Origin of the sequence: Cupriavidus gilardii, assembly GCF_008801915.1 — a bacterium.
In the GTDB taxonomy this organism is placed as follows: Bacteria; Pseudomonadota; Gammaproteobacteria; order Burkholderiales; family Burkholderiaceae; genus Cupriavidus; species Cupriavidus gilardii.
In genome coordinates this window covers 55,139-222,324 of record NZ_VZOV01000008.1, presented here as the reverse complement: position 1 = coordinate 222,324, position 167,186 = coordinate 55,139, and the positions used below count along the sequence as shown (strand labels likewise).

The 167,186-nt window shown below is 69.0% G+C and carries 149 protein-coding genes and 2 riboswitches; of the genes, 43 read left to right on the top strand and 106 right to left on the bottom strand.

Going from position 1 to position 167,186, the window contains the following annotated elements; translation table 11 throughout:
* Both F7Q96_RS12915 and F7Q96_RS12910 read left to right on the top strand, forming a co-directional pair.
* A partial coding sequence (locus tag F7Q96_RS12915; protein ID WP_151022782.1) for an SbcC/MukB-like Walker B domain-containing protein occupies positions 1 to 2,770 on the top strand: 2,770 nt, incomplete at its 5' end.
* A 320-nt stretch (positions 2,771 to 3,090) separates the two neighbouring features.
* Positions 3,091 to 4,407: an MFS family transporter gene (locus F7Q96_RS12910; protein WP_053820968.1), complete on the top strand. Its 1,317-nt coding sequence runs from the start codon at positions 3,091 to 3,093 to the stop codon at positions 4,405 to 4,407.
* A 98-nt stretch (positions 4,408 to 4,505) separates the two neighbouring features.
* On the opposite strand, the gene F7Q96_RS12905 is transcribed toward F7Q96_RS12910, so the two are convergent.
* The 5 genes from F7Q96_RS12905 to F7Q96_RS12885 all read right to left on the bottom strand — a co-directional run bounded on the left by F7Q96_RS12905 (position 4,506) and on the right by F7Q96_RS12885 (position 11,014).
* Positions 4,506 to 4,838, bottom strand: a complete 333-nt coding sequence (locus F7Q96_RS12905) for a four-helix bundle copper-binding protein (RefSeq protein WP_053820967.1) — start codon at positions 4,836 to 4,838, stop codon at positions 4,506 to 4,508.
* 176 nt (positions 4,839 to 5,014) lie between these two features.
* On the bottom strand, positions 5,015 to 6,655 hold the full coding sequence (locus tag F7Q96_RS12900) for a tannase/feruloyl esterase family alpha/beta hydrolase (RefSeq protein WP_158507237.1): 1,641 nt from the start codon (positions 6,653 to 6,655) through the stop codon (positions 5,015 to 5,017).
* A gap of 29 nt (positions 6,656 to 6,684) precedes the next feature.
* Positions 6,685 to 8,826 (bottom strand): alpha/beta hydrolase domain-containing protein, encoded by a 2,142-nt coding sequence (locus F7Q96_RS12895; protein ID WP_053822954.1) that lies wholly within the window; start codon positions 8,824 to 8,826, stop codon positions 6,685 to 6,687.
* Positions 8,827 to 8,987: 161 nt separating this feature from the next.
* Positions 8,988 to 10,217: a CaiB/BaiF CoA transferase family protein gene (locus F7Q96_RS12890; RefSeq protein WP_151022780.1), complete on the bottom strand. Its 1,230-nt coding sequence runs from the start codon at positions 10,215 to 10,217 to the stop codon at positions 8,988 to 8,990.
* Between the two features lie 23 nt (positions 10,218 to 10,240).
* Positions 10,241 to 11,014, bottom strand: coding sequence for an enoyl-CoA hydratase/isomerase family protein (locus tag F7Q96_RS12885; RefSeq protein WP_053820965.1), 774 nt, complete (start codon positions 11,012 to 11,014; stop codon positions 10,241 to 10,243).
* 247 nt (positions 11,015 to 11,261) lie between these two features.
* Between F7Q96_RS12885 and F7Q96_RS12880 the strand changes: the two genes are divergently transcribed.
* Positions 11,262 to 12,239: a LysR family transcriptional regulator gene (locus F7Q96_RS12880; RefSeq protein WP_053820964.1), complete on the top strand. Its 978-nt coding sequence runs from the start codon at positions 11,262 to 11,264 to the stop codon at positions 12,237 to 12,239.
* A gap of 35 nt (positions 12,240 to 12,274) precedes the next feature.
* On the opposite strand, the gene F7Q96_RS12875 is transcribed toward F7Q96_RS12880, so the two are convergent.
* From F7Q96_RS12875 to F7Q96_RS12865, 3 genes are all read right to left on the bottom strand, one after another.
* Positions 12,275 to 13,258, bottom strand: coding sequence for a Bug family tripartite tricarboxylate transporter substrate binding protein (locus F7Q96_RS12875; protein WP_232962969.1), 984 nt, complete (start codon positions 13,256 to 13,258; stop codon positions 12,275 to 12,277).
* Positions 13,259 to 13,373: 115 nt separating this feature from the next.
* Entirely contained in the window at positions 13,374 to 14,492 is a 1,119-nt protein-coding gene (locus F7Q96_RS12870; RefSeq protein ID WP_151022777.1) for an acyl-CoA dehydrogenase family protein, read from the bottom strand.
* 17 nt (positions 14,493 to 14,509) lie between these two features.
* A complete protein-coding gene (locus F7Q96_RS12865; RefSeq protein WP_151022775.1) occupies positions 14,510 to 15,661 on the bottom strand; it encodes an acyl-CoA dehydrogenase family protein in 1,152 nt (383 codons plus the stop codon).
* Positions 15,662 to 15,981: 320 nt separating this feature from the next.
* Between F7Q96_RS12865 and F7Q96_RS12860 the strand changes: the two genes are divergently transcribed.
* Complete coding sequence (locus F7Q96_RS12860; RefSeq protein ID WP_144425723.1) at positions 15,982 to 17,004, top strand: Bug family tripartite tricarboxylate transporter substrate binding protein; 1,023 nt, start codon at positions 15,982 to 15,984, stop codon at positions 17,002 to 17,004.
* A 45-nt stretch (positions 17,005 to 17,049) separates the two neighbouring features.
* Here the strand turns inward: F7Q96_RS12860 and F7Q96_RS12855 are convergent, their stop codons facing one another.
* On the bottom strand, positions 17,050 to 17,862 hold the full coding sequence (locus F7Q96_RS12855; protein WP_053820961.1) for an aminotransferase class IV family protein: 813 nt from the start codon (positions 17,860 to 17,862) through the stop codon (positions 17,050 to 17,052).
* Between the two features lie 217 nt (positions 17,863 to 18,079).
* Here F7Q96_RS12855 and F7Q96_RS12850 point away from each other — a divergent pair, with 217 nt between their 5' ends.
* Positions 18,080 to 18,385, top strand: a complete 306-nt coding sequence (locus F7Q96_RS12850; RefSeq protein ID WP_053820960.1) for a TFIIB-type zinc ribbon-containing protein — start codon at positions 18,080 to 18,082, stop codon at positions 18,383 to 18,385.
* A gap of 156 nt (positions 18,386 to 18,541) precedes the next feature.
* Here the strand turns inward: F7Q96_RS12850 and F7Q96_RS12845 are convergent, their stop codons facing one another.
* From F7Q96_RS12845 to F7Q96_RS12825, 5 genes are all read right to left on the bottom strand, one after another.
* The gene (locus tag F7Q96_RS12845; RefSeq protein WP_053820959.1) at positions 18,542 to 19,978 is read right to left on the bottom strand and encodes an ABC transporter ATP-binding protein; all 1,437 of its coding nucleotides are present in this window, start codon (positions 19,976 to 19,978) and stop codon (positions 18,542 to 18,544) included.
* The gene (locus F7Q96_RS12840) at positions 19,975 to 20,802 is read right to left on the bottom strand and encodes an ABC transporter permease (RefSeq protein ID WP_249041674.1); all 828 of its coding nucleotides are present in this window, start codon (positions 20,800 to 20,802) and stop codon (positions 19,975 to 19,977) included. The genes F7Q96_RS12845 and F7Q96_RS12840 overlap by 4 nt, the downstream gene beginning before the upstream one ends.
* Before the next feature lie 5 nt (positions 20,803 to 20,807).
* Entirely contained in the window at positions 20,808 to 21,677 is an 870-nt protein-coding gene (locus F7Q96_RS12835; protein WP_226994877.1) for an ABC transporter permease, read from the bottom strand.
* Positions 21,678 to 21,862: 185 nt separating this feature from the next.
* The gene (locus tag F7Q96_RS12830) at positions 21,863 to 23,500 is read right to left on the bottom strand and encodes an ABC transporter substrate-binding protein (RefSeq protein WP_226994812.1); all 1,638 of its coding nucleotides are present in this window, start codon (positions 23,498 to 23,500) and stop codon (positions 21,863 to 21,865) included.
* Between the two features lie 22 nt (positions 23,501 to 23,522).
* Positions 23,523 to 25,679 carry a TonB-dependent siderophore receptor gene (locus tag F7Q96_RS12825; RefSeq protein ID WP_053820957.1) on the bottom strand — a complete coding sequence of 719 codons (2,157 nt, stop codon included), beginning with the start codon at positions 25,677 to 25,679 and terminating at the stop codon, positions 23,523 to 23,525.
* Positions 25,680 to 25,863: 184 nt separating this feature from the next.
* Here F7Q96_RS12825 and F7Q96_RS12820 point away from each other — a divergent pair, with 184 nt between their 5' ends.
* Entirely contained in the window at positions 25,864 to 26,274 is a 411-nt protein-coding gene (locus F7Q96_RS12820) for a Fur family transcriptional regulator (RefSeq protein WP_053820956.1), read from the top strand.
* Positions 26,275 to 26,375: 101 nt separating this feature from the next.
* On the opposite strand, the gene F7Q96_RS12815 is transcribed toward F7Q96_RS12820, so the two are convergent.
* Positions 26,376 to 27,116 carry a GntR family transcriptional regulator gene (locus tag F7Q96_RS12815; protein ID WP_053822951.1) on the bottom strand — a complete coding sequence of 247 codons (741 nt, stop codon included), beginning with the start codon at positions 27,114 to 27,116 and terminating at the stop codon, positions 26,376 to 26,378.
* Positions 27,117 to 27,211: 95 nt separating this feature from the next.
* On the opposite strand from F7Q96_RS12815, the gene F7Q96_RS26820 reads away from it, so the two are divergent.
* The gene (locus tag F7Q96_RS26820; RefSeq protein ID WP_158507236.1) at positions 27,212 to 27,355 is read left to right on the top strand and encodes a hypothetical protein; all 144 of its coding nucleotides are present in this window, start codon (positions 27,212 to 27,214) and stop codon (positions 27,353 to 27,355) included.
* A gap of 20 nt (positions 27,356 to 27,375) precedes the next feature.
* Here the strand turns inward: F7Q96_RS26820 and F7Q96_RS12810 are convergent, their stop codons facing one another.
* The 5 genes from F7Q96_RS12810 to F7Q96_RS12790 form a co-directional block, all read right to left on the bottom strand.
* A complete protein-coding gene (locus F7Q96_RS12810) occupies positions 27,376 to 28,380 on the bottom strand; it encodes a Bug family tripartite tricarboxylate transporter substrate binding protein (RefSeq protein ID WP_082371372.1) in 1,005 nt (334 codons plus the stop codon).
* Positions 28,381 to 28,470: 90 nt separating this feature from the next.
* Positions 28,471 to 29,496 carry an Ldh family oxidoreductase gene (locus F7Q96_RS12805; protein ID WP_053822950.1) on the bottom strand — a complete coding sequence of 342 codons (1,026 nt, stop codon included), beginning with the start codon at positions 29,494 to 29,496 and terminating at the stop codon, positions 28,471 to 28,473.
* An 11-nt stretch (positions 29,497 to 29,507) separates the two neighbouring features.
* Positions 29,508 to 30,446, bottom strand: a complete 939-nt coding sequence (locus tag F7Q96_RS12800) for a hydroxyacid dehydrogenase (protein WP_053820954.1) — start codon at positions 30,444 to 30,446, stop codon at positions 29,508 to 29,510.
* On the bottom strand, positions 30,446 to 31,621 hold the full coding sequence (locus tag F7Q96_RS12795) for a UxaA family hydrolase (RefSeq protein WP_053820953.1): 1,176 nt from the start codon (positions 31,619 to 31,621) through the stop codon (positions 30,446 to 30,448). Before F7Q96_RS12795 ends, F7Q96_RS12800 begins: the two co-directional genes overlap by 1 nt.
* Positions 31,622 to 31,722: 101 nt before the next feature.
* Positions 31,723 to 32,004, bottom strand: coding sequence for a UxaA family hydrolase (locus tag F7Q96_RS12790; protein ID WP_006575911.1), 282 nt, complete (start codon positions 32,002 to 32,004; stop codon positions 31,723 to 31,725).
* A 285-nt stretch (positions 32,005 to 32,289) separates the two neighbouring features.
* Between F7Q96_RS12790 and F7Q96_RS12785 the strand changes: the two genes are divergently transcribed.
* From F7Q96_RS12785 to F7Q96_RS12770, 4 genes are all read left to right on the top strand, one after another.
* Positions 32,290 to 33,027 (top strand): GDSL-type esterase/lipase family protein, encoded by a 738-nt coding sequence (locus tag F7Q96_RS12785; protein WP_053820952.1) that lies wholly within the window; start codon positions 32,290 to 32,292, stop codon positions 33,025 to 33,027.
* Positions 33,028 to 33,158: 131 nt separating this feature from the next.
* The gene (locus F7Q96_RS12780; RefSeq protein WP_053820951.1) at positions 33,159 to 33,971 is read left to right on the top strand and encodes a helix-turn-helix domain-containing protein; all 813 of its coding nucleotides are present in this window, start codon (positions 33,159 to 33,161) and stop codon (positions 33,969 to 33,971) included.
* Positions 33,972 to 34,057: 86 nt separating this feature from the next.
* Complete coding sequence (locus tag F7Q96_RS12775; protein ID WP_053820950.1) at positions 34,058 to 34,804, top strand: dienelactone hydrolase family protein; 747 nt, start codon at positions 34,058 to 34,060, stop codon at positions 34,802 to 34,804.
* 114 nt (positions 34,805 to 34,918) lie between these two features.
* Positions 34,919 to 35,203, top strand: coding sequence for a hypothetical protein (locus F7Q96_RS12770; RefSeq protein ID WP_151022771.1), 285 nt, complete (start codon positions 34,919 to 34,921; stop codon positions 35,201 to 35,203).
* A 102-nt stretch (positions 35,204 to 35,305) separates the two neighbouring features.
* Here F7Q96_RS12770 and F7Q96_RS27395 read toward each other — a convergent pair whose 3' ends face one another.
* The 5 genes from F7Q96_RS27395 to F7Q96_RS12745 form a co-directional block, all read right to left on the bottom strand.
* A complete protein-coding gene (locus F7Q96_RS27395) occupies positions 35,306 to 35,434 on the bottom strand; it encodes a hypothetical protein (protein ID WP_257720532.1) in 129 nt (42 codons plus the stop codon).
* Between the two features lie 213 nt (positions 35,435 to 35,647).
* Positions 35,648 to 36,586, bottom strand: a complete 939-nt coding sequence (gene copD / locus F7Q96_RS12760; RefSeq protein ID WP_053820949.1) for a copper homeostasis membrane protein CopD — start codon at positions 36,584 to 36,586, stop codon at positions 35,648 to 35,650.
* A 4-nt stretch (positions 36,587 to 36,590) separates the two neighbouring features.
* Positions 36,591 to 36,977 carry a copper homeostasis periplasmic binding protein CopC gene (gene copC, locus F7Q96_RS12755; protein ID WP_151022769.1) on the bottom strand — a complete coding sequence of 129 codons (387 nt, stop codon included), beginning with the start codon at positions 36,975 to 36,977 and terminating at the stop codon, positions 36,591 to 36,593.
* Between the two features lie 54 nt (positions 36,978 to 37,031).
* Positions 37,032 to 38,237 carry a copper resistance protein B gene (locus F7Q96_RS12750; RefSeq protein ID WP_151022767.1) on the bottom strand — a complete coding sequence of 402 codons (1,206 nt, stop codon included), beginning with the start codon at positions 38,235 to 38,237 and terminating at the stop codon, positions 37,032 to 37,034.
* Positions 38,238 to 38,284: 47 nt separating this feature from the next.
* Positions 38,285 to 40,183, bottom strand: a complete 1,899-nt coding sequence (locus tag F7Q96_RS12745) for a copper resistance system multicopper oxidase (RefSeq protein WP_053820947.1) — start codon at positions 40,181 to 40,183, stop codon at positions 38,285 to 38,287.
* Between the two features lie 225 nt (positions 40,184 to 40,408).
* Between F7Q96_RS12745 and F7Q96_RS12740 the strand changes: the two genes are divergently transcribed.
* Entirely contained in the window at positions 40,409 to 41,095 is a 687-nt protein-coding gene (locus tag F7Q96_RS12740; protein WP_053820946.1) for a heavy metal response regulator transcription factor, read from the top strand.
* Positions 41,095 to 42,498, top strand: coding sequence for a heavy metal sensor histidine kinase (locus F7Q96_RS12735; protein WP_151022765.1), 1,404 nt, complete (start codon positions 41,095 to 41,097; stop codon positions 42,496 to 42,498). The genes F7Q96_RS12740 and F7Q96_RS12735 overlap by 1 nt, the downstream gene beginning before the upstream one ends.
* Before the next feature lie 206 nt (positions 42,499 to 42,704).
* Here the strand turns inward: F7Q96_RS12735 and glmS are convergent, their stop codons facing one another.
* Both glmS and glmU read right to left on the bottom strand, forming a co-directional pair.
* The gene (gene glmS, locus F7Q96_RS12730) at positions 42,705 to 44,543 is read right to left on the bottom strand and encodes a glutamine--fructose-6-phosphate transaminase (isomerizing) (protein ID WP_006575900.1); all 1,839 of its coding nucleotides are present in this window, start codon (positions 44,541 to 44,543) and stop codon (positions 42,705 to 42,707) included.
* Positions 44,544 to 44,670: 127 nt separating this feature from the next.
* Positions 44,671 to 46,044: a bifunctional UDP-N-acetylglucosamine diphosphorylase/glucosamine-1-phosphate N-acetyltransferase GlmU gene (gene glmU / locus F7Q96_RS12725; protein WP_053820944.1), complete on the bottom strand. Its 1,374-nt coding sequence runs from the start codon at positions 46,042 to 46,044 to the stop codon at positions 44,671 to 44,673.
* A 290-nt stretch (positions 46,045 to 46,334) separates the two neighbouring features.
* Between glmU and F7Q96_RS12720 the strand changes: the two genes are divergently transcribed.
* The gene (locus F7Q96_RS12720; protein ID WP_082371371.1) at positions 46,335 to 47,231 is read left to right on the top strand and encodes a DUF6279 family lipoprotein; all 897 of its coding nucleotides are present in this window, start codon (positions 46,335 to 46,337) and stop codon (positions 47,229 to 47,231) included.
* 93 nt (positions 47,232 to 47,324) lie between these two features.
* Here F7Q96_RS12720 and ttcA read toward each other — a convergent pair whose 3' ends face one another.
* From ttcA to F7Q96_RS12705, 3 genes are all read right to left on the bottom strand, one after another.
* Positions 47,325 to 48,305, bottom strand: a complete 981-nt coding sequence (gene ttcA, locus F7Q96_RS12715) for a tRNA 2-thiocytidine(32) synthetase TtcA (RefSeq protein ID WP_151022763.1) — start codon at positions 48,303 to 48,305, stop codon at positions 47,325 to 47,327.
* A gap of 128 nt (positions 48,306 to 48,433) precedes the next feature.
* Positions 48,434 to 48,826 carry a dihydroneopterin aldolase gene (locus tag F7Q96_RS12710; protein WP_053820943.1) on the bottom strand — a complete coding sequence of 131 codons (393 nt, stop codon included), beginning with the start codon at positions 48,824 to 48,826 and terminating at the stop codon, positions 48,434 to 48,436.
* Positions 48,827 to 48,914: 88 nt separating this feature from the next.
* The gene (locus tag F7Q96_RS12705) at positions 48,915 to 49,748 is read right to left on the bottom strand and encodes an SDR family oxidoreductase (RefSeq protein WP_053820942.1); all 834 of its coding nucleotides are present in this window, start codon (positions 49,746 to 49,748) and stop codon (positions 48,915 to 48,917) included.
* Between the two features lie 15 nt (positions 49,749 to 49,763).
* On the opposite strand from F7Q96_RS12705, the gene F7Q96_RS12700 reads away from it, so the two are divergent.
* A complete protein-coding gene (locus F7Q96_RS12700; RefSeq protein WP_053820941.1) occupies positions 49,764 to 50,957 on the top strand; it encodes a class I SAM-dependent methyltransferase in 1,194 nt (397 codons plus the stop codon).
* A 15-nt stretch (positions 50,958 to 50,972) separates the two neighbouring features.
* Positions 50,973 to 51,167, top strand: a complete 195-nt coding sequence (locus F7Q96_RS12695) for a DUF2905 domain-containing protein (protein ID WP_053820940.1) — start codon at positions 50,973 to 50,975, stop codon at positions 51,165 to 51,167.
* On the opposite strand, the gene F7Q96_RS12690 is transcribed toward F7Q96_RS12695, so the two are convergent.
* From F7Q96_RS12690 to F7Q96_RS12665, 6 genes are all read right to left on the bottom strand, one after another.
* Complete coding sequence (locus F7Q96_RS12690) at positions 51,162 to 53,282, bottom strand: hypothetical protein (RefSeq protein WP_053820939.1); 2,121 nt, start codon at positions 53,280 to 53,282, stop codon at positions 51,162 to 51,164. The two genes, F7Q96_RS12695 and F7Q96_RS12690, sit on opposite strands and share 6 nt — an antisense overlap.
* Before the next feature lie 19 nt (positions 53,283 to 53,301).
* Positions 53,302 to 55,569, bottom strand: a complete 2,268-nt coding sequence (locus tag F7Q96_RS12685; protein ID WP_053820938.1) for a hypothetical protein — start codon at positions 55,567 to 55,569, stop codon at positions 53,302 to 53,304.
* 338 nt (positions 55,570 to 55,907) lie between these two features.
* The gene (locus F7Q96_RS12680; RefSeq protein ID WP_151022760.1) at positions 55,908 to 57,152 is read right to left on the bottom strand and encodes a multifunctional CCA addition/repair protein; all 1,245 of its coding nucleotides are present in this window, start codon (positions 57,150 to 57,152) and stop codon (positions 55,908 to 55,910) included.
* 24 nt (positions 57,153 to 57,176) lie between these two features.
* Positions 57,177 to 57,866 carry a glutathione S-transferase family protein gene (locus F7Q96_RS12675; RefSeq protein WP_053820937.1) on the bottom strand — a complete coding sequence of 230 codons (690 nt, stop codon included), beginning with the start codon at positions 57,864 to 57,866 and terminating at the stop codon, positions 57,177 to 57,179.
* A gap of 195 nt (positions 57,867 to 58,061) precedes the next feature.
* The gene (locus F7Q96_RS12670; RefSeq protein WP_053820936.1) at positions 58,062 to 59,084 is read right to left on the bottom strand and encodes a complex I NDUFA9 subunit family protein; all 1,023 of its coding nucleotides are present in this window, start codon (positions 59,082 to 59,084) and stop codon (positions 58,062 to 58,064) included.
* A 156-nt stretch (positions 59,085 to 59,240) separates the two neighbouring features.
* Positions 59,241 to 61,211, bottom strand: coding sequence for a lytic transglycosylase domain-containing protein (locus F7Q96_RS12665; protein ID WP_151022758.1), 1,971 nt, complete (start codon positions 61,209 to 61,211; stop codon positions 59,241 to 59,243).
* Positions 61,212 to 61,360: 149 nt separating this feature from the next.
* Between F7Q96_RS12665 and F7Q96_RS12660 the strand changes: the two genes are divergently transcribed.
* Complete coding sequence (locus F7Q96_RS12660; RefSeq protein ID WP_082371370.1) at positions 61,361 to 62,005, top strand: 5-formyltetrahydrofolate cyclo-ligase; 645 nt, start codon at positions 61,361 to 61,363, stop codon at positions 62,003 to 62,005.
* Positions 62,006 to 62,102: 97 nt separating this feature from the next.
* On the opposite strand, the gene F7Q96_RS12655 is transcribed toward F7Q96_RS12660, so the two are convergent.
* The 4 genes from F7Q96_RS12655 to ahcY all read right to left on the bottom strand — a co-directional run bounded on the left by F7Q96_RS12655 (position 62,103) and on the right by ahcY (position 65,739).
* Positions 62,103 to 62,879, bottom strand: a complete 777-nt coding sequence (locus tag F7Q96_RS12655; protein ID WP_151022756.1) for a Mut7-C RNAse domain-containing protein — start codon at positions 62,877 to 62,879, stop codon at positions 62,103 to 62,105.
* Positions 62,880 to 62,958: 79 nt separating this feature from the next.
* Positions 62,959 to 63,789 carry a methylenetetrahydrofolate reductase [NAD(P)H] gene (metF, locus tag F7Q96_RS12650; protein WP_053820935.1) on the bottom strand — a complete coding sequence of 277 codons (831 nt, stop codon included), beginning with the start codon at positions 63,787 to 63,789 and terminating at the stop codon, positions 62,959 to 62,961.
* 49 nt (positions 63,790 to 63,838) lie between these two features.
* Complete coding sequence (locus F7Q96_RS12645) at positions 63,839 to 64,192, bottom strand: phage holin family protein (protein WP_006580075.1); 354 nt, start codon at positions 64,190 to 64,192, stop codon at positions 63,839 to 63,841.
* Between the two features lie 128 nt (positions 64,193 to 64,320).
* Positions 64,321 to 65,739: an adenosylhomocysteinase gene (gene ahcY / locus F7Q96_RS12640; RefSeq protein ID WP_053820934.1), complete on the bottom strand. Its 1,419-nt coding sequence runs from the start codon at positions 65,737 to 65,739 to the stop codon at positions 64,321 to 64,323.
* Between the two features lie 120 nt (positions 65,740 to 65,859).
* Positions 65,860 to 65,954: riboswitch (S-adenosyl-L-homocysteine riboswitch) on the bottom strand.
* Between the two features lie 120 nt (positions 65,955 to 66,074).
* On the opposite strand from ahcY, the gene thiD reads away from it, so the two are divergent.
* Entirely contained in the window at positions 66,075 to 66,902 is an 828-nt protein-coding gene (gene thiD / locus F7Q96_RS12635) for a bifunctional hydroxymethylpyrimidine kinase/phosphomethylpyrimidine kinase (RefSeq protein WP_053820933.1), read from the top strand.
* Positions 66,903 to 66,951: 49 nt separating this feature from the next.
* Here thiD and F7Q96_RS12630 read toward each other — a convergent pair whose 3' ends face one another.
* From F7Q96_RS12630 to F7Q96_RS12605, 6 genes are all read right to left on the bottom strand, one after another.
* Positions 66,952 to 67,398 (bottom strand): PaaI family thioesterase, encoded by a 447-nt coding sequence (locus tag F7Q96_RS12630; RefSeq protein WP_053820932.1) that lies wholly within the window; start codon positions 67,396 to 67,398, stop codon positions 66,952 to 66,954.
* Positions 67,399 to 67,408: 10 nt separating this feature from the next.
* Complete coding sequence (locus F7Q96_RS12625) at positions 67,409 to 67,621, bottom strand: acyl-CoA carboxylase biotin carboxyl carrier protein subunit (RefSeq protein ID WP_006580124.1); 213 nt, start codon at positions 67,619 to 67,621, stop codon at positions 67,409 to 67,411.
* A gap of 15 nt (positions 67,622 to 67,636) precedes the next feature.
* The gene (locus F7Q96_RS12620) at positions 67,637 to 69,055 is read right to left on the bottom strand and encodes an acetyl-CoA carboxylase biotin carboxylase subunit (protein ID WP_151022754.1); all 1,419 of its coding nucleotides are present in this window, start codon (positions 69,053 to 69,055) and stop codon (positions 67,637 to 67,639) included.
* Entirely contained in the window at positions 69,052 to 71,259 is a 2,208-nt protein-coding gene (locus F7Q96_RS12615; RefSeq protein WP_151022751.1) for an acetate--CoA ligase family protein, read from the bottom strand. The genes F7Q96_RS12620 and F7Q96_RS12615 overlap by 4 nt, the downstream gene beginning before the upstream one ends.
* Before the next feature lie 4 nt (positions 71,260 to 71,263).
* Positions 71,264 to 72,268: a Bug family tripartite tricarboxylate transporter substrate binding protein gene (locus F7Q96_RS12610; protein ID WP_151022749.1), complete on the bottom strand. Its 1,005-nt coding sequence runs from the start codon at positions 72,266 to 72,268 to the stop codon at positions 71,264 to 71,266.
* Between the two features lie 86 nt (positions 72,269 to 72,354).
* Positions 72,355 to 73,902: an acyl-CoA carboxylase subunit beta gene (locus F7Q96_RS12605; protein ID WP_053820929.1), complete on the bottom strand. Its 1,548-nt coding sequence runs from the start codon at positions 73,900 to 73,902 to the stop codon at positions 72,355 to 72,357.
* Positions 73,903 to 74,122: 220 nt separating this feature from the next.
* Here F7Q96_RS12605 and F7Q96_RS12600 point away from each other — a divergent pair, with 220 nt between their 5' ends.
* Complete coding sequence (locus tag F7Q96_RS12600) at positions 74,123 to 75,904, top strand: sigma-54 interaction domain-containing protein (protein ID WP_212762855.1); 1,782 nt, start codon at positions 74,123 to 74,125, stop codon at positions 75,902 to 75,904.
* A gap of 37 nt (positions 75,905 to 75,941) precedes the next feature.
* Here F7Q96_RS12600 and F7Q96_RS12595 read toward each other — a convergent pair whose 3' ends face one another.
* From F7Q96_RS12595 to thiC, 7 genes are all read right to left on the bottom strand, one after another.
* Positions 75,942 to 76,868, bottom strand: a complete 927-nt coding sequence (locus F7Q96_RS12595) for a nucleotidyl transferase AbiEii/AbiGii toxin family protein (RefSeq protein ID WP_053820927.1) — start codon at positions 76,866 to 76,868, stop codon at positions 75,942 to 75,944.
* Complete coding sequence (locus F7Q96_RS12590; protein ID WP_053820926.1) at positions 76,861 to 77,619, bottom strand: type IV toxin-antitoxin system AbiEi family antitoxin domain-containing protein; 759 nt, start codon at positions 77,617 to 77,619, stop codon at positions 76,861 to 76,863. Before F7Q96_RS12590 ends, F7Q96_RS12595 begins: the two co-directional genes overlap by 8 nt.
* A gap of 165 nt (positions 77,620 to 77,784) precedes the next feature.
* Positions 77,785 to 78,954: a thiamine phosphate synthase gene (locus tag F7Q96_RS12585; protein WP_053820925.1), complete on the bottom strand. Its 1,170-nt coding sequence runs from the start codon at positions 78,952 to 78,954 to the stop codon at positions 77,785 to 77,787.
* Positions 78,951 to 79,778 (bottom strand): thiazole synthase, encoded by an 828-nt coding sequence (locus F7Q96_RS12580; RefSeq protein ID WP_053820924.1) that lies wholly within the window; start codon positions 79,776 to 79,778, stop codon positions 78,951 to 78,953. Before F7Q96_RS12580 ends, F7Q96_RS12585 begins: the two co-directional genes overlap by 4 nt.
* A gap of 4 nt (positions 79,779 to 79,782) precedes the next feature.
* Positions 79,783 to 79,980, bottom strand: coding sequence for a sulfur carrier protein ThiS (gene thiS, locus F7Q96_RS12575; protein WP_053820923.1), 198 nt, complete (start codon positions 79,978 to 79,980; stop codon positions 79,783 to 79,785).
* 131 nt (positions 79,981 to 80,111) lie between these two features.
* On the bottom strand, positions 80,112 to 81,308 hold the full coding sequence (locus tag F7Q96_RS12570) for an FAD-dependent oxidoreductase (protein WP_053822947.1): 1,197 nt from the start codon (positions 81,306 to 81,308) through the stop codon (positions 80,112 to 80,114).
* Between the two features lie 172 nt (positions 81,309 to 81,480).
* The gene (gene thiC / locus F7Q96_RS12565) at positions 81,481 to 83,379 is read right to left on the bottom strand and encodes a phosphomethylpyrimidine synthase ThiC (RefSeq protein WP_053820922.1); all 1,899 of its coding nucleotides are present in this window, start codon (positions 83,377 to 83,379) and stop codon (positions 81,481 to 81,483) included.
* 104 nt (positions 83,380 to 83,483) lie between these two features.
* A riboswitch (TPP riboswitch) is annotated at positions 83,484 to 83,585 on the bottom strand.
* Positions 83,586 to 83,838: 253 nt separating this feature from the next.
* On the opposite strand from thiC, the gene F7Q96_RS12560 reads away from it, so the two are divergent.
* Positions 83,839 to 85,506, top strand: a complete 1,668-nt coding sequence (locus F7Q96_RS12560) for an acyl-CoA dehydrogenase family protein (RefSeq protein ID WP_151022747.1) — start codon at positions 83,839 to 83,841, stop codon at positions 85,504 to 85,506.
* Between the two features lie 21 nt (positions 85,507 to 85,527).
* Here F7Q96_RS12560 and F7Q96_RS12555 read toward each other — a convergent pair whose 3' ends face one another.
* From F7Q96_RS12555 to F7Q96_RS12545, 3 genes are all read right to left on the bottom strand, one after another.
* The gene (locus F7Q96_RS12555) at positions 85,528 to 85,959 is read right to left on the bottom strand and encodes a hypothetical protein (RefSeq protein ID WP_151022745.1); all 432 of its coding nucleotides are present in this window, start codon (positions 85,957 to 85,959) and stop codon (positions 85,528 to 85,530) included.
* A 144-nt stretch (positions 85,960 to 86,103) separates the two neighbouring features.
* The gene (locus F7Q96_RS12550) at positions 86,104 to 87,675 is read right to left on the bottom strand and encodes a GMC family oxidoreductase (protein ID WP_053820920.1); all 1,572 of its coding nucleotides are present in this window, start codon (positions 87,673 to 87,675) and stop codon (positions 86,104 to 86,106) included.
* Between the two features lie 253 nt (positions 87,676 to 87,928).
* Positions 87,929 to 88,882, bottom strand: coding sequence for a Kdo hydroxylase family protein (locus F7Q96_RS12545; RefSeq protein ID WP_053820919.1), 954 nt, complete (start codon positions 88,880 to 88,882; stop codon positions 87,929 to 87,931).
* Between the two features lie 223 nt (positions 88,883 to 89,105).
* Here F7Q96_RS12545 and F7Q96_RS12540 point away from each other — a divergent pair, with 223 nt between their 5' ends.
* Both F7Q96_RS12540 and F7Q96_RS12535 read left to right on the top strand, forming a co-directional pair.
* On the top strand, positions 89,106 to 89,645 hold the full coding sequence (locus tag F7Q96_RS12540; protein WP_053820918.1) for an Hsp20/alpha crystallin family protein: 540 nt from the start codon (positions 89,106 to 89,108) through the stop codon (positions 89,643 to 89,645).
* Positions 89,646 to 89,676: 31 nt separating this feature from the next.
* Complete coding sequence (locus tag F7Q96_RS12535) at positions 89,677 to 90,099, top strand: Hsp20/alpha crystallin family protein (protein WP_082371369.1); 423 nt, start codon at positions 89,677 to 89,679, stop codon at positions 90,097 to 90,099.
* A 121-nt stretch (positions 90,100 to 90,220) separates the two neighbouring features.
* Here F7Q96_RS12535 and metK read toward each other — a convergent pair whose 3' ends face one another.
* Positions 90,221 to 91,384, bottom strand: coding sequence for a methionine adenosyltransferase (metK, locus tag F7Q96_RS12530; protein ID WP_023264748.1), 1,164 nt, complete (start codon positions 91,382 to 91,384; stop codon positions 90,221 to 90,223).
* A gap of 286 nt (positions 91,385 to 91,670) precedes the next feature.
* Between metK and F7Q96_RS12525 the strand changes: the two genes are divergently transcribed.
* From F7Q96_RS12525 to F7Q96_RS12505, 5 genes are all read left to right on the top strand, one after another.
* Entirely contained in the window at positions 91,671 to 92,525 is an 855-nt protein-coding gene (locus F7Q96_RS12525; protein WP_053820917.1) for a lysophospholipid acyltransferase family protein, read from the top strand.
* Between the two features lie 9 nt (positions 92,526 to 92,534).
* Positions 92,535 to 93,494, top strand: a complete 960-nt coding sequence (locus tag F7Q96_RS12520; protein ID WP_053820916.1) for a lysophospholipid acyltransferase family protein — start codon at positions 92,535 to 92,537, stop codon at positions 93,492 to 93,494.
* Entirely contained in the window at positions 93,491 to 94,384 is an 894-nt protein-coding gene (locus F7Q96_RS12515) for a lipid A biosynthesis lauroyl acyltransferase (protein ID WP_053820915.1), read from the top strand. The genes F7Q96_RS12520 and F7Q96_RS12515 overlap by 4 nt, the downstream gene beginning before the upstream one ends.
* A 109-nt stretch (positions 94,385 to 94,493) precedes the next feature.
* Positions 94,494 to 95,366 (top strand): diaminopimelate epimerase, encoded by an 873-nt coding sequence (dapF, locus tag F7Q96_RS12510; protein ID WP_053820914.1) that lies wholly within the window; start codon positions 94,494 to 94,496, stop codon positions 95,364 to 95,366.
* Positions 95,367 to 95,450: 84 nt separating this feature from the next.
* On the top strand, positions 95,451 to 96,269 hold the full coding sequence (locus F7Q96_RS12505) for a polyphosphate kinase 2 family protein (RefSeq protein ID WP_053820913.1): 819 nt from the start codon (positions 95,451 to 95,453) through the stop codon (positions 96,267 to 96,269).
* Here the strand turns inward: F7Q96_RS12505 and pyrE are convergent, their stop codons facing one another.
* Positions 96,270 to 96,953, bottom strand: a complete 684-nt coding sequence (pyrE, locus tag F7Q96_RS12500) for an orotate phosphoribosyltransferase (RefSeq protein ID WP_053820912.1) — start codon at positions 96,951 to 96,953, stop codon at positions 96,270 to 96,272.
* A 28-nt stretch (positions 96,954 to 96,981) separates the two neighbouring features.
* Here pyrE and F7Q96_RS12495 point away from each other — a divergent pair, with 28 nt between their 5' ends.
* A complete protein-coding gene (locus F7Q96_RS12495) occupies positions 96,982 to 97,758 on the top strand; it encodes an exodeoxyribonuclease III (protein WP_053820911.1) in 777 nt (258 codons plus the stop codon).
* Positions 97,759 to 97,853: 95 nt separating this feature from the next.
* Positions 97,854 to 98,801 carry an N-acetyl-gamma-glutamyl-phosphate reductase gene (argC, locus tag F7Q96_RS12490; protein WP_006578518.1) on the top strand — a complete coding sequence of 316 codons (948 nt, stop codon included), beginning with the start codon at positions 97,854 to 97,856 and terminating at the stop codon, positions 98,799 to 98,801.
* A 142-nt stretch (positions 98,802 to 98,943) separates the two neighbouring features.
* Here argC and F7Q96_RS12485 read toward each other — a convergent pair whose 3' ends face one another.
* Complete coding sequence (locus tag F7Q96_RS12485; protein ID WP_226994809.1) at positions 98,944 to 99,924, bottom strand: M48 family metallopeptidase; 981 nt, start codon at positions 99,922 to 99,924, stop codon at positions 98,944 to 98,946.
* Positions 99,925 to 100,073: 149 nt separating this feature from the next.
* Here F7Q96_RS12485 and F7Q96_RS12480 point away from each other — a divergent pair, with 149 nt between their 5' ends.
* Positions 100,074 to 101,405, top strand: coding sequence for a muropeptide transporter (locus F7Q96_RS12480; protein ID WP_249041672.1), 1,332 nt, complete (start codon positions 100,074 to 100,076; stop codon positions 101,403 to 101,405).
* A gap of 196 nt (positions 101,406 to 101,601) precedes the next feature.
* Here F7Q96_RS12480 and F7Q96_RS12475 read toward each other — a convergent pair whose 3' ends face one another.
* The 6 genes from F7Q96_RS12475 to argB all read right to left on the bottom strand — a co-directional run bounded on the left by F7Q96_RS12475 (position 101,602) and on the right by argB (position 107,382).
* Positions 101,602 to 102,426 (bottom strand): acyl-CoA thioesterase, encoded by an 825-nt coding sequence (locus F7Q96_RS12475; protein ID WP_053820910.1) that lies wholly within the window; start codon positions 102,424 to 102,426, stop codon positions 101,602 to 101,604.
* Between the two features lie 142 nt (positions 102,427 to 102,568).
* Positions 102,569 to 103,192: a methionine biosynthesis protein MetW gene (gene metW / locus F7Q96_RS12470; protein ID WP_053820909.1), complete on the bottom strand. Its 624-nt coding sequence runs from the start codon at positions 103,190 to 103,192 to the stop codon at positions 102,569 to 102,571.
* Positions 103,189 to 104,427, bottom strand: a complete 1,239-nt coding sequence (gene metX, locus F7Q96_RS12465; RefSeq protein WP_082371368.1) for a homoserine O-succinyltransferase MetX — start codon at positions 104,425 to 104,427, stop codon at positions 103,189 to 103,191. The genes metW and metX overlap by 4 nt, the downstream gene beginning before the upstream one ends.
* Before the next feature lie 356 nt (positions 104,428 to 104,783).
* Positions 104,784 to 105,458 carry a nucleoid occlusion factor SlmA gene (gene slmA / locus F7Q96_RS12460; RefSeq protein ID WP_053820908.1) on the bottom strand — a complete coding sequence of 225 codons (675 nt, stop codon included), beginning with the start codon at positions 105,456 to 105,458 and terminating at the stop codon, positions 104,784 to 104,786.
* On the bottom strand, positions 105,455 to 106,414 hold the full coding sequence (locus tag F7Q96_RS12455) for a pyrimidine 5'-nucleotidase (protein ID WP_151022743.1): 960 nt from the start codon (positions 106,412 to 106,414) through the stop codon (positions 105,455 to 105,457). Before F7Q96_RS12455 ends, slmA begins: the two co-directional genes overlap by 4 nt.
* 50 nt (positions 106,415 to 106,464) lie before the next feature.
* Positions 106,465 to 107,382 carry an acetylglutamate kinase gene (gene argB, locus F7Q96_RS12450; RefSeq protein ID WP_006579752.1) on the bottom strand — a complete coding sequence of 306 codons (918 nt, stop codon included), beginning with the start codon at positions 107,380 to 107,382 and terminating at the stop codon, positions 106,465 to 106,467.
* A 199-nt stretch (positions 107,383 to 107,581) separates the two neighbouring features.
* On the opposite strand from argB, the gene F7Q96_RS12445 reads away from it, so the two are divergent.
* Positions 107,582 to 107,830 carry a cysteine-rich CWC family protein gene (locus F7Q96_RS12445; protein WP_053820906.1) on the top strand — a complete coding sequence of 83 codons (249 nt, stop codon included), beginning with the start codon at positions 107,582 to 107,584 and terminating at the stop codon, positions 107,828 to 107,830.
* 52 nt (positions 107,831 to 107,882) lie between these two features.
* Here the strand turns inward: F7Q96_RS12445 and F7Q96_RS12440 are convergent, their stop codons facing one another.
* A complete protein-coding gene (locus tag F7Q96_RS12440) occupies positions 107,883 to 108,389 on the bottom strand; it encodes a DMT family transporter (RefSeq protein WP_151022741.1) in 507 nt (168 codons plus the stop codon).
* Positions 108,390 to 108,488: 99 nt separating this feature from the next.
* Between F7Q96_RS12440 and F7Q96_RS12435 the strand changes: the two genes are divergently transcribed.
* Positions 108,489 to 109,424 (top strand): LysR family transcriptional regulator, encoded by a 936-nt coding sequence (locus tag F7Q96_RS12435; protein WP_006576296.1) that lies wholly within the window; start codon positions 108,489 to 108,491, stop codon positions 109,422 to 109,424.
* 74 nt (positions 109,425 to 109,498) lie between these two features.
* Here F7Q96_RS12435 and F7Q96_RS12430 read toward each other — a convergent pair whose 3' ends face one another.
* A complete protein-coding gene (locus tag F7Q96_RS12430; protein ID WP_053820905.1) occupies positions 109,499 to 109,972 on the bottom strand; it encodes a copper chaperone PCu(A)C in 474 nt (157 codons plus the stop codon).
* A 303-nt stretch (positions 109,973 to 110,275) separates the two neighbouring features.
* On the opposite strand from F7Q96_RS12430, the gene F7Q96_RS12425 reads away from it, so the two are divergent.
* Together F7Q96_RS12425 and F7Q96_RS12420 are read left to right on the top strand one after the other, a co-directional pair.
* Positions 110,276 to 111,631: an ATP-binding protein gene (locus F7Q96_RS12425; RefSeq protein WP_082371367.1), complete on the top strand. Its 1,356-nt coding sequence runs from the start codon at positions 110,276 to 110,278 to the stop codon at positions 111,629 to 111,631.
* Positions 111,628 to 112,254 (top strand): response regulator transcription factor, encoded by a 627-nt coding sequence (locus tag F7Q96_RS12420; RefSeq protein ID WP_226994808.1) that lies wholly within the window; start codon positions 111,628 to 111,630, stop codon positions 112,252 to 112,254. The genes F7Q96_RS12425 and F7Q96_RS12420 overlap by 4 nt, the downstream gene beginning before the upstream one ends.
* 74 nt (positions 112,255 to 112,328) lie before the next feature.
* On the opposite strand, the gene F7Q96_RS12415 is transcribed toward F7Q96_RS12420, so the two are convergent.
* The 7 genes from F7Q96_RS12415 to glgX form a co-directional block, all read right to left on the bottom strand.
* A complete protein-coding gene (locus tag F7Q96_RS12415; RefSeq protein WP_053820904.1) occupies positions 112,329 to 112,637 on the bottom strand; it encodes a hypothetical protein in 309 nt (102 codons plus the stop codon).
* Between the two features lie 133 nt (positions 112,638 to 112,770).
* Positions 112,771 to 112,974, bottom strand: coding sequence for a CsbD family protein (locus tag F7Q96_RS12410; RefSeq protein WP_023264984.1), 204 nt, complete (start codon positions 112,972 to 112,974; stop codon positions 112,771 to 112,773).
* 98 nt (positions 112,975 to 113,072) lie between these two features.
* Positions 113,073 to 113,657: a hypothetical protein gene (locus F7Q96_RS12405; RefSeq protein WP_006576302.1), complete on the bottom strand. Its 585-nt coding sequence runs from the start codon at positions 113,655 to 113,657 to the stop codon at positions 113,073 to 113,075.
* A gap of 254 nt (positions 113,658 to 113,911) precedes the next feature.
* The gene (hslU, locus tag F7Q96_RS12400; protein ID WP_053820903.1) at positions 113,912 to 115,243 is read right to left on the bottom strand and encodes an ATP-dependent protease ATPase subunit HslU; all 1,332 of its coding nucleotides are present in this window, start codon (positions 115,241 to 115,243) and stop codon (positions 113,912 to 113,914) included.
* Positions 115,244 to 115,360: 117 nt separating this feature from the next.
* Entirely contained in the window at positions 115,361 to 115,897 is a 537-nt protein-coding gene (gene hslV, locus F7Q96_RS12395) for an ATP-dependent protease subunit HslV (RefSeq protein ID WP_053820902.1), read from the bottom strand.
* A gap of 294 nt (positions 115,898 to 116,191) precedes the next feature.
* Positions 116,192 to 117,178 (bottom strand): tripartite tricarboxylate transporter substrate-binding protein, encoded by a 987-nt coding sequence (locus tag F7Q96_RS12390; protein ID WP_053820901.1) that lies wholly within the window; start codon positions 117,176 to 117,178, stop codon positions 116,192 to 116,194.
* A gap of 196 nt (positions 117,179 to 117,374) precedes the next feature.
* Positions 117,375 to 119,564 carry a glycogen debranching protein GlgX gene (glgX, locus tag F7Q96_RS12385; RefSeq protein ID WP_151022739.1) on the bottom strand — a complete coding sequence of 730 codons (2,190 nt, stop codon included), beginning with the start codon at positions 119,562 to 119,564 and terminating at the stop codon, positions 117,375 to 117,377.
* A gap of 214 nt (positions 119,565 to 119,778) precedes the next feature.
* Here glgX and F7Q96_RS12380 point away from each other — a divergent pair, with 214 nt between their 5' ends.
* The 6 genes from F7Q96_RS12380 to F7Q96_RS12355 all read left to right on the top strand — a co-directional run bounded on the left by F7Q96_RS12380 (position 119,779) and on the right by F7Q96_RS12355 (position 126,880).
* Positions 119,779 to 120,348 carry a Fur family transcriptional regulator gene (locus F7Q96_RS12380; RefSeq protein ID WP_053820900.1) on the top strand — a complete coding sequence of 190 codons (570 nt, stop codon included), beginning with the start codon at positions 119,779 to 119,781 and terminating at the stop codon, positions 120,346 to 120,348.
* Positions 120,336 to 121,427 (top strand): CobW family GTP-binding protein, encoded by a 1,092-nt coding sequence (locus F7Q96_RS12375; protein WP_053820899.1) that lies wholly within the window; start codon positions 120,336 to 120,338, stop codon positions 121,425 to 121,427. The genes F7Q96_RS12380 and F7Q96_RS12375 overlap by 13 nt, the downstream gene beginning before the upstream one ends.
* A 414-nt stretch (positions 121,428 to 121,841) precedes the next feature.
* The gene (gene dksA, locus F7Q96_RS27185) at positions 121,842 to 122,528 is read left to right on the top strand and encodes an RNA polymerase-binding protein DksA (protein ID WP_023264981.1); all 687 of its coding nucleotides are present in this window, start codon (positions 121,842 to 121,844) and stop codon (positions 122,526 to 122,528) included.
* A 209-nt stretch (positions 122,529 to 122,737) separates the two neighbouring features.
* Entirely contained in the window at positions 122,738 to 124,063 is a 1,326-nt protein-coding gene (gene zigA / locus F7Q96_RS12365) for a zinc metallochaperone GTPase ZigA (RefSeq protein WP_151022737.1), read from the top strand.
* A complete protein-coding gene (locus F7Q96_RS12360) occupies positions 124,053 to 124,496 on the top strand; it encodes a hypothetical protein (RefSeq protein ID WP_151022735.1) in 444 nt (147 codons plus the stop codon). The genes zigA and F7Q96_RS12360 overlap by 11 nt, the downstream gene beginning before the upstream one ends.
* 197 nt (positions 124,497 to 124,693) lie before the next feature.
* A complete protein-coding gene (locus F7Q96_RS12355; protein ID WP_151022733.1) occupies positions 124,694 to 126,880 on the top strand; it encodes a TonB-dependent receptor in 2,187 nt (728 codons plus the stop codon).
* Between the two features lie 82 nt (positions 126,881 to 126,962).
* On the opposite strand, the gene F7Q96_RS12350 is transcribed toward F7Q96_RS12355, so the two are convergent.
* Together F7Q96_RS12350 and F7Q96_RS12345 are read right to left on the bottom strand one after the other, a co-directional pair.
* Positions 126,963 to 127,757, bottom strand: coding sequence for a hypothetical protein (locus F7Q96_RS12350; RefSeq protein WP_151022730.1), 795 nt, complete (start codon positions 127,755 to 127,757; stop codon positions 126,963 to 126,965).
* Positions 127,758 to 127,771: 14 nt separating this feature from the next.
* Positions 127,772 to 129,274, bottom strand: a complete 1,503-nt coding sequence (locus F7Q96_RS12345; RefSeq protein WP_053820896.1) for a hypothetical protein — start codon at positions 129,272 to 129,274, stop codon at positions 127,772 to 127,774.
* Positions 129,275 to 129,537: 263 nt separating this feature from the next.
* Between F7Q96_RS12345 and F7Q96_RS12340 the strand changes: the two genes are divergently transcribed.
* Positions 129,538 to 131,118 (top strand): ABC transporter substrate-binding protein, encoded by a 1,581-nt coding sequence (locus F7Q96_RS12340; RefSeq protein WP_053820895.1) that lies wholly within the window; start codon positions 129,538 to 129,540, stop codon positions 131,116 to 131,118.
* A gap of 4 nt (positions 131,119 to 131,122) precedes the next feature.
* On the opposite strand, the gene F7Q96_RS12335 is transcribed toward F7Q96_RS12340, so the two are convergent.
* From F7Q96_RS12335 to F7Q96_RS12190, 30 genes are all read right to left on the bottom strand, one after another.
* A complete protein-coding gene (locus F7Q96_RS12335) occupies positions 131,123 to 131,698 on the bottom strand; it encodes a GNAT family N-acetyltransferase (protein ID WP_053820894.1) in 576 nt (191 codons plus the stop codon).
* A 5-nt stretch (positions 131,699 to 131,703) separates the two neighbouring features.
* Positions 131,704 to 132,654 carry an MBL fold metallo-hydrolase gene (locus tag F7Q96_RS12330; RefSeq protein WP_053820893.1) on the bottom strand — a complete coding sequence of 317 codons (951 nt, stop codon included), beginning with the start codon at positions 132,652 to 132,654 and terminating at the stop codon, positions 131,704 to 131,706.
* On the bottom strand, positions 132,651 to 132,965 hold the full coding sequence (locus F7Q96_RS27180) for a DUF1289 domain-containing protein (RefSeq protein WP_315904123.1): 315 nt from the start codon (positions 132,963 to 132,965) through the stop codon (positions 132,651 to 132,653). The genes F7Q96_RS12330 and F7Q96_RS27180 overlap by 4 nt, the downstream gene beginning before the upstream one ends.
* Before the next feature lie 85 nt (positions 132,966 to 133,050).
* Positions 133,051 to 135,711 carry a hypothetical protein gene (locus tag F7Q96_RS12325; protein ID WP_144425717.1) on the bottom strand — a complete coding sequence of 887 codons (2,661 nt, stop codon included), beginning with the start codon at positions 135,709 to 135,711 and terminating at the stop codon, positions 133,051 to 133,053.
* A 32-nt stretch (positions 135,712 to 135,743) separates the two neighbouring features.
* A complete protein-coding gene (locus F7Q96_RS12320) occupies positions 135,744 to 138,473 on the bottom strand; it encodes a hypothetical protein (RefSeq protein WP_053820891.1) in 2,730 nt (909 codons plus the stop codon).
* A gap of 151 nt (positions 138,474 to 138,624) precedes the next feature.
* Positions 138,625 to 139,062, bottom strand: coding sequence for a thioesterase family protein (locus F7Q96_RS12315; RefSeq protein ID WP_053820890.1), 438 nt, complete (start codon positions 139,060 to 139,062; stop codon positions 138,625 to 138,627).
* Positions 139,059 to 139,595, bottom strand: a complete 537-nt coding sequence (locus F7Q96_RS12310; protein ID WP_006577544.1) for a YbaK/EbsC family protein — start codon at positions 139,593 to 139,595, stop codon at positions 139,059 to 139,061. Before F7Q96_RS12310 ends, F7Q96_RS12315 begins: the two co-directional genes overlap by 4 nt.
* Before the next feature lie 70 nt (positions 139,596 to 139,665).
* On the bottom strand, positions 139,666 to 140,607 hold the full coding sequence (locus F7Q96_RS12305; RefSeq protein WP_151022728.1) for a hydroxymethylglutaryl-CoA lyase: 942 nt from the start codon (positions 140,605 to 140,607) through the stop codon (positions 139,666 to 139,668).
* Between the two features lie 65 nt (positions 140,608 to 140,672).
* On the bottom strand, positions 140,673 to 141,614 hold the full coding sequence (locus F7Q96_RS12300; protein ID WP_053820888.1) for a 2-hydroxyacid dehydrogenase: 942 nt from the start codon (positions 141,612 to 141,614) through the stop codon (positions 140,673 to 140,675).
* A 109-nt stretch (positions 141,615 to 141,723) separates the two neighbouring features.
* Positions 141,724 to 143,268, bottom strand: coding sequence for a hypothetical protein (locus tag F7Q96_RS12295; protein ID WP_053820887.1), 1,545 nt, complete (start codon positions 143,266 to 143,268; stop codon positions 141,724 to 141,726).
* On the bottom strand, positions 143,253 to 144,368 hold the full coding sequence (locus F7Q96_RS12290) for a hypothetical protein (protein ID WP_053820886.1): 1,116 nt from the start codon (positions 144,366 to 144,368) through the stop codon (positions 143,253 to 143,255). The genes F7Q96_RS12295 and F7Q96_RS12290 overlap by 16 nt, the downstream gene beginning before the upstream one ends.
* A gap of 263 nt (positions 144,369 to 144,631) precedes the next feature.
* Positions 144,632 to 146,656, bottom strand: coding sequence for an acetyl/propionyl/methylcrotonyl-CoA carboxylase subunit alpha (locus F7Q96_RS12280; protein ID WP_053820885.1), 2,025 nt, complete (start codon positions 146,654 to 146,656; stop codon positions 144,632 to 144,634).
* 122 nt (positions 146,657 to 146,778) lie between these two features.
* Positions 146,779 to 147,825 (bottom strand): biotin synthase BioB, encoded by a 1,047-nt coding sequence (gene bioB, locus F7Q96_RS12275; protein ID WP_053820884.1) that lies wholly within the window; start codon positions 147,823 to 147,825, stop codon positions 146,779 to 146,781.
* 19 nt (positions 147,826 to 147,844) lie between these two features.
* Positions 147,845 to 148,591 (bottom strand): dethiobiotin synthase, encoded by a 747-nt coding sequence (bioD, locus tag F7Q96_RS12270; RefSeq protein WP_053820883.1) that lies wholly within the window; start codon positions 148,589 to 148,591, stop codon positions 147,845 to 147,847.
* Positions 148,588 to 149,832, bottom strand: coding sequence for an 8-amino-7-oxononanoate synthase (bioF, locus tag F7Q96_RS12265; protein ID WP_151022724.1), 1,245 nt, complete (start codon positions 149,830 to 149,832; stop codon positions 148,588 to 148,590). The genes bioD and bioF overlap by 4 nt, the downstream gene beginning before the upstream one ends.
* Positions 149,822 to 151,246: an adenosylmethionine--8-amino-7-oxononanoate transaminase gene (bioA, locus tag F7Q96_RS12260; RefSeq protein ID WP_390885720.1), complete on the bottom strand. Its 1,425-nt coding sequence runs from the start codon at positions 151,244 to 151,246 to the stop codon at positions 149,822 to 149,824. Before bioA ends, bioF begins: the two co-directional genes overlap by 11 nt.
* Positions 151,247 to 151,543: 297 nt before the next feature.
* Positions 151,544 to 152,332, bottom strand: coding sequence for an enoyl-CoA hydratase/isomerase family protein (locus tag F7Q96_RS12255; RefSeq protein ID WP_053822941.1), 789 nt, complete (start codon positions 152,330 to 152,332; stop codon positions 151,544 to 151,546).
* 96 nt (positions 152,333 to 152,428) lie between these two features.
* A complete protein-coding gene (locus tag F7Q96_RS12250; protein ID WP_053820882.1) occupies positions 152,429 to 153,427 on the bottom strand; it encodes an alpha/beta hydrolase in 999 nt (332 codons plus the stop codon).
* Between the two features lie 3 nt (positions 153,428 to 153,430).
* Complete coding sequence (locus F7Q96_RS12245; RefSeq protein ID WP_053820881.1) at positions 153,431 to 155,038, bottom strand: carboxyl transferase domain-containing protein; 1,608 nt, start codon at positions 155,036 to 155,038, stop codon at positions 153,431 to 153,433.
* Positions 155,039 to 155,162: 124 nt separating this feature from the next.
* On the bottom strand, positions 155,163 to 155,621 hold the full coding sequence (locus F7Q96_RS12240) for a YchJ family metal-binding protein (protein ID WP_053820880.1): 459 nt from the start codon (positions 155,619 to 155,621) through the stop codon (positions 155,163 to 155,165).
* A complete protein-coding gene (locus F7Q96_RS12235) occupies positions 155,618 to 156,313 on the bottom strand; it encodes an HAD family hydrolase (protein ID WP_053820879.1) in 696 nt (231 codons plus the stop codon). The genes F7Q96_RS12240 and F7Q96_RS12235 overlap by 4 nt, the downstream gene beginning before the upstream one ends.
* On the bottom strand, positions 156,310 to 156,969 hold the full coding sequence (locus tag F7Q96_RS12230) for a 2-hydroxychromene-2-carboxylate isomerase (RefSeq protein WP_053820878.1): 660 nt from the start codon (positions 156,967 to 156,969) through the stop codon (positions 156,310 to 156,312). The genes F7Q96_RS12235 and F7Q96_RS12230 overlap by 4 nt, the downstream gene beginning before the upstream one ends.
* 78 nt (positions 156,970 to 157,047) lie before the next feature.
* The gene (locus F7Q96_RS12225; RefSeq protein WP_053820877.1) at positions 157,048 to 158,178 is read right to left on the bottom strand and encodes an acyl-CoA dehydrogenase family protein; all 1,131 of its coding nucleotides are present in this window, start codon (positions 158,176 to 158,178) and stop codon (positions 157,048 to 157,050) included.
* 7 nt (positions 158,179 to 158,185) lie between these two features.
* The gene (locus F7Q96_RS12220) at positions 158,186 to 158,866 is read right to left on the bottom strand and encodes an SDR family oxidoreductase (RefSeq protein WP_053822940.1); all 681 of its coding nucleotides are present in this window, start codon (positions 158,864 to 158,866) and stop codon (positions 158,186 to 158,188) included.
* 73 nt (positions 158,867 to 158,939) lie between these two features.
* Positions 158,940 to 160,121 (bottom strand): acetyl-CoA C-acetyltransferase, encoded by a 1,182-nt coding sequence (locus tag F7Q96_RS12215; RefSeq protein WP_053820876.1) that lies wholly within the window; start codon positions 160,119 to 160,121, stop codon positions 158,940 to 158,942.
* Between the two features lie 91 nt (positions 160,122 to 160,212).
* Entirely contained in the window at positions 160,213 to 160,884 is a 672-nt protein-coding gene (gene can / locus F7Q96_RS12210) for a carbonate dehydratase (protein WP_006578377.1), read from the bottom strand.
* A complete protein-coding gene (aceK, locus tag F7Q96_RS12205; RefSeq protein WP_053820875.1) occupies positions 160,881 to 162,698 on the bottom strand; it encodes a bifunctional isocitrate dehydrogenase kinase/phosphatase in 1,818 nt (605 codons plus the stop codon). The genes can and aceK overlap by 4 nt, the downstream gene beginning before the upstream one ends.
* 211 nt (positions 162,699 to 162,909) lie before the next feature.
* Positions 162,910 to 164,094 carry an isovaleryl-CoA dehydrogenase gene (locus tag F7Q96_RS12200; protein ID WP_053820874.1) on the bottom strand — a complete coding sequence of 395 codons (1,185 nt, stop codon included), beginning with the start codon at positions 164,092 to 164,094 and terminating at the stop codon, positions 162,910 to 162,912.
* Positions 164,095 to 164,165: 71 nt separating this feature from the next.
* A complete protein-coding gene (locus F7Q96_RS12195) occupies positions 164,166 to 164,630 on the bottom strand; it encodes a PaaI family thioesterase (protein ID WP_053820873.1) in 465 nt (154 codons plus the stop codon).
* A gap of 241 nt (positions 164,631 to 164,871) precedes the next feature.
* Complete coding sequence (locus tag F7Q96_RS12190; protein ID WP_244959396.1) at positions 164,872 to 165,354, bottom strand: MerR family transcriptional regulator; 483 nt, start codon at positions 165,352 to 165,354, stop codon at positions 164,872 to 164,874.
* Between the two features lie 213 nt (positions 165,355 to 165,567).
* On the opposite strand from F7Q96_RS12190, the gene F7Q96_RS12185 reads away from it, so the two are divergent.
* Positions 165,568 to 166,647, top strand: coding sequence for an MBL fold metallo-hydrolase (locus tag F7Q96_RS12185; RefSeq protein ID WP_151022719.1), 1,080 nt, complete (start codon positions 165,568 to 165,570; stop codon positions 166,645 to 166,647).
* Between the two features lie 85 nt (positions 166,648 to 166,732).
* Positions 166,733 to 167,104: an antibiotic biosynthesis monooxygenase family protein gene (locus F7Q96_RS12180; protein WP_151022717.1), complete on the top strand. Its 372-nt coding sequence runs from the start codon at positions 166,733 to 166,735 to the stop codon at positions 167,102 to 167,104.
* The last annotated feature ends 82 nt before the right edge of the window (positions 167,105 to 167,186 follow it).

Below are 167,186 nucleotides of genomic sequence, written 5' to 3'. Positions count from 1 at the left end.
GGCCGCGCGTGCGGCGCAGGACGCGCAGGCCGAACGGCAGCGCGCCGCCGCCGCGCTGGAGGCGGCGCGCCACGCCGAGGCCGCGATGGCGCCGCGCCTGGCGCAGGCACGCGAACTCGATGCCGTGATCGCGGCGTTGAGCCCGGACCGCGAGCGCGCGGCGCTTGCGCATCGGCAAGCCGGGCAGGCGCTGGAAGAAACGCGCCGCGATCAGGCGCGGTTGCGGACCGAGCGCGAATCCGCCGGCTCGGCGCTGGCCGCGGCCGAGGACTGGCTCGTCCGGCATGCCGGGCTCGAAGCCCTAGGCACGCAATGGCCGCGCTGGGACGCGCTGTTTGCGCAGGCCGACGATTGGCACGGCCGGCACGCCGCCGCCACGCAAGAGGCCGCGCGACTGGCAGCGCAGCTCGCCAGGGCACAACAGGACCAGACCGATGCTCAGGGGCGGCTTGCGGCCGCCGCCGCGTCGCTGCAAGACGCGCAGCAGCAATACGCGGTCGCGCAGCAGGCGCTGGCCGGTCACGACCGCGATGCCATCGCCGCGCGAGCCGCCGAATTGCAGCGGCAACGCGACGCGCTGCAGCAGGCAGCGGCGCGCTGGCGCGAACGCCTCGCCGCCGAAGCGCGCATGGCCGAGCTGGTCCAGCAGCGCGACACGCTGCAGGCGCAATGGCAGCAGTGCCGGCAAGGCATCGACGCGGCCCGCGCCGCACGGCCCGCCGCCGAGCAGGCGGCGGCGCAGGCGGAACGCTCGTGGCAACGCGCGCTGGCCGCCTGCCAGCAAGGCGTCGAGCGGTTGCGCGAGACGCTGGAGCCCGGCGAGCCCTGCCCGGTCTGCGGCGCCAGCGAGCACCCCTACGCGCATGACGATTCGCCGCTGCGCGCGGCGCTGCAGGCCACGCTGGGCGCGCTGGAGGACGAGTACCGCCGTTGCCAGCAGGCGCTGGCGCGGATCGACGCCGACGAGCGCAGCGCCGCCGCATTGGCGCGCAGCCACGGCGACGCGCTGGCGCAGCTCGACACGCGCCTCGCCGCGGCGAGGCAGCAGTGCGACCAGGCGCAGCGTGAATGGCAAGCCGACGCAGTGGCTGCGCAGGCCGAAGCGGTCGATGCCGGCGAACGCGCGGACTGGATTGCGCGGCAACTGGCCGACGCCGATGCACAGCAGCGCAGCGCGGCCGAGCTCGACACCCATCTGCGCGCGCTCGACAGGCAAGTGCAGGCCGCACGCCTTCGCCTCGATGCCGGCCAGGCCGAGCAGACCGCGGCCCAAGGCGCGCTGCAACGCGCGCAGGCGCTGGCCGCCGAACTCGCCTTGCGGCATGGCACGGCCAACGAGTCGGCCGCCGCAACGGCGGCGCAGCGCGACCAGGCCTTGCGGGCACTGGACGAGGGCGCGCTGCGGCATGCCGCGGGCGCCGGCTGGCGCAGCCAGTGGCACGACGATCCTGCGGGATTGCGCACGCGCTGCGCGGACGATGCCGGCCAATGGACGCGGCATCGCGACGAACGCGACGCGCTACGCCAGCGCATCGTCCAGCTCGATGGCGCGCTGGCCGCCGCCACGCAGGCGCACGAGCGCGCGCTCGACGCGCATCGCAAGGCCGCCGAGGCGCTGGCGTTCGCCGACACGCGGCTGTCCGGACGGCGCGCCGATCGCGAGGCGCTGTTTGCCGGCACGCCCGACGCGGGCCTGACGGTCGACGCGATCGCGGCCCGTCTGGCGCAAGCCGGTGCCGACGCCACGGCGCGCGTCGACGAGGCGCAGCGCGTGAGCCAGGCGGCCAGCGAACAACTGGCGCGGCAGGGCACGCGCGCCGAACAGGCGCAGTCCCAAAGCGAGGCGCTGGACCGGCAGGCGCGCGAAGCGGCGGCGCGGCTCGAGGCCTGGCTGCAGGGCTGGAACGACCGGCACGATGGCTCGTCAGCGGCTGCGCCGCTCGACGAAGCCGGCCTGCGCGCGCTGCTGGCGCTCGATGCCGATTGGCTGGCGCGCGAGGAAGCGTCGCTGCACGCGCTGCAACGCGAAGTCGATGCGGCGCACGGCGCGGTGCAGACGCGCCGCGCCGAACGCGAACGCCATCTGGCGCGGCGGCCTGGGCAGGACGACGCCGCCACCGTGCAAGCCGCACTGGCGGCGGCCCGTGCCGAACTCGAGGGCGCCAAGCAGGCGCTGGCCGAGGCCGATTTCACGCTGCGCCGCGACGACGAGCGGCGCGCGCAGGCCAGAGATCTGGTCACGCGCATCGAGCGGCAGCAGGCCACGGCGCACACCTGGCAGGTCTTGAACGAACTGATCGGCTCGGCCGACGGCAAGAAATTCCGCAATCATGCCCAGCAGATGACGCTGGACATCCTGCTCGGCTATGCCAACCGGCATCTGGCCACGCTGTCGCGCCGCTACCGGCTCGAGCGCGTGCGACAGAGCCTGGCGCTGCTGGTGATCGACCAGGACATGGCCGACGAGGCCCGCTCGGTGCATTCGCTGTCCGGCGGCGAGTCGTTCCTGGTATCGCTCGCGCTGGCGCTGGGGCTGGCATCGCTGTCCTCGCATCGCGTGCGCGTCGAATCGCTGTTCATCGACGAGGGCTTCGGCAGCCTGGACGGCGACACGCTGCGCGTCGCGATGGACGCGCTCGACAGCCTGCAGGCCCAGGGCCGCAAGGTCGGCGTGATCTCGCACGTGCACGAGATGACCGAGCGCATCGGCACGCGCATCGAGGTGCGCCGGCTGTCGGGCGGTCAGAGCCGGGTGACCGTGGGGGCGTAGCGAGATAGCGGGGGAGAGCGCAGCAGCGCTGGCCATTCCGCGAACGCTGCACGAGACACTGTGTTCGCGATCGCGAACAATCGCGCGCCATCCCGCGCCCTGTCTGGGCTGGGCATCGCCCCGCCCCGCACGCCGCGCCGCCGTGCCGTGCAGGATCGCGCCTCAGGGGTTACCCTTACACCGTCCTGCCGCCCGCCCGCCAGACCCCTGGCCTTCGCGGGCGGCGTCTGTTGCAGCAGCGGTGCCCCCGCCGCGCTTCGCCCGACGCCGGCGCACGCATGCCCGCGCATGATCGCCAGCGTCCTACTCAGCGATCTCCCATGACAGAACTGACCAGCACCACCATTCCGGCCGGCCCGACGGAGCGCGACCACGACAGCCGCCGCCGCGTCTTCGCGATCGTCGCGGCCTCGTCCGGCAACCTCGTCGAATGGTTCGACTTTTATATCTACGCGTTCTGCGCGATCTATTTCGCGCACTCGTTCTTCCCGCAGTCCGATCCCACCGTGCAGCTGCTCAATACCGCCGGCGTGTTCGCCGCGGGCTTCCTGATGCGGCCGATCGGCGGCTGGGTGTTCGGCCGCATCGCCGACCGCCACGGCCGCAAGCATTCGCTGCTGATCTCGGTGGTGATGATGTGCACGGGCTCGCTGATGATCGCCTGCCTGCCGACCTACGACAGCATCGGCGCCTGGGCGCCCGCGCTGCTGCTGCTGGCGCGGCTGCTGCAGGGCCTGTCGGTCGGCGGAGAGTACGGCACCACCGCGACCTACATGAGCGAGGTCGCGCTCAAGGGCCGGCGCGGCTTCTTCTCGTCGTTCCAGTACGTGACGCTGATCGGCGGCCAGTTGCTGGCGGTGCTGGTGGTGGTCGTGCTGCAGCAGCTGTACACCGAGCAGGAGCTGCGCGCCTGGGCCTGGCGCATTCCGTTCGTGATCGGCGCGATCACCGCGGTGGTGGCGCTGCTGCTGCGCCGGACGCTGAAGGAGACCTCGAGCGCCGCGTCGCGCAATACCAAGGGCGCCGGCAGCGTCGTCACGCTGCTGCGCGACCACAAGGCGGCCTTCTTCACGGTGCTCGGCTACACCGCCGGCGGCTCGCTGATCTTCTATACGTTCACCACCTACATGCAGAAGTACCTGGTGAACACCGCCGGCATGCCGATCAAGACCGCCAGCTACGTGATGACCGGCGCGCTGTTCGTCTACATGTGCATGCAGCCGCTGTTCGGCGCGCTGTCGGACCGCATCGGCCGGCGTACCAACATGATGCTGTTCGGCGCGCTCGGTGCGCTGATCACGGTGCCGGTGCTGACCGCGCTGCATACGATCACCAATCCGGCGGTCGCCTTCGTGCTGATCACGCTGGCGATGGCGGTGGTCAGCCTCTATACGTCGATCAGCGGCATCGTCAAGGCCGAGATGTTCCCGCCGGAAGTGCGTGCGCTCGGCGTGGGCCTGGCCTATGCGATCGCCAATGCGGTGTTCGGCGGCTCCGCCGAATACGTCGCGCTGAACCTGAAGGCGGTCGGCCACGAGTCGGCCTTCTACTGGTACGTGACCGCGATGATGGTGCTGGCCTTCCTGGTCAGCATGCGCTTGCCGCGGCAGGCGAAATACCTGCATCACGACGATTGATGCCGCTTCACCAGGCGCCGACGACAGCGCCTTGACCTTGACGATCGGGCCGGCGATATCGCTGGCCCGATTTCATTGCACTGCCGCTTCGCACACGCCTAGGCCGCCGCCATTTGCCGGCACGCCTGTGCGCAGTCGCGGCAGGCCTGCGCGCACTGCTGGCAATGCTGGGCGTGATGACGCGCACACTCCTCGGCGCAGCGTTCGCAGATCTGCGCGCACAGCGCACATAGCTCGCGCGATTGATTGCTGCCGCGCGACATATAGGCCACCGACAATTCGCAGATGCCGGCGCAGTCCAGGTCCAGCCGGATGCACTCGGTCATCTTCTGCACGTCGTGTTCCTGCAGGCAGGAGGCCGCGCAGTGACGGCAGGCCTGCGCGCAGCGCGTGCAGGCATCGATACAGGCTTGATATTGCTCGTGAGGCATGACATCCCTCCTCGGTCGGTCGACGCCGGATTGGCGCCATACCCGACCGAGCAAGGCGCGGACCACGACGACGGCGCTTCGTCAGCTCCGCCCGCCGGCACCGCGCCTTGCGGCACCGCGCCGATCGGTATTACATGCCTTGCAACTTCTGCCGGCCGTCCAGCGGATGGCCTGCCCTACCGGCACGAGAAATTGGCCGCATCGTCGGTACTGCCGCTGCCCTGGTAGACCGCCTTGCGCGGATACGGGCACAGCGGCCGCGTGCGCGTCACGGTGCCACCGGTGACCGCCGAGGCGACGATGCGGTCCGGCGCCGTGCCCCTGGTGACCCAGGCATCGAGCGCTTCCAGGATGTCGTGGTCCGCGTCGACCACCGGCGCCGGCGTATCGCCATTGCCGAACTGCGTCGTCCCCGGGCCGCCCGAGCAGTGCCCCATGCCAGGCACCATGAACAGCCGGAAGAACCCGTCGACTGCCGCCTGCGAGCCTTGCGCGGCCTTGACGCGATCGTAGTAGGCGATGGTGTCGACCGCGTTGACCACCGGGTCCTGCCAGCCGTTGTAGACCAGCAGCTTGCCGCCGCTGGCCTTGAAGGCCGACAGGTCCGCGTTGGTCTGATCGACCATTGCGCCGACCTTGGCATCGGCATAGGCCAGGTCGCGATCGAAGTCGAAGGTCCACCAGTTCCACTGCGGGTTGTCGAACACCCAGTAGCGCCAGAAGTCCGCCCGCGTGGGCTCGGTCGTGCCCCAGTAGGTGTTCCAGCCCACCGGCGAGCTGCCGGCCGTGAACAGCGCCTCGCTGGTCTTCGGCCACCCCGGGTACACCTGCTCGCCGGTGCGGGGATTGCGCGCGCCCGCGTACATCGCCTTCAACGCCGATACCTGTTCGGCGGTCAGGCAATTGTCGGCATCGGCCCCCGTGCATTGCAGCGTGGCGGGATCGAAACCGCATTGGCGCGGGTCGTCGACCACGCCGTCGGTGACGCCATCGTCCGCATCGCAGGCCGCCACCGCGGCGCGCGTGACCATCGGCAGCTTGGCCGCCGGTACGATCGGCGACAGATTGTCGTTGGGCCGGTGATTGGCGAGGAACTGCCACAGAAAGCCCGCGTTGAGACGCACGCGGTTGTTGCCGGGCGCGCCGGCGATGATGCCGTCGAAATCGTCGGGGTAGCGCTGCGCCTCGGCATAGCCCTGATGGCCGCCGGTCGAGCAGCCGTAGAAGTACGCGCGCTCGATCTCGCGCGCGTGCATGCCGGCAACCAGCCGTTTGCCCGGCACCGTGATCGCGTGAATCGAGCGCGTGCCCCAGTCGACGATCTTTTCCGGGTGGTTGACGCCGAACAGCATGTCGTTCGGATTGGCGGACTGGTGGCCGGTATCGCCGCCGACCGTGGCATAGCCGCGCGCGAGCCCCATCGCCATCGCCCGGTAGCCGAGCGCCGGGCTGTAGCCGCCATTGCCGGTCACCAGCAGCTTGCCGTTCCACTGCGCGGCCGCCGGAATCCAAACCTCGAAGCGGATTTCCGAATCGCTGCTGGGCCGCGCCACCGCCTGCACGCGGCAGAACGCGGGCACCGTCACCGTGGTGCCGGCAGCGGGCGAGAAGCTGCCGGCGGCAATCTCGGTGGCCGCCTGCACCGTGGCGCCGTCAAGCGCCGCGGTCGCCATCTGCGCGCAGGATTTTGGTGGCTGGTTCGCGGCCGGAGGCGGTGCGGGCGGCGCGTCGTCGTCCCCGCCGCAGCCTGCCACCGCCAGCGTCATCGCGGCGAGCGCGGCCATCGCCGGCGCACGCCATGGGGTTGGCTTGTCCATGTCGTCTCCTCGGTTCGTTCGGCAATGCATCAAGGCAGCACCGGATTGGCCTGCGCCCGTGCGATCGCGCGCTGCGCATCGGCAGGCAGCAGGAAGCGCTGCGCCACCAGTGCGTCGGCCGCCGACCGCAGTCTTGCCAGATAGCCCGACTGATCGCCGTACAGCGCCTCCAGCGAAGGCCGCTGGTCGCCGGCCGCCGTGCGCGCGGCCTCGGTCTTGTGGAACGGGATATAGCTGCCGGTCAGGTTGACCAGATCGACGATGCCCGGCGTGGCGACATAGTTGAACTCGAGGCTGGTGCCGATCGGCACCTGTACGTCGAGCGAGCGGATGCCTGCCCGCGCCAGTCCGGTCGAGGGGTCGAGCTGCGGCACCAGGATCGCGTAGTCGCGGCCCAGATAGGCGGGCGGCAGTACGGTGGCGATGCCCGACTCGTCCTGCGGCCGGTACTGCGGGCCGTAGTCCAGCAGCGGGAAGCCGTTGTAGCGGGCGAGGTACTGGAAGTCCGGGACCGGCACCGTTCCGCTGGGGCCGGTGAAGCTGACGCCCTTGATCACCGGCACCTGCAACTGATCCGGACGCACCAGCGTACCGTCGGCGACGCGCGGCACCTGGCTGTCCGGCGGCGCGATGTCGCGCGCGACCCAGTCCTCCAGCGCAATGAACAGCGCGCGGAAGGTATCGGCGAAGTCGATCATCGAGCCGGCCGGAAAGACGGTCTGCGCGGGGTTGTAGTTGATCTGCGCCGAGCGGCCGCCGTGCTGCGTGCTGGCGTAGTAGTAGATGCGCGCGTTGTCCGGCTGCTTCAGGTCGGTGAAGCCGTAGGCGTCGGTCAGCACCGGCGAGCCCTGCAGCTGCCAGAACTCGGTGCCCGACAGGCCGAGGAAGAAGCGCGGGCAGGTCTGCGTCTCGCTGCAGCGCTTCATCACGCCGCCGGTGCGGCCCGCGACGGCGTCCTCGTAGTCGGCCGCCAGGCCGCGCGGCGCGGTCTGGCCGAACGCGCGATGATCGGTGCGCAGGCCACCGCCGCCGCCCGGCACCGCGAAGCGCGTGTTGATATTGGTCTGGCGCGCGGCGACATGCGCGAAGATGCCGTCGAACACCTTGCCGCCGTCCAGCGCCGCGTTGAAGCCCAGATGCAGGAAGGTCTTCATCGCATTGCCCGACTGCGAGGTGCCCTGCCCGATCGCGTAGCGGATCGCGCCGGCGATCGGATTGGGCGTGCCCGCCGCGTCGGCGGCGCGATGGCGGAAGAAGGTCACCGTGTCGCGCAGCGCCGCGAGGCCGACGCCCATCACCTTCGGGTCCTTGGCCACGTAGGTGATCTCGTACAGATAGCCCGGCTGGAAGCCGTCCTTCAGGCAGACCTTGCTGCCGTCGGGCTTGCCGGGAAACGGCGCGCCGCTGGCGGTGCAATCGGCGAACTTCCATTCCGACGGCGCGATCGGCACGCGCGGATCGGTCTCGTTGACGCGGCGCGTCAGCGTGTAGCCCGGCTGCGTGTTGTCCAGGCTGGCCGGCGCGTACGGAATCATCGAGCCGTTGAACACGCCGCCGGGCAGGTTCATCGTCGAGGTCGCGGCGCTGGGCACCAGTTCGGCCGCGTACGGGCCGGTGATGCTGCTGCCGTCCTTGTTGCGCGCCACCGGCACGCTCAGCGTCAGCCGCGCCGGCGAACTCTTGGGCACGTCGCCCTGCCAGGCCGCGTACAGGAACACGTAGCCGCGTTCGAAGTAGACCGCGTCGCCCGGCACCGCGGCCGGGTTCGGCATCGTCAGGATATTGCCGCGATTGGGCGCGTCATAGCGCAGCACGCCGCCGGCCTTGCCGATGTCCTTCGGCTTGAGCATCACGAACTCGGTGGTGTACTCGACCATGCCGCGCGCATTGACCGGTGCGAGCTCGAGGTCCTGGATCACCGCGTTGCGCGGATCCTTCGGATCGACCTCGCCGTGCAGCGAGCCGGTCAGCTTCTCGTACGCGCCGACGCTGCCGAAGCTGCCGGGAAAGTCCTCGCGCGCGGAAATCGTCAGCGTGATCGCCGGCGTCAGCCGTTGCCCGCCGCCACCGGGCGGGCCGCCAGCCGACGGACCGTCATCGTCGTCGCCGCCGCAACCGGCCAGCAGAGTGGCCGTCGCGACCGCGGCCGCCGCGGCCAATACCCATCCCATCGCCCGCGCCGTGCCGACGCGGCGAGCGTGCCTGATCTCCATGTCTTCTCCTGCCCTGGTGGTTCTTCTTCGGGTCGCTTGTCGTCACGCCCACTGACGGAGCGTTGGCGCCAAGTCTAGGAAGGAGATTGATCGGAGAGAAATGGATAATCTCGATGGATTCAGCGGGTTTTCGGCTTAATCGCTTCCATCAGCGCCGCGATCCGCTCCGGCGCGACGCCGGCCTCGCGCAACACCTCCTCGGTATGCTCGCCCAGCGATGGCGCGGGCCGGCGGATCGCGGTGGGCGTGCGGGCAAAGCGCGTGGTCGGCCGGACCTGCCGGATCGGGCCGACCGCCGGATGCACCGATTCCTCGAACAGGCCCACCGCCGACAGATGCGGATGGCCGGGCAGCTCCTCCAGACGGTAGATCGGCGTGGCCGGAATATCGAGCCGCTCGCACAGCGCCATCCATTGCGCGGTGGTCCGCAGCGGCGCCAGCTCGGCCAGGTGGCCGTACAGCGCCTTGATGTTGGCGTTGCGCTCGCGCCGGCTGGCGATCCGATAGCGTTCGGCCAGATCGTCGCGTCCGAGGTCGTGGAAGAACGCCTTCCAGTGCCGCTCGGTATAGGGCAGCATGCTGATCCAGCCGTCGGCGGTGCGCACCGGCTTGCGCCCGCCTTCGAGCAGGCGTGCATAGCCGGCCCTGGCGGTCGACGACGGGAACATCATGCCGCCCATATGCTCGGTCAGCACGAAGGCCGCCATCGTTTCCAGCATCGGCACCTCGACGTACTGGCCCTCGCCGTGGCGCTCGCGCCGGAACAGCGCGGCCAGCACCGCGTTGGCGACCGCGAGCCCGGTGGTCTTGTCGGCGATCAGGCTGGGCAGGTAGTCAGGCTCCGCACCGGCCGCGCTGGCCGCGCCGACGAAGCCGCAGGCCGCCTGGATGATGTCGTCGAACGCCGGCTTGTCGCGGTCGGGGCCGTCCTGGCCGAAACCGGGCGCGGCGCAATAGACGATATCGGGCCGCAGGCGCGCGACCGCCTCGTAGCCGAAGCCCAGCCGCTCGATCGCGCCGATCCGCATGTTGTGGACCAGCACGTCGACGGTCGGGATCAGCGCGCGCAGCGCGGCGGCGCCCTGCTCGTCCTTCAGGTCGAGCACCACCGAGCGCTTGTTGCGGTTCAGCGCAAGGAAGATCGAGCTCATGCCCGCATGCTCGACCACGCCGTTGGCGCGCATCAGGTCGCCCTCGGGCGCTTCGATCTTGATCACGTCGGCGCCCATGTCGGCCAGCACCTGCGTGCCCATCGGCCCAAGCACCACGGACGACAGGTCCAGTACCCGCACGCCGTCCAGCGGCCCCGCCACGGCGGTCTTGCCGCCGACCTCGTTGTGTTCGTTCACGGATGCACTCCTGTGGTGCCGGCTCAGCGGCGCTGAAAATTGGGCAGGCGGCGCGCGGCCATCGCGGCCACGCCTTCGCGGAAATCCTCGGTGGGGAACTGCGTCAGCTGGACCTGCAGCTCGTGCCGGTTGATCTGCGCGATGCGGTCGGCCAGTCCGGCGCGCAGCGTGGCGCGCGTGCTCTCGACGGCCAGCGGCGCGGACAGCGCGATCTCGCACGCGAGCGCATGGGCGCGCGCCAGCACGTCCGCCTGCTCCGCCAGCTCGTCCGCCAGCCCCATCTCGACCGCGGTCGCGCCGTCGATGCGGCGGCCGGTGTAGAACAGCAGCGCGGCGCGCTGTTCGCCGATCAGCCGCGGCAGCGTCAGGCTCAGGCCGAAGCCGGGATGAAAACCGAGGCGGTTGAAGTTGACGCTGAAGCGCGCCTCGCGGCAGGTCACGCGAAAGTCGGCGACCAGCGCCAGCCCCACGCCGGCGCCGATGGCCGCGCCGTGCACCGCGGCGACCATCGGCTTGCGCGTGCGGAACAGCCGCATCGCTTGCCGGTAGAAGGGACTGGGATCGCGCCGGATCGAGGGATCGCTGGCGCCGAAGTCGGCGCCGGCGCAGAAGGACTTGCCCTCGGCCGCGAGCACGATGGCGCGGCAATCGTCGTCGCGATCGAGTTCTTCGATGGCATCGGCGAGCGCCGCCATGCAGTCGGCGTCGACATGGTTATGGGGCGGGCGCTGCAGGACCACGTGCGCGACGTGGTCCTGCGGCATCCGGCGCAGCGAGAGGGGGGATGAGGTGTCCATGGCGGTAGGAGGTCGGTGGTAGTAGCAGTGACGCGAGAAGCGGCGCGGGAACTTGCGTGGAAAAAAGCGGCGCGAGTCATGGGCGGCCAAAGCGGCGTGGGAAATTGCCGATGGATCGCCGGGATGTGCGCCCGGATAATGGAGCCGATGTTGCCGGCACCTCGCCGGACACAATCGGCCAAATCGAAAACGGGCCCGGCGCCTTGCCGGCAATGCCCGCTCATCAGGAGCGCAACGCGAATCGACGATGCATAGCGGAGACCATCGACAGGGCGAGCCGGCGCCCGCCAGCGACAGCCGCCGGCTGCCGCTGGCCGAACTGCGGCACAAGGATCTGAACCTGCTGGTCGTGCTGGCCGCGCTGCTGGAAAGCCGCAGCGTCAGCGAGGCGGCGCGGCGGCTCGACAGCAGCCAGCCGTCGACCAGCCGCATGCTCGAGCGGCTGCGCGAGGAATTCGGCGACCCGCTGCTGATCAAGAGCGCGGCCCGCATGCTGCCGACGCGGCGCGCGCAGGAACTGCAGCAGGCGCTCGACACCGCGCTGCGCACGATCGAGTCGATCTACACGCAGACCGATCGCTACGACCCCGCGCAGGAGGCCGGCTCTTACGCGATCGGCATCAACGACTCGCTGCAGGCGCTGATCGCGCCGGCCTTCCTCGCCAGGCTGCGCCAGGTCGCGCCGCGCGCCCGGGTGCGCATGCATCCGGTGCCGATGCCCAGCGGACTGAGCGCGATGACCAGCGGCGCGATCGACGTGATGGTGGCGTTCTACCCGGTCGAATCGGAAGCATTGCGCTCGGAGCTGCTGTTCAACGCGCCATTCGGCTGCCTGTGCGATGCCGGCAACGTGCAGCTGGGGCAGACGCCCGGCGCCGCGGAGCTGGCGCCGCTGCCGTGCCTGGACATCTCGCAATTCGGCGTGGTCACCCGCATGGTCGACCGCTACTTCGCCAGGCACGGCCAGCAGCGCCAGATCGCCTGTACGATGACCAGCTACCTGGCCGTCGCCGACGCGATCACCGGCACCGACATGTACGCGATGGTGCCGGGCTATCTGGCGCCGGTGCTGTGCCGCCATCCGGGCGTACGCTTCATGGCGATCGACGACCCGGCGCTGGCCATCCCGGTCCATCTGTGCTGGCACAACAATGTCCATACCCATCCCTTCGTCTCCTTGCTGCGCGCGATGCTGACCGAGGTCGCGCGCGGCCTGCCGGTGTAGCGCCGATTCGGTCATCGCGTCATTCCGTCATTCCGTCATTCCGGCTGGATGCCGGCGGCCTGCGCGACGCGCCGGAAGCGCGCGATCTCGGCCTGATGGAAGGCGCGCATCGCCTGCGGGGCATAGGGCATCAGGTCGCTGCCCTTGGTGGCCAGGAAGGCGATCGACTCGGGCGTCTTCAGGATCGACTGCATCGCGCCCGCCAGCTTGTCGGCGATGTCGTCCGGCGTCTGCGCGCGCACGTAGAACGAGACCCAGCTGTATTGCACGTAGTCGGGATAGCCGAGCTCGCGCACCGACGGCACCTCGGGCAGCTCGTGATGGCGCTTCTCGCCCGACACCGCCAGAGCCCGCACCTTGCCCTGCCGGATCAGCGTCAGCGCGCCGCTGGTGTCGACCACCGCCAGATCGAGCTGCCTGCCGATGATGTCGGTCATGATCTGCGCCTGGCCCTTGTACGGAATATTGACCAGCTTGATGCCGGCCAGATTGCCGAACCATGCGGCGGCCAGCCGATACCCCGCCGAATAGGTGCCGACGCTCAGCGGCTTGCTCTTGCCGGCCGCGACCACATCGGCCAGCGTCTTCCACGGCGAATCGACCGGCACCAGGAACACGTTCATGTTCCGGCTCAGGCCCGCCACCGGGCGCAGGTCGGCAAGCGGGTCGTACGGCAGGTTCTTCAGCACGATCGGATTGACCGACAACGGCGAATTGCTGGCCAGCAGGATCGTGTAGCCGTCGGCCGGCGCGCTCTTCAACGCCTGGATGCCGATCACGCCGTTGGCGCCGGGGCGGTTCTCGACCACCACCGGCTGGCCCAGTGCGCGGCCCAGCGCTTCACCGTAGAAGCGGGCCGACGAATCGGAGCCGCTGCCGGAGGTGAACGGCACGATGATGCGCAACGGCCGCGAAGGAAATTCGGCGGCGGACTCCGCGGCGGCGATGCCGCTGGCGACGGCGCTGGTGAAGGCGACGCTGGCCAGCAGCAGCGCCCGAAGCAAACCCGGTACTCGCATCGATGTCTCCTGTAGTGGGCTTGTTTATCCCTGTGATTCCTGTGATCCCTGTGATCCTGCGTTCTTGCGCGATACGTCGCGCGCGCGGTGGCGGCGTGCATGGCCGCCGCGCGGCTCAGGCCGCCTGCGGTGCGGTGACGCGCGGCCACAGCGCGGCGCCGCCGGCGCGGATCGCCCGCGCGCCGATCTCGCGCGCCCAATGCGCCTCGCTGCCGTACTCGGCGCGCCAGCTCCAAAGCCGGCGCGTCGACCAGTGCAGCGAATGCTCGTGCGTGAAGCCGATCGCGCCATGGACCTGGTGTGCGATCGCGGCGGCGCGGCCGGCGGCGTTGCCGCAGATCACCTTTGCCACCATCGCGCTGCCGTCCCAGCCGGGTGCGCGCATCGCCGCGCAGGCGCTGGCCACCGCCATGCGCGCGGCCACCACCTCGTTGGCCAGCATCGCCAGCTGCTGCTGGATCGCCTGGAACTTCGCGATCGGCCTGCCGAACTGGATGCGCTCGGTCGCGTATTGCACGGTCTGGTTCAGCACGCGCTCGAGCACGCCGGCGATCTGGATCGAACGCATCAGCGCACCCAGCGGCGACGGTTGCGGCGATCCGGCGACGGGGCCCAGCATCGCTTCGTCGGCAGGGTTCTCGACCGCCACCGCGGCGGCAGCCAGCGTGTCGTCGAAACGCAGCCGGTCGCGCGGCTCGCCGGCCAGATTGGCGCTCGTTTCGACCCGGCACGCGGCGGTCGGCACCAGCAGCCACACCGCGCGGCCAAACGGCTGCCGATCGATCGCACGGACCACGACGTGGCGCACGTGCCGGCCCCAGGGCACGTCCACCGTGCCATCGAGGCGCCAGCCTTCGGCGCTCGAGCGCGCCACCGGCCGTTCCACTTCGGCATCGGCGACATGCGCGGCCAATGCCATCGGCCCATCGGGCATCGCGATGCCCAGCTGCGCCAGCACCCATCCCGATACCGCGGTGTCGATGAAGGGAATCGGCGCCAGCGTGCGGCTCGCCGCCAGCAGCGCGGGCAGGCCCTGCTGCCAGCCGGCCCCGGCGCCGCCGTCGTCCTCGCCGGCGAACAGCCGCGTCAGGCCGCTGTCCTCCACGGTCCGCCACAGCGCCGCCTGCCATTCGCCGCGCTCGGCCGCTTCGAGCTGCGCGGTGGTGACTTCGTTGCCGAACAGCCGTTGCGCGCTTTCGGCCAGCATCTGCTCGAGCTCGAGTTCGAGTGCCATGTTTCGTTCGCGATCGTTCATCGGACCCCCAGCCCCCTGGCAATGATTCCCCGCAGGATTTCGCGCGTGCCGCCCCGCAGGGAGAACGAGGGCACGGTTTGCGTCAGGTGGCAGTGGGTGGCGACAAACGGCGAGCCGTCCGGGCGCAGTTCATGGCCGAACAGCTGGTGTGCGACCTCGGGGATGCGCTGCTCGAACAGCGCGCCCAGGTCCTTGACGTTGGCCGCGGCCAGTTGCGGGTTCTCGCCGCGATGAAGCATCGCCGCGATGCCGCGCGACATCTGCCGCAGAGTGCTGAGCTCCGCCACCAGATAGCCGAGTTCGACCGCGTGCCGCGGGTCGTCGGCGTCGGCGCGATCGACCATCTCGGCCAGCAGCGCGTAGCTGCTCAGGTAGCGCTCCGGGCCGCTGCGCTCGAACGTCAGCTCGGCGGTGACCTGGGCCCAGCCCTGCCCCGGCTCGCCGATCACCATCCGGTCGGGCACGAACACGTTGTCGAACACCACCTCGTTGAAATGCTCCTCGCCGGCCAGATTGCGGATCGGCCGCACCTGCAGCCCCTCGGATCGCATGTCGATCAGCAGCTGCGACAGGCCCTTGTGCTTGTCGTCGGTGCTGCGGTCAGTGCGCACCAGCGCGATCATGTAGTGCGAGCGGTGCGCGTTCGACGTCCACAGCTTGGTGCCGTTGACGACCCAGCCGCCGTCGACCCGATCGCCGCGCGTGCGGATCGACGCCAGGTCCGAGCCCGAATCGGGTTCGCTCATGCCGATGCAGAAGCGCACCTCGCCGCGCGTGATGCGGGGCACGATCTCGTGCGCCACGTCCGGGTCCGCGTAGCGCATCAGCAGCGGGCCGCTCTGCCGTTCCGCCACCCAGTGGCCGCCCACCGGCGCGCCCGCCGCCAGCAGTTCCTCCAGCACGACGTAGCGCTCCAGCATCGAGCGCTCCTGGCCACCGAAGGCCCTTGGCCAAGTCATGCCGATCCAGCCCCTGGCGCCGAGCGCAAGGCTGAACGCGGGGTCGTAGCCGGACCAGCTCTGCGCGCGCTTCTGCGGCGGGCGGTCGCCGACGGTCTCGGCGAGAAAGGCGCGTACTTGCGCTCGCAATGGCGCGAGATCGCCATCGGGCTGCGCCGGTCGAATCACGATTTGGCTGGCTGTGTCCACTCCCCCTCCTGTCGTTGGTCCACTGCGTACGTCCACAGTCGATGTGCCGGCCAGCTTAGCGACGGCGAGGGCGGCCGCCCATCGCGGCGGCGGCATAACAAAAATCCGCGCCGCCGCCGGTCCGCGCGGATCCTCTTCGCTGCAGCGCTTGCCAACCGGTGGTTTGCATCCCGTCCCCCTCGGGGGGACAGGGGAGCTCTTCATACGGCATGCGCATAAGCGATATGTCCGCGCGACAATTGCCCCGGCCGCCGGTACGCGCTTAGGCTGTGGCCTGGTTCGACAGGGCGGGATCACACCGTCCGCAAGGAGACGGAACGATGCGTTATCAGTGGATGGACATGTGGAAGGTTGCGCGGCGGGCTGCGCTGGCTGCCAGTTCGATGGTCGCGCTGGCGACGTTGTCGCCCTTGCCGGCGATCGCCGGCGATGCGGCGGGCGCGGCCGCGGCCTATCCGGCCAAGCCCGTCAGGATCGTGGTGTCGTTCCCGCCGGGCACGGGCTCCGACAGCACCGCGCGCTTCCTCGCGCAGAAGCTGGAGGCGCGCTTCGGCCAGCCCTTCGTCGTCGAAAACCGGCCCGGCGCCAACAGCTTCATCGCGGCGCAGGCGGTGGCGCGTGCGGACCCTGACGGCTACACGCTGTTCGTCGCCAGCAACTCGCCGATGGCCACCAACGCGGTGCAGTTCAAATCGCTGCCCTACGACCCGGTCAAGGACTTCGCGCCGGTGGCGCGGCTCTATTACGGCGCGATGGTGCTGTCGGTGCCCGCCAGCTCGCCGTATCGCACCGTGCAGGACCTGATTCGCGACGGCAAGGCGCGGCCCGGCAAGCTGAGCTATGGCTCCGGCTCGGCCTCCTACCAGATCGCGACCGAGCTGTTCCTGAAGCAGGCCGGCGTCAAGGCGGTCGCGATCCCGTACAAGGGCGCGGCGCCGGCCGTCGCGGACCTGGCCGGCGGCCAGGTGGACTTCGCGCTGTCGGACTACACCGCCGCGGCGGCGCTGGCGCAGACCGGCAAGACCCGTATCCTGGCCGTCACCGGCGACAAGCGGCTGGACGTGCAGCCCAATGTGCCGACGCTGCAGGAACTGGGCTTCAAGGACTACTACATGATCAACTGGGTCTCGCTGTTCGCGCCGGCCCATACGCCAAGGCCGATCGTCGACAAGCTGAGCCAGGCCGCGGTCGAGATCTTCAACGGCAAGGAGGCCGCCGAGTTCATCGGCCGCACCAATGGCCAGATCTTCGCCGGCGGCGCCGACGTGCTGCGCCAGTTCCAGCTCGACGAGATCAAGCGGTGGTCGGCGGCCGCCACGCTGGCGGGGATTCCCAAGCAATGAGCTCGAGCCGCGAGCTCGAGCAATCAGCGGAGGCGGTGAGGCGCGTCACGGCGCCACCGCCGCCTCCGCTCGATGGGCGCGATGCAGCAGCGCCAGGAACTCCGGCGCATCGGCAATCGCCACCGGCCCGATGCGCCTTGCCGGCACGCCCGGCGTCCATGAGTTCATCACCGCGGCGCCGGACAGCGACGGCAAGTCGGCGAGCCTGATCTCGCGCGTGCGCTGCGCGATGCCGAGCCGGTCCAGCTGACGCTGCACGATGCCCATCGTCGTGCCCGTCAGCATCTCGGCGACCGGCCACACCACCGCCTCGCCGTCCCAGAATGCAAGGTTCCAGATGGACCCCTCGCTGAGTCGCCCCTGACGGTCGACGAAGGCCGCATCGTCGAAGCCTTGCGCGACCGCCTGGCGCAGGTACCAGGTCTTGGCGATTTCGCCGACGTGCTTGATGCCGGGAAGGACGCGCTCGTGCTGGACGGCCTGCAGCGACAGAGGACCGCCGGGGCCCGACGAAGGCGGACCGGTGCGGATCAGCAATCGGGGCGTCCCCGTGCCGTGCGCGGTGAATTCGCCTTCGGGCGAGTACACCGTCGCCGTCAACGAGAGGTCGCCGGGACCCGCCTGCAAGGCGGTCCGCAATTGCCGGCGCACCTGTTCGTCGGACAGCGCGGCGCCGAACAGCGCCGCCGATGCCGATCGCAGCCGGGACAGATGCAGGTCCAGGCCACGAATGCGGCCATCCCTGACCTGCATCGCGGTGAAGTGGGCATAGCCGGCAAACGCAAGCGGCGCCAGGTCGGCCGCCGAGGCGGGCAAGCCATCGAGGTAGGCAATTTGGGAGTTCGGTTCGGCCGGCATTGCGCGCTCCTGGGTGTGATCGTCAAGTAGCGCAAACTTTCGCCCATCGTCCGCTTGTTGGGGAAACGAGAAGTTTTGAACCGATCATCAAGCACGACTTGATGATCGGATGGGCCGGATGCGGCGTGTCAAGCGCAAACCGGACTCCCCGGTGCCGAACCAAAGCCGCCCGCCGGTGGTCTGACAGCCGTTGAACACGCAATCAAGGAGAGCTGCGATGCAATGTCCCGTGTGTACCGAGACCACGCTGGTGATGGCCGAACGCCAGGGCGTCGAGATCGACTACTGCCCGAAGTGCCGCGGCGTGTGGCTCGATCGCGGCGAGCTCGACAAGATCCTGGAGCGCGCCTCCGCCGAGCAGGCACCGGTTGCGCCAGCGCCCCAGGCAGCCGCCGCGCCGCAACGCCCGGTCGATCCGCGTGGCTACGATCGCGGCTACGAGCGCGGCTATCGCGACGACGACCGCTATCGCGAGCAGAAGCACTACCGCAAGAAGAGCATCTGGCACGAGATCTTCGATTGATCGCTTCGATTGCCGGCTGAGATTGCCGGCTTCGACTGCCGCCTTCAATTGCCGGCTTCGATGGGCCGGCTCCGATCGACTGCATCGACCGGCGATCTTCGGTCCCGATGTGACCGCACGGCGCCCCTCGGGGCGCCGTATTTGTCAGAGCGCCTGTCAGAACGCCAGCGTGCGTGCCGCGACGTTGGCGGCGAGATCGGCATCGTGCGTGACCAGCATCAGCGCGCAGTCCGATTCCTGCGCGGCCTCGACGATCAGGTCGATGGTATTGCGCTGCGTCAGCGGGTCGAGCCGCGAGGTCGGCTCGTCGGCGAACAGGAAGGCGGGCCGCAGCAGCAGCGCGCGCAGCAGTGCGAAGCGCTGCAGTTCGCCGCCGGATACCGCGCCCGGCAACCGTGGCAGCAGATCGGCGGACAGGCCGAGCCGTTCCATCCACGGCCGCAGCGGCGCGCGTTCGAGCCGGTGCAGCGCGATCAGGTCGTGCAGCGCGCGCCCCAGCGGAACATGCGGCGCGAACGCGCCGGCCGGGTCCTGATAGAGCTTCTGGTGGCGAACCCGCGCGATGCCGTCGGCGCGGCGCACGCTGCCGCGATCGGCCCGGGCGAGACCGAGCAGCACATTGCCGAGCGTCGATTTGCCGCTGCCGCTCGGCCCGGTGACGGCCACGCGCTCGCCGGCGTGCAGCGTCAGGTCGAGCCCGTCGAACAGCAGATGGTCACCGAAACGCTTGCTCAGCCCTCTGGCGCGCAACACTTCGCCGCCGGTATTGGGCATCGGCCGCCGCGGCCACGCCGCGGGCTCTGCCGCGATCAGCGCGCGCGTGTAGTCGTGCGACGGCGCACCCAGCACCGCGTGGGTCTGGCCGCGCTCGACGACCCGGCCATCGAGCATCACCATGACGTCGCCGCCGAGCGCGCGCGCCACGCCGATGTCGTGCGTGATGGTCAGCACCGCGCAGCCCTGCTCCAGCGCCGCGCGCAGGCGTGCCACCAGATCGTCGCGCCAGGCTCGGTCCAGGCCCTTGGTCGGTTCGTCGACGATCAGGATCGGTGCGTCGCCGGCGCGCGTGATCGCGAACGCCGCGCGCTGCGCCATGCCGCCGGACAAGGCGGTCGGCCAGGCGCCAGCGGCATGTCCAAGCCCGACCGCGTGCAGCGCCTGCGCGGCGTGGTGCGCGGCGCTTTGTCGCGACTCCCCGGCGACCCAGCGGTAGGTCTCCGCCAGTTGCGCATCGACGCGCATCAGCGGATCCAGCGCGAACCACGGCTCCTGTGGCAGCAGCGCCAGCTCGCGGCCCCACAGCGGCCGGCGCGCGCGCAGATCGCCGGCCTCGCAATGCCAGCCATGACCGGCGAGCCTGCCGCTCGCGCGCAATCCGGAGGGCAGCGAGCCCATCACGGCATGGGCCAGCAGACTCTTGCCGGACCCGGTCTCGCCCAGCAATGTCAGCGCGCGCCCCGCCTGCAGCTCGAACGACACCGGCTGCAGCAGCACGCCGTCGGCACTGGCGACAGACAGGCCGGTCACGCCGAGCAGCCGGCCGGCGCGATCGCCGTGCAGGCCGTCGAAAACGAGCTCGTTGCGCGCGTTCATGGCGACACCCCCGCACGCGGCCGATCGTTCAGCAGCGCCAGCGCGAGGATCGCCAGCGCCAGCACCGCGATCGGGCTGGCGATGGCCCACGGCGCCTCGGCGGCATAGGGCAGCAGCTCGGTCATCATCAGGCCGAGCTCGGCCATCGGCGGCTGCACGCCCATGCCGACGAATCCCATCGCGGCCAGCGCCAGCACCGCCGCGCCGAGGCCGAAGCTGCTCAGCGTGCCGAGCACCGGCGCCAGTTCGGGCAGCAGGTGCCGGCGCGCGATATGGAGCGGACCGAAGCCGAGCAGGCGCGCGGCCTCGACATGGTGGCTCTGCAGCACGATCTGCGCACTGGCGCGCGCCACGCGGAAATACTCGACCCACAGCACCAGCGACAGCCCCAGATACAGCGGCCACATCGCGCCCGGCGCCAGCGCGGACAGCAGCAGCACCAGCAGCAGGCCCGGCAGCGCCAGCACCGCGTCGGCCAGCGCGCCGGCCACGCGGTCGACCCAGCCGCCGCGCCATGCGGCAAACAGGCCCAGCAGCGTGCCGGGCAGCGCGGCCGACAGCACGCACAGCAGCGCGAGGCCCAGCGACAGCCGCGTCGCATGCGCGGTGCGGGCCAGCACGCTGCGACCCAGATGATCGGTGCCGAGCGGCTCGGTCATCGTCGGCGCCTGCAGCACGCGGTACAGATCCTGCTCGAACGGTTCGCGCGGGGTGGCCCACGGGCCGGCCACGGCGAACAGGGCCAGCAGCACGATCAGCAGCAAGGCGATTCGCCGCCGCGGCGTGGCAACCGCCGATACGCCCTTCAAGCTCAGGTCGGCCATGTCGCTCATCGCGCCACCCTCGTTCGCAGCCGCGGATCGATCGCCATGCAGGCGAGATCGACCGCGGCGTTCAACGCCACGAACAGCAGGCCCATCGTCAGCGCGGTGCCCTGGATCATCGGCACATCGCGGCCGAAGATCGCATGCACCAGCGCATGGCCGATGCCGGGCCAGGCGAACAGCGTCTCGACCACCACCACACCCTCGATCAGATAGACCAGCTGCACGCCGAGATAGGCAACCACCGGCACCGCGGCATTGCGCACGCCGTGCCGCGCCATCGCGACGCGGTCCGACAGGCCCTTGGTGCGCGCGAACAGCCAGTACGGCGCCGCTACCACGCCGGCCATCGCATCGCGCGCGACACGCATCGCGGTGGCGGCCAGGCCCAGTCCCAGCGTCAGCGCCGGGGCGATCCAGCTGCCGTGCTCGCCGTGGCCGCCGGCCGGCAGCCAGTCGAGTTCGACCGCGAACGCGAGCACCAGCAGCATGCCGAGCACGAACGGCGGCAGCGCGCGCAGCAGCACCGACAGCGCCAGCGTGATGCGATCGGTCTGGCCGCCGGCGTGCCTGCCCGCGGCAAAGCCCAGCGGCAGCGCAATCAGCGTCGACACCGCCAGCGCGGCCAGCGCCAGCCACAGCGTATGGCCAAGCTGATGCGCGATCTCGGCGGTGACCGGTGCCCCGGTCACCGTCGAGGTGCCCAGATCCAGATGCAGCAACCGCGACCACCACGCCAGCAGGCCATCGAACCAGGGCTGGTCGAGTGCCAATTCCGCACGCACCGCGTCGGCAGCCTGCGCCGTCACCATGTCGTAGCCATAGCGGCCGGCGGCGATGCGGAACGCCATGTCGCCCGGCAGCAGCCGCATCATCACGAAGCTGAGGCTGCCGACCAGCGCGGCGACGAACGCGGCCTGCAGGCCGCGCTGGAGCAGCACGCGGGCGAGCAGCCGCGCCGCGGGGCTGGCCCGCCGCCGGCGCACGGCATCGCGCGATGCCGATGCGGATCGGCCCACGCTGGCCGCGGCAAGTTGGGTGGCCTGGGGGTTCGGTGGCGTCATCGGGTCCATTGCAATTCGGTGAGCCGGTAGCTGCGTTCGAACGGGTCGATCGACACGCCCGATAGTTGTGGGCTGGCCGCCAGCGTCTGCTGGTACCAGAGCACCGGCACCAGCGGCAGGCCCTGGTGCAGCGCGCCGGCGATCTGCGCGCGCCATGCCTGCGTACGCACGGCATCGGTGGCCGACGACATCGCCGCGAGGGCGCGTGTCAGCGCCGGCGACGACCAGCCCATCGCGCCCCAATCCGCTCCGTTGCCGTCGGCCGCGCCAAAGTCCTGCGCGATCGTGCCGAACGCATCCGGCACCGCGCCATAGTTGCGCGCAATCAGCGCCATCTGCAGCGTGCCGTCGCGATGGCCCAGCGGGATCTCGCTGGAATTGCCGATCGCCACGCGGACCTGCATGCCGATCAGGCGCAGCTGCTCCTGGATCGCCGCGGCGATCACCGGCAGTTCGGGGCGATCGGGAAAGGTCTGCAGCGTCAGCGCGAAACGCTTGCCGTCGCGCGCCAGCACGCCATCGGCGCCGGGCCGCCAGCCCAGTTCGGCGAGCAGCACTCGAGCGCGTTCGGGGTCGTGCGCGAGCCCCGGCAGATCCGCGCGATGCCAGCCGGCCAGCGTGGGCGGGAACAGCTGCGTGGCGGCCAGCGACGGCTCGCGCAACACCGCCTGCGCGATGCCGCGCCGGTCCAGCGCGAGCGACAGCGCCTGCCGCGCGCGCGGATCGGCGAGCAGCGGATGGCGGGCATTGAGCTTCAGCGCGGTGGTGCGCGGGATCGGCTGCTGCAGCACGCGCACCGCGCCGCCACGCCGCAGCCGCGCCACGCTGCCGGGGTCGAGTCCGTAGGCCAGTTCGGCCTGGCCCGCCTCTGCCATCAGCGCGCGCATCTCGGCGCGGCCGACCGCCAGATAGCTGGCCCGGCGCACCGCGGGGGCCGGGCCTTGCCAGCCGTCGAAGGCTGCCACCGAGAAGCGCTGCGGCGGCTCCAGCGTGACGATGCGGTACGGGCCCGAGCCGACGATCGCGCGGACCGCGCCATCGGCGCCAAAGGACGCGGGCGCAAGGATCTGCGTGCTGCTGTGCGACAGCAGCGCCGGCAGCGCGGGAAACGGTTGGCGCAAACGGATCCGCACCGCCGCGGCAGGCTTGGCGTCGATTGCGCCGTCGGTCGCGCCGTCGGTCGCGTCCTCGATCGCGTCGATCGGTGCCTGCCCGAGCACGCCCGCCGGATGCAGAGCGCGCCGCAGCGCCTGCACGACGTCGGCGGCGCGCACCGGCGAGCCGTCATGGAAGCGCGCGCCCTCGCGCAGCGCAAAGCGCCAGGCGAGCCCGTCGCCGGACACCTGCCAGCGCGATGCCAGTCCGGCGACGGGCCGCGCCTGGGCGTCATAGTCGACCAGCGTCTCGGCGACCTGCATGCGCGCGAACAGATACCCGCCGCGCAGCGGGTCCAGGCTCGACAGCTCCCACGGGCCGATCACGCGCACGGTGCGGTCCGCCGCTGTGCTGGTCATCGCGCCTTCTGCAAGTGCCGGCGACAGCAGCGCGGCCGCGCCGGCGCCCAGCAGGCGCCGGCGGCGTGGCGAACGCGGCGAATCCGGTGAACCGGACGGCATCGATTCGAGCGGGGACATCGTGGCGGACCGTTTCATCGCGTCAATAGCTGAGCCGCAGCCCGAGCCGGACCGTGCGCCCGGCTCCCGGCGCGATCCACAGCGCGCTGTAGGAGCTGGCGTAGTAGTCGCGGTCGAACAGGTTGTGCACGTTCAGCGTCAGCCGGGCCTGCTTGCTCAGCTGCCAGTAGGCGAGCAGATCGACCAGCGTGTACGACGGCAGCGTGAAGCTGTCGGCGGCATCGCCCGCGCGTTTGCCGATGTAGCGCACGCCGGCGCCGACGCCATAGCGTTGCCCCACCGGCGCCGCGTCTTCGTAGACCGCCAGCGCGCTGGCGCTGGTGCGCGGAATATTGCGCAGCGGCGTGCCGGCCGGCAGCCGGGTGTCGGCGGTGATCTCGGCATCGGTCAGCGCGACACTTCCCGACACACGCCAATGCTGGCCGATGCGGCCCGCCACATCGAGTTCGAGGCCGCGGCTGCGCGCCTCGCCGGCGGTGGTCGAGAACGACGGGTCGGCCGGATCGGCGGTCAGCACATTGCGCTTGTGGATCGTGAACGCGCTCAACGTCGCGCCAAGGCGGCGATCGTCGGTCTCGAACTTCAGGCCCGCCTCGACCGCGCGGCCGCGCTCCGGCGTAAAGGGCTCGCCGGCGGCGTTGCTGCCCGGGTTGGGACGGCAGGAGCGGCTGGCATTGGCGAACAGCGTCACATTGTTGCTCGCGAGATAGGCCAGCCCCACGCGCGGCGACACCGCGGTCTGGTCCTGCTCGACGCGCGTGCCGCGCAGGCGGTTGTCCAGCGTCTGCCGGTACGAATCGACGCGCAGCCCGCCCAGCAGGCGCCAGCGCTCGCCCAAGGCAATCTGGTCCTGCGCGTACAGGCCGAGATTGGTCTGCCGCTCGTGCGTATCGGTGTTCGGCAACAACGGCGGCGGAGTCGATCCGTAGACCGGCTCATAGATGTCGATCGGATACGGCGTCGCGGCAGTCGGATTGCCGCGCAACTGCAGCTGGCTGCTGCTGAAGCGATAGGCGTCCAGGCCCACCAGCAGCGTGTGCGACAGCGCTCCGGTGTCGAAGCGCCCGGTCAGATCGGCCTGCAGCGCGGTGTCGTCGGACTGGTAGTCGCGGTATCGGCGCTGGCGCCGCAGCGTGCGATCGTCGGCGGCCAGCGCAAAGGGCTCGGTCGAATACCCCTCCAGCGAGCCGCCGCGATAGGCCAGCGACAGCCGGCCCTTCCAACCCGGCGAGAACTGATGCTCGACGCCGAGCTGATGCGACTGGCTGTCGAGGCGAATGTCGCCATCGCCGGGCTCGCCGAGGAAGGTCCTGCGGCCCACCGCATCGAGGCGGCCGTCGACCGCGACGATGCCGCGGTCCAGCGGCGTGGAGAAGCGCTGCCATTCGCCGGCGTACTGGATCACCGTATCGGCGCCCAGCGTCCACGTCAGCGAGGGCGCCAGCAGATAGCGCTGGCTGTCGACGAAAGCCCGCTGGCTGCCCTGATGATCGCCGACCGCGATCAGCCGGCCAGCGACGTTCTCGCCCAGCGGTCCGGTGACATCCGCGGCGACACGATAACGGTCGCGATTGCCGACTTCCAGCTCGTAGTTCTGCGCCGGCTTGAACTGCGGCTGCTTCGTGACCAGGTTCAGCGTGCCGCCCGGCTCGCCGCTGCCGTACAGCGACGAGGTCGGCCCCTTCAGCACCTCGACGCGCTCGATGGTCGCCACGTCGCGCGGCGCGGTGAAGCCGCGATTGGCAACGAAGCCGTTGACCAGATAGCCGGTGCCGGTGTTCTCGTTGCCGGCGAAGCCGCGCACCGCGAAGTTGTCCCACAGGCCGCCGAAGCTGTCCTGGCGCGCGATGCCGCTGACATAGTCGAACGTCTGCTCCAGCCGCGTCGCGCCGATATCGTCGATCATCGCGCGCGGCACCACGCGCACCGCCTGCGGGACTTCGCGCAGCGGCGTGTCGGTGCGCGTCGCGCCGCCGGCCTCGTCCGGGTTGTACGATGCGGCGCCGGACGTCACCACCGCGACCTCGGGCAGCACCGCTTCGTCGCGCTCCGCGCTGCTGGCCGGTTGGGCCAGCGCGGCATCGGCGAACGCGGCGGCGGCGAACATCGCGGCGGCGAGAGGCGACAGCGGATGGACCGCGCGCAAGGCGCGCGCGGGCGACGGGATCGGCGTGGACATGATCGACGAAGGTGAACGACGGCGCGAAACCGCAATGACGCCATGGCGCCATGCGGCGCCGACGGGTACGCCGCCGGCGTGGAAACCGCAGGCAACGGCAATAGCGGCGACAATACGGTCTGCGGCAACGCTGCAGAGCGAAGCCGCGCCTTATTGAGAACGAATTTTCATTATCATTCTAGCTATGGAACGCATGACCCGTCAACGCGAGGCCGTGCTGGGCGCGCTGCGCGAAGCCGCCCGGCCGCTGAGCCCTGCCGAGATTCTGGCCGCCGCGCAGCGCACGGTGCCGACGCTCGGACTCGCGACGGTCTACCGCAATATCCGCGCCATGCTGCAGGAAGGGGGCCTGGTGGCAGTGCCGCTGCCGGGACAGGCAGACCGCTACGAGGTCGCGGCCGAACCCGACGCGGTCGTGCACAAGCACTATTTCCAGTGCCTGAGCTGCGACCGCGTGTTTCCGCTGGAAGGGTGCCCCGGGCACCTGGAAGAGATCACGCCGCCGGGCTTCGTCGTCGAGCAGCACGAGCTGACGCTGCGCGGCCGCTGCATCGAATGCGCGACGAAGAAGGCGGGGAAACGGCGGGCAAGCTGATACGAAGGGATGTCGTCGTCCCGCGAACGCGGGGACCCAGTGGCATTCAAAGTCGCTGGGTTCCCGCATGCGCGGGAATGACGACGCGAGCGGCGACGGAGTTACGGCTGCGAGATCGCGAACTCGTGCGCGGTGGTGTCGAGCCGCGAGACGCGGCGCTCGACGCGCCGGTCATGATAGGACGAGGCGATCCGCGTGATCTGCAGCAGCGGACCGCCCACCGGCACCTGCAGCAGCCGATGGTCGTCCTCGTCGGCCAGCACCGCGCGCAGGCGCTCCTCGGTGCGGATCACGTTGATGCCGAAGGCGTCCTGATAGAAGTTGTACAGCGTGTTGGGCCGCTCGCGCAGCATCGTCTCGGTCAGCCCGTCGAACAGCGCCTCGGGCACCGTGATCGCATCGGTCATCACCGGCCTGCCGTCCAGCGACAGCACGTTGATGAAGTGGAAGACCCGCTCGCCCGGCGCGATGCCGAGCGCCAGCGCCTCCTCCTTGCTGGCCTTGCCCCGCCGGAACTTCGCCAGGCGCACGCTGGGAAAGGCGCGATGCCCGTCCTCGCGCACCACGCGGAAGAAGCGGAAGAAATGATCCTCCTGGCGATGGGTCGCGACGAAGGTGCCGCGCCCCTGATGGCGGATCATGATGTTCTCGGCGACCAGCTCGTCGATCGCCTTGCGCAGCGTGCCGATCGACACGCCGAAGCGCTCCACCAGCTTGCGTTCGGCCGGAATCGCCTCGCCCGGCTTCCACTCGCCGGCCGCGAGCGCGGCCAGGATGGCCCGCTTGACGTCCTTGTACAGCACGCCGCCGATTGCCGCGCCTGCTTCGAATTCTGCGCCCACCTTCAACGATCTCCCTGACGGATGGATTGGCACGATGCCGGTTCCGTTCCGCCGCCGACTGCGCGGTGGCGGAACGGAACGTCTATATAACATGGATGACTGCCGTCACCCGCCCCACCGCCGTGCTGAAAATCGTTTCGAACGCCGGGGCCGAGCGCTTCGGTCCGGTAGCCGCGCTCGATGCCCGCGTGGACCGCTGCGTTCGGCGCTGGCGTTCCACGCATGCCCTCGACGCTTGAACCCGCCCCCACAAATCGACCTACTCGGCGCGGATGCCCTTCTGGTCGATCAGCCTGGCCCAGCGCGCGACCTCGCCCTGGAAGTAGTCGGTAAAGGGCGCGCTCGCCTGTGGAGCGGGCGAGAAGCCCGCCGCCACGATGCGGTCACGCACCGACTTGACCTCGACCATCTTCGCCACCGCGGTGCCGACCTTGTCGATCACCGGCTTCGGCGTGCCGGCCGGCATCATCAGGCCGGTCCAGTTCTCGACCAGCAGGTCCGGGAAGCCGACTTCGCCAACCGTCGGCACATCGGGCAGCAGCGGATGGCGCTCGCGCGTCGTCACCGCCAGCGCGCGCAGCTTGCCTCCCTTGACGTAGGCCAGCGACTCGGGGAAGTTGGAGAACACCACGTCGATCTGCCCGCCGATCAGGTCCGTCATCGACGGTGCACCACCTTTGTACGGCACGTGCGTCAACTTGGTGCCGGTCAGGCTCTCGAACAGTGCAAGCGTCAGATGCGGCGGCGTGCCGTTGCCGCTGGAACCGGCATTGAGCTTGCCCTTGCGCGCCGCCTCGACCAGGTCCTTCATCGACTGGATCGGCGAGTTGGCCGGCACCACCACGGTCATCGGCGACGAGGCGATCCGCGCGACCGGCACCAGGTCCTTCTGCATGTTGAACGGCAGCTTCGGGAACAGCGTGACGTTGGACGCGTGCGTCATCGTGACGGCCAGCCAGGTGTAGCCGTCGGCCGGCGCCTTGGCCACCTGGTCGGCGCCGATATTGGCGTTGCCGCCCGGCTTGTTGTCGATGACGATCGGCTTGCCCCACTCCTCCGACAGCTGATGGCCGACCATGCGCGCCATGATGTCGGTCAGGCCGCCGGGGGCGAACGGCACCACGTAGCGGATCGGCTTGCTCGGATAGTCGGCGGCCCCCTGGGCCGCCGCAGGGGCGGCCGCGGTGACGGCGGTGATGGCGGACAAGGCAACGGACAACGCGGCCACATGCCGCAGCATGGTGCGAATCAACGGGCGATGCATGGTTTGTCTCCTTTGTTTGCCGCCATCCGTACTTTGCGGACCTCGGCGTATTGGGCGGCCAGCGCGGAGGCCGGCCTGAGCTGACGCTTGCTAGGCCGGACGACCCTCCCCGGCCAGCGCCTCCAGTTCGGCCAGCAGCGGGGCGGGCACGGCGATGCCCTCGCGGCTGGCGCGTTGTTGCGATGCCTCGCGGCGCGCGCCCGGCAGGCGCGTGCCTGGGTCGGCCAACATCGCCGCCAGCAGCGCCTCGACGCGATCGTGATAGACCTGCTCGCCGCTGAACGCCGCCGGATCCAGCACCAGGAAGACCTGGCCGATGCGCGGCCGTCCGCCGGCGTTCTCGAAGAAGGAATCGGCCTCCGCGCCGAATTGCGCGCCGGCCAGGGACACCACCAGCAGCTCGACCAGCAACGCCAGCATCGCGCCCTTGACGCCGCCGGCGGGCAGCATCGAGCCGCGCAGCGCGGCCGCCGCGTCGGTGGTCGGCTCGCCGGCTTCGTCGAGCGCCCAGCCCAGCGGAATCGGCTTGCCGGCCTTGGCTGCGACCATGATCTTGCCGCGCGCGACCTCCGACAGCGACAGGTCGATCACCACCGGCGCCGCGCCGCGGCGCGGAAACACCGCGGCGATCGGATTGGTGCCGAACAGCGGCTTGCGCCCGCCCCAGGCCGGCATGGCCGCCGGCGAGTTGCCCAGCGCGATGCCGATCATGCCGGCGGCGGCGACCGGCTCCAGATGCGAGGCGGCCGCGCCGAAGTGATGGCTGTTGGTGACCGCGGCCACGCTGACGCCGAGTTCGCGCGCACGGACGATCGCCTGCTCGATCGCCATCGCGCAGGCCGGGAAGGCGAAGCCGCATTGGGCGTCGACCAGAAGCGCCGCGCGCCTTTCGCCATTTCGCGCCTGCAGAACCGGCACCGCCGCCCCGTCGACGCGGTCGTGCCGCAGATGCGCGACATACATCGGCACCCGGGACACGCCATGCGAGGCGAGGCCCGCCGCATCGGCGCGCACCAGCGCCGCGGCGGTGGCTTCGGCCTGCAGCGCGCTGGCGCCGGCGCGGCGCAGCGCGGTCTCGGCCAAACGCGTCAGGCGTGCAGCGTCTACCGCTTTCATGTCGGTGGCGCTCATGTCGATGCCTCCTCCAGCGCCTGCCGCACCTGCTGCGCGATCAGCATCGACACGCGCGCATTGGCTTCGCGCGTGACGCCGCCGATATGCGGCGTCAGCACCAGATTGGGCACGCCGTCCAGCGGCGAGCCCGCCGGCAGCGGCTCGCGCTCGAACACGTCGAGCGCGGCGCCGGCCAGATGCCCGTCGCGCAGCGCCTCGGCCAGCGCGGCCTCGTCGACCACGCCGCCGCGGGCGGTATTGATCAATACCGCCCCCGGCCGCATTGCCGCGAGCCGTCGCGCGTCGAGCAGATGCCGGGTCGCCGGCACCAGCGGCACGTGCAGGCTGACCGCGTCAGCTTCGGCGAGCAGCGCATCGAGGCCGCGCGGCGCGACGCCGCTGCGTTGCCAGACCGGATCGTCGTCGCGCAACATCGGATCATGCGCAACCACGCGCATGCCGAAGGCCTGCGCCAGCGCCGCGGTCTGCCGGCCGATATCGCCGAAGCCGATCAGGCCCAGCGTCTTGCCCAGCGCCTCGCGCCCCTCCGACAGCCGCGCGCGCGGCCACTTGCCCTGCATCACCTCGCCGCTGCTCTGATAGCCGCCGCGCAGCAGCATTGCCGCCGTGGTGACGACGTACTCGGCGACCGAGCGCGCATTGGCGCCGGTGGCCGGGATCACGCGGATGCCGCGCGCCCTGCACGATTCGACGTCGATGTTGTCCAGGCCCACGCCGAGCCGCCCGACCACGCGCAGCCGCGGCGCGGCGTCGAGCAGCGCCACATCGACCTGCGTGCGGTTGCGCACGATCAGCGCATCGGCCGCAGGCAGCGCGGCCAGCAGCTCGGCGCGCCGATCGACCCAGTCGGGTTCGTAGCGCAGTTCGAACCCGGGCGTCAGCGCGGCCACCGCCTCCGGGTCCATGAACTCGCTGATGCAGATCCGCTTCATCAGGCCGACTCGTGAATGCGGGTCAGCACGAACTCGCGGTGGCCCAGCGCCTCGGCCGCGGTCCAGCGGCCATTGGCGGTCGCCAGCATGCATTCGAGCAGCTTGTCGCCGGTCTGGTCCAGGTTCAGTTCGCGCTGCAGCAGCCCGGAGCAATCGACGTCCATGTGCTCGCTCATCAGGCGCACGGTACGCGGGTTCGCGCACAGCTTGATCACCGGCACGATCGGGTTGCCGATCACGTTGCCCTGCCCGGTCGGGAAGAAATGCACGACGAAGCCCGAGGCCGCGCACAGCGTCACCATCTCTGCCGCGGCCGACGACGAATCCATGAACCACAGGCCCGGATGGGTCGGCTCCTCGGCCTTGTCGAGCACGCCATCGACGGTGCACTTCTTGCCGATCTTCTGGATGTTGCCCAGCGCCTTCTCCTCGATGGTCGTCAGGCCGCCGGCGATATTGCCCTTGGTCGGCTGCGACTCCGACAGATCAGTGGTCTTCCAGCGGTCGATCATGCTCTGGTAGCGCTCGAACATCGCCATGAACTGGTGGCGGACCTCGTCGTTGGCGCAGCGCGCCGCGACGATATGCTCGCCGCCGGTCAGCTCGGAGGTCTCGCCGAACACCAGTGTGGTGCCGAGCGGATGCAGCTTGTCGAATGCATTGCCGACGGTCGGATTGGCGCCGCAGCCGGAAGTGGTATCCGACTCGCCGCACTTGGTCGATACCCACAGGTCGGCGATCGGACATTCGACGCGATGCAGCGCCGTGGCGTACTGCACGAATTCCTTGGCGGCTTTCGACGCGCGCTTGATGGTCTCGTGATCGCCGTGGCCCTCGATGCCGAAGCCGACCACCGGCTTGCCGGTCTTCGCGATACCGTCGACCACGCGCTTGGTCCAGCCGTCCTCGATGCCGATCACCACCACGGCGGCGACGTTCGGATTGCTGCCGGCGCCGATCAGCGTGCGGAAATGCAGCTCCAGATCCGGGCCGAACTGCAGGCGGCCATAGGGATGCGGAATCGCCATCGTGCCCTTGATGGCATGCGCGACGGCCTCGGCGGCGGCGTTGGACAGGTCGTCCAGCGGCAGGATGATCACGTGGTTGCGGACGCCGACCCGGCCGTTGTCGCGGCGGTAGCCCCAGAAGGTGGTGTTTTGATCGATGATGGACATGGCTTGGTGTTCGGTTCTCGGATGACTGGATCGCCTCGTTGGCGGGAATGGCTGCGAGAGCGGGGATTGCAGGAACGTCCCGCGCGGCCCCGCGGCGGCGCTTACCAGCGCTTGGTCTTGATGTTGTGCACGTGGGCGTGCTCGCCGGCCTTGATCGGCGCGACCACCTTGCCGATGTCGACGCCGTACTTGTAGACCGTGTCGTTCGGCGCCATGTCGCGCAGCGCGACCTTGTGGCCGATCGGGATCGGCTGGCGCGCGGTCACCGTGATGGTGCGGTCCTCATCCATGATCCAGGCGTTCAACTCGGTGCCCGCCTCGATCCCTTCCACCACGGCCACGGCCACCGTGTCCTTGGCGTCGTGCAATACGACGTGAATCATCGTTGTGTCTCCTCTGTGGGTTGGTGCGTGCATCGGATCATAGGTGGTGAAATCATAAAGGTCAACCAACTCATCTATATGAATTAGATGTATATCGATGTGCACTTCTGACGCCCTGGCGCACGCCAACCCGGCTTGCCCTGGAAATGAGAAGCGTTTGCTGTCGCACGGACGGAAGCCGGCGGGCCGACCGAAGATCGGGTTCGCGGAGCTGTCCATGGGCGCGGCCGCCCGGCACCGGCGGGAGATCGGCCCCCCAACCTCCGCTCACAGGGAGAGTCGGTCATGCGTCCGATCAGGCTGCTATTGATGGCATCGCTGCTGCTGAATCTCGCGTTCGTCAGCGCCACCGTGATGGCGGTCCACCGCCTCGGCGGCATCGGCTATCTCGCCTTCAAGCTCAAGCACCGCGACGACGGCTCGGGCTACAGCGCCGGGCGGCTGCAGCATCTGCGCTCGCTCGACGCCACGCTGCCCGCCGGCAAGATCGTCTTCGTCGGCGACTCGATCACCGAAGCCGGGGAATGGGGCGAGTTCCTCGGCCACCACGATGTCGTCAATCGCGGCATCGGCGGCGATTCGACGGCGCGCATCCTCGATCGCATCGAGTCGGTGGCGAAGACGCGGCCGTCCAAGCTGTTCCTGATGGCGGGCATCAACGACCTCGGCGCATTCGACGAGCGCGAGGTGTTCGATCGCTATCGGCAAATCGTCGACACGGTCAAGCGCGTGTCCCCCGGCACGCGGATCTATCTGCAGAGCACGCTGCCGGTCAACCGCGAGATCCGCGACACCGGCCGCGACAATGGCCGGGTGGCGCAGCTCAATGCGCTGCTGGCCGAACTGGCGGCCAGGGACGACCGGGTCGAGTGGATCGACGTGGGCCGCGCGCTGGCCGACCCTGACGGCAATCTGGACAGCGCCTACACCTATGACGGCGTGCATCTGAACGGCGCGGGCTATGCGCGCTGGAAGGCCGTGATCCTGCCGTATCTGCAGGGCACGAGCGTTGCGGCGCGATAGCGCACCGTTGCGCGCGCCGGCGTTCAGGGGGACATGCGCGGCCTGCCAGAACCGGCTTCTGGTATGTTGTGCGTCGCGTCTTGTGCCCGACGCGTTCGTCGCTTCTCCGCCGCCTCCCGGAAGACCCCGCCATGTTCCTGGTGATCGCCCCTTGCCCCGCGTTGGCGCCTTACGTCAACGGCTACTGGTTCGTCCAGGATCTCGAGGGCGTCTACGAAGGGCAGCCGATCGTCACGTGCCCTTACCCGGGCGCGGTGCTGTCGGTCAACTTCGGCCGTCCCAATGCGATGGAGGGCGGCCCGACGGTCCCGAAGGTGTCGCTGCTGGGTTTCCAGTCGGCCAGCCGCCGCTGGCGCTCGTGGTCGGACACGTATTTCGTCATGGCAATGCTCAGCCCGGTGGGGTTGGCTCGGCTGTTTCCGGGCATTGGCGCGGACTGCAAGGATCGCTTGATCGACCTCGCCGCCTGTCTGGGCGACGGGCAGGCCTCCACGCTCGAGGCCGACCTCAGCGCCGCGTGGTCCCCTGTTCGTATCGCCACGCAACTGGACGCCTGGCTGCTGCGGCGCCTCGACGCCATCCGGGCGCCAATGGAACTGCCGGCCCTCGCGGCAGCCCACGCGCTGTTGCGCCAGGGCCGGCAGGTGCAGGACATCGCCCGGCTGACCGCCGTCGATCGCCGCCAACTGCACCGATGGTTCGAGCGGCATCTCGGCCTCGGCCCCAAGCAGCTGATGGACCTGGAGCGGCTGCAGTCGAGCATCCAGGCCGTGCAACGCGGCGATGGAGACGCGCTGTCCGGCTACAGCGACCAGGCACACCAGATCCGCAACTGGCGGCGGCGACTGGGCCGGACGCCGGGCGGCTACGCCCGCGGCGGTCCATCGCCGCTTGCCGAACACTTCGGCGCGCAATCGACTGGCGGCCCGGCGTTCTACCTCTGACGGCGCGACGTCCGGCGTCCCAAACGTTCAATACGGCACGTCCGTGCGGCGGCATCCTGCCGGTGGCACACGACAGCGAGGTACGTATGGACGTTGAAGAGATGGCGCTGGAACGAACGCTGGTCGACTACACCGACGGCGAGACCACTTTCGAGGGTTACGTGGCCCGGCCCACGCGCCTCGGGCCTTCCGCGCCGTGCGTGCTGCTGGCGCACGAGTGGAGCGGCCTGAGCGAACCGATCAAGCGCAACGCCGACCGGCTGGCCGCACTGGGCTACGTCTGCTTCGCCGCCGACGTCTATGGCAAGGGCGTCCGCGGCGACCCGATGGGCGACAACTCGCATCTGATGAATCCGATGCTCGCCGACCGTGCCCTGCTGCGGCAACGGCTGCTGGCGGGATTCGATGCCGCCATGGCGCTCCCCGGCGTCGATCCGGCCCGCATCGCCGCGGTCGGCTACTGCTTCGGCGGCCTGTGCGCGCTCGATCTGGCGCGCGCGGCGCCGCCGAATCTCGTCGCCGCGATCAGCATTCACGGCGTGCTACGGCCGCCACGGATCGGCCGGCAAGGGCCGATTTCCGCAAGCGTGCTGCTGTTGCACGGGTGGGAAGACCCGGTCGCGCCGCCGGCCGATGTGCTGGCCATCGCCAGCGAACTGACCGACGCAGGGGCGGACTGGCAGTTGCATGCCTATGGGCACGCCCGCCATGCCTTCACCTTCGCCGGCGCGAATTTCCCCGAGCGGGGGATCGTCTATGACGCGAAGGCCGACAGGCGCTCGTGGGCGGCGATGAAGGGATTCCTGGCCGAGGCGTTGAAGGCGAAAGCCTAGCGGCAGCGCCCCGACTGTTGAGGCGACTTTCATATACAGGCGCCGCTGAGCGGGAAAAAGGCCCATCCAGTTGCCTTTACCAATTTTCCTTGGCGCGCCCCGCCAAACTCCGCCTTGGTGGATATCTACGTCGTCGCGCAGGAGCTATCGATGGGAAAAAGGAAAGTACTGGACGAGCGGGCCATGCAGCTCGCTGAAGCTCTAATACCTGCGTTGGCCGAATATGCTTTAAGACGAGCCCGCGATCGCGCGTTGACTCTTGGCGGCACGGTCTTGGAAGCGATCGATGGCAAGCTGGTAGAAACAAGCGTCGACGCGAGCCAGCGCTTTATCGCAAATCTGCCACCGGCCACGCCTATCAGGCCGGGGAGTAAGCGCCTTCGGTCGCGCGGCGATTGACCCGACATTGACCGCTGAGGTGGGTTTGCTGGCTTCCTGACATAAAAAACAAGCGGCAGACGCCATGCCGGCATCTGCCGCTACATCTGCGCATCGCGCCGCTTACTTCTGTTGCTGCTGCTTGCGCTCGCGCTGTTGGCCGCCTTGCTGCTGGCCGCCCTTGCTTTGTTGCTGTTGTTGCTGCTGCTTGCTGCCGCTCTTTTGGCCTTGGCCTTGCTGTTGCTGAGTCATGATGGTCTCCGGATGTGCGGACATGACGTCCGGACCCGAATGGATGCATCGAGCGTGCCAGCGGACAGATCCGGCGTGATACCGACGTGAGGAGACCTATCGTCCGCAGCGCAGGCGTCATGCGCTTCGGCAAGGCCGTCGCTAAGGCAGTCGGTGTCGCAGAATCTGCACGAGGTATTGTCAATGCTGCAAACGAGCCTTGGCCTACCGCGGCTACCCCCCTTGCAGCACCTCCGGCGACAGCGTGCCGAGCCAGGCCACCAGCGCCAGGATGGCCGTGGCGCAGCCGGTCTCCAGCCACAGGCTGCGGCGCAGCGCCGCTGCCGCCGAGCGCGCTTCGCCTGAAGCCCGCGCCGCTGCCAGGCGCGGGCTGAGGCGATAGCGGTTCAGGGCGGCAAGCCCCAGCATCGCACCGAACAGCGTCAGCTTCGCCAGCAGCAACACGCCGTAGGGGGTCGAGGCGACGCCGGCCAGCGACGGGCCGACGATCAGCCAGTAGTTGATGGCGCCGGTTGCCACCAGCGTGGCGACGACCAGCGTGCCGACGCGTGCAAACCCGCTGGCGGTGCGGCCCAGCATCGCGATCCGTGCCGGGGTGACGCGCCGGACGCGGGCGGCCATGCCGACGAAGGCCAGCAACGCGCCGACCCAGGTACCGGCCGCCAGCAGATGCGCGATGTCGGCGCCAAGATGAACATGGCGGCGGGCTCCCTCGCCCATGGCGCCGTGGCCCGACCAAGCCAGCGTGGCGAGCGCCACGGCCGCCGCAACGGTCGCCAGGCCCAGGCGAAGCCCGTATGGCAAGCCGCGGAGGCACAAGGCAGGCAACGCGGCAAGCAGCGCCGCCATCCGCACACCCCAGGCCACGCCCCAGTCGGTGGCGCTCAGCACCATGCCGACGGTTTCGCGGTCCAGCTGTGCGTATTCCGCGACGCCCGACAGCGCCTTGGCCATCATCAGCAAATTGCCGGCGGACAGAAGCAGGCCCGCGATCGCGCCACCGGCTGCCGCGTACAGCATCGCCGTGGCGAAGCGCGATCGCCGCTCGTCTCCGCGCAGCCCGTGCACGACAAAAAACGGCAGCCCGAACACCAGCATCAGGTCCAGGTACAGCGCGAATCGCAACAGAACGAGCGGCCAGTCCGGCGGCATCGGGTCACTTCACCTGGAACGAGATCCTGCCGCTGACAGGATGCGTATCCGATCCGACCGCACGCCATTCCAGACGATAGCTGCCCGGCACCAGCGGCTTGGCCGGCGTGACGACCAGCGTCTTCGGATCGTCGCCCGGCGACACGGTGACCGCGATCTTCATCGGCCCATGATTGGCCATGCCCGGCATGCCGGTCATCAGCAGATTGGCGCCGGAAAACTGCCTGACCAGCCCCTCGGAAAACCGCAGTTCGATCCGGTCCGGCGCCGACACCTGGGCGTTATCGGCCGGCGTCGACGACAGCAGCTTCGGATGCGCAAGCGCGGCCTGGGCGATCAGCAGGGTCGCGCCCAGCGACAGCCATTGGATGGTCTTGCGGACAGCGCGCATGGCAGCCCTCCAGAAAGTCGGCAATCGAGACATCGGCAAACAAGTCAGCGCGGCTCAGAACCACACGCGCACGCCGGCGACAAAACGCGTCTCACCGCTGCGGCCGCCCGACGCGCGCACCATGTCGGCGGTATTGCCGAACGCCTGATAGCGCTCGACGCCGATGTAGGGCGCGAACTGGCGGCTGAACTCATAGCGTAGCCGCACGCCGACCGCGCCATTGGACAGGCCGCTGCCGACGCCAACCTCGCGGTCGTTCTTGCCGTAGACATTGGCCTCGATGCGCGGCTGCAGGATCAGGCGCTGCGTGATCAGCAACTCGTACTCGGCGGACAGCCGCAGCGCCGTCCGCCCTTCGGTGCCGAGGTAGCCGGTGGCGTCGATCTCGAACCAGTAGGGCGCCAGGCCCTGCACGCCGAACGCGAGCCAGTTGCGCGCGGGGCGGCCGTGACCCGCGTCGTTGCGGATACCGAGCTGGGTGTCCCAATAGCTGGCGATCGCGTGGCCCCACAGCAGTTCGGTGCGGGCCTCATGGACCTTGCCGCGTTCCACGTCGCCCTCGGCCTTGATCACCAGCCGGTCGTAGGTATTGCCGAACCAGGCCTGTGCCTCGTACGCGGCGGCGTTGGTGTCGCTGCCGCGCGCCCATTCGAGGCGGTCCACCAGCACCGAGCCGAACAGATGCTCGTCGGCCATGTGCAGCTGGCGATGGGGACCGAGCGCGTACTGGCCGACGCCGAGCCGATGACCGCCGGAGTATGCGTGCGGATCGCGCGCATCGGGGGGAGCGCTGCCGCCCTGCATCTTCATGTCGCCGTGATCCATCGCCGGTGGCGGAGCGCTGGCGGGCGGCACGCCTTGCCCGGAGCCATGGGCGCCGTGGTCCATCGATTGCGCAGTGCCGTGGTCCATGTGGTGCATCGCGCCATGGTCCGGGCCCGGCTTGTCGGCGTGCGCGGCAGCGGCTTCGGCGGGCTTGCCGGCCGCAGGCTGTGCCGCGGCCGGTTGATGGTGATGCCCGTGGTGGTCGTCGCGCCCGTGCTGCTGCTGCTGCTGCTGATGCTGCTGGTGCTGGTGCTGGTGCTGGTGCTGGTGCTGGTGCTGGTGCTGCTGATGATGCTGCTGCTGGTGCTGGTGTTGGTGGTGGTGGTGGTGGTGCTGGTGATGATCACCGTGATCGTGCTGGTGCGGCTGCTGTGCCAATGCGGCGCTGGCGCCGGCGGACGCCAGCAGGAAGGCTGCAAGTGTTTTCGAAGGCATGGCTCGGGCTCCGTGCGTCTTGGAATTCGGATGAAAGCTCGGGCCCGTCAGGCCACCACCACTTCGCGGAACATGCCTGCGTCCATATGCATCATCAGATGGCAATGCCAGGCCCAGCGGCCGAGCGCATCGGCCGTGACGAGGAAGCTGATGCGCTGCGCCGGCTGCACCGGAATCGTGTGCCGCCGCGCCTGGAACGAGCCGTCCGGCGCCTCCAGCTCGCTCCACATGCCGTGCAGATGCATCGGGTGGGTCATCATCGTGTCGTTGTGCAGGATCACGCGAAGCCGCTCGCCGTGGCGGAAGAACACCGGCGTCGACCTGCCGAACTCCAGGCCGTCGAACGACCACGTGTAGCGCTCCATGTTGCCGGTCAGGTGCAGCTCCACCTCCCGGCCCGCGCCGCGCGGGTTCATCGGACCGCCGACCGTACGCATGTCGGCCAGCGTCAGCACGCGGCGTCCGTTGTTGCGCAGGCCGATGCCGGGGTCGTCCAGATTGGTCCGCGCCATGTCGACCCGCATGTCGGTGCTGGGTCCGTATTCGGTGCGCGCATGGCGGGCGGTCCTGCTGGGCACCTTCAGCGAGCCATCGGCCGGCATCGCGGCCATCGCATGCTGGCTGTGGTCCATCGCCATGCCGCCGTGGTGCATGCCGTGCATGCCATGCGCCCCGTGCGTGCCGTTCGCGCCGTGCGAGCCATGCGTGCCCCGCATGGCGCCATGGTGATGCCCGCCGCCATGGCCCATGCCGGCCACCCCAGCCGCGCCCATCGCCCCCATGTCGCCCATCATGTCGGTCATGGTCAGCCATTCGGCCTTGTCCAGCGCGGGCACGGCGGCCTGCAGCCCGTCGCGCGTCGCCAGCGTGCCGCGCGCGTAGCCGGTGCGGTCCATCGACTGCGAGAAGATCGTGTAGGCCTCGTCGCGCGGCTCGACGATGACATCGCAGGTCTCACCGGGGCCGAAGCGGAATTCGTCGACCGTCACCGGCTCGATGTTCTGGCCGTCGACCTGCACGACCTTGAGCTTCAGCCCGGGAATGCGCACGTCGTAGAAGGTATTGCCGCTGCCATTGATGAAGCGCAGGCGGACCTTGTCGCCCGGCCTGAACAGCCCCGTCCAGTTGCCGGCCGGCGTCACGCCGTTGGTCAGATACGTCAGCGTATGCGCGGACAGATCAGCCAGATCGGTCGGGCTCATCCGCATCTGGTTCCACATGCGGCGCTTGTCGACGGCGGCCTTGACGCCCTCGTTGGCGATATCGCGGAAGAAATCGACGACGGTCGGCTGGTTGTAGTTGTAGTAATCGCTCTGGGTCTTGAGCTTGGACAGCACGCGCATGCCGTCCTCGTCGGTCCAGTCGGACAGCAGCACGGTATGGTCGCGGTCCGCCCGGATCGGATCGTCGTCGCCGTCGATGATCAGGCCGCCGTAGACGCCGGTCATCTCCTGGAAGCCCGAGTGCGAGTGGTACCAGTAGCTGCCGCTCTGCACGACCTTGAAACGGTAGGTGAAGGTCTCGCCCGGCGCGATGCCGGGGAAGCTGATGCCGGGCACGCCGTCCATCTCGAACGGCAGGATGATGCCGTGCCAGTGGATCGAGGTCGGCTCGCGCAGGCGGTTGGTGACGCGGATGGTCACCGTATCGCCCTTGCGCCAGCGCAGCGTCGGCCCCGGCAGCATGCCGTTGATCGTGTGAGCGATGGCGGGCTTGCCGGTGAAGTTGACGACCGCCTCCTCGATGACCAGCTCGAATTCGGTGCCGGACAGCACCGGCGCGCTGCCGCTTCCCGCGCGCCGCGGACGGTCTGCTTGCTGGGCCCATCCTGCGCCGGACACGCCGGACAGCGCACCGAGCACGCCCCCCGCGACCAGTCCCTGCACGAAACGCCGGCGGGACAGATAGGGCGGCACGGCCAGGATGGTCGGGGCAACGCGTGGCATGGAAGCGGTCCTTGTTGTCTTGTCGTGGTCTATCGTGGCCGCCAGCATAAGGAGGCCGCAGTAACCTCCCAATTACCCCGACATTACATTCCGGTAATGTTTGCGTCATGTTGGGTAGCGCGGCCCTACACTATCGCGACGGTTGCGCAGGGCGACGATGGCGGGCCTGGCGCGAAAGCGGGCCAAAAGCGGGGAAGCGGGAAGCGGAGAAGCAGGAAAGCGCCGATGAAATTGCTGGTAGTCGAAGACGAAGCCAAGACCGGGGAATACCTGCGGCAGGGCCTGACCGAGGCGGGGTTCGTGGTGGACCTGGCCGCCAACGGCCTGGACGGCCAGCATCTGGCCATGACGGAGCCCTACGACCTGATCGTGCTCGATGTGATGCTGCCCGATGTCGACGGCTGGCGCATCGTGCAGACGCTGCGCGCCGCCGACAACCGCGTGCCGGTGCTGTTCCTGACGGCACGCGACAGCGTCGCCGATCGCGTCAAGGGGCTGGAGCTCGGCGCCGACGACTATCTGGTCAAACCCTTTGCCTTTGCCGAACTGCTGGCCCGCGTCCGCACGCTGCTGCGCCGCGGCGCCACGCAGGTGGCGCTGGACCGCATCCAGATCGCCGATCTGGTGCTCGACCTGGCCCGCCGCCGCGCGACGCGTGCCGGCCGGCGCATCGTGCTGACCAACAAGGAATTCTCGCTGCTGGAACTGCTGGCGCGCCGGCGCGGCGAGGTGCTGCCGCGCTCGCTGATCGCCTCGCAGGTCTGGGACATGAACTTCGACAGCGACAGCAACGTGATCGACGTCGCCATCCGCCGCCTGCGCGCCAAGATCGACGACGACTTCGACATCAAGCTGATCCAGACGGTGCGCGGCATGGGCTATGTGCTCGAGAATCCGGAGGAAGGCGACTGATGCCGCGCCTCTCGCTGACGGCCCGGCTGACCGCGCTGTTCTCGCTGACCTCCGCCTGCGTACTGCTGGGCCTGGGGTGGTTGATCTTCTCGGCGATGGACCGGCACTTCGCCGATCAGGATTACGCGCTGCTCGGCGACAATCTGCGGATGGTCGAACGGATCGTGGCGGCGGGCCCGTCCGACGGCATTGCGGCACGGCTGGCCGACGCGCAGAAGCATCACGGCGGCCTGCTGATCCATGTGCAAGCCGAACCAAACGCGCCGCTGTTTGCGAGCCCCGGCTTCGATTTCGGTGCGGCGCTCGATGCGGTGGCGCGGCCCCGCAAGCACGATCGGGATGACGCGGACGGCATGCAGGCCAATGCGCTCGAATGGCGCCAGAACGGCCAGTTGTATCGCGGCATGGTGCGCACCGTGCGCGAATCCGGCACGGGCGAGCCGCTGCGCATGCTGGTCGGCATGGACACCGAGATCCACGATCACTTCATTCACGCATTCCGCCAGTCGCTGGTGTTCTATATCGCGCTCGCCGCGCTGGCCAGCGGCGTGCTGGGCTGGTGGGCGGCGCGCCGCGGCCTGGCGCCGCTGCGCACGATGGCCTCGCGCGCGCAGACGGTGACGGGCAGCAAGCTGTACGAGCGGATGCCGGTCGAAGCGGTGCCGGTCGAAATGGCCGATCTGGCGGCCAACCTCAACGCGATGCTGGCCCGGCTGCAGGACGATTTCCGCCGGCTGTCCGAGTTCTCGTCCGACCTGGCGCATGAACTGCGCACGCCGATCACCAATCTGATGACGCAAACCCAGGTCGCGCTGTCGCAGCCGCGCGATGCCGGCAATTACCGCGACATCCTGGCGTCGAACGCCGAGGAGCTGCAGCGCCTGGCCCGCATGGTGTCGGACATGCTGTATCTGGCCAAGATGGAACACGGGCTCGACCTGCCCAATACCGAGGCGATCCGCATCGCCGACGAAGTGCGCGCGCTGTTCGACTTCTACGAGGCGCTGGCCGAGGACAAGGCGGTGCGGCTGGACCTGCAGGGAGACGGCCGTATCCAGGGCGACCGTTTGATGCTGCGGCGGGCGCTGAGCAATCTGATTTCCAACGCGCTGCGCCATACGCCGCCCGGCGGCCGCATCGTCGTCGCGGTGGCCGACGCCGGCGACCACGTCGAGGTCGCGGTGGAGAACGATGGCACCGAGATCGACCCGGCCCTGCTGCCTTCGATCTTCGACCGCTTCTCTCGCGGGGATAAATCGCGGACGAGGCCGGAATCGGATAGCGTGGGACTGGGGCTGTCGATCACCCGCGCCATCATGCTGGCGCATGGCGGGGATATCGCGGTGCGGTCGGAGCGGGGAAAGACGCGGTTCGGCTTGCGGTTTCCGAGGCGGGCAGACTGAAAGGGCCCGCCGAAAGGGCCGGCCGGAAAGGCCCACCGAAAAGGCCGCCCGAAAAGGCCGCCCGAAAAGGCCGCCCGAAAAGGCCCACCGAAAAGGCCGACCAAGAGGGCCGGCCGAAAGGGCCGACGCCCAAAGAAAAAGGCGCTGCGGCCGATACCTCGCCGCAGCGCCCTTTGCGGGGAGCGACCCCGTTGCCGATTCGGCCCTTACTCCACCGTCACCGACTTCGCCAAATTGCGGGGCTTGTCGACATCGGTACCCCGCGCGCAGGCCGTGTGATACGCGAGCAATTGCAGCGGCACCACGTGCAGGATCGGCGACAGGTCGCCGTAGTGCTCGGGCAGGCGGATCACCTGGATGCCGTCGGTCGACGTGATGTGCGTGTCCGCGTCGGCGAACACATAAAGCCGGCCGCCGCGGGCACGCACTTCCTGGATGTTCGACTTCAGCTTTTCCAGCAGCGCGTCGTTCGGCGCCACCGTGACCACCGGCATCGCCTCGGTCACCAGCGCCAGCGGCCCGTGCTTGAGCTCGCCGGCCGGATAGGCCTCGGCGTGGATGTACGAGATTTCCTTCAGCTTCAGCGCGCCTTCCAGCGCGATCGGATAGTGCAGGCCACGGCCGAGGAACAGCGCGTTTTCGCGGCGGGCGAAGTCTTCGGACCAGGCGATGATCTGCGGCTCCAGCGCCAGCACGCCGTGCAGCGCGGCGGGCAGGTGGCGCAGGTTAGCCAGCGCCCTGCCCTGGCTTTCCTCCGACAGCGTGCCCCGCAGCTTGGCCAGCGCCAGCGTCAGCATGTACAGCGCGGCGAGCTGTGTGGTGAAGGCCTTGGTGGAGGCGACGCCGATCTCGGTGCCGGCGCGGGTGATGAAGCGCAGCTCGGTTTCGCGAACCATCGCGCTGCTGGCCACGTTGCAGATGCACAGCGTGTGCTCGTGGCCCAGACCCTTGGCATGGCGCAGCGCGGCCAGCGTATCGGCGGTCTCGCCCGATTGCGAGATCACGACCACCAGCTGGCGCGGATTCGGCACCGTTTCGCGATAGCGGTATTCGCTGGCGACCTCGACCTGGGTCGGGATGCGGGCGATCGCTTCGAGCCAGTACTTGGCGGTGCAGCCCGAGTAGTAGCTGGTGCCGCAGGCCAGGATCAGCACGCTGTCGATATTGGCGAACACCTGCGCGGCGCGTTCGCCGAACTGGCTCGGCTCGATGCTTTCGATGCCTTCGAGCGTGTCGGCCAGCGCGCGCGGCTGCTCGAAGATTTCCTTCTGCATGAAATGCCGGTACGGGCCCAGATCGACGGCCGCCGCATGGGCTTCCACCACGCGCACTTCGCGCTCGACCGGCTCGTCGTTGAGGTCGTGGATCGTGATCGCGTCGCGCCGCACCTCGACCACGTCGCCCTCTTCCAGATAGATCACGCGGTTGGCGGTGCCGGCGACGGCCAGCGCGTCCGAGGCGAGGAAGGCTTCGCCCTCGCCGAGCGCCGCGACCAGCGGCGAGCCGGCGCGCGCGCCAACCACGACGTCCGGCTGGTCCTTGGCCACCACGGCAATCGCATAGGCGCCATGCAGGCGCTTGGTGATCGCGCGCACCGAGGCGAACAGGTCGCCGCGCGTGGCGCTGCTCGGATAGGTGTAGGCCTGGTGCACCAGATGGGCGACCACTTCGGTATCGGTCTGCGAATCGAAGCCGTAGCCGGCGGCGCGCAGTTCGTCGCGCAGCGGCTCGTAGTTCTCGATGATGCCGTTGTGCACCAGCGCGATGGTCTCGCCGGAGAAGTGCGGGTGGGCGTTGATGGTGTCGGGCTTGCCGTGCGTGGCCCAGCGCGTGTGCGCGACGCCGATCGTGCCGGACAGGCCCGAGCCGCGCGTCTGCTCGTCCAGGTCCGCCACCCGCGACACGGTGCGGGCGCGCTCGAGCGTGTCTTCGCGGACCACCGCCACGCCGCAGGAGTCATAGCCGCGGTATTCCAGGCGGCGCAGGCCTTCGATCAGAACCGGAACGATATTGCGCGTCGAAACCGCGCCGACGATGCCACACATGTTGCTCTCCCTGGGTGCCGCGGCTCGTGACCGCCTGCATTGATGCCTTGTCCGATGTCCCGGATGGCTGGGCGCTTATGCCGCCCGCCCCCGGTCCTGGCGCGCCGGCCAGCGCGGTGCGCCTATCTTACTTCGTGCCCTGCCTGGGCTGCTTGACCGGCCGCTGCCAGCCCGGAACGGTCATCTGCCTGGCCCGCGACAGCGTCAGCTGGTCCGCCGGCGCTTCCTTGGTCAGCGTGGTGCCGGCGCCCAGCGTGGCGCCGCGCCGCACCGTGACCGGCGCCACCAGCTGCGAGTCCGAGCCGATGAAGACGTCGTCCTCGATCACCGTGCGGTGCTTGTTGACGCCGTCGTAGTTGCAGGTGATGGTGCCCGCGCCGATGTTGACGCGCGAGCCGACCGTGGCGTCGCCGACGTAGGCCAGATGGTTGGCCTTGCTGTGCGCGGCGATCTGGCTGTTCTTGACCTCGACGAAGTTGCCGATATGGACGTCCTCGCCCAGTTCGGTGCCGGGACGAAGACGGGCATACGGCCCGATCCGGCCGTCGGCGCCGACCTGCGCCTGCTCCAGATGACAGAAGGCCAGCACCCGCGCTCCGGAACCGATGCGGCTATCGCGGATCACACAGTGAGGACCGATCTGCACGCCGTCTTCCAGGTGAACCCGTCCTTCGAACACGCACCCGACGTCGATCGTGACGTCTCGGCCACAAGTCAGTTCGCCCCGGATATCGATACGGGCCAGGTCGAGCACGGTCACGCCGGCTTCCAGCAGGCGCATCGCCTGGTTGCGCTGATGCAGGCGCTCGAGTTCGGCCAGCTGCACTTTGCTGTTGACGCCCAGCGTCTCCCACAGCGCGCCCGGCTGGGCGGACACCACCTCGACGCCATCGGCGACGGCGCGCTCGACGGTATCGGTGAGGTAGTACTCACCTTGCGCGTTATCGTTGCGCAGCGTGGCCAGCCATTCGGTCAACTTCGCCGTCGGGCACACCACGATGCCGGTATTGATCTCGCGGATCGCGCGCTCGGCCTCGCTGGCGTCCTTCTGCTCGACGATGCGGGCGATGCTGCCGGCGGCGTCGCGCACGATGCGGCCGTAGCCGGTCGGATCGTCCATCTCGACGGTCAGGATGCCGAAGCGGTCCTTTCCGGCGGCTTCCACCAGACGGGCCAGCGTATCGGCCCGGGTCAGCGGCACGTCGCCGTACAGCACCAGCGTCGGCTGGGCCGGATCGAGCAGCGGCAGCGCCTGCATCACCGCGTGGCCGGTTCCCAGTTGCTGGGCCTGCAGCGCGAAGGCGACATCGGGCGCGGCAACCGCGGCCTGTACCCGCTCGGCGCCATGGCCCACGACCACCACCAGCCGCGTCGGCGACAGCGTACGCGCGGTATCGATCACATGAGCAAGCAGCGGCCGGCCGGCCAGCGGATGCAGCACCTTCGGCAAATCGGAATGCATCCGTTTGCCCATGCCGGCGGCGAGAATGACGATGTTCACGAGGAGGTTCCTAAGTGAGTGCGCCCGAATTGACATCCGGATCGGAAAGACGCGCGACCAGCCCCGACGTGACAGCCGGGCGTTGGCGCCACTGGCGAACGCCAAGCCGTTTATCGGCCGCGTTCCGTCCCGGACGGGCTGATGCGGAAGCCGTCGCCGGCACTCCGCCATCGCCCGCAAACCGTTGCCAGACCTTGCCTGGCGGGCGACGGCAAGTGGCCGTCGGCGCGTCCGGCGATTCTAGCATGGGGGGTATCCGCCGCTTGACGGCTGTTGCTCAAATTCACAATGTGCGGTGGCGCGAACTGATCGCGGCCGGGATGCTGGTGTTGCTGACCGCGTGCAATGCGATGAAGCTTGGCTACCAGCAGGGCGACCACCTCGCCTACTGGTGGATCGACAACTATGTCGACGTCTCCGACGACCAGGAGCCCCAGACGCGCGACGCGATCGCCCGTTTCTTCGCCTGGCACCGGCGCGAGCAGTTGCCGGAGATCGCCGCCTTGCTGCAGCGCGCCAAGAGCGAGGTCCAGGGGCCGGTCACCGAGGCGCAGCTGGAGCGCGTGCGCGACGACACGCAGCGCATGGCGCGCGTCGCCTTCGACCATGCGATTCCGGATGTCGCCGATCTGCTGCTGACGCTGACGCCGGACCAGATCAAGCGCATGGAACGCAAGTTCGCCGACGGCAACGAGAAGTACCGCAGGAAATTCCTGCGCGGCAGCCCCGAAGACCGGCTCGAGGCGCGCTACGACAAGGTGATGGAGTGGGCCACGCTGATCTACGGCCGCTTCTCGCGCGAGCAGCAGGACGCGATCCGTGCCGCGCTCCGCCCGATGGTCGACAACGCCGAATCCCGCTTCGGCGAACGGGTGAAACGACAGCAGGCCTGGCTGGCGCTGGTCCGGCAGGTCCAGGCGGAACACCCGCCCAAGGCACGCGTGATCGCGCTGCTGCAGCGCTTCGGCGACCAGTGGCAGGCGCCGCCGACGCGCGAGCGCCGCGTCAGCTACGAGGCCAATACCGAGGCGGGGCTGGCGGTGGCGGCGCAGATCGCCAACATGACCACGCCGGAACAGAAGCGCCACGCGGTCGAGCGCTTCCAGAAGTGGATCGAGGATACGCAGTCGCTGATGCGCGAGGCGCCGCGGCAACCGGCCATCGCGCCGTCGCGCGCCGCGAACTGAGACGGCGGGCAAGGGAAAGCCGAAGAGCGCGGAACGCGGGCTGGAGGAGAGCCGGAGGAGCGCTGAATGAACCGGCGCCAGCGCGCCGGGGCCTTATTCGGCCGCCGACGCGGCCGCCGCCGTGGCGGTCCCCGCCGCCGCGCCTTCGGGCTTCGTGTCGCGCACCGCCGGCCTCTCGAAGCGGACGAATTCCATCCGGTTCTCGGCGCTGCCGCCGGCAAACACCAGCGGCTGCTGCGTGAAGGTCGAATCGCCGAACAGCGAGGCCTCGTCGACCTTGGCCAGGCCGGTCGCCAGACCGTTGAAGTCGAACAGCTCGGTATCGGCCAGGTGCGACGGCACCACGTTCTTCAGCGCCGAGAAGATGTTGTCGATGCGGCCCGGGTTCTGCCGTTCCCACTCGAGCAGCATCTCCTTGACCTTCTTGCGCTGCAGGTTCTCCTGCGAGCCGCACAGATTGCAGGGGATGATCGGGAATTCCATCGCGCGCGCATAGGCCGCGATGTCCTTCTCCGAGCAATAGGCCAGCGGACGGATCACGATGTGCTGGCCGTCGTCGGTGGCCAGCTTCGGCGGCATCGCCTTCATCTTGCCGCCGAAGAACATGTTCAGGAAGAAGGTCTGGACGATGTCGTCGCGGTGGTGGCCCAGCGCGATCTTGTTGGCGCCGAGCTCCTTCGCGGTCCGGTAGATCACGCCCCGGCGCAGCCGCGAACACAGCGAGCAGGTGGTCTTGCCCTCGGGCACCTTCTCCTTGACGATCGAATAGGTGTCGGCCTCGACGATCACGTACTGCACGCCGATGCCGTCCAGGTAGCGCGGCAGCACGTCCTCGGGGAAGCCCGGCTGCTTCTGGTCGAGGTTCATCGCGATCAGCTTGAAGTCGATCGGCGCCCGCTTCTGCAGCGCCATCAGCACCGACAGCATCGTGTACGAGTCCTTGCCGCCCGACAGGCAGACCAGCACCGTATCGCCGTCCTCGATCATCTTGAAGTCGCCGATCGCGCGGCCCGTCTGCGATTGCAGATAGGTCTCGACGCGGTAGAAGTTCCTGGAGTGGGTGGTTTCGGTCATGGCGGGGTGGGAGGCAACGGGCGGGGCGCTGTTCTGGCGCAATCGAACCGGGTATTTTAGCGGAGCGCCCCAGCGGCTGCATCAAGTGTCGGCCACGTCACGAACACGCGCGGCGCGCCGTGGCCCGCCTAGCTCTTGATATGGAACACCTCGACGCCGACCGAATCGCAGTCCGGGTATACGTCCGGCTTCTCGGTCGACACCCGCACCGCGCGCACCTTGGGGTGGCGCAGCATCGCGCGGGCGACGTCGTCGCACAGCGTTTCCTGCAGGTGCACATGGCCCTGCGCCATGCGCTCGGCGACGGTATTGCGCATGAAGTCGTAGTCGACGACCTCGTGCAGCTTGTCGTCGTGCGGCGTGCTTTCCGCCAGCGGCACGTACAGGTCGATATTGATCAGCACGCGCTGTTCGCCCTTCTTCTCGAACTCGTGCACGCCGATGTTGATCTGCACTTCGTAGTTGCGCAGGAACATGCGGCGGCAGTCTTGCAGGCTGGGATGGGAAAGAGCGGCGGACATGGCGGCGTCGGAGAGAAAGGGCAGAGGGAAGAGAGGCGGGAACCGGCAAAGGCCGCCGATGGTACAGGCGGCGCCGGCTCCAGGGAAGTCATTCGGTCAGGAACATCACGTCGCGCGCCAGCGGCATCAGGTGCTGGCCGCCGTCCACATACAGCGTGGTGCCGGTCACCGCGCGCGCCTCGGCCAGATAGGCGACGGCCTGCGCAATATCGTCGGGCGTCGACGACTGGCCCAGCGGCGTCATCCGGTGCGCGCGCTTGAAGCCGCCGCCGGACTGGTCGCCGGACACCAGCGTGATGCCCGGCGCCACGCCGACCACGCGCAGCCGCGGCGCCAGCGCCTGGGCCAGCTGCATCGTCGCGGTCTGCAGCGCGGCCTTGGACAGCGTGTACGACAGGAAGTCCGGGTTCAGGTTGTCGAGCTTCTGGTCCAGCAGGTTGATCACCACGCCGCGTGCGTCGTCCGGCAGCGCGCGGTGCAATTCGCGCGACAGCAGCAGCGGCGCGGCGACATTGGTGCGCATGTGCGTGTCGAGCGAGCCGTAGGAGAAGCTGGTGGCGACGTCGTACTGGAACAGCGAGGCGTTGTTGACCAGGCAGGTCGGCGTGCCAAGCGCGGCGGTGCAGGCCGCGATCAGTCCACCGGTGGCGGCCTCGTCGGCCAGGTCCGCCTGCAGCACCGCGGCGCGTCGGCCGAGCGCGCGGATCTGTGCGGCGACCTCCTCGGCCTCGTCGCGCGAGCGATGGCAGTGCACCGCGATATCCCAGCCGCGCGCTGCCAGCTCCAGCGCGATGGCGCGGCCGATGCGGCGGGCGCCGCCCGTCACCAGCGCAATGCCGCGGCCGTTGCCGGGCGCGGCCGCCTGCGTCGACGAAGCCGCGGACGAAGCGGGCGCGGCGCCGGAAGAAGTGAAATCTGGCATTGCTACAATCGCGGGATGCAGAAAACCGGTAGTTTACCCCTTCCCTCCGCGGACGCGCTCGATGCCTCCACGGCATTGGCCACGCGCATCGGCGAGGCGATCGACGCCGCGCAAGGCTGGCTCGGCTTCGACCGCTATATGGCGATGGCGCTCTACACGCCCGGGCTCGGGTACTACAGCGGCGGCGCGGCCAAGTTCGGCCGCGACGTGCGCGACGGCAGCGACTTCATCACCGCGCCAGAGCTGACACCGTTCTTCGCCCGCACGCTGGCGCGCCAGCTGGCCCAATGGCTCGAGCTGGGCCTGGACGAGGTGATGGAATTCGGCGCCGGCACGGGCCGGCTGGCGGCGGATCTGCTGCTGGCGCTCGAGACCGAAGGCCGGCTGCCCTCGCGCTACTGGATCGTCGAGCTGTCCGGCGAGCTGCGCGAACGCCAGCAGGCCACGCTGGCCGCGCGCGCCCCGCATCTGGCCGCACGCGTGCAGTGGCTCGACGCGCTGCCGGCGCGCTTCGAGGGCGTGGCGATCGGCAACGAGGTCCTCGATGCGATGCCGGTGCGGCTCTACGCGCGGGTTGGCGGTGTCTGGCACGAGCGCGGCGTTGCCCGCAACGATGGCGAGCATGGCCACGATGCGCGCTTTCGCTTCGCCGACCGGCCGCTCGACAAGACCGAAGTGCCCGCGGCCGTCGCCGCGATTCCCGGCGACCACGACATCGTCACCGAGACCCATGCCGAGGCCGAGGGCTTCATCCGCTCGCTCGGCGCGATGCTGACGCGCGGCGCGGCGCTGCTGATCGACTACGGCTTTCCGGCCAGCGAGTACTACCACCCGCAGCGCACCGGCGGCACGCTGATGTGCCACTACCGCCATCACGCCCATCCTGATCCGTTCCTCTATCCGGGGCTGCAGGACATCACCGCTCACGTCAACTTCAGCGGCATCGCGCAGGCCGCGGTCGACGCCGGGCTCGAGGTCGCGGGCTTTGCCTCGCAGGCGCGCCTGCTGATGAACGCCGGTATCACCGAGCTGCTGATGACGCTGGACCCGAACGATGCGCGCAGCTTCCTGCCGGCCGCCAACGCGGTGCAGAAGCTGCTGTCCGAAGCCGAAATGGGCGAGCTGTTCAAGGCCATCGCGCTGACGCGCGGTCTGGCCGACAGCGTGCCGATCGGCTTTGCCGCGGGCGACCGCAGCCACACCCTGTAGCCACGGAAGGCCCCCATGCTGCGCTGGACACTGACCATCTTCCTTTCCGTGATCATCCTGTCGTCCGCGCTGCCGTGGCTGCAGAAGATCGGACTGGGCCGCCTGCCCGGCGACGTGCGTTTCCGCCTGTTCGGCCGCGAGTGGGTGCTGCCGTTCGCGTCGACGGTACTGCTGTCGCTGATCGCGCTGTTGGTTGGCCGGCTGCTATAGCGGGAGGGTCGGCGGCAGGTGCGGCGGGAGTTCCTGCGAGACAAGATCCGCGGGCAGGTCCATTGCCGGTACGCCCTCGCACAACGCCGCCAGCGGCTCCAACGAGGGCTCGCCGTAGCCCCAGGCGAGCCGGCGGCGCAGATCGACCAGCGCATGCAGCGGCGAGCCGCGGTAGGCCGGCGCCAGGCCGCCCACCGCGTCGAGCAGCGCGTGCCATATCGCCATGCATTCGGGCCGGGAACGGATCATGACGGAGCCGCGCGCCAGCACCGTCAGCACGCTGGCCCGCCGCGTCGCCGGCAGGCCCGCAACCCGCTCGAGCAGCAGCAGCGTCGCGTCCGGATGGTCGATCGCCGCGGCGGCCACCAGCCATTGCTCCTGCGCGGCCGGCGGCTGCCGCGCCAGCGCCTGCAGCAAGCCTTCGCATGCCGCCGCCCGGTTCACCTGGCCAAAGGTAATCCCGACCACCCGCCAAAGCGCCAGCCATGGCCGCAAACGCTGTTCGGCCGGCACCCGGTGCAGCAACGCGACCAGTTCGGGCCACGCCGATGCGGCGAGGAGCGGACTCATTCTGCGCAACTGCCAGGCCATCCTTTCCAGTTCGACCGCCAGCGCCGCGGCAGGCAACTGCCTGATCTGTTCGAGATAGCGGTCCCAATGGCGCTCGAGCAGCGCCTGCGAATCGGCACAGCATTCATGCAGCACCGCCACCTGCTGCGCCGGAGCAAGGCAAGCCGCGGCATCGAGCACCATATCGCCCCGCGGGTCCCAGATCATCAGGCCCAGTTCGGGCAAGGCCGCCACCAGCGCCTGCAATGGCGCGGCACGATCGACGAGCGGCAATGCGTCGACGGTATGCTGAAACAGCGACAGCCACGAATTGACCCGTTGCGGGTAGCCCGGCATCACCGTCAGCGACGCAGCGAGGGATGCGATGGCGTCGGCGCGCCGAGGCGGCGCCATCGTCGCCACGTCGGCCCATACCGTGGCCCACACCTCCGACAGATCCTGCACCGGATGGCGGTGCATCGCCGCGAGCCACCGCCCCAATGCGAGCGCATCGCCGCACGCCCGCACGCCGATGTGCCACAGGCGTTGCGGCCCGTCGCCGTCGGCATGGAGCGACAAGGACAACGTCGGCCATGCGGCCACCCGCGTCAGCACCTGCAACAGGCTGTCGCCGGGCAGCGATTGCGCCGTGCCGACCAGCCACTGCCGCAACCGCACTGCTCTGGTCTCGTCATCCGGCAGTTGCCGGACCGCGCCGGCCTCGCCCGCCGCCGCGCACAGCAACGCGGTGCGCTCCGGAACCGCCGGCTGCCCATCCGGCCGCACCAGTTGCGCGTACACCGACTGCAACACGCCGAGCAGATCGAACTGCCGCGCGTGTTCGACCGTGCGAACGGACTGCAGCATCGCCACGACCAGGGGACCACGATCCGCCTCAGGCAAGGCCAGTGCCCACAGCAGGCGCGCGGGCAGCTCGGCAAGCAGCGAGGGGGCCAGCCAGGGCATGTTGTCAAAAAAGGCCTGGCATGCCGCGGCCTGCTGCCGGGCGGGCAGTTCGAACACCAGGCGCAGCAATCGGGCTTGCAGCCATGGATCGCGCGCCCGCTCGCTTCTGCCATGCACCCAGACGAAGCCGCGCAGCCATTCGCACAGCGGCGCCTGGCGCGCGCCGGCCGGCAGCGCGGCGATGGCCTGGAGCAGGACATCGCACGCTTCAGGACCCATGTCGAGATGCAGCAGCGGCAGCCGCTGCGCCAGCGCCGCCAGACGAACGCCGCGCGTGCGGGCCGGCATTCCGGCTGCATCGATCTCGCGCAATGCATCGTGCAGCGTCGACAGGTTCGACACGCGGGCGATGCGCCAGTCGACTCGTGCCAGGCGCACCGCCGACGCCAGCGCGGCGCGGCCGCGGCGGTCCGTGCGTGCCATCGCGCCAAGCGGTGAATCGTCGAGATAGCCGGCGATATGGCGCAGCAGATCGGTCGTCAGATCGTGCCACGTGGCGCGGGGATGTCCGGCTTGTGCGGCCGCCCCTGCCTCCCCGGTTTCCCCGGCCGGCACGAACGCCGGGTTGGTCATGCATCGGGTATCGATTTGCAGCGGCATGGTGGCTCCGTGAAACAGCTCAAGGCCAGGTCTCGTCGATCCGCGCGCGCTTCGGCGCGACGGCCTGCATCGCGAGCGGGTAACGCGGCCGCTTCAATACACGGCGTACCACCGCGGATTCCGAAAAGGGATCGGCCGCGGCGAAGCCGGCCGGCATGTCGGTCGGCGGTACGCCGCGCAGCAGCGCGACGAAGTACCGGCGGGCCGTGCGCCGCATGTCCGCCGGCAGATCGGCAAGCAGCTGCGCCAGTTGCTGCAGCGGCGCGCCGCGATAGTGCGCAGGCAGATCCTTTACCGCGCCGGCCAGATCGATCCACACAGCAAGGCGCCGATCGATGCCCCATGCCACGCGATTGCGCGTATCGGCAAGCCGGGCCGCCCGCGCTACGCGCGCCAGCACCTCGGCTTGCAGTGCCGGAGGCAGATCGCGTGCCTGCGTCACGATCCATTCGCAGCGCCGGGGGTCGGCCTGCGAGGTCGCGCCCAGCAAGCATTGCTGCCGGGCGAGGGCCGGCTGGCCCGCCAGCAGATCGGCGAGCGTGTCGCGTGCGCCTTCGTGTCCGACCGGATCGCGCTCGAACACCCGATTCATCCGCCGCAGCAGCATCTGCCACGGCGCCTGCCGGTGTTCCGGCGGCAGGTCGTTCACCGAGCCCGCGATATCCCGCCATGCCTGTATCCGATGCGCGTCCGCCTGCAGCTGGACGATCCGGTCGGCCAGCTGGGACAGCGCCGCGCCGCGCTGGGCCGCCGGCAAGCGCAGCATGATGCGGTGGCACGGCGTCCAGAACGGCTCGGCGGTACCGAAGTCGATGCAGGCGAGCAGCGCCCTGGCCTGCGATGCCGTCGGCAGCGCAGGCATGGCGTCGACCAGCAGCCGCCAGCGCTCGTCCTGGATCGCGGCATCCTCGGCCAGCAACGCGTCGGCCAGTCCCACCAATGGTGCGGTACGCGCTTCGGGCAGTGGTATCGCGAGGGTCATCTGGTACAGCGCGAGCCAGCGCGCATGGCGTTTCGGCTCATCGGCCGCGGCGGCGGCGCCGCGCGCCAGCATGGCGACCACCGGCCCTGTTTCGCGTGGCGGCAGCGTGCCGGCCGCATCGAACAGGCACTGCCATGTTCCCTCGGGCTGCACCCAGCCGTGATGCAGGGACAGCGCCGCCAGCCAGCGCGCGTATTGCGAAGGGTCCGCGCCGAAACGCCGGCCCGCCTGCCACACCATGGCCCAGCGCAGCGGGCCGCTCGCGCCGCCTCTCAGTGCGCCCGGCCCCGCCAGTGCCGCCATCACGTCGAGCGCGCAGTCGGGACGCAAGGTCTGCGCCGCGGCCAGCAGGTCGCACCACAATCCGTGCGCGGCCTCGTCTTCCCCGTCCTGCCGCGCCAGATGGTGGTCCAGCGCATCGGCCAATGCGATCAGCACGGCGGCCTGCTCGGCCGCCGCTGGCTCCCCGTTGGGCATCCGCAGCGACTGGCAGGCGCGCAGGAACTGCTGCACGCGCGCATCCGTGCGCATCGGACTGCCAAACGAAAAGCGCCGCACGACCTGAGCCAGCAAGGGGCCACGGTCCGGCGCCGGCAGCGCCAGCGCCTCGTCGATCCACTGCGTGACGCTCGGCATCGCGCTGCGCGTCAGCGACGGGATGCGCAGGCAGGCGATCAACGCCGCGCCGCGCCGCGCGGGCGCCACGGTGTGTGCCGCCGTCAGCAGCGGCCAGGCGCCGCCCTGGTGCACCACCGATTGATGGCAGCGCGCCAACCCTTGCATCACGCCGTCAAGCGGCTGCGCCCGCTGCGGAACCGCCAGCTGCGCAATCTGGTCCAGCAGGACATCGCGCGCCGCGGACACGATGCGGCCATCCAGGCTCGGCAGGCGGCCGGCGAGCGCGCCCAGCGCCTGCGCCCGCTGCATGTCGGACAGCAGCGCGCTGCGCAACTCGCCCGCCGTGCGCGTGAACATCGACAGGCTCGATACGCAGACGATGCGCCAGCCGACGCGGGAATGAACGGTACAAGCGGCCAGCGCCTGCCGCGACCGGCGATGGGTTCGGCCCAGCGCGTCGAGCGCCTGCCATGGCAGGAAACTTCCGATATGGACGATCAGCTCGGCGGGCAGACGATGCCAGCCCGTGTCGGGCTCGATATCGATATTGGTATCGGCATTGGCATTGGCATTGGCTTCGGCATGGTTTTCGGCTTCGATGGCGACGAACGGCATCGGGCCGGTGGATTGGTCCGATGCGGGCGGCAGCGGACAGGCGGGGATATGCGCAGCGATGGGATCGGGCATGGCGTTCGACCTTTGGACGGGACAACGCCGACGCTGGGCTGCCGTGCCGGATCGGCACCATGGCGAGGAAGAGACGATGCGCTTCGGTGCTGGCGTCGGCGACTAGCCGCTCGAACGCAGTGGCAGGCAGGCGCCCCGCATTCGAGCGAGGCGCCATTCTGTTGTCCGCTGCAGACCGTCGCTTTCGATTTGTGTCGGTGGCTTGCAGCGGTGATTTGCCGCGGTGACTTGCTGCGGTGACTTGCTGCGGTGACTTGCTGCGGTGACTTGCTGCGTGACTTGCTGCGGTGATTTGCCGCGGTGATTTGCTGCGGTGGCTTGCCGCGGCACCCGTTGCGCTATTCGGCCGCCTGTCCCAGCGCGCGCGCCACCGCGTCGACCCGCGCCTGGTGCACGCGCTCGCGGATCAGTTCGACTTGCCCCGCGCACTCGCGCGCGATGGCGCCGGCATCGACGCTGGCGGCGGCCTCGCGTGCGGCCAGCAGCCGGGCCGGTTGCGGATAGTCGCGCTGCTCGAAGCCGAGCCGGCCGCGGGCGTCGGCCTCGCAGGCCTGCAGCGCCTCGGCGAAGCGCTCGGGCTTGCGCAGCGCATCGCAGCGCTCGAGCAGCCGCGTCACCGCCGCGGCGCCGAATTCGCTGGAGCGATGGATATTGCCGTGCTCGCGCGCGACCAGCACGGCGAGGTCGCGGCAATCGGTCGGCACGCGCAGCCGCTTGCAGACCGCTTCGAGCAGCGCCACGCTGCGCTGCTCATGGCCGATATGGCGCGGCAGCACGTCGGCGGGCGTGGTGCCCTTGCCCAGGTCATGGACCAGCGCGGCGAAGCGCACCGTCAGCGGTGCCCGCATCGCGGCGGCGGTATCGATCACCATCATCACGTGAACGCCGGTATCGACCTCGGGGTGATACTCGGCGCGCTGCGGCACGCCCCATAACCGGTCCAGCTCCGGCATCAGCCGCGCCAGCGCGCCGCACTCGCGCAGCACCTCGAACATCCGCGACGGGCGCGCCTCCATCAGCCCGCGCGCCAGCTCCTGCCAGACCCGTTCGGCCACCAGCGCATCGACCTCGCCGCTGTCCACCATCGACCGCATCAGCGCCAGCGTCTCCGGCGCGACGGTGAATTCGGGCAGGCGCGCCGCAAAGCGCGCCAGCCGCAGAATGCGCACCGGGTCCTCGGCGAAGGCGGGCGAGACATGGCGGAATATCCGGGCGGCCAGATCGCGCTGGCCGCCGTGCGGATCGATGACCGGGCCGACCAGGTCGCCCTGCTCGTCGACCGCCTGCGCCATCGCGTTGATGGTCAGGTCGCGCCGGATCAGGTCGTCCTCCAGCGTGACATCGGGCGAGCAATAGAAGGCGAAGCCCTTGTAGCCGGCGGCGGTCTTGCGCTCGGTGCGCGCCAGCGCGTATTCCTCGCGGGTGCGCGGATGCAGGAAGACCGGAAAGTCCTTGCCGACCGGCTTGAAGCCGGCCGCCTCCATTTCCGCCGGGGTCGCGCCGACGACCACGTAGTCGCGGTCCTGGCTGGGGGTGCCCAGCAACTGGTCGCGGATGGCGCCGCCGACGGCGTAGATCTGCATCAAGTTCTTCCTCGGTCCGGCCCTTCAGTGATGGATCACGACCGCATCGTCGCGCTCCGGCGCGACGCGATACGGCTCGTCAGGCGCGAGGAAATCGCGCTCTTCACGTGCGGCGGCGATCCAGCGCTGCAGCGCCGGCAGTTCCAGCACCAGGTCCGCGTAGGCCTTGGCGTGCTCGGGCAGATGAATGCCGTAGGTCGCGAAGCGGCACACCACCGGCGCAAAGTAGGCATCGGCGATCGAGAACGCGCCGAACAGGAACGGGCCGCCGTTGCCGAAGCGCTCGCGCGCCTGCTGCCACAGCTGGACGATGCGGTCGATATCGCGCTGCACCGCGACGTTCCAGCCCATGCCGGGCAGCATCGCGCTCAGGTTCATCGGCAGCTGGCTGCGCAGGTTGCCGAAGCCGGCATGCATCTCCGCGCAGATCGAACGCGCGAAGGCGCGCGCGGCCGGGTCCTGCGGCCACAGCTGCTTGTCGGGGAAGCGTTCGGCCAGGTATTCGACGACGGCCAGCGAGTCCCAGACCACGATATCGCCGTCGATCAGCGCCGGCACCTTGTTGGCCGGCGCATAGCGGCCGATCTCCTCGGCAAAGCCCGGCGTAAACAGGCGCACCGGCACTTCCTCGAACGGAATGCCGGCATGCGCCATCACCAGCCAGGGACGCAACGACCAGGAGGAATAGTTCTTGTTGCCGATGACGAGCTTCATTTGGGAGTCCTTGGAGAGGGAGAGAGCGAGGCGAGCGCGATCGGCGGCATGCGGGAAAAGACGGGAAAGACGGTATGGCTGGCCACTCTGCGCTTCAGGCGGAACATTGTAGCCAGCGGCTCGGGGACGGGCCAAACGAATTGGGCTCGCAAGCAGTGTCAATCTGGGTCACATAGGCGCGGTGGGTCCGCTGCCTCACCGCCGATGCACGCTCGACCGCAGCGCCTCCAGCCGCGTCTCCCTTCCGCCCGACAGCGCCTCGGTCATCACCGCCTCCAGGCTGGTCGGATGCACGCCCAGCTCCGGCGCCATGGGGCCGCCCAGCACATTGTCCAGCCGCATCGAATCGAGGTTGTCGCGCGACATCACCGGACCGCCCGGCATGTGTTCGAGCACGGCCGCCTGCAGGCGTGCCAGCGCGTCGGGCAGCGGCAGCACCGGCCGCGGATGGCCGGAGGCCTCGCCGGCGAAGCGCACCAGCTCTTCGAGCGTATAGACCCGCGGGCCGCCGAGTTCGTAGCAGCGGCCGATCGTGGCCGGGGTCGCCATCGCATTGACCATCGCCTGCGCGACGTCCTGCACGAACACCGGCTGGAAGCGCGCCTGCGCGCAGGCCAGCGGCACCACCGGCGCGAGCCGCTGCATGCTGGCGAACAGGTTGAGGAAATGATCGTCGGGTCCGAACACCACCGAGGGGCGGAAGATCGTCCAGTCCAGCCCGCTCTCGCGCACTACGCGCTCGCCGTCGCCCTTGCTGCGCAGATACATCGATGGGCCCGCGCTGTCGGCGCCCAGCGCGCTCATATGCAGCAGCCGGCGAACGCCGGTGCGCCGCATCGACTCGACCAGCCGGCGCGGCAGTTCGACATGGGCGGCGGCAAACCCCGGCCCGTAGGGATCGCCACGCCCGCCATGCAGCACGCCGACCAGATTGACGACGATGCCGTCGATGCCCAGCGAACCGATCGCGCTGTCGAGCGCCGTCTCGTCGGCGACATCGAGCACCGCGATCTCGACCCGCGGCAACGCCAGCAGGTCGCGCGCGTTGTCCTCGTTGCGCGTCGCCACCACGATCCGCTCGGGGTCCATCGGCGGGATGACCACCGTCGCGTGTTCGAGCGGCGCGTTGCTGTGGTTGGCCACGCCCGACAGGCGTGCGGCCAGATGACTGCCGATAAAGCCCGAACCGCCGATCACCAGTACATTGCTCGTCAGCATGATGTCCTCCGTGGCACGGTGGCCGCGGCACGGCTGCCGCGGCGGGTTTCGACCCAGCGTTCGATGCTGTGCGTTCGATGCTGCGTCAAGGCAGCGGCGGACATCTCGCCCCGAGGCGCCCCGGCAGGGCTGGCTCGGGGCACGGTCGCAGCGCCGTCAGGGCAGGCTGGTGGTAGTGACCTGCGACGGCACCACCGTACCCAGCCGTGCCTTCAGCGACTGCGGATGTCCGTGCATCAATGCAGCATAGTACGTGGCGTTGGAGAGCACATTCTTGACGTAGGTTCGCGTCTCCGTGAACGGAATGGTCTCGGCGAAGATCGCGCCCTCGACCGGCCGCGACAGGCTGGTGCGCCAGCTCTTGGGCCGGCCCGGGCCGGCGTTGTAGGCCGCCGAGGCCAGCGTCTGCGAGCTGTCCAGGTCGGTCAGCACCATGCTCATGTAGCTGGTGCCGAGCAGGATGTTGACGTTCGGATCGCTCATCATCGACGGCGTGAAGTCCGTCATGCCGATCTTGCGGGCCACGTACTTGGCGGTGGCCGGCATCACCTGCATCAGGCCGTGCGCGCCGGCGGACGAGCGTGCGTTCATGATGAAGCGCGACTCCTGCCGGATGATGCCGTAGGCCCAGGCCATGTCGAGGCCCGCCTGGTCGGTGGCGCGCTGCATGATGTCGCGGAACGGCATCAGGAAGCGCAGCGAGAAGTCATGCTGTGCCTGCGTGCGGTCGGCCGTGTTGACGGTGCGGTCCAGCAGCGAGATGCGGCGTGCGTACTCGGCGGCGGCGAGCAGCTCGCGGTCGCTCATGCCGCGCAGCTCCCAGTTCCACTCGCGGTTGCCCTCGAAGCGCAGGTCCATGTCGTAGAACGCCTTGGCGCGCTGGAAGCCGGGGCGCGTGCGCATTGCCATGGCCTCGGCATCGCTGACCTGGGTACGCGCCGGCAGCGTGATGCGCTGGCCCAGCTCCTCGCTGGCGAGCTGGCCGTAGAAATGGAAGCCGCTGGCGATGGCCTGGTACTGCTGACGCGCCTCGTCGTTGCGGCCCGCTTCGGCCAGCGACCGGCCCAGCCAGTAGGTCCAGGCCGGATCCTTGGTACGCAATTCGGGGCGCATCGATTCGATCGCCAGGCGCACCAGCTTCCAGTCGCCCTGGCGCAGCGCCGCGCGCACGCGCCACTCCTGCGTCTCGGTCGACAGCCACTGGTTGCCGCCGAGCTCGACCTGACGGCGGTAGTAGCCCGCCGCCTCCGGCAGCAGCTTCTTGGCGGCGAACTGCCCGACCACGCCCCAGCCCGCGCCCTGCTCGTCGCGCGACAGGCTGCCCGAGCTGGCAGTCAGGTAGGCGGCGGCCTGGGCCGGATCGTTGCGCGCCATCTTGACCACCGTGGCCAGCGTATCTCCGTCGACGGCGCCGTCCGGCACGGTCGCCGCGATGCGTCCGGCCAGCGTGGTGTAGTTCTGCTCCAGTGCGGTGCGGGCCTGGAAGGCGACGTCCGCGCGCGTGATCTGGCGGCTCTGGTACAGATAGCCGATCAGGTCGACGCAGCCCTCGCCATAGTTCTTCGGCTCGGTCAGCAGCGCGCGCGCCTCGGCGGCGACGTTCTGGCCCTTCAGTGCGCGCGAGAGCAACGCATAGCACTCGACCTGGGTATCGTCCTTCAGCACGAACTGCGGATACTGCGCGTCGAAGTTGGCCCAGTCGCGCCGCTTGCCCAGCACCAGCAGCCAGTCGTTGCGCATGCGGTCGGCGATCGCCTCGCCCTGGTAGCGCTGCAGGAAGGCGCGCACCTCGTCGTCGGGCGCGTCGATGCGCGCCAGGCCGCTGGCGTCGAACAGCTGTGGCTTGATGCGGAAGTATTCGACGTACGAGGGCACCGGGTAGTCGACCAGCGTGGCCGAGATCGCGTAGGCGCGCGCCACGTCGTTCTTGCGGGCGGCATCGCGCAGCGCCCGGAAGGCGTCGTCCGGATCGCTCGGGATCATCGTCGATGCGGCGCCCTGCCCGTTCGACGATACCGTTCGCTTCTGCGCGGCGGCCGGCGTTGCCAGCAGCGTCAAACTCAAGGCGGTGGCGATCGCGGTCAATGCGAACTGTCCCGCACGCTGCCGATATACTCCGTTGCGCATCCTGTCTTTCCTTGTTGTGGCGGCCCGGCCGGCGCTGGATGTGGCTGCCGAACCGCTTGAAAACCAATAGTCCGCGGACATTATCACACGCACTTCACACCGGCCGATCCGGGACTAACGCCCCGCTTCGGCACGTATTTCTGCCCCTCATGACCAACGCACCGCCCGGTCCGCTCGATTCCCCGCCAACGTCGCCGCAAACGTCGCCGCAAGCGTCGTCCTCCACGTCGTCTCCGTCGGACGACGCCGCCGCCGAACGCCGGGCGCTGCGCGCCGCGCTGCTGGCGCGCCGCGCGAGCCTGCCGCAGCGGGCGCGGCTGGACGCGCGCATCGAGGCCGAGCTGGCCGCGCTGCTCGACTGGCTGCCGGTGCGTTGCCTGGGGTTCTACTGGCCGATCCAGCAGGAATTCGACGCACGCGCCCTGGTGGCGCGCTGGCTGGCCGCCGCCGCGGGGCGCGACGCCGCGCTGCCGGCAGTCAGCCGGCCCGGCGTGCCGCTGGACTTCCACCGCTGGACGCCCGACACGCCGATGCGCGAAGGCCGCTACGGCATCCCGGTGCCCGACGGCACGGCTGCGGTGACGCCCGACGCGCTGCTGATTCCCTGTGTCGGTTTCAGTGCCGAGAAGTTCCGCCTGGGCTACGGCGGCGGCTTCTATGACCGCACGCTGGCCGCGCTGCCCGGCAAGCCGGTGGCGATCGGCATCGGCTATGAAGACTGCCGGATCGCGCTGGCGCCGGCCGCGCACGATATCCCGATGGACTGGATGGTGACCGAGGCCGGGCGGTTCTGACGCCTGCGTCGTCCCCGCGCACGCGCGGGCCCGGCGACTGCGGAAGACGCTGGGTTCCCGCCTTCGCGGGAACGACATGGCGGCAATCGGGACGTCGTCAGCAGTCCGCCGCGTCGCGCGCGTCGGCCGTCCCTTCCGGCAGCATCAGCGAATCGACCAGCGCCCGCATCCGGCGCCAGTGCGACCCTTCCCAGAACACCCGCCGGCAGGCCTCGCAGGTCGAAAAGCGCTCGTGCCGCTCGAGCACGGCGGGCGGCACGCGGCCGGCCACCTCTTCGCTCGAGGCGGCGCGCAGCGGCACATTGCAGCTCAGGCACAGCGAGAACGGCCGCGCCTGCCGGCGCAGGTCCAGCCGGGCGAAGATCTCGCGCAGCTGCGCCTGCGGCTTGAGCGCGCGCACATAGCAGCCGTGCGTGATGCTGCTGCGCTTGAGCAGCTCGCGGTCGCGCGTCAGCACGATGCGGCCCTCGCCGGCAGCGATGGTCTCGATCTCGCGATCGTCGAAGTGATTGTCGTAGAGGGTGTCGTAGCCGGTCAGCCGCAGCAGCGCGGCGAGACCGCCGAGGTGGGCGTCGGCGACGAAGCGGGTGACCCGCAGCGGGGCCGGCCGCAGCCGCAGCAGCGGCGTGACGTCGAGCGCCTCGAACGTCGGGTAGACCGAGACCCGGTCGCCGTCGGCCAGCACGCGGTCGAAGCCGCACGACTCGCCGTTGACCAGGATCAGTTCCACCTCGGTGTGCGGCACCCCGAGCGCCTCGATCATGTGCTTGACCGTGGCCGCGCGGGCGCACGGACAGGACCAGTCCCGTCCGCGCATCGCCGGGGGGAGGAAATCGTTCAGCTCCTCGTAGAAGCGGAACGTGGCGGTAACCATGCGGCACAGTATGCCATCGGGGGCGCAGCTTCCGCCCCCATGGCCGCCATCGCGGTCGGCGTACTACGGCAGGGCAGCCTTACAGCTTCAGCCGCTGCCAGATCGCCTTGGTCGCGCCGGCCGCGTTCAGCGTGTAGAAATGCAGGCCCGGCACGCCGCCGGCCAGCAGCCGCTCGCACAGCGCGGTGACCACGTCCAGCCCGAACGCGCGGATCGCCTCGCGGTCGTCGCCGAAGCTCTCCAGCCGCTTGGCGACCCAGCGCGGCACCTCGGCGCCGCACATCTCGGAGAAGCGCATCAGCTGCGCGTAGTTGGTGATCGGCATGATGCCCGGCACGATCGGCACGTCCACGCCGAGCGCGCGCACGTCGTCGACGAAGCGGAAGTACGCGTCGGCGTTGAAGAAGTACTGCGTGATCGCCGAATCGGCGCCCGCCTTGACCTTGCGCACGAAGTTCTCGAGATCGTGCCGCGGCGAGCGCGCCTGCGGGTGGTACTCCGGATAGGCGGCCACCTCGATCTGGAACCAGTCGCCGGTCTCGGCGCGGATGAACTCGACCAGTTCGTTGGCATAGCGGAATTCGCCGATCTCGCCCATGCCCGACGGCATGTCGCCGCGCAGCGCGACGATATGGCGGATGCCGTTGTCGCGGTAGGTGCGCAGGATCTCGCGGATGCCCTCGCGCGTCGAGCCGACGCAGGACAGATGCGGCGCGGCGTCGATGCCGTCGCGCTGGATCTCCAGCACGGCGTCGAGCGTGCCCTGCTGCGTGGTGCCGCCGGCGCCGAACGTCACCGAGATGTATTTGGGCCCCAGCGGGGCCAGCTGTGCGCGGGTATTGCGCAGCTTTTCCCGGCCCTCCGGCGTCTTGGGCGGGAAAAACTCGAAGCTGTAGTAGCGGTCTTGCATGATGGTGGCGCCGCCGTCGAGGCGGCGCTGGAAGGAGGAGCGCCCGGCGTCAGGCCGCTTCGCGGTCGCGCAGCAGCAGGCCGGCCAGCAGGGTCGAGATCACGCTGTACAGCAGCGAACCGAGCAGCGCGGTCCAGAAGCCCGACACGGTGAAGCCCGACAGCAGATTGCCGACGAACAGGAACAGCAGCGCGTTGATCACGAAGATGAACAGGCCCAGCGTCAGCAGCGTGACCGGCAGCGTCAGCAGCACCAGGATCGGCCGGATCAGCGTATTGATGATGGCCAGCACCGCCGCCGCGATCATCGCCGAGCCGAAGCCCCGCACTTCGATGCCGTCGACCACCGCGCTGATCGCGAACAGCGTCAGCGCGTTGATGATCCATACCGCCAGCAATCTCATGGCTACTCCTTGAGTGTCGGATTCAACAAAACGACATTCCGGGCCCGGGTTTGCCTCCCCTCTCCCGCACGCGGGAGAGGGAGCACGCCGTCGACATGTCGACCGGCTCCGGCACGGATCGGCCGTGTTCAATACCGGTAGTGATCCGCCTTGTACGGGCCTTCCTTCGACACGCCGATATACGCGGCCTGCTGGTCGGTCAGCTCGGTCAGCTGCGCGTTGAGCTTCTTGAGCTGAAGGCGCGCGACCTTCTCGTCCAGGTGCTTGGGCAGCGTGTAGACGCCGACCGGGTACTTGCCGCTATCGCGTTCCTGCCACAGTTCGATCTGCGCCAGCGTCTGGTTGGCGAACGAGCTGCTCATCACATACGACGGATGGCCGGTCGCGCAACCCAGGTTCACCAGACGGCCCTTGGCCAGGATGATCAGCTTCTTGCCGTCGGGGAAGATCACGTGGTCCACCTGCGGCTTGATCTCGTCCCACTGGTACTTCTCCAGCGAGGCGATGTCGATCTCGTTGTCGAAGTGGCCGATATTGCAGACGATCGCCTGGTCCTTCATCTTCGCCATGTGGTCGTGCGTGATCACATGGTAGTTGCCGGTGCAGGTCACGAAGATGTCGGCCTTGTCGGCCGCGTATTCCATCGTCACCACGCGATAGCCTTCCATCGCGGCCTGCAGCGCGCAGATCGGGTCGACCTCGGTGACCCACACCTGCGCCGACAGCGCGCGCAGCGCCTGGGCGCTGCCCTTGCCCACATCGCCGTAGCCGCACACCACCGCGACCTTGCCGGCGATCATCACGTCGGTGGCGCGCTTGATGCCGTCCACCAGCGATTCGCGGCAGCCGTACAGGTTGTCGAACTTGCTCTTGGTGACCGAGTCGTTGACGTTGATCGCCGGGAAGCGCAGTTCGCCCTTCTGGGCCATCTGGTACAGGCGGTGCACGCCGGTGGTGGTTTCCTCGGTGACGCCGCGGATCGCTTCCAGGTTGCGGCTGTACCAGCCCGGATCCTTGGCCAGCTTTTCCTTGATCGCGGCGAACAGGAAGGTCTCTTCCTCGCTGCCGGGGTTGGCGATCACCGACGGATCGCGCTCGGCGCGCGCGCCCAGGTGCAGCAGCAGCGTGGCATCGCCGCCGTCGTCCAGGATCATGTTCGGCGTGCCGCCGTCGGCCCAGTCGAAGATGCGGTGGGTGAAGTCCCAGTATTCCTTCAGCGATTCGCCCTTGAAGGCGAATACCGGCGTGCCGGAGGCGGCGATCGCGGCCGCGGCGTGGTCCTGGGTCGAGAAGATATTGCACGAGGCCCAGCGGACGTCGGCGCCGAGCGCCTTCAGCGTCTCGATCAGCACCGCGGTCTGGATCGTCATGTGCAGCGAGCCGGCGATGCGGGCGCCCTTGAGCGGCTGGCTGGCGGCGAATTCCTCGCGGATCGCCATCAGGCCGGGCATTTCGGTTTCCGCGATGGCGATTTCCTTGCGGCCCCAGCCGGCCAGGCCGATGTCCGCCACCACGAAATCATTCTTGAGATCGGTCACAGCGTTCATGTTTCACTCCGTCGAAGAGTGGCACGCCGGTGACGGGAGGGGGACGGGATCCGGAACGGCTGCATGCCCAAGGGTGGGTGCAGCGTGCGGATAGGTCGACTCGCCACCGTGCGAACCACGGTTCAGCGAGCGCCGTTGAAGACATTCCGAGCCTGGCGGATGGCAGAATGCGGGGTTGGGCCCGCGCGCCGTCCGTTGCAACGCTCCTCGGAGTGGCGGTATTGTACCTGCCCTGCGCGGCGACGGTGTGCCGCTCTCCGAATTCTTTTCTGGCAGGTCCGGACTGGGCCGGCGCCCCTCCGCCGGCCGTCCCGGACCTCGTCTTTCGACTCGTTATGACCGCCTTTCCCCCGCGTACCCTGACCATCGCCGGTTCCGACTCCGGCGGCGGCGCCGGCATCCAGGCCGACCTGAAGACCTTCGCCGCGCTTGGCTGCTACGGCATGAGCGCGATCACCGCGATCACGGCGCAGAACACGCTCGGCGTGACCGGCGTGCATGCGATCCCGGCGGAGATGGTGACGGCGCAGATCGACGCAGTGGCCGGCGATATCGGCATCGACGCCGCCAAGACCGGCATGCTCGGTACGGCGGCGATCGTCGAGGCGGTGGCCGCCGCGGTGGACCGCCACGGCGTACGCAAGCTGGTGGTCGATCCGGTGATGGTGGCCACTTCCGGCGCGACGCTGTCGGACGACGCCACGGCGCAGGCAATGGTGCGGCTGCTGTTCCCGCGCGCGCTGCTGGTCACGCCCAACCTGCCGGAGGCCTCCTACCTGCTGGGCCGGCCGGTCACGCGCCGTGCCGACATGGAACGCGCCGCACAGGAACTGATCGAACTGGGCTGCCAGGCGGTGCTGCTCAAGGGCGGGCATCTGGCGGAAACCGGGGAGCAAGGCAGCCTGGACGACCTGCTGATGCATGCCGACGGCAGCGTGCGGGTCTTCAGCCATCCGCGCATCGATACCCGCAACCTGCACGGCACCGGCTGCACGCTGGCCGCCGCGATTGCCTCGCAACTGGCGCGCGGCGATGCGCTGGAGCAGGCGGTCGGCACCGCGCTGGACTTCGTCGCCCAGGCCATCGCGGCCGGCGCGGACCTGCGGCTGGGGGCCGGCAACGGCCCGTTGAACCACGGCTTCGCGCCGCGGGTGCTGGGCTGAAGGGATCGGGGAGAGGCCGCTGGAGGCCGGCTCGCCTCTGCCCGGCGTCTCAATTCCCCCCGGCCGCCAGCGGCACCAGCTTGAACGCCGCCCGCGCCACGCACACGACGTTGCCGGCGGCGTCCTTGACCTCTCCCTCGCAGAACGCGATGCGCGCGCCGCGCCGCATGCAACGCGCCTCCAGCGTCAGCTCGCCGCGCGCGGCGGCCAGGAAGTGGGTCGACATGTCGATCGTGATCACGCCGGTCTCCAGCGGCGCATGCGAGCGCGCCGCGCCGCTCAGCGTGAAGTCCAGCACCGCCATCAGCGTGCCGCCATGCACATCGCCACGGCTGTTGACCAGGGCCGGATGCGCGGGCAGCCGCGTCTGGCACAGCCCGTCCTCGATATGGACGGGCTGCAGGCCCAGATGCCGCATCAGCGGGACGTCGATGCCGAAATAGGGCTTTTCGGCCGTGCCCGGCGCGACCGGGACAATTTGCGCACTGCTTTCCAAAACCACTTCCTTACTCGAGTTCGATCACGACCTGGCCCTCGGCGACCGCATCGCCGGGTTGCACCAGGATGGCCTTGACGACGCCGGCCTGCTCGGACTCGAGCGGGATTTCCATCTTCATCGACTCGATGGTCATCACGGCATCGCCGGCCGCAATGGTAGCGCCAACTTGCACGTCGACGGCGCAGACATGGCCGGCGACGGCCGCTTCGATTTGCTTCATGGGGGACTCCGGGGATCAGGATGTCAGGGTGGATGCGGCCGCCGGCGCCGCGGCGGCAGACTTCGTGCCGCCGGCCAGCACGCGCTGGGCGAGGCCGGTATCGATGCGGCCGGCGATGAAATCGTCGTCGTCCAGCACCTGCTGGATAAAGGGAAGATTGGTCTTGACGCCCTCGATGGCGAAGGCGTCCAGCGCCGCGCGCAGCCGCGCGATCGCCTGGGCGCGATCGGCGCCGGTGGCGATCACCTTGGCGAGCATCGGGTCGTAGTAGGAGGTGACACGGCCGCCCTGCGCATAGCCGGTCTCGACCCGCACGCCCTCGCCCGCCGGCGGTCGATACACGGCCAGCGGACCGGGCGACGGCAGGAACCGCACCGGATCCTCCGCATAGACGCGCGCCTCGATCGCATGGCCGCGCAAGCGCACCGGCGTCGGCAGCACCGCCTCGATCGGCTCGCCGCGGGCCAGCCGCAACTGCGCCGCGACGATGTCGATGCCGGTGACCTGCTCGGTGACCGCATGCTCGACCTGCAGGCGAGTATTGAGCTCGAGAAAGACGAAGCCGGTCGACGGCGTGTACAGCATCTCGACGGTGCCGATCACGTCGTAGCCCAGTGTCGCCAGCAGCGTCGCCAGGCGCCTGGCCATCGTGTCGATCTCGTCGGCCGGCACGTTGGGGGCTCGCGCTTCCTCGATGACCTTCTGATGGCGCCGCTGCACCGAGCAGTCGCGCTCGCCGAGCACGCGCACGCCGCCGTAGCGGTCGGCCAGCACCTGGAATTCGATATGGCGCGGCCGCTCGATCAGCTTTTCCAGATACAGCTCGGCCTGGCCGAAGCTGCGCTGCGCGACCGAGCGCGCGCGCTGCCATGCCGCGGCCAGTTCGCTGTCGTCGCGTGCCGGCAGCATGCCGATGCCGCCGCCGCCACCGGCCGGCTTGATCAGCACCGGATAGCCGATGCGCGCGGCGGCCCTGGCGACGACCTCCGGATCGTCGGGCAGCACGGCGCTGCTCGGCGTCATCGGCATGCCGTGGGTCGCCATCAGCGCGCGCGCCTCGGTCTTGTGGCCGAGCCGGCGGATCCAGCGCGACGACGGGCCGATGAAACACAGTCCCGCCGCCTCGACGCGCTCGGCAAAGCCGGCGTTCTCCGACAGGAAGCCGTAGCCCGGGTGCACGCCGTCGGCCGCATGCTCGCGCGCAATCTGCAGCAGCGCGTCCTGGTTCAGATAGCTCTGCAGCGGCGCGGCCTCGCCCAGCCGCACGCGTACCGTGGCCTGCTGCAGGTAGGGCGCTTCGGCATCGGCGTCGGAATAGACCGCGATCGACTCGATGCCCTGCGCGTTCAGCGCGCGCAGGATACGGGCGGCCACCGCGCCGCGGTTGGCGACCAGCACGCGGCGCAGCGGACGGATCTGCAATTTCGGCGTCATCGCTTGGTCCCCTCGCTGGCGGCGTTGCGGACCACCACGGCATCCACGATGACCGGGGCGACGTCGCCGCGCGGCACGATCACCGGGTTGGCATCGACCGACTCGGTCCGCTCGTCGCGCTCGCTGCCGGCCGCGCTGCCGGCGAACCAGTCCCCCAGCCGCACCAGCATCGCCGCAAGCCGCTCGACATCGACCGCCGGCATGCCGCGCACCGCACCGAAGGCCCGCGCGATATGCAGGCGCGAGATGGCCTCGCGCGCCTGCCCGGCCGAGAACGGCGCGGGCAGGAACTGCACGTCGTCCAGCGCCTCGACCAGCACGCCGCCCTGCCCGATCATGACGACGGGTCCGTAGACCGGATCGCGATGCGCGCCGACCGCGAGTTCGAACGCCCCCTTGTGCTGACGCGCGATCAGCACGCCGCCATGCTCGACGCCCTGCTCGGCCGCCAGCGTGGCCAGCCTCGCATCGAGTTCGTCGAAGGCGGCCAGCACGCGCTCCTCGCTGTCGAGGCCGAGGCGCACCAGCCCGTACTCGGACTTGTGCGTGATCGACGCCGACACGCCCTTGGCCACCACCGGCAAACCCAGCTCGGCGACGGCGCGCCGCACCTGCTCGCGGTCGCGGCACAACCGATGGGCGACCGTCGGCAGGCCAGCCGCAGCCAGTTGCGCCAGGCTTTGTACTTCGTCGAGCGTGGTGGTGGTCGATGCCGCCGCATCGGCATCCGAGGCCGACACCGCCGACACCGCCGATACAGCCGATACCGCCGCCGGTGCCGCCAGCGCCGCGGCACGCGCCCGCACATAGCGCGACAGCAGCCCCAGCGCGCGCATGGCGGCGCGCTCGCTGTCGAACACCGGCACGCCATGCCGGCGGAAGGCCTGCGCCACCCATTGCTGATTGGCGCTGACCACGACCGGCACGCCGCTGGCCGAGGCAAAGCGCCCGGTCTGCGCGGAAAAGTCGTCGAAGTCATAGCCTTCGCCGCCGATCGGAAAGCCGACGTGGATCATGTCGGCGGCGCCGCGCGCGGCCACCGCGTCCAGCGTGCGGCCGAAGATCTGCGGCTGGCCCAGCAGCGCCGTCGTCATGTCGATCGGATTGCGCGCGCTGACGTAGCTCGGCAGCACGGCGCGCAGGGCCTCGGTGCCGGCGGCGTCGAACTCGACCAGGCGCAGGCCCTCGTCCTCGGCGGCATCGGCCGCCAGCACACAGGTCGCGCCCGAATTGCTGATCGCCACCACGCCATCGCCACGCGGCCGCTGGCCGCCGACGAAGACCTGGCAGTACTCGGCCAGCTCGCGAAAGTCCGCCACGCGCACGATGCCATGCCGGCGCAGGAAGGCATCGGCGAGCGCGTCCTCGCCGGCCAGCGCGCCGGTGTGCGAACTTGCGGTCAACTGTCCCGAGCGCGTGCGCCCCGCCTTGACGGCGAGGATCGGCACGTCGCGCCGGTGCGCCAGCCGCGCGGCCTGCGCCAGCACCTGCGGGTCGCGCAGCGACTCGATATAGAGCAGCACCACGCGCACCTGCTCGTCGTGCAGCACCGCGCGCACCACCTCGGCGGCGCTGACGTCGGCCTCGTTTCCGGTGGCGACCATGTAGCGCACGCCGATGCCGTTGCGGCGCAGCCCGCCATAGACGATGGCCGAGCCCGCGCCACTCTGGCTGACGATGGCGACCGGACCGTCCTGGCCGGCCTCCTCGTTGATCATCGTCGAGAAATGCGCGATCGCGCCGCTGGCGAAATTGGCCAGCCCCTGCGTGTTCGGACCGAACAGCCGCAGCCCGCCGGCACGCGCGCGCTCGACCAGCCGCCGCTGCTGCGCCGCGCCGGCCTCGCCCAGTTCGGCGAAGCCCGACGAATAGATCACCGCGCCGCGCGCGCCGATTGCCAGGCACCGTTCGATGGCCTGCTCGACCTCCGCACCGGGCACGCTGATGACGACCAGGTCGGGCGCGGCCGGCAACGCGTCGAGCGACGGATAGGCGGCCAGCCCCTGGATCGTCGCGCGATTCGGATTGACCGGATAGATCGCGCCGGCAAAGCCGTGCCGCCGCATGTAGTCGATCGGCCGGCCACCGGCCTTGACCGTGTTGTCGGAGGCGCCGAGCACGGCGACCGAACGCGGCGACAGCAGCGACAGCAGCGCGCTGCCGTCGTCGGCCGGCGCCGCGGGATTGGCATGGAGATCGGTCATCGCGTCATTCCACCTTGACCTTGGCTTCGCTGGCCACGCGCTTCCACTTGGCGAGCTCGGCCTGCACGAAGCCGCCAAACTGCTCGGCCGACATCGTGCCCGGCGTGGTGGCCGATTGCGCGAGGCTGGCCTTCGAGTCGGGCGCGTTCATGCTCTTGACCGCCTCGCGGTTGAGCCGGTCGACGATCGGCCGGGGCAGATTGGCGGGCCCGTAGAAGCCGATCCACGTGGTCGCCTCGTAGCCGGCCACGCCTTGCTCGGCGATGGTCGGCACATTCGGCAGCGCGTCGCTGCGCCTGGCCGAGGTCATGCCGATCGCCTTGACCTTGCCGTCCTTGACGTACGGCGCCATCGTCATCGCATCGTGGAACAGCGCCGGGATCTGCCCCCCGAGCAGGTCCGCCATCGCGGGCGTAGCGCCCTTGTACGGGATATGAACCATCGGCGCCTTGGTCATCAGCTTCAGCAGCTCGCCGGACATGTGGGTCGCGCCGCCGATGCTCGACGAGCCGAACGACAGCCCCTCCTTCTGCTTCTTCGCATAGGCCAGGAATTCGGGCAGCGTCGAGGCCGGGATGTTGTTGTTGACGACCAGCACGTTGGGCGTGGTCGCCAGCAGCGCGATCGGCGTGAAGTCCTTCGCCGCGTCGTACGGCAGCGAGCCGCGCACCGCGGGGTTGATCACGTGGTGCGTTGCCGAGACCAGCAGCGTGTAGCCGTCGGGCTTGGCGCGCGCGACCATCTCGGTGCCGATCTGCCCGCTGGCGCCGGCACGGTTCTCGACCACGACGGGCTGCTTCAGATCGACGGCGATGTCCTTGGCGATGCGGCGCGCCAGCACGTCGGTCATGCCGCCGGCCGGGAACGGCACGATGATGGTGACCGGCTTGGACGGCCAGTTCTCCTGCGCGGCGGCGGTGCCCGGCATGATGGCCGATACGGCGGCCATGGCACCGAGGACGGTCAGCGCCAGCGTGGTTTGGCGTATGGGCCGGTGGGTTCGATTCATGATGGTCTCCTTGATGTTGGCTGTCGTTGTTGTCGTTGTCTTTGTGCGCGGCGTTGTCGTTGCCGCCGGCGTGCCGCAGCCCCGCCTCATGGCCGGATGCCGAACTTGCGCACGCCGGCCTCGCGCAGCGGCGCCGCCAGGTTGGCGAACTCGCACAGCAGCGCCCGCGTATCGCGCGGATCGATGATGTCCTCGATGACGAAGGCCTCCGCGCTGCGGAACGGCGAGGTCAGGCTGCGCACGCGCTGCTCGATCTCGGCGCGCTTCTGCACCGGATCGTCGGCGCCTCCGATCTCGGCCTTGTAGGCGACCTCGAGCCCGCCCTCGATCGGCAGCGAGCCCCAGTTGCCCGAAGGCCAGGCATAGCGGAAGTTGAAGCGGCCCATATGCTGGTGCGCCGCGGCGGCGACACCGTAGGCGCGCCGCAGGATCACCGAGCACCACGGCACCGTGGCCTGATAGACGGCGGCCAGCGCGCGCACGCCGTAGCGCATCGTTCCCGCCTTCTCGGCCTCGAGTCCGATCTGGAAGCCGGCGATGTCGACCAGATTGATCACCGGCAGATGGAAGGCCTCGGCCATGTCGACGAAGCGCGTGAATTTCTCCGCGGTGGCACTGTCCCAGCCGCCGCCGTAGTAGTACGGGTCGCTGGCCACCACCGCGACCGGCCAGCCGTCCACGCGCGCCAGGCCCGTGACGATGGCCCGGCCCCAATGCCGGCCGATCTCGAAGAAGGAGCCCGAGTCGACCAGCGTCTGCACGATCGGGCGGATCTTGTAGACGGCGCGGCCGTCGCGCGGGATCGCCGACAGCAGCCATTCGTCCCGGCGCGCCGGATCGTCGGTGGGCTCGGCCCTCGGCGGCAGCTCGAACACCGAGGTCGGCAGGTACGACAGGAACTGGCGGGCGCGGGCGAACGCTTCTTCTTCGCTGGCGACCTCGTCGTCGACCACGCCGTTGCGCGTGTGGATATGGCTGCCGCCCAGCTCGTTCTTGGTCAGGTGCTGGCCAATGCGCGCCACCACCGGCGGGCCGGCGTTGAACAGCTGCGAGGTCTCCTTGACCATCAGCGAGTAGTGACTGGCCGCAACCCGCGCGGCGCCCATGCCGGCTACCGAGCCCAGCGCCAGCGACACCACCGGCACCAGCGACATGTTTTCGACCACGTGCTGCCACACCTTCATGGTCGGAATCAGCGTATGCCCCTTGGTCTCGATATTGCGCACCGAGCCGCCGCCGCCGGTGCCGTCGACCAGCCGCACCATCGGCAGCCGCAGATCGCGCGCCATCTTCTCGGCGTGGACCAGCTTGTCGCCGACCGCCCCATCGTTGGCGCCGCCGCGCACGGTGAAGTCGTCGCCCACCAGCACCACCGGGCGGCCATCGACGCGGGCGCGGCCCATCACCAGATTGGCCGGCGTGAAGCCGACCAGCCGGCCGTTGCCGTCGTACTGGCCGCTGCCGGTCAGGCTGCCGACCTCATGGAAGGAGCCGGGGTCGGCCAGCGCATCGATGCGCTCCCGTACCGTCAGCTTGCCGGCGTCCTTGTGCCGCTGGACCTTGTCCGGCCCGCCGAGTTGGGCCGCCAGTTGGCGGCGGTAGGCCAGTTCATCGATTTCGGGTTGCCACGACACGCGTTGTCTCCTGTTGCTCGTTGCTGTGGAGGCCACAAGCGCAGCAACCGTGCCAGGCCGCGCGGCCGCCGCAAACCCTTGATTTGCTTGCGGAAAAGCTTGCACGCGAAGCCGGCGGCTGCTACGGTGTCCGCAATAACGACACATCCGGACACTTCGATGTCCGCCATGGAGACAGCCTTTGTCGTCATTGAAGACACACACCGGGACATCGCCCCGCATGCCGGACGCCGTGGGCGCGCTGGTGATCGGCCGGGACGGACACGTCGCCACGGCGAGCGGCATCGCGCGCGACGACGCACTGGCCCGCGCTGCGCTGGCCGCGCTGGCCCAGGCCACCGATTCCGACGCCGCAGGGGCTGCCCGCCCCTTCGCCGATGAAGAGGCCGGCATCCGCCCGTATCTGTTCGAGGTGGCCGCGCCCGGCGCCGAGGCAACGCGCCATATCGCGCTGGCGCTGGACGACGGCACCACGAAGCTGGTGCTGCTGCACCGTCCTGGCAGTGCCACCGCGCTGTTCGATTTCCTCGGCGCCGTGCCGTTTGCGGGCGCCATCCTCGAGCACTTCATCACCAACCCGTATCAGGCGATCACCGTGGCGGACCGCGACGGCCGCATGCGCTATATCAGCCCGGTGCACGAGCGCTTTCTCGGGCTGCGCACGGGCGAGGGCATCGGCCAGCCCGCCGAGCGCGTGATTCCCAACTCGCGGCTGCCGCAGGTCGCGGCCACCGGCAAGGCCGAGATCGGGCAGCTGCAGCGGATGAACGGCGTCACGCGCGTGGTCAACCGCATCCCGATCGTCCAGCACGGCGAGGTGGTCGGCGCGATCGGCCAGGTCCTGTTCAAGGAACCCGAGGCGATCGCGCGAATGCACAAGGAGGTCAGCGAATTGCGTTCGCAGGTCGCGCACTACCGGCGCGCGCTGGACGATCTGCGCGGCGGCCCCGGCCGGCTGATCGGCGACAGCGCGCCGATGCAGCGGCTGCGGCGCGAGATCGAGACGGTGGCACGGCTCGACGTGCCGGTGCTGATCCTGGGCGAAAGCGGCACCGGCAAGGAGCTCGTCGCGCGGGCGATCCACGAGGCGAGCCAGCGCGACGGCGGCGACACGCGCGACGGCAAGCCGCTGGTCAGCCTGAACCTGGCCGCGTTGCCGGCCACGCTGATCGAGTCGGAACTGTTCGGCCACGCCGCCGGCGCCTTCACCGGCAGCCGCCGCCAGGGCCAGGCCGGCAAGCTGGAACAGGCGGCCGGCGGCACGCTGTTTCTCGACGAGGTCGCCGATATCCCGATGGAGATGCAGGTCAAGCTGCTGCGCGTGCTCGAGGACCACCTGGTCGAGCGCATCGGCAGCCGGCAGGCGCGCCGCATCGACTTCCGGCTGGTGGCGGCGACCAACCGCGACATCCAGGCGCTGATCGACGCCGGCCGCTTTCGGCTGGACCTGTACTACCGCTTGAGCGGCGTGGTGCTGCGCATCCCGGCGCTGCGCCAGCGCCGCGAGGACATCCCCGCGCTGCTGCAGCACTTCGTGCAGGCCTTCTGCCAGCGCAACAACGTACCGGTGCCCACCATCGACAGCGCGGTGCCCCGCCACCTGGCCGAACGGCCATGGCCCGGCAATATCCGCCAGCTACGGCAGAAGATCGAGGAAGCGCTGGTGTTCTGCGACGGCGGCCGCCTGCGCGTGGCCGACTTTGCCCGCGGCGACGAAAGCGCGACGGCGGCCCTGGCGGCCGACGCCGCGCCGCACCCGCTGGCGCGAAGCTATGCCGATCACGAGGGGGAAGACGAGCCGCGCGGCGAGACACCGACGGCCATTGCGACCACGCCGCCTTCCCGCCCCGCCGCGCTGCGGGAACTGGCTTACGAAGCCGCGCTCAAGGCCATCGCCGACCATGGCGGCAACAAGAAACGCGCCGCGCAGGCGCTGGGAATTTCGCGCTCGCATTTGTACACGTTGCTGGCGCGGGGGACGGGTGATGGAGCGAATCGATAGCGGGCCACGGTGACCCTTGCCGTGGCGCCGCGACAATTCAATGCCCTTGCGCGACGAACGCCGCTTCGAGCAATTCCACTTGCCTTGCAAACTCCGCGGGGCGCCGCTGGCGAAAGGTTTCCAGATTGCCGAGTTTCCATCGCAATGCCGGCAGTTCCGCGACATGTCTGCACTCGAGCAGCGCCCAGTCCGGCGTGGCTCGGGATAGCCCGATCAGGAACCGCCTGTGCCGCTCGCTCAGCCGCCTTGGCAGTTCGTCCTTCAGCCGTATCCGGGTATCGATCAGTGTCTTCAGGGAGCAGTCGACCTCCGTCATGCCTATAAAGGCGCGGTGATACTCGCCACTGATTTCCTTGTCGTTGCCGAACAGCACCTCATGGATGGGCCGATTGTGGCCGGCGACATAGGTCACGAAGCACTCCACCATGCCGTCCGTGATCCCACCCGATTCGTACAGCCGCCATACGTCGAAGAGGTCACGAGGATGCTGCCTGTCCAGCGCAGCCACCAGTTTGCCGGCGTAGAGCTCATCGGTGGCGAGAATCGGCACGTCAAACTCGACACCGAAGAGATCGGCGGTCCTTGCGCTCAACGCTCGTCGCTCGACTGGCAGCACGGTGCCACGAAATACCAGGTTGACCTCGACCTTCACCTGGCTGATGTCGTTGTCGACGATGAGCTTGGTTTCGCGCTGATCGCGTGCGCCGATCATCCTCGTGCGAAAGCCAAGCGCCGCCGCGCGTTGCGCGATAGCAGTCAGTTCGCGATGGATGGCAAGCATCGCGTCCTCTCTCAGCACGTCGCGCGGAAGGTAGACCACGTCGATGTCCACGGAGAGGCGAGGCATATCGCGGACGAACAGATTGATGGCAGTGCCCCCCTTCATGGCGAACAGGTCGCTGGCGAAAACCGTGGGAGCAACGGCAAGCAGGAGACGGACAGTATTGGCGTAGGCGTTATCCATGGGGCTTCAGGCTGAGCAACGTACCGTCGTCGAGACGGCTGATCCATCGCTTGTTGCTGCCTGAGCGCACCGGATACTGGGCCAGCAGGGCATCGACGTCGACCAGTTCGGTCTCTCGGGCCCACGTCAAAAAGAGGCGAACGGCCTTGACGCTGGTACAGCACGATAGCAATCGTCCGAGCAGGTCCTTGCGAGGGGAGCGTAAGACGTCGAAGACGTTACGCGCCTCCTCAAGGCCTTGCTTAACACCCACCTCGTAAAGCATCTCAAGTGCGGCACGTTCGGGAGCCGACACGCTGACGCCGTTCGACATGCCGGGCGGAGTCATCAGCGTTCGATCGGCCAATGCGCGATCCGGCCAATCGAACAGGCGCGCGTGCACATAGCGAGCAGGATGTCGCGCGGTGAACCACTCCGGAAGCGAAAAACGGGCATCGCCCCAAACGACGATGGCTTCGCGGGGCCCCAGGTTGTGTCGCATGCCTTGCCAGGCCAGAGCCGTCTTGCCGCCTACGTGGAAGCCGGGCACTTGCCGTTGCAGGAAACGTAGCGAGCCATCGATGCCGAAGTCATCGTTCGGGAAGGCATAGACGCCTTGGGCAAGGCGAACCAGCCAGCCGCCATCGGCATAGCGCGCGGCAAGTTGAGGCGACACGCCCAATTCCCGCAATGTCGCAAGGCTGAACGGCGCCCCCCGGTGCAGACCGGTCTGCAAGCGTTTGATTATCTGGTAGCGAGAAACTTCAACCATCGTTGAAGAATAGCACCATATCTAAACACTTGCGGCAAACCCGATTAGCACGGGCGGAACAATTAGCACCTTGATGTATTTCTGGAGCAAAATCTAATCAAAGGGCGCGGCGCATGAGGCACTGCCCCCATGAGCGTGGCGGACAGCACGGTGCCGCCCGGCGCTTCAACCAGCCTGCCCGAACGCCGCCATCAGCCGCGCCACCGCCGCCGGCACGTCGGCCGCCTCGGTGATCGCGCGCACCACGGCCGCGCTGCCAACGCCCGCTTCCAGCACTTGCGGCAGGTTGCCCGCGTCGACGCCACCGATGCCGACCAGCGCCGGCACCTGCTCGCGCATCAGGCGGGCATAGGCGTAAAAGCGTCCCAGCCCTTGCGGCTGGGTCGGCATCACCTTGGTGGTGGTCGGAAAGATGGCGCCGAGCGCCAGGTAGCTGGGGCGCAGCGGCGCGACGCGCAGCATCTCGGCGTAGCCGTGCGTGGAAACGCCGAGCCGCAGGCCGGAGGCGCGCAGCGCGTCCAGGTCGGCTTCGTCCAGGTCTTCCTGGCCCAGGTGGATGCCGTAGATGCCGCTGCCCGCGCTGTCGTTGCCGTGCGCGGCGTGGTAGTCCAGCGCGGCGCGCCAATGATCGTTGATGAACAGCCGGCTGCGGCTGCCGCGCGCGGCGAGCGCCGAGCGGGCGATCTGCTCGCGCACCGCGGCGGCGTCGTCGGACTTGAAACGCAGCTGCACGGTCGGCACCCCGAGCGGTACCAGCCGTTCGATCCAGTCGGCGGTCGGCACCACGGCGTAGAGGCCGAGGCGCGCCGGGCATGGCACGAACGGTTCGGCCGACTGCTCGGGCGCGACCAGCGCGGCGTGCCGCACGCGCGGGAAGCGCGAGAATTCGGCGGGCCAGTCCAGCGAGCCGGGCCGCCAGGCGCGCGCCAGGCACAGCGCGTCGTGCGCCGGGAAATGCAGCGCCAGCGCGGCGAGCAGCGTGGCGACGAAGGCCGGCGACTGCGCGGCATCGTCGTTGGCGTCGGCCCGCGTGGCAAACACCCAGGTCCCCATCGGCGAGCGCACCGTGTCGATCCACTGGCCGCCCTCGCGCTCGGTCTGGATCAGCATCGCGCCGCGTGCGGCGACGCGTTCGAGCGTCGCGGCATCGAGCTCGCCGTCCGCCAGCAGCAGATCCGTCTGGCTCAGCGTCTCGGCGACATCGGCATGCAGCGTATCCTGCAGCCGCCAGGCGCGCCAGCCGCGGTCGGCCACGCCGAAGGTTTCGCCATGGCGCGCGACCAGTGCGGATTGCAGCGCCGTATCGAGCGGCATCGGCGTCGGTTGGCGCGTCATGCGTGCTCCTGTGCGTGCCAGAACGGCATGCCGACCACCGGCGTGCTGGCCTGCGCGATCTCGCGCTCGGGCATCGGTCCGGCCAGATAGGCCAGGCGCCCGGCTTCGACGGCACGCGCGAAGGCGCGCGCCATCTCGATCGGATAGGCCGCCTGTGCCACCGCGGTGTTCAGCAGCACGCCGTCGTAGCCCCATTCGAGCACCTGCGCCGCATGCGACGGCAGGCCCAGGCCCGCGTCGACGATCAGCGGGGTGTCCGGCAGGCGGTCGCGCAGCACCCGCATCGCATGCGGATTGACCGCGCCCTTGCCGGTGCCGATCGGCGCGGCCCACGGCATCAGCGCCTGGCAGCCGGCGTCCAGCAGGCGGCGGCACAGCACCAGATCCTCGGTGCAATACGGCAGCACCTTGAACCCTTCCTTGATCAGCGTCTCGGCCACCGCCGGCAGGTTCAGCGTGTCGGGCTGCAACGTGTAGTCGTCGCCGACCAGCTCCAGCTTGATCCAGTCGGTCTCGAACACCTCGCGCGCCATCATCGCGGTGGTGATGGCTTCTTGCGCCGCCATGCAGCCGGCGGTATTGGGCAGCACCGGCACCTGCATCGACTTGAGCATCTGCCAGAAGGCCTGGCCGCCCTCGCCGTCGCCGACCGCGCCCTGGCGGCGCAGCGCCACCGTCAGCATGGCCGGCTTCGAGGCTTCGACCGCGGATTGCAGCGTCGCCGGAGACGGATAGCGCGCCGTGCCGAGCAGCAGGCGCGAGGAAAACGATTCGCCGTAGAGCACGAAGGGATCGCGCACGGCATCCTGGGTCGGGAAGGTCATGGGATCAGCCTCCGGTAACGGGTTGCACGAGATCGATGCGGTCGCCGGCGGACAGCGGCGTGTCCGCATGCGCGGCCCGCGGCACGAAGCGGCCGTTCAGCGCCGCGGCGAACGGTGGCGGGATCTGCGCCGCGGCCACCGCGTCGGCCAGCGTGGCCGGCGCATCGAGCGCCAGCGGCTTGCCATTGAGCAGGATTTCCATGGTGTTCAGCGCGTGTGTCATCGATTGGGAGGAGCCGGGCAAGGCGACGCTCGACGAACGAACGCCTTGCGCGGTGGCGTCGGATTCAGCGGCGCGGGATGGCGTCGCGCGGGAGGGCCTCGAGGCTGGCATCAATGCAGCACCGCATTGCCATGCACGGGCGCGATCATGCCCGGCCAGCGCGCCGACGCGGGTACCGCATGCGCAGCGGGATCGCCGTCGGCCAGCGCGCGCACGACTTCGCAGGCCGCCTCGACCACCGCCGGCGCGATCAGGAAGCCATGCCGGTACAGGCCGTTCAGGCGCACCACGCGCGCCTCCTCGTCGACCCGCACGGCGGGCAGATGATCGGGACGCGTGGGCCGGCGCTGCACGTTCAGCTCGAGCACGCGCGCCTCGCCGAAGGCCGGATGCAGCGAATACGCGGCCGACAGCAGCTCCAGCGCCGAGCGCACGCTCATCGGCGAGTCGTCCTCGCTTTCCAGTTCGGTGGCGCCGATCACGTACAGATGATTGGGCTTGGGCGCGATATAGATCGGGTAACGCGGATGCAGCAGCCGCACCGGCCGGTGCAGCGAAACCTCGGGCGCGAACACGCGCACCACCTCGCCGCGCAGGCCGCGCAGGCCCGGCATCCCGCCCCCGCCGATGGCCCCCTCGGCGGGCCACGCGGCACGCGCGCCCAGGCCGCGGCAATCGAGCACCACGCGCGCGTCGATGCCAAGCCGCGGCAGATCGCGCTCGTCGATCTCGCCCGCTTCCCAGACGCAATGGACGCCGGCGGAAACCGCGCAGGCCAGCAGCGCGCGCAGCGTGCCGCGGTTGTCCAGCTGGCCCTCGCCCTCGAGCAGCAGCCCTTGCTGGAAGCGGCCCGCCAGCGCGGGCTCCAGCGACGCGATGCCGGCCGCGTCGAGCCGGCGCAGACGCTCGGCAACCAGTTCCGGCGGCGACACGGCGCGAATGCGGCTGGTGAACAACGGCATCTCGCCGCGGTCGTGGGCGTGCCAGACCACCAGCGTGCCGTCCTGCTGGAAGAAGACCGGGTCGACCGCGGTGGGCTCGTCCGCCTGTTCGGCGTTCAGGTCGGCCACCCATGCGCGCCACAGGTCCACGCTGGCGATGCCGAGCTCGACGATGCGGCGCTCGCTGATGGCCGATTCGGCCAGCGGCGCGAGCATCGCGGCGGCGACATGGGCGGCCGCGCCCGCGCCATCGGGACCGGCGCGTTCGACCAGGGCCACGCGCTGGCCGCTGCGGACCAGGCGCCAGGCGGCCAGGCGTCCGGCCAGGCCGGCGCCGAGAATGGCGACGTCAAACTGCTGTTTCATGGGTGTATTGTGCCAGCCCGGCCGCGGGCGGCCCGGGTACATCGAATTCGAAAGGAAGCCGCTCCGCCGCCCCCGCGCACGCGGGGGCCAGCGTCCCGCTCTCGCCGCAGCGAGAAGAAGGCGCCCGATTCCCGCATGCGCGGGAACGACGGGCCGGCTTTCGCCAGTCAATTTACGAGTAGATCTTGCCGCCCTTGCTGACGAACTCGATCGACTTTTCCTGCATGCCGCGCTCCGCTGCCGCGGCCTCGTCGGACTTCAGCGAGGCGGCGTAGTCGCGCACGTCCTGCGTGATCTTCATCGAGCAGAACTTCGGACCGCACATCGAGCAGAAGTGCGCGATCTTGGCGCCTTCGGCGGGCAGCGTCGCATCGTGGAAGGAGCGCGCGCGTTCCGGATCGAGGCCCAGGTTGAACTGGTCCTCCCAGCGGAACTCGAAGCGCGCCTTCGACAGCGCGTTGTCGCGCAGCTGCGCGCCGGGCCAGCCCTTGGCCAGATCGGCGGCATGCGCGGCGATCTTGTAGGTGATGATGCCCTCGCGCACGTCTTCCTTGTCCGGCAGGCCCAGGTGCTCCTTCGGCGTGACGTAGCACAGCATCGCCGTGCCCATCCAGCCGATATTGGCCGCGCCGATGCCGCTGGTGATGTGGTCGTAGCCGGGAGCGATGTCGGTGACCAGCGGTCCGAGCGTATAGAACGGGGCCTCGTAGCAGTGCTTGAGCTCCTCGTCCATGTTGGCCTGGATGCGCTGCAGCGGCACGTGGCCCGGGCCTTCGATCATCACCTGCACGTCGTGCTTCCACGCCTTGGCGGTCAGCTCGCCCAGCGTGCGCAGCTCGCCGAACTGCGCCTCGTCGTTCGAGTCGGCGATGCAGCCCGGACGCAAGCCGTCGCCGAGGCTGAACGACACGTCATAGGCCTTCATGATTTCGCAGATCTCGTCGAAGTGCGTGTACAGGAAGTTTTCCTTGTGGTGGGCCAGGCACCATTTCGCCATGATCGAGCCGCCGCGCGACACGATGCCCGTCACGCGGTCGGCGGTCAGCGGCACATAGCGCAACAGCACGCCGGCGTGGATCGTGAAGTAGTCCACGCCCTGCTCGGCCTGCTCGATCAGCGTGTCGCGGAACATCTCCCAGGTCAGGTCCTCGGCGATGCCGCCGGTCTTGTCCAGCGCCTGGTAGATCGGCACCGTGCCGATCGGCACCGGCGAATTGCGCAGGATCCATTCGCGCGTCTCATGGATATGCTTGCCGGTGGACAGGTCCATGATCGTGTCGGCGCCCCAACGGATCGACCAGACCATCTTCTCGACTTCCTCGGCCAGCGACGAGGTCACCGCCGAATTGCCCAGGTTGCCGTTGATCTTCACGCGGAAATTGCGGCCGATGATCATCGGCTCGAGCTCCGTGTGGTTGATGTTCGCGGGGATGATCGCGCGGCCCGCGGCCACTTCCTGGCGCACGAATTCGGGCGTGATGTCCTCCGGCCGCAGCGGCAGGCCGGCACCCAGCGCATTGCCGGGATGCTGGCGCAGCAGCGCCTTGTACTCGGGCTTGTCGTACAGCGCCTGCAGGTTCAGCGATTCGCGCAGCGCCACGTATTCCATCTCCGGCGTCACGATGCCGCGGCGGGCGTAGTGCATCTGCGTGACATTGGCGCCGGCCTTGGCGCGGCGGGGATTGGTCAGCTGCGCGAAACGCAGGTGCGCGGTGGCCGGATCGTTGGCCCGTGCGCGGCCGTACTCGGACGACAGGCCCGGCAGCACCTCGGTATCGCCGCGTTCCTCGATCCATTTGGCCCGAACCGGCGGCAGGCCGGCCTTCAGGTCGATGCGCACGTCGGGGTCGCTGTACGGGCCCGAGGTGTCGTAGACCGGGATCGGCGGGTTCGGCATCTCGCCGTGCTCGGTGCGCGTGGCGGTCTGCAGGATGGTGCGCATCGGCACGCGGATGTCCGGGCGGCTGCCGGTCAGGTAGGTCTTGTTCGATGCGGGGTAGGCGAACTTCTGGTCGAGATCGCTGGCGAGCGATTCGAAGGATGCGGCGGGGGCGGCGTTGTTGCGGGCCATGGATATCGTCCTCTCTCTTTGGGGGATGGACGAAACCAGGAGTCCTGTGAGCATGTCCCTCGGGGACCATGCTGGCGCGGCTGGAATGCGCGCCGGCGGGAACTGCGGTCTTCAGTGAAACTTCCCACGCCGGTACTAACCGGATCGGGTTCGAAGGGACTCTCTCAGCCGCGCGGCCAATCCGCACGGCACCCCTGTTTCATCCAACGGGGCCAATTTAAGCACAAGGGAACTGGCTGCGCCAGCCTTGTTTCATTCGCACTGTGGTGCGCTGCGGTATCGGATCGGCCCGTTGCGTGACGCCCGGGCCGCCTGCGCCGGCCGCCGCCAGGGCCGCGCGCGTTGCTCTACCATGCAGACAGCGCGTCCCCGCACGCGCGCCGGCCGCCGACGATTGCAATGGCAATCGCAACGGCAATGGCAGGGGCAGAGCCAGGACCGTCCGCCACAGGAGACACCATGAGCACCAGCGACGCCGCCACCCATCGCGTCTTCAACCAGGTCCCCGATCTGGCGCACCACAACCTGTTCGCCATCGACACCGCGCTCGGCGCCTCGCTCGAACGCCTGGGCGGCGGCTGGCATGCCGGCGAGCTGCGCGAGTTCGGCGCGACGCTGGGCCAGCCCGAGGTCCAGGCCTGGGCCGACCAGGCCAATCGCCATCCGCCCGAATTGCACACCCACAGCCGTACCGGCGAACGGCTCGATCAGGTCCGCTTCGATCCGAGCTGGCACGCGCTGCTGTCGCTGCTGCGCAGCCGCCAGCTGCATGCGTTGCCGTTCGCGCAGCCGCGTCCGGGCGCCTGGGCGGCGCGCACCGCCGGCTATTTCCTGCAGGCGCAGCTCGAGTCGGGCTCGCTGTGCCCGGCGACGATGACCTTCGCCAGCATCCCGGTGCTGCAGAAGGAGGCTGCGCTGTTCAGCGAGCTGGCCCCGCGGCTCTATGCGACCGCGCACGATCCCGAGGATCTGCCCTGGCGCGACAAGCGCGCGGTGATGATCGGCATGGGCATGACCGAGAAGCAGGGCGGCTCCGACGTGCGCGCCAACACCACGGTGGCACGACCGGTGCGCGGCGAGGGCCGGGGCGCCGAGTACGCGCTGACCGGCCACAAGTGGTTCTTCTCCGCGCCGATGTGCGACGCACACCTGGTGGTCGCCCGCATGGGCGCCGAAGACGGGCCGCTGTCCTGCTTCTTCGTGCCGCGCTTTCGCGACGACGGCAGCCGCAACGCGATCCAGATCCAGCGGCTCAAGGACAAGCTGGGCAACCGCTCCAATGCCAGCAGCGAGGTCGAATTCCGCGGCGCCAGCGGCATCCTGATCGGCGAAGAGGGACGCGGCATTCCGACCATCATCGAGATGGCCACCAATACCCGGCTCGATTGCGTGATCGGCAGCGCCGCGCTGCTGCGGACCGCGCTGGTGCAGTCGATCCACCATGCGCGCCATCGCAGCGCGTTCGGCAAGCGGCTCGCCGACCAGCCGCTGATGCGCAATGTGCTGGCCGATCTCGCGCTCGAGAGCGAGGCCGCGACGCTGCTGATGATGGAGCTCGCCCATGCGTTCGAACACGCAGCCACCGACCCGCTGGCCGGCGCGTGGAAGCGCATCGTGACGCCCGCCGCCAAGTTCTGGATCTGCAAGCGCGCGATCGAGGCGACCGGCGAGGCGATGGAGGTCTGGGGCGGCAACGGCTACGTCGAGGAAGGGCCGATGGCGCGGCTCTACCGCGAGGCGCCGGTCAATTCGATCTGGGAAGGGTCCGGCAACATCATGTGCCTGGACGTGCTGCGCGCGATCCAGCGCAGTCCCGACGATGCGCTGCGCTTGCTGCAGGATCTCGGCCAGCGCGCCGGCGGGCATGCCGCGGTGCGCGCCGAACTGGCTTCGCTGCAGGCGATGCTGCGCGCCGCGCCGGAAGAACTGGAAACCTGCGCGCGCCGCTTCGCGCAGGGTCTGGTGCTGACCGCGCAGGCGGCGCTGATGCTGGCGCACGCCGATGCCGACAGCGCCGAGCGCTTCGTCGCCAGCCGGCTCGAGCGGCAGCACGGCCGCGTGTTCGGCACGCTCGACGGCAGCGCGGCACAGCTGGGCAAGCTGATCGAGCGAGCCTGGCCGGTTTGATCGCGGCAGTTGCGGTCAGGTCTACTCGTTGGACTCGCCGTCGCGCAGCAGGCGCCGACATTGATCCAGATAGAACAGGCAGCAGGTGCCGCACCACAGGCCAGTGGCTGCGATGATCATTGCCACGCCAGGGTGGAGCGCTTGCGGGTCGCCGCGGACCAGCACAACGGCGCCGGCCAGGCCGATCGGCAGCGACATCGCCGTCGCCATGACCACGGTCGCCAGCGCGCGATGATGGCGCGTCAAGGCCCCGAGGGCGATCCAGGCACGCCGCAATCCGTCGGCGCCAGGATCGCGGGCGTTGTCGCCCTCGGTTTCGATCCAGTCGATCCGATGGGGCGACAGCGGAGCGTTGGCGTTGGCGGCGCCGGGCGGCTGACGATGGCGCGCGTCCGCGGGGGGCCGGCCGGCATGCCAGGCCGCGGCGGCCCTGGGGGTCCCTGTGCTTTGCACGGTGACTCTCCTTTCCATGGTGGGCTCACAGCATAAGGCTGCTCGCCGCCGCACAGGCTGCTGCGCGAGTATCGGCGTACCGAAAATGGGAAAAAATGCGGCGAAAGCAGGGGAAAACCGGCGCCCGCGGGGCGAGCGTGGCGCTCAGGCGCGTGCCAGCAAGGTCTCCAGCGCGCGCAGCCTCACCCGCGGACCGTGGCGGATCAGGTCGTGCGCGCGCTCGCCGATCATGATCGCCGGCGCATCGGCATCGCCGCCGGCCAGCGTCGGCATGATCGACGCATCGGCGACGCGCAGCGCCTCGACGCCGCGCACGCGCAATTGCGGATCGACCACCGACAGCGCATCGATGCCCATCCGGCAGGTGCCGGCCGGCCGCTCCGCGGCCTCGGCATGGGCGCGGACCAGCGCATCGATGGCCGCCTCGTCACCGGGATCGGCGCGCACCCCGCCGCAATACAGCGCCTTGCCGCCGAACGCGGCCAGCGGGGGCTGGGCGAGGATGCGCCGCACCAGCGCCACGCCCGCGATCAGGTCGCGCACGTCCTGCGCGTCGCCGAGCAGCCCGGCCTCGACCAGCGGCCGCCGCTGCGGATCGCTGGCGGCCAGCCGCAACCTTCCGCGGCTGCGCGGACGCAGCAGCAGCACGCGGCATCCGTAGCTCTGGCCGTGCCCGCCTCCGTCGCCGCGCGCATGACCTGGACCGACGACGAAGCGCAGTTGCAGATCGGGTTCCGGCAATTCGGGCTGGCTCTTCAGCAGTGCGCCGGCGCTGATCGGCTCGGCCTGCGCCAGCGTGCTGCGCCGCCCGCCAAATCCGGCGCCATGCCGCAACCAGTGCCATGCCACGGCGAACGTCCTGCCGACCGACATGCCGATCGTCGATTGGGCGCCGAACCAGCGCGGTCCGAACGATTGCCGCAGCGACGGCGGCGTCGGACCGCGCTTGTGCAGCAGCATGCCGACCGGCTGCTGCAGGTTCAGCCCCACGCCCGGCAGATGCTGCACCACGCCGATGCCGTGTTCCTGTAGATGATCGGCGGGGCCGATGCCGGAGACCATCAGCAACTGCGGCGAGCCGATCGCGCCGGCTGCGAGCACCACCTCGCGCCGCGCGCGCAACTCGATTTGCCTGCCATGGCGCAGCGCCTGCACGCCGACCGCACGCCGTCCTTCGAAGACGATGCGCTGCGCCTGCATGCCGTGCAGAACCTGCAGATTGCCGCCGACGCCGCGATGCAGATAGGCCCGCGCGGCGCTCCACGGCTCGCCGCGATGGCGCGCGCTCTGGAACCAGCCGACACCCTCCTGCTCGGGGCCGTTGAAGTCGTCGTTGCGGGGATGGCCGGCGTGCGCGGCCGACTCGACGAAGTAGCGGGCCAGCGGCGAAGGCGCCGGCGGATCGCCGACATGCAGCGGACCGTTGCCGCCATGCCAGGGATCGTCGTCGCGCCCCATCACGCGGGTATTGCATTCGGCGCGGCGAAAGCACGGCAGTACGTCGTCCCAGGACCAGCCGTCGCAACCGGCCTCGGCCCAGCCGTCGTAGTCGGATGGCGCGCCGCGCAGATAGGGGCCCCAGTCCGGCGCGTCATCGTCGGGCCAGGCGGCCTCGAGCAGGGCGATCGATTCGCTGCCGCTGTCGGCGAGCCTGCCGGCCAGCGCGCATGCCGCCGCGCCGCCCCCGATCACGATGTAATCGAAACTGGTGTCCATTTGTCCCCTCGCACGATGGCAAGTCGGCGCGCCGCTCGCTCGCGCGTCGGGCCGCCGCCGAAGGCTGGCGGACGGGGCGCGAACGCGGTCTATGCTGCCCAGTGTAGGCGCTTTGTCGAGGGGCAGAAGAAGAACGCGGAGGGGCCGGACGAGCCCGGCGAAAGCGGCAAGGGAGACAGGGGAAAAGGCAGCGGAAAAGACCGCGGAAAGGAGGCAGGACGCGCGCCCGCGCGCCCTGCCGTTGCCGCACCGATCAGGACTTCAACATCGGCTTGCCGAGCATCCGCGACAGCACCGCTTCCGGCGAGTGCGTGTGGTCCGAAATCGCGCGCGGATCGAGGTAATAGGTCTGCTCCATCATCGCGCGGCCGCGCATCGCCGCGTGCAGCACCTGGTCGCTGAAGACGATCCAGGTCGAGCCCGGCGGGAAGTGGAATTCCTGCTGCGGCACCCTGGCCTGGTAGTCCAGGTCTGCCTTGGCCATGTCGTGCAGCTGCAGCATGCGGTGGTCGTATTCCGAACGCTCGCGCTTGGTGATATGCAGCTGCTTCATCAGCCAGGCCTGTCCCGGCCACATGCCCTTGGTACGCGGCACGAAACGTTTGGCGAAGTCGGCGAACGGCTCGCCGACGCGCCACACCCGCGGCGCCTGCGGATCGATATTGTGGAACACGCGCAGCAGCCGCTTGCCGAGCAGCGGATTGGACGGGAACGAATCGACGTGCAGCCGGGTGTCGTCCTTGCGCCAGCTGACCGGACGCCCGGCGATCTCGCTGGGCCGCAGGGAGGTGCCGGCGCGCTCCAGATGCGGACCGTATTCGGGGAACAGCGACAGAACCAGACGCTCGCTGTATTCGGCATAGCGCCGGATCAGCGCATACAGGTCGGCGAGGTCCTGCGGGCTGCCGACGGCGCCGCGCACCGCGGTGTCGTTGGCACGCAGGTTGATGTTCTTGGACTTGCCGTCGGACCAGCGGCTGTCGAGGAAGCGTTCCTCGCCCGGCTCGAAGCGGAAATGCAGGTCGGGGAAATACAGCACGGCGCCCTGCTCGAGCTCGCGGCGCAGGCCGGCGGCCGTGTCGGCGCGCAGCTGCGGCGCCCAGTCGGTATAGGGCTGCGGGCGGATCAGGTCCAGCCCGCCCGGGGCGGCGGATGGCGCCGCGCCAGTCGAAGGCGCGACGCGGGGGACAGCGGTTTGAACGGACATGGGATTCCTCGGCATGCTGGCGTGTGCCACGCCTGATGGCGCGATTCTACCGCCGCGCCATCAGAGGCTTCGCGCGCCGGCGTCGCGCCACGTTTCCGACTCTTGAAGCGACGGCGTCCGACACTACATTCGTGTCGAAGCGCGCCGGCCAGGTCCGGCACGCGGGGGACCGGCCGCGCCGGTCCGAATGCATGACAGCCAGCAGCAGCAAGGAGGGAATGCCATGTATGCATCGTTGCTGAGTTCTCCGGGCAGCCTGTTTGCCGAGTTCGACCGGCTGCAGCGCGAGCTGCAACAGGTCTTCTCGGCGCCGAGCAGCATCCGCGCAGTGGCGCGCGGCGCCTTTCCGGCCGTCAATATCGGCATGACGCCGTCCAGCGTCGAGGTCTACGCGTTCGCGCCGGGTATCGATCCGTCCACGCTCGACGTCAGCGTCGACCGCGGCCTGCTGACCATCGCCGGGCGGCGCGGCGCGCGGATCGAGCGCACCGGGCAAGAAGCCGCGCAGAGCGACCCGTCGGCCGACCCGCAGGCCAATCAGCAAGCCGGCCAGCAGGGCCACTCGGCACCGGGCGCGTCGAGCCTGCGCGACGACACCAACGTCTATGTGCGCGAGCGCTTCGACGGCAGCTTCCGGCGCGTGATTTCGCTGCCGGAGGACGTCGATACCGCCAGGATCGAGGCGACCTATCGCGACGGACTGCTGCGGATCTCGATCGCTCGCCAGGAAGCGGCGCAGCCGCGCCGGATCACCGTGAACTGACCCGATGATTGCTCCGAGCAGGAGGTTCGACATGAACGACCAAGCCGTTACCCGGACCGATCAGGACCGGAACGTGAACGTCAGCGGGAACGCCAACGGCAACAACGGCAATGCCGGCACCAACGCGACGCTGTTGCCGCGCGTGGACGTGACCGAGGATGCGACCGGCATCACGCTGCTGGCCGACCTGCCGGGCGTGTCGCGCGACACGCTGCAGGTGCGCGCCGACCGCGACAGCCTGACCATCGAGGGCGAGATTCGCCAGGAGATGCCGGAGGGGCTGGAGCCGGTCTATGCCGAGGTGCAGATCGCGCGCTACAAGCGCGTCTTCACGCTGAGCCGCGAGCTGGACAGCAGCGCGATCTCGGCGGTGCTCAAGGACGGCGTGCTGAACCTGCGGATTCCGAAGCAGGCCGAAGCGCAGCCGCGGCGGATCGAAGTGAAGGTGGGGTGAGAGAGAAGGCGGCGATGGCGGCGTCGACACCCGCCGTCGCTGCCCTCTCCCCCGGCCCCTCTCCCGCGAGCGGGAGAGGGGCGAACGAACGAGCGTATCGCCGCTCGTCTTGCCGCCCGTGTTACAGGCCGGCTGCCGCGCGCAGCGCGGCAGCCTTGTCGGTCGCTTCCCACGAAAACTCCGGCTCCTCGCGGCCGAAGTGGCCGTAGGCGGCGGTCTTCTCGTAGATCGGGCGCAGCAGGTCCAGCATCTGCACGATGCCCTTGGGCCGCAGGTCGAAGTGCTCCATCACCAGTTTGGCGATCGCCTCGTCGGAGATCTTGCCGGTGCCTTCGGTGTAGACCGTCACGTTGATCGGACGCGCCACGCCGATCGCGTAGCTGACCTGCACCTGGCACTGGCGCGCCAGGCCCGCGGCCACCACGTTCTTGGCCACGTAGCGGGCCGCGTAGGCCGCCGAGCGGTCGACCTTGGACGGATCCTTGCCCGAAAACGCGCCGCCGCCGTGCGGCGCCGCACCGCCATAGGTGTCGACGATGATCTTGCGGCCGGTCAGGCCGCAGTCGCCCTGCGGGCCGCCGATGACGAAGCGGCCGGTCGGATTCACCAGGTACTTGGTGTCCTTCAGCATTTCCGGCGGCAGCACCGGCTTGATGATCTCCTCGATCACCGCCTCGCGGATCTGCGCCTGGGTGATGTCCGGCGCGTGCTGGGTCGACAGCACCACGGTGTCGACGCTGTGCGGACGGCCGTCGACATAGCGCACGGTGACCTGCGACTTGGCGTCGGGGCGCAGCCAGGGCAGGCGGCCATCGCGGCGCAGCTGCGACTGGCGCTCGACCAGGCGGTGCGAATAGTAGATCGGGAACGGCATCAGCTCCGGCGTCTCGTCGCAGGCATAGCCGAACATCAGGCCCTGGTCGCCGGCGCCCTGGTTCAGGTAATCGTCGGAGGCACGGTCGACGCCCTGGGCAATATCGGGCGATTGCTTGTCGTAGGCGACCAGCACCGCGCAGCCCTTGTAATCGATGCCGTAGTCGGTATTGTCGTAGCCGATGCGCTTGATGGTTTCGCGCGCGACCTGGATATAGTCGACGTTGGCCGTAGTGGTGATTTCCCCCGCCAATACCACCAGCCCGGTATTGCACAGGGTTTCGGCGGCGACGCGCGCGTATTTGTCCTGGGCCAGGATGGCGTCCAGAACGGCGTCGGAAATCTGGTCGGCGACCTTGTCGGGATGGCCTTCGGAGACGGATTCCGAAGTAAAGAGGAAGTCGTTTGCCACGAACTTTTTCTCCAGGTTAGCTATTGCGTGCCAACCATTTCAGTCCGGGCGGCGACGCTTTAGCGGTATTTTCAGCACGTCCTGATGAGACGGTATCGCCCCGCAAGTTGTCAGTTAACTCGGCGATGCGCGGTATTATACGCGCCTGCGCGGCGCGGCACACGCGCCGCCGCAACGGTGTGCCGAGGCCATCGGCGCCCGCCGAAGCGATCGGCGGCGGCCGCGAAACGATAACCGCGCAACAATGAACCAGCCGGCCCCGGGGCCGGCCCCTTGTTGGGACTCCATGACCTTCCTGTTCTGGCTGATTGCCCGCTTGCCGCTGGCATGGCTGCAAGCCATTGGCGGCGTGCTCGGCCTGCTGGCGGCGCGCCTGCCGGGCCGCTATGGCAGGCGGCTGACCGAGAATTTCCGCCAGGCCTATCCGGACGCCACCGATGCGATGCTGGCCGAGGCGGCCCGCTCCACCGGCCGGATGGTGATGGAGATGCCGTATTTCTGGAGCCGCAAGACGCTGAAGGCGCGGCTGGCCGGGTTCTCGGAGCACACCTGGCCCGAACTGGACCGACTGTTGGGCAAGGGCAACGGGCTGATCATGCTGGTCCCCCATCTGGGTTGCTTCGAGGTGCTGCCGCAGGCGTACGCGCTGCGCCACAAGGTGACCGCGCTGTACAAGCCGCCGCACCAGCCATGGCTGCGCGACTGGATCGAGCGCATGCGCACCCGCCCGAATCTGGTGATGGCGGCGGCCACGCCGCGCGGCGTGCGCACGCTCGTCAAGGCGCTCAAGCGCGGCGAGTCGATCGGCATCCTGCCCGACCAGGTGCCCAAGGGCGGCGAAGGGGTATGGGCGCCGTTCTTCGGCAAGCCGGCGTACACGATGACGCTGGTGCAGCGCCTGCAGCAACTGACGGGCGCGCCGATCGCGATGGTCTTCGCCGAGCGCACCGCGCAAGGGGCCACCTATATCGCCCATATGCGCGTACTGGAAGACCGGCTGCCGGACGACCCCGTCGAGGCGGCGACCGTGCTCAACCACACGGTCGAATCGCTGGTCGCCGAAGCGCCGACCCAATACCTGTGGGGCTACAACCGTTACAAGCACCCGGCAGGTGCGGAGCTCCCGCCCCAAGCCGCGTGACAGAATCCCATGACTTACCTGTTCTGGCTGATTTCCCGCCTGCCGCTGGCCTGGCTGCAGGCCATCGGCGGCGCGCTGGGCCTGCTGGCCGCCAAGATGCCCGGCCGCTACGGGACGCGCCTGACCGAGAACTTCCGCCACGCGTTTCCCGACGCCACCGACGAGATGGTGAACGAGGCGGCCCGCTCGATGGGGCGCATGATCCTGGAAATGCCGTATTTCTGGACCCGGCACACCATCAAGGCAAGGCTGGTCGACTTCAACGAGGTGGTCTGGCCGACGCTGGACCGGCTGCAGGACCAGGGGCGCGGCCTGATCGTGCTGACGCCGCACCTGGGCTGCTTCGAGGTGCTGCCGCAGTCGTACGCGATGCGCCGGCCTGTCACGGTGCTGTTCAAGCCGCCGCACCAGCCCTGGCTGCGCGACTGGGTCGAACGCATGCGCAACCGCCCGAACATGACCAGCGCGCCGGCCAATCCGCGCGGTGTGCGGATGCTGGTCAAGGCGCTCAAGCGCAAGGAAGCCATCGGCATCCTGCCCGACCAGGTGCCGATCGGCGGCGAGGGCACGTGGGCGCCGTTTTTCGGCCGGCCGGCCTACACGATGACGCTGGTGCAGCGGCTGCAGCAATGGAGCGGCGCGCCGCTGGCGATCGTCGCTTCAATACGGCTGCCGCGCGGCAGTGGCTATCGCGCCTTTGTGCGTGTGATTGAGGAACCGCTGCCGGAAGATCCGGCCGCCGCGGCCACCGTGATCAACGGCGTGGTCGAGGAGCTGGTACGGCTGGCGCCGACCCAGTACCTGTGGGGCTACAACCGCTACAAGCACCCGGCCGGCGCCGAACTGCCGCCCGCGTGGCCCGCCGAGGCCGCTTCGTCGCCGACACCGCCCGCCACGCCGCCGGCATCGTCCCCGGCCGCCGCCGACGCGGGCGCCACGGAATCGACTTCGTCCACTTCGCATCCATGAGCCGTCTTTTCACCTGGCTGGGCATCGGTCTGCTGACCGTGCTCGGCAAGCTGCCCTACCCCCTGGTCGCCCGCTTCGGCGAGGGGCTGGGCAGCCTGCTGTATCTGTTTCCGAGCGGCCGCCGCGAGGTGGTCCGCGCCAATCTGCGGCTGGCCTTTCCCGACAAGCCCGACGCCGAGATCGCCGAGCTGTCGCGCCAGTCGTTCCGCTCGGTGTTCCGCAGCTTCGCCGAGCGCGGCATCTTCTGGACCGGCAGCGAGGCGCAGATGCGCCGCTGGGTGCAGATCGACGACCAGGCCAACCTGGTCGCGCTCGATGGCCAGCCGCACATCCTGGTCACGCTGCACCTGTCCGGCGTCGAGGCCGGCGCGATCCGGCTGACGATCTACCTGCGCGACCACGTGGGCCGCTCCGGCGCGTCGCTGTACACCAAGCAGAAGAACGCGCTGTTCGACGGTTTCCTGAAGCAGGCGCGCGGCCGCTTCGGCGCGCACATGATCGCGCGCAACGACAGCGTGCGGGACATCATCCGCTGCCTGAAGAAGGGCGAGGCGCTGCAGCTGATCTCCGACATGGATTTCGGCGAGCGCGACTCCGAGTTCGTGCCCTTCTTCGGCGCCCAGGCGCTGACGCTGACCTCGGTATCGCGGCTGGCGCGGCTGACCGGCGCCAAGGTCGTGCCGATCTATACGGAGCAGCTGCCCGACTATCGCGGCTATGTGCTGCGGATCCTGCCAGCCTGGGACAACTATCCGGGCGAGAACGTCACCGAGGACACGCGCCGCATGAACGCCTTCTTCGAGGACTGCATCCGCCCGCGCATCGCCGAGTACTACTGGGTGCACAAACGCTTCAAGCATCGCCCGCCCGGCGAACCCGAGATATATTGACGTTCGGCCGACATATCGGCGGCCGCAAACCCAGAACACTGACACCGGCCGTCCGCGGCCGCCCCCGGTTTCCGGCCCGCCCCGGTCCCGGCCTTTCCCGATCCGCGCCATGAAGATCCAGTTCACCAAGATGCACGGCGCCGGCAACGACTTCGTCGTGCTGGACGGCATCCACCAGACCCTGAACCTGAGCACCGAGCAGTGGCGCGCGCTCGCCAGCCGCCATTTCGGCGTCGGTGCGGACCAGATCCTGATCGTCGAGAAGCCGACCCGGCCCGACGTCGACTTCCGCTACCGGATCTTCAATGCCGACGGCGGCGAGGTGGAGCACTGCGGCAATGGCGCGCGCTGCTTCGTTCGTTTCGTCACCGACCACGGCCTGACCGACAAGCGCTCGGTACGGGTCGAGGTGATGAACGGCGTCATCACGCTGACGCTGAACGACGACGGCCAGGTCACGGTCGACATGGGCGCGCCCGAGTTCGAGCCGGCGCGCATCCCGTTCCTGCCGGACGGCCTGCCGACCCGCATCGAGGGCGACGACACGCTGTACGGCATCGAGACCAATGGCCGCACCGTGTGGATTTCCGCGGTGTCGATGGGCAACCCCCACGCGGTGCAGGTGGTGGAGGACACCGAGCGCTTCCCGGTACGCGAGGACGGCCCGGTGATCGAGCACCATGCGGCCTTCCCGAAGCGCGTCAATGCCGGCTTCATGCAGGTGGTCGACCGCAATACGATCCGGCTGCGCGTGTTCGAGCGCGGCTCCGGCGAGACGCTGGCCTGCGGCACCGGCGCCTGCGCGGCGGTGGTCGCCGGCATCCGGCGCGGCCTGCTCGACTCGCCGGTCAGGGTGCATACGCACGGCGGCGACCTGACCATCGCCTGGGATGGCGACGGCACGCCGGTGCGGATGACGGGCCCGGCCACCACGGTGTTCGAAGGTTCGATCGATCTGGACGCGCTGCAGCCGCGCGGCTGATTCAGCGACCTTGCGGGGCATGCCCCAGCGGCGCCCCGCCCCAGCGACCCTGCCGGAAGCCCGGCGCCCACGCGGAGACGCGCCATGCCAGACACCCCGCTCGACCCCTACCGCATCGCCAATGGCAAGGGCTTTCGCCTGGACCGCTTCGACGCGGGCGCCAAGCCCGTTTCCAGCGGCGACAAGACCAGCGACCGGGCGCGCCTGACCGAGCTGTCGACGCATCTGGACGAGCAGCAGGACATCTTCTACGCCGAGCAGTCACGCAAGCTGCTGGTGATCCTGCAGGGGATGGACACCAGCGGCAAGGACGGCACCGTGCGCGGCGTGTTCCGCAGCTTCGATCCGCTCGGCGTGCGCGTGGTCGGCTTCAAGGCGCCGACCTCGGAGGAGAAGGCGCGCGACTACCTGTGGCGTGTCCATGCCCAGGTGCCGCGCGCCGGCGAGATCGTGGTATTCAACCGCAGCCACTACGAGGATGTGCTGATCACGCGCGTGCACGGCTGGATCGACGCGGCCGAGTGCGAGCGCCGCTATCGGCAGATCCGCCACTTCGAGAGCCTGCTGGCCGAGACCGGCACCACGCTGGTCAAGTGCTTTCTGCATATTTCGAAGGACGAGCAGAAGGCACGCCTGGAAGCGCGGCTCGCCGATCCGCACAAGCACTGGAAATTCGACCCCAACGACCTGGCCGAACGCCGGCACTGGGACGCCTATATGGACGCCTACCAGGACGCGATCGCCGCGACGGCGACGCCGGACGCGCCCTGGCATGTGATTCCCGCCGACTCGAAGACGCACCGCAATCTGATGATCGCGGAAATCCTGCGCGACACCTTCGCGCGGCTCAAGCCGGCCTATCCGCCGTCCGCGCCGGGGCTGGACCAGCTGAAGGTCGACTGATCAGACGCCGTAGCGCTGGCGGTAGGCGGCCACCGCAGCGCGCGACGCAGTCAGCGCGGGGTCCTGCGCGGCGTCCAGGTAGGACAGCAGATCGGCCAGCGAGGCGATCGCGATCACCGGCACGCCGAATTCGCGCTGCACGTCCTGCACTGCGGAATGCGCGCCGATCTGCTCGGCGGTGCCGCTTTTTTCCATCCGGTCCAGCGCGATCAGCACCGCGGCGGGCTCGGCGCCGGCGGCACGGATCATCTGCACCGATTCGCGCACCGAGGTGCCGGCAGAAATCACGTCGTCGACGATCACCACCTTGCCCTGCAGCCTGGCGCCGACCAGCGTGCCGCCTTCGCCGTGGTCCTTGGCTTCCTTGCGGTTATAGGCGAAGCCGACGTTGCGCCCCATGCCGGCCAGCGCCACCGCGGTGGCCGATGCCAGCGTGATGCCCTTGTAGGCCGGACCGAACAGCATGTCGAATGCGACACCCGAGGCCAGCAGGGTTTTCGCATAGAATTGCGCCACCTGGCCCAGCGTGGCGCCCTGGTTGAACAGCCCCGCGTTGAAGAAATACGGCGATTTGCGTCCCGCCTTGGTGACGAACTCGCCGAAGGACAGCACGCCCGCGTCCAGCGCGAAGCGGATGAAGGTCTGGCTGAGGTCGTCCGCCGCCGGCGTGGTTTGCTGCGTCATCTTTTCTCTCTTCCAAAAATTTCCCGAGATGTTACGGATTATCAGTGCCAACCTCAACGGCATCCGCTCCGCGGCCAAGAAAGGCTTCTTCGACTGGATGGGCAAGCAGGACGCCGACATGGTCTGCGTGCAGGAGCTCAAGGCGCAGGCCGCCGACATGACCGAGGCCTTCCTGGCGCCGCACGGCTATCACGGCTACTTCCACTACGCCGAGAAGAAGGGCTACAGCGGCGTCGGCCTGTACACCCGCCACAAGCCCGAGCGCGTGATCACCGGCTTCGGCAATGCGGAGTTCGACAGCGAGGGGCGCTACGTTGAAGTGCAGTATCCGCATCTGGCGGTGATCTCGGTCTACGTGCCGTCCGGCTCGAGCTCCGAAGAACGGCAGTTGGCCAAGTACCGCTTCATGGAGGCCTTCCTGCCCCATCTGCTGCAGCTCAAGGCCAGCGGGCGCGAGATCGTGCTGTGCGGCGACGTCAACATCGCGCACAAGGAAATCGACATCAAGAACTGGAAGGGCAATCTGAAGAACTCCGGCTTCCTGCCCGAGGAGCGCGCCTGGATCGGCGAGCTGTTCGACGTGCACGGCTATGTCGACGTGTTCCGCAAGCTGGACCCGCGGCCCGAGCAATATACGTGGTGGAGCAACCGCGGCCAGGCCTACGCGAAGAACGTCGGCTGGCGCATCGACTACCACCTGGCAACGCCGAAGATCGCCGATACCGCGAAGGCCTGCTCGATCTACAAGGACGAGAAGTTCAGCGACCACGCACCGCTGTCGATCGACTACGACTTCCCGCTGTGACGGGGCCGCCCGGCCGCCGGGGCGGATTGCCGCTGCGATGGCCGGGCATCCTCGCTACAATGCACCCTCACCCGTAATACCCAAGCGAGTCCACCATGGCATTCAAAGTGTTCGTCGACGGCCAGGAAGGCACCACCGGCCTTCGGCTGCTCGATTATCTGTCCGGCCGTTCCGATGTCGAACTGCTGCGCATCGCGGAAGACAAGCGCAAGGATCCGGCCGAGCGAGCACGCTTCCTGAACGCCGCCGACGTGGCCTTCCTGTGCCTGCCGGACGTGGCCTCGCGCGAGGCGGTATCGCTGGTGACCAATCCGGACACCTGCGTGATCGACGCCAGCACGGCGTTCCGCACCGCCGACAACTGGGCCTACGGCCTGCCCGAACTGGTGCGCGGCCAGCGCGAGAAGATCCGCGCCAGCAAGCGCATCGCCGTGCCGGGCTGCCACGCCAGCGCCTTCGTGCTGGCCGTGCGTCCGCTGGTCGATGCCGGCGTGATGCAGCCCGACTACCCGGTCACCGCGTTCTCGCTGACCGGCTACAGCGGCGGCGGCAAGAAGATGATTGCGGACTTCGAGGCGGGCGGCAATCCGAAGCTCGACAGCCCGCGCGCCTACGCGCTGGGGCTCGAGCACAAGCACCTGCCGGAAATGCGCGTGCAGACCGGCCTGGCGCAGGCGCCGATCTTCAGCCCGATCGTCGGCAAGTTCTACAAGGGCCTGGCCGTCACGGTGCCGGTGTTCCCGGACCGGCTGGCGCGCAAGGTCACGCCGGAGCAAGTCGCCGAGATCTACCGCAAGCACTACGAGGGCGAGCAATTCGTGCGCGTGATGCCCGCCGCCAGCGACGAGCATCTGGACAACGGCTTCTTCGACGTGCAGGCCAACAACGACACCAACCGCGTCGACCTGTTCGTGTTCGGCTCGGCCGACCGCATCGTGCTGATCGCGCGGCTGGACAACCTCGGCAAGGGCGCGGCCGGCGCCGCGGTGCAATGCATGAACGTGCATATCGGCGCGGACGAGGCCACCGGGCTGACGGCCTGACGCCTTCCTGCCTGACCGAAGAAAACGGCCCCTGATTCAGGGGCCGTTTTCTTTTGTTGGCAAGCTTGTCGTCCCCGCGAATGCGGGAACCCTGTGACTTCACGGGACGCTGAGTTCCCGCCTGAACGGGAACGACAGCCTGCTACCGCTTCAACGGCTGCTGCTTGTCCTCGTCGCCGCGGTCCACCGGCGCGTTGGCCAGGCCGCCCATATTGGTCCGGTAGGCCGGCAGCCGCTCGACCGTGGTGCCGATCGCCCGCGCGTACAGCGGCAGCACCTCGGGCATATGCCGCTGCAGCTCGGCGATGCGCGACTGGCCCGACGGGTGCGTGGACAGGAAGTCCATGCTGGCGCCGGCCGCCGACGATTGCGACACCTTGCCCATCTTCTGCCACAGCGTCACCGCGGCGCGCGGATCGTAGCCCGCGCGGGCCGCGATATCCATGCCGACCAGATCGGCTTCGGTCTCGTCCGAGCGCGAGAACTTCAGCGTCAGCAGATGCGCGCCGGTACCCAGCGCCAGATTGCCCAGATTGCCGAAGCCGAACAGTTGCGAAATGACGTTGGCGCCCAGGTTGGTGATCTCGGCCTTGGCGGCGCGCTCGCGCGCATGCTCCTGCAGCGCGTGGGCGATCTCGTGGCCGATCACCATCGCCAGCTCGTCGTCGGTCGGCTTGATCTGGTCCAGAAAGCCGGTATAGACCGCGATCTTGCCGCCGGGCATGCAGAACGCATTGACCTGCTTGGCCTTGATCAGATTGACCTCCCACTTCCAGCCGCGGGCGCGGTCGTTCCAGCGCCCGGCCTGCGGCAGGATCCGCTCGGAGATCGTGCGCAGGCGCGCCAGCCGCGGATCGTTGGACGGCGCCAGCGCGCCCTTGGCGCGCGCCTCCTGCTTGATCTGCTCGTATTCCTGCGCGGCCTGCTGCTCGATCGCCTCGGCCGGCACCAGCTGGCTGACCGCGCCGCCGCCGCGCTGCACATTGACGCCATCGGACTGCGCCAGCACCGCTGGCGCGCCGAGCAATGCAACGGCGCCGAGCACCGCCAGCGTCAGCCGGCGCAGCGGCGCGGCGACCGCAAGCGAACGCGATGGGGGAACGGCAACGGAAAGAGCGGACATGGCCAGGCGCAAGGGAAGGGGCATCGTTTTCAACGAGAATGCGACAGACATCACGAAGGCTGATGCAATAATACACGGCGCCCGATCGCCACCCAGGGCCCTGCAGGCACTTGCACCGCCTGTTCCGCCCGGCCCCTGCTCCCGCCTTCATGACCTTCCAAGACTATCTCGATATTTTCCGCAATCGCCGCATCGGCGCGATGCTGACGCTGGGCTTTGCCTCGGGGCTGCCGCTGGCGCTGACCTCGGGCACGCTGCAGGCCTGGATGACGGTCGAGGGGCTGGACATCAAGACCATCGGCTTTTTCTCGCTGGTCGGCCAGGCCTACATCTTCAAGTTCCTGTGGGCGCCGCTGATGGACCGCTACACGCCGCCGTTGCTGGACCGGCGGCGCGGCTGGCTGCTGCTGACGCAGGTCGGCCTGGTGCTCGGCATCGCCGGCATGGCGTTCTGCCCGCCGCGCGAGGCGCTGTGGCTGCTGGCGGGGCTGGCCACGCTGGTGGCCTTCCTGTCGGCCTCGCAGGACATCGTGTTCGACGCCTACAGCACCGACGTGCTGCGGCCCGCCGAGCGCGGCGCCGGCGCGGCGGTCAAGGTGCTCGGCTACCGGCTGGCGATGCTGGTGTCCGGCGGCCTGGCGCTGTGGCTGGCGGACCGGGTGCTGGGCTGGCAGCAGATGTACCTGCTGATGGCCGCGCTGATGGCGGTCGGCCTGCTGACGCTGCCGTGGGCGCCGCGCGCCGAATCGCCGCCGCGCGCGCCGCGCTCGCTGGAAGAGGCGGTGGTCGGCCCGCTGCGCGATTTCTTCGGACGTACCGGTGCCTGGTGGTTGCTGGGCCTGATCGTGCTGTACAAGCTCGGCGACGCCTTCGCCGGCAGCCTGTCGACCACCTTCCTGATCCGCGGGGTCGGCTTTTCCGCCGGCGAGGTCGGGCTCGTCAACAAGACGCTGGGTCTGGCCGCGACCATCATCGGCGCGCTGTTCGGCGGCACGCTGATGGTCAGGCTCGGCCTGTACCGCTCGCTGATGCTGTTCGGCGTGCTGCAGGCCGTGTCGAACTTCGGCTACTGGCTGCTGGCGGTGACGCCCGCCCATCTGTGGTCGATGGGCGCGACCATCGCGGTCGAGAACCTGTGCGGGGGCATGGGCACCGCGGCCTTCGTCGCGCTGCTGATGGCGCTGTGCAACCGCTCGTTCTCGGCGACGCAGTACGCGCTGCTGTCGGCGCTGGCCTCGGTCGGACGCGTCTATGTCGGCCCCACGTCGGGCTATCTGGTCGAGTCGTTCGGCTGGGCGCCCTTCTATCTCGGCACGGTGCTGGTCGCGCTGCCGGGGCTGTTCCTGCTGCGCGCGATGCGCAGCACGGTCGAGCGCTATGAAAGCCAGACGCGCACGCCGCGGGACGAGGCTAGCGGGGTTCCCTCTCTCCCGCTAGCGGGAGAGGGTCGGGCAGAGGGCAAGGGGGTTCGCGAGGGCTGATGCGGTAGTGTGTTAGCGACCGCCGCTGCCCTCTCCCCACCTCTCTCCCGCGAGCGGGAGAGCGGAACCGGATGCGAGCGACCGCGGCAGAGCAGCCGAGCGGAAGCGGTTTCCCTGTGCGGACTACCGGTTGGCTCCCTGTCCCGCTTGCGGGAGAGCGCTGGGCACAGGGTCGGGAGTGGGCCAGCCGCCTCGCCTACTGCTTGTAGTAAACGATCTGATGCGAGCTCGCCAGCAGCTCGCCGTCCGGGCTCCACAGCTGCGCGCTCTGGTCGAAGAAGCCCTGCCGGAACACCTGCGCCCGCGCGCTGCCCAGCGCGTGGCGATCGCCCAGCGCCGCCAGCGTGGCGGCATCCGCGTGGAAGTAAGTCGTCAGCGAGACCGTGCCCGCCGGCACGAAGCCGGCGCGCTTCAGGAAGATGCGCGGATAGAAGCTGTCGCACCAGGCCGCGATCGACGCATAGTCGGGCGTGCGCACCGGATGGTCGCGCAGCCAGAACTGGGTCAGGCTGTCCGGATGCTCGGTGCCCGGTTCGGCCGCAGGCTTGGCGCCGCGCACCGGCCGCATCTCGTAGGACTTGAGCCAGCGCACCGGCGCGAACCCGGTCGGCAGCGGCGCGATCGCGTCGGCCGGCGGCACGTCGGGAAAGACGGCCTCGCCGCAGCCCCAGGTATCGCGCCGCACCGCGAACACCGCGCTGGCGGTGGTCGCCACCTCGCCGTTCTGTACCAGTTCCAGCGACCAGTGCTGCGTCGAGCGGTTGGTGCGCGAGGGCCGCGCCTCGATCGTGAACGGGCCCTCGGCGATCGGTCCGGCGAAATTGACGGTCAGCGCAATCGGATCGCCGAGCCGCTGCGGATGCTGCAACACCGCCTGCAGCAGCGTCGCCGCCGTGATGCCGCCGTACGGCCCGATCATGTTCCAGTACGACTCGGTGGTGCGGCCGGCAAAACGGTGTTCGCCGGCTTGGGTCAACGCAATCGCGTCGTCGAAGGGATGCAGCTCGGATGTCGCGGACATGGGGCCTCGCCGAAAAAGCGAACGGTCGTTCGTAATTTCCGTACGGTAGTCGCCCGAGTGGCCGCACGTCAAGTGCCGGCCACTCCGTTCAAGGTCATCCTCCGACTGAACCGATCGGACCGAACCGATCGGGCCGAACCGATCAGGCAGAGCAGACCCGATAGACCGCCAGGCTGCCCCGCCAGTTGACGCCCCAGTTCACCGTGATGCCTTCGTGCATCACGACGCGATCGAGAATGCGCAGCCCGACCTTGGGCGCCAGCGCCTCGAAGTCGCTGATGGTCAGCACGCGCACGTTCGGCGTGTCGTACCACTGGTAGGGCAGCGACTCGGACACCGGCATGCGGCCGCGGAACACCGACAGCCGGTGCGGCCAGTAGCCGAAGTTCGGGAACGACACGATGCACTCGCGGCCGACGCGCAGCGTGTCGCGCAGGACCTGCGCGGTGTTGTGAATGGTCTGCAGCGTCTGCGACAGGATCACGGTGTCGAAGCTCTTGTCCTCGAACAGCGCGAGCCCGCCCTCCAGATTCTGCTGGATGACATGGACGCCCTTCTGCGCGCACGCCAGCACGCCCTCGTCGCGGATCTCGATGCCGTAGGCCTGCACGTCGAGCTCGTCCTGCAGCACGCGCAGCAGGCTGCCGTCGCCGCAGCCCAGGTCGAGCACGGTCGCATTCGGTTCGATCCAGCGTGCGATCGCGCGGAAATCCGGCCGCCTTGCCAGCACGCCGTTGGCCGCTTCGGTGATGGACCTGGCATTCATGCGCCGATCTCCCGGGCGATGCGTTCGTAGTAGGCGCGCATCAGGTTGTGGTAACGCGGATCGTCGAGCAGGAAGGCGTCGTGGCCATGCGGGGCATCGATCTCGGCATAGCTGACCGGCCGCTTGTTGTCGAGCAGCGCCTTGACCAGCTCGCGGCTGCGGCTCGGCGCAAAGCGCCAGTCGGTAGTGAAGCTGGCAACGAGGAAGCTGGCCCTGGTATGGGCGACCGCGCGGGTCAGGTCGCCGCCGAAGGACAGGGCCGGATCGAAGTAATCGAGCGCGCGCGTGATCAGCAGATAGGTATTGGCGTCGAAATACTCGGCGAACTTGTCGCCCTGGTAGCGCAGATAGCTCTCGACCTGGAACTCGACATCGAACGAGAAGCGGATGTCCTCGGCCTTGAGCTCGCGTCCGAATTTCGCCGCCATGTCCTCGTCGGACAGGTAGGTGATATGGCCGATCATCCGGGCCACGCGCAGCCCGCGCTTGGGCTTGACGCCATGCGCGTAGTAGTTGCCGCCATGGAAGTCCGGGTCGGACAGGATCGCGCTGCGCGCGACCTCGTTGAAGGCGATGTTCTGCGCCGACAGCTTCGGCGTCGACGCGACCACGATGCAATGGCGCAGCCGCTCCGGATACATCAGGCTCCAGGCCAGCGCCTGCATGCCGCCAAGGCTGCCGCCCATCACCGCGGCGAACTGCTCGATGCCGAAGGCGTCGGCCACGCGCGCCTGCGCATTGACCCAGTCCTCGACCGTGACCACCGGAAAGGCCGCGCCGAAGGGCTGGCCGGTGGCGGGGTTCAGGCTCATCGGCCCGGTCGAGCCGAAGCAGGAGCCGAGGTTGTTGATGCCGATCACGAAGAAGCGGTCGGTATCGAGCGGCTTGCCCGGGCCGACCATGTTGTCCCACCAGCCGACGTCGCGCGGATCGTGCGCGTAGACGCCGGCCACATGATGCGAGGCATTCAGTGCGTGGCACACCAGCACGGCATTGGTCCGCGTGGCATTGAGCGTGCCATAGGTTTCGACCATCAGGTCGTAGCCGGCCAGCGAAGAACCGTTGCGCAGCGGCAGCGGCTCGGCGAAATGCATGCGCTGCGGCGTCACGATGCCGACCGAGTCGGGCGGCAGGGGCAGGTGCAGCGCGGCGGCGGAAGCGGCGTCCGGAGCGGGGCCGGCAGCGGCCGGCTCCACCGGGTCCGCGTGCGCGGATGGCGAGGCAACGTCAGTCATGTAGGCGGGCCCGCGCGAGGCGGGCATCAAAAAACCCGACCGGTCTTGCGTCTGGAATCACGCAGCCAAGTCGGGTTGTTTCGCACCGGATGTTCCTGTCCGCCGCGCGGTGGCGTTGTCCCGCATATCCGTTCCGTCGGATCGAATCGCGAATCGCGAATCGGAGAGAGGGGGCGCCGACCAACCTCTTTAGCCGCATTTATAGTGGCGGGGAAATTTCCTCGCCGCGCGCCCGCAAGCCAGTCATCAAATCGGCGCGACCGGCAGATTATAGAGCAAAGCGATAGACATCAGCTGAAGTCGGCAGAAGAGGCGCGCGCAGAGGGATATCGACGGCCGCAGTCCGGCTACGGGGATCAGCCCAGCAGCACGCGCAGCTGCGCATCGATCTGCCCGGCCGGCAGCTTGCGAAAGCCGCTCTTGGCATAGCGATGCCAGTGCCCCTGCACGGTGGCGACGATCAGCGCGGCACGCGCCGATACGTCGGCGTCGGCTGGAAACGCGCCCTGCGTCGCGGCGACCTTCAGGCATTGGCGGATCGACGCCTCGATCCGGTCCACCAGCTGATTGATCCGTTCCTGCAGCCGCTCATGCTCCCCGACCAGCGCCTCGCCGGTCAGCACGCGGGTCATGCCCGGATTCTTCTCGGCGAACGACAGCAGCATCCGCACGATCGCCTGCACCTGGCGCAGCCCGTGCTCCTCCTGCGCGGTGATCTGGTTGATCAGGCCGAACACCGTCTGCTCGATAAAGGCGATCAGCCCCTCGAACATCTGCGCCTTGCTGGCGAAGTGCCGATACAGCGCGGCCTCGGAGACGCCGAGCCGGGCCGCCAGCGCGGCGGTCGTGATGCGTTCGGAACGCGGGTGCTCGAGCATGCCGGCCAGCGTCTGCAGGATCTGCACGCGCCGCTCGCCGGGGCGCGGGCGCTTGCGCGCGACCACGGCCTCGCCGGCGCCGCCGCTCTCGCCCTGCCGACTGCGCTCGTCCGCGTTCGCGGCCGGCGCGGCTGCCTCGTTGCTCTGCGTCATGACCCGTTTCTCCGCATTCGTCGATGGAGTTGATGCACCGATTGTACTTTTATGTCCACATAACCCGGCCGGTGCACCATGCGGGCCCGAGCGCGGGCTGTGTTGCGGGCTGCCTGCCGCGCCTCGGGCGAGAGCCGCGGCGCCGGGGCCTGGTTTTCGGCGGCGACCAGCGTCACCGCCTCCTCCCGGGCCGCACGGTCCGCGTCGCGGTCGTGCGCATGGCGTTGCGCCTCGGCGCGCAACGCCGCCTGCTGCGCGGCATCGCGGGCGGCGCCCGCCGGCACGTCGTGCGGCCGGCTCGGCGTCATCGAACGCAGATAGCCGGTGATCCACGCGGTGCGTATCCCCAGGCCAGCATAGCGCTTCAGGTGCGAGACCGTGTCCTCGACCAGCACCGCACGGCCCGGCGCGATCCGCAGCCGGGACAGCAGACGGCGCAGCATGCGCCGATCCGGCTTGGGCCGCAGATCGCCATGGACCCACATCTGCTCGATGGCGATCACGCGCTCGAAACAGTGCTCGATGCCGGCCACGCGCAGCACCGCGCGCGCATAGTCCTGCGGCGCGTTGGTCAGCAGCACCTTGCGGCCGGGCAGGCGGCGCAGCTGGGCCGCGAGGCCGCGGCGCACGCGCACCATCCGCGCGATATCGGGGAATTCGTGCGCGGCGCGCAGGAAGTCGGCCGGGTCGACGCCGTGATGGCGGATCATGCCGAGCAGCGTCGCCCCATAGCGCTTCCAGTAGTCGACGCGCACGCGGCTGGCCGTGGCCTCGTCGCAGGCGAGCACGCGGGCGACGTAGGCGGTCATCGCGGCATTGATCGCCGGGAAGATCGCGTGCGAGGCGTCGTGCAGCGTGTTGTCGAGATCGAACAGCCAGACCGTGTCGCCGGCGTTGTTGCCGGCCGGGCGATGCCGCAGGCGAAGGGGGGAGCGGCGGGAGGCGTGGGAAGGCACGAGGGAAAGGCGCCGCGCCGCCGCGGCGGCGGGCGCCTGGTTGCGGTACGTCAGTGCGAGCGGATCATGGTGCCGAACGCCTGCTCGGTCAGGATTTCCAGCAGCAGCGAATGTTCGATGCGGCCATCGATGATGTGCACCGAGTTGACGCCGCTCTTGGCGGCGTCCAGCGCCGACGAGATCTTCGGCAGCATGCCGCCCGAGATGGTGCCGTCGGCGAACAGCTCCTCGATCTCGCGCGCCGACAGGTCGGTCAGCAGGTTGCCCTTCTTGTCCATCACGCCCGGGATGTTGGTCATCATCACCAGCTTCTCGGCCTTCAGGATCTCGGCCATCTTGCCGGCCACCACGTCGGCGTTGATGTTGTAGGCCTGGCCATCGTCGGAGAAGCCGATCGGCGAGATCACCGGGATGAAGGCGTCGTCCTGCAGCGCCTTGACCACGGCCGGGTTGATCGCCTCGATGTCGCCGACATAGCCGATATCGATGAACGCGCCCGGATTCTCGCGGTCCGGCATCTTCAGCCGCTTGGCGCGGATCAGGCCGCCGTCCTTGCCGGTCAGGCCGACCGCCTGGCCGCCGTACTGGTTGATCAGCATCACGATGTCCTGCTGGACCTCGCCGCCGAGCACCCACTCGACCACTTCCATGGTCTCCTCGTCGGTGACGCGCATGCCCTGGATAAAGGTGCCGACCTTGCCGACCTTCTTCAGCGCCTCGTCGATCTGCGGACCGCCGCCGTGCACCACCACCGGGTTCATGCCGACCAGCTTCAGCAGGATCACGTCGCGCGCGAAGCCATGCTTGAGCTTCTCTTCGGTCATCGCGTTGCCGCCGTACTTGACCACGATGGTCTTGCCATGGAACTTGCGGATATAGGGCAGCGCCTCGGCAAGGATCTCGGCCTTGAGGGCGGGGGCGATGGCGGCCACTGCGGTTGCGGTGGGCCCGGAGGTATCGGAGGTCATGGCAATCCGTGAAAATCGACAGGTATCATGGCAACGCGGCGCATCCGGCGCCCCGCGGCAGGCGCCCGAATTTTACAAGAAACGGGGTGCCACGCTAGCGACAGGGCCGACCGGACCCTGCGCGGGGCGCCAACGGTGCGTCCGAGGGCCCATCGGCCGTTCCTTTCATGCAACAACTACGCCAACGGAAGCCACCGCGATGTCAGCAGAAGGCGCAGCGAAAAGTCCCGGCGCGAACACCGGCCCCGCTGCCGTGCTGACCGGCCAGTTGCGGCCGATCGAGCGGTGCTCGGCCTGCGGCGCGCGCTTCGTCTGCGGCCATGCCGCGGGCCTGCCGCATTGCTGGTGCGCGACGATGCCGCTGCTGCCGGCCCGGCTGATCGTGCCGGGGCAGCACTGCCTGTGTCCGGACTGCCTGCGCGCGCGGCAGGCTCAAGCGGGACAGTGAGCGCTGACAGTAAGCCGGTCAGCGGCCCGGCTTTCCCGACGATCCTGCTGTCTCAATCGAGCGCCGCGCCCACGCGCGCCGGTCCGCTCCACTGCATCGCCACCACGCCCAGCACGATCAGCAGCGCGCCCCCGAGCCGCGGCGGGGTCAGTTCCCGCACCGCGAAGCCCGCAATGCCGGCATGGTCCATCCATAGCGACGCCAGCATCTGGCCGGCCACCACGGCCGCGATGAAGCCGCTGGCACCGAGCCGCGGCGCGAGCATCAGCGCGGCGGTGAGATAGAACACGCCGACCGCGCCGCCGATCCACATCCACGCGGGCCCGCCCGCCCAGCCGGCGCCCGGCGGACCGACGCGAAGCGCCAGCATCAGCGCCACCACGACGGCCAGGCTGACCAGCAGCGACACCAGCGTCGCCCACAACGGATGGCCAAGCGCGCGGCCCAGCGCGGCATTGGCGCCCGCCTGCAGCGGAATCATGGCGCCGGCCAGTGCGGCGATCAGCACCGGCACCGCGGCCGCAACAACCGGGACGGCGGGATGGGACGAAGACAACATGCGCAACCTCCTCGGCTCGTTCGAAAACGGGATTGGGCCAGTCTGCCCCTACGCCGGATGGATTTCCAATTCTGGTTTCTAACGTTTAATATTCGCCGCATGAATAATCTGCGCAACGTCGACCTGAACCTGCTGGTCGTGCTCGAGGCCCTGCTGGCCGAGCGTCATATTTCCCGCGCCGCCTTGCGGCTGCATCTGAGCCAGCCGGCGGTCAGCCACGCGCTGGCCCGGCTGCGCCAGCTGCTGGACGACCCCTTGCTGGTGCGCGGCCAGGGCGGGCTGGTGCTGACCGCGCGGGCGCACGAACTGTCCGGTCCGCTGGCCGAGGCGCTCGCACAGGTGCGCATCCTGCTCGGTCCGTCTGGCTTCCAGCCGGCCACGGCCCGGCGCACCTTCCGTCTGGCGATGTCGGACTACGGCGCGATGGTGGTGCTGCCCAATCTGCTGCGCGCCGTCCGCAAGGCCGCGCCCGGCATCGAGCTGGTGGTGACGCAGGGCAGCCGCGAAGCGATGTCGGCGCAGGTCGCCGATGGCGAGATCGATCTGGCGCTGGGCGTGTTCGTCTATCAGCCCGAGGGCGTCAGGATGGCGGCGCTGTTCGAGGAGGAGTACGGCTGCGCGGTCGATGCGGCGACGGTGCGCGACCACGGGCGGCTGGACCAGGTTGCCTACCTGGCGCGCTCGCACGTGCTGGTGGCCGCCCACAGCGCAAAGGTCGATCCGATCGATGCCGCGATCGCCAAGCACGGCGGGCGCCGCAAGATCGCCTGCGTGGTCCCGCACTGGAGCGTCGCGCCGGCGCTGATCGCCGGCACCAACCTGGTCCTGACCACGGCGCGCCGCAGCCTGGCGGCGCTGGAGGACGACCCGCGCTTCGCGGTGTTCGAGCCGCCGTTCGCGTTTCCGGGCTTCACCTTCAGCGCGATCTGGCACGAGCGCAACGATGCCGATCCGGGCCATGCGTGGCTGCGCGAGCGGCTGCTGGCGGTCGGCGCGGGCCAGGGGCTGGACGAGGCGATCAGCCTGCGCGGTTGATACCCGGCGGTTCGACCGCGGCTCGGCCCGCTTCGCGCCGGTGCGATCCGCTGGCGTTGCGGCGAAGCGTGACGTCAGTGCTTGTGATTGGCCGCGGCGCCGCCGCCGTGAGCCGGCGCGGTCAGCCCGCGCACTTCGGCGTCGACGCGCTGTTCGATCAGCTTGCCGCCCTGCTCGAACTTCAGCGTCACCGGCACCTTGTCGCCGACGTTCAGCGGCGCCTTCAAGCCCAGCAGCATCACGTGGTAGCCGCCGGGCTTGAGCTCGACGTCCTCCATTTTCGGCAACGGCAGCGCGTCAAGCGCGCGCATCCGCATCACGTTGCCTTCCATCTTCATCTCGTGCACCTCGGCGGTCGTCGCCACGGGCGTCGACACGCCGACCAGGCGCGCGTTCTGGTGCGCGTGCAGCGTCATGAAGACGCCGGTGGCGGTCTGCGCCGGCACGGTGCCGCGCGCCCATGCGTTGCGGATATCGATCTGCGCGAAGGCAGCGGTGGAAATCAGCGCGCAGCATGCAGCGGCGGCGGCGAACAGCTTGGCTTGCATCTCTATCCTTTCTCGGTGCAATTCGTTCAATCGAGGCGGTTTGGCGGAGGCGGGAAGTCCGCGTGAATGGTCGTGCAAACAGTCGTGTGACCGGTCGTGTAAATGGTCGGGTAGATGGTCGGGTAAATGGCCCCGTAACAGCGCGATTAGACCATGAACCGCGGCGGGGTCACGGCGGGCATGAACACGCCATGGAGACCCACGCGATGCAATCCGCCAGTCTGGCAGCGCCCCGCCGCGTGACCAATGCGGCATGGTGTCGCACGAGCCGGCCGGTGGCGGCGCCATTGCTACACTCGCGGCATGACGATGACCGCCCACGCCGCCCCACCCGCAGGCGATTCCCTCCGCGCGCAAGGCCTCGGCGCAGACAGCCTGCTGAGCCTGCGCCGCGTGTACTGGCTGCGCTGGGCCATCCTCGGCGGACAGGGGCTGCTGCTGGTCTGGGCCGAGACGCTGGCCGCGCTGCAACTGCCCTATCGCCCGCTGCTGACGATCTTCGTGCTGCAGGCGCTGTTCAATCTGCTGACCGCCTGGCGGCTGCGCCAGCATGCGCGCGCCGGCTCGGTGCCGGGCGATGCCGAGCTGATGGGACAGCTGCTGGTCGACCTGACCGCGCTGTCGGCGATCCTGTTCTTCACCGGCGGCGCCACCAATCCCTTCGTCTCGTTCTATCTGCCGGGACTGGCGCTGGCGGCCGCCATCGTGCCGTGGCGCCAGGTGGTCGCGCTGGCGCTGTACGCGCTGGCCTGCTATTCGCTGATGCTGTTCGAATACGTGCCCTTGCACCTGCACAACCCCGACAACGCGGTGGTCTACCACCTGGTCGGCATGTGGCTGAACTTCGTGGCCAGCGCCGTGATGATCGCGCTGTTCGTCGCGCGGCTGTCGGGCGTGCTGCGCGAACGCGAGGCGCAACTGGCCGATGCGCGCGAACGGCTGCTGCGCGAGGCGCGGGTCGAGTCGCTGAACGCGCAGGCGGCGACGGTCGCCCACGAGATCGGCACGCCGCTGTCGACGCTCGCCGTGATCGCTGGCGAGCTGCGCGCCGACGCGGCGGACGCGGCCCGCGGCGGTACCGCGATACGCGACTACCTGCCGGACCTGGATACCGTCGAGCAGCAGTTGGGGCTATGCCGCGGCATCCTGGCGCGATTGCGCGAGGCGAACCGCGCCAGCGCGCTGCAGCCGGTCGGACATTGGCTGCCCGCCTTCGCCGACGGCTGGCAGTTGCGCCATCCGCAGGCGCGGGTCGACACCACGATCGCCTCGGACGCCGCCGACGTGCCGATCGAGCCGGCACGGACCGGACAGATGCTGACGATCCTGCTCGACAACGCGGCCCGCAGCCAGCAGGCCGCCGGACGCGGCGACTTGCCGCTGCGGTTGTCGATCGCGCTCGATCGTCGGAGCGGACCGAGCGAACTGGTGCTGCGCGTGATCGACGATGGCACCGGCATGCCGGCGGCGCTGCGCGCGCGGCTGGGCGAAGCGCCCGTGGCGAGCACGCACGGCGGCCAGGGCATCGGCGCCTATCTGGCGCAGAGCGTGGCGCGCCAGATGGGGGGGCGGCTGCTGTGGCAGGACCGTCCCGAAGGCGGCACCGTGGCCGAGCTGCGGCTGCCGGCGATCAGCGACTCATTGGAGCACGCGGCATGAACTTGACGTCGACCGCTTCCCTTTCCTCTGCCGCTGCCGCCGACAACGGCGACGCCGGCGCACCCTTCCTGGTGATCGATGACGATCCGGTGTTCTCGGACACGCTCGCACGCGCGCTGTCGCGGCGCGGCTTTGCGGTCGAGATCGCGCACAACCGCCACCACGCGCTGGCGCTCGCCGAGAAGACCGCGTTCCGCTATGTCACGCTGGACCTGCATCTGGCCGCCGGCCCCGCGGCCGGCGTAACCGCGCCCGCCGACTCCGGGCTGCAGCTGGTGGCGCCACTGCGGGCGATGCTGCCGCGCGCGCGCATCCTGGTGCTGACCGGCTACGCCAGCATCGCCACCGCGGTGGCGGCGGTCAAACAGGGCGCCGACGAATATCTGGCCAAGCCGGCCAATGTCGATTCGATCCTCGCCGCGCTGAAATCCGGCATCTCGGAAGTGGTTGCCGAGGCCGCGCTCGAGGATCCGCTGCCGCTGTCGGTGCCGCGGCTGGAGTGGGAGCATATCCAGCGCGTGCTGGCCGAACACGGCGGCAACATCTCGGCAACAGCGCGGGCGCTGAACATGCATCGGCGCACGCTGCAGCGCAAGCTCGCCAAGCGGCCGGTCTCGCGCTAGGCGCGCGAACGTAAAAAGGGCCTGCATTCGCAGGCCCTTGCCGTATCGCATCACGGCCATCGCGGCGCGCCGCTTCACAGGCGCAGCTGCACGTAGTCCCAGCCGAGGTCATCGCCGCCGTTGGCCGCACGATCGGCCATGTCCGTCGTGCCGGCCATGCCGCTGGTACCCACCCGCAGCGCATCGAACGCATGCCGGTTCGAGCGTGCGCCGTACTCGGCGGACTCGCTGACGAACACCGCGTGCGAGACCTTGACCTTGCCGTCGCCCGTGGCCGCATCGATGCGCGTGGCTTCGCCGCGGTCGGGCACGGCGCACAGGAACGCCGTCGCCCCCGCCAGTCCGGCCAGCACGCCTGCCGACATCAAACCGATATGCTTCATTCTGGACCTCCTGCTTACGGCCATACTGCAGCCCAACGAGGCGCAAGCTTCTCATCGTCGCGGCGGCCGTGCCAGCCTGCTTACCAACGCTTACCTGGCTTACCTGCCGTCAACGGATGTCACCGGGCAGCCATCACCACCGGGTGTCGCGCTCCCACTCCCGCATTTCCTCCTCGGCGCGCTCCTTGGTGTAGCCATAGCGCTCCTGGATCTTGCCGGCCAGCTGATCGCGCTTGCCGTTGATCTGCGTGAGATCGTCATCGGTGAGCTGGCCCCACTTCTCCTTGACCTTGCCCTTGGCCTGCTCCCATTTCCCTTCGATCTGGTCCCAGTTCATGATCTGCTCCTCAATGTGGATGGATACGTTCGCGACTTCGCTCGCCGTGCACAGATGGCACCGGCCGCGTCAGCCGCGGCCGGCCCGTTGCGCATCGATCAGCGGTTGTACTTCGCCTTGACGTCGGCCTCGCAGCGGTCCTTGGCGTCGCCCGACATCGCGTCGCACTTCTCCTTGTCCGCCTTGTAGGCCGCGTCGCTGGTGTCCTTGCGGGCCTCGCGGCGCGCCTCGGCCACATCGGTGCGCGTGCCGCCGCCGGCAGCCGCGCGGGTCGTCTTGGCCTCGCCCAGCGCCTTCTCATGCGCCGTCTTGGCTTCCTTTACGCAAACATCCTTGTCGTTGCCTTTCTTGTCGTCGCAGCGTTCCTTCGCGACTTCGTACTCGCGGTCGGCCTTGACCTTCAGGACCTTGGCGCGGGCCGCTTCGGTGCCATCGCGGCGCGCTTCGGCCTCGGCCTTAGCCACGTCGCGATCGCGCTTGGCCTCGGCCTCGCAGACGTCTTCGGCGTTGTCCTTCATGGCGTCACAACGGGTCTTGGCGTTCTTGTAGTCGGCGTCGGCCCGCGAGACGGCGGCGTCATAGTCGGCACGGGCGCCGGACGGCGCGCTCTGCGCCAGCGCAAAGCCGGCCGGTGCGGCAACCATCATCGAACACACTGCAGCAGACAGCCATTTCTTCATCATGTCGCGCTCCTGTCGTTGTCGAACGGTTCGAGTTTGCAAGGGCGACGTTGGCGTCCGCCTTGCTGTCTCGTCGTATATGAAGGTTATGTGGGGTGCGCTTTTGCAAGCAGACGGGGGCTTCCGAAAGGGGAGTAAGACGATTCCCACATGAGGCGGGCACGTCACGACGAGACGACAGAGGGCGAAAAAAATGCGCCTTCTCATCGCTGAGAAGGCGCACTTCGCTGTGCGGCTTTCGGGGATCGCGCCCTGGCTTACAGCACGTAGCGCGACAGGTCCTCATTGGCCGACAGATCGCCGAGCCGTTCGTCGACATAGGCCGCGTCGATCGTCACGGTCTCGCCGCTCGAGCGGGTGGCGTGGAACGACAGGTCCTCGAGCAGGCGCTCCATCACCGTGTACAGCCGGCGCGCGCCGATGTTCTCGACCTTCTCGTTGACCGAGTGGGCGATCTCCGCCAGCCGGCGGATGCCGTCCGGCGCGAATACCAGGTCGACCTGCTCGGTCGCCAGCAGCGCCTGGTACTGCTTGGTCAGGCTGGCGTCGGTCTGCGTCAGGATGGCCTCGAAGTCGGCCACCGACAGCGACTCGAGTTCGACCCGGATCGGGAAGCGGCCCTGCAGCTCGGGGATCAGGTCGCTCGGCTTGGACAGGTGGAACGCGCCCGAGGCGATGAACAGGATATGGTCGGTCCGCACCATGCCGTACTTGGTGCTGACCGTGGTGCCCTCGACCAGCGGCAGCAGGTCGCGCTGCACGCCCTGGCGCGACACCTCGCCGCCGCCCAGTTCGCTGCGGCTGGCGATCTTGTCGATCTCGTCGAGGAACACGATGCCGTTCTGCTCGACATTGGCCAGCGCCTTCTGCTTCAGGTCGTCGTCATTGACCAGCTTGGCCGCCTCCTCGTCGATCAGCTGCTTGAACGCTTCCTTGACCTTCATCTTGCGGCGCAGCTTCTTGCCCTGGCCCAGGCCGGCAAACATGCTGCGCAGCTGCTCGGTCATGTCTTCCATGCCCGGCGGGCCCATGATGTCCAGGCTCGGCACCGCGGCCGCCAGTTCGAGCTCGACTTCCTTGTCGTCGAGCTGTCCCTCGCGCAGCTTCTTGCGGAAGACCTGGCGGGTGTTGGAATCCTTTTCCTCGGGCTGGGCGAAGCCGATGTCGCGCGGCGGCGGCAGCAGCACGTCGAGCAGGCGGTCCTCGGCCGCATCCTCGGCCTTGGTGCGCACCTTCTTCATCTCGGATTCGCGCGTCTGCTTGATCGCCATTTCGACCAGGTCGCGCACGATGGTGTCGACGTCGCGGCCGACATAGCCGACCTCGGTGAACTTGGTGGCCTCGATCTTGATGAAGGGCGCATCGGCCAGCTTGGCCAGGCGGCGCGCGATCTCGGTCTTGCCGACGCCGGTCGGGCCGATCATCAGGATGTTCTTCGGCGTGATTTCCTGGCGCAGCGGGTCGGCCACCTGCTGGCGACGCCAGCGGTTGCGCAGCGCCACCGCGACGGCCTTCTTGGCCTTGTTCTGGCCAATGATGTGCTTGTCGAGCTCGGAAACGATTTCCGACGGAGTCATGGTGTGGGACATGGGTCTCGGTATCCGGGTATCCGTTCAATGAGGGCCGGTCAGGGCGCCGCCACGGCGCACTGCCGCGCGGTGGTGCGCCCGGCGGGCGTCACGTGCGGGAAAGCGTGATGCGGACGCTCACTCGAGCGTCTCGATGACGAAATTGGTATTGGTGTAGATGCACAGTTCGCCGGCGATGCGCAGCGATTTCTCGACCACGTCCTTGGGCGAGAGCTCGGTGTTCTCCATCAGCGCCTTGGCGGCCGACTGCGCATAGGCGCCGCCCGAGCCGATCGCCGCAATGCCGCCTTCGGGATCGAGCACGTCGCCGTTGCCGGTGATCACCAGCGTGGTGTCGCGGTCGGCGGTGATCAGCATCGCCTCGAGCCGGCGCAGCGCGCGATCGGAACGCCAGTCCTTGGCCAGATCGACCGCGGCGCGCGTCAGGTTGCCCTGGTACTTCTCCAGCTTGGCCTCGAAGCGGTCCAGCAGCGAGAACGCGTCGGCGGTGCTGCCGGCGAAGCCCACCAGCACCTTGCCGTTGTAGATGCGGCGCACCTTGCGTGCGGTGCCCTTCATCACGATATTGCCGAGAGTGACCTGACCGTCACCGCCCAGGGCAACCTGGTTGCCGCGCCGGACGCTGACGATGGTAGTGCCGTGATACTGTTCCATGGTGGCTTCTGAGTTGGGTTCAGGCAGCTACTTGGCGACGGCCTGACGGAATTCAAGGGCGGGCGCCGACAGTGCGGACGAGGCGCATTCGTCGCCGCTCCGCGCGCGTCTCCTCAATATAGATGGCCGCAGCGGCCCCTTGCCCCGGCTGCCCCGGCCCCCGTCAGCGCAGGCGCGCAGCCTTCCACCATGCAAAAACAAAAAGGCCACGCGCTGCCGCGTGGCCTCGGATGCCGTTCCGCCGCCGCGCTGCGCGGAACGCAGCGGCGGCGAATCGGTCAGCGTCGCCTCGACTCAGTCCGCATAGACGCCGGCCTTGCGAATCACCGGGGTCCACTTGTTGATTTCGTTGCCGAGGAAGGTCTTCAGCGAATCCGGCGTGGCGCGCTGGGCCGGCACCGCTTCGGCGCCCAGCTCGGCCATCTTGGCGCGGAAGCCCGGGTCGGTCACCGACTTCTGCAGCGCCGCCGACAGCTTCTCGATCACCGGCTGCGGCGTGCCCTTCGGGGCGTACATCGCGTGCCAGATCTTGACTTCGATGTTAGACAGGCCCTGCTCGGCCGCGGTCGGGATGTCCTTGAACGCCTCGACGCGGCGCGGCTGCATCGCGGCATAGGGCTTGAGCGCATTGGCCTTGAGCTGGCCGGCGATATTGGTGGTCTGGTCGCACATCAGGTTGACCTGGCCGCCCAGGATATCGGTCAGCGCCGGCGCGGTGCCCTTGTACGGAACCGTGGTCAGCTCGGTCTGGATCGCGCTCTGGAACAGCAGGCCGCACAGGTGCGAGGCCGAGCCGATGCCGGCGTTGGCGAGCGACAGCTTGCTGGCGTTGGCCTTGATGTACGGCAGCAGGTCCTTCAGCGTGTTCGGCGGCAGGTTCTTGTTGCCGACCAGCACCATCGGCACGTCGGCGATTTCGCCGATGTACTCGAAGTCCTTCAGCGGATCGAAGCCCAGATTGCGGTACAGCGCCGGTGCAGTCGACATGCCGATATGGTGGATCAGCACGGTGTGGCCGTCGTTCTTCGACTGGGCCACCTTCTTCGCGCCGATCGTGCCGCCGGCGCCGCCGAGGTTTTCGATCACGATGGTCGCGCCCAGATGCCTGGACATGACCTGCGCCAGTTCGCGCGCCACCTTGTCGGTCGGACCGCCCGCGGCGAACGGCACCACGGCCGAAACCGGCCGGCTGCCCGGATAGTCCTGCGCCTGTACCACGCCAGGCAGCGCCAGTGCGGCGGCCGCAAGGGCGGCGGCCACGGTTTTTGCAACGTGTTTCATTATTTCTCCTGATTTCCCCGACTTCCCGTCGTGCAGACTGCCATGCCGCCCAGCCGCCGTGGCGGCGTGGGCCGCCTCACCGGAGGCCGCGGCTTGGAGCCGCCATGCTATCAACGGCGACTTGCGTCAAATATCAGGAAATACCCGGGCAGAAGCGCACGGCGCGCCCCTTGCCCCGGGCGGTGCCGGCTCGATGTCAGTGGCTGCCGGCGCCCGGTTGCGCTTCCTCCGTCAGCACGCCTTCCAGCCGTTCGAACACGCGCCGCGTCGAGCCGCGCGCCTCGAGCGCGAACAGCAACACCGAGCGCCCGGTGACCTGGTAGACGTCGCCGGACGAGAACTCCGGCAGCTCCTCGCGCACCGGCATGTTGGTGTCGATCAGGCAGGTCCACTGGTCGCTGCCGGGGATCTGCGGCAGGGTGAACTCGACCATGTCGTGATAGGCGTTGAACACCAGCAGCAGCGTCGCGTCCGAGGCCGGACGGCGGATGCCGGTGGCGCGCGCGCGGCCGTCGATGACCAGGCCGAAGCAGCGCATCGAGGCGTCGTCCCAGTGTTCCGGCGTCAGTTCGTCGCCGGCGGCGCTGATCCACTTGACGTCGGCCACGCCAAGCTCCTCATCGAACTCGCCGGTCAGGAAGCGGCCGCGCCGCAGCACCGGCAACGCACGCCGCAGCGCGGTCAGCTTGCGCACGAATTCGATCAGCGCGCGGCCGCGCTCGTCGATGTCCCAGTCGACCCAGCTGATGTCGTTGTCCTGGCAGTAGGCGTTGTTGTTGCCCTGCTGGGTGCGGCCGAACTCGTCGCCGGCCACCATCATCGGCGTACCCTGCGAGAACAGCAGCGTGGCCAGCAGATTGCGCTTCTGGCGCTCGCGCAGCTCGACGATATCGGGGTCGTCGGTCGGCCCTTCGGCGCCGCAGTTCCACGAGCGGTTGTCGCTGGTGCCGTCGTTGTTGTCCTCGCCGTTGGCATCGTTGTGCTTGTCGTTGTACGAGACCAGGTCGTGCAGCGTGAAGCCGTCGTGCGCGGTGATGAAGTTGACGCTGGCCCAAGGCCGGCGCCCGCTGTGGTTGAACTTGTCGCCGGAGGCGGTGACCCGCGCCGCCAGTTCCGGCGCGACGCCCTCCTCGCCGCGCCAGAAGTCGCGCACCGTGTCACGGAACCTGTCGTTCCACTCGGCCCATCCGGCCGGAAAGCCGCCGACCTGGTAGCCGCCCGGGCCGCAGTCCCACGGCTCGGCGATCAGCTTGACGCTGGACAGGATCGGATCCTGCCGGCACGCCTTCAGGAAGCCGCTGCCATAGTCGAAGCCGCCTGGCTCGCGGCCGAGGATCGTGGCCAGGTCGAAGCGGAAGCCGTCGACCTGCATCTCGGTGACCCAGTAGCGCAGGCTGTCCATCACCATCTGCAGCACGCGCGGATGCGACAGGTTCAGCGTGTTGCCGGTGCCGGTGTCATTGATGTAGTAGCGCTTGTCGTCCGGCATCAGCCGGTAGTAGGACAGGTTGTCGATGCCGCGGAACGACAGCGTCGCGCCCAGTTCGCTGCCTTCGGCGGTATGGTTGTAGACCACGTCGAGGATGATCTCGAGCCCCGCCTCGTGAAAGCGGTCGATCATCTGCTTCAGTTCCCCGACGGCGCCCGGCCCGCGCGCGAAGAAGCGCGGATCCGGCGCGAAGAAGCCGATCGTGTTGTAGCCCCAGTAGTTGGTCAGGCCCTTGTCGAGCAGATGGCTGTCGTTCAGGAAGGCGTGGATCGGCAGCAGCTCGATCGATGTCACGCCCAGCGCCTTGATATGGTCGATCACCGCACGCTGGCCTAGTCCCTCGAAGGTGCCGCGCATCGCCTCCGGTACCACCGGATGGCGTTTGGTATAGCCCCTGACATGGGTCTCGTAGAAGATGGTCCGCTCCCACGGCACGCGTACGCTCAACGGGTGCTCCCAGGTGAAGGCCTGGTCCACGACCTGGCACTTCGGCATGAAGGGCGCGCTGTCGCTGTCGCTGAAGCTCAGGTCGTCCTCGCCCATCCGATAGCCGAACACCGCGGGGTCCCAGCGCAGTTCGCCGACATAGGCCTTGGCATAGGGGTCGAGCAGCAGCTTGTTCGGATTGAAGCGATGGCCGTTGGCCGGATCGTAGGGCCCGTGCACGCGATAGCCGTAGACCGCGCCCGGCGCCAGCCCGTGCACGCGGACGTGCCAGACCTCGTCGGTGTATTCGGGCAGCGCGATGCGCTCGATTTCCCGTTCGCCGTTCTGGTCGAACAGGCACAACTCGACCTTGCTGGCATGGGCGCTGAACAGCGCGAAGTTGACGCCGTCGCCGTCCCAGGTGGCGCCCAGGGGAAACGGCAAGCCTTCGCTGATGGTGTGATTCGACATGGCGCGCGGCACTCCCGTGTGGAAACGATCGTGCGGGAGCACGGCGCATGCCCGGACGCCGGCCATGGCACGCAGGGCGGCGCTTCCCATAATTGCCGCCGCGGCTCCGGCACCGTTGTCAAAACTACAGGGACCCAGCGCCACGCTGAACTCGACAAGCCCCCGTTCTCGCAACTGAATTGCATCTCCGTGGGCACTATGGTTAAATCGCCCCATGTCTTCGCCCACTCCCAGCCTGCCGGCCGCCGTCGATGCGGCACAGGAGCGCCTCCGGGCGCTGGGTGCGCGCGTCACGCAACCGCGCGTCTGCATCCTGGCGTGCCTGATCGGCAGCGACATCCCGCTGACCCACCAGGCCGTGATCGACCGTCTTCCGGGCGGCGCCGAGGCGATCGACCGCGTCACCGTCTATCGGGTGCTCGACTGGCTGGTCGAGCAGGGCCTGGCGCAAAAGCGCGCCGGCAACGACCGCGTGTTCCGCTTCAGCCTGATCGAGCATGAGGCGGCGCGCGCCGAGGTCCATCGCCGGCACAGCCATTTCCATTGCAGCCGGTGCGACCGCACCTTCTGTCTCGAGGCCGAAAGCGCGCCGCCGCGGCAGGCCGCGCCGCGCGTGCCGAGCGGCTTCGCGGTCGAGCACGTCGAATTGACCGTCAACGGCATCTGCGCCGAATGCGGCGCGCGCACCGTGGCCGACGCGCCCGCCGACGATGCCTCTGAAGGTGCGACCGAAAGTGCCGCCGACGCTTCCCCCCATCCCGGAGAACCAACATGTCCAAACTGATCCCGGTCACGATCCTGACGGGCTTTCTCGGCAGCGGCAAAACCACGCTGCTCAAGCGCATCCTCAACGAACAGCACGGCATGAAGATCGCCGTGATCGAAAACGAGTTCGGCGAGGAAAACATCGACAACGAGATCCTGGTGCAGGACGGCCGCGAGCAGATCGTGCAGATGAGCAACGGCTGCATCTGCTGCACGATCCGCGGCGATCTGGTGCAGGCGCTGTCGGACCTGATCGGCCGCCGCGACGCCGGCGAGATCGATTTCGACCGGGTCGTGATCGAGACCACCGGCGTGGCCAATCCCGGCCCGGTGGCGCAGACCTTCTTCATGGACGACGAGATCGCCTCGCGCTATCTGCTCGACGCCGTTGTGACGCTGGTCGACGCCAAGCACGGCAACCAGCAGCTGGACAAGCAGGAGGAGGCGCAGCGCCAGGTCGGCTTCGCCGATGCGATCTTCATCACCAAGGCCGACCTGGTGTCGGCGGACGAGCTGGCCGACCTGCGCCATCGCGTGCTGCAGATGAATCCGCGCGCACCGATCGGCACCGCGCATTTCGGCGAGGCGCCGATCGACTCGATCTTCGACCTGCGCGGCTTCAACCTGAACGCCAAGCTCGAGATCGACCCGGACTTCCTGCGCGCCGAGGAACACGACCATGACCACGAGCATGGCGAGCACTGCGGCGCCGACTGCGGCCATGACCACGACCACGACCACGATCACGATCACCAGCACGGTCACGGTCACGGCCACAACCACCACCATCATCACCACCACACCGACCGCATCGGCTCGTTCGTCTTCCGCAGCGACAAGCCCTTCCACTACGGCAAGCTCGAGGAATTCCTGTCGGGCATCCTGACCGTCTACGGCGAGAAGCTGCTGCGCTACAAGGGCGTGCTCTATATGGAAGGGGTCGACCGCAAGGTGGTATTCCAGGGCGTGCACCAGCTGATGGGCAGCGACATCGGCGGCAAATGGGAAGACGAAACCCCAGGCACCAAAATGGTGTTTATCGGCGTCGACCTGCCCAAGGACGCGATCCTGAAAGGCCTGGCCAACTGCCTCGCCTGACGATGGCTGGGTGACCGAGGCGGGGCTCCGCTCCTCGGTTACCAGCACCGACAGCGCCCTGCTTGCCGCGATGCGGCCCCCGTACGGGTGAAACACCGGTGCTGCGCACGGATATACGCGGTACGCGCCGCTCGGTGAAACACCGAATATCCGGTCCGGTTTTCCACCGTATCTCCTGGTAATTTGTTCAAGTACAATAAGCCGGATGTGATGCGGGCAGCGCGGTCTTGCCGCCGCCCGCGTCGTATGCAGGGCGGCGGTAGTCGTCAGCATCAGACGGCCGTCCTGCGGTGCGGCCGCTGTGCTCGTGCGATGGCCGTCGAACGCGCGGGATCTCGTGCCGCAACGTTTCAGGGCGTTGCCGCTGGGGCAACGACGCCGACCGATGTCGACCGACGCCGAGAAAGGGATCCCATGGTAGCCGCAGCAAAAACCAAAGAAAGCCGCAGCAAGACCGCTGGTGCTGCGGCCGCTACGACAAAGGCGCAGGGACAGCAAGCTGCGCCTACCCCCCGGAACGGCTCGGCGCCGGCCGGTACCGGAGCGGCAAAGGGAGGCACGCGAAGCAGCAAGACTGCAGCCAGCCAGAGTGAAACGGTCGAACCGCGCAAGCGGACCGACACTGCATCCGCGCGGAATACGACGCCGCCGGTCGCATCAACAAGAGAATCAGCAGCAACCATGAGCAGCAATAAACTTCTGACTGAAGCTGAAATCCTGAAGATGGACGACAAGGACTACATGAACGAGGCCCAACTGGCCTTTTTCAAGAACCGCCTTGAACAGCTGCGCGACGAAATCCTGAAGAACGCCGACCAGACCACCGAGCATCTGCGCGAAACGGTCATCGTGCCGGATCCGGCGGACCGCGCCACGATCGAAGAAGAACATGCCCTGGAGCTGCGCACGCGCGACCGCGAACGCAAGCTGCTGAAGAAGGTCGAGCAGTCGCTGGCCCGCATCGAGTCCGGCGACTATGGCTGGTGCGAGGAAACCGGCGAGCCGATCGGCGTGCCGCGTCTGCTGGCCCGCCCGACCGCGACGCTGTCGCTGGAAGCCCAGCAGCGCCGCGAGCTGCGTCAGAAGCTGTTCGGCGATTGAGGCCTGCCCTCCTCGATTCGCACTGCCGACGGCCCGGAACACCGGGCCGTTTTGCTTTTCAGGACGGCGCAGCCGCGCTCGTCGTCGCCAGGCCACGGCAAGGGTGCCGCGGCCGCGCATTTCTGCTACAGTCGCAACCTTGTTGCATCAGCGCGGCCGCCGTGCCGCGCACCTCGGCGCAACGCCCGCCCCCCATACCCTCGATCGCCATGGCCGACCGTCTTCCCGTCACCGTATTGGCCGGCTTCCTCGGCGCCGGCAAGACCACGCTGCTGCAGCACGTGCTGGCCAACCGCGAAGGCAAGCGCGTGGCGGTCATCGTCAACGATCTGGCCGATGTCAATATCGATGCGCGCCTGGTCGGCGAAGGCGTGCTGGCGCAGGCCGGCGAGCGGCTGGTCGAGCTGTCCAACGGCTGCATCTGCTGCACGCTGCGCGAGGATCTGCTGGTCGAGATCGCGGCGCTGGCGCGCGAGGGGCGCTTCGACTATCTGCTGGTCGAATCGACCGGCGTGGCCGAACCGCTGCCCATCGCCGAGACCTTCACCTTTGAAGACGAACACGGCCACGCGCTGGACAGCCTGGCCCGGCTCGACACCATCGTCACCGTGGTCGACGCCGCGCATTTCCTGCAGGATTTCGACGAGGCCGATTATCTGAGCGACCGCGGCCAGGCCCGCGACGACGAGGACGACCGCACCGTGGTCGATCTGCTGATCGAGCAGGTCGAGTTCTGCGACGTGATCGTGCTGAACAAGATCGATCTGGTCGGCGACGCGGAACGCGAACGGCTGATCGCGCTGCTGCATGTGCTCAATCCGCGCGCCGAGATCGTGCCCGCCAGCTTCGGCAAGGTGCCGCTCGACAAGGTGCTCGACACCGGCCGCTTCGACTTCGAAGCGGCCGCGGCAGCGCCGGGCTGGCAGGCGGAACTGCGCGGCGAGCATGTGCCCGAGAGCGAAGCCTACGGCATCGGCAGCTTCGTCTACCGGCGTCGGCGCCCGTTCCATCCGCGCCGCTTCGCCGACCTGATCCATACCGAATGGCTGCGCCAGCACGGCAACGTGCTGCGCTCCAAGGGGTTCTTCTGGCTGGCCAGCCGCATGGACGTGGCCGGCAGCTGGAGCCAGGCCGGCGGCGTGTGCCGCCACGGCGGTGCCGGGGCCTGGTGGGCGGCGATCGATCCGGCCGACTGGCCGCAGGACGACGAGACACTGGCCGCGATCCGCGCCGACTCGCAGGTCGACGGTGCGCCGGCGCCGTTCGGCGACCGGCGCCAGGAGCTGGTGCTGATCGGCCAGAACATGGACCGCGCCGCGCTGGAAGCGGCGCTCGACGCCTGCCTGCTGAGCGACGCCGAGATGGCCGCCGGTCCCGACGCCTGGATTGCCTACGACGATCCGTTCCCCAGTTGGGAAGACGCCTTCGACGACGAGGGCGATCACGACCATCGCGACCACGATCACGATCACGATCATCACGATCACGACGGGGCCCCGTGCGACTGCGGGCGCCATGGCGGACATGCGCACTGAGCTGCTGCGCGCGCTGCGGCGCCGGGGCACGGATCGCCTGAGTGGCGCGCTGTGGGCCCTGTGGCTGGTGCTGTGCCTGCTGCTGGCGCAGCACGCCGGCCTGGTTCACCGCATCCAGCACGGCGGCTCGCCGGCCGTGCCAATGTCTGCCAACCCGGCTTCGGCGAACCTGGTCGGCACTTCGCTCGCCTCCGCCGGCAGCGATACCCGTATCGACAGCCATGCACCGGACAGCGCGCGCGCGCCGATCCATTCGTGCGTGCTGTTCGACGCCGCCACGCAGGCGCTCGGTGCCTGCGGTACGCCGCCGATGCCGCTGCTGTCGCATGGCAAGCCGCTGGTGCCGCCCGGCATCACCTGGCGCTGGCCCCACCTGCCGCCGCAACGCAGCTTCCTGACGCGCGCCCCACCTTCTTCGCTCGCCTTCGCCTGAGCGCGGCCGCTCTTGCGGCCGCTTGTTGACGACCCGGCGATCCCGACGTTCGACCACGCTGACCGGCATTACCCCTGCGACGGCCCGGCACTGCCACGCCATCGCCGCGGGCCTTGCCTTGCCGCGCCTTGCCGCACCCATCCGCAGCGAGTCACCGAGCGCGACCGATCGCCACGATGTTCTTCGCATCGCGAGCCATGAATCCGACCCTGCAACGCACTACCGCACACCGTTCCGCCGACGCTTCGGCCAGCCCGACACAACACCTGACACATATCGCGCCTCGGCTCGGCGCCCGCCTGACCCCGCTGGCCGCCGTCGCGCTGTGCCTGGCCGCGCCTGCCGCGTGGGGCCAGGCCGCCCCGGCAGCCGCCCCCGCCGCCCCGACCCTCGGCGAAGTGGTGGTCACCGCCAATCCGCTCGGCAGTGACCTGAACTCGCTGGTGCCGGCCGTCTCCACGCTGCAGGGCGACAACCTGGCCGTGCGCCAGAACAGCACGCTCGGGGAAACGCTGAACAGCCTGCCCGGCGTGTCGTCGACCTATTTCGGGCCGAACTCGAGCCGGCCGGTGATTCGCGGGCTCGATGGCGACCGCATCAAGGTGCTGCAGAACGGCGGCAGCAGCATCGACGCCGCCACGCTGTCCTACGACCACGCGGTGCCGCTCGACCCGCTGGTGGCCGAGCGCATCGAGGTCGTGCGCGGCCCCGCGGCGCTGATGTACGGCGGCAACGCGATCGGCGGCGTGGTCAACGTGATCGACAACCGCATCCCCAAGGCGCCGATCGAAGGCGTGACCGGCGCCACCGATCTGAGCGCGACGATCGACGGCGACGCGGCCCGCAATGCCAGCGGCCTGATCGAGGCCGGCAACGGCAAGTTTGCGATCCACGCCGACGCATTCGCCCGCAAGACCAGCGATCTGCGCATCCCCGGCTACGCGCGCAGCGAGCGGCTGCGCAACAGCCAGCCGCTGGAGGAAGGCGAGAGCGAGGTGCGCAACCGGTTGCCCAATACCAACGCCGAGCAGCACGGCGGCGCGCTGGGCGGCTCCTACACCTGGGCCGACGGCTTCGTCGGCGCCAGCTACAGCGCCTATCGCAACGACTACGGCACGCCGGCCGAAGACGAGGTACGGCTGAACATGAAGCAGGACCGCTTCGCGCTGGAGGGCGAGGCCCGCAACCTGTCCGGCACCACCGGCGGCTGGTTCGAATCGGTCAAGGGCAAGTTCGGCTATACCGACTACGAGCACAAGGAAATCGAGGGCGGCGAGACCGGCACGGTATTCAAGAACAAGGGGTGGGACGCACGCATCGAGGCGCAGCACGGCAATATCGGTCGCATGCGCGGCGTGATCGGCGCGCAGTTCGGTGCGACCCGATTCTCTGCGCTGGGCGAGGAGGCCTTCGTGCCCAGCAGCGATACCGACAACGCCGCGCTGTTCGTGTTCGAGGAAATGCCGCTGGATGCGGCCGGCAACCTGAAGCTGAACCTGGGCGGCCGCATCGACCATACCAGCATCAAGGCCACCGCCGGCGGCAACGAGCGCTTTGCCGATGCCAAGCGCAGCTTCAATGCCGGCAGCGCCTCGGCCGGCCTGCTGTACAAGCTCGGCCCGGCCTGGTCGCTGACCTCGAACGTCGCCTACACCGAGCGCGCGCCGACCTTCTACGAGCTATACGCCAACGGCCCGCACGTCGCCACCGGCGCCTGGGAACAGGGCAATCCAGACGCCAACAAGGAACGCGCCACCTCGGTCGACCTCGGCCTGCGTTTCAAGCAGGGCGATCACAGCGCCGGCGTGTCCGGCTTCTACAGCCGCTTCTCGAACTATCTGGCGTTGTCCGCGACCGGCAACGCGCGCAACGAGGAAGGCGAGCTGGTGGCCCCCGGCAGCGCGGACGCCCTGCCCGAACTGCGCTATCTCGGCATTCCGGCGACGCTGTACGGCTTCGAGGCCGAGGGCAAGACCCGGCTGGCCCGCAAGCTGCTGACCGGCAGCGATACGCTGGACTTCGAGGCGCGGGCGGACTACGTGCGCGGCGAGAACCGCGAGACCGGCGAGCCGCTGCCGCGGCTGGCGCCGCTGCGTCTTGGCGGCGCGCTCGTCTACGGCGCCGGCCCCTTCGGCGCGCGCCTGGACCTGACCTGGGCCGCGAAGCAGACCCGCGTGCCCGTCAACGACACGCCGACCGACGCCTACACGATGCTGGGCGTCGCGCTGACCTACAAGATCAAGAGCGGGCGCACGCAAACCCTGCTCTACCTGCGCGGCGACAACCTGACCAACGAGGAGGCGCGCAATTCCACCTCGATCCTGCGCGACATCGCGCCGATGGCCGGCCGCAGCGTGCGCGTGGGCCTGCGCACGACGTTCTAGCGCAGCGCTGGCCAGCGGCGCGAAGGATGCGCCGCCGGCCGTCCCGGCTGCATGGTGTCGGCCCCCGTTCCGGCGCCGTGCTTCATGCGCGGTCGAACCTGCAGATCAGCCTCGCTACCGCATCCTCCATCATCACTGCCACCTGCGGCATCACGAGGGATTGCGGCTCGAGACGATCGTCGGGCGGCAAACGCTGCAGCGCTTCCAGCCATTGCGCGCCGGCTGCCACGAAATCGTCGTCCTTCCGTGACGCCGCACTCGGCGTCGAAGAGACGACGCTGTGGAACCAGTCCGTGGTCGCGCACAGCAGCGACGCCTGATACTCGGGCGGAATCTGCATGATGGCGCGCCATACCGCGCGCCTGGGCGCCCAGCCATATTCGCTGCCGCTCGCTTGGTGCCACATCGTGGCCACAGCATTGCGCCGCGTATCGGCCTCGGCCCACTGGCGCAGCACGTCGACGCGATACGCCGGCGGCAAGGACGCCGCGACGGACAGGATCCAATCGGTACTCGCGTTGATACTGGACAGGCCCTCGTACTGCTCGGTCGGCCCTTGCCCGAGGTCGAGCAGCACCGTCTGCCGAACCTCGATCGGCAAACGCCTGACCGACCGGGTCAGGAGATCGACGAAGTTGCGCAGAACCATCGCGTCGGCACTGTGGATGCGATCGCGGCCTTGTTCCGACTGCCACTGCACCACGATGGCAAGACGCGCAAACTCCAACGCCAGTGCCGGTTGCGGGGCCAATTCCATCTCGCCGGTCCAGGACGGCAAATCGGCCGCGAGCGCGACCATCTTCGCGGAAAACGGCTCGGACGTGTCGCATAGCCGCTGCATCGCCTGCGCGAGCACCGCGCGGCCATCGTCGGCCAATGGCATGGCCGCCATCAAGGCGTCCAGGAAGCTTTGCATCTCGGTGGGGGCGGCTCGCCCGGAGCCGCCTCGAGCCATTGTGCGAGCGATGCCGCACGCTCCAGCGGCGCCGCGGCATCCGATGTTTTCCGCTGCGTGTCCGTGAATGCCCGTTGCCGTGGCATCGAACGCGCGCCCGGCGGGGCGGTGTCGAACAATCGATTCAGCCAGTCACGTCGGGAACGCGTTGTGCCTTCGGTGGCGCACCGCTCCATCAGCTCGTCGCACAGTGCTTCCCACTGCTGCGCAGACAGCCAGCCGCCCCATCGCGCAAACAGCCTGGCGCGTTGATCGACATCGAAGCGCAGATCGACGCCGAGCTGCCACAGCGCGTCGATGCCCTGCCTGCGGAACGGGTCGGCAGCCCAGCCGGCGCGCAAGCATCGCATCAGACCGACCGCCAACTCCGCGGCAGCCTCCCCGGTGCAGCGTCCGGCCTGTGCGAATGCCTGCTGCCACGCCAGCTGGGGCGCTTCCAGCGCACTGAGCAGCGGCGGTCCTTCGACGGTCCTGGCTTCCAGCAGCGCCACTAGCGTCCACGCGGATATCGTCCGACGACCAGCCGCACAGGCGGCGCCAAAGCCGTCGCGCCAGAGTTCCGCTGGCGTGCCGGGGGAACGCAGGTGGTATTCGACAGCGAGCCGCGCGGCATCGCGGTGCCGGCCCGCCGGCAACAGGGCGGCCAGCGCAAGATGGCCTGCCAGGTCGAATGGCTGCCGCGGCGGCGGCTTCAGGTACATCCCGCCGCCCCGCTGCGGTGCGCGTACTTCAAGCAAGGCAAAGGTCAACGCCGCCCGGCCGGGCCCGGGCAGGCCGTTCAGGCGCTGATCCAGCATCGCCAGGCAATCGGGAACATGGACTTCGCGCACGCTGTCATGCCACAACGGCTCCGGCATCCGCGCCACGCCTGGCACGGACGCCAGTTCAACGAGCACGGCGCCGCGTGCCGCCACAGGCAGCGCATCGCTCGCGCGCAGCACCAGCCGCCATGCGCGCACACGGTGGGCACGCGCCAGGCAGCTCGTGCGCCGCGCCAATGCCCGCAAGACCAACATGCGATCACCCACGTCCGCCATCGCGTCGATGCGATTCAGAACGCCGGACAAGGCGGACAGGGTCGACACCTGGCGTGCGCGCTCCAGCGTCGTGGCAGCGAGCTGTCCCAACGCGTCGCGCACGGCATGGTTGGCGCGCGACAGCGCGATGCGATCGTGCAACGACAGATAGCCGGCGATGCGCTTCATCGGTTCGGCCAACAGCGTCCAGCACGGGCCGGGCGCCGCGTCGGAGCCGGCGACGACCAGCGCAACGCTGGACGGCTGCCCGGGCGCCTGCGGATGCAGCGTGCCGGTTGGCGCGGGCGCTTCGCCGGTCAGGCGGTTTGGCCGGGTCGGATTGGAACCGGTCGGGTCCCAATCGGTCGGATCGGGCCCAATGGGCATGGCCGCGCTCGCGCGGCCGAGGTCGTGGATGGGCATCGGATTCCTCGAAGGGTCGGGTCAGGGCGCTGGGGCCTTCGCGCCGGAGGGGCATTCTTGCGTCGGTCGATCGCCTCGGTCTGTCGACTACCGGCGCGACGTTTCATCGCGGTGCAGCAGGCACCCCTGCGGGGCGCCAGCGGGCTAGCGGTGCCCCGGTCTGCCTGCCCCCGGTGCAATGCCGTGCCGCGGGTCTGTCCGTCTTGACACTGCAAGAGCCACGTCCGGACAATGCGCCACACCACAACCGACGGGAGTGCCCGATGCCATTCGTTCGTCGTACCCTGCGCGCCGCGGTGCTGGCCACAAGCCTGGCCCTCGGCGCCGCTGCCCTGCCCGCGCACGCGGCCAGCCTGACCATCGGCCTGTCCGGCGATATCACCTCCCTCGATCCGCACTATCACAACGTCACGCCCAACGCGAACGTCGCCGAGCACATGTTCGAGACGCTGATCGCCAAGGACGAGAAGATGCGTTTCAAGCCGGCGCTGGCGCAAAGCTGGCGCGCGGTCGACGAGACCACCTGGGAGGTCAAGCTGCGGCCCGGCGTCAAGTTCCACGACGGCAGCGAATTCACCGCGCAGGACGTCGTGTTCTCGCTGGCGCGGCCGGCCAACGTCAAGAACAGCCCGTCGCCGTACACGATCTACACCAAGGGCTTCAAGGACGTGGTGGCGGTCGACAAGCTGACCGTGCGCATCACCACCAACGGTCCCTACCCGCTGGTGCCGAACGACCTGTCGACGATCTACATGGTGTCGAAGAAGGTCGCCGAGACCGCATCGAGCGACGACTTCAACAGCGGCAAGGCGATGGTCGGCACCGGGCCGTACAAGTTCGTCAGCTTCCGCAAGGGCGACCGCGTCGAGCTGACCCGCAACGATGCCTATTGGGGCAACAAGCCGCAATGGGACACGGTGTCGCTGCGCATCCTGACCAACGACGCGCCGCGCGTGGCGGCGCTGCTGGCCGGCGACGTGCAGGTGATCGAGAACGTGCCGACCTCGGACATCCGCAAGCTGTCGGCCGATCCCGGCGTGTCGGTGTTCAAGGTGCCGACCTTCCGCATGATGTACCTGCATATGGACAGCGACCGCGAGGTCTCGCCCTTCGTCGCCGACAAGGCAGGCAAGCCGCTGCCCCGCAATCCGCTGAAGGACGCGCGCGTGCGCCAGGCGATCTCGAAGGCGATCTCGCGCCAGGCGATCGTCGACCGCGTGATGGAAGGCGCGGCCGAGCCGACCGGCCAGCTGGTCAACAGCTCGCTGTTCGGCCACGTGCCGGCGCTCAAGCCCGACACCGCCGATGCGGCAGCGGCCAAACGCCTGCTCGCCGAGGCCGGCTTTCCGGACGGCTTCCAGCTGACGCTGCATACGCCGAACAACCGCTATGTCAACGACGAACAGGTCGCGCAGGCGATCGCGTCGATGCTGACGCGCATCGGCATCCAGACGCGTGTCGAGGCGATGCCGTCGGCGAGCTTCTTCACGCGCGCCAACAAGCTCGATTTCTCGTTCATGCTGGCGGGCTGGGGCGCCGATACCGGCGAGGCCGGCTCGTCGCTGAAGTCGCTGCTGGCGACCTACGATCCCGGCAAGGGCTGGGGCGCGTCGAACCGCGGCCGCTACAGCAATCCGGCGCTGGACGCCAAGCTCAGCGCCGCGCTGACGACGATCGACGACCGCGCGCGCGAGAAGCTGCTGCAGGAGGCCACCGAGATCGGCATCAAGGACTACGGCGTGATTCCGCTGTACTACCAGATCAATGTGTGGGCGGCGAAGAAGGGCCTGACCGTGATTCCGCGCCAGGACGAACGCACCTACGCGTTCAGCATCACGCGCTGATCCATCATGGCGGCGCGGCCGGAGCGGTGGGCATCACCGACTCCGGCACCAGCGAGTAGATCGCCGCGCGGCACGGCACGCCGTGCAGCACCAGCCGGTTGCGCGCGATGCATTCGAGCAGCGCGCCGGTCTTCTCGGCGACGCGGCGGCTCGCCAGATTCCGCTCGGCGGCGACGATCTCGATGCGGGTCAGATGCAGCCGGTGAAAGCCGAAGCAGGCCATCATCCAGGCAGCGCGGGTCGCAAGGCCCTGGCCCTGCCGGCTCTTGCGAATCCAGTAGCCAAGATTGGCGATGCGGTTCTCGGTCGAGATCTGGTTCAGCGCGACGCCGCCGAACAGCACGCGGCCGTCCTGCGAGTAGACGCCGATGTCGTACGACAGCCCGGCCGCGAGATTGTCGGCGCAGGTATCGATCCACAGCTGCGCGTCCCGTACGCTGTAGCGCAGATGGGCCCATGGCATCCACGGTGCGAGGCTCGCCATCGACTCCTGCACCGCGGCGGCGAACTGCTCCGCGTCGGCCTGTCGAAACGGACGCAGCGAGAACCCCTCGCCCCGCAGGATCGGCACCGTACTCATCGCGCTCAATCCGAATTGCGCACCATCTCGCCGTCGACGGTGGCCGCGCCCGCCTTGATCAGGCCGGACAGCACCTGCTCCATCACGCCCGGCAACGGCGCACCGTCCAGATGGCGCAGCCGCACGCGCTCGAGCAGCGGTGCCTGCGCCATCCACTGCAGCAGCGCGTCGCGCGTCATCTCGCGCTGCTCCAGCAGCTTGAACTTGACCAGCACCTTCAGCGCGTGCACGGCGTTGCGGCGGGGATCGGCGCGCAGATAGTCGAGCCGGCCGCGGGCCCGCTCCAGCGCCGCGCCGACATCGGCGAACGGACTGCCATGGCCGGGAATCACCAGCCGTACGTCGAGCTCGGCGATCCGTCGCAACACGGCGTCCTGCTCGGCGAAACCGCTGTCGCCGTCGAGCTCGGGAAAGATCACGCCGAAGCCGTGTTGCCACAGCGCATCGCCGGAGATCAGGATGCCTTCCGCCGGCGCGAACAGCATCACCGCGTGAGGGTCATGCCCGGGGGCGGCGATGACCTGCCAGTCCAGGCCACCCATCCGCATCGACTGGCCGTCCTCGAGCAGCGCGTCGAAGGCGAAGCGATCGCACTGCTGGCCGGTGGCGCGATAGCTCAGCGCATCGACATCCCACTGCGCCACCGCGCGGGCCTCGGCCGCCGGAATCCATGTGCGGGGCTGCCAGCGCCGCTGCAGCAGCGCATTGCCGCCGCAGTGATCGGAATGCAGATGGGTATTGATCAGCCGCTTCAGCGGCTTGCCGTCCAGCGCGGCCTCGACCAGCGCGACGGTCTGCTGGGCATGGCTGACATAGCCGGTATCGACCAGCACGGTATCGTCGCCGTCGATCAGCAGCACGTTGTTGGCCGACAGCCAGCCGCGTTCGAACACGCGGATGCCGGCGGGCAACCGGTCGGCGAATGCGTCCGGCTGGTTTGCTGTGGATTCGCTCATGGGCGCCCCGACTGCACCGTGTCGCCGGTATTGGAGGTATCGGAAGTATCGGAGGTATTGCAGGTATCGCCGGTAGCGGCGGTGCCCGCCGCGGCGGCGCGTTGCGGCAGCGTCTGCCAGATCGCGCGCTTGTCTTCGTCGCTGCGATTGGCCCAGCCGGCAATCTCGTCGATGGTGCGGAAGCACCCTTCGCAGTAGCCGTGCTGGCCCATGCGGCAGACATCCCGGCAAGGCGAGGCGACCGGCCTCGCATACTGGGCGGCAAGCGCGCGGCGGCGCAGATCGGCAATCAATTTGGCGTCGGCTGGCATGGGGACGAAGGGCCGGAGGCTGATCGACGCAGTGTAGCGCCATTGCGCGGCCGGCACAGCCCGGCGGGCCGGGGCTGCCGCGTCCTCAGCGCCAGGCCAGTACCGGACGGTGGTCGGACCGCACGCCATCGACCATGGCGAGGCACTCGCGGCGGGCGTCGCGCCACGCCTGGCGGCTGGCCGCGTCCGCCGGGGCACGGGCAAACCAGTACGACACCTTGTCGAGCAGGCGGGCGCGCGCCCGCTCCCGGGCCGGCAGGTCCACGATGGCCTGCCACAGCGTCTGGCGGCAGCGGTCGAAACCGCGCCAATCGATCGGCCTCGCGCCCTTGGGCCCGGATTCCATGTCGACCAGCAGCGGCAGCAGGTCGCTTTGCTGCTCGGGCGACAACGCAGGCAATAACCCCAACGCATGCCGTACGGTGGCCAGATGAAAGTGCCGCTCGTTCGACGGAGCGAAGGGCGCGCGCACCGCGCACAGGGCGGCGAGCATGCCGAGCATGCTGTCAAACGGCAAACCGCGGACCCATCTCCATACCGCGTCGACGAAGGCGGGGATCGCGTCCTCGGCCCAGGCCCGCCTGGCCGACCTCGCCGCGCCGTCGTGCAGCTGCAGCATGACATCCCCCATGCCGATCAGCGCCGAAAGCGCCGCGGTATCCAGGCGCGCCGCCGTGCCCTCCAGCTGCACGAGGGCCTCGGTCAGCCCGGCGATCCGCGTTCTCCAGTCGGCGTCGAGCGCAACGCCGTGACTGTGACACTGCACCGCGACTGCACCGATCAGCGAGGCCTGCAGCGCCGCATTCGGCAACGGCGGCTCCATCGCGGCCAGTCCCACATCGATCCATAGCTGGGGCACCACCCGATTGCGCGAAAGCGCCACGATCCACTGGGCCTGCTGGGCCGTCGGCAGGCAGACCAGCGCGCTGTCCAGCGCATCGCCATATTGGCCGTAGTCCGCCAGCGTGCGCGCGCGATACCAGAGCGTCAGCGGTTTCAGCAGTCGATGATGGACCGCCAGGTTCAACACCCGCTCGAACAGTTCCATCGTATGCGGGCCCCTGTACAGGAAGGCCGGCAGGTTTGACAGCAATGCCGCCTGCTGCTGCGGTGGCAACGGCGTCAGCCGCGGCAGCAGCATCGATTCCCACTGGGTGGCATCGGCCACGTACGTCAGGCATCGCGCAATCTGCCGCAGTTCCGCCTCGGCGGCGTCGTCGTGCTGCGACGTCGGCGGCGGCAAGGCGTCCCACATCGCGTTCCAGGCAGCGAGACGGGCGGGTTCGGCCAATAGCGCGAACAGCAGCGCCTCGATCATATGGCGATCGTTGCCCGGCAGCTCGCCGGCATTCTGCAGCCATCTGCCTGCGGCGAGGCGGGCCTTGTTCTTGACGCGCTGGTCCGACAGCGCGGCCAGCGCCTGCAACAGCGCCTTCATCAGAATGACAGCTGCCTGCGTCGGCCATGCGGACGCCGTTGCCAACAGGCGCTCCCATACCGCCATCCCGGCACGGAACGCCGCGTCGCCACCGCGCGGATCGGGCGGATCGGGCGGACAGTCTTGCACCAGCATGGCCGGCGCCGAGATCCGGAACAGTGCCGCGAGCGCGTGCGCGCTGGCGCCCGGATCGAGTTCGGCCAGCTCCAGCGCCTGCAGGGCCAACGGCACGGCCTTCGACGGCGGCAAACGGGAAGGCTCGGCAACAAGGCTGGCAAGATCGTCGACGACGCGGCGCCGCTGCACCGCTGGAACCACGCGCACGGCCAGCAGCCAGCAGGACTCCGGCACCAGCAGCGCGCGTACGCGGTCGGTGATCGACAGCGTCGGATTCCTGTGCAGCGCCAATGCCGCGCCGATCCGTTCGGCCAGTGGCAGGCGCTCGAGCGCGCGGCAAAGTTCCACCGCGAGACGCTGGACCTGACGGCTCTCTTCCACGGCAAGACATGGCTGCCGCGCCAGCTCGGTGGCGAGCAGGCGCAGCGGTACCGCGGCGCCGTCGCCGTCGGGAAACGCCAGCTGGATCGCATCGAGCACACTGCGCAGGCCCGCGCAGCGCTGGCTGCCGGGCAGCTCCGAAACGCGGTCGGCCGCCACCTGCAATGCCTTTGCGCGCGTCGGCCGGTCCGGCTCGACGGCGAACGGCCGGCTCTCCGTTTGCGGCAGCGTATGCGCGAGCGCGCGGCGCAGCCCCGGCAGCGTGGTCCACAAGGCCGCCTGCAGCAAGGGCACGCAGTGCGCCATCGGCTTGGCGAACCGGGAGCAGACCTGCCGCAACGCGTGGCAGTCCTGCAGACTGAGCCTTACGCCGATCGCGTGCAGCAACGGCAGCGGCAACGCTTCGAACCGGGACAGCGTGCTGGCGTCGCGCCGATCGCGCACCGCGGTCTGCTCGCGCTGGCATCGCATCTGCTGTTGCAGCGCGCGCGCGGACATCGCGAACATCCAGGATTCCATCTCGCGGCGGTCGCGCCCGGTCAGTTGCCATCGCCGCCCGCCTTCCAGCCGGAACAGCGACCGCACAAGGTCGAGCAGCCGGTCGAGCAGACTGCGCGGCCGGCCCGCTGCATCGAGCCGGATCGCGACGAAGGTGTTGTCGTCCAGGCGCTCGACCCGGACCGACTCGCCACGGAAGCGGAACACACCGATGGTTTGCGCGCCGCTCGATGGCGCCCGTCCAAGACGGGACAGCGCGGCAATGCTGTCGGCGTGGGTCGGATCGTAGAGGTACTTCGGAGAATCAGGCATGGTCCGTCGTCCGTCTTCAGGGCGCGGCAGGCTCACGCGTTCGCCGCGAGTCCATGGATCGGCGCCGGACCGGACGCGGCGACCGCGAACGACAGCGCCTGTTGCACGGCAAGCCGCCATGGAAGGACGCAGTTGCGGTCGACTTCGGCCAGGCCGTCGCACAGCGCCGCGTATTCGACCATGCAATGTCGCCAGCGCAAACGCATGACATCGTCCATCGGCGAATCGATCAGCCAGCGTCCGACCGCGAACAGGATAGGTAGGCGGTTCCGGTCGGGCATCGCATCGCGCAGCAGGTCCCACATCGCGAGGTGCATGGCACCGAATCCGGCCGCTCTGGCGCTGTCGATACGCGCCACCGCGAGCGCAAGCAGGATGTCGCCACGGCGCCCGGCCGGCACGCTGGACACGCTGCTTCTGACCAATTCGAGCACATGATGCAGGCTGGGCCTGGACAGGTAGTGGTAGACGTTCGCGTTCTCGGTATTGCGTCCCGAACCCGGATTGCGCAGCAGCAGTGCCTGGACGACTTCCGCGCGCATCGACGCTGGCGCACGTGCGACCCAGCGCCAGATCCGATCCAGCAGCATGATCGCCTCGACGACCTCGCGCGGCGGTGGCTGGCGCAGGCTCGCCGCCATGGCTGCGGTGTTGCCAAGCATCACCATGTCGGTGGCGAACTGGAGTTGGGCCCGTACCGGCGGACTCGCTTCGAGCTCGCCGGCCAGCGTCTCGATGCGGTCCAGCACCTTGGACAACGCGAGACCCCCGCGCGTCTCCTCTTCGCACAGCCTGGCCAGCAGCGAGGCGATCCGGATCCGCACCGGGCCTTCCTCGATGCCCGTCGTCGGCTGCCGCAGCCAGTTCATCGCCAGCGTCGCCGCGCAAGGCAGGCGGCGCTCGTCCTGCAGCAATTCGTACAGCAGACCGAACCGGCTGACCGGGTCCATGCGTTGCAGTATCGATTCCACGCTGCGCTGCTGCGCTGGCGACAACGCACCTGCCGCGTACCACCACAAGGCGGCAAAGGGGCTGTCGTACTGCTGCGCCAGACGCATCGACTCGGCCAGCACCTGCGCCATGCTGCCGGGCGCATCGCGCATGGCCTCCGCCGGCAACATCGTCAGCAGCCTGGCGTGCAACCCAGGCGCCAGCGGCGCGCTACCGCCGTGCCCGCCGAGCGGAGCCGGCCAGTTCAGCGACGGCACGCTCCAGAGCATGCCGATCAATCCGCGTGCCAAGCCGATGCGCCGCGCATCATCGTCGCCGACACCGCTGCACCAGTCGGCCCACCTTGCCTCCCAGTAGGCGCCTCGCTCGTCTTCGGGCAGACAGGAGATCAGTGGCGCACCGAGTTCGATCCGCTGCGCGGCCGGCAGCGCGGCCGTTTGCAGCCAGCCGCGAAATGCCGACGCACACGGCCGGCCGACGGCCTCGGGCAGATCGCTCAGACGGGCGCGCAGCCGGCGCATCGGCGGCGCGATCAGCGCGGGCGGCAGCGCGCTCGTCCGTTCGAACAATGCTCGCCACCGTGCCTCGTCCTCCTCGGGATTGCCGCCGACGATCCAGGTCTTGCACATGGCCTCCAGTGCGAATGCCTTGAGCCGATCGCGATCCGGCTCGTTGCAGGCCGTGCCGGTCCGATCGATGGCGCCGAGCATTGCGTCCCACGCCTCGGCGCGCGGCGGCTGCGCGGACCACGGGTCGGGGAGCCCCTGCAGCAGCGCCTCGCAGACGATCCATGTTGCCCTGGCCCATTCGGATGCCGGAAGCCGGCCGACGACGGCGAACCAGTTCCCGGCGGTGCAATCCAGCGCGGTGAACGCCCGCCGCGCTTCCCGCGTGCGGTGGCTCGCCAGCACGGCGGCCAACGCCGGATATCGATGATCGGCCGGCAGTGCGTCGATCAACCGGCCGAGGCGGCTTTCGGTCGCGTCGCGGTCGGAGTCGCGTACCGAATCGAGGGAGCGGGCGATCGCGGCGAGCGCACGGGCGCGCAGGCCGGCCGCATGAAGGCGCTCGGCGGTGTCGAGCAGTACCTCGCATGCCGGCTGCCGCTGCGCGGGCAGCAGAACCTGGACGCGTGCCGCGAGCGCCGACACCAGACTGCCATGGCTGGCCATCGGCACGGGCCACTCGGGATCCTGGCGCCGCGGCCAGCCGGCCATCTCGTCGAGCACGGCCAGCATCGCCGACAGCGTCGTGGCTTGCGCCGCGCCGCGCATAGCGCGCGCGACCAGCGCCTGGCTGGCGGTGGAGCGCCTTGCGTCCTTGCTGACCGCCGCCACGGCCAGTACCTGGTCCGGCTCGAGGAATCGGCAGACCTGGCGCCAGAAGAGCGGATGGATGCATGCGGGTGCAGGCGCAGCTTCCGGTGCGGGTGCCGGTGTCGCAGCGATGTGGCGCGTCGGCGTGCCGGCCTTGTCATTGCCGTTGGCCTGCTTATTCTCGCTGGCCCCGTGGGCCGACCACCACGCCTGTTCGATCCCGCGTCGCTGCTCGATGATGGTACGGGCGTCGCGCCGGCCGATGGCCCAACTGCGGCCGCCTTCCAGACGCAGCAGGCTGCGCAGCCAGTAGATCAGTCTGGACCATGGCGAACCGAACCGGGCCGGCGGATCGCGTTCGGCGCGCACGGGCTTGTCGTGCAGCCATACGATCCTGACGCTGTAGGCGCGCTCGAAGACGGGGCGCAGGTGTTCGATGTCTTCGAATTGTCGCGGCGGCAAGCCGTGGTAGACGTATTTGTACGAGTCGGGCATGGCGTTCGGACATGGAGTGAATCAAGACCGCCCCGTATCGGGGTGCCCACAGGGCGAAGGCGCACCCTGCGGACCTGCACGGTATTGTTCCCATGCCGAACATGGCTGCTTGCCAAAACGGCGGCAAACCCAAGCGTTTGGGGCGGCCGATCTACCTTGGCGCGGCGGCCGCCCGTTCGCGCTTGGCGGCGACCTTGTCGTTGAAGCGCGCCGCGTCGATCAGATGGCGCTCATGCACGCCTTCGGAGATCTTGTCCTCGCCATCCCAGGCGGACAACTCGAAACGCAGCTTGCGGCCCTCGATCGCCGTCAGCACGCCCTTGACCGTGATCGTCATGCCGGCCGGCGTCGGCGCCAGATGCGTGAAGCTGACCAGCGTGCCGAGCGATTGCTCGCGTGGCCAGTCCAGGTATTCACGCAGCATCTGCAGGCACGCGCACTCCATGATGCCGACCATATAGCCGGTCGCCAGCACGTCGGGCATCTCGGGACAGCCGGGCACATCGTCGTAGAGATTCGGCACCGTGGCCTTGGGCGGCACCGTATAGCGCCAGGTGAACGCCAGGCCGGGTTTCAGATCGGGGCTCATGCCGAACCCTCCTGCGCCACGTCGGCCACTTCCGCGCCGGTGATGGCCTGCAGTTGCTGCGGGGTCAGGTTGAACACCGCGTGCGGATGGCCGGCGGCGGCCCACAGGCTGTCATGGCGGAACAGGTCGCGATCGAGCAGCATCACCGGCGCGACCGCATGGCCGATCGGGCAGACACCGCCGATCGCATAGCCGGTCTTTTCCCTAACGAAGCGGGCATCGGCCTTGCCGAGCGCGCCGACGCGCGCGGCGACCTTGGCCTCGTCGACACGATTGCTGCCGCTTGCGATCACCACCACCGGCGCGTCGTCGTCGAGCCGCCGAAAGACAATCGACTTGGCGATTTCGGCGACGGAGCACCCCAGCCCGGCAGCGGCCTCGGCCGAGGTCTTGCCGGTCGACGGCAGCATCACGATCGGCTTGTCATGGCCCAGCTCGGCGAGCAGGCGCGCCACGCGCTGGGCGGATTCGGGCAAGGCAGCCTCGGCGGCGGTGCCTTCGGACAACGACAAGGGTCGGGCGAGGTTCTGCATCGGGCTTCGGTCTCCGCGCGTTGTGGTTTCTTGTCTGGATCGGACTGGCTTCGGACGGCTCAAGACGGCTTCAGACGCAGGCCGCGGCGTTGCCTTCGGCCTGGTCGGCCGCCCACTTGGTCAGCAGCGCGCGGCCGACCCGCGAGTTGTTGGCGCGGCCGATCGCCTGCGAGATGAAATCGCCGGCGCGCACCACCTGCTCCAGGTCGATGCCGGTGCGCACGCCCATGCCATGCAGCATGTACAGCACGTCCTCGGTCGCGACATTGCCGGTCGCGCCCTTCGCATAGGGGCAACCGCCGAGGCCCGCTACCGAGGCGTGGAAGATCTGGATGCCGACGTCGAGGCTGGCGAGGATGTTCGACAGCGCCTGGCCATAGGTGTCGTGGAAATGGCCGGACAGGCGGTCCAGCGCAAACTCGGCGGCGGCGGCGCGCATCACTTCCTGCACGCGGGCCGGCGTGCCGACGCCGATGGTGTCGGCGATGTCGATCTCGTCGCAGCCGAGGTCCCGCATGCGGCGGACCACGTCGACCACCGCGGCGACCGGCACCTCGCCCTGGTAGGGGCAGCCCAGCGAGCACGAAATGCTGCCGCGCAGCCGGATGCCCTTTTCCTTGGCGGCAGCCGCCACCGGCTCGAAGCGCGCGATCGATTCGGCGATCGAGCAATTGATGTTCTTCTGCGAAAAGGCCTCGCTGGCGGCGCCGAAGATCACCACTTCGTCGGCGCCCGCCGCGACCGCGCCCTCGAAGCTCTTCATGTTCGGCGTCAGTACCGAATACAGCGTGCCGGGCCGGCGCTGGATGCGCGCCATCACCTCGGCGCCGTCCGCCATTTGCGGCACCCATTTGGGCGACACGAACGAAGCCGCCTCGATATTGACGAAGCCCGCCTCGGTCAGCCGATCGATCAGCGCGACCTTGGTGTCGGCCGGCACCATCGCCTTCTCGTTCTGCAGGCCATCGCGCGGCCCGACCTCGACGATCTTCACGTAGTTGGGTTGGTTCATCGCTGCTCCTCGTCTGGTGGTGGCCGCCGCTCGCGGCGGCGGTCCGGTTTTATGTGGTGCGCCGCTCAGTAGCCGCGCTGCAGGTCTACCACGCCGGCGATCGGCTGGCCGGCCCGCAGCGCGCGGATCTTGTCGGCGATCTGCGCGATGCTGTCCTCGCGCAGCGTCAGCGCCGAGATATGCGGCGTGATGGTGATGCGCGGCTCGCGCCAGAACGGATGTTCCGGCGGCAGCGGCTCGGTGCGGAACACGTCGAGCGTCGCGCCGGCGATCTGGCCCTGCTGCACCGCGGCCAGCAGGTCCTCTTCGACCAGGTGCGGGCCGCGCGCGACGTTGATCAGATAGGCGCCCTTGGCCAGCCGGTTCAGCAGCGCCGCGTCGATGATGTTCTCGGTTTCGGGCGTCAGCGGCAGCACGTTGACCAGCACGCGCAGCCCGTCGAGAAAGGTGGCCTGCCCGGCCTCGCCGGCATGGCACTGCACGCCGTCGACCGTCTTCGGCGATCGGCTCCAGCCGCGCACCGGGAAGCCGAACGACGCCAGCGTGCGGGCGATCTGCGCGCCCAGCGTGCCGACGCCCATCACGCCAATGGTGAAATCGGCGCGCCGGTTCGGCTTGAGGAATTTCCAGATGCCCGCCTGCTGCTGCGCCGCGTAGTCGTCGAGCCGGCGGAAATAGCGCAGCACAGCATGGGTCACGTACTCGGCCATCTGCGCGCCCATGCCGGCATCGTCCAGCCGCACAATCGGCACCCCGGCCGGCAGCGCTTCGGGATCGGTGTCGCGCAGCCGCAGGATGCCATCGACGCCGGCGCCCAGATTGAACACAGCCTTCAGGTCCTGGCGTCCCTTCAGCATCTCGAGCGGCGGGCGCCAGACCACCGCATAGTCGACCGGCTGTCCCTGGCTCTCTTCCCAGGTGACGCACTGCGCCTCGGGCAAGGCTTGCGCAAACCCTTCGATCCACGGCGCATAGCGGCCATCGGGCACGTACAACTGCAGCTTCATCGCTTCTCCACGTCTTTGGTCTTGTCCCGGCGTATTGTCTCAGACTCCGTCATTGTCGGACCGGCGCCCGCACAGCCCGGGCGGCCCGGCCGGATCGCCGGATCGCCTGTCAGTCCGGCTGCATCCAGTACTCGATACGCTGGCGCGCCACCATATGTTCCACCGACAGGCCTCGTACCCGGGCGACGAAAGCGGACTTCGCCTTGTCCCAGGCGTGCGCCTCGGCACGGTCGGCTGGCCGGCTGGAGAACCATAGCGCGAGGCGCTGCGCGGCCACCGCGAACTCGCTGTCCGGCAACGCGACCGTCATGGCGTGGATCTGCATGCGCGCACGGCCGAAGTGGGCGCCGACGTTGTTCTGGCCATCGAGCATGTACTCGGCCTTCGCCAGCCCCACCAGCAGAACGGCGCGGCCCGGCATGTCGTCCGATATGGCCCGGGCGGCCCGAAGCAAGGTCCTGCCGGCCCAGAATTGCGGCGTGCGGCGTATCTCGTTGGGCGGCAGCGGCTCCTTCAGCGCGATCAGCGTTTCCAGCACGGCGCGGCGGCCAGCGGGCGAGAGCGCATCCACCAGCGCCCACGTCGCGTCAAACAAGGCGTCGATGCGGCCGGCGCGCGCGATACCGGGCTGCTCGTTCGCCGCCAGCATGAGGCTGTTGACCAGTTGCGCCAGCCGCGCCAGCGTGGCGACGCCGCCGTCATCGCGGCACGTACCCTCCACCAGCGGCAGCAATGCTTCCGCCAGCGCCAACCCCGACTCCACCTGCCTGCCGTCTGCGGCGACCTGCGTATCGGCCCATGAGGCGACCGCCATCGCCACTCGCTGCCCGGCCTCGCGCGCCGGGTGCCCGCCATGCTGGCCGATATGCCGGGCAAGCCGGGCCAGGTCCGGTTGCAGCGCGAGCAGGTCGGGCAGGCTCCAGTGCGCCGCCGCATCCTGATGACCGCGGTACTCGAGCCATTGCACCAGCGCCTGGCAATGATCTGGCCAGTCAAGATGCTGCCGGATGGCCGGGGCGATCTCGGCCTTCGGCCGCCACTGGCATCGCAGCAGCGGGATCACGGGCCCACCGCTTTTCATCAGGTCCAGCGCGGCCTCGTGAAGCTTCGGCTTCAATGCCTTGACGTCGAGCTGGCGGTAGAAGAACCGCCGCATATCGACGAGCTGGACCAGCGCGAGCAGCATATCGGCACGCTGATCCGCCGATGCGTTGCGGCGGTCCATGCAGAAGTCCACCACGCGTTGCCAGCCCTGTTGCGCCGGCACCCATGCCAGCTCGCGCGCCGCCTGGGGGCCCAGGCGGCCAAGCTGCTCGGATTCGATACGGTCCCACACCGCCGACCAGCGTTCGGCCGGCCCATCGGTCGGTTTGAGGTGCGCCAGCCGCGCGAGAAGCCTGACCTGCTGTTCGCAGGTCAGCTTCACGCTGGCTTGCCAGGCATCGACCAACGCCACTGCCTTTGCGCGGTCGATGCCGTCGACGTCGAGACGATCGAGGCTTCTGGACAGCGCGTACGCGAGCTCGACGGCTTCCGTGGCAGGCAAGGCCGGCAGCTGCCGATGCAGCGCGTGCCAGCGATCGAGCGCGACCGCGGGCAGCTCGCGGTCGCCGTTCCCGCCGGGCCTTCCGATCTTCTTCAGGCATGCGGCCAACGCGCACAGTTGCCGCTGCGCCAGGGCTGGGCATCGGCAAGCAGTTGGTCCCAGCGGCTGACCGCCTCCCCTGCCGTGCCGGGCTGGTGCAGAAAGGCCTCGGTAATGCCGACAAGCCGCTCTTGTTGTTCCTGCGGCGTCTGCGACCGGATCAGCGCCGCATAGGCCGCCTTGTCGGGCATCAGCACGGCGGCCGCCTGTTCCCGCTGTTCCTTGGGCAGCGACATCAGCAGCGCGGCGCGTACCCGCATCCCGTTGCGGCCCTCCAGCCCCGCGGCCTGACGGCACAGACAGTCGAGCGCCGCACCGCGTTGAGCGCTTTCCAGCATCGGGATGCGCTCGGCAAGCGCCACGACGAGGGCCTCCTTTTGTCTTGGCGCCAGCCTGTCCGGCCGCTTGGGATCAGCCTGCCGGCCGGCGTCCAGGCCGTAGTCCGCCGCAACCTTCTGCAGGCCCGCCAGCGTGCGCAGGCCGCGCGTGCGGGCCAGCGCCGCATGCAGAGCGAGCTCGCCCTGCATCGCTTGCTGCATGCCCCACGAGGCCAGTCCGAGCGCGGCACGATCGCGGCTCTCCAGGCAGCCGAGCACGACCGTCCAGGCCGCCTCGGCCCAGGCCATCGCCGGCAGGTCGATCGCCGGAGGTGGCGGGGGCGGGGGCGGCGTCGTGAACGATCGCAGATGCCGTTGCCGGTCCGCGGCCCAGCGCTGTCCGATCACCTCATTGCTGTCGCGCTCGTTCAGATACCACGACGCGCCGCCCTCGGCCTTGCACAGCGTCTTCAACCAGTACAGCAGCGCATGCAGCGGGCTGGACAGCGTGGTGGGCTTGACCAGCCGCTCGGCTCGCATGCCGTGGTCGTCCATCCTGATGGACACGGCATAGCCGTCGAAGCGGAACACGCCGAAGTCGTGTTCGGGGGATGGGGCGGCGGAGGCGGTGGTCGAGGGGGTGACCGCGGACCTGGCCGCGGTGGCCGCGGTGGCCGCGGTGGCGGCGGTGGCGGCGGTGGCGGCGGTGGCGGCGGTGGCGGCGGTGGCGGCGGTGGCGGCGGTGGCGGCGGATGGCGCCGGTGCGCAGGCGTCGATGGTGTATCGGGGCATGGGAAACTCAAAACGTGCGATTGAGGATTTCCTCGTGCCGCAAAGCCATGCGGTCCGGTGCCGACGTGCCGATGGCGCATGCCCGGGATACGCGGGCGGGCGCCAATGCCGTTGGTTCGATGCCAGGCGGGGCCCCCGGGAACCGGCCTCGCGGAGACAAGGCATCGGGGGATTGTCGACGCGAGGTCGCGGCCCGGCTTTCGGGAAGGCATGCGGTTCTTGCATTTCGCAACGCGAGTGCCGCATGCCACGTCCCCGAAGGCTCAACCGGCCTTCGCCTCGAAGCCGAGCAGTTGCTCGCCCTCGCCGACCTGCTCGCCGACCCCATACAGCACTTCGCCGACGACGCCATCGGCCGGCGCGCTGATGGTGTGCTCCATCTTCATTGCCTCCATCACCAGCAGCGGCGTGCCGCGCGTGACGGTGGCGCCCGCTTCGACCATCACGGCGATCACCTTGCCCGGCATCGGCGCGGTCAGCTTGCCGCCCTCGCCTTCGGCATCGCCGGCATGCGCCAGCGGATCCTGCCATTCCAGCGACACATGCCGCCCGCCGGCGAACACATGGAAGACGTCGCCGTCGCGATGCACCTGGCCATGCGCGCGGCGCGTGCCGAGGTCGACCTGCACGTCGTCGGCCACGCAATGCGTGCGGAACGGTGCCGCCTGGTCGGCATAGAACAGCGTGCTGCCCTGCGCGTCGGCCTGCAGCGTGACTTCCAGCGTGTCGGCGCCATGCGTGAAGCGCAGCACCCGCTGGGCGCCCGCATTCAGCCGCCACGGCCCGGCATGGGTCCACGGCGAATTCGGGTCCGCCGCATCGATGCGGCGCTCGCGCGCCTCGGCATCGAGCAGCGCCGCCACCGCCAGCGCGATCAGTTCCATGCCGACCGGTGCGGGCGGCGCGAACAGCGTGGCCTCGTTGCGCGCGATCAGGCCGGTATCGAGATCTGCTCCGGCAAACGGCTCGGAGGCCACCAGCCGCTGCAGGAACGCGATATTGGTCGACAGCCCGACCACGTGAAAAGCGGCCAGCGCCTGCCGCATGCGCGCCAGCGCCTCGTCGCGGTCCTTGCCCCAGACGATCAGCTTGGCAATCATCGGGTCGTAATACGGGCTGATCGCATCGCCCTCGCGTACGCCCGAATCGATCCGCACGCCGGCCGGGCCATGCACGTCTTCACCGCGCATGAACTGCACCGCCGGCGGCGTGCGCAGATAGCGCAGCGTGCCGGTCGACGGCAGGAACTGCTTGTCGGGGTTCTCGGCGTAGATGCGCGCCTCGAGCGCATGGCCGTCGATGCGCAGCTGGTCCTGCGACAGCGGCAGCGGCTCGCCGGCGGCCACGCGCAATTGCCATTCGACCAGGTCCTGGCCCGTGATCATCTCGGTCACCGGGTGTTCGACCTGCAGCCGCGTGTTCATCTCCATGAAGTAGAACGAGCCATCCTGGTTTGCGATGAACTCCACCGTGCCGGCGCCGACATAGCCGACCGCCTTGGCCGCGGCGACCGCCGCCTCCCCCATCGCGCGGCGCCGCTCCTCGGTCATGCCCGGTGCCGGCGCTTCCTCCAGCACCTTCTGATGGCGCCGCTGCACCGAGCAGTCGCGCTCGAACAGGTAGACGCAGTTGCCCTGCGTGTCGGCGAACACCTGGATCTCGATATGGCGCGGCCGGGTCAGGTACTTCTCGACCAGCACCTTGTCGTCGCCGAAGCTGGCGCTGGCCTCGCGCTTGACCGACGCGAGCGCCGCCTCGAAGCCGGCCGCGTCCTCGACCACGCGCATGCCCTTGCCGCCGCCGCCTGCGCTCGCCTTGAGCAGCACCGGATAGCCGATGCGGTCGGCCTCGCGGCGCAGCAGCGCCGGGTCCTGGTCCTCGCCGTGATAGCCCGGCACCAACGGCACCGCGGCGCGTTCCATCAGCTGCTTGGCCGCGCTCTTGCTGCCCATCGCGCGGATCGCCGATGCCGGCGGCCCGATGAACACGAGTCCGGCCGCGGCGCAGGCCTCGGCAAAGCCCTCGTTCTCCGACAGGAAGCCGTAGCCCGGGTGGATCGCCTGCGCGCCGGTCGCGCGCGCCATTTCGATGATGTGATCGCCGCGCAGATAGCTGTCGCGCGCCGCGGCGCCGCCGATATGCACGGCCTCGTCGCAATAGGCGACATGGCGCGCCTGCGCGTCCGCGTCGGAATAGACCGCAACGGTGCGGATGCCCAGGCGCCGGCAGGTGGCGGCGACGCGGCAGGCGATTTCGCCGCGGTTGGCGATCAGGATCTTGGTGAACATGGCTCCTCCTTGTTGATGGGGAACGGCGACCGGCTGGCTGCAGGTGTCCGCGCCGCCCGCCACTCTCCGTCGTCCCCGCGCGGGGCGGGGCAACGGGAGCACGGCAGGCGCGGACACCCTCGTCATCCCGCGTGTCCTTCCGCGCGGATGCCGAGCCGGCCCAGCAGCGCGCGATCACGCTCGGCCTGCGGGTTGCCGGTGGTCAGCAGCTTGTCGCCGTAGAAAATCGAATTGGCGCCGGCCAGGAAGCACAGCGCCTGCAACGCTTCGTCCATGGCCTCGCGGCCGGCGGACAGGCGCACCATCGCGCGCGGCATCGTGATGCGCGCGACCGCGATCGTGCGAACGAACTCGAACGGGTCCAGCGGCGCGGTGCCCGCCAGCGGCGTGCCCTCGACCTGGACCAGATTGTTGATGGGCACCGACTCCGGATACGGGTCCATGTTGGCCAGCTGCGCGATCAACCCGGCGCGCGCCTCGCGCGTCTCGCCCATGCCGACGATGCCGCCGCAGCAGACGTTGATGCCGGCGTCGCGCACATGGCCGATGGTGTCCAGGCGGTCCTGGTAGGTACGCGTGCTGATGATCTCGCCGTAGAACTCCGGCGAGGTATCCAGATTGTGGTTGTAGTAGTCGAGGCCGGCTTCCTTGAGCCGCTGCGCCTGCTCGGCGCGCAGCATGCCGAGCGTGACGCAGGTCTCCAGGCCCATGGCCTTGACCTCGCGGACCATGTCGATCACCGGTTCGAGATGGCGGTCCTTCGGGCTGCGCCAGGCGGCGCCCATGCAGAAGCGCGTGGCGCCGTTGGCCTTGGCGGCGCGGGCGGCGTCGAGCACCTCGTCGAGCGCCATCAGCGTGCCGGCCTTGACGCCGGCATCGTGGTGCGCGCTCTGCGGGCAATAGCCGCAATCCTCCTCGCAGCCGCCAGTCTTGATCGACAGCAGCGTCGACAGCTGCACGGTATTGGCGTCGAAATGCTCGCGATGGACCTGCTGCGCGCGGAACAGCAGATCGTTGAAGGGCAGCGCGAACAGCGCGGCGACGGCGTCGACGGTCCAGCGGGCGCTGTTGCCGTTGGTATCGGCCGCGTCGGCGCGAGCGGCTTGAGCAGCCTGTTGGCGTGCGCTCTGGCGCAGCGAATCGGCGGAAATGGTGGCGATGGTAGTCATGTCGGGTCGAATTCTGTTGTCAGGCGGCGCGCTCGCAGGGCGCGTCGCCGGGATGTCGGGTGGGGTCGAGCAGCGCGGCCAGATCGAGGCAACGCGCGGCCTGGTCGGCAGGCACCTGCCAGGGCAGCGTGCCGAGCCACGGCGTGCCGATCGCGTCGAACGCGTCCCGCAGCGTGGCGATGTTGTCGTCGGCGAGCAGCATGTCCGGATCGATCCGGTTGGCGATCCAGCCGGCCAGGCGCAGTCCGCGCGCGCGTACCGCCTCGGCGGTCAGCAACGCATGGCTCAGGCACCCCAGCCGGATGCCGACCACCAGGATCACCGGCAGGCCCAGCAGGACCGCGAGGTCGGCGGTATCCCAGCCGTCGGGTCCGGTGGCCAGCGGCACGCGAAAGCCGCCGACGCCTTCGACCACGACCGCGTCGGCCTGCGCGCGCAGCGCGGCAAACGCCGACAGGATCGGCTCGGCGTCGATGCGGACGCCATCGGCCTGCGCGGCGAGATGCGGCGAGCACGGCGTGCGCAGCAGCCACGGGCAGGTCTGCGCCAGCGGCACGTCGACGCTGCTGGCCGCGCGCAATTGCGCGACATCGTCGTTGTGCCACTGGCCGTCGCGCAGCTCGCACCCGCTCGCGACGGGCTTCATGCCGACCGTCGTGCGGCCCCCCGCGGCAAGCGCATGCAGCAGCGCCGCGCTGGCGTGAGTCTTGCCGACCCCGGTATCGGTACCGGTGACGAAACAGGCAAAGGCGGGAAGTCGGCTCATGCGGCCTCCTTGCACGTAGAGCTGGCCGGTGCCGCGAGCGTGCCCAGTGCCGCCAGCAAGGCCGCGACATCGCCTCGGCCGTGCGCGGCCGACAACGTGATGCGCAGCCGCGCGGTGCCCTCGGGCACGGTGGGCGGACGGATCGCGCCCACGCGAATGCCGGCCTGCTCGAGTCCCGCCGACAGCGACAGCGCCGCGGCGTTGCCGCCGACGATCAGCGGCTGGATCGCGGTCGCGCTGTCGGCCAACTGCCAGCCGGCCCGCGCGGCCATCGGCGCCAGACCGGTCCGCAGTTCGGCGATGCGCTGCCGCAGCGCCGCCCGCCGCTGCGCGCCCTCGTCGCCCTCGATCAGCGCGAGGCTGGCCAGCAGCGCATGGGCCGCCGCCGGCGGCGCCGCCGTGGTGAAGATATACGTGCGCGCGGTATTGACCAGATGCTCGACGATCAGCCGATGCGCGGCGACAAAGGCCCCGGCGACACCGGCCGCCTTGCCGAGCGTGCCGATATAGATCAGCCGCCGCGACGACAGGCCCAGTTGCTCGAGCACACCGTGGCCGCGTTCGCCGAGCACGCCGAAGCCATGGGCGTCGTCGACGATCAGCCAGGCATCGTGCCGCTCGGCCAGCGCCAGCAGTTCGGCCAGCGGCGCGATGTCGCCGTCCATGCTGAAGACGCCGTCGGTGACGATCAGCTTCAGCGGCGACGCGCTGGCGGCGAGCAACGCATCGAGCGCGGCGGCATCGCCATGCGGGTAGCGCTGCACGCTCGCGCGCGCCAGCCGTGCGCCATCGATCAGCGACGCGTGATTCAGCGCCTCGCAGAACAGCGTCGCATCGGCGCCGCCGAGCGCGGTCAGCACCGCCAGATTGGCCATGTAGCCGGTGCAGAAGGTCAGCGCGGCCGCCTCCGGAATCGAGTCGGCGTACCAGCGCGCCAGTTCGGTCTCGAGGCGGTGATGCGCGAGACCGTGGCCCGTGACCAGATGCGAGGCGCCGCTGCCCGCGCCCCAGCGCCGCGCCCCCTCGGCGAAGGCCTCGACGATGGCCGGATGGTTGGCCAGGCCCAGATAGTCGTTGCTGCTGAAGCCCAGCAGGCAACGGGGCTCGGCCTCGCTGCCGTCGGGCAGCATGGCGCCGACGGTCTGCCGCGGGGCACACGGCGTATGCGCGATACGGCGGCTGCGGGTCAGCGCCTGGCGTTCGCGCTCGGCCGCGGCCTGGCTCAGTCGATCAAGCAGCATGGCGCGCCTCCCTGGCCGCTCCGACCGGCGCGACCACGCTGTCGAGCGCGGCCAGCAGGCGCTCGCCGAGCCAGTTGGCCAGCGGCGCGTCGAAGACGTACGGCGGCATCACGTACAGCGTGTTGCCGATCGGCCGGATCAGCACGCCGTGCTCCAGCGCGGCCCGATGGAAGTCGGCGGCGAAGGTCTCGGAGGCGAACGGTTCGTGCAGATCGGCAGCCCAGATCAGGCCGCGCTGGCGCACGTGGCGCAACCGCGCATCGGCGGCCAGGCCGGCCAGCCCCTCGGCCAGCCACTGCGCGCGCTGCCGGTTCATCGCCAGCACGTCGTGCTGGGCGAACAGGTCCAGCGTGGCCACCGCGGCGCGGCAGGCCAGCGGATTGCCGGTGTACGAGTGCGAATGCAGGAAGCTGCGCGACAGCTCGTCGGCGACAAAGGCCTGCTGGATTGCGCCGCGCGTCAGCACCAGCGACAGCGGCAGATAGCCGCCGCTGATGCCCTTGGACAGGCACAGGAAATCGGGCCACTGCTGCGCGCCGAGCGCGGCCCCGCCACGCGACTGCTCCCATGCGAAGAAGGTGCCGGTGCGCCCGCAGCCCACCGCGATCTCGTCGGCGATCAGATGGACGCGATAGCGGTCGCACAGCGCGCGCACGCCGTCCAGATAGGCCGGGTCATGCATCGCCATGCCGGCCGCGCACTGCACCAGCGGCTCGACGATCAGCGCCGCGATGCTGGCGGCGCGCTGCTGCAACAGCGCTTCGAGCTCGTCGAGCGCGCGCTGCGCGACCTCGCGCGGCGATTCGCCGGGCGCGGCCTGGCGCGCGTCCGGAGACATCGCCACGTGGGCGCGCATCAGCAGCGGATCGTAGGCATCGCGGAACACCGCGACATCGGTGACGGTCAGCGCGCCGACCGTCTCGCCGTGGTAGCCGTGGCGCAGGCAGACGAATTCGCGCTTGCCGGGCAGTCCGCTGTTGCGCCAGTAGTGGAAGCTCATCTTCAGCGCGATCTCGACGGCCGAGGCGCCGTCCGATGCGTAGAACGCATGGCCGAGCGCGCCGCCGGTCAGCGCCGACAGCCGTTCCGCCAGCTCCACCGCCGGGGCGTGCGTGCAGCCGGCCAGCATCACGTGTTCGAGCGTGTCGAGCTGGTCCTTCAGCGCGGCATTGATCGCGGGATTCGCGTGGCCGAACAGATTGACCCACCACGAGCTGGTGGCGTCGAACAGGCGCCGGCCTTCGTCGTCGTAGAGCCAGGGCCCTTCGCCGCGGACCACGGCCAGCGGCGGCCGGTCGCCGCCCGGACGCAGGCGCGTGCAGGGATGCCATACCGCACGCAGGCTGCGCGCGGCGAGCCCGTCGCCGTGCTGCCGCGCCGGCGCGGCGGGCGGATCGGTGGGGGCGGTGTGCAAGGACTGGGTATGCAAGGGAGTCCTCCATGGTTGGCCAGCCGTACGCGCGCCGGCCCGGGCAGGCCCGGACGGTGCGGCGAACGCGGCTGGATTGGGAGAACGCATGGTAGGAAGGTCCTTGCGGGCTTGGCAAACGGCCGTGGCGTTGCGCGTTATGGGTGTGTTGACGTCAGATTCCGGCCAGATCGGCGACGAAACCGCAATCCCGCGGAACTGCGCGCGCATCTGCGCACATCGTCGCCGGCGAGCCCGCGGATGTCGCCGACACCATCGACGCCATCGGCGCCACCGCCAGCATCAGGCCGGCCGCCACGACGGGCTGCGCTTCTCGAGGAAGGAGCGCACGCCCTCGCGGCCCTCGTCGGAGGCGCGGATGGCTGCGATGCGCTCGGCGGTATCGGCCAGCAGGTCGTCGTCGATGGACTGGCCGGCGATGTCCTGCACCAGCCGCTTGCTTTCGCGCACCGCGTTCGGGCTGTTGGCGACCAACGCGGCGGTCAGCTCGGCAACCTTGGCGTCGAGCGCGTCGGCCGGCACCACCGCATGCACGAAGCCGAGCCGCAGCGCCTCGGCCGCATCGAAGCGCTCGGCGGTGATGAAGTAGCGGCGCGCCGCCTGCTCGCCCATCGCGCGGATCACGTACGGGCTGATCGTCGCCGGCAGCAGCCCCAGGCGCGCCTCGGACAGGCAGAAGTGCGCGTGGTCGGCCGCGACCGCGATATCGCAGGCGGCCACCAGGCCGACACCCCCGGCATAGGTATCGCCGTGGATGCGCGCGATCACCGGCTTGGGACAGGCCCAGATCGTATGCAGCATCTGCGCGAGCTGCAGCGCGTCGGCACGGTTCTCGTCGTGCGAGTAGCCGGCCATCTTCTTCATCCAGTTCAGGTCGGCGCCGGCGCAGAACGCGGGACCCTGCCCGGCCAGCACGATGGCGCGCACCTCCGGCGTATCGCCGAGCGCGCGGAAGGCGCCGCTCAGTTCGGCGATCACGGTCTCGTTGAAGGCGTTGCGCACATCGGGGCGGTTCAGCGTCACCGTGGCGACATGGCGCTCGACGCTCACGGTCAACGTGGTGAATTCCATCGCGGTTTCCATCGCTGTCTCCTTTCAGTTCTGTCCAGGTCTATTCAATGCGTCGATTCAATGCGTCGATTCAATGGGCCGGCTGGGCGCGCCGGTTCAACGGGCCCTGGCCGGCACGGCCGCCTTCGCCTGGCTGCCGCTGGCGCCCATCGCCGACCCTGGCCGGTTCAATGGCCGCGGCTCGAAGCCGGCATCGCGCAGCGCCTGCTCGGCCAGCGGCCTCCAGCGCGTCAGGCCCCGCGCGAACAGCTGGTGGCCGTCCTGCCCGAAAGCGGGCAGCGCGTGGTACTTGCCCACGCCGCCAGCGCTACGGAAGGACTCGAACCATTGCGCCGGATACGGTCCCATGTAGCGGTCGTTGGTCGTGTAGATCCAGTGCGTCGGCACGCGCGCGCTGCGGCCGTATTCGGCGAACAGCGCGGCCTGCTGCTCGGGCGCGCAGGGCTCGCCCGGATGCAGCCGCGGATCGCCGCCGCCGCCGCCAGCGAAGTTCAGCACCAGCCGGACGCCCGGGGGGTTCTTCGCCGCCAGCGCGATCACCGCGGCGCCGCCGAACGACTGGCCGACCAGCACGACGCGCGACACGTCGATCTCCGGGCGCGAGCGCGCCATCTCGATGACCTGCAGCACCTGCTGCGCGGCCACCTCGAAGCCGGGCCGATAGTTCTTGCGCGTGCAGCTGCCGGTGTTCTCGATGTCGTCGCCGCCGCTGGCGCCATAGCCGATCCGCGTGGGCACCAGCACCTGGAATCCCAGCGAGGCGAAATATGCGGCCTGCTCGGCCAGCCGCACGCGCCCGAGCCGGGCGCGCGCATAGGGATCGGGCGCGCGGCCATGATTGAGCACCAGCAGCGGATAGCGCTGATGGCCCGGCTCGCGAAACGCCGAGACGACGATGCGCTGCGCGACCTGCCGGCCGTGCGCGTCGGTCACCGTGACCGGCACCGACCAGGTCTCTTCGAGCGGCGCGGCGCCGGCCGGCAATGCGGGCAGCGCGCTCCAGGCCAGCAGGCACAGCGCCAGCCGGACGAACGGCACGAACTGCACGAACTGCACGACATCAGGGGCACCGCGCGCACGGCAACGACGCAGCATCGCTTACATCCGGAAGACGCCGAACTTCATCTCGTCGATCGGGGCGTTCAGGCTCGCCGACAGCCCAAGGCCGAGCACCGTGCGGGTCTGCGCGGGATCGATCACGCCGTCGTCCCACAGCCGTGCGCTGGCGTAGTACGGATGGCCCTGATGTTCGTACTGCTCGCGGATCGGCCGCTTGAAGGCCTCCTCCTCGTCGGCGCTCCAGCTGCCGCCGCGAGCCTCGATGCCGTCGCGCCGCACCGTGGCCAGCACGCTGGCCGCCTGCTCGCCGCCCATCACCGAGATCCGCGCGTTCGGCCACATCCACAGGAAGCGCGGCGAATAGGCGCGGCCGCACATGCCGTAGTTGCCGGCGCCGAACGAGCCGCCGATGATCACCGTGAACTTCGGCACCTGGGCGGTCGCCACCGCGGTTACCATCTTGGCGCCGTTGCGCGCGATGCCCTCGTTCTCGTACTTGCGGCCCACCATGAAGCCGGTGATGTTCTGCAGGAACACCAGCGGGATCTTGCGCTGGCAGCACAGCTCGATGAAGTGCGCGCCCTTGAGCGCCGATTCCGAGAACAGGATGCCGTTGTTGGCGACGATGCCGACGGGGTAGCCCCAGATCCGCGCGAAGCCGCACACCAGCGTGGTGCCGTAGCGCGCCTTGAACTCGTCGAAGTCCGAGTCGTCGACGATGCGGGCGATCACCTCGCGCACGTCGTAGGGCTTGCGCGTATCGGTCGGGATCACGCCGTACAGCTCCTCGGCCGGATAGCGCGGCTCGACCGGCGCATGCAGCCGGATCTGGTCCGGCTTGCGGCGGTTCAGATGCTGCACGATATTGCGCGCCAGGCCCAGCGCATGCGCGTCGTTCTGTGCGAAGTAGTCCGCCACGCCAGACAGCCGCGTGTGCACGTCGGCGCCGCCCAGGTCCTCGGCGCTGACCTCCTCGCCGGTGGCCGCCTTGACCAGCGGCGGGCCGCCCAGAAAGATCGTGCCCTGGTTCTTGACGATGATCGACTCGTCGCTCATCGCCGGCACATAGGCGCCGCCCGCGGTGCACGAGCCCATCACCACCGCGATCTGCGGAATGCCCATCTTCGACAGGTTGGCCTGGTTGTAGAAGATGCGCCCGAAGTGATCGCGGTCGGGGAACACGTCGTCCTGGTTCGGCAGGTTGGCGCCACCCGAATCGACCAGGTAGATGCAGGGCAGATGGTTCTGCTCGGCGATCTCCTGCGCGCGCAGATGCTTCTTGACGGTCATCGGGTAGTAGGTGCCGCCCTTGACCGTGGCGTCGTTGCACACGATCACGCATTCCTGCCCGGCCACGCGGCCGATGCCGGTGATGATGCCGGCGCCGGGCGCGGCATTGTCGTACATGTCGTACGCCGCCAGCTGCGACAGCTCCAGGAACGGCGTGCCCGGATCGAGCAGCTGCTGCACGCGCTCGCGCGGCAGCATCTTGCCGCGCGACAGATGCTTGTTGCGCGCGTCTTCGCCACCGCCCTGCGCGACCTGGGCGATCTTCGCCTTCAGGTCGGCGACCAGGGCCTGCATCGCCTCGGCATTGGCCTTGAAGGCCTCGGAACGGGCATTGAGTTTGGATTCGAGCGTGGGCATCGGGTCTGTCTCTTCCTGATCTTGTGATGCGTTGCGATGGATGCGTTCGGATGCGTTCGGATGCGTGGATGCGTGGATGCGTCGGTTCGCGGTGCGGAAATTCAGCGTGCGGCGGCGGCGTGGTTCATCGTGCTTCGCCGCGGATGTCCCCATCGAGGTACAGCCAGCGCGGTGCTTGTCCCGGAGCACGCGGCTCGCGCACGAAGCGGCTGCGTTCATGCAGCCGCGACGCCCGCCCGCCGACCTTGTAGCGCGCGACGAATTCGACCTCGGCGTGCGTGTCGTCCCGCGGCACATGCTCGATGATGGTCAGGCCCAGCCACTGGGTGCGCGGGCCACGATGGTCCTGCGCCGCTTCCTTCGCCATATCCTGCTCCAGCGTCGCCGGGCAGGTCGACGGGTGCCAGCTCTGGCGCAGCCACTGCGCGTCGTTCAGCACGTAGGCGCTGTAGCGCGAGCGCATCAGCTGCTCGGCGGTGTCCGGCAGCGCCTCGCCGCGATGGAAGCGCCCGCAGCAGCCGGCGTAGCTGGCGCCGCCGCAGGGACACGCGCCGTCGCGCGAAGGCGCCGCCGCCCGCTTCATGCCACCAGCTCCGGCAGTTGCCGCATATCGGTGAAGATGGTCTGGGCACCGGCCTCGCGCAGCATCGCGGCATCGTTGCGCGCGGCATAACCGAACACCGTCATGCCGGCCGCCACGCCGGCGGTGATGCCGGCCGGGCTGTCCTCCACCACCGCGCAGCGCGACGGCTCCACGCCCATCGTGCGCGCCGCCAGCAGATAGACGTCGGGCGCGGGCTTGCTGCGCTCGACCTCGGTGGCCGAGAACACGTGCTCGCGCGGCTGGCCGTCGGCGTCGTGCTGGAACAGCTCCAGCAGGCCGGTGCGCTTCAGTTGCAGCTTGACCTTGACGCGGTCGGCGCCCGAGGCCACGCACAGCGGCATGCCGGACGCGGCGATCGCGGCGATCGCGTCGCGCACGTGCGGCACGGCCTCGACCTCTGCCTCCAGCACTTCGTTGCGCCGGGCCAGCCAGTGCGACAGCCAGTTCTCCGGCAGCGGCGCGCCGCGCATCCGCTCGATGGTGTCGAGCTCCTCGCGCACGGCGCGGCCGAGGAACAGCGCGGTGGAGTCCTCCAGCGAGATCGCGATGCCCAGTTCGTTCAGCATCTGGTTCAGCACGCGGTTGACGATCGGTTCGCTGTCGACCAGCACGCCGTCGCAATCGAAGATCACGCAGTCGAAGCGGCGGGAGGGGGAAGCACTGAGGGTCATGCGGGTTTCTTTTCCTTGAAATCGGGGGTCGGCACGGCCCGCAACTCGGTGGGCGTGCCGCTCTTGAGCAGGGCCTCGATCTGGTCGAAGCGGTCGAAGCCCCAGTACGGTTCGCCATCGACGATGACGAAGGGCGAGCCGAACACGCCCTTGGCCATCGCCACTTCCATCTCGGCCTTCAGCTGGTCCTTGATCGGCTGACTGCTGGCGCCGGCGTCCATCGCGGTCGCGTCGATCTCCAGCGCCGCGGCGATCTTCACCAGCTCGGTGGGCTCGGCGATGTTGATGTCGTCGACGAAGTAGGCGCGATACACCGCCTTGGCGAAGCGCACCGCCACGTCGGCGGCATGATGGTTCTGCAGCCACAGCATCGCGCGCGCGGCTTGCGTGGTCGGCAGCGGAAAGTTCGACGGCCGGCGGTAGGCAATGCCGTGGTGGCGCGCGGTGCGCTCGAAATCGCGCCAGCTGTAGTCGCCCTTGAGCGGAATCTGCGGCAGCGGCGCCATGCCTGTGGTCTTGAACACCACGCCGAGCAGGATCGGATGCCAGGCCACGCTGCGGCCGTACTGGCGCGCGAGGTCGTCGATGCGCGTGCTGGCGAAGTAGCCGTAGGGCGACGAGAAATCGAAATAGAAGTCGATCGGGGCGGCGGTCATGTCAGGTCCTCGGCAAGGGAAACGGCGAACGGAACGGCAGGAACGGCAAGGGCGGCAAACTGCTCGCGTCGGCGCGGCTCACGCCAGCGCCCGGGCGATCAGCATCTTCTGGATGTCGCTGGTGCCCTCGTAGATCTGGCAGACCCGCACATCGCGGTAGATCCGCTCGACCGGGAAGTCGCTGACATAGCCATAGCCGCCGAACACCTGGATCGCATCCGAACAGACCGCCTCGGCCATCTCGCTGGCATTGAGCTTGGCCATCGCGGCTTCCTTCAGGCACGGCCGGCCGGCGTCCTTCAGCGCGGCGGCATGCCAGATCATCTGGCGCGCGACCTCGATGCGCGTGGCCATCTCGGCCAGCCGGAACTGCACCGCCTGATGCGCGAACAGCGGCTGGCCGAAGCTCTCACGTTCCTTTGAATAGGCCAGCGCCGCCTCGAACGCCGCGCGCGCCATGCCGACGCTTTGCGCGGCGATGCCGATGCGTCCGCCCTCCAGCCCGGACAGCGCCATCCTGTAGCCCGCGCCCTCTTCGCCCAGCAGATTGGCGGCCGGCACGCGGCAATCCTCGAACACGATCTGCGCGGTGTCCGACGAATGCTGGCCGAGCTTGTCTTCCAGCCGCGCGACGACATAGCCCGGCGTATCGGTCGGCACCAGGAAGGCGCTGATGCCGCGCTTGCCGGCGGCCTTGTCGGTGACCGCCATCACGATGGCCACGTCGGCGTGCTTGCCGCTGGTGATGAACTGCTTGACGCCGTTGAGCACGTAGTGATCGCCATCGCGCGTCGCGGTGGTGCGCAGCGCCGCGGCGTCCGAGCCGACATGCGGCTCGGTCAGGCAGAACGCACCGAGCATCTCGCCTTTGGCCAGCGGCACCAGCCACTGCTGCTTCTGCGCCTCGTCGGCGAATGCCATCAGCATGCTGCAGACGGGGCAGTTGTTGACGCTGATCACCGTCGAGGTGCCGCCGTCGCCGGCGGCGATCTCCTCGAGAATCAGCGCCAGCGACAGGTAGTCAAGCCCCGCGCCGCCGTAGGCCTCGGGCACCGCCACGCCATAGGTGCCCATCGCCGCGAGTTCGCGGTGGACCTCCTTCGGGAACGTCTTGTCGCGGTCCCACGCGGCGGCCTGCGGCGCGATGACCTCCTGCGCGAATTGCCGGACCGCATCGCGGATCATTTCCTGTTCGGGACTGAGCAGCATCGATACCTCACCAGGGCAGCACGCTGCCGTCGTAATTGCGAAAACCGCCGTTGTCCTGCGCGGTGGCGCCGGCCAGCACGCGGCGCAGGCCGGACACGCTTTGCTGCGGCGTCAGGTCGGCGCCGGCGCCGCCCATGTCGGTACGGACCCAGCCCGGATGCAGCGCCAGGCAGACCGCGTGGCGCGCATCGAGCGACACCGACTTGAGCGCCGCGTTGACCGCCGCCTTGCTGACGCGATACAGCCAGCTGCGATTGCTCTCCATCGCGCCGATGCTGCCCATGCGCGAGGACAGCACCGCCAGCACGCCGCCCTTGCCGCCGCGCCCCGTCTCGACGAACGGCAGCACCAGCGGCAGCGCCATCATCGGGCCCAGCACGTTGGCATGCATGACCGCGTCGAACTCCTCTGCCGAGACCGGCTGCGCGCCCTCGGTGCGCGGGCCGATCACGCCGGCGTTGTAGACCGCCACGTCGAGCGATTCGCCGTCGAGCGTCCAGCCCAGGCCGGCAACCTGATCGGCCTCGGCCAGGTCGGCGCGGTGCGCCTCGGCGCCCAGCGATTTCAGTGCGGCCAGCCCGTCGTCGCTGCGGGCGGTGGCGATCACGCGCCAGCCGTCGGCGCGGTACTGGCGGACGAACTCCAGGCCGATGCCGCGCGAGGCGCCGAGTATCAGTGCGGTTGGCAAGCTAGCCTCCTGTCGGGTCGGGTGCAGGGTCTCCCGGCTCAGCATTCCGGGTTCGACGTGAGATGCGCGCGGCTTACACCAGCTCGATGCCGACCGCCGTGGCCTCGCCGCCGCCGATGCACAGGCTGGCCACGCCACGCTTGCCGCCGGTCTTGCGCAGCGCGCCGATCAGCGTGGTCATGATGCGCGCGCCGGAGGCGCCGATCGGATGGCCGAGCGCGCAGGCGCCGCCATGGATATTGACCTTGTCGCGCGGAATCTTCAGTTCGTGCATCGCCGCCATCGGCACCACGGCGAAGGCCTCGTTGATCTCGAACAAATCGACGCTGTCGCTGCTCCAGTCGAGCTTGCGATACAGCTTGGCGATGGCCTCGACCGGCGCGGTAGTGAACCAGCCCGGCGCCTGCGCATGGCTGGTATGGCCGAGCATGCGCGCCAGCGGCTGCAGGCCCAGCGCCTTCGCGGTCGATTCGCGCATCATCACCAGCGCGGCGGCGCCGTCATTGATCGACGACGACGAGGCCGCGGTGATGGTGCCGTCCTTGGCGAACGCGGGCTTGAGCGACGGGATCTTGTCGACCTTGATGCGGCGCGGGCCTTCGTCGGTGTCGATCACCACGTCGCCGCCCTTGGCCGCGACCGTGACCGGCGCGATCTCCCAGCGGAAGTCGCCGCGCTCGGTGGCCTGCTGCGCGCGCCGCACGCTCTCCATCGCGAAGGCGTCCTGCGCCTCGCGCGTGAAGCCGTACTTGGCCGCGCAGTCCTCGCCGAAGGTGCCCATCGCGCGGCCCTTCTCGTAGGCATCCTCCAGACCGTCGAGCATCATGTGGTCATAGATCATGCCGTGACCGATCCGGTAGCCGCCGCGCCCCTTCGGAATCAGGTACGGGGCGTTGGTCATGCTTTCCATGCCGCCGGCCACCGCGATCTCGTACGAACCCGCCACCAGGCCGTCGTACACCGTCATCGCGGCGCGCATGCCGGAGCCGCACATCTTGTTGACCGTGGTACAGGCGACCGACAGCGGCAGCCCCGCGCCGAGGGCGGCCTGGCGCGCCGGCGCCTGGCCCTGGCCGGCCGGCAGCACGCAGCCGAACACCACCTCCTCGACCTGCTCCGGCTGGATGCCGGCGCGCTCGATCGCCGCGCGGATGGCGGTGGCGCCAAGCTGCGGCGCCGTGACGCTGGCGAACTCGCCCTGGAATGCGGCCATCGGCGTGCGGGCCGCGGATACGATCACGATCGGATCTTGCATGGTGGTCTCCTTGATGGTCTGTGCTGTGCTGCCGTGCTGTCGTTCGATTTGCTCCCTGCCTCGGCTGCGAGGCCGGACAGGGAGCGGCCTGTCACCGCACCGGAATATGCGGCGGGTCCCCGTACTGCCGGTAGGCCGCCTGCAGTTGCGTGCGCAGTTCCTCGTTGCTGCTGGCCGCCATGCCGAGATCGCGCAGCAGGCCGTCGGACACGCCGTAGATCCAGCCGTGCACCGTGACCTGCTGGCCGCGCGCCCAGGCGTCCTGGATCACCGTGGTCTGGCAGACGTTGTTGACCTGCTCGATCACGTTGAGCTCGCACAGGCGGCTGTGGGCGTCGTCCTCGCGCACGATGGTGCCGAGGTAGGCGTCGTGCTTGTCCGCCACGTCCCGCACATGGCGCAGCCAGTTGTCGACCAGGCCCACGCGCTCGCGCTTGAGCGCGACCTTGACGCCGCCGCAGCCGTAGTGGCCGACCACGGTGATATGGCGCACCTTCAGCACCTCGACCGCGAACTGGATCACCGACAGCGCGTTCAGGTCGCTGTGCGCAATGACGTTGGCGATATTGCGATGGACGAACACCTCGCCGGGGGCCAGGCCCAGGATCTGGTTGGCCGGCACGCGCGAGTCCGAGCAGCCGATCCACAGGTATTCGGGCGCCTGCTGGTTGGCCAGGCTGGTGAAGAAGTTCGGATCTTCCGCATTGACGCGGTCGACCCATTCGCGGTTGTTGCGAAACAGCTGGGCAATGGCGTCAGTCATGCTGCCCTCCTTGCCGGCTCGCCGCCGGTTTCGGTTGAGCCGTATCGATGAATGAAGCGTTCCGAGGCATGGTAAGCGTAGAAGTCATGAACATGTCCGGCCAGCAGCCGGTCCTTGTGTCCCTGCCACAGGGCAGGATCGAAAAAGTCCGCATGGTGCCGCAGGAAGGCCGCGCGCACGCGCGGATCTCCCAGCAGGAAGGTGCGGAAGGTTTCGGGAAAGATGTCGTGGCGGCCGACGCTGTACCAAACCTCGCCCGACATCTCCTCTTCCTCGTTGCGGGGGGTCGGTACGCGGCGGATATTGCAGTCGGTCAGGTATTCGATCTCGTCGTAGTCGTAGAACACCACGCGGCCATGTCGCGTCACGCCGAAATTCTTGTACAGCATGTCGCCCGGGAAAATATTGGCGGCCATCAGTTCCTTGATCGCATTGCCGTATTCGATGATGCCGTGCTCGACCTGCTCGTCGGTGCCTTCCTGCAGGTAGATGTTCAGCGGCGTCATGCGGCGCTCGATATAGAGATGGCGCACCACGATTTCCTCGGTGCCGTCCTTGGCGCGCTGGTATTCGATCATCGACGGCGCATGCTCGTGCAGCTCGCGCACCAGCGCATCGTCGAAGCGCGACAGCGGAAAGGCGACGTCCGAATATTCCAGCGTATCCGCCATGCGGCCGACGCGGTCGTGCTGCTTGACCAGCTGGTACTTCGACTTGATCAGCTCGCGCGTGGTTTCCTTCGGCGCCGGATAGAAGTCCTTGATCACCTTGAAGACATAGGGATAGGACGGCAGCGTGAACACCAGCATCACCAGCCCGCGAATGCCGGGAGCGATGATGAACTTGTCCGACGAATGCTGCAGGTGGTGCAGGAAGTCGCGGTAGAACAGGTTCTTGCCCTGCTTCTGCAAACCCAGCGACGTATAGATTTCCGCGCGCGGCTTGCGCGGCATGATGTCGCGCAGGAAGGTCACGTAGGCCGACGGGATCTCCATGTCGACCATGAAGTAGGAGTGCGTGAACGAGAACAGGATCAGCAGCTGTTCCTTGCGCAGCAGCACCGTGTCGAGCGCCAGCTTGCCCGACGGGCCATGCACGATCGGGATCGCCAGCGGATAGGTGCGGTCGCCGTTCAGCAGGCGGCCGATGATGAAGGCCGACTTGTTGCGGAAGAACAGCGACGACAGCACGTGGATCTGGAAATTGGGCGCGATGCGGAAGTCGCCCAGGTGCTCGGTGACCGCGCGCACCACATAGCCGATATCGCGCTTCAGGTCCTCGTATGGCCGCTCGAGCTGGAAGTTGTGCACGATCCGTTCGAAGCAGTCGGCCATGCCTTCGCGGCTGCCCGGATAGTAGGCGCGGAAGGTCGGCCTGGTCGGCGACTCCTCGTTCTCGATGTATTCGGTCGAGATCGCCGGACGCACGAAGATGAAGTCGTTGTTGAAGTACGAGCGGTGCAGGATGCGGGTGAAGACCGAATTGAAGAAGGTCTCGGCCAGCTCCGGCTGGTGGTGGTTGGTCAGCAGGCCGATGTAGTGCAGCTTGATCTGCTGCCAGATCTCGTCCTCGATCTGCTCGGCGTCGTACTCGTCCTCGAGGATCACCGTGGTCTCGCGCACACGTTCGTTGTAGAACGCGATGCGGTCGCGCTGCAGCTGCTGCAGCCCGGCCCAGTCGCCCGTTTCGAACCGGACCTTGGCCTCGATGCTGACCTCGCGAAACAGCCGGTAGTGCTTGTCGAACCCGTCCAGCATGGTGCGCGCCACATCGTAGGCGATCTGCGACGACAGCAGTTTCGGGAAGTGGGACATGGCTGGGGCGGACTACCTGGGCGGGTCAGAATCGGGACGCGGATCCGGCTGGACATCGGCGGGAAACCTGCATGCGGCGCTCGCCGCGGGCGAGACCGGATATCAGGGGTGATTGTAAGCGCTTCGCGCGTGGCATCGGTGGCGCCGCCCACCATGGAGCGGCGCACCGTACACCCCGCTTTGCTGTCTTTACCTCGTCATCGCCTCGTCATTACATCGTTTCCGCGAACAGCTCCCGGCCGATCAGCATGCGGCGGATCTCCGAGGTGCCGGCGCCGATCTCGTACAGCTTGGCGTCGCGCCACAGGCGGCCCACCGGATATTCGTTGATATAGCCGTTGCCACCCAGGATCTGCACCGATTCGCCGGCCATCCAGGTCGCCTTCTCGGCCGTGTAGAGGATCACGGCGGCGCAGTCCTTGCGCACCTGGCGCACGTGCTCGCTGCCGAGCGCGTCCAGGTTCTTGCCGACGGTATACAGATAGCTGCGCGCCGCCTGCAGCGTGGTGTACATGTCGGCGATCTTGCCCTGGATCAGCTGGAATTCGCCGATGCTCTGGCCGAACTGCTTGCGGTCGTGGATGTATGGCGTGACCACGTCCATGCAGGCCTGCATGATGCCGACCGGGCCGCCCGACAGCACCGCGCGCTCGTAGTCCAGGCCGCTCATCAGCACCCTGGCGCCGCCGTTCTCGGCGCCGAGGATGTTCTCGGCCGGCACCTCGACGTCCTGGAACACCAGCTCGCCGGTATGCGAGCCGCGCATGCCGAGCTTGTCCAGCTTCTGCGCCACCGAGAAGCCCTTCATGCCCTTCTCGACGATGAAGGCGGTCATGCCGCGCGCGCCGAGCTCCGGTTCGGTCTTGGCGTAGACCACCAGCACGTCGCAGTCCGGACCGTTGGTGATCCACATCTTGGTGCCGTTCAGCACATAGCGATCGCCTTTGCGGTCGGCGCGCAGCTTCATGCTGACGACGTCCGAGCCGGCATTGGGTTCGCTCATCGCCAGCGCGCCGATCCAGTCGCCGGACACCAGCTTGGGCAGGTACTTCGCCTTCTGCGCCGGCGTACCGTTGCGGTGGATCTGGTTGACGCACAGGTTCGAGTGCGCGCCATACGACAGGCCGACCGAGGCGGAGGCGCGGCTGATCTCCTCCATCGCGATCATGTGCGCCAGATAGCCCATATTGGCGCCGCCATACTCCTCGGCGACGGTGATGCCCAGCACGCCGAGGTCGCCCATCTTTTTCCAGCAGTCCATCGGGAACTGGTCGGTGCGGTCGATCTCGGCGGCGCGCGGCGCCAGCTCGGCCTGGGCCCAGGACTGCACGGACTCGCGCAGCATCTCGATGTCTTCACCCAGGTCGAATTTCAGGCCTGGCAGGGTCGCGGTCATGGTTGTCTCCTATTTCCTGTTGGAATCTGGACTCGATACGGAATGGGTCGATGGTTGGCCGACGCGGGCGCTCAGACGTGGTCCAGCGTGCGCACCACGCACAGCGTCATCAGCATCGTCGCCACCGCCTTGCGGGTGCCGGCGGTCTCGGTGAATACGTCGCCCTGGGCGACGATCAGCGTGCGGCCCGGCTTGAGCACGCGGCCCACGGCAATCAGCCGCTCGCCCCTGGCGGGCGACAGCAGATTGATCTTGTACTCGGCGGTCAGCCCCGCCTCGCCTTCGCCGACCATCGACAGCGCGGCATAGCCGCAGGCGCTGTCGGCCAGCGCGCCGACCACGCCGCCGTGAAAGAAGCCATGCTGCTGGGTGACGCCCTCGGACCACGGCATCGCCAACTCGACCTCGCCGCGCTCGACGCGGACCAGCGAGGCGCCGAAGGTCTGCATCAGGCCCTGGCGGGCGAAGCTGGCGGCGATCGCGTCGGCACGGCCTGTCGGCAGGTCCCCGTCGGTGCGTACCGACACATCGGGCATAACGTGGGGGGCCTCCGCAGCCTCCGCAGCCTCTGCAGCGGCGTCTGTCACAACATCCGTGGTGGAATTCGGCATGGCAACTTCCTGTCGGCGCCGGCACCGCTCGCTGCGGTGGGCTGTCGGCTTATTTTATTTACGTTTACGTAAACGTCAATCAAATTTGTCGCTAGGTGGGAGCGCGATGGTGGCACCGGCCACATTCAGGCACCTGTGACCTCAGCCCCCATTCAGGCGCCCCCATTCAGGCGCCGGCCGTGCGCTGCCGCTCGGGCTGCGCCGCCGCCAGCAAGGCGCGGCACTGGCGCTCGTGCTGGTCGATTTCGGCCAGCTGCGCCTGCAGGTCCTCCATTTGCCGCTCCAGCGCCTGGCGGTGCTGCGCCAGCGAGGCCAGGAAGCGCTCGAGCTGGGGCACCGTATCGCGCGGCGACTCGTACAGGTCGAGGATCTCCCGGATTTCGTTCAGCGTCAGGCCGAGCCGCTTGCCGCGCAGCGTCAGCTTCAGGCGCGTTCGCTCGCGGCCGCTGTAGAGCCGCTGCCTCCCCCCGGCGCCGACCCGGTCGGGCGACAACAGCCCCTGATCCTCGTAGAAGCGGATCGCGCGCGGCGTGATGTCGAACTCGCGCGCCAGTTCGGTGATGGTGTAGGTGGTACCGGCCGACAGGTTGGCGGGCTGGTCGGCGGGCTGAGCGGGAGGTGTTGGGGGCTGGCTGGCGGAGCTGGGCATGGGCGCCTGTAAAAGAGAACGAACGTTCGATACGCGTGCGCGTTTTCGCTTAAGATGGCAACAGGCCGTCCGAATTGACGTTTACGTTAGCGTCAAGCAGCGCGCCTGGCAACCGCCCCGATGCCGTCCCGCGCATTGCATGCCCGGCGTCCGGAATCCGGATCCAACGACGAGAAAGCCCAACGCAGGGCTTCGCAACCGAGAGACTCCCCGATGAACGCACTCGAACACCAACTCCAATATCCGTTCGGCGAGACCATGCCGGAGCCCGGCGCGCGCCAGCAGGTCGCCCCCGGCGTCTACTGGCTGCGCATGCCGCTGCCGTTCGCGCTCGACCATATCAATCTATGGCTGGTGCGCGACCGTGTGGACGGGCGCGACGGCTGGACCGTGATCGATTGCGGCATCACCAACGACACCATCAAGGCGCACTGGGAAACGGTGTTCGCCAACGAACTCGAAGGCCTGCCGGTGCTGCGCGTGCTGGTCACGCATTGCCATCCGGACCACGTGGGCCTGGCGCACTGGCTGTGCCAGCGCTGGGACACGCGGCTGTGGATGAGCCTGGGCGACTATATGAGCGCGCGCGTGATGAGCGGCGGCAACGGCGTCGGCTCGAACGCCGGCGGCGACTTTGCGGCCAGCCACTTCGCGCGGCACGGCCTGGCCGACCCCGACAGCCTGGAAAAGCTGCGCGCGCGCAAGAGCTACTACGCGACGCTGGTGCCCGATCTGCCGACGCAATACCGGCGGCTGATGGACGGCGATACGGTGACGATGGGCGCCGATCCGGCCGCCGCCAGCTGGCGCGTGATCACCGGCTACGGCCACGCGCCGGAACACGTCGCGCTGTACAACGCCGAGCTGAAGGTGCTGATCTCCGGCGACATGGTGCTGCCGCGGATCTCGACCAACGTCAGCGTGTTCGACATGGAGCCCGAAGCCAATCCGCTGGCGCTCTATCTGCGCTCGCTCGACCGTTACCAGGACCTGCCCGAGGACACGCTGGTGCTGCCCTCCCACGGCCGGCCGTTCCGCAACCTGCAGACGCGCATCGGGCAGCTGCGCGAGCACCATGTCGAGCGCCTGGCCGAGACCCGCGCCGCCTGTGCCGAGAAGCCGTGCAGCGCGCGCGATATCGTCAACGTGATCTTCCGCCGCCAGTTCGACATCCACCAGATGACCTTCGCGATGGGCGAGGCGCTGGCCCACCTGCACGTGCTGTGGCATGCCGGCGAGCTGCGGCGCGCCATCGACGACGATGGCATCATCCGGTTCCGGGCCAACGCCTGAATTGCCGCCGGAGTTGCCGCCGGCGGTGCCGCCTGGATTGCCCGTCTGAATCGCCCACCTTGACCGACGCCTGGATTCCGATCCCATGTCCGCCATCGACAGCGCCTTTGCCCAGACCCCGCCGCCGCCCTACTACGCGGTGATCTTCACGTCCACGCGCACTGGCGCGGACGTGGGCGGGGCCAACCACGAGGCCGACTACGGCGCGATGGCACAGCGGATGGTGGAGCTGGCCGCGACGATGCCCGGCTTTCTCGGCGTCGAATCGGTGCGCGACGGCAGCACGCCGGGGTCGCCCGGCATCACGGTGTCGTACTGGCGCTCGCTCGAGGACATCGCCGCCTGGCAGGCGCATGCCGAACACCGGGTCGCGCAGCGCCTGGGACGCGAGCGCTGGTATCAGGGCTTCCAGCTGCGCGTCTGCAAGGTCGAGCGGGCCTACGGCTTCGAGCGCTGATCTTCGCTGTCGTCGCCGCGCCGGGACGCGGCGTCGTTCGCTGTACCGAAGGCAAGCCCTTGCGTCCCCGCATGCACGGGCA

Excerpts from the sequence above, each read along its gene's own strand:
- F7Q96_RS12910 (WP_053820968.1), top strand. The coding sequence starts at position 3,091 with ATGACAGAACTGACCAGCACCACCATTCCGGCCGGCCCGACGGAGCGC.
- F7Q96_RS12905 (WP_053820967.1), bottom strand. The coding sequence starts at position 4,838 with ATGCCTCACGAGCAATATCAAGCCTGTATCGATGCCTGCACGCGCTGC.
- F7Q96_RS12900 (WP_158507237.1), bottom strand. The coding sequence starts at position 6,655 with ATGGACAAGCCAACCCCATGGCGTGCGCCGGCGATGGCCGCGCTCGCC.
- F7Q96_RS12895 (WP_053822954.1), bottom strand. The coding sequence starts at position 8,826 with ATGGGATGGGTATTGGCCGCGGCGGCCGCGGTCGCGACGGCCACTCTG.
- F7Q96_RS12885 (WP_053820965.1), bottom strand. The coding sequence starts at position 11,014 with ATGGACACCTCATCCCCCCTCTCGCTGCGCCGGATGCCGCAGGACCAC.
- F7Q96_RS12880 (WP_053820964.1), top strand. The coding sequence starts at position 11,262 with ATGCATAGCGGAGACCATCGACAGGGCGAGCCGGCGCCCGCCAGCGAC.
- F7Q96_RS12875 (WP_232962969.1), bottom strand. The coding sequence starts at position 13,258 with ATGCGAGTACCGGGTTTGCTTCGGGCGCTGCTGCTGGCCAGCGTCGCC.
- F7Q96_RS12870 (WP_151022777.1), bottom strand. The coding sequence starts at position 14,492 with ATGGCACTCGAACTCGAGCTCGAGCAGATGCTGGCCGAAAGCGCGCAA.
- F7Q96_RS12860 (WP_144425723.1), top strand. The coding sequence starts at position 15,982 with ATGCGTTATCAGTGGATGGACATGTGGAAGGTTGCGCGGCGGGCTGCG.
- F7Q96_RS12855 (WP_053820961.1), bottom strand. The coding sequence starts at position 17,862 with ATGCCGGCCGAACCGAACTCCCAAATTGCCTACCTCGATGGCTTGCCC.
- F7Q96_RS12850 (WP_053820960.1), top strand. The coding sequence starts at position 18,080 with ATGCAATGTCCCGTGTGTACCGAGACCACGCTGGTGATGGCCGAACGC.
- F7Q96_RS12845 (WP_053820959.1), bottom strand. The coding sequence starts at position 19,978 with ATGAACGCGCGCAACGAGCTCGTTTTCGACGGCCTGCACGGCGATCGC.
- F7Q96_RS12840 (WP_249041674.1), bottom strand. The coding sequence starts at position 20,802 with ATGGCCGACCTGAGCTTGAAGGGCGTATCGGCGGTTGCCACGCCGCGG.
- F7Q96_RS12835 (WP_226994877.1), bottom strand. The coding sequence starts at position 21,677 with ATGATGCGGCTGCTGCCGGGCGACATGGCGTTCCGCATCGCCGCCGGC.
- F7Q96_RS12830 (WP_226994812.1), bottom strand. The coding sequence starts at position 23,500 with ATGTCCCCGCTCGAATCGATGCCGTCCGGTTCACCGGATTCGCCGCGT.
- F7Q96_RS12825 (WP_053820957.1), bottom strand. The coding sequence starts at position 25,679 with ATGTCCACGCCGATCCCGTCGCCCGCGCGCGCCTTGCGCGCGGTCCAT.
- F7Q96_RS12820 (WP_053820956.1), top strand. The coding sequence starts at position 25,864 with ATGGAACGCATGACCCGTCAACGCGAGGCCGTGCTGGGCGCGCTGCGC.
- F7Q96_RS26820 (WP_158507236.1), top strand. The coding sequence starts at position 27,212 with ATGACTGCCGTCACCCGCCCCACCGCCGTGCTGAAAATCGTTTCGAAC.
- F7Q96_RS12810 (WP_082371372.1), bottom strand. The coding sequence starts at position 28,380 with ATGCATCGCCCGTTGATTCGCACCATGCTGCGGCATGTGGCCGCGTTG.
- F7Q96_RS12805 (WP_053822950.1), bottom strand. The coding sequence starts at position 29,496 with ATGAAAGCGGTAGACGCTGCACGCCTGACGCGTTTGGCCGAGACCGCG.
- F7Q96_RS12800 (WP_053820954.1), bottom strand. The coding sequence starts at position 30,446 with ATGAAGCGGATCTGCATCAGCGAGTTCATGGACCCGGAGGCGGTGGCC.
- F7Q96_RS12795 (WP_053820953.1), bottom strand. The coding sequence starts at position 31,621 with ATGTCCATCATCGATCAAAACACCACCTTCTGGGGCTACCGCCGCGAC.
- F7Q96_RS12790 (WP_006575911.1), bottom strand. The coding sequence starts at position 32,004 with ATGATTCACGTCGTATTGCACGACGCCAAGGACACGGTGGCCGTGGCC.
- F7Q96_RS12785 (WP_053820952.1), top strand. The coding sequence starts at position 32,290 with ATGCGTCCGATCAGGCTGCTATTGATGGCATCGCTGCTGCTGAATCTC.
- F7Q96_RS12780 (WP_053820951.1), top strand. The coding sequence starts at position 33,159 with ATGTTCCTGGTGATCGCCCCTTGCCCCGCGTTGGCGCCTTACGTCAAC.
- F7Q96_RS12775 (WP_053820950.1), top strand. The coding sequence starts at position 34,058 with ATGGACGTTGAAGAGATGGCGCTGGAACGAACGCTGGTCGACTACACC.
- F7Q96_RS27395 (WP_257720532.1), bottom strand. The coding sequence starts at position 35,434 with ATGACTCAGCAACAGCAAGGCCAAGGCCAAAAGAGCGGCAGCAAGCAG.
- copD (WP_053820949.1), bottom strand. The coding sequence starts at position 36,586 with ATGCCGCCGGACTGGCCGCTCGTTCTGTTGCGATTCGCGCTGTACCTG.
- copC (WP_151022769.1), bottom strand. The coding sequence starts at position 36,977 with ATGCGCGCTGTCCGCAAGACCATCCAATGGCTGTCGCTGGGCGCGACC.
- F7Q96_RS12750 (WP_151022767.1), bottom strand. The coding sequence starts at position 38,237 with ATGCCTTCGAAAACACTTGCAGCCTTCCTGCTGGCGTCCGCCGGCGCC.
- F7Q96_RS12745 (WP_053820947.1), bottom strand. The coding sequence starts at position 40,183 with ATGCCACGCGTTGCCCCGACCATCCTGGCCGTGCCGCCCTATCTGTCC.
- F7Q96_RS12740 (WP_053820946.1), top strand. The coding sequence starts at position 40,409 with ATGAAATTGCTGGTAGTCGAAGACGAAGCCAAGACCGGGGAATACCTG.
- F7Q96_RS12735 (WP_151022765.1), top strand. The coding sequence starts at position 41,095 with ATGCCGCGCCTCTCGCTGACGGCCCGGCTGACCGCGCTGTTCTCGCTG.
- glmS (WP_006575900.1), bottom strand. The coding sequence starts at position 44,543 with ATGTGTGGCATCGTCGGCGCGGTTTCGACGCGCAATATCGTTCCGGTT.
- ttcA (WP_151022763.1), bottom strand. The coding sequence starts at position 48,305 with ATGACCGAAACCACCCACTCCAGGAACTTCTACCGCGTCGAGACCTAT.
- F7Q96_RS12710 (WP_053820943.1), bottom strand. The coding sequence starts at position 48,826 with ATGTCCGCCGCTCTTTCCCATCCCAGCCTGCAAGACTGCCGCCGCATG.
- F7Q96_RS12705 (WP_053820942.1), bottom strand. The coding sequence starts at position 49,748 with ATGCCAGATTTCACTTCTTCCGGCGCCGCGCCCGCTTCGTCCGCGGCT.
- F7Q96_RS12700 (WP_053820941.1), top strand. The coding sequence starts at position 49,764 with ATGCAGAAAACCGGTAGTTTACCCCTTCCCTCCGCGGACGCGCTCGAT.
- F7Q96_RS12695 (WP_053820940.1), top strand. The coding sequence starts at position 50,973 with ATGCTGCGCTGGACACTGACCATCTTCCTTTCCGTGATCATCCTGTCG.
- F7Q96_RS12690 (WP_053820939.1), bottom strand. The coding sequence starts at position 53,282 with ATGCCGCTGCAAATCGATACCCGATGCATGACCAACCCGGCGTTCGTG.
- F7Q96_RS12685 (WP_053820938.1), bottom strand. The coding sequence starts at position 55,569 with ATGCCCGATCCCATCGCTGCGCATATCCCCGCCTGTCCGCTGCCGCCC.
- F7Q96_RS12680 (WP_151022760.1), bottom strand. The coding sequence starts at position 57,152 with ATGCAGATCTACGCCGTCGGCGGCGCCATCCGCGACCAGTTGCTGGGC.
- F7Q96_RS12675 (WP_053820937.1), bottom strand. The coding sequence starts at position 57,866 with ATGAAGCTCGTCATCGGCAACAAGAACTATTCCTCCTGGTCGTTGCGT.
- F7Q96_RS12670 (WP_053820936.1), bottom strand. The coding sequence starts at position 59,084 with ATGCTGACGAGCAATGTACTGGTGATCGGCGGTTCGGGCTTTATCGGC.
- F7Q96_RS12665 (WP_151022758.1), bottom strand. The coding sequence starts at position 61,211 with ATGCGCAACGGAGTATATCGGCAGCGTGCGGGACAGTTCGCATTGACC.
- F7Q96_RS12660 (WP_082371370.1), top strand. The coding sequence starts at position 61,361 with ATGACCAACGCACCGCCCGGTCCGCTCGATTCCCCGCCAACGTCGCCG.
- F7Q96_RS12655 (WP_151022756.1), bottom strand. The coding sequence starts at position 62,879 with ATGGTTACCGCCACGTTCCGCTTCTACGAGGAGCTGAACGATTTCCTC.
- metF (WP_053820935.1), bottom strand. The coding sequence starts at position 63,789 with ATGCAAGACCGCTACTACAGCTTCGAGTTTTTCCCGCCCAAGACGCCG.
- F7Q96_RS12645 (WP_006580075.1), bottom strand. The coding sequence starts at position 64,192 with ATGAGATTGCTGGCGGTATGGATCATCAACGCGCTGACGCTGTTCGCG.
- ahcY (WP_053820934.1), bottom strand. The coding sequence starts at position 65,739 with ATGAACGCTGTGACCGATCTCAAGAATGATTTCGTGGTGGCGGACATC.
- thiD (WP_053820933.1), top strand. The coding sequence starts at position 66,075 with ATGACCGCCTTTCCCCCGCGTACCCTGACCATCGCCGGTTCCGACTCC.
- F7Q96_RS12625 (WP_006580124.1), bottom strand. The coding sequence starts at position 67,621 with ATGAAGCAAATCGAAGCGGCCGTCGCCGGCCATGTCTGCGCCGTCGAC.
- F7Q96_RS12620 (WP_151022754.1), bottom strand. The coding sequence starts at position 69,055 with ATGACGCCGAAATTGCAGATCCGTCCGCTGCGCCGCGTGCTGGTCGCC.
- F7Q96_RS12615 (WP_151022751.1), bottom strand. The coding sequence starts at position 71,259 with ATGACCGATCTCCATGCCAATCCCGCGGCGCCGGCCGACGACGGCAGC.
- F7Q96_RS12610 (WP_151022749.1), bottom strand. The coding sequence starts at position 72,268 with ATGAATCGAACCCACCGGCCCATACGCCAAACCACGCTGGCGCTGACC.
- F7Q96_RS12600 (WP_212762855.1), top strand. The coding sequence starts at position 74,123 with ATGCCGGACGCCGTGGGCGCGCTGGTGATCGGCCGGGACGGACACGTC.
- F7Q96_RS12595 (WP_053820927.1), bottom strand. The coding sequence starts at position 76,868 with ATGGATAACGCCTACGCCAATACTGTCCGTCTCCTGCTTGCCGTTGCT.
- F7Q96_RS12590 (WP_053820926.1), bottom strand. The coding sequence starts at position 77,619 with ATGGTTGAAGTTTCTCGCTACCAGATAATCAAACGCTTGCAGACCGGT.
- F7Q96_RS12585 (WP_053820925.1), bottom strand. The coding sequence starts at position 78,954 with ATGACGCGCCAACCGACGCCGATGCCGCTCGATACGGCGCTGCAATCC.
- F7Q96_RS12580 (WP_053820924.1), bottom strand. The coding sequence starts at position 79,778 with ATGACCTTCCCGACCCAGGATGCCGTGCGCGATCCCTTCGTGCTCTAC.
- thiS (WP_053820923.1), bottom strand. The coding sequence starts at position 79,980 with ATGGAAATCCTGCTCAATGGCAAGCCGCTGGCGCTCGATGCGCCGGCC.
- F7Q96_RS12570 (WP_053822947.1), bottom strand. The coding sequence starts at position 81,308 with ATGAAACAGCAGTTTGACGTCGCCATTCTCGGCGCCGGCCTGGCCGGA.
- thiC (WP_053820922.1), bottom strand. The coding sequence starts at position 83,379 with ATGGCCCGCAACAACGCCGCCCCCGCCGCATCCTTCGAATCGCTCGCC.
- F7Q96_RS12560 (WP_151022747.1), top strand. The coding sequence starts at position 83,839 with ATGAGCACCAGCGACGCCGCCACCCATCGCGTCTTCAACCAGGTCCCC.
- F7Q96_RS12550 (WP_053820920.1), bottom strand. The coding sequence starts at position 87,675 with ATGGACACCAGTTTCGATTACATCGTGATCGGGGGCGGCGCGGCGGCA.
- F7Q96_RS12545 (WP_053820919.1), bottom strand. The coding sequence starts at position 88,882 with ATGTCCGTTCAAACCGCTGTCCCCCGCGTCGCGCCTTCGACTGGCGCG.
- F7Q96_RS12540 (WP_053820918.1), top strand. The coding sequence starts at position 89,106 with ATGTATGCATCGTTGCTGAGTTCTCCGGGCAGCCTGTTTGCCGAGTTC.
- F7Q96_RS12535 (WP_082371369.1), top strand. The coding sequence starts at position 89,677 with ATGAACGACCAAGCCGTTACCCGGACCGATCAGGACCGGAACGTGAAC.
- F7Q96_RS12525 (WP_053820917.1), top strand. The coding sequence starts at position 91,671 with ATGACCTTCCTGTTCTGGCTGATTGCCCGCTTGCCGCTGGCATGGCTG.
- F7Q96_RS12520 (WP_053820916.1), top strand. The coding sequence starts at position 92,535 with ATGACTTACCTGTTCTGGCTGATTTCCCGCCTGCCGCTGGCCTGGCTG.
- F7Q96_RS12515 (WP_053820915.1), top strand. The coding sequence starts at position 93,491 with ATGAGCCGTCTTTTCACCTGGCTGGGCATCGGTCTGCTGACCGTGCTC.
- dapF (WP_053820914.1), top strand. The coding sequence starts at position 94,494 with ATGAAGATCCAGTTCACCAAGATGCACGGCGCCGGCAACGACTTCGTC.
- F7Q96_RS12505 (WP_053820913.1), top strand. The coding sequence starts at position 95,451 with ATGCCAGACACCCCGCTCGACCCCTACCGCATCGCCAATGGCAAGGGC.
- pyrE (WP_053820912.1), bottom strand. The coding sequence starts at position 96,953 with ATGACGCAGCAAACCACGCCGGCGGCGGACGACCTCAGCCAGACCTTC.
- F7Q96_RS12495 (WP_053820911.1), top strand. The coding sequence starts at position 96,982 with ATGTTACGGATTATCAGTGCCAACCTCAACGGCATCCGCTCCGCGGCC.
- argC (WP_006578518.1), top strand. The coding sequence starts at position 97,854 with ATGGCATTCAAAGTGTTCGTCGACGGCCAGGAAGGCACCACCGGCCTT.
- F7Q96_RS12485 (WP_226994809.1), bottom strand. The coding sequence starts at position 99,924 with ATGTCCGCTCTTTCCGTTGCCGTTCCCCCATCGCGTTCGCTTGCGGTC.
- F7Q96_RS12480 (WP_249041672.1), top strand. The coding sequence starts at position 100,074 with ATGACCTTCCAAGACTATCTCGATATTTTCCGCAATCGCCGCATCGGC.
- F7Q96_RS12475 (WP_053820910.1), bottom strand. The coding sequence starts at position 102,426 with ATGTCCGCGACATCCGAGCTGCATCCCTTCGACGACGCGATTGCGTTG.
- metW (WP_053820909.1), bottom strand. The coding sequence starts at position 103,192 with ATGAATGCCAGGTCCATCACCGAAGCGGCCAACGGCGTGCTGGCAAGG.
- metX (WP_082371368.1), bottom strand. The coding sequence starts at position 104,427 with ATGACTGACGTTGCCTCGCCATCCGCGCACGCGGACCCGGTGGAGCCG.
- slmA (WP_053820908.1), bottom strand. The coding sequence starts at position 105,458 with ATGACGCAGAGCAACGAGGCAGCCGCGCCGGCCGCGAACGCGGACGAG.
- argB (WP_006579752.1), bottom strand. The coding sequence starts at position 107,382 with ATGACCTCCGATACCTCCGGGCCCACCGCAACCGCAGTGGCCGCCATC.
- F7Q96_RS12445 (WP_053820906.1), top strand. The coding sequence starts at position 107,582 with ATGTCAGCAGAAGGCGCAGCGAAAAGTCCCGGCGCGAACACCGGCCCC.
- F7Q96_RS12440 (WP_151022741.1), bottom strand. The coding sequence starts at position 108,389 with ATGTTGTCTTCGTCCCATCCCGCCGTCCCGGTTGTTGCGGCCGCGGTG.
- F7Q96_RS12435 (WP_006576296.1), top strand. The coding sequence starts at position 108,489 with ATGAATAATCTGCGCAACGTCGACCTGAACCTGCTGGTCGTGCTCGAG.
- F7Q96_RS12430 (WP_053820905.1), bottom strand. The coding sequence starts at position 109,972 with ATGCAAGCCAAGCTGTTCGCCGCCGCCGCTGCATGCTGCGCGCTGATT.
- F7Q96_RS12425 (WP_082371367.1), top strand. The coding sequence starts at position 110,276 with ATGACGATGACCGCCCACGCCGCCCCACCCGCAGGCGATTCCCTCCGC.
- F7Q96_RS12420 (WP_226994808.1), top strand. The coding sequence starts at position 111,628 with ATGAACTTGACGTCGACCGCTTCCCTTTCCTCTGCCGCTGCCGCCGAC.
- F7Q96_RS12415 (WP_053820904.1), bottom strand. The coding sequence starts at position 112,637 with ATGAAGCATATCGGTTTGATGTCGGCAGGCGTGCTGGCCGGACTGGCG.
- F7Q96_RS12410 (WP_023264984.1), bottom strand. The coding sequence starts at position 112,974 with ATGAACTGGGACCAGATCGAAGGGAAATGGGAGCAGGCCAAGGGCAAG.
- F7Q96_RS12405 (WP_006576302.1), bottom strand. The coding sequence starts at position 113,657 with ATGATGAAGAAATGGCTGTCTGCTGCAGTGTGTTCGATGATGGTTGCC.
- hslU (WP_053820903.1), bottom strand. The coding sequence starts at position 115,243 with ATGTCCCACACCATGACTCCGTCGGAAATCGTTTCCGAGCTCGACAAG.
- hslV (WP_053820902.1), bottom strand. The coding sequence starts at position 115,897 with ATGGAACAGTATCACGGCACTACCATCGTCAGCGTCCGGCGCGGCAAC.
- F7Q96_RS12390 (WP_053820901.1), bottom strand. The coding sequence starts at position 117,178 with ATGAAACACGTTGCAAAAACCGTGGCCGCCGCCCTTGCGGCCGCCGCA.
- glgX (WP_151022739.1), bottom strand. The coding sequence starts at position 119,564 with ATGTCGAATCACACCATCAGCGAAGGCTTGCCGTTTCCCCTGGGCGCC.
- F7Q96_RS12380 (WP_053820900.1), top strand. The coding sequence starts at position 119,779 with ATGTCTTCGCCCACTCCCAGCCTGCCGGCCGCCGTCGATGCGGCACAG.
- F7Q96_RS12375 (WP_053820899.1), top strand. The coding sequence starts at position 120,336 with ATGTCCAAACTGATCCCGGTCACGATCCTGACGGGCTTTCTCGGCAGC.
- dksA (WP_023264981.1), top strand. The coding sequence starts at position 121,842 with ATGGTAGCCGCAGCAAAAACCAAAGAAAGCCGCAGCAAGACCGCTGGT.
- zigA (WP_151022737.1), top strand. The coding sequence starts at position 122,738 with ATGGCCGACCGTCTTCCCGTCACCGTATTGGCCGGCTTCCTCGGCGCC.
- F7Q96_RS12360 (WP_151022735.1), top strand. The coding sequence starts at position 124,053 with ATGCGCACTGAGCTGCTGCGCGCGCTGCGGCGCCGGGGCACGGATCGC.
- F7Q96_RS12355 (WP_151022733.1), top strand. The coding sequence starts at position 124,694 with ATGAATCCGACCCTGCAACGCACTACCGCACACCGTTCCGCCGACGCT.
- F7Q96_RS12345 (WP_053820896.1), bottom strand. The coding sequence starts at position 129,274 with ATGCCCATCCACGACCTCGGCCGCGCGAGCGCGGCCATGCCCATTGGG.
- F7Q96_RS12340 (WP_053820895.1), top strand. The coding sequence starts at position 129,538 with ATGCCATTCGTTCGTCGTACCCTGCGCGCCGCGGTGCTGGCCACAAGC.
- F7Q96_RS12335 (WP_053820894.1), bottom strand. The coding sequence starts at position 131,698 with ATGAGTACGGTGCCGATCCTGCGGGGCGAGGGGTTCTCGCTGCGTCCG.
- F7Q96_RS12330 (WP_053820893.1), bottom strand. The coding sequence starts at position 132,654 with ATGAGCGAATCCACAGCAAACCAGCCGGACGCATTCGCCGACCGGTTG.
- F7Q96_RS27180 (WP_315904123.1), bottom strand. The coding sequence starts at position 132,965 with ATGCCAGCCGACGCCAAATTGATTGCCGATCTGCGCCGCCGCGCGCTT.
- F7Q96_RS12325 (WP_144425717.1), bottom strand. The coding sequence starts at position 135,711 with ATGCCTGATTCTCCGAAGTACCTCTACGATCCGACCCACGCCGACAGC.
- F7Q96_RS12320 (WP_053820891.1), bottom strand. The coding sequence starts at position 138,473 with ATGCCCGACTCGTACAAATACGTCTACCACGGCTTGCCGCCGCGACAA.
- F7Q96_RS12315 (WP_053820890.1), bottom strand. The coding sequence starts at position 139,062 with ATGAGCCCCGATCTGAAACCCGGCCTGGCGTTCACCTGGCGCTATACG.
- F7Q96_RS12310 (WP_006577544.1), bottom strand. The coding sequence starts at position 139,595 with ATGCAGAACCTCGCCCGACCCTTGTCGTTGTCCGAAGGCACCGCCGCC.
- F7Q96_RS12305 (WP_151022728.1), bottom strand. The coding sequence starts at position 140,607 with ATGAACCAACCCAACTACGTGAAGATCGTCGAGGTCGGGCCGCGCGAT.
- F7Q96_RS12300 (WP_053820888.1), bottom strand. The coding sequence starts at position 141,614 with ATGAAGCTGCAGTTGTACGTGCCCGATGGCCGCTATGCGCCGTGGATC.
- F7Q96_RS12290 (WP_053820886.1), bottom strand. The coding sequence starts at position 144,368 with ATGCCCCGATACACCATCGACGCCTGCGCACCGGCGCCATCCGCCGCC.
- F7Q96_RS12280 (WP_053820885.1), bottom strand. The coding sequence starts at position 146,656 with ATGTTCACCAAGATCCTGATCGCCAACCGCGGCGAAATCGCCTGCCGC.
- bioB (WP_053820884.1), bottom strand. The coding sequence starts at position 147,825 with ATGACTACCATCGCCACCATTTCCGCCGATTCGCTGCGCCAGAGCGCA.
- bioD (WP_053820883.1), bottom strand. The coding sequence starts at position 148,591 with ATGAGCCGACTTCCCGCCTTTGCCTGTTTCGTCACCGGTACCGATACC.
- bioF (WP_151022724.1), bottom strand. The coding sequence starts at position 149,832 with ATGCTGCTTGATCGACTGAGCCAGGCCGCGGCCGAGCGCGAACGCCAG.
- F7Q96_RS12255 (WP_053822941.1), bottom strand. The coding sequence starts at position 152,332 with ATGGAATTCACCACGTTGACCGTGAGCGTCGAGCGCCATGTCGCCACG.
- F7Q96_RS12250 (WP_053820882.1), bottom strand. The coding sequence starts at position 153,427 with ATGCTGCGTCGTTGCCGTGCGCGCGGTGCCCCTGATGTCGTGCAGTTC.
- F7Q96_RS12245 (WP_053820881.1), bottom strand. The coding sequence starts at position 155,038 with ATGCCCACGCTCGAATCCAAACTCAATGCCCGTTCCGAGGCCTTCAAG.
- F7Q96_RS12240 (WP_053820880.1), bottom strand. The coding sequence starts at position 155,621 with ATGAAGCGGGCGGCGGCGCCTTCGCGCGACGGCGCGTGTCCCTGCGGC.
- F7Q96_RS12235 (WP_053820879.1), bottom strand. The coding sequence starts at position 156,313 with ATGACCCTCAGTGCTTCCCCCTCCCGCCGCTTCGACTGCGTGATCTTC.
- F7Q96_RS12230 (WP_053820878.1), bottom strand. The coding sequence starts at position 156,969 with ATGACCGCCGCCCCGATCGACTTCTATTTCGATTTCTCGTCGCCCTAC.
- F7Q96_RS12225 (WP_053820877.1), bottom strand. The coding sequence starts at position 158,178 with ATGCTGCTCAGTCCCGAACAGGAAATGATCCGCGATGCGGTCCGGCAA.
- F7Q96_RS12215 (WP_053820876.1), bottom strand. The coding sequence starts at position 160,121 with ATGCAAGATCCGATCGTGATCGTATCCGCGGCCCGCACGCCGATGGCC.
- can (WP_006578377.1), bottom strand. The coding sequence starts at position 160,884 with ATGACTGACGCCATTGCCCAGCTGTTTCGCAACAACCGCGAATGGGTC.
- aceK (WP_053820875.1), bottom strand. The coding sequence starts at position 162,698 with ATGTCCCACTTCCCGAAACTGCTGTCGTCGCAGATCGCCTACGATGTG.
- F7Q96_RS12200 (WP_053820874.1), bottom strand. The coding sequence starts at position 164,094 with ATGACCGCGACCCTGCCAGGCCTGAAATTCGACCTGGGTGAAGACATC.
- F7Q96_RS12195 (WP_053820873.1), bottom strand. The coding sequence starts at position 164,630 with ATGCCCGATGTGTCGGTACGCACCGACGGGGACCTGCCGACAGGCCGT.
- F7Q96_RS12190 (WP_244959396.1), bottom strand. The coding sequence starts at position 165,354 with ATGCCCAGCTCCGCCAGCCAGCCCCCAACACCTCCCGCTCAGCCCGCC.
- F7Q96_RS12185 (WP_151022719.1), top strand. The coding sequence starts at position 165,568 with ATGAACGCACTCGAACACCAACTCCAATATCCGTTCGGCGAGACCATG.
- F7Q96_RS12180 (WP_151022717.1), top strand. The coding sequence starts at position 166,733 with ATGTCCGCCATCGACAGCGCCTTTGCCCAGACCCCGCCGCCGCCCTAC.